The following is a 225,616-nucleotide window of genomic DNA, read 5'->3' as shown; positions in this document are numbered from 1 at the left end:
CCTGACATTATCTTACGTTTTCGAACTGGCGCGCGAGAGTCCGTTAGTGTGGAAACTCGGATTAACTCCCTCCAGAGATCGAGCCCACCCTCATTCGCTCTACTGACAAAGCCGCTGGCCCGCTAAGGGTACGAGCTTGTCGCGCAGATCGACGCTAGAACCTGAGTTTAAAGTATAAATGCACCTTATGTTCAACCAGCAATCACGCCCGTCACATAAGCAGAACCGCCAGCGATAAATGGACGCTCTAGCGACATGATCGGCGCCATGGTAGCCACACCCGGCTAAGGTGTTAGGCCCCATTGGGAGAACAGATGACGGTTCCGCGCTTTACTGCGAGAGACGTGCCGCCTAACCGATTGAATGGCGATGTCGCGATCCTCTCCGGGCCTCGTGTTAGCGTCTCCCACAATGCGGTTTATCACCCTGTAAGCGGCTCCTTCTTCAATGGCTCATGGGGCTTGACGGACTATGCCGGGGGCGCCCTGCCGCTCTCAATTCCCCTCCGAGGGCGCGGCGAACGCCCGTTTGGCCATGTCGATCGCATGCCGATGCCGAGCGGCGATTTTGATCGCAGGGCCGGGACGTTTTTCTACCTTGGGCCGATCTTCCCGCACTTCGGTCATTTTCTGATCGAAAGCCTGAATAGGATGTGGGCGCTCGGCCAATGTCGATCGACGATCGACGGCGTTGTGTGTCATGCGAACGAGGACGTTCCGGAGCTTCTGACGAAGCGGCCCTTTATGCGCGATTTGTTAGTCGCGCTCGGAGTTGGCGAAGGCGACCTGATCAGGCCATCGCGCCCGACCATCTTTGAGGCGCTTGTCATTCCCGAGCCCGCGATGCAGCCGCGCGCCCACGTCTATCACGAGTTTGCCGAGATGTTCTCGCGTGCTCGCATCGCTATGGGTATCAAGCCCCCAGATGTGAAAAAACGTAACGGCGTCTACATCTCTAAAACAAAGATAAAACATGGCGTGACGCTCGTTTCGAACGAGCAATTCATCGAAAACACGATGAGAGATCACGGCTATGACGTGGTCTACCCCGAGGATCTAACGTTTAAAGATCAGATCACCACGTTCGACGCGTTCACTGATGTTGTGGGATGCGCCGGTTCTGCATTTCATACCCTCCTGTTAAGCGCTGGCAATAAGCGCCTCCGCTACATCGCCCCAGGCGATGTGGTGAACTCCAATTACCCAATGATCGACATCGCGCTTGGCCATGACGCCACATACTTCTTTCCCAGCGTGAAGGCCATCACGCGGGAAGGCATCATGTTCCCGTTCGAAATATGCAACGTCGAAAAGCTGACGGATGCAATCCTAAGTCATAACGAAACCTAAAATGGGGGATTCTAAAATGAGCGACAGCGGCTTTCTGCACAAATATGCACTTGCTGGCGGACCTAAGCGTATGAGCAAGTGGATGCACTACTTCGATATATACGAACGGCACTTCTCTAGGTTCCGCGGAAAGCGCCCCGTGATCTTAGAGATCGGCGTACATGGCGGCGGGTCCGTCGAGATGTGGAAGGCGTACTTCGGAGAGGGCGCTCAAATCGTCGGCCTCGATATCAACCCGGACTGCGCGCAGCATTCCGCTGAGGGGATCGACGTCTTTATCGGCAGCCAGGACGATCCTGCCGTCATCAACGATATCCTCGCAAAACACCCGAAGATCGACATCGTATTGGATGACGGCAGTCACCACATGCGGCACGTCATGGCGACGTTCAAGCTACTGTTCGACCGTATCAGCAAGAGCGGCGTGTACATGGTGGAAGACATGCACACGGCCTATTGGGATGAATACGGCGGCGGGCTGAAACGCGAAGGGTCTTTTATGGAATTTGTCAAAGGATGCCTTGACGAACTTAACGCGACCCATTCGAGGAAAGCCGTCCCGATCACGGGGATCACGACATCGACCGACTCGATCACCTGCTATGACAGCGTCGTCGTCTTCGAGAAGCGCCCTCAATCGCAGAAGCAAACGATCATCATGACACCGCTCGCTTAGGTGTCGACGACGATCGTCTTTGTCGTGCCGTCGCCATAGATGATCTTGAGATCGCCATCCGCAGCGTCAACGAAAAGCTGGGCGCGTCCGGCGACGGCCGCCGGCGCCGCGATCCCGTCAAACAAGCTCAGGGTGTTCGTCCACGTCGTGCTCCAAGACGCGCCGAGAGCGCCCAACGAATAGGTCCCCGATGCCGATGGGTTGATACCGCCGGTGGAGGGGAACCGAACGAGGTTCGTAGAGCTCGTTTCGTTGCGGACATACCAGCCATCCGAGGCCCCATACGTCGACATTTCGAGAGAGCCGTTTTTCATTCTCAGTTTTGGAAAGAACGCGCTGTTCGTTTCCAGCAATAGCTCCACGCCGGAGGTTTTATAAGCGTGCAGCCTCGCGAGCGGCTCCAAGATACCGATCCCAACGTCCGTGTTGAACGCCTCGACGAGCGTCGCGAGGTCCATATCGGCGTTGTTCGACACGACGACGCCGATATTCGCGCCGCCGTTGGCGGTCGTCGAGACCGATACGGATGCGCCGTTGCAATCAATCAGCGTGTTCCTTTTAATAGCGACCTTCTTGCAGTTGATGTAACCGAACACGGCCTTGGTCGACAGGCCGAGTGCGGTCTGTTCGCCCGCTGGCGTCGCCCACGCCGCATTGACCATCGTATTTCCGAAGATGTCGCCCTGTTCTACGCCGGCAATAAGAACGGCCATGTGAGGGCAGTCGGCGATCAGGTTGTTTCTGACCGAAACCTTTTTGTAGGGGTAATTTAGCGCGGCCTCCTGCGATCCGGTCGGGGCCGGGCTGGACGCGAACACGCGGATGGCGGCGGGGTAGAACGTCGCCCGACAGGCTCCGCGGATGTCGTTGCCGTCTATCTCGATGCCTCTCCCACCCGTGTAGTTCGCCGCGTTGTTCCCCTTCGATGGGTGGATAAGGATCGCTTCGTCTGTCGTGTTTTCGATGATGTTGTCGCTATAGATGCCGCGCGCCCCGCTGTAGATCGCCCTCCCGCGAATGCTGCGAAAGCGATTTCCCCGAACGCGCGCTAGCGGCTGATATTCTAGGATTGGAGCAATATGGTCCGTCATGTCGACCGGAAGCGACCCGGACGAAAGCTCGACCGTATAGAGGCGCAAATAGTCCGCATCGAAACCGCCGATCGCCGTTATGACGCCGGCCGCGACCTGGACATGGCTTGCGTTGTAGATCGCGAAGTGCGACCCGATCGGCGCGACCCCGTAATAATGCCCGTAGGAGAACGCCGACATCGTCGTCGCGGTGACGCGCTGCAACGAGATCAACGCGGATCCGATGATCGCGGTGCCGTCGTCTCCCGTCCCGACAACTTCGCAGCCGGAGACCTTTACGGAGCCGCCACAGTCGAAATGGTCGAAGGCGTCGCGCATGACGACCGCGAGCGCGTTCGATCCGGGGCGCGGAACGACGCGCACGTTCTCGACCGTGCTGTTAAGGCAGAGCGTATTGAGGAACAGGGCCTCAGCCGAGCAGTGGCAGGTCGTCCCTACGATCGACGTCGCGGGGCAGAGAATGCCGTTGAACCACGCCGGGCCGTCCGTGCAGCCCTTCACCACGACCGTCGAGCCTGTAGTAAGAGCGGTGGAACTGATGAACGCCATCTCGTCAGGCGTAAGATCGAAGATGCGGTAAAGGCCGCCGCCCTGGTTCGTCATGGGCGCCGGCGTGCCCGTGTAGGCGTGCCGGTCGAGCGCTAGCACAAGCGGGTAGCGTTCCGCGCGCGTGTTGTCATATTCGGAGTAAAGAACGATCTCGAAAACTTCAGAGAACGACGGCGCTTCGCCGAAGGCCGGGTCGATCTGCACGCTGATAGCGCTCGCGCCGACCACGTTGACCGTGCCCTGAAAGAACGGCCGGTGCGCATAATCGAGCGTGCCGTTGATGACGTGGCGCTCGGCTCCCTTAACGAGGAGGAACGACGCCCATTCCGTCCAGTCGGTTCCGCCCATCACCAGCGTAACGCCGGTCAGGTCGAGAACGACGCTCTTGACCGCCGGGTCGTTCACGACAACGCAATAACGCTGATTGATCCCGGTGAACGAGGTGGCGCCAGGATTGACGCTGTACCCGCTCACGCCGTCCCACTGGATAAGGTAACGGCCGGGCGACGGCCTGACGTGCGCGACGCCGCCATTGGTCTGCGCCCGTGCGACGGCCTCGGCAAACGCGGCGGTAAATGCGGCGGCGCTGTTGGTCGCGCCTGTCCTGTCGGCGTTAAACGGAGGCGCAGCCGGATTCACCGGTTCGTCGCTCAATGCGGCAGCGTCGATATTTACGCGCGCAGTCGCCTTATTCGGCAAGTCACCAAGGTTCGACGCTTTGTCCAGTTTTTCCGAAGCAATGAGCGTGGCCGACAAAGCCGCCGCCTCCGCCGCGTCCTTGAGCGCGGTAGCTGCCGGGCCGTCTATGCCGGCCGGGCCGCGCGGGCCGACAAGCATTGGCATGTCGACCACGAGATCATACGGGTAGGCGGGCTCGCTCATGGACGTGTCCTCTGCATTCCGTAGGTCCGAAGCCAGTGTTTGGGATCGACCACGGCTTCCGGGATAAACACGATCTCAAATAGAGACCGAAGATGATCCGTTACGTCGCGCAAGTTGCTCGGCCGCGCGCCAGCCTTGACCATACGGCAATGGATCGCTTGTCGCGCACTTACGGCGCGTCTTTTGATCTCGTCTAGGCGCATATGATCAGACGTCACGCGGCGTCGGCGCTCGTTTGCATTCGCAGGCTCACTCATCTCAAAGTTCCGATTAAGTCGATTTGCGTCTCGTTTCACGACGTTGCGCCCTTTGTTAATGCAGCTCTCGCCCGCCGCGCCGAAGAATCCCCTCAATACGAGCGAGTAGCTTTGGCTTTTCCACCTCCATCGCCCGATAGGCTTCAGCTAAAACCGGTATGATCACATCTAGATCACACCCCTCTTCTTTCATGGCATGCGCCCGTTTCTTGATGTACTCATCAAGAGCGCGGTCAATCATCGGCCCTGCGCGATCGACTTCCTCTTCGATAGTCATTTTGCGTCAGCACCTTTTTTGACCGCGAGCGTCCAACAGCCGGAGGTGCCGGGCCGCGCCCTGGTTTCACGGTTGCAAAACCACATGGAACCGCCGTCCGTGACGACGTTGCCCTTCGAGTAGGTCAAGTCCCCACTCCAGACGCCGCGGTATTCGAGCGTCGGACGCGCCTCTAGGGACTTAACTCGTTCCTCAAGGCGAGATTCCAGCTTGTGGATTTCACGCGAAACGTGGTCACGAACGATCTCGACAACGTCGCGGCCGAACTTCTCTCCCCAATCGCTCACCACCGGATCAGGCCGCGTCGCCATAGGCAGCACCCGAGATGTACGCCGCCGCGCCGGCGCGGCGCTTCCTCCAGCGGATTGATCGAAGGGCGCGGACGCCGACCGCGTTGACCTGAAACAAAGAGACCTGGTTCGTCGCCGTGCCAGGCGTCTGATTGGGTGCGGTGTCCATCTGCACGCTGGCTTGACGCGCCGTCATGATCTCAAGCCCTTCGTCCGCAAGAGCGATTTCGCTCGCGTCGACCAGCGCGATGACGGCGCCAGAACCCGGCGTCGTAAGAACCGGAATGCCCATGACCTTCCCGCCGAGCGGGCCGACGTCGCGAAACATCTGGACGTCCAGCCCGGCGAGGCGTGCGCCCATGTCGGTCGACATCAGAAAGTACGGAGCCGCGAGGCCGACGCCTGCATCCGTCAGCTTTTTGACGAGTGCCCGAAAATCGGCGGCCGCCGCCTCGGCCGTGGTGTCGCTCGCCGCGACCGGCGTCGTTCCGTTCGTGATCGACGCCGGCCGTGCCGCCGTTTCCGTGATCGTCGGATCGATAATCTGCGCGTCCGTGAAGGTGACGATCGCCGACTGAAGGTCGAGTTTGATCTGTGCTTCCGCCGCTGGCGACGTCGACCGGAGCAGCTCTTCGGTCAAGACGACGATCCCGCCGACCTTGGCGAGTCGCATCGTCGCCTCTCCGAACGTCATCGACGTGATCGGAATTGCCGACGCCTCGCCCACCCAGCCGGCCGACGCCGCCGCCGTGCCGGCCGCAAAACGGATATTGAAGGGCGCCGGACGGACGCCTTCCATTCGACCTAGGAAGGTCAGGGGCCGCAGTTCTTCGAGGAAGGCGTCCGCAAGCGGCTGAAGGTCCGCGATCTCGGAGCCCCAGGTCGCCCCGCCGACAGAGCCCGATCCGATCGCCGCCTTGCGGATAAGCGCGCTATAGCGGGCGTCCGGCCAACGGCGCTCTATGATGGCGGACGGTCGATCGCCGACCGAATCCGCCACCGCCATCGCAATAACGCCCCGCGTGAAGTCCAGCGCCTTCGCCTGCATGTCATAGCGCGAGGCTGTGTCGATCAGTCGGGACATTTCATCGGCCTTTGCTCTCCATTCGCGGAGCGAAGGTCGCAGCCAATGACTCGGCGCTAAAGGGCCTCTGTTAGTTCGAGATCCAAACTAACGCACCGGAGCGACGACGATCTCCCATAGAACATGGCCGCGCGCCTCTCCCCTGCGCATCACGACAAGCCCGCCTATTGCTTGATCTTCTAGGGATGCAAGCACTCGACCGAGGCCGCGCGTACTACCTCCACACGTCGCCTCTACTGCCGCCGCGAGGCGCGGAAACTCTGTTAGTTTGGGTCCCAAAGTAACATCGGAAGCGGTGAACAACTCGCGGTCCATGGCCTCGGCGAGCCCGGTGACGAGCGCCACCTTCGGGTTCATACGGTCCCGCACAGTTTCCCGGAGGCGTTCGAGCTCGCGCGAGATGCCATCTAGCGTTGCTAGAATTGCGGCGTCATTCATCGGCAGGCTCGCCGAGCATGTGGGCGGGGGAGGCCGAAGGGTAGCCGGCGCGATCCGCGGGACCGGCGATCCCCCTCGGGGGGTAGGTCCCGCCTAAACGGAGGCTGTTTTCCGCACCGGTGTTGTCGAGCTCTTGCGTAAAACTCGTAGAAAAAAGGTTTCTGAGGCTCCGTTTCTTACGGTTTAGCCCTGCTGCACTCCACCACCGGTCCGCAGTTTGTCGCCGACGATGACCGCGACCGCCCCCCAGTGCGCCCCTTTGATTGAAATCAACGAGAGGGAAAAAATCTGCGGGTGAGATGGACGCCGGTGCGGAGATCGCGGCGAGCGCTGGCCTAGACCCGCCCCCCCACCTTTTGCAGATTGGCCATCTCAGAACATTAATTTGGCTTTGCGCGAGTTTTGGACCGACACCGGTGCGGAGATCGGATTCCCGATTTCCCGAAAACGCGCGTTGGACGATGCCGCCGGTACGGAAAGGCTCTGCCGGAGGCATGCCGTCTACCCCCCGGTGGGGTGGTTGCCGAACCTGATCGAAGTTCGGCACGGCAAGGTTCGGCAGTAGGGCCGCCGGACTGCCGAGCCCCACCCTTATAAGGGGGGCTCGGGTTCGGCACGGCGGCAAGAAACAAGGGTATCGGGGTTCGGCAAACTCACTGCGCCGGGCCAACACGAACGTGATCCTTCCATTCGCGCTTGTCGGTCTGATCGGAATAAACTTCGAGAGCTTTGCTCGCGTACCAGGAGCCCAACACGCCGTTGACCTTCTTCTTCGTGCCCGGCTTCGTGAGGTCCCATCCCTTCACGTCGGCCACCACCTTGCCGACCCAGGCCGCAGCCTGCGGCGACTCCCTCCACTTTCCGGCGCGGACGCGGCGCTGCACTTCCTCAAGGTCCCCGACCGTAAGCTCGGCCAAGGCGCTCGGCGGCTCCCACGTCGTCACGACGCCGACGCTGTCGCCATCGTCCTGATTGAAGTCGAAGGGGTTTGACGGGTCGCGGGTCCCGTTGCCTAGCCGCACGCTGGCGATGTGGTGCCAGTCCGCCTTCTCAGCCGGCGGCGCCAGGTTGGACTTGCCGTTGTCGGCGCGGAAGTAGAGGCGCGGGTTGTCGATCTCCCAGCGCTCGGCGTCGGCCTTCGGCATCTTGTTGAGCACGCGCGCCACGCGGGCCGCGGCGAGCAAGGCGCTCGCGCCGCGCGAGTCCTCCACCTTCACTTCGCCCTCGTAAATCTTGCGGCTGTGGTGCGCCAACATGATCGAGGCGTTCGTCAGCTCGGCGATGCGGCCGAGCTCCTTGGCGATCATGTCGATCGCCACGTTGTCGTTCTCCTGCCCTGTGTGCAGGCTGACGAAGGGGTCGAGGATCAGGACGTCAATCTGGTTCTCCTGCATCGTCCCGATGATCGCCTCCGAAGCGACGGGGTCGATCGCCAGCGCGCCGTCCTTGTTCATGGTGAGCAGGACCCGCATGTCCCTGCCGCTGTCCAAGAACAGCCAGCCCTCCACCTCGTCGCGGTCGATTCCGAAATGCAGCATGGCGGCGAGAACGCGGCGCTCCAGCTCCTCCATCGGATCTTCGAGATTGATCAGCCAGACGCGGCAACGCTCGCGCGGCCTCACGCCCAAGAGGTCGCGGGCCGTCACAAGCGCCAGAGCCTCGGCGATCAGCAGCGCCGTCTTGCCGACTTCGCCTGCGGCGATCAGGAGCGACAGGAACCGGCGAATGTAGACCGTGCCGTAAAGCCACCTTCGGCGCGGCAGGGTCGCCGGGTCGCGCCAAACGAATGGTGAGGCGGCAATCCGCTGCATTCGCTCGGTGCGGGGAGCGCGGCCGGATCGCCCGCTCTTCTGATCGCCTGCGAAGTCGATGACATCGCTCATGCGGCGACGCTCCCCGCGGGGAGGATGATGCGGATCGGGGGTTCGGCGAGCGTGGCCCGTAGCTCGCGGGCGTGCGCGTGATCCTCGGCCTCGATCGGCCCGACATTCCGCAGGATTGGCGCGGCCCGGCGTGGGTCGACGATCACGACGCCGCGGCGCGACGACTGCAGCCACGTCAGCGGCGAGCGGTGAACCTTCAGACCTTCGGCGATGCGCGCCGAGGCCGCGTGCCCTTCGCCGAGCATGCCGGCATAGCCGAGCCAAGAGGCTAGCCTGTCGGTTCCCGGCGTCCACGCCACTAGATCCATGGCGTAGTCCAGGCCCGATCGGACAAGGATGATGACGGCGCCCGTGGCGCCTGACACGTCATCAGCCCACCGCTTGAACTCGAACCGGCCGCCCTCGAGAAAGACGACCGTGTCGCGGCAGAGCGCATCCGGCTCGGCGAGCGCCAAAGGCGGAACGCCCCTCGCCTTGAAGGCGTCGAGTTCCGGTTGACGCATCGTTTCGAGCATTCCGTACTCGTCGAGGACGTCGCTCATCCGCCGCCCTCCGGATGGTCGCCCATGTACTTTTCGATGAAGGCCTCGGCCGCGTCCGCGTCGCCGAAGGTGGCTAAGACGTCAAAGCCGTCCTGCCCTTCGTGCCTGATAAGCTCGACGTCATAGGTCACTGAGCCGTCTTCGCCGTGGTAGGCCGAGACGTCGATCCGCGGGAGCGGCAGGATCTGCGACATCGGTAAACCAGAGCCATTCGAAACGGGGGTGGCTTGCCTCCCCTTCCGAAGCTTGATCACCTTCGCCGTCATCGCCGCGGCTCCCGCGGGCCAAGGTCGGCGAGCTGCGCGACAAGCGCTGCGACCTCGACGGAGACGCCAAAGCGGTGCTTGATGCGATTGCAAATCAGGAGCGGGATGCTATTTTCGGAGAGGTCGAGCCTGCAAAAACCGACATTCTCCGAAGCCCGCCGGTCCCTAGCCGAGCGGGCTTCGTGCTGAGGGGCCATCCGTTACGCGGCCTCGAGGCGAGAGGCTTCCCAGGCCTCGACGTCTTCCCGACGCCAACGGGTGCAGCCAGTCGACAGTTTGATGGGCTTCGGGAAGCGACCTTCCGCGACCCAACGCCAGATGGTCTGTCGGACGATGCCGAACCGTGCGGCCAAGTCCGTATCGCTCAGGTATGTCGGCATTTCTCGCCTCGCGTCGTGATCTGACGCGGACAAACTTGGACCGTCGCTATTCGGATGGCCGAGCGGCCATCCGAACTTTCTTTAAATGGCGATAAATGGCATCGCGGGTGGGGAGCTCGTATGCTCTTGCCCCGTCCTCCGTGGCTTTCTCGATATAGCCGCGCTTATCGCCAGCCGCCTTCAGCCGCTTTCTCACAATGTGCGCCGCCTTACCTGGGTCGTCCCTAAGATCCGGCTTCTCATTGTAAATGACGGCCGCCAATTCATTCCATACTGACCGCCAGACCTGCGCCCGATCTCTTACCCTCTGAGCCTGCTCGGCTCCGCGGTCCTTAAAGTTATGATCCCAAAGTAACGGCTGCTCGGCTGCCAAAGACCAGACCCACTGTGCCCGCTCCTTCAGGTTGATGAAGGCGAGAATTGCTTCTTCGAGGTCGCGGCGCTCCGCTGTAAACCGGATCCTGGCGAGGCGTTGACGCACCGACGCTGGATCATGCGTTTCACGATAAAATTGGGCAAGAACCGGGTCTTTTGTCTTCCGGGCTAGTCGCTCGATGAGCCTGGGAACGCCTTGCGCCGACCCGGCGCGATCTTCCATGCCCTCCAGATGCGCCCAAAACCATTGCTCCAGAAGCGCTGTCACGACCGCCCCCTCAGCTTAACCACCTTCGCCGCCGCCTCTCCGCGCAGGAATCGCCCCCAAGCCGTCATCATCGCGCGGCGCTTCTCGACCATGTCGCTGCGCCGATAGGCGCGCTCGACGTCAGTGCCTACGCTGTGCGACAGCGCGATCTCGGCCATGTCGCGGGGATAGTCGGTCCGTTCCGCCGTCCAGTCCCGGAACGTCGATCGTAGCCCGTGGGGAACCGCTGGGCGGCCGTTTCGCGGATCGAGGAAGCCAGACCGCCCTGCCCTGACTTCGCCCTCCTGCATTCGCCTCATGACCGCCGACAGCGACATGTCGGACAGCGCACCGCCACGCACAGCCGGAAACACGAAATCCGAGCCTTTGAAGCGCGGAAGCGCTTTGAGCAGGTCCACAACCTCGTCGGTGAGCGGCACGCGGTGCTCGGCCCTCATCTTCATGCGGGACGCGGGAATGATCCACAGCTTCTTAGAGAGATCGATCTCGCCCCAAGCCGCGCCGCGTACTTCGCCCGAGCGCGAAGCGCATAGAGCTAGAAACTCGACCGCGCGGGCGGCCATGCCCTCGCGTCGGCGCAGCTCGGCGAACCAGCGACCGGCATCGTCGAGAGCGATGGCCGGGTGATTTTCGACCGTTGCGACCTTGCTCGGCTTCGGGAGAATGGCGTCGAGGTTGCCGCGCCAGCGTGCCGGGTTGTCGCCCGTCCGGTGCCCGGCGACCGTCGCCCAACTCAGGATGCTTTCGAGGCGCCCGCGCAGTCGGGTCGCGGTCTCGGTCTTTTCGGACCAGATCGGCTCGAGCACGCGCAGCACGTCTTGCAGGGCAATGTCCGAAACCAGCATGCCGCCGATCTTCGGCGCGGCGTAGAGGTCGAGCGTCGATCGCCACTGGCGCTTGTGCTTGTCGTTGCGGAACTCGGCGAGCCGCTTCTCGAGGTAGCGATCGACGGCGTCCGCGAAGGTCAGGCCCCGGGCGTGAGCGGCGGCGAGAGCGGAGCGCGCCGTACGGCGCTCCAAAACAGGGTCGACGCCCGCCTCCAGCTTCGCCCTGGCCTCCCGCGCCTTGTCCCGTGCAGCCGCGAGCGTCACGTCCGGAAAGCCGCCCAGGCCAATCTCCCGGCGGCGACCGCCTGCACGGGCTCGCAAGAGCCAGCTCTTGGCTCCGCTCGGCGTGACCTGCATCACCAGCCCAGCGACGCCGCCGACCGCATGAATGGTCGCGGAGCGCCCTCCGCCATGGGTCAGGCGTTTCACGTCGAGAGCTGTAAGCTCGCGCGCCTTCTTCGGCATGCCGGATCGCCTCGCGCAGTTCGATTACGGGTCTCTCCGCCATGGCCGCAAAAGCCAGCCCGCCAAGCTACCCGCCCAAAACATTGTGATTGTGTGCGACAAGGCGCGACGGGATGCAACAGCGGAGCGCCGCGATATCCTCAGTTTTCAACGGCTATGCGACGGGGTGAGACTGGCGGAGACGTGGCAATGGCGCCCTCCGTCTCCGCCATTTCAATGCGCTGCTGACGAGATGCCTGATGACGATGCCGCGATCTTCGCGCACCGGCGATCGTCGCTCCACCGTTTCCGGCGGGAATGTCAGTTTAGCGGCCGAACGGTCTCCCAACGGCGTCTCGCGATGTCCACAAACGCGGCGTGCTCTTGGGCGGACCTGCCTGCGCGGCGTGCCCAATCCACGAAAGATTTAGGGGCCGGCGGCGCCCGGCTCAGCCCGTCCCGCTCGCGAGACGACGCACCGCCTCGACAATGAGGTCCGCGCGGAAATGGTGCAGCATGTGGCCGGAGCCGGGCGCCCAGGAAAGCGAGCAGACCGGAAGCAGGCGGCTCAGGGCGTGGCTGTGGAGCAGCGGATTCACGACCAGATCCCTGTCGCCCGCGATGAGCTCGACGGGGACGCGGCATCCCCCGTAGCGCGCCGCCATAGCGACCAGGGCGGCGGGCGTGGCCACCGCGTCCTCGCCATTCGCGAGAAGGCCCGGCCCGCAGCGCACTTCATCGAACGCCATGCCGGTCCGGAACGCCTCCGGCATCCGCTGCGGCAGGAACATCGCCCGCCACAGCATCGGCAGCAGAGCCGCGTCGAGGCCCACGCCGCCCACACGCGACGCCCACTCCCCGAAGCCGAGCGCGGCGCGCGGACCGAAGAGAATCTGCTCGAGGCGGGGCTCGGGAAAGGCGATCGGCGCCGCGGCGACGGCGCCCGCTATCAGCTCCGGCCAGGACAAAGCCATCTCCAGCGCTACGGTCCCGCCGACCGAATGGCCGACCACCACCGGACGGTGCAGCCCGAGCCGCCCAGCGCCCTCCAGGATGAGCTCCGCCTGGCGGCGCGGCGACCCGCTCAGCCGGGGCCGCGTGCTGAGCCCATGTCCCGGGCGATCGACCGCCACCACACGATGCGTCCTCGCCAGCGGCTCCAGCAGGCTCAGAAGCATGTCGTGCGAGGTCACGACAGCGCCGTGGACGAGCAGCAGACCCGGCCCCTGTCCAGCTTCGAAATAGGCCAGCCGCTCTCCGCCCCTGAGGAGGAGGGTCTTCCGCTCGTGCGTATGCTTCATCGCGACGAAGCGTCCGGCAGGCCGTGATGGTTCCGGCGAAGCAGAACAGCTTTCCCCCGCAAGGCGGCTGAAGCTTCTCGAAGAGAGACGCAAGCCCCGGACTCGCCGCGCGTCGGCTCTCCTCCTTCGGGCGCCGCTGGAACGTTTTCGCGCGCTGACGCTTGTCCGCTCGCCGCCCCGGAAGCGGGCGCTGGTTGATGAGAGCGGTCACTCCTTCTGGAACGGGGTCCTCGGCCATGACGAACGCGCCTGATCGACGGTTTCCGAGCTCCGCCGGGATTCTGTTCGGACTGGGGTTGGGGGGATTTTTCGACGGGATCGTGCTGCACCAGATCCTGCAGTGGCACCACATGGCGACCAGCGCCGGCTATCCCGCCGACAGCGTCGAGAACCTCCGGCTGAACACCCTGCTCGACGGGCTCTTCCACGCGAGCACGTATATTTTCGTCGTTCTTGGCCTGGTCATTCTCTGGCGCACCGCTCATCGGCATCATCTGTGGTGGTCCAGCAAACTCCTGGTTGGAACGATGCTTATGGGGTTCGGCGTCTTCAATCTCGTGGAAGGCGTCGTCAACCACCAGATCCTCGGCCTCCACCACGTCAACGAGACCGTCTCTCGCGAGACCTGGATCTACTGGGACCTCGGCTTCCTGATCTGGGGCGCGGCGATGCTCCTCGGCGGCTGGCTGATCTTCCGGGCCGGCAAGCGCGAGTCGCCCGGCGCCTCCGATTGACCCCGCGCCCGGCCCTTCGGCCGGCCAGCCGACATCACGAGCCTGCCCGCCTCGCTCGAGCGGCCTCCGGCCGCCACGAAGCACAGACCGCCGCGCCGGCTACGCTCCGAGCAGCGACAGGGCGACGCCCGCGACGGCGCACGCGCCGAGCGTCGGGATCATGCCGAGCCTGAACTTCAACATCGCGACCATGGCGGCTGCGGCGAGGGCCGCCGCGCGCCAGTCGATCGAGGCGAGCACGGGAAGATCCGGACCGAAGCCGAGCCCGTCGAGCGGCCTGACCTCGCGGAACACGACGTGCAGCGCGAACCACACAGCGAGGTTCAGGATCACGCCGACGACCGCCGCGGTGATCGCGGAGAGCGCCGCCGAGAGCCGCGCGCTGGAGCGAAGCGCCTCGACATAGGGGGCGCCGAGGAAGATCCAGAGGAAGCAGGGCGCGAAGGTGACCCAGGTCGTCAGCAGCGCCCCGAGGCAGCCGGCGACCAGCGGATCCAGGGCGCCCGGGGCGCGGTAGGCCGCGAGGAAGCCAACGAACTGCACGACCATGATCAGCGGCCCCGGCGTCGTCTCCGCCAAGCCGAGGCCGTCGAGCATCTCGCCCGGCTTGAGCCAGCCGAAGGCGTCGACGGCGGCCTGCGCGACATAGGCGAGGACCGCGTAGGCGCCTCCGAACGTGACGACCGCCATCGAGGCGAAGAAGCCGCCGACATGGCTCCAGACGCTGTCGGGCCCGGTCACGAGCCAGAGCGCGGCCACGGGCGCGAGCCAGAGGGGGAGCCAGATCGCCAGCACGCGCAGCGCGCGGGCCGCGCTCGGCTCGGCATGGGCGAGTTCGCCGCGGGCGAACATCTCGTCGACGAGTCCTGCGCGGGACGCAGCCTTGGCCGATCCGGGGCTTCCGGCGGCGAACGGCCCCGGCGCCCGGTTCGCGCCGACCCAGCCGAACAGGCCCGCCGCCAGGATGATGATCGGGAACGGGATACGAAACAGGAAGACGCCGACGAAAGCCGCGACGGCGATGCCGATCATGACGCGGTTTTTGAGCGCCCTGCGGCCGATCCGGATGACCGCCTCGACGACCACCGCGAGCACCGCGGCCTTCACGCCGAAGAACACGGCGTCGACCAGCGGGGCCTCGCGCCAGACGGCGTAGGCGACGCTCAATCCCAGCATCACCAGCGCGCCGGGCAGGACGAACAGCAGCCCCGCGATCACCCCGCCGATCGTCCGGTGCATGAGCCAGCCGATATAGGTCGCAAGTTGCTGCGCCTCCGGGCCCGGCAGCAGCATGCAGTAGTTGAGGGCGTGCAGGAAGCGCTCCTCCCCGATCCAGCCCCGCTCTTCGACCAGCTCCTTGTGCATGAGCGCGATCTGACCGGCCGGCCCGCCGAAACTGAGCAACCCGATTTTGGCCCACAGCCGGAACGCCTCACCGAGAGTCGGGACTGCGCGCGGCGGGCCGGGCGTCCCGTCCGCGACGGACATGGTCATGGTCTCTCGCTCCAAACGCGCGCCGTGCAGCTTTACGCGCCCGACGGCGCGGCGTCCGCGCGCAGCGCCCATCTCACGACCGATCCGACGCCCATCGCGCCGGCCCGGACGACTTTCCGACGGCCGGGAGGCTGGCGAAAGCCGTGCATCTCCGCGGCCCAATCCGGAAGCAGATCGACGCCCGCGTCGACCATGAGGGAGCTGACCGGGCGGAAAGACGCGCCGGACGCCGGTTGCGACAGCAGCGCGCTCGCGACCCGACGGGTGCGGGCGTCCCAGCGGAGCTGGGGCCGCATCGTCCGGAGATACGCCTCGGCTTCTTCCCTCGTCGTCGGAATCGCCGTCGCCCCGAGGTGACGCGCGACGATCGCGGTCTCGGCGAAATAGCGGTCCTGGTCGGCGGCGCTCAGACCACCGTCCCGATAGCGGAGATAGGCGGCGAGGAAGCAGCGGACCTCCGCCACATGGACCCAGGTCAGCAGCGCCGGGTCGTTCGCGCTGTAGGCGGAGCCGTCCGGGAGGACGCCCCGGACCCGCTCATGAATGCTTCGCACGCGTCCGATCGATCCCAACGCCTCGTCGGTCGAACCGTAGGTCGTCGCAGAGATGAACCGCGCCGTGCGCCGCAGGCGTCCCGCCATGTCGCCGCGGAAGTTCGAATGGTCCCACACGCCGGCGAGGGCGCCGGGATGCAGCATCTGGATGAGCAGCGAACTCACGCCGCCGATCATCATCGACGTGACGTCGCCGTGCACCCGCCAGGCCACCGAGCCGGGACCGAAGAGCCCGTCGTCGCCCGGAGGGCGCGCGCGCGGCTTTGCGTCTGAGGAGGAGCCGACCGTCCCGAGCACCTGCTGCTTGATCGCGCGACGAATGTTCTGCATGGGCGTGACCATAGGCCTGAGAGCGCGGGTCGTCAGCCGCCGATCTCTTACGCGCGGACGAGGCTTTCGGGTCAGCGTCGCGGTCGTCGCCCGCGTCGCCGTCGCGGGCGCACGATTGCGTTTCCACGCCCTCTACGTACAATCGACGCTTTGTATGGCTTCGAGGGCGCCGATGGCCTCCGCTCAACGCTGGACGCCGGTTCTGCGACCCGACGCCGGGCCGCTTTACCTGCAGATCGTCGACTCCATCGAGCGCGCGGTGACCGCGGGAGCGCTTCGGGAGGGCGACCGGCTTCCGCCGCAGCGCTCGCTCGCGCAGGAGCTGTCGGTCGACCTCACCACGGTCACGCGCGCCTATGCCGAGGCTCGCCGCCGCAATCTGCTGGACGCGGTGACGGGGCGCGGCTCCTTCATCGCCCTGCGGAAGGACCCGTCGGCGCCGGCGCTCGACCTCAGCATGAACATCCCGCCGGCCCCCAGCGGCGTGCGGCTGGCGGAGATGGTCGGGCGCGGGATCGCCGACCTCGCCGCGCGGTCGAACATGGACATGCTGATGTCCTACCATCCCGGCGCGGGATCGGCCTCGGACCGGGCGGCCGCGGCGGCCTGGCTGCGCCCGGCGCTCGGGAGCGTCGACCCCGACCGGATCCTCGTCGCGGCCGGGGCCCAGGCGGCGATGGCGGCGATCGCCACCACGCTCGCGGCGGCCGGCGACGCGATCGCCTGCGAACCCCTGGTCTATCCCGGCCTGTTGTCGATCGCGCGTCAGTTCGGCCTGACCGTCGTCGCCGTCGAGGCCGACAGCGACGGGATGTCGCCGTCCGCGCTGGCGGCCTGCTGCCGGCGGATGCGGCCGAAATTCGTCTATCTGAACCCGACCATCAACAATCCGACCACCGTGACCATGCCCGAGGCCCGGCGGCGCGCGATCGCGCAGGTCGCCGCCGACCACGGAGCGGCGATCCTCGAAGACGATCCCTACGCGCCGTTCGCGCCGGAGGCGCCGCCGCCCTTCGCGACCCTCGCACCCGATCTCACATGGCACGTCCACACCGTCTCGAAATGCCTCACGCCGGGTTTGCGGGTCGCCTATGTGGCGGCGCCCTCGACCGGCGCCCGCGCTGAGCTCCTGGCGGGGCTGCGCGCCGTCAGCCTGATGGCCGCGCCGTTGATGGTGGCGCTCTTGGGCGGATGGATCCGCGAGGGGATCGCGCAGGAGGTCCTCAGGGGCGTCCGGCAGGAGGCCGCCGCCCGCCAGGCGCTCGCACGGGACATCCTGCCGGGCACGGCGCAAGGACATCCGAACGGGCTGCATGTCTGGCTTCCGCTGCCGGCGCGCTGGGACCGTGGCCGGCTGGCGGACCGCGCGCGGGCGCAGGGGCTCGCCGTAACCCCGTCCGACGCCTTCAGCGCGGGCGATCCCATCGTCGACGCCGTCCGGATCTCGCTCGGGGCGGTCCCGGAACGGGCTCGGCTGTCCGCCGCCCTGACGACCCTCGCCGGCATCCTCGCGGAGGAACGTCGCGCGCCGCACGAGGTGGTCTGACGGCCGGGATCGGCGACGGCGCCGCTCCACGCGGCCGGATGAACGACGCCCGACCGGCGCTCACCAGCCGGAGCGGTCGTCCTCTTCGTCGGCGCGCACGAGGCGGGCCTCCGCGGCCTTGTGATAGTACTGGCTCGCCACCAGCCATCCCTTCAGAGGCCTCAGCGGAGGAAGCAGCGTGGCGAGCATAATGGGGAACGTCGTGAAGACGTGCACCCAGTACGGGGCCTGATACGAAAGCTCCAGCCAGACGGCGAACAGCGCCGAGGGCAGGCAGGCGAAGGTGATGGCGAAGAAGGCTGGGCCGTCCGCCGGGTCGGCGTAGGAGTAGTCGAGGCCGCAGACCTCGCACTCGGCCTTGAGCTTCAAGAACCCCTCGAACATGTGGCCTTCGCCGCAGCGTGGGCAACGGCCGCGCACGCCCACGTCGTAAGGCGCCAGTCGAGGATAGGTCGCTTGGGTCATCGGAGCCTCCGCTGCGCGTTCGCCGATCCGAGCGCACCCGCGATTTAATCGGTTAGGCATACAATTTCAATATTGTATGCCGACACTATTTTGGGGCATCCCGACCACCGCGGTCGCGCCAACCCCGCCACGCAAGCGGCGCGTCCAATGCAGGGCTGACGCCTCCGCCCGACGATTGCGGGCGACCCGGGGACATGCACAACAGCCTCATCTATTCGGTTCTTGGACAGGCGACGGCATGAGTGAGCGACTGGAGCTCGGGCTCGACACGTTCGGCGACGTCACAAGCGGGGCGGACGGCCGGCCGCAGCATCACGCCCAGGTGGTGCGCGACGTCGTCGAACAGGGCGTCCTGGCCGACGAGGTCGGCGTCGATTTCTTCGGGGTGGGCGAACATCACAGAGCCGATTTCGCGGTGTCCGCGCCCGAGATCGTGCTCGCGGCCATCGCTGGCCGAACGCGGCGCGTAAGGCTGGGCTCGGCCGTCACCGTGCTGAGTTCGGACGAGCCGGTGCGAGTCTTCCAGCGCTTCTCCACCCTTGACGCCGCTTCGAACGGACGCGCGGAGGTGATCCTGGGGCGGGGCTCGTTCACCGAGTCCTTTCCGCTCTTCGGGTACGAACTCGGCCAGTACGAGACCCTGTTCGAGGAGAAGCTCGAGCTGTTCGCAGCCCTGGTCAGCCAGGAGACCGTGACGTGGCGCGGCAGCGTCCGTCCCCCGCTCGTCGATCAACGGGTCTTCCCACCGGTGGAAGGCGGGCGCCTCAAGACCTGGATCGGCGTCGGCGGCAGCCCGCAGTCGGTGGTTCGCGCGGCCGGCTACGGTTTCCCGTTGCTGCTCGCGATCATCGGCGGCGAACCGGGCCGCTTCAAAGCCTATGTCGATCTCTACACGCGCGCTCTCGACCAGATTGAGAAGCCGCGGCAGCCGATCGGCGCGCATTCGCCGGGCTATGTCGCGGACACGGACGCGCAGGCGCGCGAGGAATTCTGGCCCGACTACAAGGCGATGCGCGACCTGATCGGCGCCGAGCGCGGCTGGCCGGCCATGGCGCGAACCGAATATGACGACGAGATCGAGCGCGGCTCGCTCTATGTCGGCTCGCCCGAAACCGTGGCGCGCAAGATCGCCGCAACGGTCAAGCTCCTCGGCCTGTCGCGGTTCCAACTGAAATACAGCGCGGGTCCCCTGCCCCACGACCGCCTGAAGCGCTGCATCGAGCTCTATGGCGGCCAGGTCGCGCCGCTGGTGCGCGACATGATCGCCTGACGGCGGGCAGGCCTCCGGCAGGTCATGTCCGGGACCGGCCCGAGCGGCCCTATCCCACGAGGTCGGCGACCGTGGAGGCGGCCTTCAGCCCGGTTCCGGTGACGATCACGACTGTCGTCTCCCGAGCCGCGATCGCTCCGCCTGCGGCAAGCTTGTCAAGCGCGGCCGCAGCCGACGCGCAGGTCGGCTCGGCGAACAGGCCGTTCCGCGCGAGGCGTCGGAGCGCGGCCACGATCTCCTCCTCCGTCAGCGCGACGGTTCCGCCGCCGCTCTCGCGCAGCGCCGCGATGATCTCGCGCAGACGCAGCGGGCGCTTGATCGCGGTCCCCTCCGCGATCGTCGGCCTCGTCTCCCGCTCGACGGCCGTGTCGACGCCCGCGGTGAAGGACGCGTCGATGGGCGAACAGTTCAGCGGCTGCGCCGCGAACAGTCGCGGCAGCCTGGCGATCTCGCCCGCCGCCATGAGCTCCCTGAAGCCGATCCAGCAGCCGAGAAGGTTGCTTCCCGCCCCGACCGGAATGACGATGTTGTCCGGCGCCCTGAAGCCCAGATCCTCCCACAGCTCGTAGGCGAGCGATTTCGTCCCCTCCAGGAAGAAGGGCTGCCAGTTGTGGCTGGCGTAGAAGGTCTCGTCGGACTGCCGGATGGCCTCGGCTTCCGATTCCTCCCGCGGACCTTCGACCAGCTGGACCTCGGCTCCGTAGGCGCGCACCTGGGCGATTTTCGCAGGCGACGTGTAGGACGGGGCGAGAATCTTGACCCGCATCCCGCCCGCAGCCCCGTAGCCGGCGACCGACGACCCGCCGTTCCCCGAGGAGTCCTCGAGGACCGCCTCGACGCCGATCTGCCGGAGAAACGACAGCATCACGCTGGAGCCCCGGTCCTTGAAGCTCCCGGTCGGGTTGAACCATTCGAGCTTGAAGAGCGGGCGGAGATCGCCCCATGGCTTCTCGACGAGCGGCGTGCAGCCCTCCCCCATCGAGATCGGATCGGCGATGTCGACCGGCAGCGCGGCGCGATAGCGCCAGAGCGACCGCGCGCCGACGTCGACGTCCTGTCGCGTGACGCCGCGTTGAGGCGTGATCAGAAGGGGGCGACGCTCGTCCGAGCACCAGCGGGGCGCGTCCAGCGGATAGAGCGCGCCCGTGACCGGATCGACGTAGGAGGCGGCCGGCGTGGACATCGGGCCACTCCTTACGCATCAAGACATCCGCGCATCGAATACGGAACGACCTGATTTGGCCAGAGGCTGCGGCCTCGATCGCGGAGGAACGCGCCATGACGAGCCCGCATGAGGGACTGCGCATCGTCGTCACCGGCGCCGCGAGCGGCATCGGCCGGGCTTCGGCCGCCGCTCTGCATGAGGCGGGGGCAAAGGTTGTCGGGCTCGATCTCCGCGCGATCGAGGCGAAGTGGCCCTTTGTCCGCGCCGACCTCGCGGACGAGGCGCAGGTCGTCTCGGCCATGGCCGAGGCCGTCGACCGGCTCGGCGGACTCGACGCGGTCGTGAACTCGGCCGGCATCGACCTCGAGAGTCCGCTATCCGCGTTCGACCTCCAAGCCTTCGACCAAATGGTCGCCGTCAACGTGCGCGGCGCGATCCTCGTCGCGCGCGAGGCGGTGCGCCACTTCGGCGACGCCGGCGGCAAGATCGTCAACATCGCGTCCGAGCTCGCCTATCTCGGCCGCGCCGGCGCCTCGGGCTATTGCGCGACGAAAGCGGCCATTCTCGCGCTCACCCGCTCCTGGGCGCGTGAGCTCGCGCCGAAGGTGCTGGTGAACGCCGTTGCGCCCGGCCCGGTCGACACCCCGCTGCTGAACTTCGACGCCATGACCCCGGCGCAGCAGGCGCTGGAGACGCTCAATCCGATGAACCGCATTGGACGCCCGGAGGAGGTCGCGGAGGCCGTGCTCTTCCTGCTCAGCCGCCGGACGAGCTTCACCACCGGCCAGTGCGTCAGCGTCGACGGCGGCGCGGCTATGCACTGAGGGAACGGCCGGAACGCGGTCGGCTCGACGTCCCTTCCGCTGCCTCGTCGGTCACGCCCCGCCATGCGTCGCGAGACGGCGGGTCCGTTCGAGCGCGCGCGCGATCTCGTCGCGAGGCGCCGCAGCGAGCCAGTCCTCGATGAGCGGGCAGGAGCCGCTCGGCGCCGTCAGCCGGCAGACCGACGCGCTCGCCTCGCGGGCGAGCACCCGCATCCGGCTTATGTCGCGCCCGAAGAGGCCGAGCGAGAGGTCCGGACCCATCGTCCTCAGCCGCGCGGCGACGTCCGCGTCGTCCGTGAAGGACAGGACCAGCAGCACCGGGGAGAACAGGCGCTCGCGCGCGATCGTCATGTCCTCCCGGCACCGGTCGAGCACCGTGGGCTCCAGGACGGCGAGCTTCGCCCGCGACGACGTCCGGCACGCGCGGCCGCCGAGCCGCAGTTCCGCGCCGCTCTCCTGCGCCGCTTTCACGGAGGCCAGAACGCGCTCCAGATGCGCCTCCGACGGCGCGGCGCCCACCTCTCCATTCGCGTCGAGCGGATCGCTCGACACCAGCGAGGCGGCCTCCGCGCATAACCGGTCGACGAAGGCCGCGCGCCGGCGTTCCGCGACGAAGATCAGCGTTTCGCTGAAGCTCCGGGATCTGGCCCATGCCCGCGGGCCCCGCACGATCCGCGCTGCGGCGTCGTCGAGACCGGCGTCCTCCATGATCGCTACGGCCGCCTTCGGCGGGCCGTCCGGATCGCCGAAGACCGCGTCCGGCTGGGCGCGCGCGAGGCGCTCCGCAAGATCTCGGTCCGCGATCGAAAGCGCGCCTCGGGTCAGGCCGGCTTCTTCGGCGATCGCGACAAGACGGGCGAGCGCCCGCTCGGCCGGCGCGGACGAATGCACGACGACCGCGTTTCCGAGCGCCAGCGCGGGGGCGGCGACGCGGCAGGCGGCGGCGAGCGGACCGCTCCAATGCGCGTGCGCCAGAACCGTCCCGAGCGGCTCGCGTTCAAGATGGCCGCGGCCGGAGCCGCCGAAGCCGACCTGCTCCTCCGACGGTCGACAGGCGAGCGCCGCGGCCTGCTCGAAGGCGCGCGCACAGGCCGGAACGTCGTAGGCCGCGATCTCCGAGACTGGCCGGCCCGTGTCGCGCGCCTCGAGCCGGGCGATCGCCATGCCGTCGTCGTGGAGGACGCGGGCGACCGCGCGCAGGGTCTCCGCCCGCCGTTCGCCAGGCGTCGCGCGCCAGAGGGCGAAGGCGCGTTCTGCCGCGGCGAGCGTCGGCTCGCGCGTGGGCGCCGCAACAGGCAAGGGACGCGCGCCGGCGACCGGCTGGCCGGCCCCCTGCCCCACCAGCATGGCGACCAGGTCGCGCACAACGCCGCGCGCGCGGACGGCCTCGTCCGGGCCGCCCCCGCGCACGTGGGACTGCAGCCAGAGCCCGTCGATCGTCGCCGCGATCAGCACCGACGACGCTTCGACGCGCTCGGCCGCGACCAGGCCGCGCAGTCCGTAGCGCAGGTTCGACCTCATGCGCTGCTGGTAGATCGACTGCACCCGGCGGTACGGACCGGAATGGATGATCTGGCCCCAGAAGGCGAGCCATACGGCGCTCGTCCGGCGGTCGAACTCCTCGTCCGCCAAGGCGGACTCGGGAACGGCGAGGACTCGATCGAGCGGAGTCTTGGCGGCGCGGATGCGTTCAGCCGTGTTGCGGCCCAGACGCGCCGCCATGAAGCGAAGCGTCGCCTCGAGCAGCCCGTCCTTGTCGCCGAAGTAGTGGGCGAACAGTCCCGGCGACACATTCGCGCGCCGCGCGATCTCGCTCAACGAGGCGGCGCGAAAACCCAGATCGGCGACCGTCTCGATGGTCGCCTCGATGAGTTGACGCCGGCGCGCCGCCTCAAAACTCTGCATCTCCGTGGGCCCGTTCATGCGCGAAACGTGACTCATTTTGAACGTCCATTCAAACGTAAATCCGGCCCCGCCTCCAGCGACCTGCCTCGCCGCCGCAGCGCACAAAAGCTAGTCTTAAAAAACCCCGTCGAATCAACGACTCGCCGCACTTTATAGCGTGTGAGCAAAATATTGCGGCACAACATCATCCGGTTTGCTATTGAATAGGCATTCAATACAGGTTAATGGGGTGAGGAAGCTATGGCGGAACGAGCTCCAGGAGGCTTAAGGTGAAGCGTTCGATCGCAACCTCTCTTCTCTTCGCCGGACTGATCGGACTCGCGGGGCCGGCCGCCGCAGCCGAACCCGCCTCCTGCAAGACGGTCCGCTTCGCCGACGTCGGCTGGACCGACATCACCTCGACTACGGCGATCGCGTCTCGCATCCTGACTGCGCTCGGCTATCAGCCGAAGACGCAGGTGCTGTCGGTGCCCGTCACCTACGCCTCGCTCAAGAGCAAGGACATCGACGTCTTCCTCGGCAACTGGATGCCGACGATGGAGGCCGACCGCAAACCCTATCTCGACGCCAAGCAGATCGAGGTCATCGGGCCGAACCTGACCGGCGCGAAATACACGCTCGCCGTTCCCGCAGCCCTTTACGACAAGGGGCTCAAGAGCTTCGCCGACATCGCGAAGTTCAAGGACGACCTGAAGGACAAGATCTACGGCATCGAGCCCGGCAATGACGGCAACCGCCTGATCCTCGGCATGATCAAGGAGGGCAAGTTCGACCTGAAGGGCTTCGACCTCGTCGAGTCCAGCGAGCAGGGCATGCTGGCCCAGGTCGACCGCTCCCAGCGCCGCAAGGAGGCGATCGTGTTCCTCGGCTGGGAGCCGCATCCGATGAACACCAAGTATCAGATCAAGTATCTCGACGGCGGCGACGACGTCTTCGGCGCGAATTACGGCGGCGCGGAGATCTTCACCAATCTGCGCGCCGGCTACTCCGCCGAATGTCCTAATCTCGGCAAGTTCTTCAACGGCCTCAAATTCCAGCTCGACACCGAGAACAAGGTGATGGGCTACATCCTGTTCGACGGCATGGAAGCGGACAAGGCCGCCGAAAAGTGGCTGAAGGAAGAGCCCGACGTCTGGAAGGCCTGGCTCGAGGGCGTGACGACGATGGACGGGCAGCCGGCGCTTCCGGCCGTGCAGAAGAGCCTCGGACTCTGAACAACTGACGTCCGGTCTCGCGTGAGGCCTGCGAACCGCCGCCGACGTCCCCGCGTCATCGACGTGCTCCTCTCCGAACGTTCAGTTCCACGCGTGCGGCCGGCGGCAAACGGAGCATGACGAGGTCGTTGCGGGAACGCCCTCGTCGCCGGCAATCGCCATTCACGTCGTTCGAGGCAGAGCGTCCATGTATGACTGGCTGGTCTCCCATAAGATCCCCCTCGGCGCCGCGCTCGCGACCGGCATCGAATGGCTGACCGAGAACGGTCAGGCCTTCTTCGACTTCGTCTCGGTCGTGCTCGCCTCCATGATCGACGGGCTGACGTGGCTCTTGATCGCCATTCCGCCGCTGATCCTGATCGCGGCCATCGCGGCCGGCGCCTGGTTCCTCCACCGCTCGATCGGACTGGTCGTCTTCATCGTCCTGTCGCTGCTGCTGGTGATCAACCTCGGCTATTGGGAGGCGACGGTGCAGACCCTGTCGCTGATCATCTGGGCGACAGTCACCTGCGTCGTGATCGGCGTGCCGATCGGCATCATGGCGGCGCACCGGCCCTGGCTCTACGAGGCCATCCGCCCTGTCCTCGACCTGATGCAGACGATCCCCACCTTCGTGTATCTGATCCCGACGCTGGTGCTGTTCGGCCTCGGAACGGTGCCGGGACTGATCTCGACCGTCATCTTCGCCCTGCCCGCGCCGATCCGGCTGACGCAGCTCGGCATTTCGTCGGTGCCGGAATCCCTCCGGGAGGCTGCGCTCGCCTATGGCGCGACCAAGCGGCAGCTGCTGCTCAAGGTCGAGCTGCCGAGCGCGATGCCGACCATTCTCGCCGGCGTCACCCAATGCATCATGCTCAGCCTCTCGATGGTCGTCATCGCGGCGCTCGTCGGGGCCGACGGTCTCGGTAAGCCGGTCGTCCGCGCGCTCAACTCGGTCAACATCGCAATGGGCTTCGAGGCGGGCATCGCCATCGTGGTGCTCGCGATCATCCTCGATCGCGTGTGCAAGCGGCCGGACGCCCGGTCGAAGAGGAGATCGGCATGAACGCGGTCGAACTTCAGGATCTCGCCATCGTCTTCGGCAAAGCGAAGCCCGCGCTTGAGATCGCCGACAAGGGCGGCTCCCGCGACGAGATCCGCGACCAGTGCGGCGCGATCCTCGGCGCGTACAAGGTCGACCTCGACATCCGGGAGGGCGAGATCTGCGTCCTGATGGGCCTGTCGGGCTCTGGCAAGTCGACCGTTCTGCGGGCGATCAACGGACTGAACAAGACCGCGCGCGGCAAGGTGCTCGTACGCCACGGCGGCGCGCAGGTCGACGTCGCGACCTGCAATGCGGCGACGCTGCGCGAGATCCGGCTGAAGACCGTCTCCATGGTGTTCCAGCAGTTCGGTCTCCTGCCCTGGCGCAGCGTGCGCGACAATGTCGGTTTCGGCCTGGAGATCCGCGGCATGGGCGCCGCCGAGCGCGCCAAGATCGTCGACGAGAAGCTCGCCATGGTCGGCCTCGACCGCTGGGCGGACAAGCAGGTTCAGGAGCTTTCCGGCGGCATGCAGCAGCGCGTCGGCCTCGCCCGCGCCTTCGCCACCGACGCCGACATCCTGCTGATGGACGAGCCGTTCTCGGCGCTCGACCCGCTGATCCGCGACAAGCTGCAGGACGATCTGCTGAGCCTGCAGAAGCGGCTGAAGAAGACCATCGTGTTCGTCAGCCACGACCTGTCGGAGGCGCTCAAGCTCGGCAACCGCATCGCCATCATGGACGGCGGCCGCGTCATTCAATTCGGCGCGGCGGCCGACATCATGCTGCGGCCCGCCAACGCCTATGTCGCCGAATTCGTAAAGCGCATGAACCCGCTCGACGTGCTCAGCGCCGACACGGTGATGACCCCCACCGCGGAGCTTCCGCGCGAGGCGGATTGCATATTGATGGACGACGGCGGCAAGGCGAGGCTGACGCTCGACGGCGCCGGCAAGCCGATCGGCTTCAGCGTAGACGGCCGGGCCGGCCAGATCGGCGAGATCGACGTCAGGGGGACCTGTTGCGTCGAAGGCGACCTGATGATCGCGCCGTTCGATCTGCCGCTCAAATCCGCGATCGACGCTCGCCGGCAGACCAACTACCCGATCGCAATCGTCGACCACCTCGGCCGGCTCGCCGGCCTCTGCGACCACACCGAAATCTACAAGGGGCTGCTGCAGAAGACATGACCACCGTCGCTGTCCGCGCGCCGCGGGAAACGGCGCCCGTCCCGCCCTTCGGCCTCCAGAAGCTGCACATCGGCGGGGGCTATGTCGACGCGACCGGCGGCGTGACCTTCGAGACCATCGACCCCGCGACCGGCGAGGTCCTGGCAGAGGTTCAGCAGGCTTCTGCGGCCGACGTCGACCGCGCGGTCGAAGCGGCGACGGCGGGGCAGAAGGTCTGGGCCGCGATGACCGCGATGGAGCGCTCGCGCGTGCTCCGCCGGGCCGTCGCCATCCTGCGCGACCGCAACGAGGAACTGTCGCGGCTCGAGACGATGGACACCGGCAAGGCCTTCTCGGAGACGCGCGTCGTCGACGTCGTCACCGGCGCGGACGTTCTCGAATATTACGCCGGGCTCATCCCGGGGCTGGAAGGCCGCACGATCCCGCTCAGGGAGACCTCCTTCGTCTACACCCGCCGTGAGCCGCTCGGGGTGGTCGCCGGCATCGGCGCCTGGAACTATCCGATCCAGATAGCGCTCTGGAAATCGGCCCCGGCGCTCGCCGCTGGCAACGCCATGATCTTCAAGCCGAGCGAGGTCACGCCGCTCACCGCGCTGAAGCTCGCGGAGATCTACGCCGAGGCGGGCCTGCCGGACGGGTGCTTCAACGTCGTCAACGGAGCGGGCGCAGCCGTCGGGTCGATGCTGACGGAGCATCCCGGGATCGCCAAGGTGTCGTTCACCGGCGGAACCGTCACCGGCAAGAAGGTGATGGCGAGCGCGTCCGCCTCGACGCTGAAGGAGGTGACGATGGAGCTCGGCGGTAAGTCGCCGCTCATCGTGTTCGACGACGCCGATCTCGACCGCGCCGCCGACATCGCGGCGACCGCGAATTTCTTCTCCAACGGCCAGGTCTGCACCAACGGCACCCGCGTTTTCGTGCCGGCTGCGCTGAAGGACGCCTTCGAGGCGAAGATCCTGGAGCGCGTCGCCCGCATTCGCGTCGGCGATCCGCTCGACGAGACCGTCAATTTCGGCCCGCTCTCGAGCTTCCCGCATATGGAGAAGGTCCTCGGCTACATCGCGCGCGGCAAGGCCGACGGCGCGCGCCTCATCGCCGGCGGGGAGCGGCTGACCGACGGCGCGCTCGGCCGCGGAGCCTTCGTCGCGCCGACGGTCTTCACCGACTGCTCCGACGAGATGGCGATCGTACGCGACGAGATCTTCGGGCCGGTGATGAGCATCCTCGCCTACGAGACCGAGGACGAGGTCGTGACCCGCGCAAACGCCACGACCTACGGCCTCGCGGCGGGGGTCGTGACGCGCGACGTCGCGCGCGCGCACCGTGTCATCCACAGGCTCGAGGCCGGCATCTGTTGGATCAACACCTGGGGCGAGTCGCCGGCCGAGATGCCGGTCGGCGGTTACAAGCAGTCCGGCGTCGGCCGCGAAAACGGCGTCGAGACGCTGGAACGCTACACGCGGACCAAGTCGATCCAGATCGAACTCGGCGCGTTCGCCGCGACGTTCTGAGGGTTCGGTCGAACAACGAGCACCCCGCCGTCATCCCGGGCTTGTACCGGGATCCATTTCCGCCGCGGAAGCCCGCTGTCGAGGTCGCGGACATGGGTTCCGGGACACGCCCGGAACGACGACGACGCCGAGCGAGAGCATCAGGACCGTATGGCAATGGCGCACGCAAGCGGGACGCCCCAAGACTACGACTACATCGTCATCGGCGCCGGCTCCGCCGGCAACGTGCTGGCCGCGCGGCTGACGGAGGACCCCGACGTCACCGTGCTGCTGCTCGAGGCCGGCGGCCCGGACTACCGTTTCGACTTCCGCACCCAGATGCCGGCGGCGCTCGCCTTTCCTCTGCAGGGCCGGCGCTACAACTGGGCCTATCTCACCGATCCCGAGCCGCACATGAACGGGCGGCGCATGGAGTGCGGCCGCGGCAAGGGGCTCGGCGGCTCCTCGCTGATCAACGGCATGTGCTACATCCGCGGCAACGCCATGGACTTCGACGGGTGGGCGCAGGGGCCGGGCCTCGGCGACTGGACCTACGCCGACTGCCTGCCCTATTTCCGCAAGGCGGAGACCCGCGACACGGGCGCGAATGCGTATCATGGCGGGGACGGGCCGGTCAGCGTCGCGACCCCGAAACCCGGCAACAACGAGCTGTACGAAGCGATGATCAAAGCCGGCGAACAAGCCGGCTTTCCCCGCACGGACGACTTGAACGGCTTTCGGCAGGAGGGGTTCGGCCCGATGGATCGGACGGTGACGCCGAAAGGCCGCCGGGCGAGCACCGCGCGCGGCTATCTGGACCAGGCGAAAGCGCGGGCGAACCTCGCCATCGCGACGCATGCGACCACCGACCGGATCCTGTTCTCGGGCAAGCGCGCGATCGGCGTCGCCTATCTCCAGGGTTCGGCGACCGAGCCGACCATCGCCTATGCGGGCCGCGAGGTGCTGCTGTCGGCGGGCGCGATCGCGTCGCCCCAGATCCTGCAGCGCTCAGGCGTGGGTCCTGCGGCGCTGCTGCGCGAGGTCGGGGTCGGGATCGTCCACGTCTCGCCGGGCGTCGGGCAGAACCTGCAGGATCATCTCGAGATGTACCTGCAATATGAGTGCAAGCTGCCGGTCTCGCTCTCGCCCGCCCTCAAGCTGTGGAATCAGCCCGCGATCGGGGCCGAATGGCTGTTCCTCGGAACGGGTCTCGGAGCGACCAACCATTTCGAGGCCGGAGGCTTCATCCGATCGAGCTCGGAATTCGCCTGGCCGAACCTGCAGTACCATTTCCTGCCGGTCGCCATCAGCTACAACGGCAAGCGGGCCCATGCGGGGCACGGCTTCCAGGCCCATGTCGGCTCGATGCGCTCGCCGAGCCGCGGCCGGGTCAACCTCACCTCCCGCGATCCGCACGCCCACCCCAGCATTCTGTTCAACTACATGAGCTCGCCGCAGGACTGGCGCGAGTTCCGCGACGCGATCCGCATCACCCGCGAGATCATGCGCCAGCCCGCGCTCGACCCCTATCGGGGCCGGGAGCTGTCGCCCGGCGAAGGGCTGACGACGGACGCCGAACTCGACGGCTTCGTCCGGGCCCACGCCGAGACCGCCTATCATCCCTCCTGCACATGCAAGATGGGCGAGGACGACGCGGCGGTGGTCGACGGCGAGGGCCGCGTCCACGGCGTCGACGCCCTGCGCGTCGTCGACGCCTCGATTATGCCGGCCATCATCACGGGCAACCTCAACGCGACCACCATCATGCTGGCCGAGAAGATCGCCGACCGCATCCGCGGCCGGACGCCGCTTCCGCGCAGCGAGGCGCCCTATTACGTCGCCGGCGACGCGCCGGCGCGCTCGGCGCCGCTCAGGGCGGCATGATGACGAGACCGTCGGCCAGGGCGCGTGGGGGCCGGCATGCTGACCTATGTCTATCTCGCGATCGCGGTCGTGGCCGAGGTCATCGGAACCTCGGCGCTGAAGGCCTCGGACGGCTTCACGCGGCTTGGGCCGAGCCTGCTGACGGCGGCCTCCTACGCGATCGCCTTCTATCTCCTGTCCCTGACGCTGCGGGTCATGCCGACAGGCGTCGCCTACGCCCTGTGGTCGGGCTTCGGGATCGTGCTGATCTCGCTCGTCAGCTACGTCTGGAGCCATCAGTCGCTCGACGGCCCGGCGATCGCAGGCCTCGGCCTGATCATCGCCGGCGTCGTGGTGATCAATCTGTTCTCGAACTCGCTCAGCCATTGAGCGGCGATCGCGCGTCAAGCTCCGAGGCGTCCCGCTCGGAGCTTGCGGGCTTCTCGGATTGAGCCGGTACGGCTTGTCGAAAGGCGGGAGGCGACGTCGGAAAAAACACCAAGACGAACTTGGTGGGCGCACTAGGGCTCGAACCTAGGACCCGCTGATTAAGAGTCAGCTGCTCTACCAACTGAGCTATGCGCCCGAAACCAAACGGTTCGGCGACGACGCCGCAGCGGGCGGGGATGTAACAAAGCCCGGCGGCGCTGGCAAGCCGTCGCGGACATTGACGGTGCCGATTTCCGCGACGTGGTTGACGCAAGGAGGCGTCGAGGGCGCCGGGCGCGCTGCGCCACGCACCCGCCGAGGCCACCTCCAGGCCGCAACAGGCTGGCCGCTCCCCCCGAACGCGATCGATGCGTCAGCGGCGCTCCCCCGCCCCGGAAGGCGGAGGAGCGGCGGAATCAATCCTCTTCGACGAAGACCTCTTCGCGCTTCTTGCGGATCGCCGGCAGGAACACCACCGCAAGCAGCGCCACCGAGGCGACCAGCAGGCCGGCGCTGATCGGATGCGTGGAGAAGTTGAAGAAGATGGTCCAGTCGCCCCGCGAGATCGTCATCGCGCGGCGCAGGTTCTCCTCGATCATCGGGCCGAGCACGAAGCCGAGCAGCAACGGCGCCGGCTCGCAGCCGAGCTTCATCAGGAGATAGCCGAGCACCCCGAAGAACGACACGGTGTAGAGGTCGAAGACGTTCGAGTTCACCGAGAACACGCCGATCGAGCAGAACACCAGGATCGCCGGGAACAGCACGGTGTAGGGAATCGTCAGCAGCTTCACCCAGAGGCCGACCAGCGGCAGATTGAGAAGCACCAGCATCAAATTGCCGATCCACATCGACGTGATGATGCCCCAGAACAGTTTGGGCTGCTCGATCGCGACGTTGGGTCCCGGCTGGATGCCCTGGATGATCATCGCCCCCACCATCAACGCCATCACGGCGTTTGCGGGGATGCCGAGCGTGAGCATGGGGATGAACGAGGTCTGCGCCCCGGCGTTGTTCGCCGATTCGGGCGCCGCGACGCCCTCGATCGCGCCCTTGCCGAACCGCTCCGGGTTCTTCGAGATTTTCTTCTCGACGGTGTAGGCGGCGAAGGAGGACAGGATCGCGCCGCCGCCGGGAAGGATGCCGAGCGCCGACCCCAGCCCGGTCCCGCGCATCACCGGCCAGAACATCGCCCTGAAGTCCTCCCGGGTCGGCATAAGACCGGTGATCTTGGTCACCATGACGTCGCGGTCGGTCTCGTTCTCGAGATTGCGCAGAATCTCCGCGAGGCCGAACACGCCGATCGCGACTGAGACGAATTCGAGCTTGTCGGAGATTTCCGGGATGCCGAGCGTGAAGCGCTGCGCCCCGGAGGTCACGTCCGTGCCGACAAGGCCGAACAGCAGGCCGACCACGATCATCGCGAGCGCCTTGATCACCGAGCCGTGCGCCAGCGCGACGGATGAGATCAGGCCGAGGAAGATGAGCGAGAAATACTCGGCCGGGCCGAATTCGAGCGCGATCTCGGTGAGCGGGCCGGCGAACACCGCGACCAGCACCGTCGCGACGGTGCCCGCGAAGAACGACCCGAGGGCGGCGGTCGCGAGCGCGGGACCCGCCCGGCCCTGCCGCGCCATCTGGTAGCCGTCGATCGCGGTCACAGCCGACGAACTCTCGCCGGGGAGATTGATCAGGATCGCGGTGGTCGAGCCGCCATACTGCGCGCCGTAGTAGATGCCCGCGAGCATGATCAGGGAGGTTTCGGGCGGAAGCCCGAAGGTGATCGGCAGCAGCATCGCGATCGTCGCCGTCGGGCCGATGCCGGGCAGCACGCCGATCAAAGTGCCGAGCAGCACCCCGATGAAGCAGTAGAACAGGTTGATCGGCGCCAGCGACGTGCTGAAGCCGATAGCGAGATTGTCGAGAAGCTCCATGATCGCCGCCCTCTCAAACGCCGGGGATGAAGGGCGCGACCCACGGCCCGAAACGGGCGTAGGGCAGGCCGAGGCCGTAGCTGAAGACCACGACGCAGAACAGGGTGAGCACAACCGTGATGATCGCGAGCATCCTCAGATTGGATCGGGCGCTCGCGAGCGTCGCGACCGCCGCGACGAGCGCGATGGAGGGCACGAGGCCGAGCCCCCGCACGGTCAGGCCGAACACGATCGGGCCGCCCAGAATGAACACGAGACCGCGCCAGGGAAACGCGCCGAAGGACTGCGGTTCGTGCTTTAGGCCCTTGATGAGGATCACCAGACCGAGCGCGCCGAGGATGAGCGCCAGCATGAGCGGGAAGTAGCCCGGCCCCATGCGGAGGGCGCTGCCCATGGGCAAGTCCATCGTCCCGAGGGCGAACAGCGCGGCGATGACGATAAACGTCGCCCCGCACACGATCTCGCGGATGTCGATCTGCATCGAGCGCTCTTCTTTTCCTGGGGGAGTCGCCCGGATGCCGGGCGTCGAATGCGGAAGCGGCCCCGGCGCTGGGAGCGCCGGGGCCGCTTCGGTCTCAGTCGGCGTAGACGCCGGCGGCCTTGATGACGGGGGCCCAGCGCTCGATCTCGGAGGTGAGTTTCGCCTTCAGCGCCTCAGGGGTCGCCTCTGCGTCGGTCGACGGCTTGGTGCCGAGATCGGCGAAGCGCTGCACCACCGTGGGATCCTTGAGCGCCTTCTGCAGCGACGCGGACAGCTTCTTGACGATCTCCGGCGGCGTGCCCTTCGGGGCGTAGATGCCGTGCCAGATGCCGACCTCGAAGCCCGGCAGGCCCGCCTCCTCCGCCGTCGGCAGATCGGGCAGCGAAGACACCCGCTCCTTGGTCGTCGCGGCGTAAGCCTTGATCTTGCCGGCCTTGATCTGGTTCGTGGTGTTGGTCGTCTGGTCGCACATCATGTCGACCTGCTTGCCGACAAGGTCGGTCATCGCCGGACCGGTGCCCTTGTATGGGACGGTCGTGAGCTGGGTCTCGATCTTGCTCATGAACAGCATGCCGCACAGATGCGACGCCGCGCCAACGCCGGCGTTGGCGTAGGTCACCTTGTCCTTGTTGGCTTTGGCGTACTCGATAAGCCCCTTGAGGTCCTTCGGCTCGAAGTCGGAGCGCGCGACCAGCGTCATCGGCACGTCGGTGACGAGGCCGACATAATCGAAGGCGTTGAGCGTGTCGTAGGGCAGCTTGCGGTACAGCGTCGCCGCGGTCGACATGCCGATGTGGTGCAGGAGGAGGGTGTAGCCGTCCGGATCGGCCTTCGCGACGCGGCTGGAGCCGAGCGTGCCGCCGGCGCCGCCGACGTTCTCGATGACGATCTGCTGACCGAGGTCCTTGCCCATCGATTCCGCGACGAGGCGGGAGACCGTGTCGGTCGGGCCGCCGGCGGAGAAAGGCACCACCATCGTGATCGGCCGTTCGGGATATTCGGCGGCCGCGGGGCCGGCGACGGCGAGGGCCATCACGGCCGCGGCTGCGAGCGTGTAAATGCGCGGTGCTTTCACAGGACGTTCCCCTTTGGACGCGGCGGTTGACCGCCGTCTTCCCTGTCGGCCGACCATCAGCAGGTCGTCAACCCTTTGGCGCAAGACGTGAAACGTCCGCTCTTAAATTTGATCATCCGGCATACGGCGGGCTGGCGCAACAGGCTTTGCGGCGAGTTCGCGCTGGGCGGCCGACAAGGCCGCGCCCATGACGAGCATCGCCGCCCCGGCCGCAAGACCCGCGTTCAGGTCGCCGAAATGGTCGGTGACGAGTCCGGTCAGAAGCGGCCCCGCCGTCTGTCCAAGGCTGAACGCGACGGTCAGCGCGCCGACGCCGGAGGCCCACGCGGCCGGCGCGAGATTGCGCCGGACGAAGACCGTGGTCGCCGCCGTCGTCGCGAACATGCCGACGCCGAACACCACGGCGGAGGCGAATTCGGCCGGTAGGGTTCGCGCGACCAGCGGCGCCGCGCCGCCGAGCGTGGTGACCGCGATCGCCGCGGCGACGCCCCATCCGCCATTGAGTCGACCGAGCACGCGGGAAAACGCCCAGGGAGACGCCATCCCCGCGACGCCGAGCGTCGACCAGAACGCAGCCTCCCGCCACACGTTCGCGCCGCCCTCGCGCAAGAAGGCGATCATGAAGGTCATGTAGGTGATGTAGCCCGCGCCAAAGATCGCGTAACCAGCCAGCAGCGGCCAGAGCCGCCGCAACGGAGCCGGGGCTCGCGCAGCGCTCGGCTTCGCCCCGAGCGCGACGGCCGCCCTGCGCAGCGGCGGCGCGAGGAAGGCGAGCAGAAGCAGGAACGACACGATCCCCAGCGCGCCCCACGCCGCGCGCCAGCCTTCGATCGCGTGGACCGACAGGGCGGCCGGCGTCGCGAGGGCGGACATGACGATACCGGCGGGCGGCCCCGCGTAGAACAGCGCGATGACGAGCGCCCCGCGGCGGCCCGCGCGTTCGGCGATCGCGATCGCCGTGGCGCCCCCTGCGACCAGCCCGAAGGCTCCCGCGACGCCGGCGACGAGCCGCAGCGCCGACAGCGTGACCAGACCTGTCGCCACGGCGCTGAGCGCGGTGCAGGCCGCGGCCACGATCGAACTCACAATCACGAGCCGCAGCGCGCCTGTGGCGGCCGCGATCCGCGAGGCGACCATCGCGCCGAGGAGATAGCCCAGAGCGTTCAACGCGTTGGGCGTTCCCGCCTGCGCGTAGCTCCAGCCAAAGGCCGCCTGCATGTCGGGCAGCACCAGCGCATAGGCGAACCGGCCGATGCCCAGGCCGATCGCCGGGGCCATCGCGAGCGCGAACACCGCGAGGGCGGCGTCACGCGCGTCGTTTCGGGAGTTCGGCGGCTGGAGCACAGGCGAGGCGTACCGGATGGCGGGCGTCCCGGTCATGCCCCAGCGGCCCCGCGAAAGCCAGCGGCGTCGACGCAGGCCGAAAGCCCGCGCCGACGAGGCGCCGCTACGCGCTGATCGCCGCCTGCGCGTTCAGCTGGCCGCGCTTGGCGGAGAGCTTGTTCAGCGCGGCGACATAGGCCTTGGCGGAGGCGACCAACGTGTCGGGGTCGGCGACCTTGGCGGTGACGGTCTTGTCGCCCTCCTCCAGCCGCACCGACACTTCCGCCTGCGCGTCGGTGCCTTCGGTGACGGCGTGGACTTGATAGAGCGCGAGCCTGGCCTCGTGCGGGATCACCCGCCGGATGGCGTTGAAGATCGCGTCGACGGGCCCGTTGCCGGAGGACTGCACGGTGGTGTGCACGCCGTCGATGTCGAGGGTCAGCGTCGCCTGCTGCGGGCCCATCGTGCCGGCGATGACGGTCAGCGACAGCACCTTGATGCGGTCGTGCGCCGAGGCGATCTGGTTGTCGACCAGAGCCTCGATGTCCTCGTCATAGACGTGCTTCTTGCGGTCGGCGAGGTCCTTGAAGCGCTGGAACGCGTCCTGCAGCGCGTTCTCGCCGAGCTCGTAGCCCATCGCCTTCAGCTTGTCCTTGAAGGCGGCGCGGCCGGAATGCTTGCCCATGACCAGCGAGGTGCGCGACAGGCCGACGGAGGCCGGCGTCATGATCTCGTAGGTCTCGTTGTGCTTGAGCATGCCGTCCTGGTGAATGCCGCTCTCATGGCTGAAGGCGTTCTTGCCGACGATCGCCTTGTTGTACTGCACCGGGAACGAGGTCGCGGCCGACACCAGGCGCGAGGCGCGGGTCAGCATCGTGCTCTCGACGCCGGTCTCGTAGGGCAGGACGTCGCGACGGGTTTTCAGCGCCATCACGATCTCCTCGAGCGCGGCGTTGCCCGCGCGCTCGCCGATGCCGTTGATCGTGCATTCGATCTGGCGCGCCCCGCCGGCGACGCCGGCGAGAGAGTTCGCGACCGCGAGACCGAGGTCGTTGTGGCAATGGGTGGAGAAGATCGCCTTGTCGGCGTTCGGCACGCGCGCGCGAATCTGGCGGAACATGTCGCCATATTCCTCAGGCGTGGCGTAGCCGACCGTGTCCGGCAGGTTGATCGTGGTGGCGCCGGCCTTGATCGCGGTCTCGACGGCGCGGCAGAGATAGTCGATCGAGGTGCGCGTCGCGTCCATCGCCGACCACTCGACGTCCTCGACGAGATTGCGGGCCTGCGCGACGGTCGCGGCGATGATCTCGATCACCTGATCCTCGGTCTTGCGCATCTGATGCGCGAGATGGATCGGCGAGGTCGAGACGAAGGTGTGGATGCGGCCGCGCCGCGCGTGGCGCACCGCTTCGCCGGCGCGGGCGATGTCGCCGGAAATCGCGCGGGCGAGACCGGCGACGGTGGCGTTTTCGGTGCGGCGGGCGATCTCGGCGACGGCCTCGAAGTCGCCGTTCGAGGCGATCGGGAAGCCGGCCTCGATAATGTCGACGCCCATCTTGTCGAGCAGGCTCGCCACCTCGAGCTTTTCCTCGAAGGTCATGGTCGCGCCGGGGCATTGCTCGCCGTCGCGCAGCGTCGTGTCGAAAATGACGACGCGGTCGGAAATTGCGGTCATGTCGGAAGTCCTTGGGTCGGGGGCGCCGAACCGCGTCAACGCTGAAATGACGGGCGGCGCAATCGGATGCGTGTCGGCTTGCTCGTCCGGTCCCCTGAGCGCCAGGGCGACGTCGCCCGGCCGGCCCTCAGGGGCGGGTAAGCGAGAGCCGAAGGAGCGCGCGCGCGACCGCGCCGGCCGAAAAGGCCGTCGTCCGGTCCGCGTTGGTGACGCCGCTCGCGCGCATGACCTGTCCGAAGTCCGCTATGGCGCCGGCGAAGCCGACGCGAACATGGGGCAGATGTACGTGTTCCGGGCTTTCAGATCAATGAAGGAATCGCTTGTCTCGCCCAGCTGCCCTTACGCGGCATGCGCTCGCCGGAGGGGAGCGGGACCCTGGTCAGGCCCCGAGCAGATGCGGCAACGCCGCCCGGACGTAGTCGAGCGCGCCGTCCGGCGCCTCGTCGGCGGAGCGCACGAAGTAGAGCGCGTCGAGTTCGGGCGCGCGCTCGGCGGCGAGATGCGCCCCCACGCGTTCCTCAATTTCCGCCGCCGTCAGATCGACGTCGATGCGGCGGACGCAGGCGACGTAGCGCCCGTCCCAGATCGCGACGCGTCGCTCCGCCGGACGCGCGAGCGGCGCGACGATCCCAGTCTCCTCCGCGAGCTCGCGATCGATCGAGCCGTCGAGATCGACGACGTCGCCGACGAGATCGTCCCGGTCCGGCGTGCCGGCCGGGAAATAGATCAGCCCCTCATTCGCCGAGCCCTTCGCCATGCGGGCGAGCAGGACCTTGCCGTCAGAGGAGACGACCGCGGCGGCTCCGAACGCGTTCAGGAGCCTTTGCTCCACGCCGCCCCGATCCCTGAGCCAGAGATAGGTGGCAAAGTTCGCTTCGATATAGCCGAGGCGGAGGCGGCGCCCGACGACCGCGACCTCGTCGGCCAGCAGCACCTTGCCGTTGAACAGGCGCGGATTGGCCGCCGTCGCCTTCGCCCAGCCTGCGGCGATCGCCGAGCGCTCGGTCTGTTCGATCGGCGACGATCCCGGCAACAGGCGGCCGTCGAAGCCGTCGACGCGCTCGATCCGCGTGACGGTCACGAAAACAGCGTCCCTTCGGCCGCCACCACCGCGGCGCCGCCGATCGTGGCGGAGACCAACGCTCCGCCCGCGACCGTCAGTCCGAGCTCGATCAGGCTCGGCCGCGCCATCTCGAAGCCTTGCGCGACGGTCAGCCGGCGGACGCCGTCGGCGGGGCGGTCGAACGCCATGACGACGCCCGCGAAGGCCGCAACGGCGGAGCCGGTTGCGGGATCCTCGCTGGCGTTCGGCCGCAGCATGCGGGCCCGGTAGGCGTAAGCGGGGTCGCCGGTCTCGCTCGTGTAAAGGAAGGCGCCGCGCGCCGGGCTGTCCTTCAGAGCGGCGTTCCAGGCGGCGCCGTCGACACGGGCGCGCCCAAGCGCGTCGAGCGACGCGACCGGCACGAAGCAGAACGCGTTGCCGGCGTCCAAAACCGAGACCGCATGCGCGCCGAAGCCGATATCGGACTCGTCGAGGCCGAGCGCCGCGGCGATCGCGGACGGCGCGGGCGCCGGTCCGCCCGGCGCCGGCAGGCGCGCCAGAGTGAATTCGGCGCGGCCGGCGCGCCTTGCCGTCGCGGTCGCGCGGCAGGAGATGACGCCGACCTGCTCCTCGACCTCGAAGACGGCCTCTCGGCCCTTGCCGGCGACGGCGTCCATCAGCCCGAGCAGGACGGCGGTCCCAACGGTCGGATGGCCTGCGAACGGCAGTTCGGTCTCGGGCGTGAAGATCCGGAGCCGGGCCTTGCGCGTGTCGTCCTCCGCAGGCAGCAGGAAGACGGTTTCGCTGAGATTGAACTCGCGCGCGATCGCCTGCATGCCGGCCGTGTCGAGCCCCTGCGCGTCGAGCACCACGGCGAGCGGGTTGCCGGCATAGGCGCGGTCGGCGAAGACGTCGAGGATCACATAGAGACGGGACATGGCGCTCCGCTTAGCACGGCTCGGGCGCGAACACTTCGCTTGGCGCGACGAACTCATCCTGCGCCGCGACGGTCAGGATTTCGCGTGAGCCCGCAGCCGCGGTCGCCTTCAGGACGCCGTAGACCGACGACGACGCCCTGGAAAGCGCTTCTGCGGCCGATCCGGTGGTCAGGAGGTGGACGAAGAACAGCGCGGCGATCGCGTCGCCCGCCCCGTTGACCGAGACCGGAAGCAGCGGCGTGCGCAGCCGCCAGGCCCCCTCCCCGTCGACCGCCACCATCTCGATCGAGTCCGCGGGAGTCTCCGCCGTCTGCAGGCTGGTGACGAGCGCGACGCGCGGACCGCGGGCGAGCAGCGCGCCGGCCGCGGCCTTGGCGGCGTCGAGGCTGGTCACCTGCGCCCCGGCGAGAAACTCGAGCTCGAACTGGTTGGGGGTGACGACGTCGGCCGCGGGCAGCGCGCGGTCGCGCATGAATTCCGGGATGCCCGGCCGCACGAACACCCCGCGACCGACGTCGCCGATGACCGGGTCGCACGCATAGAGCGCGGTCGGATTGGCGGCCTTCACACGGGCGACGGCGTCGAGGATCGTCTCGCCGATCGCCGCGTCGCCCATGTAGCCCGACAGCACGCCGTCGCAGGACGGCAGCACGCCGCGCTCCTCGATGCCCGTGACGACCTCTCGGATCGCCTCGGCCGGGAACACCGGGCCCCGCCAGGCGCCGTAGCCGGTGTGGTTGGAGAACTGCACGGTGTTGACCGCCCAGACCTCATGGCCGAGCCGCTGCATCGGAAACGCGGCGGAGGCGTTGCCGACATGGCCGTAGGCGACGTGGGACTGGATCGACAGGATGTTCATGGCGGAACGTCATGGGTGCGCCGGACGCGCAAGTCCGGCCGAAGGAACTGGCCCGAGTTCTACCGTTGGCGGGTCGGCGCCGTCGAGTTCGGAGCGGCGACGTGCGCGATCGCGGAGCCTAGGCCATGTAATCCCGCAGCAGAGCTGAGCCCGGCGCCAGCAGCACATAGGCCCAGACCACCGCGGAACTCGCATTGGCGAGCTGGAACGCGACGGCCGGCATCTGGAACATGCCGGCGACGAAGGGCACGAAGGATCGGATCGGGCTGATGAAGCGGCCGACGAACACCGCCGCCATGCCCCATTTTTCGATTAGACCCCGGGTGCGCAGGATCAGCTGCGGCTTCGCCTTCACCGCCTTCCACTCCATGACTTGGTCCTTGAAGTGCAGGCCGAGCGCGTAGGACACCCAGTCGCCGATGAAGCCGCCGAGGGCGACGCCCGCGAAGATCGGCCAGAACGCGATCTGGCTCGCCCCGATCAGCGCGCCGACCCCCACGAAGAGCGGAGTCGAGGGCACGGCGAGGGAGAGACCGACGATCGACTCGAGGAACGCCAGGGCGAACACGATGAAGGGCGCCCACGCCTCGTGTTCGCGCACGAAGTCGAGCACGGCGGTCAGCACGCTGTCGAAGGTCATAAGGGGCCGGAAGGTCCGAGAGCGTCAGGATCGCTGCTGTTGTTCCCGGTTTCCGGGGTCCGCGCAATGCGCCTGCGCGGCACGATCAGTTTACCTCGGCTCGGGGAAATGGTCGCCGACGCGAACTGATAGGTCGATTATCGTCCACGCGAATCGGCGCTGAGAGGCCTCGCCTCGAGACCGGAAGGAGACCCGCATGGCGCCGAGCGACGCCTCGTTCGACCGTTACGTCGACTATCTCGCGGGCGGCGCCGGCGACGAACGCTACGCCTGGCCGGCTGCGACTCTAACCGTCAACCTGACGGGGCTGACAAGCGGCCGCTACGTCTCCGCTCCGATGCTGGAGTCGGCGAAGCTCGCGCTGCAGGCCTGGACGATGACGACCGGGATCACCTTCACGCTGACGTCGAGCGCGAGCGCCGACATAACCGCCGACAATGAGGAGCCCGGCGCCGGCTACTGCTCCACCGCGTGGCGGGGCGATGAACTCACCGACGCCGACATCAGCATCGGAAAAGACTGGATGGACGGCTATCCAGCCGACGAGCGCTGGGGGATCGGCGACTACGGGCTCCAGACGTTCATCCACGAGATCGGCCACGCGCTCGGCCTCTATCACGGCGGCGACTACGACGGCGACGCGAACTGGGACCGCGACGCGATCTTCACCAAGGACACCAACCAGTATTCGGTGATGTCCTATTTCGTGCAGTCGAATTTCGGCGACGCGACCGATCTCAACCTTGCGACTCCGGGGATCGCCGACATCGCAGCGATCCGGGAGCTCTACGGCGCGCGGCCCGTGAACGCGGGCGACACGGACTACGGCCGATCCGGCCACTATGATTTCGCCGCCAATCCCGACGCCGCCTTCACGATCTCTGACACCGGCGGGACAGACACGATCGACCTGCGCGGGCTGGGCGCCGCGGCGAGGCTCGATCTGCGCCCCGGCGCGTTCTCGAACCTCAACGGCCACGTCAAGAACCTCGCGATCGCTCACGACACGACCATCGAGCGCGGCTATGGCGGGTCCAAGGGCGACGTGCTCGTCGGCAACGGCGCGCACAATCTGCTGCGCGGCTACGGCGGGGCCGACGTCGTCATGGGCGGCAACGGCATGGACACGCTGGAAGGCGCAGCCGGTGCGGACAGGCTCTCGGGCGGAAACGGAGCCGACCTGTTCCGCTTCAACGCCATTGCAGAGACGTCCGGCGACCTGATCCTCGACTTCGGAAACGGGGATGATCGCATCGCGCTGTCGGCGATCGACGCCCGTGCGGGAACGCCCCGCAACGACGCCTTCGCCTTCATTGGCCGCGACGCCTTCGGGGCTCACGCCGGCGAACTGCGCTACGGCTTCGCCTCCGGCGACACGCTGCTGACCGGCGACCGCGACGGCGACGGCCGCGCCGACTTCACGCTCAGGCTCGATGGCCAGATCGCGTTGACGGCGGTCGATTTCATTCTGTAAGCGCGCGGATCGTTGGAGCCGTCGGTCGATGAGATCCGAGGGCAGCGGGCGCCGTCGCGCGGAGCAGAATCGCATCCGCCAGTCGTTGAAACGACCGCGGCCGGCCTCAGAGACTGAAGCCGGCCGCGCGCCGATGTCGCTCGAAAGGACTGGCGTCTTCAGATCACGTCGAAATCCGCGTTCGTGAGCACAAGGCCCTCGCCCAGGGTCGCGAACTTGACCGCTTTGGCGCCGCCGAGGCCGTCGCGGTCGAAGAACAGCGAGCCGGTCCCGGCGTCGTAGATGATGCGGTCATCGGCGTCGAGCGCCGCCGTGCCCAGCACCAACGCGCCCACGTCCAGCGCGCCCGCAGTCAGCCCGGCGAAGACGGCGTCGTCGAGCTTGATCGTGTCGTCGGCGACCGTGAAGTCGGCGATCTTGTCCACGTTCAAGCTGCCGAGCTTCGTGGAGAACACGAAGTTGTCGGCGCCCGCTCCGCCGGTGAGCGCGTCGGAGCCAAGCCCGCCGTCGAGGTCATTGGCGCCGCCGTTGCCCTCGATGACGTTCCGGAGCGTGTTGCCCGTTCCGCTCAGCGCGCCGGAGCCGGTCAGCGTCAGGTTCTCGACATAGGAGCCGAGCGTGAAGGAGGCGCTCGACTGCACAATGTCCGTTCCCGAGACGCCGGTCTCGGTGACCACGTCGCCGGCGTTGTCGACGATGTAAAGGTCGCTCCCCGATCCTCCGGCCATCGTGTCGGCGCCCGCGTTGCCATTCAGCACGTTGGCGCGCGAGTTGCCGGTCAACACGTTGGCGAGCGAGTTGCCGGTTCCGTCGGTCGCCGACCCCAGGAGGGTCAGGTTGTCGACATTTCCGGTTAGCGAGTAGCTCAGCCACGACTTGACCGTGTCGACGCCGGCGTTCGCGCCTTCCGTCACCACGTCGCCGGCGTCCCTGACGACGTAGACGTCGTCGCCCGCCCCGCCCGCCATGGTGTCGGCGCCGCTGTCGCCGTCGAGCGTGTTGGCGCCGGCGTTGCCCGTCAAAACGTTGTCGAGCGCGTTGCCCGTCGCGTTGATCGCCGCCGTTCCCGTCAAAGTGAGCTTTTCGACGTTGAGGCCGAGGACATAACTCGCCGAGGACTGCACGAGATCGACGCCGTTCGCCGCGCCGGAGCTCTCCGTGACGCGATCGCGGACGTCGTCGACGACGTAGGTGTCGCTGCCGGCCCCGCCCGTCATGATGTCGACGCCTGCGCCGCCGTCGAGGACGTTGGCGCCGGCGTTGCCCGTCAGCGTATTGGCGAGCGCGTTGCCCGTGGCGTTGATCGCCGCGCTTCCGGTGAGCGTCAGCTTCTCGATCTGAGCTGCGAGCGTGTAGGAGATCGAGGATAGGACGCTGTCGGTCCCGCCGCTCGCCGCCTCGACGAGGCTGTCGCCGGCGTTGTCGACCACGAAGGTGTCGTTGCCCGTCCCGCCCGTCAGGCTGTCCGCGCCCAGGCCGCCGTCGAGCGTGTCCGACCCGCTGCCGCCGTCGACGATGTCGGCGGCCTGCGACCCGATGAAGCTGTCATTGCCGGCGAGCAGCGCGATCGACTTCGCCGCGATCACGGTGGTGACGCCGCTGAGGTCGAACCTGTTGACGGCGGCGGTGCCGCTCAGGCTGCCGACCGTGAGGTCCATCGTCTCGATCGACGCCGCGGCGTTCAGGGTTAGTCCCGCCACCGACGTGCCGACGCCTGCGGCCTGAAGGAACACCAGCCTGTCGGCGCCGGCGCCGCCGGAGAAGGACGATCCGGTGTCGTCGCCGGCGGTGATCATGACGTCGTCGCCCGCGCCGCCGGTCAGCTTGTCCGCGCCGGCCCCGCCATCGAGCGTGTCGGCGCCGTCGCCGCCGGTGAGCGTGTCGGAATCGGCTCCGCCCATGAGGGAGTCGGCCCCGTCGGACCCGTCGAGCTTGTCGCGCCCGTCGCCGCCGAGGACCGTGTCGGCCGCCTGCGTTCCGATGAAGCTGTCCGCGCCGGCCTTGAGGTCGATCGTCTGACCGTTGACGACCGTCGTGACGCCGCCCAGGCGGAAGGTGTCCGCGCCGGCCGTGCCGCCGAGGCCGCCGCCGGTCTCGAAGCGCAGCGTCTCCACAGACGCCGCGGCGTCGAGCGTGAGGCGCGTGAATGTGGAGGCGCCCTCCGCGGATCCGACGAAGGCCAGCGTGTCGGCGCCGGCCCCGCCTTTGAACGAGGTGGAGCCTTCGACGCCGGTGGAGACGAAGCGGTCGGCGCCGTCGCCGCCCAGCAGGGTGTCGACGCCCGAGCCGCCCTCGAGCGTGTCGTCGCCGACCCCGCCGTCGAGCGAGTCCGCGCCGTCGCCGCCGTTGACGGCGTCAGCCGCCTGAGAGCCCACAAAGACGTCCTTGTCGGCGCCCATGTTGATGACGGCGCCGTTCACAAGCGTCGCGACACCGCTCAGGTTGAAATTGTCGCGTCCTGCGGTGCCGCCCAAGCCTCCGCCGGTCTCGAAGGCGATCGTCTCGATGGAGGCGGCGGCGTCGAGCTTCAGGTTCTTTATGGAGGTCGCCCCTCCCGAGCCGACCAGCGCCAGCGTGTCCGAGCCCGCTCCGCCTGAGAACCTCGTGAAGAGTTCCGCGCCCGTGGAGACAAGCCGGTCGTCGCCGTCGCCGCCGAGCAGGCTGTCGGAGCCCTCTCCGCCGTCCAGCGTGTCGTTGCCGGCGCCTCCGATAAGCGTGTCGTCGCCGGCGCCGCCGACGACGCTGTCCGCCGCCTGCGATCCGGTGAACCGGTCGTCGCCCGCGAGCAGGTCGATCCGGCCGCGGTTGGTGACGGTCGTCACGCCGGAGAAGTCGAACCTGTCCTCGGCGCTCGTGCCCGAGAGCGTCGCGTTCGACATGTTGATCTGCTCGACGCCCGCGTCCGCGTCGAGCCGGATGAAGGTCGAGTTCGCCCCGCCGGAGAACACCGCGGTGTCGGCCCCCGCGCCGCCGATGATCGTGTCGACGCCGAAGCCGCCGCTCAGCATGAAGGTGTCGTTGTCGGCGCCGCCCTCGAGCGTGTCCGCGCCGGCCCCGCCCGTGATGGTGTCGGCTCCGGCGTCGCCCGTGATGGAGTCGTCGCCGGCCAGTCCGCTCAGCACGTCGTTGCCGGCGTCGCCGATGATGGTGTCGTCGAGCGTGGTGCCGGTCAGCGTGTCGTTGCCGGTCGTCGTGCCTGGGATCAGACTCATCGAAACGTACCCCTGGAGAAGAGGGGTACGTTATTGCGGTCCATATCTAAAAAATCGGTTTCAACTTAGACGTGATTCCGGAAAGTCATGCGAAATCATTATAATGAAAGCAAACTTAACAACTGATCCCCTTGACGAAGCACGGAGAACGGGAGCGGCGTCCGGAAATACGTATAACTACTTACGGGAAAAAAACGGCCCGGCCGCTTGGTCATTTCCGCGTCCCGAAAGGGACGGCGGCGCCGGACGGCTCGTCCGGCGCCGCCGTCGCCCTCAGTTCTTGGTCTTGTCGACCAGGGCCTTCGCCTTGATCCACGGCATCATGCCGCGGAGCTGCTCGCCGACCTGCTCGATCTGATGGGCGTTGTTCTTCGCCCGCGTCGCCTTGAACGAGGTCTGGTTGACCTTGTTCTCGAGCATCCAGTTGCGGGTGAACACACCGCCCTGGATGTCCTGAAGCACGCGCTTCATCTCGGCCTTGGTCTCGGGCGTGATGATGCGCGGGCCAGAGACGTACTCGCCATATTCGGCGGTGTTCGAAATCGAGTAGTTCATGTTGGCGATGCCGCCCTCATAGATGAGGTCGACGATCAGCTTCACCTCGTGCAGGCACTCGAAATAGGCCATCTCCGGGGCGTAGCCCGCCTCGACCAGCGTCTCGAAGCCGGCGCGGATCAGCTCGACGAGACCGCCGCAGAGCACGACCTGTTCGCCGAACAGGTCGGTCTCGCACTCCTCCTTGAAGGTGGTCTCGATGATGCCGGCGCGGCCGCCGCCGATCGCGGAGGCGTAGGAGAGGCCGAGATCGTGGGCGTTGCCGGAGGAATCCTGCGCGATCGCGATCAGGCAGGGCACGCCGCCGCCGCGCAGATATTCGCCGCGCACAGTGTGGCCGGGGCCCTTTGGCGCGACCATCAGGACGTCGATGTCCTTGCGAGGCTCGATCAGGTTGAAGTGGACGTTGAGGCCGTGCGCGAACAGGAGCGCGGCGCCCTCCTTCATGTTCGGCTCCAGGCTCTCGACATAGATGTCGGCCTGCAGCTCGTCGGGGGTCAGCATCATCACCACGTCCGACTGCTTGGCGGCGTCGGCCGGCGACATCACCTTGAGCCCCTCGCCTTCCGCCTTCTTGGCGGTAGCGGAGCCGGGGCGCAGGCCGATGATGACGTCCTTGACCCCGCTATCGCGCATGTTGAGCGCGTGCGCGTGGCCCTGGCTGCCATAGCCGATCACGGCGACGGACTTGCCCTTGATGAGGTTGAGATCGGCGTCGCGATCGTAATAGACGCGCATAAGGACGTTCCTCGATGTCATTTTGTCAGGTGAGGCGCTTCCGCCAGCCGCGCGCGTTTAGCGCACAAGAGGCCGGAATTGAAGGGCGACTTTCGGGACGCGGCCCTTCGTCGTCCCGAAATGCGCTGGCGACGGATCAGCGTATCGGCGATCCGCCCGTCGCCTCAAGCGACCATGCCGTCCGGACCGCGCGCGATCGCGGCGACGCCGGTGCGGGAGACCTCGACGACGCCGAGCGGCGTCATCAGCACGATGAACTGGTCGAGCTTGTCCGGCTTGCCAGTGATCTCGAAGATGAAGCTCTCGGTCGTCGCGTCGATCACGCGGGCGCGGAAGGCCTCCGCAAGCCGCAGCGCTTCCGCGCGCTGCTCGCCCTTGCCCCGCACCTTGATGAGCATCAGCTCGCGCTCGAGCGACTTGCCCGTGAGCGTCAGGTCCAAGACGGTGTGCACCGGGACCAGACGGTCGAGCTGCACCTTGATCTGCTCGACGACGTCCTTCGGGCCGGTGGTCACCACGGTGATGCGGGACAGATGGCCTTCGTGGCTGACCTCGGAGACGGTCAGGCTGTCGATGTTGTAGCCGCGGCCGGAGAACAGGCCGATGACGCGCGCCAGCACGCCGGGCTCGTTGTCGACGAGGATCGCCAGCGTGTGGCGGGCGATCGCCTCATGGTGCTCCTCCATGAAATAGGCGGAGCCGGTGGGTTGGCGCATGGGATGTGCTTTCCGGATAGAGGCGTGAAGAAACAGCGCTGGATTTTGAGTACGATCCCGGATCGGCCTTACGGCCGTCCGGGATGACGTTCGTCGTCCGCGCCGGCGTCACACCAGCATCTTGCCCTCTTCGGTGATCGCGTCGTCGAGCGTCTGCTCGCCGGCCTCGCCGAGCAGCATCTCATTGTGGGCGCGGCCCGACGGGATCATCGGGAAGACGTTCTCGTGCTTGTCCACGATGCAGTCGACGACCACCGGACCCGGCGTCTCGATCATCGCCTTGATGGTGGCGTCGAGGTCGCCCGGCTTCTCGCAGCGCAGCCCCCTCGCCCCGTAGGCCTCGGCGAGCCGCACGAAGTCGGGCAGCGCCTCGGAGTAGGAGTGCGAGTAGCGGGAGCCGTGCAGCAGCTGCTGCCACTGGCGCACCATGCCCATGTACTCGTTGTTGAGGATGAAGATCTTGATCGGCAGGTTGTATTGGACCGCCGTCGAGAGCTCCTGGATGCACATCTGGATCGAGGCCTCGCCCGCGATGTCGATGACGAGCGCGTCCGGGTGCGCGACCTGCGTTCCGATCGCGGCCGGCATGCCGTAGCCCATCGTGCCGAGGCCGCCGGAGGTCATCCAGCGGTTCGGCTGGTCGAAGCCGTAATACTGCGCGGCCCACATCTGGTGCTGACCGACCTCGGTGGTGACGTAGGTGTTCGGACCTTTGGTCAGCGCGAACAGCCGCTCGATCGCCTGCTGCGGCTTGATGGTCTCCTCCGAGCGCTTGTAGTTCAGGCACTTGCGCGCCCGCCAGCGGTCGATCTGCGCCCACCAGTCCTTCAAGCCGTCCGGGTCGATCTTCGACGACGTGGCGCGCCACAGGCGGACCATGTCTTCGAGCACATGGGCGACGTCGCCGATGATTCCGACTTCGACCTTGACGTTCTTGTTGATCGAGGACGGGTCGATGTCGATGTGGATCTTCTTCGAGCCCGGCGAGAAGGCGTCGAGCCTGCCGGTGATCCGGTCGTCGAAGCGCGCGCCGACGCAGAGCATGACATCGCAGTCATGCATGGCGTTGTTGGCCTCGTAGGTGCCGTGCATGCCGAGCATGCCGAGCCACTGTGGGCCGGAGGCGGGATAGGCGCCGAGCCCCATCAGCGTCGACGTCACGGGAGCGCCGGTCATCGCCGCGAACTCGCGCAGCAGCGCGGTCGCCTCCGGGCCGGAATTGATGACGCCGCCGCCCGTGTAGAAGATCGGCCTCTTCGCCTTCGCCAGCAGCTCGATCGCGGCGCGGACTCGGTCGACGTCGCCCTTGAGCTTCGGGTGGTAGGTCTTGTGGACGACGTTCTTCGGCCCGACATATTTGCCGGTCGCGAACTGGACGTCTTTCGGGATGTCGACGACGACGGGACCGGGACGGCCGTTGGTCGCGACGTAGAACGCCTCGTGCAGCACCTGCGCGAGGTCGTTGACGTCCTTCACCAGGTAATTGTGCTTGGTGCAGGGCCGGGTGATGCCGACCGTGTCGCACTCCTGGAACGCGTCCGAGCCGATCAGATGCGTCGGCACCTGGCCGGTGATGCAGACCATCGGGATGGAATCCATCAGCGCGTCGGTCAGTCCGGTGACCGCGTTGGTCGCGCCGGGACCGGAGGTGACGAGCACCACGCCGGGCTTGCCGGTCGAGCGCGCGTAGCCCTCCGCCATGTGGGTCGCGCCCTGCTCGTGGCGGACGAGGATGTGCTCGATCGCCTCCTGCTGGAAGAGCGCGTCGTAGATCGGCAGCACCGCGCCGCCGGGATAGCCGAAGATGTGGGCCACGCCCTGGTCGGCGAGCGCGCGCATGACAATTTCGGCGCCGGTCATCGTCTCGGTCATGTGGCGGTTCCTTTCGCCTTGTCGACCTTGGATCCGCCCGACCCCCTTCAGGGACGCCGGGCAACAAAAAAGGGCCCGCGAGGGAGCCCTTGGCTTAGGCGTCATCGAAGGTGGCCGCGGCCTTACGCGGCCCGCACCGTCAACGACGCCTCGATTACGAGAATGAGCTTCCGCGACACGTGCCGCTCCTTTGCGAATTCGGCGCGGAACCTACGCGCGCCGGTTCGCGGCGTCAAGACGGGGACCCCCGCGCCGAAAATTTGGATGAGCGCCCGGTCCCTAAGGGTTGAGGCCCGCGCCAAACCCTCGGGGACCGTCGGGCGGTCCGTCAATCCAGCAGCACGGTCTCCACGAAAGCCTCCTGGTCGCCGGGACGCCATGTCGGTTCGGGACGACGCTCGCGCTCGTTGGAGCTGAACCGCCAGCAGTTGCGGCCTGCGGCTTTGGCCGCGTACAGCGCTTCGTCGGCGAGCAGCATGAGATGCTGGGAATCGATCGCGCTGTCCGGACCGAGCACGCCGCCGACCGTGATGCTGGGCTTGAACGCGATGTCGTCGATCACGAACGGCTGGTTCACGGTTTCGACCAGCCGCCTGGCGAGCGCCATCGCGTCGGCGATCGCCGGAACCGGCGCCACGACGGCGAACTCGTCGCCGCCGATGCGGGCGACGACGTCGGTGGCGCGGATCGTTTCGCGCATCCGTCGGGCGACTTCGACGAGGAGCGCGTCGCCGCGGGCGTGGCCGTAAGTGTCGTTGACGCTCTTGAAGCGGTCGAGATCGATCAGCAGCAGCGTGAAGCGCTTGCCGCGCAGCCGGGCCGAAGCGGCGGCGCCGTCGAGGATCTCGACGAAGCGCGAGCGGTTGGCGAGGCGGGTGAGCCCGTCGTGCCGGGCGCGGTAGGCGAACATCCGCTTCAGGCGGGTCTGGTCGTGCACCACCGTCGCGACCACGATGCTGGGCGCCGCGAGCAGCATCAGCGCGACGTAGCGCAGCAGCTCGGTCTGGACCGGGTCCGCGCCGGCGAGAAAGGCGAGCCATTGGCCTTCCGCCGAAAAGGCGAGCAGCATGGCGGCGAAGGCGAGCGCCGCGACCGTGGTCGCGAACAGGCCGAGCCGAAGCGCGAACCACAGCATCAGGAACGACGCGCCGAGCGCGGTCTCGACGCGGCCTCCCGCGAGTAGCGCGAGCACGGCGCCGCCGAGCAGCAGCGACGCCGCTGCGTATTCCCAAGCCTGGGGTCTCGGTTCGTCGTCGCAGGCGATGTCGCCGGCGTCCCGGCCATAAGCCAGGATCACGCCGAGGATGAGCGCCGAGCCGACCGCCGCCGACACGAAGTGCAGACCGAGAGCGGCTGGCGAGACGTGGCCGGCCGCCGCCATGGAGAGCAGATTGACCGGCGCGCTCGCCAGCGAACTGACAAGGGCCACCAGGCCGGCGGCGGCGGCGAGGCGGCTCGAGGAGCTCAGCCAGCCGCCGGCGCGCAGACGCGCGAAGGCGATCGAGCCGCAGGCGATTCCGACCAGATCGCCCGCCAGCGTCCAGCCCCAGACGCCCAAGGGGTCGCCGAACAGCGTCGCGACCGCAGCATGGCCCGCGGCGATCGCGGCGGCGTCCGCGACGTTGAGCTCGCGCCCGGACCTCAACATCAGTCCGAGCGCGATCGGCGCGCCGATCGTCAGCAGCGGCTGCCCCCCCGCGCCCAGACCGAGCGCGCGGCTGGCCACCAGGCCGCAGACATAGCCGAAGGCGATGAGCGCTTCGGCGGGGAGGAGGGAAGCGAGGCGACGCCAATCTTCGACGATGCGACGGAACGCGGCAGAGGGCATGATGTTCTCCGAGATGCGCCGAGCTTATCAAGCGATCCGCTAAATCGGAGTTCGCGGCGACCCTCAAATTTGAAGGAAAGGCGGACGTTCTGGTCGCCCTCTCATTCTCGTGAGACACGCTCGCGTAATCTTCGCGCGAGGGTCCGCGTATCCGCTCGGAAGCCAAACGCCAGTCGAAGGCCGTCCATGGGTTTGCTGCACGACCGCTCCGGTCGCTTTTCTCCGCTGATGACGCTCACGCTCATCGGCCTGGTCGCGCCTGCCGCCTGGCTCGCGTTCCGCGCGGCGCATGGCGACTTCTCGGGGCCTGCGCCGCTCGCGGGACCGCCCGGCCTGCCGCCGGGCTTCGAAGGCGCGCCCGGACTCGGCGCGCCAGACGGCGCGTCGCCTTTCGGCCCGACCGGCGGCGGCACGGCCTTCGGAGAGATCGGTCGCGACAGCGCCCGCCCGATCTACGCCGCGATCCACTTCACCGGTGACTGGGCGGTGCGCTTCCTGCTGCTGTCCCTAGCCGTGACGCCGTTCCGCCGCCTGTGGCATTGGCCGCGGCTGCAACTCGTGCGCCGACGCGTCGGGCTCGCGGCGCTGGCCTACGCCTGCGCCCATTTCATGCTCTACGCGCTCGACCAGAACTTCGAGGCGACGAAGATCGCGTCGGAGATCGCGCTCCGGGTCTATCTCACGGTCGGCTTCGTCGCCCTGCTCGGCCTGATCGCGCTGGGGAGCACGTCGACCGACGCCGCGGTCCGGCGGCTCGGGGCTGACAGATGGAACCGTCTGCACAAGACGACCTACGTGATCTGCGGCCTCGCGGTGCTGCATTTCGCCATGCAGTCGAAGCTCGACATCGCCGAGCCGACGTTGATGTGGGGCCTGTTCCTCTGGGCGATGGGGTGGCGCTGGCTGCAGACCAAGGCGGACCGCGCCGTCAGCCTGCCGTGGCTCATCGGGCTCGCCGTCGCCGCCGGACTCATGACCGCTCTCACCGAGGCCGCCTGGTACGGGCTCTTCACCGGCGTCGACCCCGTGCGGGTGCTCAAGGCGAACTTCACGATCCGGCTGGGCCTGCGCCCCTGCTGGTGGGTGCTGATCCTCGGACTCGGGGTCGCCGTCTCGAGCCTGATCGGCGCGCGCCGCCGAGGGCCGGCGCGGCCGCGCGCGGCGAAGGGGCCACGGCTCGAGGCGGCCGACCGGCCGGCCTGAGCCGTCTGGCGTCGGGGGCGGCGCGCGACTAAGGTCGCAGCCCTCCCCGAAGTCTGACCAGGACGCCTGCCGTGATCGCCGACCTGTCCGCCGCTGAACTCGAAGCCCTCGCCGCCTCCGTGCGCGCTGATTACGAGACCTTCAAGGGCCGCGGGCTGAAGCTCGACATGACGCGGGGCAAGCCGTCTCCGGAACAGCTCGATCTCGCCGATGGCATGCTCGCGCTGCCGGGCAACCGCGACCACTTCACCGACGCGCATGAGGACGCCCGCAACTACGGCGGCCTGCAGGGCATCGCCGAAGCCCGCGGGCTGTTCGCCCAAGCGATGGGCGCGCCGCCCGAGCGCGTGGTGATCGGCGACAACGCCAGCCTCGCGATGATGCACGACACGATCGTCTGGGCGCTCCTGAAAGGCGTGCCGGGATCGGAGGCGCCATGGAGCAGGCAAAGCGAGATCGCCTTTCTCTGCCCCGTTCCCGGCTACGACCGCCATTTCGCGATCCTCGAGGAATACGGAATCCGCGCGATCCCCGTGCCGCTCGTCGGCGACGGCCCGGACATGGCCAAGGTCGAGGAGCTCGTCCGCGATCCGGCGGTCAAGGGCATGTGGTGCGTGCCGAAATATTCGAACCCCTCGGGCGACGTCTATTCCGACGAGACGGTCCGCCGCCTCGCGGCCATGACGACAGGCGCGAAGGATTTCCGGCTGTTCTGGGACAACGCCTATGTCCTTCATCACCTGACGGAGACCGGGCGCGAGATCCTCAACGTGCTCGACGCCTGCGCGGAGGCCGGGACCCCCGACCGCGCCTTCGTGTTCGCTTCGACCTCAAAGATGACGCTGGCCGGCGCCGGCCTCGCCTTCTTCGCCTCGTCCGAGGCCAACGTGAAATGGTACCTCGCGCGAGCCGGCAAACGCACCATCGGGCCGGACAAGCTCAACCAGCTTCGCCACGTCCGTTTCCTCAAGGACTTCGCCGGTCTGGTCGCGCATATGGACAAGCACCGGGCGCTGCTCGCGCCGAAGTTCGCGGCGGTGACCGACGCGCTGGAGCGCCGCCTCGCCGGCAAGGGCGCCGCGACCTGGACCACGCCGCAGGGCGGCTATTTCGTCAGCGTCGACGTGGCGCGGGGGACGGCCTCGCGGGTGGTCGCGCTCGCAAAGGAGGCCGGCCTGCTGCTCACCGGCGCCGGCGCGACCTGGCCTCAGGGCAAGGATCCGGCGGAGCAGAATCTGCGGCTCGCGCCGTCCTTCCCGTCGCTCGCCGAGGTGACGGCCGCATCCGAAGGGATCGCGATCTGCATCCTGCTCGCAGCCGTCGAGGCCGAGCAGGCCAAGCGCGGACAGAAGGCGGCTTAAGAGGCCCCGGCGCGCCCCGACAGCAGCGGAGCAAACGCCGGCTCGCTTCGCGCGGCCTCAGCCGGCCACGCCCCTCCGCTCGATCTCGGCGTGAGCGGCGTCCAGCGCCGCCTCCGGCGCGACGTGAAGCCAGTCGGCCATGCGGTTGCGGAGCCAGGTCGATTGACGCTTGGCGTAGCGCCTTGTGTCGAGCCGCGTCCGTTCGACCGCCGTCGCGCGGTCGATCTCGCCGCGCGCCCAGGCCGCGAGCGGGGCGACGCCCAGGGCCTTCAGCGCGGGCAGCGCCGGATCGAGCCCGCGCGCGACGAGCCGCTCCGCCTCCTCCCGCGCGCCGTCCCGAAGCATGGCCTCGAGCCGCGCGGCGATCCTTGCGTCGAGCGAGCCGCGGTCCGGCGCGAGCGCGATCCTGAGCGCGCTTGCCGGATCGACCGGACCCGGCGCCGTCTCCCGCTGCCAATCGGCGAGCGATCGCCCCGTCGCGTCGATCACCTCGAGCGCGCGCATCAGCCGCTGCGGATCGGACGGTCGAAGTCGCGCCGCCATGACGGGATCACGGCGGGCAAGCTCGGCGTGCAGGTCGATTTCGCCCCCGGCGCCGCGCCATCGCTCCCGCACCGCGACGGGGATTGCGGGGACGACGGCGAGACCGGAGGTCAGCGCCTCGAAGTAAAGACCTGTGCCTCCGACGAAAATCGGCAAGCGCGCCGTCGAGAGCGAGTTCGCGCGTCTGTGGTCGTCCTGTTGAAAACCGGCCTCACGGCGTGTGCGCAGGCTGTTGATGACTCCGCCAGCCTCGGCCAGCCAGCGGCCGACCGCATAGGGTTCGGCGGCGTCGACATGGCCGTACAGCGCATGCTTCGCCGCCGCTTCCTCCTCCGGCGCCGGACGGGCCGAGAGGATGCGCAGATCGCGATAGACCTGCGAGGCGTCGGCGTTGATCACGACGCCGCCGAGCCGCCGCGCGAGCGCGAGCGCGAGCGCCGACTTTCCCGAGGCGGTCGGTCCGGCGATCAGGATCGTCGCGATGGATCGTGCGTCCGGCATGAGGCTCGCGTTTGATCGTGCATGCGAGGCCGCTGCCTCATTGCCGGCGTCGGCGCGCCCTTATAGACGAGCCTGTAGGCACGGCGCACCCCGACGGTCCGCGCTCGCCCATGGGAGCGCATATGAGCCTCGTCCTCGTCCTGATCGCAAACCCCCTTGCCCCCTCGGTCGACGAGGCGCTGGTCGCGCGCGTGGGCGAGGCGCTGGACGCCGAGCCGCGCGTGCTGGCCGTCGGCGTCGCCGCGGAGTTCGTCGTTCCGGACGGCGACCCGCGCGCGATCCGCGTCGAAGTCGCCGACCTTGTCGGGGACGCGCCGGTCGACGTCGCGGTTCTGCCCGCCGAGGGCCGCCGCAAGCGCATGCTGATCGCCGACATGGATTCCACCATGATCGAGCAGGAATGCCTCGACGAACTCGCCGGCGCGATGGGGCTGAAGGACAGGGTCTCCGCCATCACCGACCGCGCGATGCGGGGCGAGATCGCCTTTGAGCCGGCCCTGCGCGAACGGGTGGCAATGCTCGAGGGCCTGAAGATCGACGAAGCGATCGCGGATCTCCTGAGCGGCGCGATCACGCTCACTCCCGGCGCCGGCGCGCTGGTCGCGACCATGAGGCTCAACGGGGCCTACGCCGCGCTCATCTCGGGCGGCTTCACGCTGTTCACCGGCCCGATCGCCTCCCGGCTCGGCTTCGACGAGCATCGCGCGAACGTGCTGGAGTCCGTCGACGGCCGGCTGACCGGGACGGTCCGCGAGCCGATCCTGGGCCGCGAGGCCAAGCTGCAGACGTTGAACGAGCTCGCGGCGGCGCACGGCGTACCGCTCTCCGCGACCCTCGCCGTCGGCGACGGCGCGAACGACCTCGCGATGCTGTCAGCCGCCGGCCTCGGCGTCGCGTTCCGCGCCAAGCCGGCGGTGGCGGAAGCCGCGCAGGTCCGCATCGACCACGGCGATCTGACCGCCCTGCTCTACCTGCAGGGCTACGCCGAGCACGAGATCGCCGGCCATGAGGGGGCGGCGTGACGGGACGACGCTCCGCCCCCGCGGAAGAACCCTGTCATGTGCGGCTTGATCGACCATCCGGAGGCCGCCCGCGCGAGCTGGCGTGACTTCCTGCTCAAGCAAGCCGGGCGAAATCAGGCAATCTTAGCGAACCTGCTCGGCCAGAAGAGCCAGATGAGGAACGCGGTGGCCGCCAGCCAAATCGCGATGATCACCGCCGCTGCGGCGCGGCTCTTCGGCTTGCTTTCGGCAGAGAGCGCGGCGGCGCGATGGTCCGCCATGATGTCCGGCGGAATAAGCTTCACGGCCAGCAGGATGCCGAGGGGGAGCACGAAGAGCTCGTCGACATAGCCGAGCACGGGGATGAAGTCCGGTATCAGATCGATCGGGCTCAGCGCGTAGGCGGCCACAGCCGCCGCGACAGCCTTCGCATACCAGCGCACGCGGGGATCGCGCGCCGCGAAATAGAGAGCGACCACGTCACGTTTGATCGAGCGCGCCCAAAGCTTCAGCTTTTCGGGCAGGCGCACTACTCGATCGACACCGCGACGAAGCGCACGTCGCCCTGTTTGTTGGAGAGCAGCAGGAGGGCGGTCTTCTTGCCGTCCTTCTTGAGCTCGTCGATCCGCTGCGTGACGTCGTCGGGCGACTCCACCGCCTCCTGGGCGACCTCGACCAGCAAGTCTCCGGATTTGACGCCGTTCTCGGCCGCCCTGGAGCCGTCGTCGACGGCGGTGATCACGACGCCTTTGGCGTCCGGCTTCAGGTCGAAGGATTTGCGCAGGTCGTCGGTCAGCGACTGAAAGGAGAGTCCAAGCGCCTTGCCGATCTTGGGCTCGTCTTTTGCGGCCGGCTCCTTGAGGGCCGCGGGCTTGGGCTCGGCCTCCTCGAGCCGTCCGACCTTGAGCTTGAGCGTCTCCTCCTTGCCCTTGCGCCAGACCACGACCTCGACCTCGCGGTCGATCGGCGTGTCGGCGACGATGCGCGGCAGGTCGCGCATCTCGCGGATCGTCTTGCCGTCGAACTTGAGCAGCACGTCGCCGGCGGCGAGGCCGCCCTTGGCGGCGGGGCCGTCGTCGTTGACGCCGGCGATCAGAGCGCCCTTGTTCGGCGACCTCACCCCAAGGCTCTCGGCGATCTCGTCGGACACCTCCTGGATGCGGACGCCGATCCAGCCGCGACGGGTTTCGCCGTAGTTCAGCAGCTGGTCGACGACCGCCTTGACGGTGGTTGACGGCGTCGAGAAGCCGATGCCGATCGACCCGCCCGAGGGCGAGATGATCGCGGTGTTGACGCCCACGACTTCGCCCGCGGTGTTGAACAGCGGACCGCCGGAATTGCCGCGGTTGATGGCGGCGTCGGTCTGGATGAAATTGTCGTACGGCCCGGAGTTGATGTTGCGGTTGCGCGCCGAGACGATGCCGGCGGAGACCGATCCGCCGAGGCCGAACGGGTTGCCGATCGCGAGCACCCAGTCGCCGACGCGGAGCTTGTCGGCGTCGCCGAACGCCACGGCCTTCAGCGGCTTCTCCGGCTTCACCCGGAGCACGGCGACGTCGGTCTTGGTGTCGCGGCCGACCACCTCGGCGGTGAGCTTGGCGCCGTCGGCGAAATTCACCGTGATCTCGTCGGCGCCCTCGATCACGTGGTTGTTGGTGACGACGACGCCCTTCGGGTCGATGACGAACCCGGAGCCGAGCGAGCTCTGCTTGCGCGAGCGGCCCTTCGGACCGTCGCCGTCGCCGCGCTTGTTGAAGAATTCGTCGAAGAACTCCTCGAAGGGCGAGCCCTCCGGAAGCTGGGGCGGCGGCACCGCCTTGTCGGCGGCCGGCGCCGATTGCGACGTCGAGATGTTGACGACGGCGTCGAGCAGCCCTTCGGCAAGATCGGCGAAGCTTTCTGGCGCCGCCCGCGCATGAGCCGGCGGGGCGGAGACGGACAGGCAGGCGACGCCGGCTGCGACCGCAAGCGCGACGGCGCGGGACGCGCGGCGCGCGGACGGACGGATCGGATCGCTCATGGAAAACCCTCGGCTTCGGGACGCGCGCGGCGGCAGGCGCGACCGGCCGCCAATCTACACGACGCGGATGAGGCGAAAAGAGGATGCGCCCGACGCCTCGCTCATGCGGAGGGTCACTTTGCCTGCGGGGTGCAGACGACCTGCTCGCCGATGACGTAGCAGGCGCTCATCCGGCCCGTGCCGCGCTCCACGCGATAGACGCCGCCCTCCTGGCGATGGTTCGAGGCGACGAGATCGTAGCGACCGGGCTCCTGCGGCCCGGCGCCCTCGCCCGCCGGAAAACACAGCGTGACGCCGACCGAGCCGCCCTTCACGGCGTATTGACAGGCGCCGACCTCACCGGTGGAGCGCTCCACGCGAAAGACGCGGTTGAGGTCCGTCTGCGGGGAGGCGAGGAAGGCGTAGTCTTCCGCCGCGGCAGGTCCGGCGGCGAGCAGCGCGGCAAGCGCCGCGAGGACGCGCATGGCGGAACGGGTCGTCGGAGCCACGACGTCTCCCTCCCAACGAATGGCGGCGCCGCGAATCGCGCGGTTGACGAGTCCGAGCGTAACAGGCCATTGCCGGCCAGCCAGCCCGATCCTCCGACCCTTCCCTCAAGGCGCCCACGATGACCCCCTCTGCTCCGCTCACCGTGGTGTTCGACCTCGACGGCACGCTGGTCGAGACCGCGCCGGACCTGATCGCGGCGCTCGAATTCACGCTTGCCGCGGAGGGGGTCGACGCGCCGCCTTACGAGGAATCGCGCGACCTGATCGGCGCCGGCGCCAGAGCGCTGGTCGAACGCGGCCTGAAGGTCGCCCGGCGCGAGGTCACCCCGCAGCGGATGAACGAGCTGCACGCGCTGTTCCTGGAGCGCTACGCCCAGCACATCGCGGACAAGAGCGAGATCTATCCCGGCTGCACGGAGGCGCTCGCGCGTCTCGCGTCCTCGGGCGCGAAGCTCGCCGTGTGCACCAACAAGGTCGAGCGGCTGGCGCTGCAGCTGCTGGACACGTTGAAGCTCACCGAGAGGTTCGACGCCATCGTCGGCGGCGACACCTTCGCGACCTCGAAGCCGCACGCCGAGCCGCTGCTTGGGGCGATCGAGCGAGCGGGAGGTTCGCCCGCCCGGGCGGTGATGGTGGGCGACAGCTCGACCGACGTCGGCGCGGCGAAGGCTGCGGGCGTGCCGGTGGTCGTCGCCACCTTCGGCTACACCTCGACGCCTGCGCGCGAGCTTGGCGGCGACGCCGTCATCGATCACTTCGACGAGCTTGAAGCCGCGATCGCCGGGTTGTTCTGACGCCCCGCAGCGAACCGGGAACCTGCTGAAAAAGATGGTGCCCGAAACAGGGATCGAACCTGTGACCCCACCCGTGTGAAGGGTGTGCTCTCCCGCTGAGCTATTCGGGCTTGCCGGCGGAGACGCGTTCTCTACGGCGCCCGGCGAGGAAATTCAATCCGGCATTGATCGCCGATCCGCCGCCTGACGCCGTCGGCGGGAAGGCGCTAACGGGCGACTGCGCCCTACGCCTCCTCAAGGTAGCGCCGGCGCAGATGCGACTTGAAGATTTCGGCGTCGAGCGTGCGTCCGGTGGCGAGCGTCAGCAGGTCGCCGGTCTCGTGCAGCGACCCGTGTGCATGCACGTTGGCCCGCAGCCAGCCGACCAGAGGCGCGAAGTCGCCCCGCCCGATCGCGGGCAGGATTTCGGGATCGGCGCGGAGGGCGGCGTCAAACAGCTGGGCGGCGGTCATCGCGCCCAAGGTGTAAGTCGGGAAATAGCCCCAGCCGCCGCTCGGCCAATGGATGTCCTGGAGGCAGCCGACCCGATCGTTGGGCGGCGTGACGCCGAGCAGTCGCCGCATGCCGTCGTTCCAGGCCGCCGGGAGCTCCGCGAGCGGAAGTTCGCCCGCGATCATCGCGCGCTCCAGCCGGTAGCGCAGGATGACATGGGCGGGGTACGTCACCTCGTCGGCGTCGACCCGGATGAAGCCGCGACTGACGCGGGTCGAGCGGCGCCACATCGCGTCTTCGTCCCATGCCGGGCCTGAGCCCCCGAAGGCGTCGCGCATCAAGGGCCCGGCGAAGCCCATGAACGCCCGGCTGCGGCACGCCTGCATCTCGATCAGCAGGGACTGGCTTTCATGCACGCTCATGCCGCGGGCGTGGCCGACCGGCTGGCTCAGCCAGCCTTGCGGCCGGCCCTGCTCGTAGAGCGCATGGCCGGTCTCGTGCAGAACGCCCATCAGCGCGCTGGTGAAATCCGCCTCGTCGTAACGGGTGGTGATGCGCACGTCCTGATCGGCTCCGCCGCAGAACGGATGTGTGGACACGTCGAGACGGCCGCGCTCGAAGTCGTAGCCGAGCGCGGTCATGAAGCGGACGCCGAGCGCCTTCTGCGTCTCGACCGGAAACGGCCCCTCGAGCGGCGGATCCGCCGGCCGGCGCGCCTGAACGGTGAGGACCTCCTCGGTGAACGCCGGCAGGAAGGACGCAAGATCGTCGAACAGGACGTCGATCTCCGCGGAGCGGCCGCCGGGCTCGTAGTCGTTCAGCAGCGCGTCGTAGGCGTCGAGCCCGAGGCGCTCGCCCTTGATCGCGCCGATCTCCCGCTGCAGCGCGAGGACCTCGGACAGGCTCGGCAGCAGGCTCGCGAAGTCTGAATCGGCGCGCGCCTGTCGCCACGTCATCTCGCAGATCGAAACGGCCTTGCTCGAAGCCGACACGAGATCGGCGGGCAGCGCCGTCTCGACGGTGAGCAGGCGGCGGATCTCGCGGAGATTGGCGCGCTCCCAGGCGCCGAGCTCGGTCGCAGTCTCGGCCTCCTCGAGCAGGTCGCCCATCGCAGGGTCCGTCACCATGCCGTGGCGCAGGACCTGCAGCAGCGCCATGCTTTCCGACCGGCTCGCCGCGGCGCCCTTCGGCATCATGGCCGCGGTGTCCCACTGCAGGATGCCGATCGCGTTCGACAGCGCGGAGATGCGGCCGAAACGGCCGGCGAGTTCGGAATAGGCGGTCATGAGAAATCCGTGAGGCGTGAGGCCGGCCGCTGAGCGGAGCAGGCTCGGACTTAACGTGATCGCCGCCGCGTCGGGAAGACCCGTCAGCGCCCGCCAGTGAGCGGGAGCGCGTCGTGCGGCAGCAGGAACGGCGCGGCGGGCGCGGCGCCCACCCGGACCGCGACGTCGAACAGCGCGCCGATCACCGCGTCCGTCACCACCTCGGCCGGCGTCCCGCGGGCGAGGACCCGCCCGGCCTTCAGCGCGACGATCTCGTCCGCCGCCATCACCGCCAGGTTCACGTCATGCAGCACGGCCAGCACGCCGCCGCCCTCGTCGGCGAAGCGTCGCGCGAGCCGCAGGGTGGCGAGCTGATGGGCAAGGTCGAGGCTCGCCGTCGGCTCGTCGAGGAACAGATAGCGGGACCGCCCGTCCGGCGGGGCGTCGAGCTGGGCGAGGACGCGCGCGAGATGCACCCGCTGCCGCTCCCCGCCCGACAGCTCCGCGCAGATGCGGTCGCCGAATCCGACGAGGTCGACATCCGCCAGACGACGCGCGGCGATCGCGTCGGCCGCCCCGCGCGGCAGGCCCGGGGCGAGGCCGAGGCGCACCGTCTCGTCCACGGTGAAGGGAAAGGCGAGCTCGGGCGCCTGGGCGAGCACCGCGCGGCGGCGGGCGAGCTCGATCGGACGGATGGACGCGAGGCGGGTCCCGTCGAGCGCGACCGTTCCTTCGAATGGCTCAAGTTCGCCCGCGAGCGTCGCGAGCAACGTGGACTTGCCCGACCCGTTCGGGCCGATGACGGCCGTCACGCGCCCCGGCGTCAGAGCGGCGTCGACGCCGTCGAGCACGACCCGGCCGCCGAGGCGCACGGAGACGCCGCAAGCCGCGAGCCCGCTCATCCGACCACGCGGCCTCGCCGCCGCATCAGCAGCCAGAGAAAGAACGGAGCGCCGAAGACGGCCGTCACCACGCCGATCGGCAGCTCCGCCGGCGCGACGAGGGTCCGCGCGGCGACGTCGGACAGGAGCAGCAGCGCCGCGCCGACCAGCGCCGAGGCCGGCAGCAGCGCGCGATGACCCGGGCCGATCGCAAGCCGCACGATGTGCGGCGCGGCCAGGCCGATGAATCCGATGACGCCCGCGCTCGCGACGGCCGCGGCGGCCGCCGCCGCGACGCCGACGGTCGCGACCCGCTTCAGGCGCTCGACGTCGACGCCGACATGGAAGGCCCCGCGTTCGCCGAGCGCGACCGCGTCGAGCCCGCGCGCGAGGAAGGGTCCGGCGAGCGCGAGGGCGACCAGGAAGGGCAGCGTCAGCGCGACCTTGAGCCAGGTCGCGCCGCCGAGGCTGCCCAGCGTCCAGAACAGGAAGGCGCGCAATTGGTCGTCGCGCGCCATGAACACGAGAACGCCGGTCGCAGCTCCGGTCAGCGCGCCGAGCGCGACGCCCGCAAGCAGCATGACGGCGATCTCGGTCCGGCCGTCGCGGGTCGCGAGGCGCGCAAGAACGAGCGTCGCGCCGAGGCCGCCCGCGAAGGCTGCGAGCGGCAGCCCAAGGACGGCCAAAGCCGGCGGCAGATGATGCGCGGCCGTCTCACCGAACGTGATCCAGAGCACGGCCGCCAGGGCCGCGCCGGACGAGACGCCGACGAGGCCGGGGTCGGCGAGGGGGTTGCGGAACATGCCCTGCATCACCGCGCCCGCCATCGCCATCGCGGCCCCGACCAGCGCTCCGAGCACGGTCCGCGGCGCCCGGACGTCGCACAGGATGATGGCGTCGCGGACGTAGTCGGCGGGCAATCCGGCGCGGCCGCCCGCCGCGATCAGTGCGTTCGCGACGTCGACGAGACGGGCGGGACCGATCGCGACCGGCCCGACCGCAAGCGACGCGACGAGCGCCACGGCGAGAAGGCCGGCCGCGGCGACCAGCCCGCCGGTCTTGGTCATGGGCGGGCGGGCGCGCCCGCCATCCAGGCCCGCGCCGGCAGGTCGTCAAAGGAGATTTCGGGATAGACGCGCCGCGCGACGTCGAGGGCGACATGGGCGGTCCGCGGTCCGAAACCGACGAGCCCGAGCGTGTCCGCCACTACGACGCGGCCTTCGCGGACGGCCGGAGACGCCGCGAGAGCGGGGTGGCGCGCGACCGCCTCGGCGGTGATGGGCGCGCCGGTCGCGAGCGCCACGACCGCTTCGGGGGCGAAGCCGAGCGCCGCCTCGTCGGAGAGCGGCTTCCAGCCCGCCATGCCGGCGGCGGCGTTGTCCGCGCCGATCAGGTCGAGCGCCAGAGCGCCGGTCGAGTCGGCGCCCGCGGCCGTCAGGCTTCCGCCCTGCCCTCCTCCGAGCAGCAGCAGCGCGCGTCGCCGTCGCGAGACGCGGCCGACGCTTCGCTTCAGACCGGCGAGGTCCGCGGCGACGGCGGCGGCGACCTCCGCGCCGCGCTCCGGCTCCCCGACCGCCTCGGCAACCTGGCGGATGCGAGAGGCGATGTCGTCGGCGCCGCGCACCTCGTCGAGAGCGACCAGGCGGACGGACGCTGCGGCCAGTACGTCGAGCGCCTCCTTCGGACCGGCGCCGTCGGCCGCGATGATGACGCTCGGCGACAGGGCGAGCACGCCCTCCGCGGAAATTCGGCGATAGTAGCCGATATTGGGCTTGGCGCGCGCTTCCGCGGGATAGGTCGACGTCAGATCGACCGCGACGATCCGCTCGCCGCATCCGAGCGCGTAAAGGATCTCGGTGACGCCGCCGCCGAGCGAGACGACGCGGTCGCCGCTCACACCTGCGGACCGCGCCGACATCGGCGGCGCCGCGACGAACGCCGCTCCCCCGGCCAGGCTTGCGATGACGGCCCGACGAGACGGCGCGGCGCGGATCTCCAAGGGCGATAAAGGCGTCGTTCGGAGCATGGGTCGTCCACTCTGCCCTGGGCCAGATACAACTGAGTTATTCTAATTCTAGAAAGAGATTTACTTCCCGCCCACGCTCATTGGCGCAATCCCGGATCGGGGTCAACGTCCAGCGCGCCAAGCCGCCAAGTGCGCAGATCTGAGGATTCACGCTCGATATAGAGGGCTTACGGTCTCGATGGCTCCGATTCGAGAATGGCGCTTCGCCGCTTGCTGGACAGGGGCCAGCACGCCTCCGTTCGGCCAGATCATGGCGACGCCCTTCCTGGCTTAGTATCTTCTGGATTCCTTCAGGCGCGTCGAGTTCTGAATTAGAATAATTATATTATATATACATAAGCGTGCGGCTTTATTTGTTGTGAGACCTTAGGGCGCATGGTATTGGCTCGCCAGCGTTTGTCGTCCCAGGCGGGACGCGCGGCGCGAGGTGGTCCGCGCTCGGGGCGACGGGGCGGACCGGGTGTGTGGAGCGTGAACGTGCGCATCGGGGGGCAGCGGCGGAGCGTGGGCGTCGTCGCGCTATCGGCTTGTCTCGCGGCGACGGGCGTGATCGCGCCTGCGGCGGCTGAGGACGGCGCCGACGAGGTCATTGCGCTCGACCCTCTGGAGGTCATCGGCCAGATCTTCGCCGGCTGGCAGGGCGCGTCGGACGACGTCTACGACACCCCTGGCGCGGTCGCGCAGATCGGCCGGGAGGCGATCGACGAACGCGGAGGGGCGCGCAATTCGGGCGACCTCGTGCGCGGCGTGGCGGGCGTGAACGCGGTGATGGACCGGCAGAACCCCGGCATGAACGTCAACATCCGCGGCCTGCAGGATCAAGGTCGGGTGAACATGTCGATCGACGGCGCGCGACAGAACTTCCAGCAGTCGGGCCACGGCGCGACGGCCTTCGCCTATATCGACCCGGAGCTCATCGGCGGCGTTGACATCGACAAGGGGCCGACCTCGCTCGCCGGCGGCGCCGGCGTCATCGGCGGCGTCGTCAATTTCCGCACGCTGAACTTCGACGACATCGCGTTGCCCGGCCGCGACTACGGCGTCCGCTTCAACGGGACGACCGGCACGAACGCGTTCACCTTCAACGGCAGCCTCGCCGCCGCGTCGCGGGTGACCGAGAGCTTCGAGCTGGTCGGCGCGGTGGGCCGCAAGAAGCTCGGCGAATACGAAGTCGGCAAGCGCGGCGATCTGGATTACGTCGGTCTGGGCGAGCGGGCGGAATACACCACGCAGGACCAGTGGTCCTGGCTGCTGAAGGCGACGGCGGAGCCGGCCGAGAACCACAAGCTGACGCTAAGCTACACCGGGCTCTCGACCAAGTTCGGCACGGGCTCGGGGCCTTACGTCGACACCGACGACGTCGTGAACCACACGATCGTCGCCGACTGGCGCTGGACGCCGGGCTCCGCCTGGGCCGACGTGGCGGCCAAGCTCTATTACACCCGCACGTCGAACGATCAGTTCCGGCCGCGCCGCCTTCGCGACCCGGACGGCGATCCCAACGATCCCGGGAACATCCGCTATTCCGAGGCCAACGTCGATTACGCCATCGACACCTATGGCGGCTCGCTGTCGAACACGTCGCGCTTCGCGATCCCTCTGTTCGACGTCGCGCTGACCTATGGCGGCGAGTACTTCCTCGACAAGACCGACACGGCTTCGGTTTACGCCGACCCGGCGGACGATCCGAGCGGCTCGCAGTTCACAGGCTCCAACCCGGTCGGCGAACGCGGCGTCGGCGGCCTGTTCGCGCGCGCCGAACTCAGCCACGCCGACTGGCTAAAGGTGCTCGCGGGCGTCCGCTACGACCGCTACTACATGAAGGGCTCGGGCGTCGTCTTCGACGGCCTCGGCTCCGGATGCGGCTCGGCGCGCTGCCCGTCGCCCTTCGACGTCGACGTCGATGGCGGACGCTTCTCGCCGACCGCGACGATCGCGGTGACGCCGCTGACCGGGCTGCAGCTCTATACGTCCTACGAGCAGGGCTACCGGCCCCCCAACATCATGGAGGCGATCCTCGGCGGCGAGCATATCGGCGGCCCGCTTCAGGCGCCCTTCGCGCCGAACCCGAACCTCGATCCCGAAATCTCGCGCACGGTCGAGGCCGGGGCCAACGTCAAGCTGGACGGCGTGCTGCAGGACGGCGACGCCCTGCGGGCGAAGGCGTCGATCTACTCGACCTGGGTCGACGATTTCATCACTCAGGCGGCGGTTCGGAGCGGGAACGACACCATGCTTCAGAACGTCAATCTGAAGGACAGAACACGGTTGCGGGGCGTCGACCTCGAGGCGAACTACGACGCCGGCTACGCCTATATCGGCGGCTCGGCCTCGTTCATCGACGCCCGCTACGGCGACGACTACGACAACATCCCGTCCTTCGGACCCGCGCTCGCCGGCATCTACCTGGCGCCGAAAAGGAAGCTCGCAGTCGACGGCGGCGCGCGCTTCTTCGAGCGGCGCCTAACGGTCGGCGGACGCGTCACCTACGTAGATCCCGAAGATAACATCGGCTCGATCACCGGCGCCTACAATTACAATACGTATACGCTGATCGACCTCTACACCTCCTTCAAGGTGAACGATCAAATCACCTTCCGCGCGTCGGTCGAGAACATCCGTGACGTCGCCTATGTCGAGGCGATGGGCGCGGCGTTGTCTCCCTCACCGGGGCGAACCTTCACCATCGGAGCGACGGCGCGGTTCTGACGCCCGTCTAAACTCTGCTGATAGCCCCGGAGCGGGGCCGCACAAGGAGAACTGACAATGGCCATCACCATCACGGCCTTCAACGCCAACGGCGACGCGACCGGCCTGAACTTCAACAGCTACCTCAACGCGTTCGACGCCACCTTCGTGAACGGCAGCCGCGGCTTCTTCAGCGACAACCCGTTCGATCTGGCCGGCGACGAATACGCCGTCTCCTCGAGCGCCGACCAGACGCTGCCGATTTCCGACGGCCAGGCCGTCATCATGGATTCCGGCGCTGCAAACGAACTCACTTACGACTTCAACACCCATACGCTTGGCGGCTCCCTCGACGCGGTCGAGTTCGGAACCGGCCTCACCTACACGAGCGCCACGGACGACTTTACGACGACGCGCGACGTCACGATCACCGGCCTTGGACTCACGGGCTCCGGCGCCGACGGCGCCGTCCACAAGGTGGTTGCCGACCTGATGAACGGCAGCGACGACGCGCTGCGCGACGTCCTCGAGGCGTCCGACGTGATCTTCCGCGGCGGCAGCGGCCGCGACACCATGATCGGCTTCGGCGGCGACGACACGATGAATGGGGGCGGCTCCAACGACTACCTCCGCGGCAACGCCGGCGAAGATTCGATCAATGGCGGCGCCGGCAACGACTTCCTCTACGGTCAGGTCGGCGCCGACACGGTGGTGGGAGCCGCAGGCCATGACGTGCTCGACGGCGGCGCGGGCGACGATCGGCTCATCGGCGGCGGCGGTCGGGATCGCCTGGTCGGCGGGACCGGCGACGACACCTTCGTCTTCGGCAAGAGCTTCGGCGTCGACCGGATCGCCGATTTCGAAGCCGGAGCCGGCGGCGGCGACGTGATCGAGTTCTCCACCTCGCTGTTCTCGAACTTCCAGGACGTGCTCGATCATACGACGAACGTGGATGGAAACGCCGTGATAGCGTTCAGCGCGACCACGACGCTGACGCTGCTCGGCGTCACCGAGGCCCAGCTCAACGCGAACGACTTCTCGTTCGTCTGATCCGCAATGACCGGCCCGTCCCCCGCCGGCAGCGGGTGGCGGGCCATTTCCCACCAGAGCAGGCGGCCACCATGTCCCTCACCGAAGCCGCGGCGCCCGTCGCGACGCCCGAAACCCGAGCGCAGCGCCTGCGCCGGGCGACCCACAGCCTGCACGAATCGCTCGACAGCCGGATCTCGGACGCGAAGCTCTTCACAGACCGGGACCGCTACGCGCTGTTTCTCGCGATGCAGCGCCGGTTCCACGCCGACGTGGACGCCCTCTACCGCGACCCTCGGCTGATCGCGGTGATTCCGGACCTGCTCGAGCGCCGGAAGCTCGACCTTATCGATCAGGACCTCGCCGACCTCGGACGGGCCCCCCCGGCGAATCCAGCCCAGCCGGCGGACCCGAGCGACGAAGCTGCAGCGCTCGGCTGGCTCTATGTCGCGGAAGGCTCGAACCTGGGGGCGGCCTTCCTTCTGAAGGAGGCTGCAAAGCTCGGCCTGTCCGAAAGCTTCGGGGCCCGCTCGCTCGCCGCGCATCCGGAAGGCCGCGGCCTGCACTGGCGGCGCTTCACGCAGGACCTTGACGGTCCGCAGCTGACGCCGGAGGAAGAGGAGCGCGCCGAGGCCGGCGCGGCGGCCGCCTTCGCCCGCGTCCGCGCGCTCGCCGAAGAGACGATCGCGGCCGCGGGCTGACCGAGCGCGTCAGATCACGTCGAAATCGGCGGCCGTCAGCGCCAGTCCCTTTTTCAGGATCGCAAACAGCACGGCCCGGTCGTCGCCCGTGCCGTCGGAGTCGAAGTACAGCCGGCCGGTGTCTTCGTTGTAGATGATGCGGTCCGAGGCGTCGTGAGCGCGCGCGCCCGTCCAGAACGCCGCCTTGGCGAGATCGCCGAGGGGCGCGAACCGATCGAAGGCCGCGCGCGACAACGCGATCGTGTCGTCGAGTGGCCTGAAGTCGGTGATGATGTCGATGTTGGTCGCGGACGGCGCGTTCTTGAAGGAGAACGTGTCCGCCCCCGCCCCTCCCTCAAGAATGTCCTGGCCCAATCCGCCATTGAGGCGATCGTTCCCGGCGCCCCCGGACAGGCGGTTCGCGGCGCCGTCGCCGCCGAGGGCGTCATTGAAGCGCGACCCGATCAGGTTCTCGATCGAGGAATAGACGTCGCCGCGGGCGTCGCCGGAGTTCGACCGGGCACTCCCGAGACTGGCGAGGACCGCCGCCTTCGCCGAGGCGTAAGTGGCGGTGTCGGCTCCCGCGCCGCCGATCAGGCGATCGCCGCCCGCGCCGCCCAGCAGGGTGTCGTTGCCGGCGTCGCCGGACAGGGAATCCGCGCCGAGATCCCCATAGATCAGATCCGCGCCGTCGCCGCCGAACAGCGTGTCGTTGCCGCCGAAGCCGTTCAGCGCGTCGTTGCCGCCGAAGCTCTGGAAGCTGTCCGCCTTCGCCCCGCCTATGAACCGGTCGGCCCGGGACAGCACGTCCTGGATCAGGGCGAAATCGTCAGTGGTGGAGCTGGTGAGCGCCGCGGCGCGGATGTCGGCGACGTCGAGCCGGCCGCCTTCGATGCTCGCGACGCGCGTCGAGCCGTCAAACGCCGCGTATGAGGTGACCACGCCGCTGATTGGTTCGCCCAAGGACGAGTACCGGAAGCCCGTCCCGCGGAATTCGTCCCGCGTTCCATCGTCGTAATCGACGCGAAACAGCGTCGAGCTCCGCGTGAACCTCACCCCGTCATAGACGGTGCTGAAATCGAAATAGTCGAAATCGAATCCGAGCGTGTCGGACGAAGTCACCACCGTCATGACGGAACGCCCCCGAATTGGCCCAGGCAAGCGCCGTCCGCACCGCTGGTCCGGCCGCTCGACCCGCGTCGAGCATGTTTCCGCACAGGCCAAAAAGCAACCACAACATAGCCGCGTCGAGACGCAGAATCGCGGCGGCGCGGCGAGGGCCGCGAGTCCCGCCGCCGATCCGGCGCGGCCCTGCCGCGTATGAGCGTGAGAGGCGGGCCCCAAGCTCCGCCGACGGAGGGTTTCACATGAGACGTGCGGCGATCATGACGTTCATCTTATCCGCCTTGCTTGCAGGCTGCGCCGACCAACCCGCCTCGGGTCCGAGCCCCACGCGGACCTCGCCCCTCACCCATTCGCCGCGCGATCGCGTCTCGGAGGTCGGCCATCCAGAGACGAGCGGCCCGCTCCGTCCTACGGCGCCGACCGGCTGACCTGTCGCCGCTCAGGTCGACGTCAACAGGCGCCGACCAAGGCCAGAACCTCGCGCGGAATGGGGAACGCCTCGATGACGTCGCCGTGCCGCCGAAACCCCATCAGTTCGCGCTGGATGAAGAAGGCATGAACCGCCTTCGCCGCGGCCAGCTTCGCCGGGACGCGATCCTCCGGGCTCTCCACCGCCCGCAGGACCGCCAGCGCGGTTTTCGCCGCGCGTTCCGACCGGTCGAGCGCGGCGACCTTTTCGGCCCGGAGTTCGGCGTCGAGCGCCAGCAGGCCGATCGCGTCGGCAGGCCCAGGGACGAGCGTTCTTGGAGGTCGAAGCGACATGCCTGCATTTTGAAGCAGCGGACCAGGGCCGCCAAGCCCTTGCCGCGCGCTCGCAGGAACGTCGCAGCTCAGCGGACGAGAAGCCAAGGAACGGACCTGCCGTGGAGATCGTTGATCACAAACAAGACCGATGCGTGCGTCGCGCGCATTCAAAAGACGACGATCACCGGGAGAAACGACATGCGAATGATTCTTGCCGCCGCCGCTGCACTGGCGCTCACCGCGGGCGTCGCGAACGCCCAGTCGCCATCGACGGCCGACAAACCGGCCGCTGCGGGGCAGAACAGCGGAAGCGAAAAGATGTCCCCCGGCACCGCCGGCGCCATGCAGAACGAAGCCGGCGGCGTCGCCACGAGCCCGCAGGACGTTCAGAAGCAGGGCACCGGCGCGACGACGCCCAGCACCGACGATAGCGGGAAGGCGATGAAATCGACCGGCGACGCTCACAAGTCGACGAGTGACGAAAAGAAGTAAGCGACGTCCTCTGCGCCAGTCGAGGCCGCCCGGCCAGGCCGGGCGGCCTTTTTCATGCGGCGCCGAAGGAAACGCTGCACCGCACCACCTAAAATGCTCGCAGCCCGTCCGAACTCGTGGTGTACTCAAGAAAGCGTGACAGTCACGAGAGCTCGATCACGAGACGCCAAGGGAGGTTCGCCATGCAATGGCTTCGACTCACGGCCCCGGGTCAGCATGAGGTCTATGTGAACATGGCGCTGGCCGTGCACATGCGCCGGTTCGGCGAGAAGACGACCATCGACATGCTGACGAGTTCGATGGACCGGACGCACTGCGTCGGCGTGCTGGAGACGCCCGAGGCCATTCTGCAGAAGATGTGCGATTGCGGCTGGGTGTCCCGCCAGGGGGGCGAGGCCGACCGGCCGCCCGTTCCGCACTAGCCTCAGGTCGCGGTCAGCGGGTCAGGCCGAGATCGGCGAGAGCCGCGTGATAATCCGACATGAGCTCGTCGCCGCGCTCTCCGAACACGCGCAGCGCGCTCCAGGTGTATATGCCGGTGTCGTGGCCGTCGTCGAAGACGAGGCGCACCGCATAGGAGCCCACCTCCTGCACGTCGCGGATCGCGACGTCGCGTTTGCCCGGCACGATGGTCTTCTGGTCGGGCGAATGCCCCTGAACTTCGGCGCTCGGGCTTTCGACGCGCAGGAGCTCCGCGGCGATCGCGTGGCGCGCGCCGTCCGCCCATGCGAGCGTGAGCGTCCGGCCGTCCTTGGAGAGCCTGACCTCCGTCGGCCACAGCGTGTCGTCGCCCATTCCGAGCCCTCCCCGTCCGTCCGGCCCCTTTCGTCGGGGCTGGGGCGTTCCTAACTTCCCTATGACGTTTTCGCCACCGTCATCGGATCCCTGTCGCGTCCGGCGCGACGATTGCGTATAACCCCCGAGCCGATGGACATCTTTCCGCGCCCCCTGCCGACCGAACCGTTGATCGATCCGTTTGCGCGGGCGATCACCTATCTGCGCGTCTCCGTGACGGACCGCTGCGACTTCCGCTGCGTCTACTGCATGTCGGAGCACATGACGTTCCTGCCGAAGCGCGATCTGCTCAGCCTGGAAGAGCTCGACCGCCTGTGCAGCGCCTTCATCCGGCTCGGCGTCCGCAAGCTGCGGCTCACCGGCGGCGAGCCGCTGGTGCGGCGGGACCTGATGACGTTGATCCGGTCGCTCGGCCGCCACATCGATTCCGGCGCGCTGGAGGAGCTCACGCTCACCACCAACGGCAGCCAATTGGCGAAGCACGCCGCGGACCTCTACGCCGCGGGCGTACGCCGCGTGAACGTTTCGCTCGACACTCTGGACGAGACCAAATTCCGTCAGGTGACCCGCTGGGGCGACCTTGGCGTGGTGCTCGGCGGCATCGACGCGGCGCTCGCGGCTGGCCTGAAAATCAAGATCAACACCGTCGCGCTGCGCGACGTGAACGAGGACGAGATCGCCTCGATCGCAGCCTGGGCCCACGGCAAGGGCATGGACCTGTCGCTGATCGAGACCATGCCGCTGGGCGAGATCGACGGCGACCGCACCGACCAGTATCTGCCGCTGAGCCGTGTCCGCGCCCGGCTCGCACAGCGCTGGACGCTGAACGACATTCCCTACAAGACCGGGGGCCCCGCCCGCTACGTCTCGGTCGCCGAGACCGGAGGGCGGATCGGCTTCATCACCCCGATGACGCACAATTTCTGCGAAAGCTGCAACCGCGTGCGGGTGACCTGCACCGGCACCCTGTTCATGTGCCTCGGTCAGGAAGACGCCGCCGACCTGCGGGCGCCGTTGCGGGCCAGCGAAAGCGACGCTCTGCTCGCGGACGCGATCCGCAGCGCGATCGCCCGCAAGCCGAAGGGCCACGACTTCGTCATCGACCGCACGCGCGCAAAGCCCGCCGTCGCCCGTCACATGTCGACGACCGGCGGCTGACCGGCGCCTGGCGGGCGTACAGCCCGCGTCTCGAAAACCTCCCACATCGGCTCCTGTCCGTGACGTGCCTGGACGGCGTCCATTTTCTCCGGGCGCGTCCCAGGCTGCGATGATCGAGTTCGCGACGATCGCTCCCGCGGTTTGCGCAGCGGTTCGTCGCGCTTGAGGCGCCTCGCGCCAGATGGCGCTTGCCTGTTGCGACCTCGGTTGAATCGTGGCATCCGCCTGCAGCCTCCGCTCGCGTGGAGGCCGCTGGAATGGTAAGTCACAAGCATCGACAAGAGGGGATCGCGGCGTCTCAGACCGCGAACGGCCCGCCGACGGGGGGAACATGCCGATGGGCGCCTTGCTCGCGCTGAGCCGCACGATCGACGCGATCAACACCGTGATCGGGCGCTCCGCGATGTGGCTGACGCTGATCGCCGTCATCGTCAGCTCGGTCAACGCCGTCCTGCGCAAGGCGTTCGACATGAGCTCGAACGCCTGGCTCGAGCTGCAGTGGTATCTGTTCGGCGGCGTGTTCATGCTCTGCGCCGCGTACACGCTGCTGAAGAACGAGCACATCCGGATCGACGTGCTCGCCGGGCTGTTTTCCAAGCGCACCCGCGACTGGATCGACGTCGGCGGCCACGTGATCGTGCTGATTCCGTTCTGCCTGCTGATGATCTACGATCTCTGGCCGTTCTTCTGGCTCTCCTTCACCTCGGGAGAAGTCTCGAACAGCCCCGGCGGCCTGATCATCTGGCCCGCCAAGGGGCTCATCCTGCTCGGTTTCGTTCTGCTGCTCGCGCAAGGCGTCTCCGAGCTCATCAAGCGCGTCGCGGTGCTGCAGGGGCTGATCCCCGACCCTTACGAGGAGAAGCGCGACGAGGATGAGACCGTCGTCGCCTGAACTCCGCCTCTTCCCGACGACCCGACGCGACACGCCGGAGCCCCCGAGGCATGACCGAGTTCCTGATCCACAACATGGCGCCGATCATGTTCGCGACGCTCGTCGTGTTCCTTCTGATCGGCTATCCCGTCGCGTTCTCGCTCGCCGCGAACGGGCTTCTGTTCGCGTTCATCGGCATCGAACTCGGCCTGTTCCAGCCCGATTTCCTACAAGCCCTGCCGTTCCGCATCTTCGGCGTGATGAGCAACGAGACGCTGCTCGCCATTCCGTTCTTCACCTTCATGGGGCTGATCCTCGAACGATCCGGCATGGCCGAGGACCTGCTCGACACCATAGGGCAGCTGTTCGGGCCGATCCGGGGCGGCCTCGCCTACGCCGTGATTTTCGTCGGCGCGCTGCTTGCGGCCACCACCGGCGTGGTCGCGGCCTCGGTCATCTCGATGGGGCTGATCTCGCTGCCGATCATGCTGCGCTACGGCTACGACCGCAGGGTCGCCGCCGGCGTGATCGCGGCGTCGGGAACTCTCGCGCAGATCATCCCGCCGAGCCTCGTGCTGATCGTCATGGCCGACCAGCTCGGGAAGTCCGTCGGCGACATGTACAAGGGCGCGCTGGTCCCGGGCCTCGTGCTGACCGCGCTCTACGCCGGCTACATCTTTCTTGTGACGATGGTCCGCCCGGCGGCGGCGCCCGCTTTGCCGCCGGAGGCGCGCACCCTCCGCGGGGCGGCGCTCATCGCGCGGGTGCTGTTCGTGCTCATTCCGCCGCTGGTGCTGATCGGGCTGGTGCTCGGCACCATCTTCGTAGGCATCGCGACGCCCACGGAGGGCGGCGCGATGGGCGCCGCGGGCGCGCTGATCCTCGCGGCCATGAAGCGGAAGCTCACAGTGCCGTTGATGACGCACGCGCTCGACTCGACCGCGAAGCTCTCGACGTTCGTGATCTTCATCCTGATCGGCGCCCGCGTGTTCAGCCTGACCTTCTATGGGGTCGAGGGCGACAAATGGGTGCAGAACCTGCTCATCGGCCTGCCGGGCGGCGAGGTCGGGTTCCTGATCGTCGTGAACGCGCTGGTGTTCGTGCTGGCGTTCTTCCTCGACTTCTTCGAACTCGCCTTCATCATCGTCCCGTTGCTCGGGCCCGCGGCCGCCGCTCTGGGGATCGACCTGATCTGGTTCGGCGTTATGCTCGGGGTCAACATGCAGACGTCGTTCATGCACCCGCCCTTCGGCTTCTCGCTGTTCTACCTGCGCTCCGTCGCGCCGCGAAAATCCTACCTCGACAAGATCACGAAGAAGCGCACCGAAGGCGTCACCACGGGCCAGATCTATTGGGGAGCGGTGCCCTTCGTGATCATCCAGATGATCATGGTCGGGCTGGTGATCGCCTTCCCGCAGATGGTGACGCACTACAAGGGCGCGGCGTCGACCGTCGACCCGAGCACGATCAAGATCGACATCCCCGACAACAATTTCGGCGCTCCGGACGGCGGCGACATGAAGGAGCCGGACTTCGGGGTCCCGCCGCCTCCCGACTTCGGGGCGCCGCCGGCGAGGTGAGGCGACAAGGCCGCCGCCGGTCGACGCCCCCGGACCCAAAACCGCCGGTCGGACAGTTCAGCTCACGGCCTTGAGGCGGTCGGCGGTTGGGGACGTTTCGGCGTCGCCTTCGAGCGCTTCAAGGTAGGAGCGCCGCCACCAGGCGACGTCATGTTCCGAAATGCGAGCGAACATCCGCTTCCACCGGTCCACCCGCTCGTCCAACGGCATGTCGAGCGCGCGGGCGATCGCGCCCGCGGTGCCGTCGACGTCATAAGGGTTGGTGAGCAGCGCGCCGTCCATCTCGGCCGCGGCGCCCGCGAAGCGCGACAGCAGGAGAACGCCGGGGTCTTCCGGATCCTGGGCGGCGACGAACTCCTTCGCCACGAGGTTCATCCCGTCCCGCAGCGGCGTCACGAGGCCGACGCTCGCCATGCGATAGAGCCCCGCCAGCGCGTTGCGGCCGACGGTGCGGTTCACGTAGCGGATCGGCGTCCAGTCGAGCTCGGCGTGCGCGCCGTTCACCCGCCCGGCGAGCTCCGCGACCGCGCGCTCCATCGCGGCGTATTCCGGCACTTCCTCGCGCGATTTCGGGGTGACCTGAAGAAAGGTGCAGCGGCCGCGCCAGCTGTCGTCCAGCGTGAGAAACGTCTCGAAGGCCTGGATGCGCTCGGCGATGCCCTTGGAGTAATCCAGCCGGTCCACCCCGATGATCAGCTTGCGCCCGAGCATGCTCTCGCGCATGCGCCGCACGAGCGAGTTGCGCCCGGATGCGGCGGCCGTCTCGGCGAAGGCCTTGGTTTCGATCCCGACCGGCAGCGCTTCGACCCGGATCGCTCGGCCATGAACGACGAACCGGCCCGCGCTCAGCCGCCGGCCGACCTTCTCGCGGCGGACGTAGGTCTCGAAATTCTCGACGTCGAGCGGGGTCTGGAATCCGATGACGTCATGAGCCGCCAGTCCCCGCACGATGTCGGCGTGGTTGGGCAGCACGGTCAGGATGTCCGGCGGCGGGAACGGGATGTGGAGATAGAAGCCGATCCGGTTCTTCAGCCCGGCCGCGCGGAGCTCCGCGGCCATCGGGATCAGGTGATAGTCGTGCACCCAGACCAGGTCGGACGGCTGCACCATCGGCGCCAGCATGCGGGCGAAGAGCTTGTTGACGCGGTAGTAGCCGCCCAGCGCCACGCGGGTAAAATCTGCGAGGTCCATCCGGTAGTGAAACAGCGGCCAGAGCATCCGGTTGGAGAAGCCGCCGTAATACTCTTCGAGGTCGCGCTGCTTGAGGTCCACCAGCGCGTAGGTCAGGCCGCCGCTCTCGACCGTCTTGGGATGCTCGGGCTGCGCCGCGTCGTCGGGAATAGTCCGCCCGCTCCAGCCGAACCAGACGCCGCCGCGCTCCTGCATCGCTCCGGACAGCGCGACGGCAAGCCCGCCAGCGGCCTGCGCCCCAGGCTTCAGCATCGGGACGCGATTGGAGACGACGATCAGACGACTCACGGCGCGGCCCTCGGCTGGCGGCCCAGGAACAAGCTTCCAGGTCTGGTCGTGCTTGAAGAGATTGACATTGCCCGGTCCAACAACGTCCGGAGGCGGCCGGTTGTTCCCGAGGTCGCGTCATCGCGACGCCGGTCGCGCGAAAAGATCACGGTTGGTTCGGGAAGCACGCCGACGCATGCAGCGTGTGGACGCCGGCGATTTCCGTCAGGAAGCCTGGAATTGGCGTCTCGAACGGCGTCGTGAGTGTGACCTTGGAGTTCCCCGCCACCCCTGCGCAGGTCGCGTTCGCGTTCAGCGTCACATTCGCGGTCGGGATCGAAATCTGATAGGACGCCCCGGTCTCGACGACATGCGAGAGCGTCTTGGACGCGCTGTAGACCCCGTTCGCCGAGCACTCCGTCTGACGCACGCCCATGCAGCGCGCGCCCGCGATCGCCGTCTCCGACAGAGCCTGCCGGATCCACATCGCGCGTCCCGCTTCGATCGAACCCAGCAGCATCATCAGCATGGGTCCCGCCAGCAACGCGAATTCCACCGCGGTGGCGCCGGACGACTGACGCCCGAAGCGCCCCGCAAAGCGGCGAATGATCCCGCCGCTCATTGGACCTGCACGATCGCGCGCTCGACCGCCGTTCCCGCCTCAACGCGGCTGATCGCCGGAAGCAGCGGCGTGACGGCGCGGCTCCCGCTGATCGACACGAACTTGCCGGCGACGCCGCCGCCGGCGCAGGCGCCGCCGCACGTCATTGCGGATCCCCAGACGACGCCGGCCGGGGCGATCGTCGGGCAGTAGCAGGAATCGGCGTTCGCGGCCGTGCCGGTCTTCGAGACCGCCCCCGAACGGATGGTGGTGGCTGGACCGTTGTTCACGACGACCACGGCGTCCGCCCAGTTTTCCGTCTGCGTGCTTGCGATCAGCGCCGCCGTGGCGTCGGCAAGCGCCCGGCCTCCGGTCGAGGTCGCGCTCGCGCCATTGAGGAGCGCGTAGTTCGAGGCGGCGGCGACCGAGGCGTTGAGATTGAAGCGCGTGTAGAGCGAGCCTCCGAAATCGATCGTGCCGGCGAAGATCAGACAGAACACCGGCGCCAGCAACGCGAACTCGACGGCCGACACGCCATTCTTCTCTCGAGCGAAGCGGGCAAGCGCCGCGCGCAGGCTGGCGACGAGAGACGCCGTCATTGCACCAGCGCCACGCCGCCGCCGCCGGACGTCGCCCCGCCGAAGCACAGCGAACCGGCGGCCGTGCCGCCGGTCAGCGTGATCTGCGACGCGATGATCTCAAGGCACTGGCCCGCGGCGTTGCCGAGGCTGGCGCCGCCGCTCATCGAAATGGGTCCGTTGGGAAAGTACAGCGCTCCGGCGAGGCTGGCGCTCGCGCCCCCCGTCAGCGACGCGCCCATCGTCTTGGACGACGTCGTCGGGCCGACGATCGCGAGCTTCGCGGTCGCGCCCGAGGTCGGGGCGCTGATCGAGACGTTGCCGTAGCCGGACCCGAGACACAGCGCGACGTTCGTGCAGCCGGAGCCGGACACGGTGCTCTCGCCGCCGGTCACGAGCGTCACGCCGACGCCCTTCACGCCGACGGTCGAGCCGTTGCAATAGACGTCGCCCCCGCCATTGGCGCCGAAGGCGATGTAGCCGCGCACGGTGTAGACGCCTGCGCCGAGGATCGTGCCGCCGGCGGAGTTGAAGAAGCCCTTGATGTCGTGCTGGGCGGCCGCCGGCAGTGTCATGCAGCTGCCGCCGCCGGAGGTGACGTTGAGATTGCCGGCGAGCTGGAACAGGCCGGAGGACCCCGCGGCGTCGGCGAAGGTCGTCTTGGAGCCGCCGCCGACATTGATCGAATCGCCGGCCGAACTCGCGCCGATCCGGTAGCTGTTGGTCGAGCCGGAGCCGAAGGTGAGCGTGGACCCGCCATTGTTGTAGATCCCGCCCGACATCTCGAAGGTGCTGGGCCCTCCGAAGGTCAGCGTCCCGCCATTGTGGCAGATGCTGTAGCCGGCCCCGGGCGAGCAGTTCGCAGTTCCTGCGCCGAGGTTGAACGTGCCAGCGCCGAAGGTGGTCGTGGTTCCGCCGCCGGTCCACACGCCGCCTGGGAGTTTGAACGTCCCTGCCCCGAAGGTCAGCGTGCCGTTCGTGAAACACACGCTGTAGCCGCCGGAGCAGGTCCCGGACGGGGTCGCGCCGATGTTGTACGTCCCGGCGCCGAAAGTGGTCGTGTTGTTGGCGTAAAATCCCTTGGCCATGTTGTAGACGCCGGGGCCGAAGGTGATGACCGAGCCGCCGCCAGCGTTGGTGAGCACGTCGCTGAAAGTGTACGTCGTGGCCGCGGTCCCGCCGGTGTTGAAATTGACCGTGATGCCACCGCCGACGCTGATCTTCCCGAAATTGTAGGTCCCCCCGCTCGGGCAGGTCAGCGTCCAGGTCGGCTGCGACCAGCTCGCCGTGCACTTGGCGGCGGTCGCGGCGGCCTTCGTCCCGTTTTGATCCCACGCGAAGTCGATGTTCGTGCCGGTCGGGACGCTCGCAAGCGTCGGCGCGCTCGGTCCTGTCTGCCCCGCGACGACCGAAAGTCGGGACGTCGCCGTCGTGACCGCGCTTTCGCCGGCGAGCGGATCAGTCGTCTCCTTCTTCGTGATCGTCAGCGTGGAGCCGGAAGGGGCGGAGATCGCGCCGGCGCAGGGCTGGCTTGGCGGGGTGGTGTTGTAGCTGACGGCCTTGGTGACGATCGACGTGCCGCAAGGCGTCGTGATCGAGACATTCGAGGCGACGCCGCAATTGGGAGCCGTGATCTTCGTGCCGCCGGACAGCGTTATGCCGGAGCCGCTGGTCTTCAGCGCGATGATGCAGGCGTTGGCCTGGGCGGAGATCTCGGCGTAGGCCGACGCCGCGATCGTGAGATTCGCGCGGTAACCGATCACTTTCGCCAAAGCGAGGACGCTCTCGCCCTCGATGGTCACTTCGACGGTCGTGTTGCTTCCGCCTTTGGGCGACGCGACCAGCGTCGCGGTGACGTTCGCCGCGGGCACGCCATGCAGGCCCGCCAGCCGCTGCGCCGCCGCCGTCATCTTCGCGGAGTCGTTCGCGGCGCTGTAGGCCTTTGCGGCCGCATAGGCGGCGAGGTCGGCGACGCGCTGATACTCGACCTTCGTGAGCAACCCCGAGCCGAACTCGGCGACGAGGGCTGCGACTCCGATCAGCAGCGGCAGAAACACGGCCGCCAGGATCGTCACGTTGCCGCGATCGTCCCGCAGTCCATCTCTCGCTCTGTTCGGGATCATCTTACCGCCGGTACGTGCCGCTCAAATCAGCGCAGCGGCGCAAGCTATCGGACGGTGATACCCTGGCTCTTATTAAAATACCGGTAAGCGATCAGTCCAGTTTTAATATAATTAAATTTTAATTACTTTTAACCGCGGATTATATCTTTGAGGCGACGTGATTATTTCAGAGGTTCCGACGGCTAGGACGCAGCCCTCGCCACGCGTCAGCCAGTCTCGCCCACGCGCGCCAGCCATTCATCTTCGCTGAGCGTCTCGATCCCGAGATCGCGCGCCTTTGCGAGCTTCGATCCCGCGCCAGGGCCCGCGACGACGATGTCGGTCTTCTTCGACACGGAGCCTGCGACCTTCGCGCCCAGCCGCTCCGCCATCGCCTTCGCCTCGTCGCGGGTCATCTTTTCCAGCGCGCCGGTGAAGACGACCGTGAGCCCCGCGACCGGGCTCTCGCGGGCGACCTGCTCCATCGGCTCGGGCTTGACCTCGGCGAGCAGGGCGTCGAGCGGCGGGTCGTTCTGGGGCTCCTGGAAGAAGTCGATCACGGCGCGGGCGACGATCGGGCCGATGCCTTCGATGTCGACGATCTCCGCCCAGGCGTCGTTTCCCTTGTCGCCCTTGACCTCCGGGTCCGGCGGCGTGGCGCGCCGCGCGGCGTCGCGCAGCGCCTCCAGCGACACGAAATGGCGCATCAGGCGCTTGGCGTTGACCTCGCCGACATGGCGGATGCCGAGCGCGTACAGCAGCCGATCGGTCGTGCGCGTCCGCGCGTCCTCGATCGCGGCGTAGAGGTTCTTCGCCGAGGTTTCGCCCCAGCCCTCGCGGTTCCTCAGCAGGATGAGCCCGTCGCCGTCCCTCTCGCGCCGCTCGAGCGTGAAGATCTCGGACGGTTGCCGGATCTGGCCCCATTCGTAGAAGGCCGAGATCTGCTTGTCGCCGAGCCCGTCGATGTCCATCGCGTTGCGCGACACGAAATGGCGCAGTCGCTCGACGGCCTGCGCGCGGCAGATCAACCCGCCGGTGCAGCGCCGGACGACCTCGCCTTCTTCCCGCACCGCGTGGCTGCCGCAGACGGGGCAGACAGTCGGAAACACGAAGGGCGTCGCGCCTTTCGGGCGCTTCTCCGGCACGACGGCGACGACCTGCGGGATGACGTCGCCCGCCCGCTGGACGATCACGGTGTCGCCGACGCGCACGTCCTTGCGGGCGATCTCGTCCTCGTTGTGCAGCGTGGCGTTCGACACCACGACGCCGCCGACCGTGACGGGCGTGAGCTTCGCGACCGGCGTGAGCGCGCCCGTGCGGCCGACCTGGATGTCGATCGCCTCTAGTACGGTCGTCGCCTGCTCCGCCGGAAACTTGTGCGCGATCGCCCAGCGTGGGCTGCGGGAGACGAAGCCGAGCCGGCGCTGCAGGTCGAGCCGATCGACCTTGTAGACGACGCCGTCGATGTCGTAGCCGAGCGACGAACGCTCGGCCTCGATCGCTCGGTAGTGCGCGATGAGGCCCTCGGCCGAGGTGAAAACCTTCATCAGCGGATTGATGGAGAAGCCCCAGCGGCCGAGGTTTTTCACCATCCCGGTCTGCGTGTCGGACGGCACGGCGCTGGCCTCGCCCCAAGCGTAGGCGAAGAACCGCAGCGGCCGGCTCGCCGTGACGCTCGGGTCGAGCTGGCGCAGCGATCCGGCGGCCGCATTGCGCGGATTGGCGAAGACGGGCTTTCCCGCAGCGACCTGCCGCTCGTTCAGAGCGCGGAAGTCGGCATGCGACATGTACACCTCGCCGCGCACCTCCAGGACCTCGGGCGCGTCGTCGCCCTCGAGGCGCTCGGGCACGTCGTCGATGGTGGCGATGTTGCGGGTGACGTCCTCCCCGACCGCGCCGTCGCCGCGCGTCGCGCCCCGCACGAACCGTCCGTCCCGGTAGAGCAGGGACGCCGACAGGCCGTCGATCTTGGGCTCCGCGGAGATCGCGAGTTCGTCGTCCGGCTTCATCTGAAGGAAGCGCCGGACGCGCGCGACGAACTCGGCGACATCCTCCTCGGCGAAGGCGTTGCCGAGCGAGAGCATGGGCACCGCGTGGCGCACCTTGGCGAAGGCCCCGGAGGGAGCGGCGCCGACCGTCTGGCTCGGAGAGTCGGGGGTCTTGAGCTCCGGGAACTCGGCCTCGAGCGCGTCCAGGCGGCGACGCAAAGCGTCATATTCGGCGTCGGAGATCGCCGGCGCGTCCTCCTGATAATAGCGCCGGTCGTGGCCGCGAATCTCTTCGGAAAGCGCCGCGTGCTCCTTCGCGGCGTCGGGCAGCGAGGGCGGCAACTCGCCGTCGGACGTCTCCTTCGCGCTCACGCGGCGCCCTCCAGCAGCCTCGCGGCCGCGGCCCTCGCCTCTTCCGTCACCGACGCGCCGGCGAGCATGCGGGCGATCTCTTCCCTGCGCTCATGCGCGGCGAGACCTGCGACCCGTGTCGCGACGCGCCCGCCTTCCAGCTCCTGCGCCTTGCTGATCAGGAAGTGCTGGCCGGCGCGCGCGGCGACCTGCGGCGCGTGCGTCACCGACAGCACCTGCACGCCGCGGGCGAGCCGGGCGAGCCGGGCGCCGATCGCGTCGGCGACCGCCCCGCCGACGCCGGTGTCGATCTCGTCGAACACGAGCGTCGGCGCCGAGCCGCGGTCGGCGAGCGCCACCTTCAGCGCCAGCATGAAGCGCGAGAGTTCGCCGCCCGAGGCGATCCTGGCGAGCGGCCCGGCGCGGGTGCCCGGATTGGTCTGGACCCAGAACTCCACCCGGTCCACGCCGTCGGGGCCGGCGTTCGCGAGATCGGTCGCGATCTCGGTGGCGAAACGCGAGCGCTCCAGCTTGAGGTCGGGCAATTCCGCCATCACGGCCGCGTCGAGGGTCGCTGCGGCGGCCCGGCGCGCCTCGCTCAGGATCACCGCCGCGGCCGCGTAGGCCGTCTCCGCCGCGGCCGCCTCCTCCGTCAGCGCGGCGAGCTTCGCCTCCCCCGCGTCGAGATCGGCGAGGTCGCCGCGGAACCGGGCGGCGAGCGCCGCGAGGTCGTCGACCGGGACGGAGAATTTCCGCGAGGCGGCGCGCAGGGCGAACAGCCGCTCCTCGGTCCGCTCGAGCTCCTTCGGGTCGAAGGCCGTGGCGTCGAGAGCGGCCCTGAGATGCGCCTCGCCCTCGTCGAGCGCGAGCAGCGCGGCGTCGAGCGCCTTGATGGCCGGCTCGACCAGTTCCGGCGAGGAGGCCGCCCGCCGCTCGAGTCGGCGGATGGCGTTGGCGATCGTGGTGACCGGCGAGGACGCGCCGGCGACGGCGTCATAGGCCTCGTTGAGATCCTCGGCCGCCTTCTCCGCCTTCATCGTCGCGGCGCGCTTATCCGCGAGCGCGGCCTCTTCGCCGGCCTCGGGCGCAAGCTTGTCCAACTCCTCGCTCGCGTGGCGCAGATAATCGGCCTCGCGGCGCGCGGCCTCGACCTTCTCGGCGTGCTCGGCCAGCGCGCGCGCGGCGGTCCGGCGGCGCGTCCAGGCCGCCGACACGGAAGCGGCTTCCGACGCGAGACCGCCATAGGCGTCCAGCAGCGACCGGTGGGCCGCGGGATCGACCAGCGCGCGGTCGTCGTGCTGGCCGTGAATTTCGACCAGCGTCGCGCCGAGGCTTCGCAACGCCTGGACGCTGACCGGCTGGTCGTTGACGAAGGCGCGCGTCCGGCCGTCGCGGGCCTGCACGCGGCGCAGGAACAGATCGCCGTCGTCCGACAGGTCCTGGGCTGCGAGAATCGCGCGAGCGGGATGATCGGACGGGAGTTCGAAGACCGCCGTGACCTGCCCCTGCGACTCTCCCTCGCGGACCAGCCCGCCGTCGCCGCGGCCGCCGAGCGCGAGGGAGACGGCGTCGAGCACGATCGACTTTCCGGCGCCGGTCTCGCCGGTCATGACGGAGAGTCCGGCGTCGAAATCGATGTCGAGCCGGTCGATCAGGACGATGTCGCGGATCGAAAGCCGTGCGAGCACGGAGCCTCCGCTAAGCCCGGTCGGTCGGCCTCAGCCGGCCCGCGCCTGCTGCGCCGGCGGTCCCGGCTCCTCGAGGGGCTGCTGGGCGGTCGGCGGAGCGCTGACGCCGCCGCCGAAGCCGCGAAACGCCCGGCTCATCCAGGAGCCGGAGTTCTCCTGCGGCTGCAGTCCGCCCGTGTTGAGCAGCGTGTAGCTCGCCTTGTACCATTCGCTGTCGGGATAGTTGTGCCCGAGAATCGCCGCGGCGGTCTGCGCTTCGCCGGTGATGCCGAGCGCCATATAGGCCTCGACCAGGCGGTGGAGCGCCTCCTCGACGTGCCGGGTCTGCTGATAGTTCGAGACGACCACCCGGAAGCGGTTGATCGCGCCGGTGTAGTCGCGGCGCCCGAGATAGAAACGGCCGATCTGCATCTCTTTGCCGGCCAGCTGGTCGCGCGCGACCATGATGCGCCGCCGGGCCGTCTCCGCGTATTCGCTTTCCGGCCAGCGGCGCACCAACTCCTCGAACGCCTCGACCGCGCGGCGCGTGCCCTCCTGGTCGCGGCTCACGTCGGGGACCTGGTTGTAGTAGGACATGCCGATCAGATACTGCGCGTAGGCCGCGTCCGGGCTCGTCGGATGCAACTGCACGTAGCGCTTCCCGCTCGCGATCGCGTCGGTATACTTTCCGCTCTTGTAATTGGTGTAGGTGGTCATCAGCACCGCCTTGCGGCCCCACTCGGTGTAGGGGTGCTGGCGGTCGACCTCGTTGAACTTCTTCTGCGCGGCGGCGTAGTCGCCCGCATTGACGCTGCTCAGACCCTCTCCGTAGAGCTTGTCGGCGGGCTCGTCCGGGCCGACCTCGTCCTTGTTCTCATTGAAATAAGAGCACGCCGCGATCGGCAGCGTCAGCGCGAGCGCCAACGCCAGGCGCAAGAAGCCGCGCCCCCGCGCGACGGACGAAGATGAGGGCGTACGCACGGCCATCGCGAGCCTCTTGTTCAACAAGACGGAAACAAATCCCCCCGAGGGACCGGCCGCGCCGCAAACGCGAGCCTTCGGCGCGCGAAGCGAACGCCGCAGCGCAGTCTATAGCCGAAAGGAGTCGCCTGCGCCACGCGCCTCGGGCCGCTTTTCGGCAACAGGCGCCCCGCAAGCCTGTGGCTGAAACGAGGCGATCCGGACGCGGGGCTCCGCGTCCGGATCGCCGAGGGTGAGGGAGACGGCGCGCCGCGCCGCGGCCCGACTCAGTTCGCCTGGCGGCGCAGGAAGGCCGGGATCTCCAGCTGGTCGTCCTCCAGTCCGCGCGACGACTGCGGACCGGGGCTCCGGCCGTGCGGGTCGAGCTGGCCATGCGCCGGGCGCTGATGCGCCGGCGGCTGGGGGCGGCGGGCGAAGTCCTGCTGCTGCGGCGAAGGCGCACGCTGCGGCGGGACCGGCGGCTGCGGCGCCTCGTGGGCGACCGGACGCGGCGCGGCCGGCTGCTGGGCCTCAGCGTCGCCGTCCTCGGCGTAGCGGTTGAGGCCGGAGGCGAGACGCTGCAGCAGCGTCATGCGCTTCTTGTCAGGGGCCGGAGCTTCGGGCGCCTGTTCGCGGCTGGCGCGGATCTGCGCCTGGGCCGGCATCGGAAGATCTTCGATCCGCGGCATGCGAGCTCCGCGGGCCGGGACGCGCTCCGCAGCCGGCGGGACATACGCCTGCTCGTGGCCGTCGTCTTCGGCGTAGTAGGCCGTGTCCTGCTGCTGCGGCTCGGCCAGCGGGGGCTTGGGGGCCGCCGCCCGGATCGTCACGTCCTCGATCGCGGCCACGACCTGCGCGTCGTAGGCGTTCTCGGCCGGAGCCTCGGCCTGCTCGGCCGCCGGCTGCTGGGCGTGGCCCTGCGTCGGGGCGCGGAAGGTCGGCAGCGTCTGCGGCTCGGGGCTGCGCGTGCCCGGGGCCGGCTGCTTGAAGCGGCTCGTCAGCTCGGCGATCCGCTGCTCGGCCGGGCTCGGGACGCCCGCCTCCTGGATGTGGTCGATGCCGGTCGCGACCACCGACACGCGGATGATGCCGTCGAGGCTCTCGTCGAAGGTCGCGCCGAGGATGATGTTGGCCTCCGAATCGACCTCCTCGCGGATGCGGGTGGCGGCCTCGTCGACTTCGTACAGGGTGAGGTCGTTGCCGCCGGTGATCGAGATCAGCAGGCCGCGGGCGCCCTTCATCGAGACGTCGTCGAGCAGGGGATTCGCGATCGCGGCTTCCGCGGCCTGGACGGCGCGCTTGTCGCCGGAGGCTTCGCCCGTGCCCATCATCGCCTTGCCCATCTCGCGCATGATCGCGCGGACGTCGGCGAAGTCGAGATTGATCAGGCCTTCCTTGACCATCAGGTCGGTGATGCAGGCGACGCCGGAATAGAGCACCTGGTCGGCCATCGCGAAGGCGTCGGCGAAGGTGGTGCGCTCGTTCGCGACCCGGAACAGGTTCTGGTTCGGGATGACGATGAGGGTGTCGACCGCCTTCTGCAGCTCCTCGATGCCGGCTTCGGCGATCTTCATGCGGCGCTGGCCTTCGAAGTGGAACGGCTTCGTCACCACGCCGACGGTCAGGATGCCGGCTTCGCGCGCGGCCTGCGCGACGACGGGCGAGGCGCCCGTGCCGGTGCCGCCGCCCATGCCGGCGGTGATGAAGGCCATGTGGGCGCCGGACAGGTGATCGCGGATCTCGTCGATGACCTCTTCCGCGGCGGCGCGGCCGACTTCCGGCTGCGAGCCGGCGCCGAGGCCTTCCGTGACCTGCACGCCCATCTGAATGATGCGCTCGGCCTTCGACAGGGTCAGCGCCTGCGCGTCGGTGTTCGCGACGACGAAGTCCACGCCGGCGAGGCCGGCCTCGATCATGTTGTTCACCGCGTTGCCGCCGGCGCCGCCAACGCCGAACACGGTGATGCGGGGCTTCAGCTCCCGGATGTCCGGCATTTTCAGATTGATCGTCATCGCAAGCCTCTAAGGTTGTCGCGCCGTCCAGGCGAGTGCCAATTCAAGTTTCGGCGTTCGGAGGGCGCGCTAGGCCCTATCCCGACCGTCGGCCGCCGCGCCGCCGGTCAGAAACTCTCCTTCAGCCACCGCCCGACGCGGTGGATGTACGTGTCCTTCTGCGTCTGCCCGCCGCGCCGCATGCGCTTCGGATCGACGTGTTCGACGCCCGCGACCTGCGGGAACACCAGCAGCCCGACCGGGCCTGCGAAGGCCGGCCCCTTGGCGGCCTCCGGAAGCCCGCGCGCGCCCAGCGGACGCCCGATGCGGACCGGCCGGTCGAGAATGCGGCGGGCGAGCTCCGGCAATCCGGTCAACTGGCAGGCGCCGCCGGTCAGCACGATGCGGCGCGCTTCCGAGGCGTGGCCGGACGCCCGCAGACGGTCGCGCACCAGCTCCAGAATCTCCTCCACCCGCGGCTTGACGATCTTCACGATCATCGACTTCGGCAGGTAGTTCGCAGCCTCGGGCTCGTTCTCGCCGACCGGCGTCACCGCGATCTGGTCGCGCTCGTCCGCGAGCGACGGGAAGACGCTCGCATGCAGGGTCTTGAGGCGCTCGGCTTCGTCGATGGAGGTCGAGAGGCCGCGCGCAAGATCGAGCGTGACGTGGTGGCCGCCCAGCGCGACGGCGTCGCAATGAACGAAATGCCCGCCCTGGAACACCGCGACCGAGGTCGTGCCGCCGCCCATGTCGACCAGCGTCACGCCCATCTCGCTCTCGTCGTCGACGAGAGAGGCGAGTCCGGCGGCGTAGGGCGCGGCCACCATGGTCTCGACGTTGAGATGGCAGCGCTCGACGCACAAGGTCAGGTTCCGCAGCGGCGCGCCCTCCGCTGTCACGATGTGCATGTCGACGCCGAGATGCTGGCCGACCATGCCCCGCGGATCGCGGACGCCGCGGTTGGCGTCGAGGCCGAAGCCGGTCGGGATCGAGTGCACCACGGCGCGGTTCGGGCGGACCGAGTGGGCGCAGCCGGCCTGCAGCACGCGACGGATGTCGCGGTCCTCGACCGGATGGCCGGCGATCGGCACCTCCGCATGAAAGGTCTCGGAGGCGAGCCTGCCGGCCGAGACCGACACGATGACGCTCTCGATCTGGACGCCCGCCATGCGCTCGGCGGCGTCGACCGCGAGCCGGATCGCCTGCTCCGCGGCCTCCATGTCGACGATCTGCCCGCCCTTGACCCCGCGCGAACGCTGATGGCCGACGCCGATCAGCTCGACCATGTGGCTGCGGTCCGGCAGCGCGTCGCCGGCTTCGGTGGGCCGAAGGCGCGCGACCAGGCAGGCGATCTTCGAGGTGCCGACGTCGAGCACCGACACCACCACGGCGCGCCGGTGCGGAAGCGGGCGCATCTTCGGAACGACGCCATAGGGAAACGCGGCGCTCATGTCTGGCCTGCCTTCTTGCGCGCCTTGACGGCGGCCTTGTCGGCCTCGGCCATCAGAGCGGCCGCCTCCGGCGTGAGCTTGACGACCGTGCGGAGCGGCGAGCGCAGATCGACCGCGGTGATCCACTTCGCGAACAGGTTCTGCTTCGCCTGCAGCGCCTCGAGCCGGGCGAGCGCCGCGCCGTAGTCGGTCTCGGGCAGCTTGACCTCGATGCCGGAGCGCAGCCGCAGATTCCAGCGCCGCTCGGCGACCAGGACCGCGGCGTAGGTCTGCTCCTTGATGGTCGGCGCCGCGGCGAGCGCGCCGAGCAGCGTCTGCGCCTTGAGGTTGGCGGAGGGGCCCACGACCAGCGGCAGATGCGCGAACCGGCTGTCGCGGAACTCGTCGATCGCCGTGCCGTCGGCGGCGAGGATCTGCACCTTGCCGTCATGCTGCCAGAGCGCGAACGGCTTGCGCTCGACGAGATGCACGGTGACGCGGTCGGGATAGAGCTTGCGGACGGCCGCATCCTCGACGAGCGGGTTCTCCATCAGCCGCTCGCGGGCGGCCTGAACGTCGAGAAAGGGAAGCGCGGTGTTCTCATTGACGCCGAGCGCGAGCAGCACCTCGTCGTCGGTGAGCGCGCTCTGCCCGTCGGTCTGGATCGCCACGACCCGAAAGCCGATCGCGTTCGCGGTGGTGACGTGGAGGGTCTCGAGCTCGTGGCGGACGGTCGGCCAGTGACCGCCGTCGATCATGCCGACGAGACCGGTGGCGGCGTAGAGGCCGGCGGTGAGCGCGAGGCCGATGGGACGGCGGCGAACGAAGCGCTCGGCGCGGAACCGGATCGAGGACAGGCGGCTGGCGCCGATCACCTCGGAGACGTCGTCGAGGTCGGGACGCGGGCGCCGGGCGTTGTCGGCGGCGGTCCTCATATTGGGGCCGGTCTTGAAGATCAGCGTCTGGACGCCGTCCGTAGCCCGACCGTGACCGGCCCGTGAGAGCGGCCCGTCTAGCGATCTAAGGAGGCGTCCTCCACCAGCCATTTGACGAGCTCACCAAACCCCATGCCGACATAAGCGGCGAGTTCCGGCACGAGCGACGTTTCCGTCATGCCGGGCTGCGTGTTCACTTCGAGGCAGACGAGCTCGCCCGTTCCGTCCTTGCGGTCGTCGAAACGGAAATCGGCCCTGCTGACTCCGCGGCACCCGAGCGCGTGGTGCGCCGCGAGAGCCAGTTTTCGGACCTCTTGGTAAACAAAGGGTGAAATTTCGGCCGGGAGAACGTGCCGCGAGCCGCCCTTGGCGTATTTCGCTTCGAAGTCGTACCAGCCGTCGGAGGCCACGATTTCGATGACGTCGAGCGGCTCTCCATTGAGCACGGCGCAGGTAAGTTCTTTGCCCGCCACGAAATTTTCAGCGAGCAGGAGCTCCCCGTGCCGCCAGTCCGCGCTGTGCAGCTCCTGCGGGGGGTGCTCGTGATCGGCGTTAACGATTAGGACGCCGACCGACGATCCACCGTCGACAGGCTTGAGAACGTAAGGCGGCGTTAAGACGTGGGAGGCCGCTGCTTCTGCGCGTGTGACCACTTTGCCACGCGGCACGGAAACGCCCGCGGCGGCCATCACCGTCTTCGCGCGCTCCTTGTGCATGGCGAGCGACGACGCCAGCACGCCCGAATGCGTGTAGGGCAGCCCCATGATCTCGAGCAGGCCCTGGACGGTGCCGTCCTCGCCGTAGCGGCCGTGCAGCGCGTTGAAGCAGACGTCGGGCTTCACCCTCGACAGCACCTCGGGCAGGTCGCGCGCGACGTCGATGCGGGTGACGCGAAACCCCTCCCCCTCCAACGCATTGGCGCAGGCCGAGCCCGACCAGAGCGAGACCTGCCGCTCCGAGGACCAGCCCCCCATCAGGACGGCGACGTGCTTGGTCATGCCTATTCCCCCGAGACCGACAGGTCGCCATTCCGGCCGCGGAGAGCCGGCGTCGTCATTCACGTTTCACGCGTCATGGTCCGGCTTGACCGGACCATCCAGCCTGAGCGCGGAAACTCCGCGTCGACGATGGATCCTCCGGTCAAGCCCGAGGACGACGGCGCAAGCCGCCTGCGTGCTTCGAGACGCCCGCTCTCGCGGGCTCCTCAACATGAGGATGTCGGGGATGGCAAGTTCCAGCGTTCCTCATGCCGAGGAGCGGTCCGAAGGATCGCGTCTCGAAGCACGCAGCGCGCCAGTCCCACGACCGTCAGGTCGTCAACCCGATCCTCTTGATCTCCCATTCGAGTTCGACGCCCGACGTCTCCCTCACGCGCCGGCGCACCTCTTCGCCGAGAGCCTCGATATCGGCCCCCGTGGCGCCGCCGACATTGATGAGGAAGTTGCAGTGCATCTCTGACACTTGCGCGCCGCCTATGGAAAATCCGCGCATGCCCGCCGCGTCGATCAGCTTCCAGGCGGAGTGGCCGGGCGGGTTCTTGAAGGTGGAGCCGCCAGTGCGCGCCTTGATCGGCTGCTTGGTCTCGCGGTGCTCGGCGACCGCGTCCATCTCCTGCCGGATGGCGGCGGGATCGCGGGGCTCGCCGCGCATCAGGGCGCCGGTGAAGATCACGTCCGCGGGCGCCGCGGAGAAGCGGTAGGCGTAGCCCATCTCCGCGTTGGAGAAGATCCGTTTCGCGCCGGAGCGGTCGACGCCGTAGACCTCGACCACGCGCTCGCGCGTCTCGGTCCCGTGAGCGCCGGCGTTCATGCGCAGCGCGCCCCCGATCGCGCCGGGAATGCCGTGGTAGAAGGCGAAGCCGCCGATGCCGGCCTCGAGCGCCGCGCCAGCGAGGCGTTTGTCCGCGGCCGCGGCGCCGACCTTGATCCGGGACTCGTCCATGGGCTCGATCCCGGCGAAAGCCTTGCCGAGCCGGATGACGACGCCGGGCATGCCGCCGTCCCGCACCAGCAGGTTGGAGCCGAGGCCGATCGGGTAGAGCGGGATGTCCGCCGGCAGGCGGCCGAGGAAATAGCCGAGGTCGTCCTCGTCCTGCGGCGAGAACAGGACCTCCGCCGGTCCGCCGACGCGAAACCACGCGAGGTCCGCCAAGGGCTGGTCGGCGAGCAGCCTGCCGCGAAGGTCGGGCATGAGGCTGGCCAGGGTTTCCGCGAGCCCGCTCGACGGCGTCCGCGCGACGGCGCTGCCGCTCACGCCGCGTCCCCCTGCCCGAAGGCGGCGAGTTCGTCCGGCAAAGCGGCGGCCCAGTAGGTCGAGGTCCCGGCGCCCAGCAGCACGACATAGTCGCCGGGCTTGGCGATCGCCGCGACCACGCCGGCGAGCGCCTGGGGTCCCTCAAGGGCTACAACGTGACGATGGCCGCGGGCGCGGATGCCCGCCACCAGCCCGTCCTTGTCGGCGCCCTCGATCGGCGCTTCGCCCGCGGCGTAGACGTCGGCCACGATCACCGTGTCGGCGTCGTTGAAGCAGCTGGAGAAGCCGTCGAACAGCGCGTGAAGCCGGGTGTAGCGGTGCGGCTGCACCACGGCGATGACGCGACCCTCGGTCGAGGCGCGCGCGGCCTTCAGCACCGCCGCGATCTCCACGGGGTGATGGCCGTAATCGTCGAAGATGGTGACGCCGTGCCACTCGCCCACCCGGGTGAAGCGCCGCTTCACGCCGCCGAACTTCGCGAGCCCCGTGCGGATCTGGTTGGCCGAGATGCCGAGCTCATGCGCGACCGCGATCGCGGCGGTGGCGTTGAGCGCATTGTGATGGCCCGCCATCGGCAGCTCCAGGCCGTCGATGGACGTCTCGGCGCCGGTCTTGCGGTCGCGGATCGTGACGCGGAACTTCGCCGCGCCGCCGCGCAGGTCGACGTCGCGCAGCCGCACGTCGGCCTGCGGGTTCTCGCCATAGGTCACGACGCGCCGGTCCTCGATCAGGCCGACCATGTCCTGCACGGTCGGATGGTCGAGGCACATCACCGCGAAGCCGTAAAACGGCACGTTCTCGACGAAGGAGCGGAACGCCGCCTTGATCGCGTCGAAGGTGCCGAAATGGTCGAGATGCTCTGGGTCCACATTGGTCACCACCGCGACGTCGGTCGGCAGCTTCAGGAAGGTGCCGTCGCTCTCGTCGGCCTCGACCACCATCCAGTCGCCGTCGCCCATGCGGGCGTTCGCGCCATAGGCGTTGATGATGCCGCCATTGATCACGGTGGGATCGAGGCCGCCGGCGTCGAGCAGCGTCGCGACCAGCGACGTGGTCGTCGTCTTGCCGTGCGTGCCGGCGACGGCGATGCAGGACTTCAGCCGCATGAGCTCGGCCAGCATCTCGGCCCGGCGGACGACCGGAAGGCGCTTCTCGCGCGCCGCGCCGAGCTCCGGATTGCCGCGCTTGATGGCGGACGAGACGACCACGACCTCGGCGTCGCCGAGATTCTCGGCGGCGTGGCCGATCGTGACGAGGATCCCCTTCTCGCGCAGCCGCTTGACGTTCGCGCTCTCCGCGGCGTCCGAGCCCTGCACGCGGTAGCCGTGGTTCGCCAGCACTTCGGCGATGCCGGACATGCCGATGCCGCCGATGCCGACGAAGTGGATGGGACCGATGTCGCGGGGAAGCTTCATGGAGGGGCGCGGCCGTGGAAGGGTGAAGAGAGGAGCCCGTGTAAGGCAGAAACGGCTCAGCTTCCAGCCGTGGCTATGACCAGGTCGGCGAGTCGCCCTGCTGCGTCCGGCGCGCCGACGCGCTTGGCGGCTTCGGCGGCGGCCGCCAGCGCCACCGGATCGTCGAGCCTGGCGCTCAGTTCGTCGGCCAGCGCCTCGGGCGTGAAGCGATCCTGGGCCGTGACCACCGCGCCGCCCGCGAGCGCCAGCGCATTGGCGTTGGCGAGCTGGTCATTGTCGAGCGCGTGCGGCAGCGGCACGAGGATCGACGGCCGTCCGATGACGGCGAGCTCGGCGACCGTCGAGGCGCCGGCGCGGGCGATGACGAAATGGGCGAGCGCCATACGCGCGGGCATGTCGTCGAAGAACGAGGCGAGCTCGGCCTGCACGCCGGCCGCGGCGTAGGCGGCCCGGGCGGCGGCGATGTCCTCGGGCCGCGCCTGCTGGGTGACGCGCAGGCGCCGCTTCAGGTCGTCCGGCATCAGCGCGACCGCAGCCGGCAAGACCTCCGACATCACGCGCGCGCCCTGGCTGCCGCCGAAGACCAGCAGGCGCACCGGCTGGCCGGCCGTCGGCGCCTGGTAAGGCACCTCGCAGGCGGCGAGCACCTGGGGACGGACGGGATTGCCGACATGGGTCGTGGTCACGCCCTTGGGCGTCTGCGCGACCTGCGGAAAGCCGGAGCCGACCGCGGTCGCGAGCCTCGCCAGCATGCGGTTGGCGCGGCCCATCACCGCGTTCTGCTCGTGGAGAACGACGGGGATGCCGAGCAGCCGCGCGGCGACGAGCGGAGGCACGGTCGGGTAGCCCCCGAAGCCCACGACGGCGGCGGGCCGCACACGGCGTAGAATTTCAAGGCTGCGCCAGGTTCCGCGGAGAAGAACGAGCGCAAGCTCGGCGTAGGCCTTGGCCCCGCCGCCGCGCAGCGTATCCGCCGGAGCCGCATGGACGGCTCTGGCCGGAAAATGGCCGGCATAGGCGAGAGCGCGCTCGTCCGTGATCAGCTCGACCGGCACGCCGCGTTTGGCGAGCTCGACCGCAAGCGATTCGGCCGGGAACAAATGGCCCCCCGTCCCGCCCGCCGAAAGCAGGATAGGCCGATCTTGCGTCACGCAGGCGCCCCGGCCGACTCGGCGCCATGCGCGCGCGCGTGCCTGCGGATCTCGGCGGCGAGCGTGTCGGCGCGCGGACGGCGGCGGGTGAGCGCGAGCAGCATCCCCATGCCGAGCGCGAGCGCGAACATCGAGGAGCCGCCGTAGGAGATGAAGGGAAGCGTCATGCCCTTGGCTGGCATGAGGTGGAGGTTGACCGCAAGATTGATCGCGGCCTGCAGGCCGAACAGCATGCTGAGCCCGGCGATCGCGAGCCGCACGAAGCCGTCATGCTCGCGCCGCGCGTGGTGCAGGCCGCGAATCACGATGAAGGCGTAGATCGCCACGATGAAGATGCAGAACAGGATGCCGAACTCCTCGGCCGCGACCGCCGAGATGAAGTCGGTGTGCCCGTCCGGGATGATGCGCTTCACCGTGCCCTCGCCCGGCCCCTTTCCGAACCAGCCGGCGGAGGTGAAGGCCTCGGTCGCCTTCTCGATCTGGAAGTTGTCGCCGGTCTCGGGGTCCATGAAGCGGTCGATGCGGCGCGCGACGTGCGGCAGCAGCTCATAGGCGGTCGCGAGGCCGAACACGCCGACGCCGCCGAGGCCGACCACCCAGATCCATGGCAGACCGGCGAGAAAGAACAGCGCGCCCCACACCGCCGTCACCAGGACGGTCTGGCCGAGGTCAGGCTGCAGCACGAGCAGGCCGAGCACGGCGCCCAGCAGAAGCGTCGCCATGATGTGGCCGGGCACGTCGCGCCGCTCCGAGCCTTCGGCGAACAGGAAGGCGACGAGCACGACGAAGGCCGGCTTCACGAATTCCGAGGGCTGCACCACCATCCCGGCGAGGCTGATCCAGCGCCTCGAGCCCTTGATCTCGGTGCCGATCACGAGGGTCGCGGCGAGCATCGCCATGCCGACGAAGAACGTCACCCAGGCGAGGCGGCGCACCTGACGCGGGCTGAGGAACGACACGCCGATCATCAGCACGAAGGCGGGCGGCAGGAACATCGCCTGGCGGTTGACGAAGTGGAACAGGTCGACGCCGATGCGCTCGGCGACCGGCGGCGAGGCCGCGAGCGACAGCACGACGCCGAGCACCATCAGGGCGCTCACCGCGAACAGGAGCGACCGGTCGATCGTCCACCACCATTCGCCGAAGACGGTGCGTTCCGCGCGGGAAATCATGCAAGGCGCTCCGAGGACGCGTTGACGCCGGCCTGCCGTGAGGAGCCGGCCGCGCGCCTCCTTCCGGGCAGGCGCGCGCCGCGCCGAGCATGGCGCGATTAGCGTTAACGAAATCCGACCAGAGGCCCTCGCCGTCGCCGCTTTCGCCGGCCGAGGGCGGCGCGGCTTACGACAAGCCCAGCGCCAACACCGCGCGCCGGAAATCCTCGCCGCGCTCTTCGAAGTTGCGGTACTGGTCGAAGGAGGCGCAGGCCGGCGAGAACAGCACGACCGGTTCGGCCTCGTCGGAGGCCTTGGCGTCCGCCGCCGCCTCGACCACCGCCTGTTCGACGGTGCCCAGAATCGCACGCGGCACCTTGTGCGCGTCGAGGGTCTTCGCGAAGGCCTCCGCCGCGTCCCCGATCAGATAGGCCGCGACCACGCGCGGGAAGAACGGCGCGAGCGCCTCGATGCCGCCGGTCTTCGGCTTGCCGCCGAGGATCCAGTGGACCCGGTCGAACGACGCCAGCGCCTTCGCGGCGCTGTCGGCGTTGGTCGCCTTGGAGTCGTTGATGAAGGTCACCCGGCCCGGCGTCAGGATCTCCTCCATGCGGTGCGCGAGGCCGGGGAAGCTCGCGAGCCCCTTCGCAATCGCCTCGTCAGACACCCCGAGCGCGCGGGCGACCGCCCTTGCGGCGCTGGCGTTCTGGACGTTGTGCGCGCCGCGCAGGGCGCGGGCCGCCGACAGGTCCACGGCGTCGTTTTCCGAGATCGCGACGACGTTTACGCCCCGCTGCTGAAGCCTTTTCGCCATCTCCGCCGACAGCGGATCGTCGACCCCGACGACGGCCGTGGCGGCGCCTGCGACCAGCCGCTCCTTGATCGCGGCGTAGTTCTCCATCGTGCCGTGGCGCTCGAGGTGATCCTCGGAGAGGTTGAGCATCACCCCGACCGACGGGTCGAGCGTGGGGGCGAGGTCGATCTGGTAGGACGAGCACTCGACGACATGGACGCGGTCCGCGGACGGCGGCTGGAGGTCGAGGATCGCGACGCCGATGTTGCCGCCCATCTGCACGTCGCGGCCGGCCTCGCGCAGCACGTGGGCGATCAGCGCCGTCGTCGTCGACTTGCCGTTGGTGCCGGTGATCGCGACGAAGTCGGCGCCCGGCGCGATCGCGCGGCGCTCCCGGCAGAAGATCTCGATGTCGCCGATGATCTCGACGCCGGCGGCCTTGGCGCGCTCCACCGTCCAGTGCGGCTTGGGATGCGTGAGCGGCACGCCGGGGGCGAGCACGACGCTGTCGAAGCGGGCGAAATCCTGCTCGCGCAGGTCGCCGGTCGGCAGGCCCTCGGCCGCGGCCTTGGCGACGCTCTCCGGCGAATCGTCGAACGCGACGACCTCCGCCCCGCCGGCGACGAGGCTGCGCACGGTCGCGCGGCCCGATCCGCCAAGACCGAAGACGGCGACGCGAGCGCCTTTGAACGCGGTGGCGGGCGTCACGACCGGCTGACCCGCCTCTGGGCGAGGTTGATCCAGAAGAAGGCGCTTTGGACCGACGAACTGCGTGCTTCGAGACGCGACGCGTCGCGCCGCTCCTCAGCATGAGGAGGTATCAACTCCCACACACGGTCCTCATGCTGAGGAGCCGTCCGACGGACGGCGTCTCGAAGCACGCAGTCCCCCGCCTCGCGATCCCGCAGGAACGTCTCCGCCATCCCGCTCACCTCAGCTTCAGCGTCGCGAGGCCGATCAGGGCCAGCACGACGGCGATGATCCAGAAACGCACGACGACCTGCGGCTCGGACCAGCCGAGCTGCTCGAAATGGTGATGGATCGGGGCCATGCGGAACACACGCTTGCCCGTCAGCTTGAACGAGGCGACCTGCACGATCACCGACACCGCCTCCAGCACGAACAACCCGCCGATGATGGCGAGGACGATCTCGTGCTTGGTCGCGACCGCGACGGTTCCGAGCAGCCCGCCCAGCGCGAGCGATCCCGTGTCGCCCATGAAGATCGAGGCCGGGGGCGCGTTGAACCAGAGGAAGCCGAGGCCGGCTCCCATCATCGCGCCGCAGACGACGGAGAGTTCGCCGGTGCCGAGCACGAAGTGGATCTGGAGATAGTCGGCGAAGACCGCGTTGCCGGCGAGATAGGCGATGAAGCCGAAGCTTGCGGCCGCGATCATCACGGGGACGATCGCGAGCCCGTCGAGCCCGTCGGTAAGGTTCACCGCATTGCCCGCGCCCACCACGACGAACGCGCCGAAGACGAGGAAGAACCAGCCGAGATCGAGCAGGACATTCTTCAGGAACGGGAAGGCGAGCGAGGTCGAGAAGCCATGGTCGAGGCCGGAGATCGCCGCCGCGCGGAAACCGCCGGGCTGGCCCGCCGCGGCGATCACATAGACCGCGACGAGCGCGATCGCGAATTCGATCGCGAGCCGCATCTTGCCGGAATAGCCGGCGTGGCTCTGCTTCGTCACCTTGAGATAGTCGTCATAGAAGCCGATGGCGCCGAAGCCGATCGTCACCAGCAGCACCGTCCACACATAGGGGTTGGCGAGGTTGCCCCAGACGAGCGTCGTCACGACGAGGCTCGACAGGATCATAAGCCCGCCCATGGTCGGCGTGCCGCGCTTGACGAGATGGGACTGCGGTCCGTCCTCGCGGATCGGCTGGCCCTTGCCCTGCTTGAGGCGCAGCTGGTCGATGATCCAGGGTCCGAACAGGAACACGAACAGCGCCCCCGTCATCACCGCCCCTCCCGTGCGGAAGGTGATGTAGCGGAAGATGTTGAAGCCCGGGACGACGTTCGAAAATTCGGCGAGGAAGGTCAGCATTTCAGGGTCATCCGGCGGTGACGGTTTCGTCGGACGACGGCATAGGCGCAAAGCGCGCCGTGAGCGCCGCGACCAGCGGTCCCATGCGCGAGCCGTTCGAGCCTTTGACCATCACCGCGTCCCCGCCGCGCACTCGGTCGAGGAGAGCGGCCTCGAGATCAGCCGACGTCGCGCCATAGCCGCCGCGGCGCGCCGCAGGCAGCGAATCGTAGAGAGACCGGCTCAGCGGACCGGCCGCGAAGACCAGGTCGATCTTCGCCGCAGCGACGGCCTCGGCGACCTTGGCGTGCAGCGCCTCGGCCTCGGCTCCCAGCTCCAGCATGTCCCCGAGCACGGCGATGCGGCGGCCGGCCGCCCCCACCGGCGTCTGGCCGAGCAGCGCGAGCGCCGCGCGCATCGAGGCCGGATTGGCGTTGTAGCTTTCATCGATGACGGTCAGCGGACCGGTCTCGGTCGCGAGCATATAGCGCTTGCCGCGCCCGCTCGAGGGCGCGTAGCGGGCGAGCGCGAGAGCCGCGAGGGCGAGATCGGCCCCGGCGAGCCTGGCCGCCAGCAGCACGGCGAGCGCGTTCTGCACGAGATGGCGCCCGGGCGCGCCGACTTTGAAGGTCACGGCCTCGCCCAGCACCGTGGCCGCGACGCAGGAGCTCGTCTCCTTCAGCGCGACCCGATCAAGCCGCGCGTCCGCCGAGACGTGCTCTCCGAAGCTCCAGGTCGCCGCGCCCGCCGCGATCGCGGCCGCCTTCAGCCGTTCGTAATGCGCGTTGTCGCGGTTGATGACGGCGTGGCCGCCGCGCTCCAGTCCCTCGAAGATCTCGGCCTTGGCGTCCGCGATCTGTTCGACGCTGTCGAACTGAGCGAGGTGCACCGGCTCGACATTGGTGACGACCGCGACATGGGGACGGACCATCTTCACCAGCGGCCGGATTTCGTCCGGATGGTTCATGCCGATCTCGAACACGCCGTAGGCCGCGGATTTCGGCAGACGTGACAGCGTCAGCGGCACGCCCCAATGATTGTTGTGCGAGGCGGCGGAGGCATGCGTCGGACCGTCCTCGGCGAGCGCGAGCCGCAGCGCCTCCTTGGTCGAGGTCTTGCCGACCGAGCCGGTGATCGCGACGATCTTTGCGCGAGTCCGGGCCCGCGCCGCGATTCCGGTCGCGACCAGCGCGGCGAGCACGTCCTTCACCACGAGCAGCGCCCCGGCGGAGGCGAGATCGGCGGCGTGCGCCTCGTCGACCACCGCGATGCCGGCCCCGCGCCCGAGCGCGTCGGCGACGAAGCTGTGGCCGTCATGGACGTCGCCCTTGATGGCGAAATAGACCTCGCCGCGGCCGACGGTCCGGCTGTCGATCGATACGCCGGCGATCGCTCCGTCGAAGCGGCCGAGCAGGCGGCCGGCCGTCGCAAGCGCAAGCTCAGGGGCCGACCAGAGCGGTTCGGCGAAGACGTTCGGGGCGGTCACGCGGCAGTCTCCCTCGAGGCTAGCGCTTCCCGCACGACCTGATGATCGGAGAAGGGCAGCGTGCGATCGCCCACGATCTGGCCGGTTTCGTGGCCCTTGCCCGCGACGACGAGGACGTCGCCCGGCTGAAGTTCGCCGACCGCCGTCTCAATCGCACGGTGGCGGTCGCCAATCTCGCGGGCGCCCGGAGCCGCGGCGAGAATCGCTTTGCGGATCGCGGCGGGGTCCTCGGAGCGCGGATTGTCGTCGGTGACGATGACGACGTCCGCGCCCTTCACGGCGATCTCGCCCATGAGGGGACGCTTGCCGGCGTCGCGGTCGCCGCCGCAGCCGAACACGACGACGAGTCGGCCGTGCGCGAAGGGCCTCAGCGCCGACAGCACGGTGGCGAGAGCGTCGGGCTTGTGCGCGTAATCGACGAACGCCGCGCCTCCACGGACCTCGCCGACCAGCTCCAGCCGTCCGGGCACCCCTTCAAGGCTTTCGAGCGCGTCGAGAACGGCGTCGGTCGCGACCCCGGTCGCGATCGCGAGGCCGGCCGCGAGCAGTGCGTTCTCCGCCTGAAAGTCGCCGGCGAGCGGCAGGCGGACCTCCCGGCGTCCGCCGGCATGGGCGACGGCGAGGATCTGGGAGAGCCCGTCGCGCCGAACCCCGGTCAGCCGCAGGTCGGCGCCCGCGCGCCCGACGGTGAGGAGCGCGAGCCCCCTGCCCCTGGCGACGTAGGCGAAATGGCGCGCGTCGGCGCCGTCGGCCGAAACCACCGCGACCCCGCTTTGCGGCAGCAACTCGCGGAACAGCCGGAGCTTGGCGTCGCGGTAGTGTTCGACGGTCGGGTGATAGTCCATGTGGTCGCGGCTGAGATTGGTGAAGCCGGCCGCCGTCAGCCGCACGCCGTCGAGCCGGCGCTGGTCGAGCCCGTGCGAGGAGGCCTCCATCGCGAGATGGGTCACGCCTTCGCCGGCGAGCGAGTCGAGCGTCCGATGCAGGGACACGGGATCGGGCGTGGTCAGCGAGCCGTAGGTCGCGCCGGACGGCCTGGTGACGCCGAGCGTGCCGAGGCTTGCGGCCTCAAGGCCGGCGCGCGCCCAGATCTGGCGAAGGAAGGTGACGGTCGAGCTTTTGCCGCTCGTGCCGGTGACGGCGGCGATCGTCGCGGGCTGCCCGGGATGGAGCCGCGCCGCGGCGAGCGAAAGCGCCCGGCGTGCGTCGCCGACCCGCACCACTGGGACGGTCGCCTCGACAGGCGTTTCGGCGAGCACGGCGACTGCGCCCTTCGCCAGCGCGTCGCCGACGAAGCGCGTTCCGTCAGCCTTCGTTCCGGCGAGCGCCGCGAACACGTCGCCCGGCTTCACGGCCCGGCTGTCGGCCGTGATCCCGCACGCCCGCGTCTCCGCGGACGCCGCATCGAGCGTCGCTTCGGGAAACAGCTCGCGGAGCGTGAGCGGGGACGTCGTCAATCGACCTTGACCGAGCCGGTGGGAATGTCGCCGAGAATGTCGTTGGCCGACGGCGCGTCGTAATTCGGCTCTACGCCGAGGAGCGGCGCGACCCGTTCGACCATCTTGCCGCCGACGGGGACCACGTTCCAGCCCGAGGTTGCGAAACCGTGCGTCTCCGGCAGCGACTTCGGTTCATCGAGCACGACGAGCAGCATGTATTTCGGCTTGTCCATGGGAAACACCGCGGTGAAGGCGGTGAGGTTCTTGTTCTTGGCGTAGCGCCCGCCGACCACCTTCTCGGCGGTGCCGGTCTTGCCGCCGACGCGGTAGCCCGGGATGTCGGCCTTCTTGGCCGAGCCCTTCTCGGCGTTGAGGCGCATGAGGTAGCGCATCTGCACCGAGGTGGAGTCCTTCAGCACCTTCTGGGCGTCGACGCGGGCTTCCTCGGTCGTGCGCTGGAGGAAGGTCGGCTTGATCAGCCAGCCGCCATTGACCAGCGCGCTGACCCCCATGACCGACTGGATCGGCGCGATCGCGAGCCCGTGGCCGAAGGAGATGGTGATGGTGTTGAGTTCGCCCCAACGCGACGGGACGATCGGGCGCGCGCTTTCCGGCAGCTCGGTCTGCAGCCGGTCGAGCTGGCCCATCTTCTTCAGGAACGCCTTGTGGGCCTCGACGCCCATCGTGAGCGCGATGCGGGCGGTGCCGATGTTGGAGGAGTGGACGAACACCTCAGGCACCGTCAGCACGCGACGGGTCGGGTGGAAGTCATGGATTCGGAAGCGGCCATAGGCGAGAGGAGCGCGCGCGTCGAAGCGGCTCTGGAGGCCGACCTTGCCGGAATCGAGCGCCATCGCGAGAGTGAGCGCCTTCATGGTCGAGCCCATCTCGAACACGCCGACATTGACGCGGTTGATGCGGTCGGACTTCAGGGCGTCGGTCGGGGTGTTCGGGTCGTAGTCCGGCAGCGAGACGAGCGAGACGATCTCGCCGGTGTCGACGTCGGCGATGGCCGCGGAGGCCGCGATCGCCTTGAACTTCGTCATGCCGGCGACCAGTTCGTCGCGCACGGCGTGCTGCACTTTGAGGTCGAGCGCGAGGTGGATCGGCGCGAGCCGTTCGCCGTGCGAGGCGGCGGCGCCGGCCTCGGCGGTCTTGCCGGACGTGTCGAGGAACTTCTCGATGCCGGCGATGCCCTTGTTGTCGACGTCGGCGAAGCCCAGAACATGCGCGACCTCCGCGCCGTTCGGATAGATGCGCTTGTTCTCCTGGACGAAGCCGACCCCGGGGATGCCGAGCCGGAAGATCGCGACCTGATCGCGCGGCGAGACCTCGCGCTTGATCCAGACGAAGCCGCGCTTGGTCGAAAGCCTCGCGCGCAGCTCCTTCGGATCGAGATCCGGAAGAGCCTGCATCAGCAGCTCAGTCGCCTCGTCGATGTCGATGATGTTCTTCGGCTCGGCGTAGAGCGACGACACCTTGATGTCGGTCGCGAGCACGACGCCGTTGCGGTCGACGATGTCGGGCCGCGAGCTCGCGGACGCCGTCTGCGCGACCTGCGAGGCGGTCTTCACGTCGGGCGCGACGGCGTACTGCACCAGTCGGCCGACGATCACGAGATAGACCATGCCGAAGGCGATCGCGGCCAGCCGGAGCCGGCCGGAGGTAAGCCCCAGGCCCTCCCCGTTGCCGATCAGCGCGCGCGTGATTTTGCGGATCCATCGCCACGCGAAGCGCAGCGCGGCCCAGAGCCCCCGCGCGGAGACGACCGCGAACCGTCCCAGGACCGCGCTGGCCGCCGCGCCGCCGCGGAACGCGCCGTCGAGAACCTGCTGCCCCGTCATCAGTTGAACCCCAGGTTCTTACGCAGGAAATCGGTGATGTTCAGCGGCGCGCTGGTCTTGGGCTGAGGCAGCGGCTTCGGCGCAGGTCGCGTCGTCGGCGCCTTGAGCTGGGCTGTGGGCTTCACCGCGATCGTCGACTTCTTGGCGGGCGGAGCGGGCTTCTTCGAGACGGGCGTCGAGGGCCCCTTGTCGAGCGCGATGCTGGCGTCTTCGCCCATCAGGCCGAGCGCCTCGAGCTTCTTGCCGATCTCGTCCACCGGCTGCGGCTTGTCGGGAAGCGATGCCAGCAACACCGTCTGCTCGCGGGAGAGCGGCTTGAGGTCGAGATGTCGGGTCGTGAAGGCCTGCACCCTGTCGGGCCGTGCAAGGTAAGCCCACTCGGCCCTCAGCACCGCGATCGAGTCGACCTCCGCCGAGATCTGACGCTTCAGCTTCGCGACGTGCTCGGCGTGGAGGGTGGCGTCATATTTGATGCGGTAGAGGTTCACCGCGGCGCCGAGCAGCGCGCAGATCGCGACGACGTTGATGATGCGGGCGATCTTCACGACGCGTCCCCCGACAGAAGCTCGTGCGGCAGGCGCGGAGCGCCGAAGGCGAAAGGATCGCCGCCGCGGGCCGGCGCGTCGGTGCGGATCGCGGCGCGCAGGCGCGCCGAGCGGGCCCGCGGGTTCTCAGAGATCTCGGCGTCGCCGGGCTTTGTCGCGCCCCGGATCGGCGCCCTGAAGGTCGCCGGCGGCACGGCCGTCTCGGGCATGTGGCGCGATCCGCCCGGCAGGGTTCGCGTCCGGTCGGCGAGGAAGGTCTTGACGATCCGGTCTTCCAGCGAATGGAAGGCGACGACGGCGAGGCGGCCGCCGGGGGCGAGGCGTTTCTCGGCGGCGAACAGCGCGCGGGCCAGTTCGCCCAGCTCGTCGTTCACCGCGATGCGCAGACCCTGGAAGGTGCGCGTCGCTGCGTGGATGCCGTCGTAGGACTTACCGATCACGCGCTCCACCAGATCGGCGAGTTGAAGCGTGGTCTCGATCGGGGCCTCCTCGCGCGCGGCTGCGATGGCGCGCGCGATCGCGCCGGCGCGGCGCTCTTCGCCGAGCGTCCGCAGAACGGCGGCGAGCGCCTTCTCCTCGAGAGACGCCACGAGTTCGGCCGCGCTCGGACCGTCTCCGCCCATCCGCATGTCCAGCGGCCCGTCGAGGCGGAAGGAGAAGCCGCGTTCGCCCTGGTCGAGCTGCATCGACGAGACGCCGACGTCGAGCACGACCCCGTCGACCCGCTCAATCCCAAGGCCGTCCAGCGCTTCGCCGAGCCGTGAGAAGCGCTCCTCGACGAGGGTCAGTCGCCCCTTGAACTCGGCGACCATGTCGTAGCCGCCGAGGATCGCGGAGGGATCGCGGTCGAGCGCGATCACGCGACACTCCGCGGCCTCGAGAATGGCGCGTGAGTAGCCGCCCGCGCCGAAGGTGCCGTCGAGATAGGTCTCGCCGTCGCGCGGCGACAGCGCTTCGAGCACCTCCGCGAGCATCACCGGGCGATGCCGCAGGTCGCCCTGATCACTTTCGGAGCGGCGGCTGCGCTTCGCCATCATGACATCGGCTCCGTCGGGCCGGCGTTCGACAGCCGGCGCCGCAGGTCGCGGGCCCTCTCCCGCGACGCCGCGAAATGCGCGCGGAAGCGCTCCGGCTCCCAGATCTGGAATTTCCGCCCCTGGCCCACGAAGGTCACCTGATCGGACACTCCGGCATAGACCTTGAGGCTGTCGGTCAGGATCACCCTGCCCTCGCCGTCCGCCTTCAGCACCTCGCTCGCGCCGAGCAGCGCGGTCGCCAAGCTGTCCCGTTCCTCGGAATAGGGCGAAAGCGTCTCGAGCAGCTGGTCGATCTCCGCCAGCAGCGCGTTGCCGCCCGCATCCAGCGCCTGCATGTCCAGAGACGGGTGAACGTAGAGGCCGGCGAAACCGTCCGCCGCCAACACCGCCCGATAGGCCGCAGGGATCGAGACCCGCCCCTTGGCGTCGAGCCGGTTCGTGAACGTCGACACGAAGCGGTCCATGCGTCCCCACGCCGGTCCATCCGGCAAGCGCTCCCCGCCTGCCCCCAAGCGGAACCGCCGCACGGCGGACGTCGAACGACGAGTCCGCGACCGACGAGGTCGCGAACGCCATGTCCCAAAACGCTGACTGGGAGCCGTCGGCTTGTCGTTTCGACGGGATGATTTGGGATAGCATGGGGCCCTTTGGGCGTCAACGAAACGACGGCCCGCCCCGGCGCGGCGCAGCCCAGGACGCGCAACCTGACAAGGGCCGCATCGCGACGGCGCGACACCCTGCGAGTAAAGCTTCGGTAGGGTTAAGAAGGCGTTTCAGCCCGGCGGCGCGGCTCGGACTCCGCGGCGAGCATTGTCCCATGCGCCCGGTGGGTCACGTGGACAAGCTGTGGATAATCGGCGACCGCCGCCGCGGTCGCAGAAGCCGGCGCGTCGACTCTCGGGTCAGACGCCGCCCTTCGATCCGGAACGTCAGCCGAGTTTCGAAGCGTCCGGCACGACGACGGCGAACAGGTCGGCGAGGCCGGCCAACGCGCCGTCGTGAACCTCCTGCGCCGAGCGCGACGGCTTTCCGACCGCGCCGGGCAGCGCGCGGCTCGCTGTGGCGTTCTCGACGATCGTGACGCCATAGCCGAGATCGACCGCGGCGCGAGCGGTCGAGTCGACGCACATATGCGTCATGAAGCCGGCCAGGATCAGGTTCTTGCGGCCGAGCCTCTCGAGCGCCGGCCGGAAGTCGGGATTGGTGAAGCCGTTCGGCAGCTCCTTGAGGAACACCGTCTCGCCGTCCAACGGCGCAGCCTGAGGAGCGATCTCGGCGCCTTCGGTCCCTTCGACGAACACGCCGTCGGGCGCGCGATGCGCGAGGTGGACGATCGGCGCGCCGGCCGCCCTCGCCTGCGCCAGCAGGTCGGCGATCGCGCCGAGCGCCGGTCCGACGCCGGGCAAGGTGAGCGGGCCGCGGACATATTCGTTCTGCGCGTCGATCACCACGAGCGTGGCGTCGTTCAGCGAAGCCGGCGCGGGGGTTGCGCCGGCGAGTTCGAGCAAGGTCTTGGGGGCGTCGGTCACGGCGTCATCTCCTGGCGTTCGGCCTGTCCCCACCGGACAACGGCGTCCGCGCCGCAACGGCGAAGACCGGGACGCGCCGACGCCTCATTGGTCCCGGATGTCGCCGGGCACGCACGATCCTGGCCTCCCGGCCTCAGAACACGCCGACCACGATCGCGCACAGAAATGCGAAGGCGGCGCACACAGCCATCAGGTTCATTTTCTGCAGAGCGCTCATCCGCCTTGTCTCCGAACCATCGATTGCGGCGAGCTTAACTCGACCGATCCACTGGACAAGAGCAAACCGCGTCGCGTCCCGGCGCGAGCAAAGGCGAAAATTGAGGAGCGAGGACCTAACAGGCTGCATGTTAAGTCATTTTCGGACCCAAGCAGAGCCGGAGGTTTTTGCGGGGACGGTTGCGTTTCATCCGTCCCGTGCCGCGCGTGGAGGACCCGGCTTCTGTCTTTTGACTGTTGCGCTGCATTAATCTTCGCGGCGCCGCAACCGAGACCGCCTACCCCGCCGCGATCTTCGGCTTGGCGCCGTAGAGATGCTCCTCCGCCGGGAAGCGGCGCGCCCGGACGTCTTCGGCATAGGCCTCCGCCGCAGCGCGCATGGCGGCGCCAACATCGGCGTAGCGGCGCACGAACTTCGGGACATGGCCGAAGGTCACCCCCATCATGTCGTCTGTGACGAGGATCTGCCCGTCGCATTCGGCGGACGCGCCGATTCCGATCGTCGGCACCCGGATCGTCGAGGTGATGCGCGCGGCGAGCGGCGCGACCACGCCCTCGACCACCACGGCGAAGGCGCCGGCCTCGGCGACCGCCCGGGCGTCGGCCACGATCGCCTCCGCCTCCGCCGCCGCCTTGCCACGGGCGGCGTAGCCGCCGAGGGCGTTCACCGACTGCGGCTGCAGCCCGATATGCGACAGGACCGGAACGCCCCGCTCGGTCAGGAAATTGATGGTCTCGGCCATCACCGCCCCGCCCTCGAGCTTCACCGCGCCGCATCCGGTCTCGGCGAGGATGCGGGCGGCGCTCGCGAAGGCCTGCGCGGGACTCTCCTGATAGGAGCCGAAGGGGAGATCGACCACGACGAGGGCGTGCTTCGCGCCGCGGACGACCGCCGCGCCATGCGCGATCATCATGTCGAGCGTGACCGGAATCGTGCTGTTGAGGCCATAGACGACCATGCCGAGGCTGTCGCCGACCAGCAGCAGGTCGCAGGCCTCGTCGAGCGCCTGGGCGACCGGCGTGGTGTAGGCCGTGAGGCACACCAGCGGCTCGGCCCCTTTGGCGTTGCGGATCGAGGCGACGGTGACGGGCTTGCGCGCCTTCCCCCCCTCGATCGTCGTCGCTTGACGTGCGCTCATGCCTCGGAGCCTCCCAAAGGCGTCAGGTCCGGCCGCGGCCAGGGTGCTGTCATAGGCCCTTAGGGCCATGCGGGTCGATCAAGATTTGGTCGCAGAGGCGTCCACGCGCCAGTGCGCCGCTCAATTCGGCCGACGAATCTGAGCCCGCCGTCCGAGCGCGGCCGCTTCCGCAGCGACTCGATGGCCGATTCCCGATCGTGCGACGTTCGCGGACTGAACAGGAGCCCCGGCGCAGGCGCAAACGACGATCCGGGATGGAGTCCAGGCTGGTTCGTGACGCCGGCGCCTTCCCCATGCCGCACGGGGCCCGTTATTGTCGCGGCGCGGAAACGAAGGAGAGTGCGGCGGCGATGCCGATTTGGGGAAAGCTCGGAGGAGCCGCCGGCGGCTTCGCGCTCGGCGGGCCGCTCGGCGCCATCGCCGGCGTTCTCGCCGGCCACTATCTGCTCGATCGCGAGAACACGCCGGAGGCGGTCGCCAAGCGCGACGCCGACGCAAAAAGCCTCGCCTTCACCATCGGCGTGATCGCGCTCGGCGCGAAGATGGCGAAGGCCGACGGCGTGGTGGCGCCCGTCGAGGTGGACGCCTTCCGAAAGATCTTCGCCATCGCGGAAAAGGACCTCGCCGAAGTCAGCCAGGTGTTCGACCGGGCGACCGCCGACGTCGCGGGGTTCGACGCCTACGCCGAGCAGCTTGCGGAGACGTTTCGGGACGAGCCGGCGACCCTCGAGGACGTGCTGCACGGTCTTGCGCACATCGCCGCCGCCGACGGCGCGATCCACGAGGCGGAGGTCCGCTACCTCGAGGCCGTCGCGCAGATCTTCAAGTTGGAGCGCTCGCGTCTGAGACGCGCGCTCGGAGCCTATGTTCGGCTCGAGGACGATCCGTACGACATTCTCGGCGCCGACCCGGCGCTGTCCGACGCCGAACTGAAGCGGCTTCACCGCTCGCTCGTCGCGGAGAACCATCCCGATCGCGTCACCGCCCGCGGCCTGCCGGTCGAGGCCGTCCGGATCGCGACGGCGAAGCTCGCCGCGATCAACGCCGCCTTCGACGCGGTGCGGGCCGAGCGGGGCATGGCGTGACGACGTTCGCGGCCGACAGTCCGCTGGTCGGCGAGATCCGCCCTGCGGCCAATCACGACGAGCGCCGCGACGGCCGGGAGCCTGAAATCCTCCTGCTGCACTACACCGGCATGGAATCGACGGAGGCGGCCTGCGCTCGGCTTGTCGGCGCGGAGGCGCAGGTGTCCTGCCACTACGTCGTCCTGGAGGACGGCCGCATCCTTCAGCTCGTGCCGGAGGCGCGGCGCGCGTGGCACGCCGGGCTGTCGTCCTGGGAGGACGAGACCGACGTCAATTCGCGCTCGATCGGCGTCGAGATCGCGAATGTCGGCCATGATTTCGGCTACCCCGATTTCCCAGACGCGCAGATCGACGCCGTGATCGCGCTCGCCCGCGACATTTGCGCCCGACGGGGCGTCCGGCCGGAGCGGGTGCTCGCCCATTCCGATGTGGCGCCGCAGCGAAAAATCGACCCGGGCGAGAAGTTTCCCTGGGACAGGCTCGCCGCCGCCGGCGTCGGTCATTGGGTTCCGCCTGCGCCGCTCGAGGACGACCGAGGACTGGCTGAAGGAGAGGAAGGCGAACCGGTCGAGGAGCTTCAAACCCTGCTCAGCCTGTACGGCTACGGCGTCGATATCCACGGCCGCTACGACGCGAACACCGCCGCGGTCGTCCGTGCGTTTCAACGCCATTTCCGTCCCGCCCGGATCGACGGGATCGCGGATTTTTCCACCGTCGACACGCTCCGGCGACTGCTCGCCAGCCGTCCCGACGCCTGAACCGGGCGCCTTGTTCCCGTCACGTCATGGTCATGTTGCGACCTGACGACGGTCGATCCAAGGTCATCTTCGCACGGCTTTGCTCGCCCCCATTACGAAACGCATCGGGAGTGTGCACATGCGTAAATCGACGATCGTCGTCGCGGTCCTCGCGGCGACCGTCGCCTCGGCGAATGCTGCGCCGAATTCAGAACGACTTGTCCGGGGGACAACCGTTCAGTCCAAGTCTCAAACTCAACAGAAAGCATCCGCCGCCCGCGCGGCGACATCTAAACAGCACGTTAACGCCGCCGCCGCCGCTCCGGTTCCACGGCCCGCTCCCGGTTCGAACGTGAAAGCCGCGGCGTCCGCGTTCACCTCCGCCCGCAACGCGGGCTCCTCGGCCTCCGCTCCGGTCCTGCCTCGGTCCGTTACGGCGAGCCGCTCCAACATCGCTCAGAGCTCTGCCTCCGAAGCGACGCCGTCCCGCGCGAAGGCCGGAAGCGTCGCCCGATCCGAAACGAAGCGCGTCGCCCGCGCCGCCGAAGCCCGCCAGGGACGTCGCGTCGCGGCCCGCAAACTGGTGGGCAAGACGCGCCCCGTCGCGCTGGAGCGCGACGTCGATCTTTCCGGCGCGGCGAAGACGCCGGCGGTCGCCGCGGCGGCTCCCTCCGGATCGATCCCCGGGATGGTCACCGCGGCCGCGCAGCGCCAGGGCGTCAGCCCCGCCCTCGCCCACGCCGTGGTCAAGGTCGAATCGCGCTATCAGCCGCGCGCGACCGGCAAGGGCGGCTACATCGGCCTGATGCAGCTGAGCTATCAGACCGCGCGGGGCATGGGCTTCCGCGGCAGCCGCCAGGCGCTCTACGAGCCCTCCGCCAATCTGCAGTACGGCATGCGTTATCTCGCGGAAGCCGTGCGCAAGGCTGGCGGAAACACCTGCGCCGCAGTCTCGAAGTATCAGGGCGGCCACGCCGTGCGCGGCGTGACGTCCGCTGGCGCGGTCTACTGCGCCAAGGTCAAGCGCTTCATGGCGCAGGGCTATCCGTCCAGCGACAAGGTCGCCTCGCGGTGAGCTTCGGCGCCCGCCCGGCCGCCCGGCAGGTCCGGCCGACCGAATGGGCACGAAAGGTCGGGCGGGGGGAACAGGTCTCGCGTACCCGCATGGCGCGTCCCGCCTGACCCGTTTATCGAGCGAAAGGCCCTCCTCGCAGACGCGACGGAGGGCCTTTTTCGTCGAAGCGCCCGGATCGCGCGCTTGACCCCGCGCCGCGCTTGCCCCCAAGACAGCCGCGCCAGCCGGCCGGACGGCCGCTCCGGCTCACGCCGGGGAGGAAAGTCCGGGCTCCACGGAAGCACGGCGCCGGATAACGTCCGGCGGGGGCGACCCCAGGGAAAGTGCCACAGAGAGCAGACCGCCTCAGGCCTCGGCCTGAGGTAAGGGTGAAAGGGTGCGGTAAGAGCGCACCGCGCTGCCGGCGACGGGAGCGGCATGGCAAACCCCGCCGGGAGCAAGACCGAATAGGGGCGACGCGCGAGTTTCCGCGCCTTCGGGCGCGGGCGCCGCAGGCCTGCTTCCGGGCCGTCGCCCGGGTTGGTCGCTCGAGGCGTCCAGCAATGGACGTCCCAGAGGAATGGTCGTCACGTGCGGGCGTCCGGGAAACCGGGGGTCCGCGCCATACAGAACCCGGCTTACAGGCCGGCTGGCCCCGACATCGCCCCGCCAGCCGTCGGTCCCGCTCAAGTCCGGGTCCGACGGCGGCGCTTGTCACTCAGCCCGCGAGCTTGGCCTTCACCACGCCGTTCGCGGCGCTGAAATCCATCACGCCGGCGTACTTTCCCTTCAGCGCGCTCATGACCTTGCCCATGTCCTTGATCGAGGCGGCGCCGGTCTCGGCGATCGCGCCGTCGATGGCCGCGGCGACCTCAGCGTCCGACATCTGCTGCGGCAGGAAGCTCTGTATGACCGCGATCTCGCCGCGCTCCTTGGCGGCGAGCTCCGGCCGGGCGTTCTGCTCGTAGATGCCGGCCGACTCCTGCCGCTGCTTGATCATCTTGGCGAGCAGCTGCTTCAGCTCGTCCTCGCTCGCCTTCCCCTTTCCAGCGCCGCGGGCCTCGATGTCGCGATCCTTGATCGCGGCGGCGACCATGCGGAGCGTGCCGACGCGCTCGGCGTCGCGGGCTTTCATGGCGTCCTTAAGAGCGGCGTTGATCGCCTCGCGCATGGCGCAATTTCCTTCTGAAGAGGTTGGCGCCGCGGATCGCGTGTTGGTTGACGCGTTGCCTGCCGGCGCCTAGGTTCCGGCCGCATCGGCGCGGTCCAATCCGCGCAGGGACTAAGGCAATCGTGATGACGGGACAAGACACGGCCGATCGGGGCTGGGACGAGACGCGCCCGACCGCGAAGCTTCTGCTGGCCGACGGCACGCTGATCGAAGGCGAAGGACTTGGCGCGGAAGGGATCGCGGCCGGCGAGCTCTGCTTCAACACGGCGATGACGGGCTACGAGGAGATCCTCACCGACCCGTCCTACGCCGGCCAGATCATCACCTTCACCTTCCCGCACATCGGCAATGTCGGCGTCAATGACGACGACGTCGAGACCGTCAACATCTCGGCCTCCTCGGGCGTGCGCGGCGCGGTGTTCGCGGCCGACGTGACGTCGCCCTCGAACTGGCGCGCGACGCGCGGGCTCGATGAATGGCTGAAGGCGCGCGGCATCGTCGCGATCACAGGCGTCGACACGCGCGCGCTCACCGCGCTGATCCGCGAAAAAGGCATGCCGAACGCGGTCATCGGCTACGCGGCCGCCGGCGCGCCCGACGACGCGGCGCTGAAGGCCGAGCTCGAGGCCTTCCCCGGCCTCGAAGGCGAAGACCTCGTCCCGATGGTCGGCGCGACCCAGCGCTACGGCTGGGACGAAGGCGGCTGGGGCTGGCCCGGCCAGGACCAGCCCGGCGTCTACGGCGTGCGCCCGGACGGCGCGCCCAAGCGCGTGGTCGCGATCGACTACGGCCTGAAGCGCAACATCCTTCGGCTGCTCACCGCCGCCGGCTGCGAGGTCACGGTGCTGCCGGCGACCGCGACCGCCGACGAGGTGCTCGCGCTGAAGCCTGACGGCGTGTTCCTGTCGAACGGCCCCGGCGATCCGGCGGCGACCGGCGTCTACGCCGTCCCGATGATCCAGGGCGTGCTCGACTCCGGCACGCCGACCTTCGGCATCTGTCTCGGCCACCAGATGCTGGCGCTGGCCGTCGGCGCGACCACCGCCAAGATGCATCAGGGCCACCATGGCGCGAACCATCCGGTGAAGGACCTGATCACCGGCAAGGTCGAGATCGTGTCGATGAACCACGGCTTCGCCGTCGATCGCGACAGCCTGCCGGCGACGGCCCGCGAGACCCATGTCTCGCTGTTCGACGGCTCGAACTGCGGCCTCGAACTCACGGATCGCCCTGCGTTTTCCGTCCAGCACCATCCCGAGGCCTCGCCCGGCCCCCAGGACAGCCACTATTTGTTCAAGCGCTTCGTCGACATGATGGACGGCGCGCGGGCCGGCGACTGACGTGGGCGCAGGCCGCGTCCTGCTAGCTGTGACCGGCGCGGCAGGCCTTGGCGCCGCTCTGGGCGTCGTCCTTCTGACGCGTCCGGCTCTTGCGCCGGCTCCGCCTGCCGCATCCGCAGGCTTGGCGTCCGCCGCTGAACCGGCCGCGGCGCCGCTCGGGCTCTATTGCCAGTTCTACGTCTTCACCGAGCAGCGGCCGCGGTTGGCGCTCTATTTCGAGGTCGCGGAGCGCGACGGCCGGCCCGAGTTCCGACAGCGCTACATCGCCGAGGACAACGGCGCCCGCACCGACTATGACGGCGAAAGCGCGCCCCCGCCGGACTGGCGGCTCGACCCGACGGCCGAACCGAGGACGCTGTCGTCGAGAATCGCCGTTCCGGACACGTCCCAGGCGGGGCAGCATGAGGAGGACATCGTCATCGAGCTCTACGGCTACGTGCCGGACCGTCGCTCGACCGAATTCTTCGAGGCGAGCCTCAAGAACGTCCATTTCCAGAACCTGCCGGGCAAGTGCCGCCAGACGGCGGCCTGACCGATCCGTCCTCGCGGACCGACGCGGCCGCATACCGGGAGCGCCGGGCGCTGCTTCCATCATGACCGCGTCGAGGCCAAGATCGCGCGGTCCCGCCCCAACCGTCCCAGCCCCATGACCTTCACTTCGCCTGACGCGGCCGGCCCCGCCGCCGCTTTCGACATCCGCGTCCGGGACGCCGACGACGCCGACATGGCGGCCGTGACGGCGATCTACGAGCCGCAAGTGCGGGCCGGCTTCGCCTCGTTCGAGATGACGCCGCCGACCGTCGAGGAGATGCGTGGGCGGCTGGCGTCCGTGCGGGCGCTCGGCCTGCCCTATCTCGTCGCCGAAAGGCAGGGCGTCATTCTCGGCTACGCCTATGCCGGCCCCTACCGCGCCCGACCGGCCTATCGCGACACGATCGAGAACTCGGTCTATGTCGCGGCCGAGGCGCAAGGACAGGGCGTCGGTCGCGCCCTGCTCGCAGAGCTGATCGCCCGTTGCGAGCGCGGCCCGTGGCGGCAGATGATCGCGGTGATCGGCGACAGCGCCAATTCGGGCTCCATCGCGCTCCACGCGAGCCTCGGCTTCCGCCATGTCGGAACCTTCGAGGCGGTCGGCTTCAAGCTCGGCCGTTGGCTCGACACCGTGATGATGCAGCGCGCGCTCGGACCGGGCGCCGACACGCCGCCCGCCCCGCGCGTCGGGGGAACGTAATCGACGCCGTCGATCCCATCGGGTCGGCCGGCCTAGCCGACCCGCCAGCGGTCGCAGGCGCCGCCCCCGGAGCCGAACACGGGATCCGTCGCCGGCGGCGGGGTGGCGGCGATTCGGGGGACGGCGGCGTCATGCTGCGCAGGATCGGACCGGACGAGGTCGTAGGCCTGGTCCGCGGGATAGGCGCCGACGACGAGGAAGTCCGCGCTGGCGTCGACGCATTTGTGGCCGGTGCCCGCGGGCAGCACGGCGACGTCTCCCGCGTCGATCCGGACCGTCTCGCCCGCCTCGCCTCCGAAGCGGATGTCGGCCCAGCCCTTTGCCACGCCCAACGCCTCGTGGCAGCTCGAATGATAATGGTGGTAGGGATAGACCCCGTTGCGCCAGAAGCGCCCCCAGCCATTCGCTGCGAACAGGCCCTCGGCCGCCGCCGCCGGATCCTCGCCGCCGGCGTCGAAGGCCGCGCGATGCAGAAGCAGCGGAAAATGCGGATTGTTGGGCGTCGCGCCGTCATCCGAAAAGCTGAGCGCGACGGTCGTCGCCTCGTCATACGAAATGCCCAAGCGCTTCGCCTCCCTGGTCGTCGCCGGCAAACCTTCGAAGTGTCAACGGACAGTGGGCTTTGCGGTTCCTCGCGCGGTTGTGCGCTGCGTCTTGACTGGACCCATGCCCTGTGCGCCATAGTCGCGTCTGCAATCAGATTTTTGGACGTCCGGTCTGGCCTCGCATACGGCGCATTGCCGAAGCTTCCGCCTCCACGACACGCACCAAAGTTCGGATTGTGCCCGGTCGACCGCTCGAGGTGAGCGGTCAGCCAAATGCGCACATGCGCTTGTCTTGAGGGAGGCAGTGATGCCGAGCGGCACCGTGAAGTTTTTCAACACCCAAAAGGGTTATGGGTTCATTCAGCCGACCGACGGCTCGAAGGATGTGTTCGTTCACATCTCCGACGTCGAGCGTTCGGGTCTGCACACGCTCGTCGAAGGCCAGAAGGTCGCGTTCGAGGTCGTGATGGACCGCGGCAAGACCAAGGCTTCGAACCTCCGCGCCGAGTGATCCGCGCCCTGGTTTTCGGGTCTAGAATCGTGAACGGGGCGTCCTGACGGACGCCCCGTTTGCGTTCGGGCCGGGCGTCAGTCCTCCACCCCTTGAAGCGCGCCGGCGATCCTACGGTTCAGACCGCGCGAGCCGAGCCGGCTCGCGAAGGCGCCGATCTTCGGCAGCATCCCCGGAATCACAATCGCCTTCTTCGCCTGGAACCCGTCGAACCCGGCCTTCGCGACCTCCTTGGCGGAGACCACGCCGGTCTTGAACAGGCGCGTGCCCTGCAGGTCGGCGACCTCGCCGAACTCGGTCGGGACTGGGCCCGGGCAGAGCGCGGTCACCACGACGCCCTTTTTGCGCGTCTCTTCGAACAGCGCCTCGGAGAACGACAGCAGATACGCCTTGGTGGCGTAATAGAGCGCCATGTCCGGACCGGCCTGAAAGGCCGCGAGCGACGCGACGTTCAGGATTCCGCCGCGGCCGCGCGCGAGCATACCCGGCAGGAACAGGCCCGCGAGCGCGGTCGGGGCCGTGACGTTGACCTGGATCATGTCGAGCTGCCGGTCGAACGGCAGCGTCGCGAAATGGCCGCGCAGGCCGAATCCGGCGTTGTTCACGAGCACGTCGACGACGTGGCCTCCCCGCCCGACCTCGATCGCGAGCTCCTTCGCGCCCTCGGGTTTGGCGAGGTCGGCCGGGATCGCCGTGGCCTTGATCCCATGCCGCGACGCAAGCTCCTCGGCGAGCGCCTTCAGGCGGTCCGCCCGGCGCGCCGCAAGCACGAGATCGTCACCGTTGGCGGCGAACAGCCGCGCGAGCTCGACCCCGATCCCCGAGGATGCGCCTGTCACAAGAACGGTGCGGGCGGCGGTCATGGGCGCTTCTCCGGGGATGGCGGGAGGCTCGTGGACGGTTTGCGGCTTCCCTGCTCACAGCCGACTGTGTAAGGAACGCGCTCAGCCACGCAACGATCCTTCCTCAGCCTCGCGCGCCCGCCGCCCGAGGAGCGCTTACCGCCGCCTTCGCGGCCCCGGATAAGACCCGATGCCCAAACGCACCGACATCTCGACGATCCTGATCATCGGCGCAGGACCGATCGTCATCGGGCAGGCCTGCGAATTCGACTATTCGGGCACGCAGGCCGTGAAAGCGCTGAAGGAGGAAGGCTACCGCATCGTCCTGGTCAATTCGAACCCGGCGACGATCATGACCGACCCGGAGATGGCCGACGCGACCTATGTCGAGCCCATCACCCCGGAAATCGTCGAAAAGATCATCGCCAAGGAACGCAACGTCGTCCCGGGCGGCTTCGCGCTGCTGCCGACCATGGGCGGGCAGACCGCGCTCAACTGCGCGCTGTCCCTGCGCAAGATGGGCGCGCTGGAGCGCTACGACGTCGAGATGATCGGCGCGACCGCCGAGGCGATCGACAAGGCCGAAGATCGCGAGCAGTTTCGCGAGGCCATGACCAAGATCGGCCTGGAGACGCCGCGCTCCAGGCTCGCCCACAACCTGACCGAGGCGCTGGTCGCCTTCGAGGACATCGGCCTGCCCGCGATCATCCGGCCGTCCTTCACCATGGGAGGGACCGGCGGCGGCATCGCCTACAACCGCGAGGAGTTCCTCGAGATCGTCGAGCGCGGCGTCGACGCCTCGCCGACCGACGAGGTGCTGATCGAGGAGAGCGTGCTCGGCTGGAAGGAGTACGAGATGGAGGTCGTCCGCGACAAGGCGGACAACTGCATCATCATCTGCTCGATCGAGAACATCGATCCGATGGGCATCCACACCGGCGATTCGATCACGGTGGCGCCGGCGCTGACCCTGACGGACAAGGAATATCAGCGCATGCGCGACGCGTCGCTCGCGGTGCTGCGCGAGATCGGCGTCGAGACCGGCGGCTCCAACGTCCAGTTCGCGATCGATCCGGCGACCGGCCGCATGATCGTGATCGAGATGAACCCGCGGGTGTCGCGCTCCTCGGCCCTCGCCTCGAAGGCGACCGGCTTCCCGATCGCGAAGGTCGCGGCCAAGCTCGCCGTCGGCTACACGCTGGACGAGATCGAGAACGACATCACCGGCGGCGCGACTCCGGCCTCGTTCGAGCCGACGATCGACTACGTCGTCACCAAGATCCCGCGCTTCGCCTTCGAGAAGTTTCCGGGCGCAGAGGCGACGCTGACGACCTCGATGAAGTCCGTCGGCGAAGCGATGGCGATCGGCCGGACCTTCGCGGAAAGCCTGCAGAAGGCGCTGCGTTCGCTCGAGACGGGACTGACCGGCCTCGACGAGATCGAGATCGACGGGCTCGGCCAGGGCGATGATCGCAACGCGATTCGCGCGGCGCTTGGGCGACCCACTCCGGACCGGCTGCTCAAGGTCGCGCAGGCGCTGCGTCTCGGCTTCACCACCGCGGAGATCCACGAGGCCTGCAAGTTCGACCCCTGGTTCATCGAGCAGCTCGCCGAGCTGGTCGCGACCGAGGAGAAGGTCAGGCGCTTCGGCCTGCCCTGGACCGACAAGGCGTTCCGCAAGCTCAAGGCGCAGGGCTTCTCCGACGCACGTCTCGCGACGCTCGCCCAGCTCACGCCCGAGCAGGTCGCCGCCCGGCGGCGCTCGCTCGGCGTGCGGCCGGTCTACAAGCGCATCGACACCTGCGCGGCCGAGTTCGCCTCGCCCACGGCCTACATGTACTCGACCTACGCTCCCCTGTTCGCCGGCGTCGCGGCCGACGAGGCGAAGCCGACCGACGCCCGAAAGGTCATCATCCTCGGCGGCGGCCCGAACCGGATCGGCCAGGGCATCGAGTTCGACTATTGCTGCTGCCACGCCTGCTTCGCGCTGTCGGAGGCGGGCTACGAGACCATCATGGTCAACTGCAACCCCGAGACCGTCTCGACCGACTACGACACCTCCGACCGGCTCTATTTCGAGCCGCTGACCGAAGAGGACGTGCTCGAGATCATCGAGACGGAGCGGAGCAACGGCGTTCTGCACGGCGTGATCGTGCAGTTCGGCGGCCAGACCCCCCTGAAGCTCGCGCGCGCGCTGGAGAAGGCGGGCGTGCCGATCCTCGGCACGACGCCGGACGCGATCGACCTCGCCGAGGACCGCGACCGCTTCAAGCGCCTGCTCGACAGGTTGAAACTGATCCAGCCGAAGAACGGCATCGCCTATTCGGTCGAGCAGTCGCGCATCGTCGCGGCCGATCTCGGATTCCCGCTGGTCGTGCGCCCCTCCTACGTGCTGGGAGGCCGGGCGATGGCGATCCTGCACGACGAGCGCGGCTTCTCCGACTACCTGCTCGGCACCCTGCCCGCCCTCGTTCCCGAGGACGTCAAGCAGCGCTATCCGAACGATAAGACCGGCCAGATCAACACGGTGCTGTCGCAGAACCCGCTGCTGTTCGACCGCTACCTCACCGACGCGATCGAGGTCGACGTCGACGCGCTCTGCGACCGCAAGGACGTGTTCGTGTGCGGCATCATGGAGCACATCGAGGAGGCCGGCGTGCATTCCGGCGACAGCGCCTGTTCGCTCCCGCCGCATTCGCTCGACGCCGAGATGATCGCGGCGCTGGAGGACCAGACCCGGGCGCTAGCGCTGGCGCTCGAAGTCGGCGGGCTGATGAACGTGCAATACGCCATCAAGGACGGCGTGATCCACGTGCTCGAGGTCAATCCGCGCGCGTCGCGCACCGTGCCCTTCGTGGCGAAAGTAGTCGGCAAGCCCTTCGCCAAGATCGCGGCGCGCATCATGGCCGGCGAATCCCTCGCATCCTTCGGACTGAAGTCCGAGCCGCTGAAGCATATCGGCGTCAAGGAGGCGGTGTTCCCCTTCGCCCGCTTCCCCGGCGTCGACACCGTGCTCGGCCCCGAGATGCGCTCGACCGGCGAGGTCATCGGCCTCGACGTCGATTACGGGGTCGCCTTCGCGAAGAGCCAGCTCGGCGGCGGCACCCGCGTGCCGCGCGAGGGCACGCTGTTCGTGTCGGTCCGGGAGACCGACAAGGAGCGCGTTTTGGCGCCGGTGCGCATGCTCGCCGAGCTCGGCTTCAAGATCATCGCGACTTCGGGCACCCAGCGTCATCTCGTCGAGCACGGCATCGCGGCGCAGAAGATCAACAAGGTGCTGGAGGGCCGTCCGCACGTCGTCGACGCCATCAAGAACGGCGGCGTCCAGCTCGTGTTCAACACCACGGAGGGCGCGCAGGCCCTCTCCGACAGCCGCTCCCTGCGCCGGGCGGCCCTCTTGCACAAAGTCCCGTACTATACGACCCTGTCAGGGGCGGTGGCGGCGGCCGAGGGCATCAAAGCCTATCTCCGCGGCGATCTGGAAGTCCGCTCGCTGCAATCCTATTTCGGCTGAGACAACCGTCTCGCCGAGGCGTGATGGAACGTCGACGGCCTACCCGACGTTTCTGGATTTACGCGCGCTCGCTGTCGGCACACGGCGGGCGGCGTAATTATTGTGTCGAGAGAGATGGAAATGGACAAAATTCCGATGACCGCCGCAGGCCACACGGCGCTGGAGGCGGAGCTCAAGAAGCGCGCTTCCGAGGAGCGCCCGCGGATCATCGCCGCAATCTCCGAAGCGCGGTCGCATGGCGATCTTTCGGAGAACGCCGAGTATCACGCCGCCAAGGAACAGCAGAGCCTGAACGAGGGCCGCATCGCGGAGCTCGAGAGCATGATCGCGCGCGCGGAAGTCATCGACCTCTCGAAGCTCAAGGGCGACACCATCACCTTCGGCGCGACCGTGACCCTGGTGGACGAGGACACGGACGAGGAGAAGGCCTACCAGATCGTCGGCGAGGCTGAATCCGACGTGAAACAGGGCAAGGTGTCGATCGGCTCGCCGATCGCGCGCGCCCTCGTCGGCAAGAAGGTCGGCGACACCGTCGAGGTCGCGACGCCCGGCGGCGGCAAGAGCTACGAAGTGCTCTCCATCAAATTCGCCTGAGCGTCCGGCGACGGGAGGCTGAGGGGACGGTTCGCCGTCCCCTTTCTCGTCAGCCCTGCGCGAAGAAGATCGACCAGATCGCCCACATGGCGACCGCCGCGCCAACCAGGCTGACGATCAGCACGACCGGCATTCCCTTGGGCGCGTCGGTGCCCTGCTTCGCTTCGACGGGCTTGACGGCCTCGGTTTTTTCGCCGGGGGACGGGGTGCGCGCGTTCATACGTGTCTCCTGCTCGCGCCCCACGGGCGCCTGTTGTGGAGACAACGAACGGGGGGCCGAACCGATCCCGCCAAGCCGCAAATCCCGCGGCGGACCTCCGATCCGGCTTCGTCGATCTCTATCCCTGCAGATTGACCGGCTGGCCCAAGAAGCGTCACGCGAGGGGCCGATACTCCACGATGTGCTGCCGCCGTGGGTGGTTCCATTGCCCGATGTAATGCGACGACCATCCCGCGGCCTTACCGAATTCCGCCATCTCGTCGGGCACGTAGTAAAACTGCTCCCACGAGTGTGAATGCGCCGGGTTTTGCCGGCGGGTCGGCGCATGGTGGAACGTCGCGAAGAACCGACAGCCGTCCGCCGCCTGCGGCCGGAACTTCGCCAGGCAGGCGATGATGTCCGCTCCCGTCAGATGCGTAAAAAGAGATTGCGCAATGGCGAATTGCGGAGCTTTTCGGAACCCGCTGAAGTCGAAATCGCTCGATACTAAGAATTGTGGACGTTTGGCGCTGAACGTCTCGAGTCCCAATTCGGACGCGACGCCGTAGATTATCAGCTCAATATGCTTGTCGATCCCGATGTAGTTGCCAGCGTCGAGGTAGGGGATCAGACGGATCCCGGCACGGAGCGATCCACAGGCGATGTCGGCGAGTACATGCGACGGTTTGAGGCCCTGCGATCTCAAGAATTCGAACTGAAGCGAAGAGATTTCGTCCCAGACCGTTTCACCGCCGACGAAGTTTCGGTGGCCGGCCTTATGGATCGCATCACCTACGTCGTCGTAAGTCGGCATCTTGCTCCCCTCGCGCTATCGCGTCGTCAGACGCCCATGACGTCGCCTTAATACGACCAGCGCTGCGCCTTCTCGATCAGGAAGTCGCGGAAGACGTTGATGCGGGCGACGTTCTTCATTTCTTCGGGGTAGACGAAGTAGCCCTCGAGCGTCGGCATCTCCAGGCCTTCCAGCACACGCACCAGCGTCGTCGTGTCATCCAGCAGATAATCCGGCACCACGGCGAGGCCGACGCCGGTCTCGGCGGCGTGCTTGATCGCGACGACCGAGTTGATCACGAGGCTCGCAAGCCGCGGGTTCTTCGGCGAGCGAGCCGCGGTCTTCATCCAGTTGATGCTCTGGAGGAAATGCGGGATGGGGCCGCCGAACTCCACGATCCGGTGCTGGTCGAGGTCGTCGAGGCCGTTCGGCCGGCCGTGGCGCTTCAGGTAGTCCGGCGAAGCGTAGGCGTGATAGTGCACCGTGAACAGGCGTCGCTGGATCAGGTCGGGCTGGGTCGGCGCGCGCAGCCGGATCGCGACGTCGGCCTCGCGCATCGAAAGATCCAGCTCGTCGTCGGTTAGAATCAGCTGCACCTGGATGTCGGGATAGGCGTCCATGAACTCGACGAGCCGCGGCGTCAGCCATCCGGTGCCGAGGCCGACCGTCGTCGTGACCTTCAGCACGCCATGCGGCCGTTCGCGGCTGTCGGTCAGGATCGACCGCGCCGATTCGAGCTTGGCGAACACCTCCTGGGCCGTGCGGAACAGGAGTTCGCCCTGCTCGGTCAGGATCAGGCCTCGAGCGTGGCGATGAAACAGCGGGACTTTCAGCTCATGTTCGAGCGCGGAGACCTGGCGGCTCACCGCGGACTGGCTGAGCGCCAGCTGTTCGCCGGCGCGCGTGAAGCTGCCAGCGTCGGCCGCCGCGTGAAAGATCCTCAGCTTGTCCCAATCCAATACGGTTCCCCCTCGCCGCTCGCTCGCGGCCATCGTGGTCACGCCGCGTGGCGCGCCGCCTCTTCGCCCGCAAGGAACCGCTCCGCGTCGAGCGCCGCCATGCAGCCCATGCCGGCCGCCGTGACGGCCTGTCGGTAGGTCTCGTCGGCGACGTCGCCCGCCGCGAACACGCCAGGCACGTTCGTAAAGGAAGTGCCTGGCCGCACGTTCAGATAACCGGACGGTCGCATGTCGAGCTGGCCTCGGAACAGCTCCGTCGCGGGCTGGTGGCCGATCGCGACGAACACGCCGTCGCAGGCGAGCGTCGTCGGCGTCCCCGTCCGGGTGTCGACCAGCGTCACCCCCTCCACCTTCAGCGGCGCGCCGCCGCCGAGGATCTGGCCGACGGTCGCGTTCCAGACCACCTCGATCTTCGGGTTCGCGAACACCCGCTCCTGCAGGATGCGCTCGCCGCGGAAGGAGTCCCTCCGATGGACCAGCGTCACCTTGGAGGCGAAGTTGGTGAGGAACAGCGCTTCTTCGAGCGCCGTGTTGCCGCCGCCGACGACGACCACCTGCTTGTTGCGGAAGAAGAAGCCGTCACAGGTCGCGCAGGCCGAGACGCCGTAGCCCTTGAACGTCTCCTCGCTCTCGAGGCCGAGCCACTTGGCTTGCGCGCCGGTGGCGACCACCAGCGCGTCCGCGGTGATCCGGCCGGACGATTCGGTCTCCAGCACGAAGGGCCGGCGGGAGAGATCGACCTTGGCGACATGGTCGGCGAGCGTGCGCGCGCCCATGCGCTCCGCCTGGAGCTGCATCTGCTCCATCAGCCACGGCCCCTGGATCGGATCGGCGAAGCCGGGATAGTTTTCGACGTCGGTCGTGATGGTGAGCTGGCCGCCGGGCTGCAGCCCGGAGATCACCACCGGCTCGAGCATAGCGCGCGCGGCGTAGAGCGCGGCCGTCCAGCCGGCGGGCCCGGAGCCCAGGATGACGAGACGGGCGTGACGGATCGGTTCGGCGGTCATCGTGCAGGTCCGTTTGTTTCGCGGGCGCGGGCCGGCGAGATCGGCGCCGCAGCGGGCGCAAGCACCGCGCGCGTCGCGACGAGCGCCTCGACGGCGCGGGCGATCTCACCAGTCGGGTCGAGCGGAGGATAGGCGTAGCGTTCGAGCCGTCTGGCGAAGGGTCGGACGACGCCGAGCCCCGTCAGCCGATCCAGCCTGGCGCGCGCGCGTCGGCCGAGACCAGCGGAACGGCTCGCCAGGATCGGTCGGCCGGTCGCGGCCGCCATGTCGATCAGATGCAGCGCGTCTGCGGTCACGACGAAAGCCTCGCAATGAGCGAGCAACGAGATATGGGGGTCTGGCCCCTGCCCATCCCATAGATAGTGCGCGACCCGGCCAACCGCCAAGACGAGATTGCGCGGCGTCCACGGCGATCGCGCGGCGGCCAGAAAGGCGCCGTCGTCACGCAGCCGCCTCAGGCCCGCGACCAGCCGCGCGACGTCCTCCTCGTCGGCCCGTGGGCGACGCGGATCTCCGCCGAGCAGCACGCCGACCCGTGGACCGTCCGGAGCGCCGCTCCACGGCGGCGGTCCGCCCCTCGCCGCGGCGAGGCGGCCGACGCCCGCGCCGTGGGGGCCCGTCGGAGTCGCGATCACGTTCGCGCCGCGCAAGAACGAACAGTCGGGCGCCCAGACCACGTCGGCGACGCCTGAGCCCGCGAGCGTCGCGCCGAGGAAGACGGTGACGGGCCGGGCGCCCGAAGCGGCCTCGACGCGTCGGAGATATGGGACCGCGCGTTCGCCCGCGGCGACCACGACGTGGGGCCAGCGGACGCCGCGATGGCGTGGCGCGCTCGGAGCGATCGGACTGTTCGGCAGATGAGGCGCGTCCCGCGGGTCGATCGGACCGAACGGCGCGAGCCAGCCGAACGGCGCCCGCGGCGCCACCCGCCGCCGCTCGAGGCTGTCGGCCACCGCTTCGGCGACGCCGAGGCAGCGCGCCTCGTCGTCCGCGTCACCGGCGGTCAGGACCCATGCGTGCATGGCTTGGTTCATGAAACGCCCAGCCGCGGGTTTCAAGCCGGGCGAGGCGAAAAGCTCAGCCGCGAGAGGCTTCGAGCGCCTGCGTCAGCTCCAGGCTGGGATAGCCGTCGGCCGGCAGACCCAGTTTCTGCTGCGCCCTGCGCGCCGCCTTCCGCGTATCGCCGCCGAGCTGGCCGTCGACCTCGTCGGCCGAAAGAAACCCGTCTCGGGCGAGCAGCGTCTGCAGGGCGCGCAGCTCGTTCGTGTCGAGCGCCCGCACCGGCGCGCGCCCCGGCGACGCCTCGGGCGCGCCAGCCAGCCGGGTCGCGAGATAGGCCGCGGTGGTCGCGTAGATGAACGACTTGTTCCACGTCCGGTAGACGTCGAAATTGCGGTAGGCGAGGAAAGCCGGGCCATTGCGGCCCATCGGCAGCAGCAGCGAGGCTTGCGCATCGTCCGGAGGCAACGCTCCGGTCCGGGCCCCGACGCCCCAGGCGCGCCATTGGGAGACGGGGTGCTTCACGTCGATGTCGGCTTCCGCCCACGGCATGTCGGCCGGCAGCGTCGCCTCCTGGAGCCACGGCTCGCCGCGCCGCCAGCCGAGGTCGGCGAGATACTTCGCGGCCGACGTCAAGGCGTCGGCCTGGCTGCGCATCAGATCGCGGCGGCCGTCTCCGTCGGCGTCGACGGCCGAACGGAGGTAGTCCACCGGCATCATCTGGGTCTGACCGAGCTCCCCCGCCCAGGCGCCGCGCATATCGGCGGGCGCGAGATCGCCGCGGTCGATGATCTGGAGCGCCGCGATCAGCTGCGGGCGGAAGAAGTTCGGCCGCCGGCAGTCATGGCTCAGCGTCGCGAGCGCGTTCCGAGTGTCGAACTTGCCGAGATTGGCCCCGAAATCGGTCTCCAGCCCCCAGAAGGCCACGAGCACCGGGCCGGGGACGCCATACTCCCGCTCGATCTTCTCAAGCAGCTCGGCCTTGTCCTTGACGAGCTTGATCCCCTTGGGAAGCCGCGGCGGCGCGACCATCCGGCCCGCAAACTGCAGAAAGGTCTGCTGGAAGACGCCCTGCGCCTGGTCGGCCGCGAGCACCTTGGGTTCGACCCGAACGCCCGTCAGCCCATCCATGATGGCGCGTTCGGACACGCCCGCGCCGCGCGCCTCGGTCCGTACGCCGTCGAGCCAGACGTCGAAGGCCCCGCCGCAGGGCGCCTCGGCCGCAGCCGGCCCGGCGGCGCAGAGCCCGAACGCGACGGCTGCGAGGCGAAGGCATGTCGTCATGGGACCGATCCGGAAGAGCGGGCCGCAGCGGCCCCTACGCCCGCACTGCATCGCGCGCGATCCGGGCGAAGACATGACGCGCCTCGCAGCGATTTCTCCCGACTGGACGCCGGACGCAAGCGGTTTGAGGTCACTTGCGGCGTTTGAGCCGCGTCACCAGCCGGGCGACCGTCTTCTCCGCGCGCCGCAGTCCGGGTCGTCCCCGCGCGCCGTCATGCGCAGCCTTGAGCGCGCCGGAGGCGAAGGCTTCCACCACGACGGCATGAACGTAGGATTTGCGCACGACCGCGGGGGTGTTCGAAAGCCTTTTGGACACGGCCCGCATCACTCCGGCCAGCTGCCGGCGCCGGCCCGTCTCGCTGACGGCGGGCTCGATGTCGACAAGGCTCTCGACGGCGGTCGCGCTGGCGCCCAGCGTCCTCAGGTCCTTCGCTGTGATCGGCAGCCCGGTGACGTCGCGGAGATAGGCGTTGACGTCGACGGAGGTGATCCGGCGCACCCTGCCGGTCTCGTCCTTGTACTGGAACAGCCGCCGGCCCGGCAGCGAGCCGACGCGGTCGAGCGCGCGGGCGAGCCGCCCCGACCGCAGGCTGACCTCGATGTCCTTGCCGCCCTTGCCGCGGAAACCGAGCTTCACCGTCTCGCCCCGCACCTTGACGTGGCGCTTCAGGAGCGTCGACGCGCCATGGGCCTTGTTGGAACGCACATAGGTCTCGCAGCCGACGCGGATATGGGTCTCGTCGATCAGCGCGACGGCCGACGCAAGCGCCTTGACCCGGCTTAGCTTCGGGCTCGCCATGTCGCGCGCGACGGCGGCCCGCAGCTTGGGAAGCGACTCAATCACCCGGTCGAGGCGCTCGACCTTTCGGGTCTCGCGAACCACGTCCCAATCCGGATGGTAGCGGTACTGCGTCCGACCGGCCTCGTCGCGGCCGGTGGCCTGGAGGTGGCGGCGCGCGTCGGCGGCGATCCGGACGTCTTCATAGGCCGGCGGAATGGCGAGCGAACGAATGCGCGCCAGCTGCTCCTCGTCGGTGACCCTGCGTCCCTTGCCGTCGAGGTAGACGAAACCTTGGCCGGCGCGCTTGCGCACGATCGATAGATCGCGCGGCGCCGTCAGCTTGAGACCGGCCTCGGCCGCGATTTCGGCGACCTGGGGGGCGTCCTCCTGTCCGGCCATCAGAGCGGTTTCCGAGACGGGATCATCGTGGCTTTCCTCGCCCGCGACGGGGCGCTCGGACCTCGGTCGTCGCGCCGCGCGTGAACGTTGCGGCTTCGCCCGGACTGGGCGGCGGCTTTCGCAGGCATCGAACAACGCTCGCATCGGATGGTGGTGCTGAAGAACCGCGGAGGTGGGTCTGTGGTTCCGCGCTCTCGCGCGCCGTCCCCGGCGAGGCTAGGCTTCGGCGTCGCTTCAGGGATGGCGCCATGAATGCTGCGATGACGTTGGTCGAGGTGACGCGCGGCCCGGCCGTCGAGAGTCGCCACGCGGGAGCCGTCGCGGTCGTCGACGCCGAGGGCGCCGTCGTGTTCTCGCTCGGCGACGTGACCCGGCCGACCTTCGCGCGCTCCAGCGTCAAGGCGCTCCAGGCCCTTCCGCTGGTCGAATCCGGAGCGGCGGAGCTCTTCGGCCTGTCGGACGTCGAGCTCGCTTTGACCTGCGCCTCGCATGGCGGCGAGCCCGAACATGTCGCGACCGCCGCAGGCGTCCTCGCCCGCCTCGGGCTCGACGCCGACGCGCTGGAATGCGGCGCGCACTGGCCCCTGAACGACGCGGCGGCGCGCGCGCTCGCCGCAAGCGGCGCCGGGCCGTCGGCCCTGCACAACAACTGTTCCGGCAAGCATGCGGGCTTCCTGTGCCTCGCCTGCGCCCTCGAGGTCGATCCTCGGGGCTATGTCGCGCCGGACCACCGTGTGCAGCGCGAGGTGACGGCCGCGCTGGAAGGAACGATGGCGGCCCGTCTCGACGACGCCGCGACCGGCGTCGACGGCTGTGGCGTGCCGACTTACGCGCTGCCGCTCGCGACGATCGCCCGCGGCTTCGCGCGCTTCGGCTCCGGCGTGGGTCTCGAGCCTGTTCGAGCCGGGGCGGCGCGGCGGCTGATGGAGGCGGCGTGGTCGGCGCCCTTCCAGATCGCGGGCTCGGGGCGCTTCGACACCGAGGCGATGCAGCTCTTGGCCGGCGCGGTCTTCGTCAAGGTCGGCGCTGAAGGCGTCCACGGGGCGGCGTTGCCGGAGCTCGGTCTGGGGATCGCGCTCAAGATCGAGGACGGCGCCAGCCGCGCCTCCGAGGCGGCGATGGCGGCGACGCTGCTGCGGATGCTGAAGCCCGCCGGCGAGGCCGGCGACTTCCTCGCCCGGCGGGCGGAGCGGCCGTTGCGCAACTGGGCCGGGGTCGAGGTCGGCGTCGTGCGCGCGACCGCCGCTCTCTCCGGCTGAAGACGGCAGGTTCGGACCTCTTCGCCCAAACGAAAACGGGGACGCCAGAGGCGTCCCCGTTCCGTAGATCCCCCCGTGGGACCCGCTTCAGCGCTGAGCAGAACTCAGTACTTGGTGACCAGCGGGGTCATCGGGGCTTCCGGCGTGTACAGCGGGATGATGATGCGGGTGAAGAGACGCGTGTCCTTGCCGCCGTAGTTCCGCTGATAGACGTCGCGCGTCAGGTAGGCCTGGAGAATGACCGGGCCGAAGTTGTAGCCGACGAGCGGTCCGAGCGCGATCTGGCGCTGCTTGTCGTAGCCGACGTTCTTGAGGCTGCGCGGGACGTTGTAGTCGGTCGAACCGAAGGCGGCGAGACCGAACTCCCACTTGCCGAAGGTCTTGGTGGCCGTCACGTCAAGGTTGAAGAAGTCGGGGTAGTCGTAACCCTTCGACTCATCGATGTGAATGCCGTTGATGAGGTTCGCCGTCAGGTTCCAACCGTCAGCCGTGTAGCTGATCGCAGCCGCATGGTTGAACGAGGTGGAGCGGAAGCGGACGTCCTTGTCGCCGATGTTGAAGTAGGCGCCGGCGTAGTAGCTGAAGCCGAGGCCGCCGCCGAGGTCCCAGGCGAGCTGGAGAGCCGCGAAGGGGTTGTAGAACCCGTAGTTGTTCGGGCCGTTCTCGACCGACGCATGGATCAGCGGCGTGGCGACGAGCACCTGCACGCGGGCGCCGGCGATCTGCCAGGGGGTCGACCAGGCGATGACGGGGATGTCGACGCCGACGCTGACGTCGTGGCCCGGCTGCTTGCGCACGCCCCAGTCGAGCGTGTTGACGAAGTAGACGCCTTCCGGAAGCGGAGCGCCCGCGGCCAGACCGACGCGCTCGCCGGGCTGCGTGACCGAACCCGCGAGGGCTCCCGTCACCGACGCGCCGAGAGCGAGAGCCCCGACCGCCGCAATCTTGAGTGCCTTATGAAGCATGTTGCCTTTCCTCCGATCGGCGCCCTGCCGGGAACGCCGCCTTACCCGAATGACTTTCGTTTCCGCCTTTTCGGTTCGGTTCCTTCCGTCCCCAAAACAGAAACCCGTCGGACACTGAACCGATGGCTCAACGAGCGCCCCCGACTCGGGCGCCGCCATCAGCAGAGGACAGTTTTTAGGCGTCGAAAGCTACCGGAATCGCCGGCTCCGGCCCCCGTGAGGACACAACTGTCTCCGAAATGTCGCAACTCCGTGATGGTAGGAATCGCTTAACAAATGAGGGAGTAGCGCCCCGTGTGGACGCACTGGTTGTGCAAATTCTAAAGAGATCAGAGAGTTGCGGGCAGGTCGACGACGCGGCGTCCGGCGCCGCCATAATGGGCGCCCTAGCGAATGGTGTTTTGGGCGATCGTAAGGCCGGGTAGTCCCCCTCCTCCGCCGACCGCAAGATCGGGGGTCGCGACGTCCCACCAGCGGTAGCCGAAGACCGCGCCGCGACGGGAGCCCGTGATCGTGTTGCCGACGATGGTGGCGGGACCCGCGCCGTCGACGACGGAGACGCCGATTCCGACCTCGCAATTGCGCACCACATTGCCCGACACGGTGACGTCCCGGAGATAGGGACCGAAGCCCAGCGCGATGCCGATGTCGGCGGCGTTCTCGACGACGTTGCCGGTTACCGCCACGTCCGCCTCCACGCCGATGCCGACGCCGTAGCCGTCGCTCTTCTCGTCGAGCCTTTTGCGACGGAACAGGTTGCGGACGACGTTGCCGACCACGGTTCCCAGCCGGCCGCCTTCGTTGAAATTGGCGACGGCGATCCCGCTCGCCGCGCCGTCCACCAGGTTTCCGGAGATGACCGTACCGGAGAAGCCGAACTCGACGTAGAGGGCGGTTTCACCACAGTCGAGGCACAGATTGTCGGAGACCATGACGTCGTCGGCCATGTGGGCGCGCACCGCCGTGAACGCCGGGCGGCGAATCACGTTGTTCGCGACCGAGACCCCGCTCGCCTTGGACAGGTTGATCGCATTGCCGTTCCAGCCCAGGCCGCCGTCGAGCGCGCCGACGTCCTCGATCCGGTTGCGCGAGACGATCGAAGGGTCGTCGCCCTTGTCGGTCCGCCGGATCAGCACGCCATTGTTACGGCAGCCCCGGATCAGGCAATCGGTGACCGCGACCCCCTTCCCATCCATCGAGAGCAGGGCCGAGTAGCGCGCGTTCTCGATCCGGCAGCCGCGCACCGCGCCGCCCGAGCGGAACATCACGATCCCGGAGCCGCCGCCGTTGATCACGGCGACCTCGTCGAGCGTGAGCTCCGCCACGTCCTCGAGGTTCAGCACGCCGGACTGAGCGAGGGTCGGGATGTTCGCGCCGTCGAGCACGAGCCCGCGCATCCGCACCCGCTTCAGTCCGCGGCCGATGAACAGCGGTCCGCGGTCCGACAGTTCCAGTCGCGTGAGGTCCGGCGCGCCGATGAGCGAGACGCCGTCGGGAAGCTCGACCTTCGCGATGCGATATGCGCCGGGACCGAGCGCGAGCGGCCGTCCCTCGCGCGCGGCGCGCTCCAGCGCCCGGGCGAAAGCGCGGCTCTGATCGGCCTCGCCCGGCCTCACGCCGAGCGCGCCCGCGTCGAGCGCCCCCGGCGCGGCCTCGGCGAGCCCCGGCGCGGAAGCAAGGCCGGCGAAGGCTGCGGCGGTCGCGACGAACCGCCGGCGGGACACGTCGGGAGCGTGATCCGGGCGATGGGGCACGATGCGTCTCCGGCAGGGCCTGCTGGCAAGGGCGTCCGGCGGCTCTTGTCGCGGACACTATGGCCAAGGACGCCTTCGAAAACGTTGCGCCGGCGGGCGACGGCCGCTCGGCGGCGGCGCGCGTTGTCTGCTAAGGCTCGCTGCCACGCGAATGGATGCCGACGTCATGTCTCCCCTGCCCGCCCGCCGCCGCGCCGATCTGCTGCTCGTCGAACGCGGCCTGTTCGACAGCCGCGCCAAGGCGCAGGCGGCGATCGCGGCCGGACGCGTGTTCGCGGACGGGGCGCCGGTGGCGCGCGCCTCCGATGGCCTGAGCGCCGACGCCCGCATCGAGGCCGCGCCGGCGCATCCTTACGTCTCGCGCGGCGGCGTGAAGCTCGCCTTCGCGCTCGACGCCTTCGGGATCGACGTCACGGGCCTCCACGCCCTCGACGTCGGCGCGTCGACCGGCGGCTTCACGCAGGCGCTGCTGATGCGCGGCGCGGCGCATGTGACCGCGGTCGATGTCGGACGCGGTCAGCTTCATCCGAGCCTCATCGCGGATCCGCGCATCCTCAGCCTCGAAGCGACCGACATCCGGGCCCTCGCGCCAAGCGCCCTGCCCCGCCGGCCGGACATCGTGGTCGTCGACGTGAGCTTCGCGCCGCTCGCGGTGGCGTTGCCCCCTGCGGCCGCGCTCGCCGCGCCCGCGGCCACGCTGGTCGCGCTGGTGAAGCCTCAGTTCGAGGTCGGCCGGCGCGACGTCGGCAAGGGCGGGATCGTGAAGGACGAGGCCGCGCGCGAACGGGCGGTCGCCGCGGCCGAAGCGCTGGCCGCCACGCTCGGTTTCGCGGTGCTCGGCGTCGTCCCCTCGCCGATCTCGGGCGGCGACGGGAACATCGAGTATCTGCTCGCCGCCCGACGGGCGGAGGGGTGACGATGTTCGGCCTGGAGACCGTACGGATCGACCGCCTCGGCCACCGCGGCGACGGGATCGCGGAGACGGAAGGCGGCCCGGTCTTCGTCGCGCGGGCGTTGCCGGGGGAGCGCGTCGAGATCGAACGTTCGGGCGAGCGCGGACGCCTCGAGCGCGTTCTGGAGCCCTCGCCGGACCGCGTCGAGGCGTATTGCCCGGCGGTCGGCGTCTGCGGCGGCTGCGCGACGCAGGAGCTGTCCCAGGACGTCGCCCTGGCCTGGAAACGCGCCTTGCTGATCGAGGCCTTCGCGCGCGAGGGTCTCGACGTCGGAGAGCGCGTCGCTCCCGCGGTGGACGCCCATGGCGACGGACGGCGCCGGGCGACCTTCCACGCGCGCTTCGACGCCTCCGGCGCGCTCGCGGTCGGTTTCGCGGAGGCCCGCAGCCACGCCATCGCGCCGATCGCGGCCTGCCCGCTTCTGGCGCCGGGCCTTGCCCGCGCGCTCGACGCCGCCCGCAAGATCGCGACGACCGTCGCAAGCCGCCGAAAGCCGCTCGACCTGATCGCGACCGCCACCGCGACCGGCCTCGACATCGACGTGCGCGGCCTCGGGCCGCCGCCGGAGGCGATGCGGCTGGCGCTGGTCGGGCTCGCGGAGCGGCTCGACCTCGCGCGGCTGTCGATCCATGGCGACGTCGTCGTCGAGCGCCGAAAGCCGACGCTCTTCATCGGGCGCGCGACCGTCACGCCCCCGCCCGGCGGCTTCCTGCAGGCGACCGAGCTCGGCGAACGCACGCTCGCGGAACTGGCCGCCGCGGCGGTCGGAAAGGCCAAGCGGGTCGCCGATCTGTTCTGCGGCGTCGGCGCCTTCGCGCTGCGGCTCGCGGAGATAGCCGAGGTGTTCGCAGCCGACGCCGAGCGTCCTGCGGTCGCTGCGCTCGCGGCGGCCGCCAACCGGGCTCAGGGGCTGAAGCGCGTCGCCACGGAGCCGCGCGACCTGTTCCGGCGGCCTCTTACGCCGCTCGAGCTGTCGCGCTTCGACGCCGTGGTCTTCGACCCGCCGCGCGCCGGCGCCGAGGCCCAGACCCGCGCGCTTGCGGCGTCCAAGGTGAAGACGGTGGTCGCGGTCTCCTGCAACGCCGCGACCCTCGCCCGCGATTCGGCGATGCTCGTCGCCGGCGGCTGTCGCCTGGTCCGCGTCACGCCGGTCGACCAGTTCCGCCATTCCGCGCATGTCGAGGCCGTCGCCGTGTTCCAGCGCGGCTGATCAGCCTAGCTCCAGCGCCACCCGCCCTGCTCGAACAGGATCGCCCGCCCCTGGTGGATGCGCATCTCCGGAAGGCTCGCCGTGTCCGCCCCGCCGATCGCGGCGAGCAGCCCGCGCGCGACGCCGCCATGGGCGACGATCACGCAAGGGACGGTCAGGCTCTCCACGAAGGGCTGAAGCCGCGCGACCAGGTCGACATAGCTCTCTCCGTCCGGCGGACGGTGCGTCCAGCGGTTCGCGGCGCGGGCGCGGATCGCGGCGGGTTCGCGTTCGCCGACCTCCCGGAAGGTCGAGCCCTCCCAGCGGCCGAACGACATCTCGCGCAGCCGGTCGTCCCGGTCGAAGCCCTCGGGGTCGAGGCCCATCGCGCCCCGCATCAGCCGCATCGTCTCGACCGCGCGCGACAGCGGGCTGGCGACGAAGGCGCGCGCGGCGATGTCCGGAAACGCCCTGATCAGCGTTCGGCCGACCGCCGCGGCCTGGTCGCGGCCGCGGGCGTTGAGCGGGATGTCCGTCCCGCCCTGCAGCCGGCCGGCGACGTTCCAGTCGGTCTCGCCGTGGCGGACGAAGACGATCGACGGCCGCGCGACGGCGCCGCCCTCCGTCACGCCTTCTCGACGCTGAGATCGGGCGCGTCCGGGTTCTTCATGCCGACGATGTGGTAGCCGGCGTCGACATGGTGGACTTCGCCGGTCACGCCGCGGCCGAGGTCGGAAAGAAGATACAGCGCGGAATCGCCGACCTCCTCGATCGAGACCGTCCGGCGGAGCGGCGAATTGTACTCGTTCCACTTGAGGATGTAGCGGAAGTCGCCGATGCCCGAGGCCGCCAGCGTCTTGATCGGGCCGGCCGAGATCGCGTTGACGCGGATGTTCTGAGGTCCAAGATCGGCCGCGAGATAGCGCACGCTCGCCTCGAGCGCCGCCTTCGCGACGCCCATGACGTTGTAGTGCGGCATCCATTTCTCGGCGCCGTAATAGGTCAGCGTCAGGATCGAGCCGCCGCCGCCCATCAGCTTTTCCGCCCGCTGCGCGACCGCGGTCAGCGAGTAGCAGGAGATGAACATCGTCTTGTGGAAGTTGTCCGCAGTCGTCTCGATGTAGCGGCCGTCGAGCTGGTCCTTGTCGGAAAAGGCGATGGCGTGGACCAGGAAGTCCAGCCCGCCCAGAACCTCGCCGGTCTTCTCGAAGACCGCGTCGATCGTCGCTCCGTCGGTGACGTCGCAATGGCCGACGACCTCCGCGTTCAGTTCGGCGGCGAGCGGCTCGACGCGCTTGCGCAGGGCGTCGCCCTGATAGGTGAAGGCGAGCTTCGCGCCGGCGTTGGCGCAGGCCTTGGCGATGCCCCAGGCGATCGACCGGTTGTTGGCGACGCCCATCACGAGCCCGCGCTTGCCGGCCATCAAGCCCTGGACTTCGGTCATCAACACACCCCTGCGACGCGAAACCCGCGAGACGGCGTTCGCTATCGCACACGCCCTGAAGGGCTTCAAGCCGCGCGGCCCGGCCCCGGCTCACAGCGCGTTTCGCTCGCCGACAGAAGCGAGCGCCGATCGAGCGCGCTTGGAGCGATTGACGATCGGCCCGCCGGCGTGATCCGGTCGCGCCTTGCCTGCCGCTGCTCGCCCGCCGATCCGGAGACGCCGATGTCCGAACCGCGCCCGCCTTTGCCGCCCTTCACGTTCGAGACGGCGACCCTCAAGGCCCGCAAGGCGGAGGACGCCTGGAACACCCATGAGCCGGAGCGGGTCTCGCTCGCCTACACCGAGGACAGCACGTGGCGGAACCGGTCCGAGTTCTTCACGGGGCGGCCCGCGATCGTCGCCTTCCTCACCCGCAAATGGGAGAAGGAGCTCGACTACCGGCTGATCAAGGAGCTGTGGGCGTTCCACGACAACCGCATCGCCGTGCGCTTCCAGTATGAGTGGCGCGACCATGAGGATCGCTGGTTCCGCTCTTACGGCAACGAGCAATGGGAGTTCGACGAGCGCGGCCTGATGCGTCGCCGTGAAGCGAGCATCAACGACGTGCCGATCAAGGCGAGCGACCGCAAGTTTCTCTGGCCCAAGGGCCCGCGGCCGGACGACTTCCCGGGGCTCACGGCGTTGGGCCTCTGAGGCCTCAACGGCGCGAATCGAGAGCCATCTTGAGGGCGAGCGCGCCGAGCACGCCGCCCATCAGCCAGCGTTGCGCGCGCAGCCACAGCGGTCGCGTCCCCAGAAAGCCCGCGATGCTTCCGGCCCCCACCGCGATCATCGCGTTCACCGCGACCGACACGGCGATCTGCGTCGCTCCCAGGCTCAGCGTCTGCGGCAGCACGCCTCCGCGGCCGGGATCCACGAATTGCGGAAGCAGCGCGAGATAGACCATCGCGATCTTCGGGTTGAGCAGATTGGTGACGAGCCCCATTGCGAACAGCTTCGCGGGCCGCTCGACCGGCAGCGCGGCGACCTGGAACGGCGAACGTCCGCCCGGCCTCAGGGCCTGCCAGGCGAGCCATCCGAGATAGAGCGCCCCGCCCAGCCGCAACGCGTCATAGGCGTATGGGATCGCGACGATGAGGGCGGTCAGGCCGAGGGCCGCGCACAGCATCCAGACCACGAAGCCGAGCGCGACGCCGCCGAGCGAGATCAGTCCCGCCCTCGGCCCCTGGCAGATCGAACGCGAGACCAGATAGATCATGTTCGGCCCCGGCGTCAGCACCATGCCGAGCGCGATGGCCGCGAAGGCGAGCAGCGTCGTGACGTCGGGCATCGTCCGAAAAGCCTTGATCGACGGGCGGTCGCAGCACAGCGCGTTCCGCCCATCGAATCAAACGCGCATCGCTGATCGGACCCGTTCGTCCCGCTGATGGGACTGCGTCGTCAGCGCCGCGGCTCGTAAGGCGCGTTCGCCTTCATCGCCTCGGCGTATTCGGTGAGCCGGGGGTCGCCGCCTTTCGGCAACGCGATCCTGAGAGCGACCAGAAGATCGCCGAAGCCGTCCTTGGCCGCGACCCCCTTGCCGCGCAGGCGCAGCGTCCGGCCGCCGTCGGACCCGGGCGGCACCTTCATCTCCACCGCTCCGTCGAGGGTCGGCACCCGCACCTTGGCGCCGAGCACGGCTTCGTAGAGGGTGATGGGAACCTCGACGCGTATGTCCTTGCCCTCCGCCGTGAATTGGGGGTCGGCCCCCACCATGACGGTGATGAGCGCGTCGCCGGCCGGCCCGCCGAACCCGCTCGGCATGCCCTGGCCCTTCAGGCGGATGGCCTTGCCGGGCTCGATGCCGGCCGGGATCGCGACCTCGAGCTCCTTGCCGTTCGGCAGCCGCATGCGCTGCTTGGCCCCGCGCGCCCAGTCGCGGAACGGCACCGTCACCTCGGCCTGCAGGTCTTCGCCGCGCGGCGGCTCGCCGCCTCCGAAGCCGGCGCTCGCGCGCGGGCGCCGGCCGCCGAAGGCGCTCAGAATCTCTTCGAACATGTCGGAATCGGCGCCCGCTCCCCGGGTCCGCGTCCCGCCGAACGGGCCGCCGGGCGTGAACTCGTAGTCGAATCGCTGACCTCGCCCGCCGGCCGCGCCCGCGCCGGGCCCAGCGAAACCCTGGAAGCGCGGCTTGCCTTCGGCGTCGATCTCGCCGCGGTCGAACTGGCCGCGCTTGGTCTCGTCGGACAGCAGCTCGTAGGCCGCGCCGATCTCGGCGAAGCGCTCCTTCGCCGTCGGGTCGTCCGGCTTCTGATCGGGGTGCCAGGTCTTGGCGAGCTTGCGGTAGGCTTTCTTGATCTCGGCCGCAGCCGCAGAGCGCGCCACGCCGAGCACGTCGTAAGGGTCGCGCATCGGGTCGGGATGTCCGTCCATGTGTGGGGGCGAGCCCGTGACTGTCGCGCGGGACGCCGGCTCCTACCAATGTGGGCGGATGTGACGCGAATGCAACAGTTTCTGGAGGCTCAGAGCGTGCGACTTGCTGTCGTGCGGATGGCGACCGCCTCCCAATAGCCGGCCGCCGTGCGGCAGGCGGTGCCTTCCAGGCGCTGCTCGCGTCCGCCGCCGGAATGGCTCGCGGCGAACGGACGGCAGGTCGCGCCGTTCTCGATCACCGGTCCGGCCAGCGCGCTGAAGGCGCCGTAGGCGCCGGAGTCCGGATTCGCCCAGGGCACAGACGCGTTGTTCGCCTCGGCGCCCATGGCGAGGCTGAGCGCGCCGCGGGCGTAGGGCCAGTCGGACGGCGTCAACGCGGGTTCGTCGACCGAGGCGCGAGGCGGAGCGTAGGCCGCCGGAGCGAGCCCCGAAGCCGGAGCGGGAGCCGCGGCGGCTCCAGGCGGCGGAGCGAGCGGCGCCTTGGTCACGGCGTCGCGCGCGACCGGCGTGATGGCCGCGTCGCGCCTCTCGATGCTGCCCGTCTTGAGGTCGTCGCCCTCAGGACCGAACAGCGGATAGGACACGCTGCAGGCTCCGAGGCCGAGCGAGAGCAGGCAGGCCGCGGCGCCACGCAACCGCGCTCGCGGGGCGCGCGGCGCTCGTGTAGGACAGGCGGGCTTCGTCATGCGCGGATCGAGGCTACGCATCGCTACTCGAAAACTCCTTGATCGCGCGACGAGTTAACGCCAGGAGCCGTTAATGTCCGGTGACTTCCACGCGACCGACGACCCGTTCGATGTTTTCGACTCATGGTTCGAGGAGGCCCGGGCGTCCGAGATCAACGATCCCAACGCGATGGCGCTTGCGACCGTCGACGCGGACGGCCTCCCGGACGTCCGCGTGGTGCTGATGAACGGCTACGATCGGCGGAGTCTGGCCTTCTACACGAATGTCGGAAGCGCCAAGGGGCGACAGCTCGATGGGCGTCCGAAGGCGGCGGCCGTGTTCCACTGGAAGTCGCTGCGCCGGCAGGTGCGGTTCCGCGGCCCGGTCGAACGCGTGACCGACGCCGAGGCCGACGCCTATTACGCCACGCGCCCGAGGCTCAGCCGCATCGGCGCCTGGGCCTCGAGGCAATCGCAACCGCTGGCGTCGCGCGCCGAACTGGAGCAGGCGGTCGCGCGCCGAGAAGCGCAGTTCGAGGGCGGCGACCCGCCGCGGCCGGAGTGGTGGACGGGCTACCGCATCGTCCCCATTTCGATCGAGTTCTGGCTCGACCAACCGTTCCGGCTCCACGACCGCGCCGAGTTCCGTCGCGACGGCGGCGGCGGGTGGACCCGAACCCGACTCTACCCTTGACGCCGAGCCCTCTTCCCAGGACCTGCCCATGAGCGCGCCCGACGATCCGAACGCTGCGAACGAGCCCGCGGCCTGCCCCTTCACCGGCGCGCGTCCAGGCGACGCCGCGCCGGGCGCGTCGGCGGCGCCCGCGGCGACCGCGCAGGGACCGGGAGCGCCGGCGCCGAAGCAGCCGTCTCCGGCCTCGCGCCCGACGCGCCCCGGCTCCAACGAACCGCGCAAGACGCTGCTGCTGACCGGCGCCAGCCGCGGCATCGGGCATGCGACGGTCAAGCGCTTTTCCGCCGCAGGCTGGCGCGTCATCACCTGCTCGCGCCACGCCTTCCCCGAGGAGTGCCCGTGGGGCGCGGGGCCCGAGGACCACGTTCAGGTCGATCTCGCCGATCCCGACAACACCCTCGCCGCCATCGGCGAGATCCGCGAGCGCCTGGAGGGCGGCGAGCTGCATGCGCTCGTCAACAATGCCGGCATTTCCCCGAAGGGCCCGAACCGCGAGCGGATGGGCGCGCTCGACACCGCGCTCGAGGACTGGAAGACGGTCTTTCAGGTCAATTTCTTCGCGCCGGTCATGCTCGCGCGCGGGCTCGCGGAGGAGCTCAAGGCCGCGCGCGGGTCGATCGTCAACGTAACGTCGATCGCGGGCGGCCGAGTCCACCCTTTCGCTGGCGCGGCCTACGCGACGTCGAAGGCCGCGCTCAACTCCCTGACCCGCGAGATGGCCGCCGATTTCGGTCCGTTGGGGGTGCGCGTGAACGCGATCGCGCCTGGCGAGATCGACACCGCGATCCTGTCGCCCGGCACCGAAAAGCTCGTCGGACAGATACCGCTCCGACGGCTCGGCACGCCGGACGAGGTCGCGAAGACGATCTATTTTCTCTGCACCGAGAGCTCGTCCTACGTGACGGGCGCCGAAATCCACATCAATGGCGGCCAGCACGTGTGAACGCGTCAGCCGGCGGCGCGCATCCGCTGCTTGGCGAAGACGCTGTCGAAGGACACGACCGGGCTTGGACGTCCGACCAGATAGCCCTGGATCTCTTCGCAGCGCAGCTCCGCGAGGAAGGCCCGCTGCTCCGGCGTCTCGACGCCCTCCGCCGTGATGGGCATGTCAAGGCTGGCGCCGAGGGCGACCACCGCGCGCACGATGGCCTTGGCCTGCGGACTGGTGGACAGCGTCCTGATGAAGGAGGCGTCGATCTTGATGCGATCGAACGGAAAGGACTGCAGGTAGGACAACGAAGAGTACCCTGTCCCGAAGTCGTCCATCGCGATCTGCACGCCAAGAGCCTTCAGGCGCCGCAGGGTCAGAAGCGCGCCGTTGAGATCGTCGAGCAGGACGCCTTCTGTGATCTCCAGCTCAAGCCTCCGCGCGGGAAGCCCCGTGTCGAGCAGGATGGAGTGCACGAGGTCGACGATGTCGCCATGCTGGAACTGCACCGGGGAGAGGTTGACGGCCACCTTGCCCGGCTTCACCCAGCCCATCGCCTCGCGGCAGGCGGTGCGCAGCACCCATTCCCCGATCGGCACGATCGCGGCGGTCTCTTCGGCCACGGGGATGAACTGAACCGGCGGCACCACGCCGCGCGTCGGATGCTTCCAACGGACGAGCGCCTCGAAGCCGACGATCTCGCCGGTTTCGGTGTTGGCCTGGGGCATCCAATGCAGAAAGATCTCGTTTCGGCTGACGGCGGTCGCCAGATCCTGCTGCAGGGCTCGGCGCTCGCGCAACGCCAGGTCCATCTCCGGCTCGAATCCGCGCGCGAGGCCCCGGCCATCCGCCTTCGCGCGGTACAGCGCGGCGTCGGCGTTGGCGAACAGCGCGTCGACATTCGCGCCGTGGTAGGGATAGACCGCAAAGCCCACCGAGGCCCCGCAGCGCATTGTCCGGCCGGCGATGACCGTCTCCGTGTTCAGCCGCTCGGTGATGCGCAGCGCCAGCTTGTCGGCGTCGCCCGCGTCGGGTCCCGTGCCGATCACGACGAACTCGTCGCCGCCGAGACGGAACGTCATGGCGTCCGACGCGGCCGCCATGATGCGCCGCGCGGCCGTGCGCAACAGCTCGTCGCCGGCGGCGTGGCCGAATACGTCGTTGACCTCCTTGAACTTGTCGAGGTCGACGCAGAACAGCGCGACCTCGCCCCCGCGCTTCAGAGCCGTGGCCAGCGCCTCGTTGAAGGCGGCGCGGTTGGCGAGACCCGTCAGCGGGTCATGATAGGCGAGATGGCGGATCTGGTGCTCTTTGCGGCGCTGCTCGGAGAGATCGCGCAGGGTGAACACACGCTGCGCCCGCCCCTGCATCGCGACGTCGCGGCTCGAGATCTCGACCCAGGCGGATTCGCCCCCGAGCGTCCGGAGCGCGATTTCCTGGGGCTTGGCGAGGGTCGCCGACAACAGGCGGTCCGGATCCGGGGCGTCGACGAAGTCGCGAAAGGCGCGGCCTCGCATCATCGACGGATCGAGCCCGGCGAGCCGCGCGGCCGCGACGTTGACGTCGACGATCCGCATGTCGGCGCAGATCACGATGCCCTCTCGCGTGAGATCGGCGAAGGTTCGGTCGCGATCGACCTCGCCGTTCGCGGCGCGCAGGTCCGCCAACGCGGCGCCGAAGGCGAGGGCGAGCACGGCCAGCGCCGAAAGCGACGCGCAGAGCAGCAGGAGACGCGCGCTGACGGCGCTGGCTGGCATGGCGACCTGCGCATCCGGCGTAAAGTGCAAGGAGGCGAGGACGAGCACATGGTAGGCGAGGGCCGTGGCTCCGATCAGCGCCGCCCCGCACAGACGTCCAACCCACGAGTCACGCGCGCTCAGGGCGAAGCCAATCCCGGACACGGCCGCCGCGAGAACGCCCGCCAGCAGCAGGGTCGTGTGATGGACGTCGACATAGCCCGGCGCCCGAACCGCCGCGACGCCGACAAAATGGACCACTGCGATCGAAAGCCCGACGATCGCGCCGCCCAGGGCGGCGGCGGCGGGAGCCCCTCCCGCGAACGCGGGGGACGCGATCGACAGACCCACCGCCGACATCACCAAGGAGACGACAAGAGCGAAGCCGGTCATGGCGAGATCGAAATTCGCGCCCCACGCCTCCCCTGCCGGCGCGATCGCGATCACGTGCGTCAGCCAGACGACGACGCCGCTCACGCCCACGGCGACCGTGAAGTCCAGCGACCTTGAAGCGGACAGCTTCGCTCTCTCGGTCCGCCGCAGGAGCGGCGCTATCAGCGCGGCTCCCAACACGCCGCAGCCCCCGATCAGCGCGAGGCTGGTCGCGCTGTGGCCATAGGCCAGGGCATGCGTGACGATCTGCATAATCGGGCCCGGAGAGCGATCTGTCGCCTACCGTAGGCCGCACGCGATAAAATTCTGTTAGCGGGCCCTACAACCAGCGCCGCCACTTGAAGATCAGATACGGAACCACGGCGCTGATCAGCATGAGGGCGAGCGCGAACGGATAGCCGTGCGCCCATTTCAGCTCCGGCATGGACTCGAAGTTCATGCCGTAGATCGAGGCCACAAGCGTCGGTGGAAGGAAGACGACCGCCATCACCGAGAACAGCTTGACGATGTCGTTCTGGGCGAGCCCGACCATGCCCAACATGGCGTCCAGCAGAAAGGTGATCTTGTCGTTGAGGAAACCGGCATGCTCCAGCAGCGATGCGACGTCCCGCTGCATCGGCTTCAGCTGGACCATGATGTCCTTCTTCGGCTTGAGGCCCTCCACCTCGGCTGAAAAATAGACCAGCACGCGTTGGACGGTGACCAGGCTCTCGCGTGTTTTAGAAAGGATGTCGCCGTTGCGCCCGATCGACTTGAGGAGCGCCTGGTACGGCTTGCGGTAGGCCTGCGCGCCGACCCTCTGGAAGATGGTGCGCGACAGGTCGTCCGCGTCGGCGCCGAGATGCTCGAGCACGTCGGCGAGCCGGTCGACGACGGCGTCGACAAGCCCCACGAAGACGCCTTCGGCGGTCTGGGCGCCGGGGATCGGCCCTTTGCAGGCGCGCGCGGCGAAGATCTCGAACGATTTCGGATCGTCATACCGGACGGTGACCAGCGCCCGCGGGGTCACGATGAAGGTGACGGCCGTGAGATGCGGCAGCGCCGTGTCGGCTTTGCACAACAGCGACGCCGTCATGTAGCGCGCGCCGTTCTCCACGTAGAGCCGGCTCGACGGCTCGATCTCGACCATCTCCTCGCGCGTCGGCACGCTCGCGCCGACCGTCTCCTCGACGAAGCGGTCCTCGGCGGCGCTGGGTCCTAGGAGGTCGATCCAGACGACGTCGTCGGGCAGCGCGGCGCCAGCCCTCCAATCGACGCGCTCGAGGCCGCCGTTGCGCGCGGCGAAGGCGATCAGCACGCCGTCATTCCGGATCGAGCGGCTTCACGCCGGACGGCGCTCCATCGGCGCCGACGGCGATGGTCTCGACGCGCGCTTCGGCGCGCTTGAGCAGTTCGTCGCAGCGCGCCTTCAGCGCCTCGCCGCGCTGATAGATCTCGATCGACTCCTCGAGCGGCGCCTGGCCCTGCTCAAGCCGCGCGACGATCCTCTCGAGCTCGGCGAGCGCGGCTTCGAAGGTCAGCGTGGACACGTCCGGCGCGGCGTCGGTCACGGATGCGTAGCTCCTAGGCGAATGTCAGGTCGGCGCGGCTCAAGCGCCCATCAGGGCGCGGACGTGGACGGCGGCCGATTGGGCGAGCCCACGCAGGTCGTAGCCCCCTTCGAGCAGCGAGACCACGCGACCGTTGGTCGTCGGGCCCGCCGCATCCATCAAGGCGCGGGTCATCCAGCCATAGTCCTCGGCGGTGAGCTCCAGCCCGCCGAGCGGGTCGCGCGTGTGGGCGTCGAACCCCGCGGAGATGATCAGCAGGTCGGGAGCGAAGGTCCTGAGCGAGGGCAGGATGGCCTCGTCGAACGCTTCGTAGAACTTCTTGCCGCCGTCGCCGGAACGCATCGGCGCGTTGACGATGTTGCCGACGCCGGTCTCGGAGCGCGCGCCGGTGCCGGGGAAGAGCGGCATCTGGTGCGTCGAGGCATAGAAGACGCTCGAATCGCTCCAGACCAGCGACTGCGTGCCGTTGCCGTGGTGGACGTCGAAGTCGACGATCGCGACCCGCTCGGCGCCATGCGCCCTCTGCGCATGCTTCGCAGCGACGACCGCCGTGTTGAAGAAGCAGAAGCCCATCGCGAGCGCGGCCTCGGCGTGATGGCCGGGCGGGCGATGCCCGCAGAACGCGCCGCGGGCGCGCCCCGTCATCACCTCGTCGACCGCGAAGGTCGCCCCGCCAAGCGCGCGGAGCAGCGCTTCCCAGGTGCCGGGGCTCATGACGGTGTCGCCGTCGATGCGGACCATGCCCTCGCGCGGGCGGCGCCTCTCCAGCGCCTCCACATAGGCGGCCGGATGGGCGAGCGTCGCGACCTGCGCCTCCGCGAGCGGCGCCTCGGCCCGGATCAGCGACTGGAACGCCTCGGCCTCGAGAGCCTGATCGACCGCGCGCATGCGCTCGGGCCGTTCGGGATGGCCGGGAGGGACCAGATGGTCCGCGAAGGACGGATGGGTGACGTAGAGCGTGGGCACGTGAAACGGCGTCTCCCTGAGAGGGCCGGCCGCTCTTCCGGCGGCCGCCTCACGCAAACGTGGCGCGGTCGACGCCCCAAGTCGAGCCGCGGCATGCCAGACCTCGACGAAGCGGTCAGACGGCGAGCGCCGCCTCCACCGCGTCGCCGCCGAGAGCGCCCGCGCCCTCGGTGACCGTCAGCGCCAATCCATCGGCGGCCGTCGCAAGATTTTCGGCGAAGAAACGGGCGAGCGCAACGCGCGTGGGCCCCGTGGCGTCGTCGGTCCGCACCGCGGCGAGCGCCTCCTCGGCGAGGCAGACTCCGCCCGCCGCGAGACCGAACAGCCGCAGATAGGGCGTCGCCCCCGCCAGCGCGTCGGCCGGGGCGCGATCCGGCGCCATGACCCATGCGGTCGCCCGGTCGAGAGCGTCCACCGCCTCGCCGAGGCGACGGCCCGTCGCGCCGAGCCCCTCCGCGTTGGCGGCGGCGACGCGCGCGACGACGTCGCGGAGATAGGCGATCTCGGCGCGGACGGTCGCGCCGCCCGACTGGGGCAGCTTGCGGGTGACGAGATCGATCGCCTGGATGCCGTTGGTCCCCTCGTAGATCGGCGCGATGCGCGCGTCCCGGAGGTGCTGGGCCGCCCCAGTCTCCTCGACGAAGCCCATGCCGCCATGGACCTGGACGCCGAGCGAAGCGACCTCGCAGCCGACGTCCGTGCCGAAGGCCTTGGCGATCGGGATGAGCAGGCTCGCCCGTTCGTGCGCGGCCTTCCGCTCGCCCTCGTCGGGAAGCAGCCTGGCGCGGTCGGTCTCGACGGCCGCGCGATAGCAGATCCCGCGCGCGGCTGCGGTCAGCGCGCGCATCGTGAGCAGCATGCGGCGGACGTCGGGATGGGCGACGATCGGACTGGCTCCGGCCGATCCCGCCGCCTTCCCCTGCCTGCGGTCATGGGCGTAGGCGAGCGCGCCCTGCGTCGCGCGCTCCGCGACGGCCACGCCCTGCAGGCCGACCGCGAGCCGCGCGTTGTTCATCATCGTGAACATGCAGGCGAGGCCGCGATGCTCCTCCCCCACGAGCCAGCCGATCGCTCCGCCGTTCTCGCCATAGACCATGGTGCAGGTCGGGCTGCCGTGGATGCCGAGCTTCTCTTCGATCCCGACGCAGACGACGTCGTTGCGGGCGCCGAGCGACCCGTCGTCCTCGACATGCGCCTTGGGAACCAGGAACAGCGAGATGCCGCGCGTGCCTTCCGGCGCGTCGGGCAGCCGGGCGAGCACCAGGTGGAGGATGTTGTCGGCGAAGTCGTGCTCGCCAAAGGTGATGAAGATCTTCTGGCCGAAGATGCGGTAGGTTCCGTCGCCGGCGCGCTCGGCCCTGGCGCGCAGCAGCGCGAGGTCGGACCCGGCCTGCGGCTCGGTCAGGTTCATCGTCGCGGTCCACTCCCCGGAGACGAGCCGCTTCAGGTAGCGCGCCTTGATGTCCTCCGAGGCGTGGCGGGCGAGACATTCGATCGCGCCATGGCTGAGCAGCGGGCAGAGCCCGAAGGCGATCGAGCCCTGCGCCCAGAGGTCGGTCGTCGCGGCCCACAGCGCGGTCGGAAGGGCCTGTCCGCCGTGTTCCTCCTCGGCCAGAATCGCGTTCCAGCCGGCCGACGCCCAGCGCCGATAGGCGTCGGCCCAGCCCGTCGCCGTCGTCACGGACCCGTCGAGGAGGGTCGCGCCTTCGACGTCTCCGACCTTGTTCAGCGGCGCGATCACCTCCGTCGCGAACGCCCCCGCCTCCTCCAGGATCGCGGAAAGGGTGGCGGCGTCGAGGTCCGGGAACAGGCCGGCGTCGCACGCGGCGGCGAACCCCCCGGCGTGGTCCAGCGTGAACAGCATCTCGGCGACGGGAGCGCGGTAGGCCATGCGTCGTCTCCAGGCGCGGCTTGACGAAGGAGCGTACGGTCGGGCATGGGCGGAGCCAGAGGCCCCGCCGCCTCCCGCGATTTAGGACCTCTCCGTGCCCGATAAAGCAAGCCGTGCAGCTGCACTATCGGGCGTTCGTCGCACGCGGCGGCTCGGAGCGGGGGATGGGGCGGAAGCCGGCGCGCTGCTGGCGGCCGGCAGGCTGGTGGCGTTTCCGACCGAGACGGTCTACGGGCTGGGCGCGGACGCGACCGACGCCCGGGCGGTCGCCGCGCTTTACGCCGCCAAGGGCAGGCCGGCCTTCAACCCGCTGATCGCGCATGTGCCCTCCCTTGCGGCCGCGCGCGGATTCGGGGCGTTCGACGACGCCGCCGAGCGTCTCGCGGCGGCGTTCTGGCCCGGCCCTCTGACGCTGGTGGTTCCCGCCGTCGCGGACTGCGCGGTCTGCGACCTGGCGCGGGCCGGACTTCCGACGCTCGCCCTTCGGGCGCCGGACCATACCGTCGCCCAGGCGCTGCTCGCCGCCGCCGGCCGCCCGATCGTGGCGCCGTCCGCGAACCGCTCGGGCCGCGTCAGCCCGACGACCGCCGATCACGTCGTCGCCGATCTAGAAGGCCGCATCGACGCCGTGATCGACGCCGGCGCCACGCGGGTCGGGCTGGAGTCCACCATCGTGTCATGCCTTGAGGGCGGCCCTCGTCTGCTCCGACCGGGCGCCCTGCCCCGCGCCGACATCGAGGCTGTGCTGGGACGTCGGCTGCCGGACGCTTCGGGCGACGGCGAAAGCCCTCTCGCGCCCGGTCGCCTCGCCTCGCATTACGCCCCGTCGGCGAGGCTGCGGCTCGATGCGACCGAGGTCGTCGAAGGGGAGGCGTTTCTCGGTTTCGGCCTCGATCCGCAGGGCGTCCGCGAAGGCGCGGCGGCCTACGAGACCTTGAGTCTCGCAGGCGATCTGGAAGAGGCGGCCGCGCGTCTGTTCGCAGCTCTCCGTTCGCTGGACGCGACCGGCGTCAGGACGATCGCCGTCGCGCCGATCCCGATCGACGGGCTCGGCGAAGCGATCCGTGACCGGCTGGAGCGCGCCGCCGCGCCGCGGGATCAGCCCGGCTTGAACACCAGCGCCTGAACCGTGGTCAGCTCCATCAGGCGGCCCCGACCGTCGGCGAAATACTCGTCGAAGGCGCGCTTGGCGCCCGGGCACTTCCGCGACCCGTAGTCGTCGCAGACCACGACGCCGCCCGGCACGAGCCTCGGCCAGAAGAATTCGAGGGCGTCGCGGGTCGGCTCGTAGAGGTCGACGTCGACATGGAGCAGCGCGAAGGAGCGCTCGGCCACCTCCGGGAAGCGGGTCGGTATCCAGCCCTTGTAGAACTTCAGTTCGTTCGGGAAGCCGGCGAGGTTCGCCTTGACGATGTCTTCCGGCACGCCGAGATCGGATTTTTCCCAGTGCGCCTTGCTCGCGCCCTCCATGAAATCTTCGGGCGACGGCGCGGACAGGCCCTCGAAACTGTCGAACAGGCAGTAGGCGCGATCAGGCCGATCAACCGAGAGCATGAAGGCGGTGCTCTTGCCGAAACGGAGGCCGCACTCGGCGACGTCGCCGCGAACGTCCTTCAGCGAGCGCACGACGTTCTGCAGCACGAAGCAGCGCTCGTCGGGGATGCCCTTGATGCCGCGGGCGAGCGGCGGCTGGAAGTAGTCGCGGGTGCGCCATTCGGCCGGACGCTTCTTCCTGACCTGGAGCCCGAGGGCGTCGAGGGCTCCGGTCTTCCACTGCTTCTTCAGCCGGGACCAGGACGACTTGCCTTTGCGGTCGCCCGTCAGCTTGTCCGTCGACGACATGTGCGATCACCAGTTTCCAGGAGCGCTCGACCTAGAGCGAGCGGCGCCGCACAAGTCAAGGCGGACCCGCCGCCGACGCCCGTGTCCGCAGGCATTCCGCCCCGCGGGCTCCGCGCGCCGCGGCGCGGGGCCATGCCTAAGACAGATGCGCCGGGGCCGGCGGCGCGCCATAATGGACGCCATGACCATCGCCATGCCGCCCGACCTCGTCGCTCGCTTCGCGCAGCTCGTATCCCCCCGCGACACGCTCGACGTCGACGCGGCGGCGCCGCATCTCGTCGAGCCGCGCGGCCTCTATCATGGCAAGGCCGGTCTGGTGGTCACGCCGCGCTCCACCGAGGAGGTCGCGGCGATCGTCGGGCTCGCCCGCGACACGGGGACGGCCGTGGTGACGCAGGGCGGCAACACCGGGCTGGTCGGCGGCCAGACGCCGGACGGGTCCGGCTCGGCGATCCTGCTGTCGACGATCCGCCTCGACAGGATCCGCGAGGTCGATCCCGACGAGAACGTCATGGTGGTCGAAGCCGGGGTGACTCTCGCTCGGGCCCAGGAGGCGGCCGCCGAGGTCGACCGGCTGTTCCCGTTGAGCCTCGGGTCGGAAGGCACCTGCACGATCGGCGGCAACATCGCGACGAACGCCGGCGGCACCGGCGTGCTCGCCTATGGCAACACCCGTGAGCTGGTGCTGGGCGTCGAGGCCGTGCTGCCGGACGGGCGGATCTGGCAGGGGCTGCGCAAGCTTCGCAAGGACAATACGGGCTACGACCTGAAGCAGCTGTTCATCGGCTCGGAGGGAACGCTCGGCGTCGTCACCGCCGCTGTGCTGAAGCTGTTTCCGGCGCCGCGCGAAACCGCGACCGCCTTCGTCGGCCTGCCGTCGACCGCCGCGGCGCTGACCCTGTTCCGCCTGGCGAGGGCCCGCGCCGGCCAGGCGCTGACCGGCTGCGAGCTGATGCCGCGGATCGGCGTCGAATTCGCGCTCAGGCACCTGCCCGGCGCGCGCGATCCGCTGGCCGAGCCGCATCCCTGGTATCTCCTGCTCGAGCTGTCGTCGCCGCTCGAGACCGGCCTGCCCGACACGCTCGAAGCCATTCTCGGAGAGGCTCTCGAGGACGGCGTCGTGACCGACGCCGCCATCGCGTCCTCGGGCGAGCAGGCCGCCGCCTTCTGGCGCATCCGGCTGGGGCTTTCGGAGGTGCAGGGCCATGAGGGCGGCTCGATCAAGCACGACGTCTCGGTTCCGCTCGCCCGCGTCGCGGAGTTCATCGACACCGCGACGGCCGCCGTCGAAAGGCACCTCGCCGGGGCGCGGGTCGTCGCCTTCGGCCATGCCGGCGACGGCAACATCCATTTCAACGTCAGCCAGCCGGTGGGCGCCGACAAGGCGAAATATCTCGAGGGATGGGCCGCGATGAACCAGGTGGTTCATGCGATCGTCTCCGATTTCGGCGGCTCCATAGCGGCCGAGCACGGCGTCGGACGGCTGAAGCGCGGCCTGCTGTCGGGTGTGAAGTCCGAGGTCGAACTCGACCTGATGCGCGCGGTGAAGCGCGCGTTCGACCCCGAGGGGCTGTTCAATCCAGGCGTCCTGCTGACGGAAACGCGCCCTTAACGCGGGCCTCGGAGACTGGGGCGGCATCCTGTCCGGGGCCGTCCGATGATCCGAGTACCCTTCCACGCCGCGTTGATCGCCGCCGCGAGCCTGTGGGCCGCGTCCCCCGCGGCGGCGGCGGATCGACCGTCGGCGTCCGACAGAGCGTCGGCGGCCGATCTGGCCCAGTCGTCGTGCCGCGGCCCGCGGGTCGAGGTCGCGCGATATGAGGAGCAGATCTGCGAGCGCGGGGTCTCCGGCTACGCATCCTGCCGCTGGGTCGACCGCGAGCACGAGGTACGGCTGAGCGGCGACTGCCGGCCGACCTTCACCGCGGAGACGGCCCACCCCGCGACGCGCGGCGCGTTCCCGCCTTACCCGCGCCTGGGCTCGCGCTGAAGCCCAGGGTCAGACCAGTCGCGGCTGGGCATGATCGGGGGCCACGGCATGTTCCGAAGCCGCCTCCTGCACTTCGGGACCGTCATTGCCGATCTGGTTGATCCGGGCGCCGATCGCGATCGCCTCGAATTCGTCGTCGGGGGGCGGCGCCATGCAGCGCAGCGCGAGGCTGCTGCCGTCGACCGTCACGTCGAGCCACGCGTCCCAATGCGCCGGCGCGAGAGCCGCAGGCGCGCGCTCATGGATGCCGGCGAGCCGACCCTTCGCCGGCACGGTGACCAGCGCCACCGCGGTCAGCGTCGCGCCGTCCGGTCGGCTCCACGCGTCCCATACCCCTGCGAACATCATCGGAGCCCGATCGAGCCGCCGGATCAGATAAGGCTGGCGGAATCGGCCGATGGTCCTCCACTCATACCAGGCGTCGGCCGGCACGAGGCAGCGGCGGCGCTGGAGCGCGGTGCGGAAGGCGGGCTTCTGGGCCAATGTCTCGGCGCGAGCGTTGACGATGGCGGGGGCGGCGGTCTCGCCGAGAGGCGGCAGGCCCCAGCGCATCGTGACGATTCGGCGGGCGCCGTCTTCGATCACCACGACCGGAACGTCCTGCGTCGGCGCGATGTTGTAGCGGGGCTTGAGCTCCGCGGCCGCCTCGGCCCCGAGCAACGCGGACAGGGCCTCGGGAGACGAGGTCTGGGCGTAGCGTTCGCTCATGCTATGGGTCCCGCGTCGTTGGGCCGAAGGCCGCACGGTGCTCGCACGGAGGCCACGCTGGATCAAGATCAACTCCGCTCAGACCGGCCTTGCACGGCCCGACCGACGCTTGCCGCGAGCCTCGCCTGCTTCCGCGACGGCCAGGTCCTGATCGCCCGTCGCGGGCGGCCGCCCTCCCGCGGGCTGTGGTCGCTGCCGGGCGGAAGGGTCGAACTCGGCGAGCGCGCGGCCGAGGCCGCGATGCGCGAGCTGCAGGAGGAGACCGGCGTGCGCGCGCAGGTCATAGGGCTCGCCGACGTTGTGGAGGTGATCCTGCCCGAAGCCGAGGGGGCCGTCGCCCGGCACGTCGCGATCCTGGCCTATGCCGGCCACTGGATCTCCGGAGAGGCGACCCCCGGCGAGGAGGCGACGGAGGTGGCGTGGGTCAGGCCCGAGGCGCTGTCGGATTATGAGACGACTCCCGGCCTTGCGCTGGTGATCGAGCGCGCCCGGAGCCTCTGCGGTGAGTGAGCGCAGGCGAGGTTTCGCGCCGGGGTTTACGGCGGCGGCTTTGGCCGGAGCGCTGGTGGTCGCGACCGCCGGTCCCCTCGCCGCGCAGTCGGCCGAGCGGCGCCCGCCCCCGCTTCCGACGCCCGCGCCCGGCGCCCCGGCGGCGCCCGCGGCCCCCGATCCGAACGCTCCCCCGCCCTATGAGCCGCAACTGATGCGGCTCGCCGAGGTGCTCGGCGCGCTTTACCATCTGCGCACCGTCTGCTCGGCGAGCGACGCGACGGTGTGGCGGGACCGCATGGCGGCGCTGATCGAGGCGGAGCAGCCCACGCCGGACCGGCGCGACCGCATGGCGGGCGCGTTCAACGCGAGCTTCCGGACCTGGGCCCGCAGCTACCGCAGCTGCACGCCGGCGGCCGAGCTCGCGATCTCGAAGTTCCTGGACGAGGCCTCCAAGATCGCGACCAACGTCAAGCTGCGATACGGGCCCTGAGCGATCGCTCAAGTTTTCCCCCGCCCGTTAACCCTTTCTTCGAGAATCGGCTTCGCCCTGCCCGCGATCCGCTAGAGTCCGCATTGGGTGACGAGAAGGCGGGTCATGAGTCAGGACGATTCCACCACCGACCAGGCGACGACGGACGAGCGCCGAGCCGCGCTCGCCTATCTGGACGAGGCCTGGGAGGAAGCGCTGCTGGACGGCATCGCGCCGGACTGCGTGGCGCACGCCGCCTTGTTCGCGGCCTTGAAGGAGCTCGTGCTCTCCTTCGGCGAAGAGGCGACGGCCCGCTTCGTCGAGAAGCTGCCCGAGCGCGTCCGCACCGGCGGCTACACCCTCCCCCGCCTGCCGCACTGACGGTCAGTACCCCAGCGCCACCGCGATCAGCACGGCGACGCCGAACACGGCGAGGGCCGCGCCCGAGATCGTGTTGATGCGGCCGAGCCAGGTCTCGGCGATATGCTCGCGGAGCCGGCTCGCTCCGGTCGAGAGCCCGAGCCACCAGCCGGCGCTGCCGATCGCCACGCCGAGGGTCAGAAGAGCGGCGGCGCCGAAGTCGCCCGGCTTCTCTCCGATGCCGGCGAGGCCGCCGAAGATCGCGAGGAAGCCGAGCAAGACGGCCGGATTGGTCACCGTCAGCGCGAAGGAGGTGAGGCCCGCCCGGAAGAGCGACATCGCCGTGTCGTCCTTGGGCGCCTTGGCCTCCCGCCGCGCATAGAGAAGCTTGACGCCGAACGCGATCATCAGCGCGCCGCCGACCACCTTGATGACCGAGAGATGCCCCTCGACGAAGTTCGTGATCGCGCTGACGCCGAAGGCCGCCATCGCCGCGAACATCACGTCCGCGATCCAGGCGCCGACGCCGGCCGCCATCGCGGAGGCCGGGCCGTTCCGGATCGCGCGATGGATGCACATGAGGTTGACGGGACCGACCGGCGCGTTGACGGCGATGCCGATCGCGATTCCGGTCGCGACGAGCGAGACGTCCATCACGACGTGGGGAACTCCTTCGACCTTGGGAAACCGAGGCCCATCGGCTCACGCCGCAAACTGGCGTCCGGGGAGGCGGAGGCAACCGCGGCGCCATGTTTCGCGCTCGCCGGCTCCGACCGAACCGCGCTCACCCGGTCAGGGCGTCGATGAATCGCACGGGACGGCCCGAGCCGGGCGTCACGATCTCGCCGTCCCACATCACGCGCCTGCCTCGGATGACCGTTCCGACCGGCCATCCGGTCACGTCGACGCCATCGTAGGGCGTCCAGCGGCTGCGCGAGCCGATCCACGCGTTCGTGATCGTCTCGCGCCGCTTCAGATCGACCACCGTGACGTCGGCGTCATAGCCGACGGCGAGCCGTCCCTTGCGCGCGATCCCGAAAATGCGGTTCGGCCCGGCGCTGGTCAGATCGACGAAACGCGCGAGGCTCAGGCGTCCAGCCGCGACGTGGTCGAGCATCATCGGCACAAGCGTCTGGACCCCCGTCATGCCGGACGGGCTGTCGGGATAGGGCTTGTCCTTCTCCTCAAGCGTGTGGGGCGCGTGGTCGGAGCCGAGCACGTCCACGACCCCCTGCCGCAGACCCCACCAGATCCCGGCGCGATGCGCGTCGTCGCGCACCGGGGGGTTCATCTGGGCGCGCGTCCCGAGCCGCTGATAGGCGTCCGAACCCATCGTGAGATGATGCGGGGTGCATTCCACCGTCGCGACGTCCTTGAAATCGGCGAGGTAGCGCATCTCCTCCGCCGTCGAGATGTGAAGGACATGCACTTTCGCCCCATGCTGGCGCGCGATCGCGAGCAGTCGGCGGGTGCATTTCATCGCGGCTTCCGGATCGCGCCAGACGGGGTGGCTGGAGGGGTCGCCTGCGACCCGCAGCCCCTTCCGTTCAGTGAGCCGCGGCTCGTCCTCGGAATGCACGGAGACCCTGCGCCGCGTGCGCTTCAGGATCTCGGAGACCCCCGCATCGTCCGACACCAGCAGGGAGCCGGTGGACGAACCCATGAAGATCTTGATGCCGGCCGCCCCCGGCAGCCGTTCGAGCTCGGCGACGTCACGGGCGTTCTCATGCGTGCCTCCGACGAAGAAGGCGTGATCGCAGTGCATCCGCCCCTTGGCGCGGGCGAGCTTGTCGGCGAGCGCGTCCGCGGTGACGGTGAGCGGGCTGGTGTTCGGCATCTCGAACACGGCGGTGACGCCGCCGAGCACGGCGGCGCGCGAGCCCGTCTCGAGGTCTTCCTTGTGGGTAGCGCCCGGCTCCCGGAAATGCACCTGGCTGTCGATCACGCCCGGCAGCAGATGCAAGCCCGCGCAGTCGACCGTCTCCCCGGCCGAGGCCTGCGACAGATCGCCGATCTCGGCGATTCGCCCGTCGATCACGCCGAGGTCCGCTCGGCCCTCGCCGTCATGATTGACCACGACGCCTCCCGTCAGGATCAGGTCGAAGGTTCTCGACATGGCGGCCTCGTCGAAGGATCGGCTTGAGAGGGGACGTGGGGGTGGCTACCTTCGCGCGGGGCTGATGGCAACCATATGGGAGAGCCAGATGCGCGGCGCTTTCCTCGACGCACGCGGCATTGTGAGGGTGACAGGCGCGGAGGCGGGCCGTTTCCTCGACAACCTTCTTACCAACGACGTCGAACGGCTGGCGCCGGGCCGTGCGGCCTACGCTGCGCTGCTGACGCCGCAGGGCAAGATCATCGTCGATATGATCGTGTCGCGGGTCGCGGACGGTTTCCGGCTGGACGTTCCACGTCCGCATGTCGCCGATCTGATGCGCCGCCTCACCCTCTACAAGCTGCGTTCGAACGTCGATCTCCGAGACGAGAGCGACGAGCTGCGCGTGGCGGCGCTGTGGGGCGACGGCATGCTGCCGCGCGTCGACGGCGATCTCGTGTTCGATCCGCGGCTCGCGGGGCTCGGCGCGCGCGCCTATCTCCCAGCGGGCGCCGCGCTCCCGGAGGGCGTTTCGGAGAATCTCGACGCCTGGCGCGCGCACCGCGTCGCGCTGGGCGTGCCCCATGGCGGGCTCGACTTCGTTTACGGCGACACGTTCCCGCACGAGGCCTGCCTCGATCAGCTGAACGGCGTCGATTTCAAGAAGGGCTGCTATGTCGGTCAGGAAGTCGTGAGCCGCATGGAGCACCGCGGCACGGCGCGGACGCGGGTCACGCCCGTCCTGCTCGACGGTCTGCCGCCCGCCATCGGCGAAGCCGTGACGGCGGGGCCGAAGACCGTCGGCCGCATGGGCTCCTCCGCGAACGGCCGCGGGCTCGCGCTGCTGCGCCTCGACCGCGCCGAGGAGGCGCGCGCGGCCGGCGTGCCCCTGGTCGCGGGGGCCGCGATGCTGACGATCGAGAAGCCGGCCTGGGCGCGCTTCGCCTATCCCGGCGAGACCGCCGCTTGAGCGAGGCCGCCCCGCCGCACGCCGACGGCAAATGCCGATGCCGGTGGTGCGGGATCGATCCGCTCTACGTCCGGTATCACGACACCGACTGGGGCGTGCCGGAGCGCGATCCGCGCGCGCTCTACGAGAAGCTGGTGCTCGACGGCTTTCAGGCCGGCCTCGCCTGGATCACGATCCTCAGGAAGCGCGAGGCCTTTCGCGAAGCCTTCGACGGCTTCGTCCCGGAGAAGGTCGCGGCCTATGGCGAGGCGGACGTGGCGCGGCTGATGGAGAACGCCGGCATCGTGCGCTCCCGCGCCAAGATCGAAGGCGCGATCAAATCCGCCCGCGCCTATCTCGCGATGCGCGAAAGAGGCGAGGACTTTTCCGACTATCTCTGGGGCTTCGTCGAGGGCCGCCCGGTGCAGAACCGGTGGCGCGCGATCGGCGACGTGCCCGTCTCGACGCCGGTGTCCGAAGCGCTTGCGAAGGACCTCAAGCGCCGCGGCTTCACCTTCTGCGGCCCGGTGATCGTCTATGCCTTCATGCAGGCGGTCGGCATGGTCAACGACCACATGGTCGACTGCTGGCGCCATGACGAGGTGGCGGAAGCCTGAGACCGCGAGGGCCTGTCGTCACGCCTTCGCGGGCGCGCCGGCGGGTTCGTCATCCTCGGCGCTTCCGCCGCTGTCGAGCTCGGCGTGAAGCTTCCGCTCGTCGAGCACGCCCTCCCACTTCGCCACCACGATGGTCGCGACGCCGTTGCCGACGAGGTTGGTCAGCGCGCGGGCTTCCGACATGAAGCGGTCGATGCCGAGGATGAGCGCGATCGCGGTCGTCGGGATGTGCTCGACCGACTGCAGCGTCGCGGCCAGCACGATGAAGCCTGATCCCGTGACGCCCGCCGCGCCTTTTGAGGTCAGCAGCAGGATCGCGAGGATCACGATCTGCTGCCAGAGCGTCTGCTCGGTGTTGGTGGCCTGGGCGAGGAAGATCGCGGCCATCGTCAGGTAGATGCAGGTGCCGTCGAGGTTGAAGGAGTAGCCCGCCGGGATGACGAGGCCGACGACCGATTCCTCGGCCCCGGCCTTCTTCATCTTGCCGATCATGCGCGGCAGCACCGACTCCGAGGAGGACGTGCCGAGCACGATCAGCAGCTCTTCGCGGATGTAGCGGACGAATTTGAAGATGGAGAAGCCCGCAAGCCGGGCCACGATCCCGAGCACGCCGAACACGAAGATCAGGCAGGTCAGGTAGAACGCCGCCATGAGATAGCCGAGCGACGCCAGCGCGCCGAGGCCCTGGCTGCCGATGGTGTAGGCCATCGCGCCGAACGCGCCGATCGGCGCCACGCGCATCACGATCGAGACGATCTTGAAGAAGATCTCCATCGAGACGTCGATCAGCGTCATCACGGGCTTGCCGCGCTCGCCCAGCATATGCAGCGCGAACGCGAACAGCACGGCGAAGAACAGCACCTGGATGATCTCGCCCTGCGCGAACGCCCCGATCACCTGATCGGGGATGATGTGCAGGAAGAAGTCGGTGACCGTCTGGCCCTTGGCGGCCTCCTGGTATTTCGCGATCGATCCGGCGTCGAGCTTCGACGGGTCGACGTTCATGCCGGCGCCGGGCTGCAGCAGATTGACGACGACCAAGCCCACGATCAGGGCGGCCGTGGTCAGGACCTCGAAGTAGATCAGGGCCTTCAGCCCGACCCGGCCGACCTTCTTCATGTCGCTCATCGAGGCGATGCCGTGAACGACGGTGAGGAAGATGATCGGCGCGATCAACATCTTCACGAGCTTGATGAAGCCTTCGCCGAGCGGCTTCATCGCCTTGCCGAGGGCGGGATCGAAATAGCCGAGCAGGATCCCGATCGCGACCGCGATCAGCACCTGCACATACAGGATCGTGTACCAGGGGCGCGAACGCGCCCCGCCTGCGGTCTCGGCTGGAGTCGTCGCCATCGGGCTTCTCACGCTGTTCGTTCAGGAAGCGGACGCGCTCGCGCCAGCGTGATCGTACTTAGAGCGGAGACGCGCCGAGATCAGCTTTTTCCTTCGGCGACCAAAGAGCCGTACTCGTCCATGGTGAGGGGGCCGGCATCGGCGATCGCCCGGCTGTCCGCCGCGGCGAGATGCGGCGAGACCCAGTCGATGCGCTTCCATTCCGCAAGAGGCTGGTCTCCGCCGGCCGCCGGCGTGTGACGCGAGGGCCCGAGCTTTTTGTAGCGGTGGACGTAGCGGGCGCAGTTGACGAAGGCGTCGGTCACGGCGACGCGAACCGCATGGCTGGCGCCCGGGAAGCTCTCCACCAGCGGACCCTCGCGCACGATCTCGGCGTCGCCCTGCACGCGCAGCCGGTGCGGCGTCTCGAAGTCGATGAACAGCATCCCGATAGAGCGCGTCGTCGCGATGTTGCCGGCCGACAGGAACATGCCGTTGCCGTCATAGCCGGGGAAGGCCAGCGTCGTCGGGTCGAGCACGCGCACGAAACCTTCGGCGCCGCCCTTGTACGAGACGGTGGGTCGGCCCTCTTCGTCGACGGTCGCAAGGAAGAACATGTCGCGGCTTGCGATGAACGTCTGCTCCTCGGGGGCGAGCTCGCGGTGGATCAGCTTGTCCTGCCACAGATCGGCGAGCCGGCGCGTGTCGTGGGCGTCCTGCAGCGCGCGGTGTTCGGCGCCGTAAAGCACGGTCATGGAGTCCTCCCAGACTCGGTTATTGTCGTTCGCCGTCACCCTTCGCGCGCTCCGCGCCTCTCCGTCAAAGGCGATAAGCCCGTTCCCGTGAACGACCGACCCTCCCCCACGAAGCCCGCCGCCGCGCGCAGGGCTACGGCGTCGCCCCGGGCCTGGCAGCGCATGCTGTCGGGTCGCAGGCTCGACCTGCTCGACCCCTCCCCGCTCGACGTCGAGATCGCCGACGTCGCCCACGGCCTCGCGCGGGTGGCGCGCTGGAACGGGCAGACGTCCGGCGCGCACATCTTCTCCGTCGCCCAGCATTCCCTGCTGGTGGAGCGGATCGCCGGGCGACTTTCCGCCGAGGCGGACGCGCAGACGCGGCTGGCGATCCTGCTGCATGACGCGGCGGAATATGTGATCGGCGACATGATCAGCCCGTTCAAGGCCGTGCTCGGCGGCGAGTACAAGGCGGTGGAGGCGCGCCTGATGAGCGCGATCCACCTGCGCTTCGGGCTGCCGCCCGAGCGTTCTCCGGCCGTCACCAAGCTCCTCAAGCGCGCCGACGCCTCGGCAGCGTTTCTCGAGGCCACGCGTCTGGCGGGATTTTCGCTCGAGGAGGCCCGGAGGTTCTTCGGCCGCCCCGAAGGCGCGCCGTCGGACGCCGATCTCACGCCCTGGCCGGCTGAGATGGCCGCCCGGCGCTTTCTGGCGCGCTTCCACGAGCTTCACGCGTGACGAGCTCACCAACGTTCCTCGCGACGGGGCTGGCCCCTTTTGGACTCTTCTGATGTTTGCATCGCCCGCCGACGTAGTTAGCATCCGCTCAATGATCGCGGTCTGCTCCATCACGCGCGTCGCGGAAACGGTCGCCGCCGTTCGCGCGCGACGATTGCTGTCTTTGATCGCCGACGGCGCCACGGTCACGCGGCCCCCGGGGATCGCCCCGAACGATCATCTCGTCCTGCGGTTCCATGACATCGCCGAGCCGCTGCTCGGCTATGTGCCGCCGTCGGAGAGCCACGTCGCGGACGCGCTCGCCTTCGCGGCCGCCAGCGACGAGCCGATCGTGGTGCACTGCTACGCCGGCGTCAGTCGCTCGACCGCTATGGCATATGCGATCGCCTGCGCGCGGGAGCCGCGCCGCGACGAGGCGGAGCTCGCCCAGTCGCTCCGCCGTCTGAGCCCGACGGCGACGCCCAACCGGCTGATCGTGCGCCTCGCCGACCGGGCGCTCGGGCGCGAGGGCCGCATGGCGGCCGCGATCGAGGCGATCGGCCGCGGCGTCGACGCCTATGAAGGCGAACCGTTCTCGCTCTGCCCGCGATCGCCCGCGTGAGCGACCCCGCCACCGTCGGCATCGGCCTTTCGGCGGCGGTGGTCGCCGTGGACGGCGACACGCCCCAGATCCTCGTCACGCGCGTCGGCGACGGGGCCCCCGCCTTGCCCGCCGGTCCCTTCGACCCGCGCAGGCATCGCACTCTGGAGATCGCGCTTAGGACCTCGATCGCGGCGCAGACCGCGCTGGACGTCGGCTATGTCGAGCAGCTCTACACCTTCGGCGACCTCGGCCGCTCCGCGACGCCCGACGACGTCGGCCCGCACATCGTCTCGATCGGCTATCTCGCGCTGACGCGACGGCCGCGCGACGCCGCGGCCCTCGCCGGCGCCGGCGCCGCCTTCCGCCCGTGGTACGCCTTCTTCCCATGGGAAGACTGGCGACGGCGGAGGCCGGAGGTGCTCGACGCCGCCATCCTTCCGGCGCTCGGGCGCTGGACGGCCGAGGCGCCGGAGGCGGCGACCGGCCGGGATCTGCCGCGGCTCGCCCGCGCCCGCCTCTGCTTCGGCTGCGACGGCGCGCCCTGGGACGAGGAAAAGGTGCTCGACCGCTACGAACTGCTCTACGAGGCCGGCCTGGTGGAGGAGGCGGCGCGCGACGGCCGGACCGCGGCTGCGGCCCGCGAGAGCCTTCCGCGGCTCGGCGAGACGATGCGCGACGACCATCGTCGCATCCTCGCGACGGCCATGGGACGGCTCCGCGCGAAGCTGAAATACCGGCCCGTCGTGTTCGAGCTGATGAAGCCGAGCTTCACGCTGACCGCCCTTCAGCAGACCGTGGAGGCGGTGGCCGGCCGCAAGCTCCACAAGCAGAACTTCCGCCGGCTGGTGGAGGCGGCGGCGCTCGTCGAGCCGACGGGCGAGTCCGAGACCGCGACCGGGGGGCGGCCGGCTCAGCTGTACCGATTCCGGCGCGAGGTGATCGAGGAGCGCCCTGCCCCGGGCCTGCGCTTCGGCCGTGGATGACGCCTCGCCGCGCTGACCTATAAACCGCCGGGGGCAGCAACGGGGACGACGTTCAGCATGACCGCCAACGCCTATCTCGAGCCTGGCGAGACCTGCTGGCGGATCGAGCGCGCGAACCGCTTCTCCTTCATCGTCGACGCCGCCGATTATTACCGGGCGGCAAAGGCCGCGATCCTGAACGCCGAACACAGCGTGATGCTGATCGGCTGGGACTTCGATTCGCGCATCGAGCTGGAGCCGGAAGGGCCGACCCTCGCAGGGCCCAACAAGCTCGGACCGTTCCTGAAGTGGATCGCCGACCGCCGGCCGGAGCTGAACATCCGGCTGCTGAAGTGGAACCTCGGCGTCATCGAGACGCTGACGCGGGGCGAGACGCCCTTCTACCTCATGCAGTGGATGGCGAAGAAGAACATCGAGATGAAGCTCGACGCCGCCCATCCGCCGCTGGCCGCGCATCACCAGAAGATCGTGGTGATCGACGACGCGCTCGCCTTCTGCGGCGGCATCGACATGACGCTCGGTCGCTGGGACACGCGTCAGCACAAAGAAGAGGATCCGTCCCGCCGCACGCCGTGGGGGCGCCCGTTGCAGCCCTGGCACGACGCCACGACCTGCGTGGACGGCCCCGCCGCGAAAGCGCTCGGCGACCTCGCCCGCGAACGCTGGCTGCGGGCGACGGGCGAGACGATCGAGCCGTCCCCCGCCGGAGGCGATCCCTGGCCCGACCATCTCGCCACGACGTTCGAGAACGTCGACGTGGGGATCGCGCGCACCCTCGCCGAATATGACGGGCACCGGCAGGTGACCGAGATCGAGAAACTCTATCTCGCGGCGATCGCCGGCGCGAAGCGCGCCATCTACGTCGAGAGTCAGTACTTCGCGAGCCGCGTCATCGCCGAAGCGCTGATGGCGCGCCTGCGCGAATTCGACGGCCCGGAGGTCGTGATCGTCAATCCTCAGTCCCAGGACGGCTGGCTGGAGGAATCGACGATGGGCGCGACCCGCGCCAAGCTGCTTGAACACGTCAAGCGGGCCGACGCCCGCAACCGCTTCCGGCTTTACTACCCCGTCACCGAGGGCGGCGCCCCGATCTATGTCCACGCCAAGATCATGATCATCGACGACCGGCTGTTCCGGGTCGGCTCGTCGAACTTCAACAACCGGTCCATGGGCTTCGACACCGAATGCGACCTCGCGATCGAGGTCCGGGAGGAGGGGCCGCTGGGGTCGGACATCACGGCCATCCGCCATGATCTCCTGGCCGAGCATCTCGGCGCGACGCCTGCCGAGGTGACCGCCAAGGTCGAGGAGACCGGCTCGCTGATCGCGACGATCGAGGCGCTGTCGAAGAGCGGGCGGCGCCTGGCCGAGTTGCCGATCCGCGAGATTGGAGAGGTCGAGGACGCGCTGTCGGAGACCGACTTCGTCGATCCCGAACGACCGCCCGGGAGTTGGGCGCGCCTGCGCCTGAGCATGGCGCGGCGCCTTCGGCGGCGTTGAGTTCGAGGGGCCACGCCGAACAGGCATCCGGCTTTCGCCGGACATCCGTTCCGCATAAGGTCCACGCCCTTCTCCGGGGCCTTTCGCGTGGAATTCCTGCTGCTCGGCCTGCTCGTGCTCGCGCTGCCCGTCGTCGCCGTCGCGGCGCTGGCTTTGGCCATCGTCGGCCGGAGGCGAACCGAGACGCTCGAGAAGCGCGTCACGTTCCTTGAGCGCGAACTTGCGCGCAGGGCGGCTCCCGCATCCGATGCGGCGGCCCGCCCGGCAGCCGAGCCTGCTCCGCCGTCGCCGCCGAAATCCGACGCCACGCCCCCCGCCCTCCCCGAGCCGTCGGTCGCCTCCGCGCCGCGCTCGACGCCGGCCATCTCGGCCAGGCCCGACGCCGCGCCGAAGCGTTCGTTCGAAGAGAGGCTCGGCGCCCGCTGGACGGTCGTCGTCGGCGGGCTGGCGCTTGCGCTCGGCGGCGTCTTCCTCGTGCGCTACTCCATCGAGCAGGGCTGGATCGGCCCGGCCGCGCGGGTGACGCTCGGCGCGCTGTTCGCCTGCGGGCTGCTCGCCCTCGGCGAGCGCATGCGACGGGCTGAGGCGCGGCGGGACGCGCCCCGGCCGGCGATCGACATCCCGGCGGCGGTGACCTCCGCCGGGGCCGTCAGCGCTTTCGCCGTCGTCTACGCGGCCTACGCCCTTTACGGCTTTGTCGGTCCGACCGTCGCCTTTCCTCTTCTCGGGGCCGTCGCTGTCGCCACGATGCTGGCTGCGCTGCTGCACGGACCGATCCTCGGAGCGCTCGGCCTCGTCGGCGCTTTTGGCGTGCCGCTGCTGGTGTCCTCGGACGAGCCGAACGTCTGGGCGCTCCTCATCTACCTTTTGGCGCCGACGGCTGCGGCCTTCGCGGTCGCGCGGATCCGCCGGTGGCCGCAGCTTGCGATCGGCGCCGGCGTCGCGGCCTTTCTCTGGGGCGCAGCCGCGCTGGTCACGCTCGACGGCGCGGCGGGTGCGACGCTCGCTTACGCCTTCGCGCTCACCGGCCTCGCCGCTCTTCTGCACACCGGCGGAAGACTGACGCCGCCTGAGCCTTCAAAACCGTCGCCGATCCCCTGCGCGTTGATCGGCCTCTACGGCCTGCTCGCCGTAGGGGCGCCTGCCGTCGACGGTTTCGGAACCGCGGCCATCGTCGCCGCAGGAGCGCTGTTCGCCCTTCATCTCGCGCTCGGCGTTTGGGCGGCCGGCCTGACGCCGGTCGCCGGCATCGGCGGCGCGCTCGCCGTTCTGACGGCCCTGTCATTCGACGACGCGGCGCTGGCGGCCGTCGCGGAGGCGACCAGCCTGCCCGCGCCCGGCGAGATCGCGCGCGCCGCAGGGCTTTCGACCTTCTTCGCCTTCGCCGCGGTGCTTGGCGCGATTTACCTTTTCGGCAGCGGCTACGCGGCGCGGCGCGCGCCGGGGAGACCCGACTGGCGCGCCGGCCTGCTGGCGGCCTCGGCGGTCGCGACGCCTCTTGCGATGCTCGCTTTCGTTTACTGGAAGGCGGTCGGCCTGGCGCCGGATCTGCGTTTCGCCGGGCTCGCCGTCCTGCTCGGGGCGGCTTTCGCCTTCGCCGCCGACGACGCCTCCCGCCGCGAGGCCAAAGGCGACGCCGGCCCCGCCGTCACCGCCTCTTTCGCGACCGGCGCCGCCGCCGCTGTCGGCCTGGCGCTCGCCATGGCGATGCGCGAGGGCGCGCTCACCGTCGCCCTCGCCTTCCTGGCCGCCGCTCTCGGTTTCGTCGCCACCGCGCGGCCGATCCGGGCGCTCGGCGTGCTGGCGATGATCGCCGCGGGTCTCGTGCTGGTCCGCATCGCGCTCGACCCGCGGATCGTCGGCGAGGATCTCTCGTCGACGCCGGTGTTCAACGCGCTGCTGTGGGGCTATGGCGCGCCGGCCGCGGCCTTCTGGGCCGCCTCACGTTTCTTCGCCCGCGCCGGTCAGGTCCGGCCGTCTCAGATCCTCGAAGGCGCCGCCTTGGTCTTCGCGCTGCTGCTCGGCTTCACCGAAGCGCGCCATTTCGCGCGGGACGGCGATATGGCGGCCACGGGCCCGCGTCTGCTTGAGAGCGGGCTCGACGCGACGGTCGCCTTCGGGCTCGCGGCCGTCGCAGGCGGGCTGAACCTGAAGCGCGCGAGCCCCGTGCTGGCGGGAGGCGCGCTGGCGGCGAGCGCGCTCGGCTGTCTGCTCGCGACGCTCGGCCTGCTGTTCGGCGCCAACCCCGCGCTGACGGGCGAACCGGTCGGCGAAAGCGTCGTCCTCAACGCCCTCTTGCCCGGCTACCTCCTGCCGGCGATCGCCGCCTTCGCCGCGGCGTCGTTCGCGGCCGAAGGCCGGCCGATCTGGATGCGCCGGGCGCTTGGCGGCGTCGCGCTCATCCTCGCGCTGGCCTGGGCCACCTTGACCGTCCGGCAGGCCTTCGTCGGGCCTGAGCTCTCCGGACCCGAGATCGGCGACGCGGAAATGTGGGCCTATTCGGCGGTGTGGCTGGCCTGCGGCCTTGCTTTGCTCGGGACCGGCGTCCTGCGACGCTCGCAGATGCTCCGCCTGGGCTCGGCCGTGGTGCTGATCGTCGTGACGATAAAAGTCTTCCTGTTCGACCTCGCCGGCCTCGGCGGGGTCTGGCGGGCGCTGTCCTTCATCGGCCTCGGCGGCGTGCTGATCGGGATCGGGGCGATCTACCAGCGCCTTCTCTTCCCGCGCACGGCCGACGCCCCATGACGGCGATCGCCCTTCCGAGGCATGACTCCGGCGCGGCGATCGGCTAAACGCTTTGCAGCCGTGCAAGGCGATTTCCCCCGGAGCGCATCACTTCATGCTGGCATGGGACGATTTCAGGCTGGTGAAGGCGATCGCCGAGCGGCGCTCGCTCGCCGGCGCCGCCGATCTGTTGGCCGTCAACGCCTCGACCGTCTTCCGCCGTCTCGGCGCGCTCGAGGACCGGCTCGGCGCGCGGCTGTTCGAGCGCGGACGGGCCGGCTACGGCCTGACCACGGCCGGCGAAGAGATGGCGATGATCGCCGATCGCATGGCGGACGAGATCGTCGGCTTCGAGCGCCGGGTCTCGGGGCAGGACCTCGCCCCCGCCGGCGAGCTGCGCGTCACCACCAATGACACGCTGTTGATCCACTGCCTGACCGACATTTTCGCCGCCTTCCGCAAGGCCTATCCCGACATCTTGCTCGACGTGGTCGTCGGCAACGCCGTGCTGAACCTGTCGAAGCGCGACGCCGACATCGCGATCCGGGTGACGTCGTCGCCGCCCGAGACCCTCGTCGGCCGGCGCCTCGCCAGCATCTCCTGGGCCGTCTACGGCGCGGCGCCGCTCGAGCCGGTCGGCGCGATAGAAGCGCTCGACGATCTGCCCTGGATCGGACCCGGCGAGATGCTCGTCCAGCTGCAGCGCTGGCTGCGCGACGTCGTGGGCGAACACAAAATGGTCTACCGGCTGTCGACGGTGCTCGGCATGGCCGAAGCGATCGCGGCGGGCGTCGGCGTCGGCCCCCTTCCCTGCTTCATCGCGGACCGCTTTCCCACGCTCGTCCGTCTCTACGATCCGCCGGGCCAGACGCCGCCTGGACTGTGGATCCTGACCCATCCGGACCTGCGCACCAGCGCGCGCATCCGCGCCTTCATGGATTTCGTGGGCGGCGAGCTCGCGCGCAAACGCGGATGCTTCGAAGGCACGCGGGAGCGGGAGCTGGCCTGACGGCCCTCAGATGTCGTCGACGATCGCGAGCAAAGCCGTCTGCCCGCGCGGCGTGACGTCCCAGATCTCGTCGACGCACCGGACCAACCCGCGCTGCGCGAGGCTCTGCAACAGGCGGACATCATACGGCAGACGCCTGTCCCCCGCGCTCAGGCGCTCCAGCGTGATGATCTCGAATCCCGTGACGTCGTCGGCCATAAAGGGGCTCCCTTTCACGCCAAGCGGGCGGGAGTCGAAAAGGTTCCGCTTGGCAGACCCGTCAGGCCGCCTGCTTCCGCACGTCTTTCACGTCCGTGAAGGTGACCTTCTCCCAGCGCTCCTTCGCGCGGTTCATCTGGAAAGCTGAGCCGGTGAGCAGAACCGGGTCGCCGTCCAGGTCCTCGGCGAGGCCGGACCGGTTCGCCGCGACGAACTCGTCGAGGTCCTTCGGGGTCGCCGCCGACACCCAGCGGGCGAGCGAGAACTGGCTCTGTTCGAAGCCGACCTCGAGGCCGTATTCGGCTGCGAGCCGCCCCGTCAGCACGTCGAGCTGCAGCGGCCCGACGACCCCGACCAGCGCCGGGGAACCGTCCAGCGGACGGAAGACCTGCACGACGCCCTCCTCCGCCAGCTCCTGAAGGGCCTGCTTCAGCTTCTTGGCCTTCATCGCGTCCTCGAGACGGACGCGGCGCAGGATCTCCGGCGCGAAGCTCGGCACGCCGAGGAAGGACAGGTCCTCGCCGTCCGTGAGCGTGTCGCCGATCCTGAGCGCGCCGTGGTTGGGAATGCCGACCACGTCGCCGGCATAGGCCTCCTCGGCGAGCGCCCGGTCCTGCGCGAAGAAGAACTGCGGGGCGTGGACGCCGATCATCTTCTGGGTGCGGGTCTGCCGCACCTTCATGCCGCGCGTGAGCTTTCCCGAGCAAAGCCTTACGAAGGCGATGCGATCGCGGTGGTTCGGATCCATATTCGCCTGCACCTTGAAGACGAAGGCGGTCATCCGCTCCTCGTCCGAGGCGACCGGCCTCTTGTCGCTTTCGAGCCCCTGCGGCGCCGGGGCGAGGTCGGCGAGCGCGTCGAGCAGGTCGCGGACGCCGAAATTCCGCAGCGCCGAGCCGAACAGCACGGGCGTCAGATGTCCCTCCCGGAACGACTGGAGATCGAACGCCTTGAGCGCGCCCTGCGCCAGCTCGAGCTCCTCGCGCACCTCGGTCGCGCGATGTTCGGACACGAGCCCGCCCAGCGCGTCCAGCCCCGAGCCGGCGGCCTCGTCGCCGCCGTCCACCAGACGGATGCGGCCGGTCTTGAGCTCGAAGGTGCCCGCGAAGTCGCGGCCGCGGCCGATCGGCCAGGTGAGCGGCGAGACGTCGAGCGCGAGCGTGCTCTCGATCTCGTCGAGAATCTCGAACGGATCGCGGCTCTCGCGGTCCATCTTGTTGACGAAGGTGACGATCGGGATGTCGCGCAGCCGGCAGACCTCGAACAGTTTGCGCGTGCGCTCCTCGATGCCCTTGGCGGCGTCGATGACCATGACCGCCGAATCGACCGCGGTCAGCGTGCGGTAGGTGTCCTCGGAGAAGTCCTCATGGCCCGGCGTGTCCAGCAGGTTGAACACGCAGCCGCGGTATTCAAAAGTCATCACGGAGGTGACGACCGAAATGCCGCGGTCCCGCTCGATCGCCATCCAGTCCGACCGCGTCCGCCGCCGTTCGCCCTTGGCGCGCACCTGACCGGCGAGCTGGATTGCGCCGCCGAACATCAGCAGCTTCTCCGTCAGCGTGGTCTTGCCGGCGTCCGGATGCGAGATGATCGCGAAGGTGCGACGGCGCGCGACCTCTCGGGCGAGCTGGGTGACGGGGCGGGAGGCGAGAGGGAGGTCGGTCATGGCTGAGACGTCTGATCGAAAAGCCGAAGAGGAGCAAGCCGCTGTCGTCGATCTTGCGCGGCCATCGGCGCCCGCATGCAGTTCGCGCCTGCGTCCGGCTAAGCCTGCCTGCTACCCCAGCCCGGCCGGCGCGCTGTCGCGATGGGCGACCTCGGTGACCGTCGGCTTGCGGAACGGCAGAGCCTCGGCCGGCGGCGGCGGCGGCGGGCGCTGCGCGCCCTGTTCGCGCGCCGCGATCGCGCGCCACTGGCGACCGTCCCAGGCGCGGATCTCGATTTCCACGGCGCCCGACTTGTCGATCTCGATGCGATGGTAGGCGTTGGGCTCCCCGCGGAGGCGCGTCGAGGTCGCGGTCGACGCCTGCACCACCAGCAGATGGGGCGCCTCCTCGCGAGCGGCTTCGTGCCCCGTGATGTAGCCGCGGTGGTGATGGCCCGCGAGCACGAGGCCCACCCCTTCCCTCCGGAACACGTCGAGCGCTATCTCCGAGCGGCCGACGACGTCGAGGTCCGGTTCGGCGTCAGGCGGGTGCAATGCGTGATGCGCGACCACGATGCGGAACAGATGTGGCGGCAGGGTCTCGCAGCGTTTCCGGAACCGCACGAGCTGGCGAAGGCCGAACCGGCCGTTCGACCAGTCGAGCGCGAGCGCGGCGCGGCGCGCGGTGTTCAGCCCGAGCACGGCCACGGTGTCGTCGGTCCAGGTCGGCTCGAGCTCGCGCGAGACGTAGCGGCGCCAACGCCGGAAGGGGTCGGCAAAGCGCTGCAGCAGATGGATGTAACTGATGTCGTGATTTCCCGGCACGGCGAGCACAGGCGCGTCGAGGCTGCGCAGGAACTCGGCGCCGGCGCGATATTCGTGGCGATGGGCTCGCTGCGTCAGGTCCCCGGACACGGCGACGAGATCCGGCGGATCGGCGTTGATCTCGTCACGCAGCGCGTTGACGATCACGGGATCGACGCGGTCGAAATGAAGGTCCGAGAGATGGACGATCCGCGTCACGAGCCGCCGCTCCGAAAGGCCTGAGCCGACCTGCGCGGCGGAGTGGCGGCTTCCGGGGCGCTCACGCGGCGTCCTCCAGCTCCGGGGCCGGCGCGATCTGGCGAGGGCGCAGCACCTTCAAGGCTTTCGGCAGGATGATGAAGCGCAACGGCGGCCGGATCAGCCGCGTCTCGCCGTCGAGCATCACGCGCAGCAGCTTGCGGCGGCTGGTGACGATGAGGCTGCGCACGTGATGCGTCTCCAGGTCGGGATCCTGCGTCCACCGGCCCAGGGCCATGCGGGTCGCGAGCCGCGCGAGCGGCCAGATGCTGAGACGCCGGGTCGCGTAGACTGTGAGCTCGCCGCGATCGAGATGCGAACGGGTCAACACGTGACCGAAGCCTTCGTCATAGGCGTTGTCGGCGACGACGATCGCTTTCGAGCGCAGGAAGATCGGCCCGTCGCCGAGGTCGAGCCCGACGCGCATCGGGGGATAGCGGTACATCGCCTTGAGCGTCGCGAGCCCGTGCTTCCACCAGCCCATCAAGCCCATCTGCAGGCGGTTGCGCTCCCGACGCTCGGCCAGCCGCGCCGGCACGCCGAGCATCGAATTGCACAGGAACTTGTGGCCGTTGACCTCGCCGACGTCGATCGAGACGATTTCGGCGTCGGCGAAGGCGGCGATCGCAGCGTCGAGGTCGACAGGTATCTTTAGGTCCTTGGCGAGCAGGTTCATCGTGCCGAGCGGCAGCGGCGCGAGCGCCTTGTCGGTCCCGACCAGCGCGGCGGCCGCGGCCGCGATGGTGCCGTCGCCGCCCGCCGTCACGATCACGTCGACCGGAAGGTCCCGCGCCTGGATCATGCGCTCGACGATGTCGCTCGAATCGCCGCCGAGGACAGCCTCCACTTCGAGGCCCGCCGCCCGCAGCTTGTCCGCAAGTTCGACCGCGGCGTCGGGCCTGTGCATCAGGGCGCCCGAAGACGAGTTCACGACCAGCGCCACCTTCACGCGTTACGACCCCGCCTCACGCCTCGGCCGCGGCGTCTTCCTGCTCGATGAAGCGCCGGAGCCGCGCCTGGTCCTTCCCGGCGCCGGTCACGAAATACAGCGCCGTGATGAGCAAAATGAGGCCGATCGCGATCAGCGGGGCGATGAAGTCGCCGGTCTGGAACAGCCGTGTGACGATCAGCGCCGAGCAGACGAAGGCTCCCAGCATCGGCACCAAGATCGGCACTTCGAAATCGCCCTGCGGTTCCCCTTCGCGCCGCTTCAAAATCACCAGCGCGACGTTGACGATGGTGAACACCGTGAGCAGCAGCAGCACCGTCGATGAGGCCAGCGCCTTGATGTCGCCGACGAGGGACAGCACGATGACGATCGCGAGCAGCGTGAGGATCGCGACATAAGGGGTCCTGCGGGTCGGGTGCACCTTGCCGAGCTTTGCGGGCATCAGGCCCTGCTTGGACATGCCGTAGAGCAGCCGGGATCCCATGATCCAGTTCACCAGCGCCGTGTTCGACACGGCGAAAATGGTGATCACGCTCAGGATGATGGGCGGGAACCACGGCCACGCCTTTTCCACCACGGCGACGAGGGCGAGCTCCTTCGGCAGCTCCTGCCACGGGATGACGGAGACGGCGGTCACCGCGACCGCCATGTAGATGACGGTCGCCGCCACCATCGCGAAGATGATCGCCAGCGGCATGTTGCGCTTCGGCTCCTTCACCTCTTCGGCCACGTTCAGCATGTCCTCGAAGCCGATGAACGAGAAGAAGGTCAGGACCGCGCCCTGCATCACGAGGACCGCGATCGCTCCGATCTCGTTGTTGTGGCTTTCAGCCGCAGGGAATTCGAGAAGGTTGGCGGAGCCCCAATAGCTGACGCCTGAGGCGATCACGATCAGCAGGCCAGTCGCCTCGATCACCGTGCAGAGCGCGTTGACCCACATGCATTCCTTGATGCCCCGAAGCAGGATGCCGGCGACGACGAGCAGGAAGCCGATGGCGAGGATCCAGATCGGCACGGACAGGCCGAACAGCTTGGCGATGCTGGCGGCGACCACGTTGGACTGAGTCGCGATCGAGGTCAGGCCGGAGCAGACGACCGTCAGCCCCACGACGTAAGAGAGCAGCGGGATCATGTAGGCCCGCTGGGTCACGTAGGCGGCCCCGCCCGCCTTGGGATAGCGCGACACGATGTTGGCGTAGGACAGGCCGGTCAACATCGCCGCGATCATCGACACGATGAACGCCATCCACACCGCGCTGCCGAGTTGGCCCGCCGCCTGGCCGATCAATCCGTAGATGCCGGCGCCAAGCATCGAGCCCAGACCGTAGAGCGTGATCTGCCAGAGCGTCACCGAACGATCGAGCTTCGGCTCGCCCGCGCTTCCGTCCCGAGCCGTCTCCGCCATCGCGCTGCTCCTCCGCTTGAGCGGCGCCGAGGCGCCATGGTTTCGTCACCTTTAAGCAGCTAGGGCGTTCGATTTCCGCCGCCACCCATGCGGCGCCTGCGAAATGGCTAGAAAAAAAGCGCGCGGGCCATAAGCCCGCGCGCTTCTCCGATCGTGCGGTCGGGGCGCCGATCAGTTGCTGCTGGACAGCAGCGACGTGATGTTGCGGATCGTGACGCGGCGGTTCCGCGCCTCGGCTCCGTCGGTCTGCACCTTCAGATACTGTTCGCCATAGCCCTGCGTCGTCAGATTTTCAGCAGGGATGTCGAAGTATTTCGTCAGCACCTCGGCGACCGACTCGGCGCGGCGATCCGACAGCGACAGGTTGTCGTCGTCCGAACCGACCGCGTCGGTGTGGCCCTCGACCATGAAGACCGTCTTCGGGTCCTTCTTGATCGCCTGCGCCATGGCGTCGCCGACCTTCTCCAACTTCTCGATCTGGTCGTCCTTCACCTCCCACGAGCCGGTGTCGAAGGTGATGGCGTCGAGATCGACCGAGCGCACATACTGACGCAAGGGCTGGTTCTGCCGGATTTCGTCGAGCGAGTAGGCGCGCTCGGGGCGAGCCACCGGCGGAGCGACGAACGCCTCCTCAATGTCGTCGTAGGACGCGGTGTCGGCGTCGACGATGTAGCGCTCACGCGGGATGGAGATCGGCGGCGGCGCGAGATCGAGGTTGAGGAAGATGCCCGTGCGGGCGCCGCGCGGACGGTTGTCGATCAGCACATATTCCTGATCGCGGAAACGCCGGGTGCGGCGGATCAGGCGGCCGTCATCGTCGGTGATCGTGACGATGGTGGAGCCGTCAGGACGGGTGACGATGCGCCGGATTTCGCCATTGCCGCGCTCCTCGCGGAAGTCGCGGGCGCCATAGCGGAAGCGGGCGCCTTCGTCGCGGCGGATGATGGTGCGATTGCCTTCGCGGATGATGGTGCGGTTGCCTTCGGTGATAATCACCCGGTCGCCGTCGCGGCGTTCGCGGCGGTCGCCGCGGATGCGGTCGATACGCTCGTTGAGGCGCTCCTTGTCGTCGCGGGCGTCGCGGCGCTCCTCACGGATCTTCTTCTGCAGCCGCTCCATGCGGTCCTTCTGCCGGGAGTCCTGACGCCGATCCTGGGCGTCCTCGCGGCGCTCCGCAGCGTCCTCGCGGCGTTCCTTGAGGTCCTCGCGGCGCTCGCCGGCGTCTTCACGTCGCTCCTTGACGTCCTTGCGATCTTCCTGCCGATCCTCCCGCTTCTCCCGGAGATCCTTCAGCCGATCCTGACGGTCCTTCTGGGCGTCTTCCCGCTTCTCCTGAGCGTCCTTGACGTCCTTCTGGCGCTCTTCCTGGGCCTTCTGACGCTGCTCGAGACGCTCCTTCGCCGTGTCCTGGCGATCCTTCTGCATCTCCTGGCGCTTTTCCAGCGCGTCCTGTCGCTCCTTCTGGCGCTGCTCTTGAGCGTCCTCACGCTTTTCGAGCGCGTCCTTGCGATCTTTCTGACGATTGTCTTGAGCGTCCGGGCGCTCCTGCCGCTGCGGCCGATCCGGCTGCTGGCGCTCCGGCTGCGCTTCTTTGCGCTCTTTCCGCTCTTGCTGACGCTCCTGCTGCGCTTCCTGGCGCTGCTTCTGACGCTCCTGCTTCCGATCGTCCTGCGCCGCCGGGCGCTGCTGCCGCTCCTGCTGCGCGTCCTGCCGCTGCTGGCGCTGCTGCTGGCGCTCCTCGCGTCCTCCGCCGCGCTCCGGCCCGTCCCCGCCGCCGGCCTGCGCGATCACGAAGGGCGCCGCGGTCACAGGCGCCTGCGCTATGGCGGGCGCGGCGAGCGCGAATGCCGGCAGCACCGTGCCGGCGAGCAGAAGAATCTTCGTCGTCTTCATCATCAACCTTGTTCTGTTCCCGGCTTCGTCAGTGATTGGTTGACCAACGCCGCTGATGCCCCAGCGTTCACCTAAGCGCCGATTCCGACGCGTCAATGACGTCGCCGCGCTCCTATTGTGGCGTTGGGTGCGTCTTATCGACTCGCGCACTAACGAGAGACGCCGCCGGTTCGTTCAATTATATTGCGCTGCACCTAAACTTTCGTTGGACTTGCGGGGCGACCTCAACTCGCGCGGCCCGGACTGGACGTCGACGCCCGCGCCGTTCCGGGCTACACGAAGCGCGATCGGCGGCGACGCCGGAGTATGCCCGGGGGCGGCGCCGCGTGCGGCCTGATCACACAGTTTTTGCGTTTCTCGCCTGTCTCGCGCTCGCGGGCTGCGGCGGCCGGGCGGAAGGCGTCCTGACCCCGGACGGACTTTCGGCGCCGGGCGCGTCGCAGATCGAGCTGATGACGCTGACCACGCGCGAAGCCTCGCCCGAGCCCGGCTTCCTGTTCTCCGGCGAGCGCAGTTCGAAGCTCTCTCTGACCGACATCACCATCTCGATCCCGCCCGATCGCGTCCGCAAGATCGGCGAGGTGCAATGGCCGAAGAAGCTTCCGGCCAACCCGGCCGTGGAGTTCTCCACGATGAGCGTCCGCCCGGTGGACCGAACCGGCGCCCGATTCTGGTTCCGAAAGGAGACCAAGGGCCGGAAGCGCCACGTGCTGCTGTTCGTCCACGGCTTCAACAACACCTACGAAGACGCGGTCTACCGCTTCGCCCAGATCGTGCACGATTCCGGCACCGAGGCCGTGCCGGTGCTCTTCACCTGGCCGTCGCGGGGCAGCGTCTTCGCCTACAATTACGACCGGGAGAGCACCAACTACTCCCGCGACGCGCTGGAGGAGGCGCTGCAGGAGCTCGCCAAGGCGCCCGAGGTCGAGGACGTCTCGGTGCTCGCGCACTCCATGGGCAGCTTCCTCGCGCTCGAATCGCTGCGCCAGATGGCGATTCGCAACGGCCGCATCGCGCCGAAGATCCGAAACGTCATCCTCGCCGCGCCGGACGTCGACGTCGACGTCTTCCGGCAGCAGCTGGGCGAGATGGGCGCGCCTGCCGAGCGGCCCCGCTTCACGATCTTCACGTCGACGGACGATCGCGCGCTGCTGGTTTCGAGCCGCCTCGCCGGCAGGGTGCCGCGCCTTGGCGCGATCGATCCGAAGACCGAGCCCTACGCCTCCGAGTTCCGGACCCAGAAGATCGACGCCTTCGACCTCACGGATCTTCAGACCGACGACCGACTGGCGCACGGTAAGTTCGCCGAGAGCCCGGAGGTCGTGAAGGCGATCGGCGGCCGGCTCGTCGCAGGTCAGCAGATCTCCGACAGCGAGCTCAGTCTCGGCGAACGGGTGGGCCAAGTGGCGTCCGGCGTCGCGTCGACGGCGGGCTCCGCCGCCGGCGTCATCATCAACGCGCCGCTGGCGGTGGTCGACCCGAAGGTGCGGCGCGGCTACGGCGATCAGCTCGGGCAGTTCGGCGGAAACATCGACGACGCCTTCTCGCCGCTGCGGCCGAACCTGCGGCGCGGGGCCCAGGCGCCCGCTCAAGCCCCGACGACAAGCTCCGCGACGTCCAGCCCGTCGAAGTCCGCCACGACCCGCTGACCGGCGCCCACTTGGTGGAACGGCGTCGTCGAGCCCGTGGTGACGACGTCGCCCGCCTTCAAAGGCCGCGCCGACCCCCGCAGGCGGTTCGCCAGGCCGACCAGCAGTCGGACCGGGTCGCCGCCGGTGTTTCCGCCCTCATGGGCGAAGGCCGCCTCGCCGTCGACGAGCAGCCGCACCGGCAGCCGATCGAGCGCGCCGGACGGGCGCTCCGGCCGGCCGGGTCCAATGATCAGCGCGCCATGGCTCTGCCGGTCGGCCATCCTCCACAGAGGCGACGCCGCGTGCCAGTCGGCGAAGGCGGTGTCGAGCACCTCGATCGCGGCGTGCCACGCCCCGATCGCGGCCAGAACCTCTTCGGCGTCATAGGGGGTCTCGCGATCGGGAAGGTCCCGCGCCAAGGTCACGGCGATCTCCGCCTCGACGGCCCAAAGCCGGAAGGCCGCCGCCGGGATCGCCGCGGGACTCGAATGCAGCGTGTCTCCGGCGATCTGGCCGTACATCGGCTCGGCCGTCGGCGTGGGCGCGCCGGTCTTCCACGCCACGACCGGTCCGTGGCGCGCGACGAGCGCCTCGTGGATCGCGAGGGCTTCCGTCTCGTTGGCGGGCGCACGTCCTTCTGGAAACGCGTCGAGAGGACCGTTCGGGGCGCGCGCCTCGTCGAGCAGGCGAGCGGTTTCGGCGATGTCGTGGTTGGTCAAGACGTGGTCCTCGGCGTCTTTGCTGTTCGGCCGCACCCTGCCGAAAGCGGACTTGCGCGTCGAGCCCGACGTCCCCCGGAGGGCGCGTCAGGTCGTCCGGCTGCACTCCACCTTCAGGACCACCTTGTCCACGACGTCTCCTTACGGCTTGCGATACGAAACGGCGGCGATCTCGAGCGCGCCCGACGCCGGGTCGCGCCGCAGGATCACCCCGGCCTCCCGGCGCGAGCGGCGCGCGACGTAGTCGAGCGTGGTCTCGATGTCCTCGACCGTCCGATCGCCCTCCTTGAGCGTCGCGCGGACGACCACCTCGGCCGCGGTCGACGGGCCGCGGTTCTCGGTCTCGAACCGGACGACGAAACCGGCCTCCGTCGGCGTGACGGCGATCACGCGCGTCAGAAGGATCGGAGGCCCGTCCCGGGCGACCGCGGCCTCATAGCCGAGCATCCCCAGCACGGCGACGACGATGAGCGCGCCGAGCGCGCCGACCGCCCATTCCAGCCGGCCGACCTCGCGCGGCTTCGCCGCCTCGTCCTGTCCGTTCTCCGCCATCAGTCGCCGCCTCCCACAATCAGCCGCGCGAAGGCGGCGCCGATGGCGGCGGGAAAGCCGAGCGTGACCACGAGCCGCAGCGTCGCCACCGGCCCGAGATCGTCGAGCCTGCCGAACGCCCAGAGCATCGCCGCAGCGACCAGCAATGCGACCGCGTAGCCTCCGAGCGTGTAGCGGACGAACAGGCTCCAGAAGCCATGCCCTTCCGGCCGCCGCGCGTCCTGCCCGGCGAAGCGCACGAGATAGACGATCGCGTGCATTGCGATCAGCGAGACCAGCACCAGCGCGATCGCGTGATACGGCCCCATCGAGGCCGCGATCAAATCGATCTCCTCGGTGGGGGCGATGTTGAAGGACAAGAAAAGCGCGCCGGCGGCCAGGAACAGCAGGTCGCCGGGGTAGCCGGCCTGCCGGTTGCGGCGCTTTTCCTTCTCGTCGCTCTGGCCGAGCTGCCCTTGCGCGAGGACCGCGCCGAAGCTCGCCGGCACCGTCTGGATGACGATCGCGCCGAGCGCTTCGTCGAAGGAGTGCTGCGGCTCGATCAGGCCGAACAGAGCGAGCACCGCCGCCGACACGACGAAGCCCACCGCGATCGCCACGAAGGCGTCGCGCACGTCGTCGAGCCAGGTCTCCGTGTCTTCAAAGCCGACATAATGCGACAGCCCGACGAGCAGGGGCAGGACGCCCGCCAGGATGACCGCAATGCGCCAGCGCTCGAGCGTCGCGCCGAGCTGCCACATCTCCATGGTCATCAGCACGGGCAGCACGAAGACGATCGCCCCGCCCGCCGCGCGGCCGAGGTCGAGCGCGAAGCCGTGGTCGATCTCGCGACGGCGGTCGGCGGCGGAGGCGCTCATCGGGGGAATGGCTGGGACATCTGTCGAGCCGAGATCGGGCGGCGGAGGGCTTCGTCAAGCCGCCTCGAAGCGCGCCGCCGCGATCAGGCTTCGCGTGTAGTCCTCGCGCGGCGCCGCGAGCACGTCGCGGCAGGCCCCCTCCTCGACCACGCGGCCCCGCCGCATGACGGCGATTCGGTCGCAGAGGCTTTCGACGACCGCGAGATCGTGGCTGACGAAGACCATCGCGATGTTTGCGTCCGTCCGCAGGCACCGCAGCAGCGCGAGCACCTGCGCCTGCACCGAGACGTCGAGCGCCGAGACCGGTTCGTCGAGCACGAGGATCGCCGGCGCCGCCGCCAGGGCGCGCGCGACGCCGACCCGCTGCAACTGGCCGCCGGAGAAGGCATGCGGATGACGCGCCGCATGGTCGGGCCGAAGACCGACCATCGTCAGCAATTCGGCCACGCGGTCGCGCCGCTGCGCCGCGTTCAGAGTGGTCAGCCCGATCAGCGGCGCCTCCAGCGCCTGACCGACCGTGCGGCGCGGATTGAAGGCGCTGGCGGGGTCCTGGAACACGAACTGGACGCGGGTCAGCAGCCGCCTCCGGTGGACGCGCCGCCTGGCGTCGACCGCTTCGCCGTCGAGCGCCACCGATCCGGAGTCGGGCGCCGACAGGCCGACCAGCATGCGCGCCAGCGTCGACTTGCCGGAACCGCTTTCGCCCACGATTCCGAGAGCCTCGCCCGCGGCGACGCCGAGCGTCACGCGGTCGACCGCGACCAGCGCCGCCGCGCCCGACCCGAAGGTCCGCATGACCTCGCGCGCTTCGAGAACGAGCTCAGGCGCGGCCATCGGCCACCATCTCGGTCCGGATGCAGCGCGCCGCCCGTCCCTCCCCGACGGCCGTCAGGGCGATGGGCGCGGCGCGGCATGCGTCGATCGCGAGCCGACAGCGCGGAGCGAAAGCGCAGCCGGTGGGACGTCGGTCGAGCGGGGGCGGAGAGCCCTCGATCGCATCGAGCGCGCGATCCGGCTCGCCGAGCGTCGGCGCGCAGGCCAGAAGGCGCGCGGTGTAGGGATGGCGCGGCGACGCCAGCACCTCAGCTGTCGGACCCTGCTCGACGATTTCGCCGGCATACATCACGGCCACGCGTTCGCAGAGCGCCTGGATGACCCCGAAGTCGTGGCTGACGAAGATCAGCGCCGCGCCGCGCTCCCTGCGGATCGCGGAGAACAGCGCCAGCACGCGCGCCTGGGTGGTGGCGTCGAGGGCCGTGGTGGGTTCGTCGGCGATCAGCACGTCGGGGTCGTTCGCGAGCGCCATGGCGACGCCCACCCGCTGGCGCTGGCCGCCGGAGAGTTCGTGCGGATAGGCGGCGAACACGCGCTCCGGATCCGGCAGGTCCACATCCGCGATCAGCGCGCGGGCGCGTGTCCCCGCCTCGCCGCGTCCGACTCTCCTGTGGCTGCGCACGGCTTCGGCGATCTGGCGGCCGACCGGCATCAGCGGGTTCAGCGTCGTCGACGGATCCTGGAAGACATAGGCGATCCGCGCCCCGCGGATTTCGCGAAGGCGTTCGTGATCGGCCTCGAGCAGGTCTTCGCCGTCGAGAACCACCCGCCCGGCGACGATCACCCCCGGCGGAGAGGCGGCCAGCCGGGTCACCGACAACGCCGCGACCGACTTGCCCGAGCCGGATTCCCCCACGACGCCGAGCGCCTCGCCGGGCGCGAGCGCGATGTGGAGGTCGCGGATCGCGGGGTGCCGGCCGGACGGCCCGTCGAAGGCAGTCTCGAGTCCCTCGATCACGAGAAGCCCGTCCTGCAATTGTGACGCCGGCGGAGCGCGCTGGACCGCGGTGGCGGGCGCCGGCGCGCCGCCCCGGCCGCCTTCCGCGAGGCGCGGGTCGAGCAGGTCGCGCAGGCCGTCGCCGAGCAGGTTTAGTCCGACCACCAGCAGGAAGGTCGCGACGCCGGGCGCCGCGGCGACATGCGGAGCCGCGACCACGAGCTTGCGCCCGTCGCCCAGCATGGAGCCGAGATCGGCCTGAGGCGGCTGCGCGCCGAGCCCGAGGAACGAGAGGCCCGCCGTCTCCAGGATCATCCAGCCGACTGTGGTTGCGGCGGTCACCACGATGAGCGGAGCCACGTTGGGCAGCACCTCGGTCAGAAGAATGCGAAGGTCGGACAGCCCCGCAAGCCGGGCGGCGTCGACATAGTCGCGACGGACGACGCCGAGGGCGGCGCCGCGCGCCGCCCTCGCGAAGAAGGGCACGTTGACGATGGCGATCGCCAGCGCCGCGTTCGCCAGACCCGGACCCAGCGCGGCGACCACGGCCAGAGCGAGCAGCAGATACGGGAAGGCCATCAGCACGTCGATCAGCCGCATCAACGCGGCGTCGACCAGCCGGCCATAGAAGGCTGCGACCAGCCCGATCGCCGACCCCACAAGCGCCGCCGACAGCGTCGCGGCGGCGCCGACGGCGAGGCTGACGCGCAGCCCCCAAACCACGCGCGCGAGCACGTCGCGGCCCAGTTGATCTGTTCCGAGCAGGCCGTGATCGCCGAAGGGCGGCCTCAACCGGTCGGTCGGGACCGCGAGATTGGGATCGGCGATCGGGAGCCAGGGCGCCGCCAGCGCGGCGAAGGCGAAGACGGCGACGATGACGAGCCCGGTCGCGGCGAGCGGCTGCCGTATGAGCCTCCCGAAAGGCCGCGACGCTGCGAACGCCGCGTCGCCGGCGACGGCCGAGGCGCTCATGTCCGCAGCCTCGGATCAAGCGCGGCCTGCGCGAGATCTGTCGCGACATTGACCAGCACGTAGAGCGCCGCGACCGCGAGCACCCCGCCCTGCACCAGCAGAATGTCGCGCCGCCCGATCGCCTCGACGAGCATGCGGCCGACGCCCGGCCACTGGAACACCGTCTCGACATAGACCGCGCCGCCGAGAACGTAGCCCGCCTGCAGGCCGATCACGGGGACCACCGCGACCAGCGCGTTCTTCAGCGCATGGACTCCGATCACCCGATCCTCGACGACGCCCTTGGCGCGCGCGGTGCGCACGAAGTCCTGCCGGACCACCTCGAGCATCGCGGCGCGCGTCACCCGGCCGAGGATCGCCGTCGCCACCACGGCGAGCGTCGTCGCCGGCAGCACGAGATGATGGAGAAGATCGAACGCGCCGCCGCCGCCGAACAGCGAGGTCATGCCGCCGGTCGGGAACCAGCCGAGACCGACGGACAGCCACAGGATCAGCAGGATCCCGAGGAAGAAAGAGGGCGTCGACACCCCGATGAGCAGCGCGATGCGGATCGCGCCGTCGGCCCAGCCGTTCTGGCGGACCGCCGAGACCACGCCGGCGGCGACGCCGAACACCACGCTGAGCGACAGCGCGGCGCCGGCGAGGATCAGGGTCGGCGGCAACCGATCCAGCACCTCGTCGAGCACCGGCCGGTCGAGCGCGTAGGAGCGCCCGAGATCCCCCGTCGCGACGCCCTTCGCCCAGGCGAGGTAGCGGACGGGCAGCGGCTGGTCGAGGCCCAGTTCGGCGTTCAGGCGCGCGACCGTCTCCGGCGTCGCGAAGGTCCCGAGAATGGCGAGCGCAGGATCGCCGGGGATCAGCGCGATCACGAGGAACACGACGATCGACACCCCGAGCAGCACGGGAACCGCGAGCGCAAGCCGTCGCAGGGCGAAGGCCGTCATCCCTTTCCGACGTCCTTCAGCTCGACCAGGAACGACGGCTCCAGGCGGAAGCCGGTCACGCCCTTCGCGGTCGCCGCCGTCTGCTTGCCGCTCGCGACGAAGGCCCAAGGCGCCGCGTCGTGAACGAGGTGGTCGACGCGCCGGTAGAGCGCGTTCCGGGACGCCGGATCGGTCTCCCGCCGCGCCTGCTCCAGCAGACCGTCAAGCTCGGCGTTCCCGAAGGAGCCCGCGTTGAAGCCGCCCTTCTCCGGCGTCGCGGCGGCGCGCAGCGCAAGATAAGGCAGCGTGTCCGGGTCGTTGGTCATCCACGCCATCTCGGCCATGTCGTCCGATTTGAGGCCGCCGTTCACCCGCGCGAGATAGGCGTTCCATTCCATGGTCTCGATGCGCACCTGAAGACCCACTTTGGCGAGGTCGGACTGGATCGCGGTCGCCATCGCGATCGGCTCCAGCATCCCCGACCCGCCTTGCGCCGCGAGCAGCGTGAGGCTCTCGCCCTCAGCGCCCGCCTCGCGGATCAGCGCCCGCGCCGTGTCGGGGTCATAGGGGTACGGCTTCAGATTCGGATCGCTGGCGTCGCCAAAGGCCGGCGGGATCGGGCCGGCCGGCACGGTCGCCGCGCCCTGGAGGATCGCGTCGACGATGGCGCGCTTGTCGATCGCATAGTTCACCGCCCGGCGCACGCGGACGTCGGAGAACGGCCCCTCCTTCGCGTTCAGGATGAGGAACCACTGATGCGGCCCTTCCGCCTCGTGAAGCGCGAAGCGGTCGGACCGGCGGAAGGTCGCGAGCGTGTCGGGCGGAACCTCCAGCATCAGGTCGAGCCCGCCGGCCAGCATCTCGCTCACCCGCGCATTGGCGTCGGCGATCGGGCGGAACACCAGCGCGGCGAGCTTCGGCGCGCCGTCCCGATAGCCGTCAAAGCGCTCCAGCCGGACCTGCCGCTCGCTCTGCCAGACCGCGAAGCGGAACGGCCCGGTTCCGACCGGCGCGCGCGCGAAACCCTTGCCGAGCCGCTTTACGGCCGTGGGGGAGACGATGAGGCCGGCGGGGTAAGCGAGGTTCGACAGCAGCGGCGCGAAGGGCTGGTCCAGCCGAAAGCGCACCGTGAGCGGATCGACCACCTCGATCCGCTTCACCGCCTGGAAGAAGAAGGCGAGCGGGAACGGCCCGGTCGCAGCCTGCGGGTGCTTCGGCTCGAGCATGCGCTCGAAATTGAACTTCACGGCCTCGGCGTCGAACGGCGTGCCGTCGTGGAACCGGACGTTCGGCCGGAGATGGAACAGATAGGTGCGGCCGCCGTCGGCGATCTCCCAGCTCTCCGCCAGCCCCGGCTCCGGCTCGAGCGAGCCCTTCTTGAAGCGCGTCAGCCCCTCGAACAGATTGACCAGGATGCGGAAGTCGTTGGTCGCGGAAACCGCCGCCGGGTCCAGCGATTTCGGCTCGGCGATCTGTCCGACGACCAGCGTGTCGGCCGGGATCGCCGCCTTGCCCGGCGCCCACGCCACGAGCGCCGCCACGCCGAGCGCGAGCGCGCCTGCGATCGCCGCGAAGGCCCCGCCGATCCGCCCCATCCCACCTCCTCTTCCGGTCGCCGCCGCGCGATCCCCCGCCGAGCCCTAAGCCCGGCCCGCCCTCCGCGCGATCCGCGCCGCGAGGCGCCCGCCATCACCTTTCCCGACGGCGGACGATGACAAGCCCCGGCCTGTCGGCGTATGCCTGCGGCGGGGGCCTGTAGCTCAATGGTTAGAGCCGACCGCTCATAACGGTCTGGTTGCAGGTTCGAGTCCTGCCGGGCCCACCACCCCCTTGCGAAGCAGTCGATCCCTAGGGCGGATGCGAGGCGCGTTCGAACCGGGGCGCATCGTCGACCCGGAGGCGAACGACCGTGAGACGGTGGCCGCGCTTATGCGCCCCCCACTGCGGAAATGGTCTCCGATATGCTTACGGCGCGGCATGACCCCCTCGCGCGTCATGCCCCATGAGGAGCCCTAAGGTCCATGACGACGATCCATCGCGACATCCCCTCCCTCGCCCGCCGTTGGTTCGGCAAGGACGAGAGCGATCTCGACGACAGCGAACGGCTCGTCCTCGGACGCACGGTTGAGCGCCGCCCCCTCTCGCAGGACGTCAACGAGACCTTCGACGGTCAGCTCAGCTTCGGCGAGAGAGTCGCCGACAAGGTGGCGACGTTCGGCGGCTCGTGGACGTTCATCATCAGCTTCTGCGCGTTCCTCGCCTGCTGGGCGGCCGCGAACGCCCTGCTCGGCCAGAGCGCCTTCGACGCCTATCCCTTCATCTTCCTGAACCTGCTGTTGTCCATGATCGCGGCGCTCCAGGCGCCCGTGATCATGATGAGCCAGGCTCGCCAGGCGGAAAGGGATCGGCTGGACGCGCGCCACGATTACGAGGTGAACCTCAAGGCCGAGATCGAAATCATGGCGCTGCACGACAAGATGGACCACCTGCGCACTGAAGCGATCGAGGCGCTGCTGGTGAAACAGCAGGAGCAGATCGACCTCCTGACGCGCCTGTTGCGGAACGACCGCGACGTCTGAGCCGCGAGCTTCGCGCGCGCGCCGTCGCCCGGGGCGTCAGGTTCCGGGAACGCGATCGGGGCTCGCGGCGTCGAGCCGCTCGATCACGAGGTCGATGTCGCGGCGCAGCCGGCCGATCTCCTCGTCGGACATGGCGAGCTGGCAGACGACGCCGGCGCGCACGCCGGTCGCTTCGTCCCGCAACGCCTGGCCGCGCGCCGTCAGCGTCACCTCGACCTCGCGCTCGTCGGCGCGGCTCCGCGAGCGCGCCAGTAGCCCGGCCGTCTCCATCCGCTTCAGCAAGGGCGTCAGGGTTCCCGAATCGAGGCGCAGTCGCCTCCCGAGCTCGGACACGCTCTGCGCGTCCTGCTCCCAGAGCGCGAGCAGCGTCAGGTACTGCGGGTAGGTCAATCCCAATGCGCCGAGCCTGAACCGATAGGCCCGGGTCATAGCGTGGGCCGCGGCGTAAAGGCCGAAGCACAGCTGATTGTCGAGCCGCAACGCCTCATATCCGCGGTCGTCTGGGACCGCGAGGACGGAGTCGGGACTGGGGGCGTCGCTCGTCATCACGTCTTGGTCGCTCGCATGCTCGGTCGACTCGGCCCGGCGCCGGACCCATGCGCGAGTCGTCTGGTGCGCGGTGGTCGCTACGCAAATAACACGCCGCGACGGCGAGCGAACCATTTCCACATCATCGCGCTGCGCTTCTTGACGGATCGGAACCGGGAAAATCGAAAACTCCGGGCTTCCCCGAGCGTCGTGACCGCGAGGCCGCGATCCGTCGGGGGCGACGTCGAGACCCCCGGGGGCCGACGCCGCTCGACGGTCTGGCCAGACCGCGGGCCACGCGTGGTCACGCGGCGACGCCTCAGCGCTCCGCCTCAACGCCGGAATCGGCGGCGCGAGGACGGGCGCTCTCGTCTGCGGCCATGAGGGCCCGCCGGACTTGGGAAAGCGGCGGCGGTTCAGGCCGGCCCCACGTCAGGGCCTCGCGTCAGGGCTTCGCCACGTGCCACACGCCGTTCATGAAGCCGTCGCCGACCACGTCACCCGGTTTTGCGTCCTTGACGAAGGCGTAGAGCGGCTTGCCCTTGTAGGCCCACTGCTTGCCGCCGTCGTCGCGCGTCACGACCGTCCATGCGCCCGCGGCCGTGTCGGAGCTCGTCGCGGCGAGCGGCGGCCAGTTCTCCGCGCACTTGCCGTTGCACGCCGACTTGCCCTGGCTGTCCTTGTCGAAGGTGTAGAGCGCCATGCCTTTGTGGTCGGTGAGGATCTTGCCTTTGGCCGAGTCCGCGGTCATCGCCGGTTCGGCGGCGAGGACGGCGGTCGAGGCCAGTCCGGCGAAGAGGGCGGCGAGCGCCATGCGGGAGAAGGTCTTGAGCATCGGGGCGTCTCCTTGTCGTTGGCTACGAGGGCAAAGACACAATCGAGGCCGGATTATTCCACGACCTCGTCGACAAATTTTCGTGGGTCCCCTCGACGCGCCCGCGGCGGGGAAGCCCTCTACTCCGCCGGGTCGGCCGCGGGCGTGCCGGCGCCCTCCGGAGCCCGGCGCCGGTGGCGGGCAAGCCGGTCGAGATAGAGATAGACCACCGGCGTCGTGAACAGCGTCAGGATCTGGCTGACCGCCAGACCGCCGACCATTGCGTAGCCGAGCGGCTGGCGGAGCTCGGAGCCGACGCCGGTTCCGAGCATGAGGGGCACCCCGCCGAGCATGGCGGCCAGCGTCGTCATCAGGATCGGCCGGAAGCGCAGCAGGCAAGCCTTCCTGATCGCCTCCTCGGGCGTCAGCCCCTCCCCACGTTCGGCGGCGATGGCGAAGTCGACCATCATGATCCCGTTCTTCTTCACGATGCCGATCAGCAGCACGATGCCGATCAGCCCGATCAGGCTGAACTCGAAGCCTGCGGCGTACATGACGCCGAGGGCGCCGAGCCCCGCGGAGGGCAGCGTCGAGAGGATCGTCAGCGGATGGACGAAGCTCTCATAGAGGATGCCGAGGATGATGTAGACCGCGATGAGCGCCGCCAGGATCAGCAGCGGCACGCTCGAGATCGATTTCTGGAACGCCTGCGCCGTGCCCGCGAAGGAGCCGGCGAGCGAGGCGGGCGCCCCGAGCTCGCGCTGCGTTCGTTCGATCGCAGCCGTTGCTTCCCCGAGGGCGACGCCCGGCGCGAGGTTGAAGCTGAGCGTCACCGCCGGGAATTGGCCCTGATGGTTGATCGTGAGCGGCGCCGTGTCGTCTTGCGACCAGGAGGCGAGCGCGGACAGGGGCACCTGCTCGCCATTGGCGGGCGACCGGACATAGAGGCGCTCCAGCGTGCCGACGTCGCCGCGCTGCAGCGGCGGCGCCTCGAGGATCACCCGGTAGCTGTTCAGCTGGGTGAAGAACTGCGCCACCTGCCGCTGTCCGAAAGCGTCGTAGAGCGTGTTCTCGATCGCCTCCGGCTGGATGCCGTAGCGGGAGGCCTGGTCGCGGTCGATCTTCAGAGTCAGCGTCGCGCCGCTGTCCTGCTGGTCGGTCGCGACGTCGCGGAGTTGCGGCAGCTGCTTCAACGCGGCCAGCATCTTGGGCGCGAAGTCGTCCAGCGTCTCCAGGTCCGCGTCCTGAAGGACGTACTGGTACTGCGTGCGCGTGCGGCGACCGCCGAGCCGCACGTCCTGCGCCGATTGCAGGAAGAGCTGCGCGCCGGTGATCTCCGCGAGCTTCGGCCGGAGCCGCGCGATCACCTCGTCGGCCGACGCGTCGCGCTCGTGCTGGGGCTTCAGCGTGATGAAGGTCCGCCCGGCATTGGGGGCCGACGCTCCGCCGCCCGCGCCGATCAGGCTACCGACCGTCGCGACGGCGGGATCCCCCAGAACGACGGCGTCCAACGCCTGCTGACGTTCCGCCATCTCCGCGAAGGACACGTCCTGCGCCGCCTCGCTGGAGCCGGTGATCAGGCCGGTGTCCTGCTGTGGAAAGAAGCCCTTGGGAATTATCACGAACAGCGCGACCGACGCGGCGACGGTCGCGAAGAACACCAGCAAAGTGACGAAGCGCCACCTCAGAACGAGGTCGAGCCCACGCTCGTAACCTCTCAAGAGCCCTTCGAAAGCGCCCTCGATCGCGTTGTAGATCCGGCCGTGCCGCCGATGCCGCTCGTCCTTCAGCAAGCGCGCCGCCATCATCGGCGTCAGCGTCAGCGAGACGACCGCCGAGACCACGATGGTGATCGCCACCGTCATCGCGAATTCGCGGAACAGACGGCCGATGATGCCGCCCATCAGGAGCAGCGGAATGAAGGCCGCGATCAGCGACACGCTGATGGAGACGATGGTGAAGCCGATCTCCCCCGCCCCCTTCACCGCGGCCTGGAACGGCTTCATGCCCTCCTCGACGTGGCGGGCGATGTTCTCGACCACCACGATCGCGTCGTCGACGACGAAGCCGACGGCGACGACCAACGCCATCAGGGAGAGATTGTTGAGGCTGTAGCCGAAAGCGTACATCACGGCGCAGGCGCCGAGGAGCGAGATCGGCACGGCGAGCGAGGGTATGACCGTCGCCCAGACGCTCCTGAGGAACAGGAAGATCACGGCGATCACCAGCGCGATGGTGATGGCGAGCGTGAGCTCGACCTCCTCCAGCGAGGCCCGGATCGTGGTCGTCCGGTCGCTCATGATCTCGACCTTGAGCGACGGCGGCAGGGACGCGGTCAGGCGCGGCAGTTCCGCCTTGATGGCGTCGACGGTGTCGACCACGTTCGCGCCGGGCTGCTTGCGGATGACGAGGAACAGGCCGCGATGGCCGTTGATCCAGGCGGCCTGCAGCCGGTCCTCCGGCCCCGCAACCGCCTGGCCCACGTCACGCACGCGCACGGGCGCGCCGTCGCGATAGGCCAGGATCACGTCGTTCCACTTCGAGGCTTCGGTGAGCTGCCCGTCCGAATAGATCGTCAGCGCGCGGCGCGCGCCGTCGATGACGCCGTTCGGGCTGTCGGTCGTGACCGTCGCCATGACGCCCCGGATCTCCTCCAGCGTCAGGCCTTTCGCGGCGATCTTGCGGGGATCGATCTGGACGCGGATCGCAGGCTTCTGCTCGCCTCCGATGGTCACCTGCCCGACGCCGGCGATCTGGCTGATCTGCTGGGCGAGGCGGCTGTCGGCGAGGTCGTTCGCTTCGATCAGCGGCAGGGTGTCGGAGCGCACCGACAGAAGCAGGATCGGGCTGTCCGCCGGGTTGGTCTTGCGGTAGCTGGGCGGCGACGGCAGGTTCGGCGGCAGCTGGCCGCCGGCCACGTTGATCGCGGCCTGGATGTCCTGGGCCGCGGCGTCGATGTCGCGATCGAGGTCGAACTCCGCCGTCACCGTGGTCGCGCCGATCGCGCTCACGGAGGTGAGCTCGGTCAGTCCCGGGATCTGGGCGAACTGACGCTCGAGCGGCTGGGCGACGGAGGAGGCCATCGTCTCCGGGCTTGCGCCCGGAAGCGTCGCGGTGACCTGGATCGTCGGGAAGTCGATCTGCGGCAGGGGCGCGACTGGGAGCCGCAGGAAGGCGAGCGCGCCGGTCAAGGTCACGGCCGCCATCATCAGCCAGGTCGCCACCGGGCGGCGGATAAAGGGGCCGGAGACCCCGCCTCCGGCGGATCCGCCCGGCCCGGAGCCGATCATTGCGCGGCGCGGCCTTCGCCCGGACGCGCGCCGGCCTCCGCCTGCGGAGCTTCGGCGGCGTCGAGGCGCGCTCCGGCCTGCACGCGGGAGGCGCCCGCCGTGACGACCCGATCGCCTGCGGCGAGCCCGTCGCTGATGACCGCGACGCCGTCCGCCTGCCGCGCCACGGCGATCTTGCGGCGATCGGCGGTGGAATCGTCCTTGAGGACATAGGCGAAGGCGCCGTCGGGGCCCCGCTGCACGGCGTCGTCCGGCGCCGTCACCACATTCTGCAACGTGTCGATCAGAATGCGCACGCTGACCGACTGGCCGGGCCAGAGCGCGCCGTCGCCATTTGCGAAGGTCGCCTTCGCCTTGAAGGTGCCGGTCGCCTGGTCGATCTGGCTGTTGAGCACGCTGAGTTCGCCTGCGCCGAGCTCGCGCCCGTCCGGATCGATCGCCCACGCCCGCACCTCGCCGCGCTTCAGCGCGGCGGAGACGTCGCCGAAATGGCGCTCGGGCAGCGTCATGACGGCCGTGATCGGCTGGACCTGCGACAGCGTCACGATGCCGGTGGCGTCGGAGGCGCGCACCAGATTGCCCTTGTCGACCAGACGGAAGCCGACGCGGCCGGCCATCGGCGCGCGGATGGTGGTGTAGGCGAGCTGGACTTCCGCGCTCTCGACCGCCGCTCTGTCGCCGGCGACGCGGGCGGTGAGCTGCGCCACCATCGCCTTCTGCTGGTCGACCTGCTGGCGCGAGGCGTAGGCGCTCTGCGCGAGCTGCTGCGAGCGCGCGAGATCGCGCTCGGCGTTGGCGAGCTGCGCCTCGTCCTGAGCCTGCTGGGCTTTCGCCTGGTCGAGAGACGCCTTGTAGGGGCGCGGATCGATCTCCGCGAGGAGATCGCCTTCTTTGACCGTCTGCCCCTCGGCGTAGGCGATCCGCATGATCTCGCCGTCGACGCGGCTCCGCACCGTGACGACGTTGAGCGGCTGGACCGTCGCGAGGCCCGTCAGCGACACCGGAACGTCCCCGCGGCTGACGGCCGCGATCTGAACGGGGATGCGCGCGACAGGCTTCGTCGTCGGAATCGCGGCGTCCGCCGCCCAATGCAGGCGCCACGCCGCGCCGCCTATGACGACCAGCGCGACCATGACGAAGAGTGAGGCGCGGCCTGCCATCGATCGGCGATCTGCTCCAATGCGCGGGGCGCGGCGAGCCGCGGGACTCGCTGACCCTCTCAACGTCCGCCGAGCCGAAGCCCTTCGCGCAGAAAGATCACGGACGCGCGAGCCATGCGCGACGGCCTCGTGAAGGTTAGCGCAGTCGCGTCTCGCGTGCGACGGCCGCATCGCGCCCCGATTGGCGGGGAGGCGCTGCATGAAAGACGCGGAATTCGCCGCCGACGCACTGGTCAAGACGCCGCCGCGCCTCATCTGACGCGCCTGGGAGGACGTTCACATATGCATGAATTCGAAATCGGAGCTCGGGCCCGCTTCGTCGGGAGCCCTCTCGGACCTAAGCCGCAGCTTGCGGAGATCGTCGCGCGACTGCCGGCCGAAAACGGCCAGCTCGGCTATCGCGTGCTGTGCCTCGACGACGGGCGCACGCGCCACGTCGCCGAGTCGGAGCTGATCCCGCTGGATTCGGTCGCGGGCTGAGGATCAGGCGGCCTTCGCCGCCACCGCCGATCCCTCGTGAAGCTGGGCGCCCTCGCCGGTCTCGCTCCGGTCGACGGTGAGCAGCACCCAGCGCAGGCCGGGGTTTCGGTTCGACGCCAGTTCGAACTGCAGCCGCCACCAGGACGGCGGCAGCGGGGCCGCTCCCGCGACCATCAGGGCCGGATCGACCGCGACCGCCGCATAGACGAACCGCTCCGCAGCGGCGAACAGTTCGTCGAGCGCCCAGGGCACATCCTCTTCCGGCATGGCGGACAGCGAGTCGATCGCGACCACGCCGTCGAAGCGGCCGGTCACCGGGGCCGCGAACGGCGCCGCCCCATCGCGCGACGTCACGGTGGTTCCCGGCCAGGCCCGCTCCCCGCCGCCGGGGCGCGGCGCGGAATAATCGAGCAGCGTCTTGGCGCCGCTCATCGCGACGAGCCGGGCGACGTCGCCGTCCGTCTTCTTCTCGCCGCCGGCGTTCGCGGGCGCGCCGTTCGCGCTCCGCGCGAGGTAGTCGCGGAAATGCGCCCCCGGCGACTCGCGTGTGAAGCCGTTGAACCGCGCGGCGTCGGCCGCTCGCTCCAGCGCGAACCAGACCTCGCCTTGCGGGTGCTCCTGGTAGCGCAACTGATCGGGAAACGGTCGCCACGGCTGCGACTGCAGCGTGGTGAAGTGGAAGCATTTGGACCGACCGGCCACGAATTCCTGGTCGCGCGCGTTCCACTCGCCCGGCAGCCGCCCCCACAGCCCGTTGTCATAGGCGGCGTCACGGAAATGCTTGTGCCTGAGGCCTTTGCGCGCGTCCTCGATCGTCCAGCGCGCCGCCATGACGTCACAGTCGATCAAGGTGACCGAGTTGTCGCGCTCGGTGATGCAGAGGATGCCCGCGCCCTTCATGTCGAGATCGAACATCTCGGCCGGGTCGGCGAGATAAATCTGGTCGACGTCGTTGTAGATCGCCCGGCCATGGTTCCCGGCGAGCGCTGGGATGGCGTAGCGGTAATTGGTGAAGCCGGTCTTCCAGCCCGATCGGTCGAAGCCTTTGAGGTCTTTCATCAGATAGACCTCGTAAACCCGCGCCGGATCGCGATGCTGCTTGACCGACCACAGGAACACGCGTTCGGCGCGGGCCTGCAGGGGCTCGGTGCCGAGGAAGATGCGGACGGGCGGCTTCGGGCTCGGAGTCACGCCCGGCTCGACGTCGAGCCTGAACACCTCGGGCGCCTCGCGATGGCCCTCCGGCCGGGGCCGGTCCTTCTGGAACCAGAAGCCCGGCTGGCGGTGATACCACCGCGTCATGAACTGGGTTTCTTTCTCGTACTTCTTGGCCACGTCGTCGTTCGCCCCGATTGGGCGCCTCTCAATGTCCGACCGGTCGTCGGATCTGGATTTTCCCGGCGACGAAACTACGCCCCGGCCCTGCCCTTCGGCAAGCGAGCTCAAGACGGAGCGCGCAACTTACGCGCATCTATGGCGGCTTTTAGGACATCGCCGATCACGACGAGCTCACCTTGGAATTGCTCGAAGAGATCGAGCAGGAAGTTCAATTCCGCGTCGGCGTCGTGTGCGGGAGCGAAGGCGTTCGGCGTTGCAGCGTCGCCCGGATAGGCGCCCGCCGGATGCCGGAACAGGTCGATCCCCGCGACCACGAGGCGCTGCGGCCTGAGCGCGACGGCGACCGCCAGCATCGCCGCGCCGTTGGTCGGACGGACCGCCCCCCAATCGAACGCCGCGAGCCCGGGCGCGACGGAGCCGACGCGCAAGAAGCGCGTCCGGCCGCGGCCCGGCCTGAGGAAGCGCGCGCCGACCAGCCGCTTCTCCGCTCCCGCCGACTGGACGCCGAAAATCACGCCGTCGAGCCGGGCCATGGTCGGCGTGCCGCCGGTGAAGACGACGTCCGGGGAGGTCAGCAGCCCGCGCTCGGCCCAGGAATGGTTGACGCGGAACAGCGCATCGCAGGCCGCCGCCGCGACCGCCGGATCCTCCGAGGACGGGCCGTTGCCGAGGCACAGGATGCTCTTGGGGCGCCCGATCTCCTCGAAAAGCTCGCCCGCGCCGTCGATCCGGCGCAACCGCCGCGCAAGCGCGCGGCGGCCGATCGGCGTCTCAATCGCGCGCAGCAGCGCGGCCGGGACGCCCGTGACCTTCCGCGCGGTCTTGCGGCGGATCTTGATGTCGCGGGCAAGGATTTCGCCGAGGAAGCCGACGCCCGTCTCCCGTCCGAGCGCGCGGTCCGGACCCGCGGCGGACAGGCCCTCTCCGATGGCGACGACGGCCTCAGCCGCGGCGCGCACGTCGGCCGTCGGCTCGGCCGCCCGGTCGCGGGCGCGCAGCGCGACGAGGGTAAGGCCCTCGTCGGCGATCGCGCGAAGCAGCGATCGACTCAGCGCGACGTCTTCGAGCGCAGCCGCCGCGCGGAAGTTCGAGCGCCGGACATAGCGCCGCGCCGCAAGTCTCGGGATCGCCTGCACGGCGCAGCTGGGGAAGCGCAGCGTCAGCCAGTCGAGCAGAGGATCGGGCCCGCTCAGGATGATCCTGAGACGCGCGAAGCGCGCGCCGACCGCCTCGATGATCGGCGCTGCGGCCTCGAAGGCCTCCTGCGAGCCGCCGATCAGCCAGAAGGATCGCTCCTTCTGCTTGGCAGGCAGGCCGACCCGTTCCTCGAGCCGGGCCACGCCCCGGGCGCTCACGCCGATGTCTCCGGCGCCCTCGTGATCAGCCCCGCGATGCGCCGGGCGAGCGCCTCGGTCTCGGCGTGAGGGGCCGGCGGCGAGCGATTGAGCTTGCCTTCGAACACCCGTCCCCAGCCGTGTTCGGCGATCAGCCGGTGCATGAGGCCGAGGTCCCGGCGGGGCGTCATCCAGCCGTCCCGCAACAGGCGGCGGGCGAGCGGGGCGAGCGCGCTGCGCCCGCGCGCGAGGCGGGAGACCCGCTTGACGAGCCTTCCCTTGCGCGTCGTCGGGCGCTCGATCAGCGGAAAGATCGTGAGAGGCTTCGCCGTCGCGACCGCCTCGGCCAGCATCGATTCGCTCTCGCCCGTCACCACGATCAGATCAGCGTTCGCGAGATAGGCGAGAAAGGGATTGTAGGCCGCGTCGCGCCGCCATTCGTGAATCCGCGCCGCGGGAGCCCCGCGCTTCAGCCCCGCAATCGCGGTATCGCCCGTCCGGCGGCTGGTCACGATGAAAAGCGATCCGCCGAGCGCCTCCGTCGCGTCGGCGATTTCGCGGGCCATGCGCTCGGCGAAGGCTGGAGAGAGCTCGTGCTGCGTGGTCGCGCCGCCGACGAGGAACAGCACCCGCGGTTCGGCGGCCCCCGCCATCGGGTTCGGCTCCGCGGCGCGGACGCGGTCGAGGGTTAAGGCGTCGACCTGCGTCGGCGGCACGACGAGTTCGAACAGGCCGGGATGCGGCGGCTGCTGGAAATGCGCGCAGCGCGCCGTCAGGTCGGCGAAGTCGCCCGGCGTCTTGCGGCCGAGCAGAACGACGCGCGTGCGGCCCGCGCTCGCCCGCTTGATCCAGCGCGCGACCGGCGACACCCGGCGTCCCATCCCGATCACCACGTCGGGGAACGGCGGCGCGATCAGCTTGCGCGACGCCCCGTCGAGCGTCGACAACGTGGCGCCGAGAACCGGATTGGGCAGCCTTTCCCGCTTGTTGAACGCGAGAATCTTCTCCTCGGCGGGCCAATCGAGCGCTCGCGCCGCGCCAAGGACTTGCGTCCGATGGCCGGGCCGATCATCGATCAGCAGCCAGACCCGCGGGCGGGATGCGTCGGTCCTGTCGCTCATCGGGGCGCTGGGACGGCGGCCCATCTCGTCCGCATCGTCGGTCTGTCCAAGAATTCGTCGGTCCAGAGCCCTACAAACAACGGCAAATCATGGCAACTCTCGTTCTTATACGCCACGGCCGCACGGTCTGGGGCGAGGAGAATCGCTTCACCGGCTGGGGCGACACGGCGATCGACGATGTCGGCGTGAAGGAGGCGAAGGCCGCCGCAAGCCTGCTCAAGAAGCTCGGCTCCTTCGATCTCTGCCTCTCCTCGCGGCTGAAGAGGTCCCAGCAGACGCTCGAGATCATCGCCGAGACCATCGGCCTCGGCTCCGGCGCGCTCGCCAGCGACTGGCGGCTCAACGAGCGGCACTACGGGGCTCTGCAGGGCGAGCTGCGCGACGACATGGCCAAGCGTTACGGCGACGCCCAGATCGCGGAATGGCGGCGCTCGTTCCATGGCAAGCCGCCCGCGCTTCCCGAGGACGATCCGCGCCTCGCCGAACAATTCGAGCGCTTCCCCGAAATCGACCCCGCATTGCAGCCGCGCACGGAAAGCATGGCGGACGGCGCGGCGCGCACGCGCCCGGTCTGGACCGAAATCATCGCCCCGGCGCTGAAGGCCGGCAAGGACGTGCTCGTCGTCGCCCACACGAGCCCGATCCGGGGCATCGTGCGTGAGATCGAGGGGCTGACCGACGAACAGTGCGGCTCGTTCCGGGTCGCGACCGCGGTGCCGAAGCGCTACGTGTTCGACGACGACCTTGCGGTGATCGACAACCGCTATCTGCTCGGCGGCGTCGGCGACCGGATCCGCCTTCTCAAGAAGCAGGCCTGACGCGGGGCGCCCGTGGGTCCGCTTGAGACGAAAGGCGATTGCCCCTAGACAGTGCGCCATCGCTCAAGGCCCGTTCCCCCGCGAACGCGCCGTCCGTCCCCCTTGCCGGCGCACATGACCCGCGCCGCGACGATGGTCGCCATGCCGCTGCAGCGGACCGAAACGCCCGAAAGACGCAGGAAGCGCCCGCTCTCGACGCTGATCCGAATCGCGTCGGTCATTCCACTCAGGCGCACCTACGTCACCCTGTTCTGTCTGGTGCTGGCCGGGGCCGCCGAAGGGCTCGGCGTCGCGAGCCTGTTGCCGCTCGTCACCATGGTCGGCCCCGAATCCGGCCCGCCGAAGGGGGTCGGCGGCCAGATCGTCGGAGCGATCGAGGGGATCGGCCTCGAGCCCAGCCTCGGCCTGTTCGTGGGCCTGCTGATCGTCGGCATGGTGCTGAAGGCCGCGCTCACTTTGGTCGCGATGAACCAGGTCGGCCGCGCGGTCGCCGACGTCGCGACCAAGATGCGGCTCGACCTGATCGACGCCCTGCTCGCCGCCCGCTGGTCCTATTACGTGCGCCAGCCGGTGGGCCGCTTCTCCGCCGCCCTGAGCTCGGAGGCGGTCCAGGCCGGCGAGGCCTACACCGCCGCCGCCCGCTTCGCCTCGGAGCTCATCCAGGTCGTGACCTATGCGACCGTCGCGACGCTGTTCTCCTGGCAGCTCGGCCTGCTCGCGCTCGGCGTCGGGCTGCTGATGGTGCTGACGCTGAACCGCTTCGTCACGATCGCGAAGCGCACGGCCCAGAAGCAGAAGCGCCATGTCCGCGCGATGGTCGCCGGGCTCACCGATCTGCTCGTCGGCATCAAGCCGATGAAGGCCATGGGCCGGCACGCGCGTTTCCAGGCGCTGTTCGAGCGCGACGCGGAGAAGATCCGCCGGGCCCAACGCAAGCAATCCTTCGCGCGTGAAGCCAACAAGGCGCTGCAGGAGCCGATCCTCGCGGTCTGCCTCGCCATCGGCATGTATCTGTCGGTGTCGGTCTACGACCTGTCGGCCGGGCAAGTGCTGGTCATGGCGCTGCTGCTGGCGCGCACCGTCACCGCCATCGGCAAGGCGCAGCAAGCGCTGCAGGCGGTGCGCGTCGCTCAGGCCGGCTTCCTCGCGATCTCCAATACGATCGAGGTGGCGCGCGGCATGCGCGAGGCCGGTCACAAGGGCGTGGCGCCGAGTTTCGAGATGGCGATCGAGTTCCGCGACGTCACCTTTGGATTTGGCGACGCGGAGATCATCCGTGGAGCGAACTTCACGGTGCCGAAGGGAAAGGTCACGACGATCACCGGCACGTCGGGCGCGGGCAAGACCACCATGGTCGACCTCCTGCTCGGGCTGCACGAGCCGACCGGCGGAGACATTCTGATCGACGGCACGCCGCTCAGGCTGCTCGATCTCGAGGCCTGGCGGCGCATGAACGGATACGTGCCGCAGGAGCTCATGCTGTTCCACGACACGCTGCGCTCCAACGTGACGCTGGGCGAGCCGAACTTCACGGACGAGGACGTCATGCGGGCGCTCGCCGAGGCCGGGGCGGCGGATTTCGTGTCGAAGCTGCCGGAAGGCATGAAGACCGTGGTCGGAGAGCGCGGCACCCGGCTGTCGGGCGGTCAACGCCAGCGCATCGCGATCGCCCGGGCGCTCATCCACCGTCCGCGGCTGCTCATCCTCGACGAGGCGACCACCGCGCTCGATCCGGAGACGGAGGCGAACATCGTGCGGAACGCCGTCGATCTGGCGCGCGAGAGCGGACTCACCGTGCTCGCGATCTCGCATCAGCCGGCCTGGGCGCGGGCCTCCGACAATGTCGTGCACCTTTCGGAAGGCCGGATCGTGAGGATTGACAGGCCGGGCGAGGAATGGTCGACCCGCGCCGAAGCCGACCTCGCCCGCCGCGTCCAGACCGCCGGCCCGATGAACTGACGGCCGGCCGGCGCGGCGCGCGCCCCGCAGGAATGTCGAAGGCATGATCGATCTCGCCGAACTCCCCCTCACGCCGGCGCTCGCAGCCGAGCGCCGCCTGACGATCCTCGACGCGCTCGAGATCGCGGGCGAGGGCGGCGAAGGCTTCAACTTCCATTCCGGCAAGGGCGTGCTGACCGAAGCCCTGCCCTTCGCGACGCTCGTCACGGAAGCGCGCGCGCTTGCGCGGAAGCTCCTGGGCGCAGGGCTGAAACACGGCGATCACGTCGCGCTGATCGCCGACACCGAAGGCGACTTCGTGCGGCTGTTCTTCGCCTGCGGCTACGCCCGCATCGTGCCGGCGCCGATGCCGTTGCCGATGGCCTTCGGCGGTCGTGAGAATTATCTCGCCCATGTCCGCAAGATGATCGAATGCGCGGACGCCAAGGCCGCCTTCGCGCCTGCCGCTCTCAAGGAATGGCTTGTCGAAGCGGCCGAGGGGCTGGAGCTCAAGCTGCTTGGCGCCGTCGCCGATCTCGACGCGGTCCAGCCGTACCGCGGCGACCTGCCGGCTCCAGAGCTCGACGACCTCGCCTACATCCAGTTCTCGTCGGGCAGCACGCGGTTTCCGAAGGGGATTTCGGTCACGCACCGCTCTCTGATGGCGAACACGACCGCGATCAGCCGCTTCGGGCTGAAGACGACCCCGCGGGACCGCTGCGTCTCATGGCTGCCCTTCTACCACGACATGGGCCTGGTCGGATTCATGCTGTCGCCGATCGTGGCGGGCCTCAGCGTCGACTATCTCGCGACCCGCGACTTCGCCCGCCGGCCGATGCTGTGGCTCGACCTGATCGCGCGCAACAGGGCCACGATCTCCTACAGCCCGAGCTTCGGCTTCGAACTCTGCGCGCAGCGCGCCGCGACCCTCGATCTCGGCGAGCTCGACCTGTCCTCCTGGCGGATCGCGGGGATCGGGGGCGACATGATCCGTCCCAACGTGCTGCGCCGCTTCGCCGACCGGTTTCGCCGCCACGGCTTCGATCTCGATCGCTTCGTGCCGAGCTACGGCATGGCGGAGGCGACGCTCGCGCTGACCTTCGCGCCGCTCGGCGAGGAGTTGAAGACCGAGACCCTCGACCTCGACCGGCTGGAGCAGGACGGACTCGCGGTCGAGACCGCGGCCGGCGACCGCACGCGCGAGTTCGTGCTGTGCGGCGCGCCGCTCGACGGCCACAGGATCGAGATCCGGGCGCCCGACCGCGCCACGCCGCTGCCCGAGCGACGGATCGGCCAGGTGTTCGCCTGGGGCCCGAGCCTGATGCGCGACTATTTCCGGGAAGAGGAGGCGACCCGCGAGGTGCTGTCGAAGGACGGCTGGCTCGACACCGGCGACCTCGGCTATCTCAGCCAGGGCCAGGTGGTGATCACCGGCCGCGCCAAGGACCTTATCCTCGTCAACGGCCGCAACGTCTGGCCGCAGGATCTCGAATGGGCGGTCGAGACCGGGATCCCCGGCCTACGCAGCGGCGACGTCGCGGTGTTCTCGATCGACGACGACGAGGGCGAGGAGGTCGTCGCCCTTGTCCAGTGCCGCCTGCACGCGGAGGACGCGCGCGCCGCGCTGGTCGACGACGTTTCCAAGCTGCTTCGTCTGAAGTTCGGGACGCCGGTCACGGTGAGGCTCGTCGGCGCGCATGCCCTGCCGGTCACCTCCTCGGGGAAGCTCAGCCGCAGCCGCTCACGAGAGCTTTATCGCGCCCTGAAGTCCGACGCCGGCTGAACACATTCCGTCACGGAATGTTTCAGTCCTGCGTGGTCTCGGCGCCCAGAGGCGCGCTTCCCTTAGAACACCGGGGGGCGGTTCACGGCAGAAGGCGCCTCCACGGACCCGCCTGTCCATTGACCGAACGGTTCGTTCATAAATTGCGGGTCTCCTCGAATTTGAGGAGATTTGCGACCTTCGTCCTACAGCGAGCGCCAGGGCTCCTCATGAGGCCCGGGGCGAATCGGGTCGCATGAATGAGCGGCGGCGGCGATTTTGACATTTTCGCAACAGCCGCCGGCAAAGGCCGCCTTGTCCGTTCTCCTGCAACGCCGACTCGTGATCTTCTAGGGATACGGACGTGTAACAAGCTGCATTGATTAGTGTTTCCAGGCGTCGCCCGGGAACTTTACAGGACGACGACGGCTCCATATTTTCCCGCAGTGCAAATAAGGGCTCCTGGGTTTTGTGACCCGGGCTTTAAGATGAGTGAAGCAAGAGCAGCGTTGGTCGCCGATATCGCGGATGTTCTCGAGACGGTGCTCAATAAACGAGTCGAGCTGACGTCGGACATGAACATCGTGAACGACCTCGGCCTCGACTCCATCGCCGTAATGAATTTCTGCATGGCCTTGGAAGACAAGTTCGACATTTCTATCCCGCTGCATGACATGGCCAGCGTGGTGACCGTCGACGATCTCGCGAAGACGATCGAAACGCTGCGGAGTGACGCGTAATGTCCATTCTCGACAAGTTTTCGCCGCTGGCGGCGCGTTACGACCACATGCGCGCAAGCGGCGCCGATCCCTTCTCCGTGAAGTTCGACGACATCATCTCGTCCGTCGAAGGCGTCGTGAAGGGCAAGCGCACGCTGCTGTTCGGCACCAACAATTATCTCGGCCTGACCTTCGATCCCGTCGCGATGGAGCGCTCGATCGAGGCGATCCGAACGCACGGCACGGGCACGACCGGATCGCGCATCGCGAACGGTAGCTACAAGGGTCATGAGGAGCTCGAGCGCGAGCTCGCGGCGTTCTATGGCCGCAAGCACTGCATGGTGTTCTCCACCGGCTATCAGGCGAACCTCGCCATGATCTCGACGCTGGTCGGCAAGGACGATCATCTCGTGATCGACGCCGACAGCCACGCCTCGATCTACGACGCCTCGCGGCTCGGCTACGCGCCGGTCGTGCGCTTCCGCCACAACAACCCCGAGGACCTCGCCAAGCGCCTCGCGCGGCTGAAGGACCAGCCGGGCGACAAGCTGATCGTCGTCGAGGGCATCTACTCCATGCTGGGCGACACCGCTCCGCTGAAGGAGATCGTCGACGTCAAGAAGGAGTTCGGCGCCTATCTGATGGTCGACGAGGCGCATTCCATGGGCGTGCTCGGCGAGCGCGGCCGGGGCCTCGCCGAGCGCGAGGGCGTCGAGGACGACGTCGACTTCGTGGTCGGCACCTTCTCGAAGAGCCTCGCCAGCGTCGGCGGCTATTGCGTGTCCAATGTGGACGGCTTCGACATCCTGCGCATCGCGGCGCGGCCTTACATGTTCACGGCCTCCCTGCCGCCCTCGATCATGGCGTCGACCCTTTCGGCGCTCGAGACCCTGCAGAACGAGCCGCAGCGCCGCGCCAAGCTGACCGCGAACTCGCGCCGGTTCTACAACGGCCTGAAGAACGCGGGCTTCGCCGTCGGTCCCGAGGCGAACCCGATCGTCGCCGTCATCGTCAACGAGGTCGACGTCGCGGTCGCCTTCTGGAAGCGGCTGGTCGACGAGGGCATGTATCTCAACCTCGCGCTGCCGCCCGCGACGCCGAGCCACTGCGCCTTCCTGCGCTCCAGCGTCAGCGCGGCGCATGAGCCGGAGCACATCGACTTCGCCATCGAGCTGATGACCCGCGTCGGTCGCGAGTTCGGCCTGCTGCCGGACAACGTCCGGCCGTTCCCGCGCGTCAGCGCAGAACGCCTGTCCGCCAGAGCCGCCACAGCGCCGGCCCGGCGGCCAGCAGCGGATGTCGGCGCTGGAATGGCGTGACCTCGATCTTGTGGCCGGAGTGCCGCTCGATCTTCCAGGCGACGTAGTCCGCGCCGCCTGAGAACGTGAAGGCGGCCTTTGCGAGCCGCGCAAGGTTCAGGGGCTTGGCCCGCCGGCTGCGGCGGCGCCAGGCCCTTTCCGCGTTAAGCCTTGCGTCGTCGTCGAGGACGGGCGTCAGCGCTCCGTCGGCGTCCTCTCCGAAGGCCAGATCGTCGGCCTCCCAGGCCAGGCGCAGCAGCGTCTCGTAGCGTTCGCGTGCGCTCTCCACGATCGCGCTCGGACGCGCGGCGCTCTCGACCCTGAGCTCGGAGGCGTAGGTGCGCGCAAACAGCGCCGACCAGAAGGCGAGCGCGGGCGCTGTCGCGGGCCCGAGGCGCGCAGCCCACCACGCGGCCCCTCGACAGGCCACAGCCACCGCCTCGGCCACGGCCTGCGCCGCCGGCGCGTCGCGCCGCCAGACGAGCGCGCAGGGCTGCGCGAAGCGCGCCCAGATCGTGGTGTCGTAGCTTTCGGGCCGCGCGTGGCGCCGGAACTGATCGAGCGACAGGATCGCGATCTTCGCGCGAAGCGTGACGCCCTCCTGGACGCTCTCGGCGTATTCGATGTTGGGCGGCAGCACGCGGTTGGCGGCGGTCGCGAGCCGGCCGGCGTCCCACCGCCCGAGGTCATCGAGCAGGACGTAGAAGTCGAGCAGGCCGTCGCTGGCGCCGGTGCGCAGAGCGGAGCCGTAGAACAGGACGCCGACAACGCCCCCCTCCCCCCGCGCCGCGAGTTCGGCGGCGAAGGCGGACACCGCGGGCTGAACGGTCCGCGCGAGCTCGTCCGCCACGAAGCCGACCAGGCGGGACGCAGCGAGCCCGGTCATGTCGGCCGCACGAAGCGGATCGGCGGCCCGGCGCGCAGCTCCACCACGCCGTCCGGCCCTGCTTGAAAGGTGTCGCCGTCGAAGATGAAGGGCTCGCTCACCCGGAGCGAAATATGGTCGGCGCGCAGGCTCGTATAGCCCTCCTCATCCGCAAAGGACGGCTTTCGCCCGACCGCCAGAGCGGCGAGCCCGCGGGCGAGCCGGCGCGGCGGCGCCGAGATCTCCGTCATGCGAATGGCGCCCTCGCCCTCGCCCCAGAAGGGCCACAGGCCGAGCAACAGCCGGTTCAGCGAGGTCGCGAGCAGCACGAAGCTGTCGCCGGACCGTTCCGCCCCGCCGCCGACCGCAAGGCCGAGCGGAACGCCGCGCCGCCAGATCTCGCGGTCCTTGCCGAACGCCGCCGCGCCCGCCATCACGACGCCGAGCGCCACCCCGAGCTTCTGGGCGAAGCCGCGCGAATGAACGCGCTCGTTGACCAGTCTGGTGGCGCGCTCATAGGCGCCCAGTCCGAACACGAAGCCTGCCCGCGACCAGCCGTCGGCGCTGACGACGATGGGTCGCCGGATCGCCGCCTTGCCCAGCAGCGATCCGGCGCTCACCGCTTCCGCGAGCTTCGCCAGAGCCTCCGGTCCCCGCCCCGCATGGCCGACGTCGAGCGCGGCGACGTTGGTCTTGCCGCTCGGGATCAGCGCGACCGCCGGAAGCCGCTCGCCATAGGCCGGGATCATCGCGCTCAGGACGTCGCGCAGCGTGCCGTCCCCGCCGTCCACCGCGACGACGTCGACGCCGGCGTCGGCGAAGCGCTTCAGAGCGTCGGGATAGCCGGCGCGCGAGGGCCGTTCGAACAGCATGTCGCCGAGAGGCGTCGGGTCGGCGGCGCCTGCGGCCTTGTTGCGCCAGCTGCGGGCGTTCGCGATGACGCCCAGTCGGCTCATGCCTCGAGCCAGGAGGTGATCGGCGCGCGCCGGCTCACCACGAAGGCCTGCACGACCTGCGCGAGATGGACGACCAGGCAGATCACGATCCACGCGCACACGACGATCATGCCGACGTCGGGGCGGCCGGCCAGCGCGAACAGCGTAAGAATGATGAGGTTCGGATTGCGGCGGGCGGTGATGAGCCGGAAGAACGAGTCGAACGGCCGCCAGACATGCATGTGCATGCCGAAGGCCCGGACAAAAATGCCTTCTTCAATCCGTTGAACGATATAGCCGCCGAAGATGATCCAGATCATCAGCGACGCGTGCTCGACCGGCAGGCCGGCGGCGGGCAGTCCGACGATCCACGCCCACCACCAGAACGGCGGATGCACGAGGTCGATGCCGTGGTCGAGCACGTTCCCGAACTTGCTCGACGTCATGGTGACGCGGGCGAGCTTGCCGTCGACGGTGTCGAGAAAGGTCATGATCCACGCGGCGATCAGCCCCGTGAGATAATGTCCGGTCCAGAACAGGCCGAAGGCGACGAACACCAGGACGAGGCCGACATAGGTCACCTGGTTCGGAGTGACGCCATGCTCCGCGCACCATTTCGTGACGATCCTGGCCGGCCGCGGCCAGACATATTTCGTCACGAGGTCGGTGACGCCTTTGTAGGATCCCGCGAAGCTGCGCGCTTCGACCTCGACCGCCGACCGATCGTCGAGCGGGATCACATACGCCACCTCGCGCTTGCGAAGCTCGAAGTTGTAGGAGCCCGCGAGGCCCTCCGGATCGAGCCGCTCGACGCCCGCAGGAACGCCGCTCGCCGCGAGCGCCGCCGCCGCCTCCGCCGCGTCGCGCGCCGCGACATGGGCCGCGGTCGGCTGGTCTCCGGCCATCAGCGCGACGCCCGCGCGCGTCGCCAGGGCGTCGACCAGCCGCTGCTCGAACGCCCAGTCGAGCCGCAGCAGCAGGACGCCCTCGTCGCCCGCGAGGCCCTCGGCGGTGTCGCGGACGTCGGTCACGCCCGCCCGTTTCAGCTGCCGTCGCAGCCGCTCCGCCGCGCTCATGCCCCAGATTCGTGTGGTCGAGCCGCCGACGAGGATCGCCGTCCGCGCTTGCGTCTTGCCGTGCTGCAACGTCATTCTGCTTGCAGTTCCCATGCTTGCGGGACTATCCGGCGTGTCGTTTAGCGGCAGTTCGCCTATCGTGCCAGCCGGTCGGTCCGTCGCCCCGCCGTCCGCACGACCATTCGACGACACAGAGCGCCCATGACCAACGCCACGATGGAGAAGTTCGGCCATCCCCGTTCGGTGGTCGCCGAGGTCGGGGCGTGGACGGTCCTCGTCCGGCCGAAGCAGCCGACGCTCGGGTCGCTGGTGCTGGCCTGCTCGGAACGCGCTTCCGCCTTCTCGGAGGTGAGCCCCCAGGGGTTCGCCGATCTCGGCCTCGCGATCGCCGGAATCGAGGCGACATTGAAAGCCTTCGTAAAATATGAGCGCATCAACTATCTCATGCTGATGATGGTCGATCCCGACGTGCACTTCCACGTCATCCCCAGGTATTCCGGCTCGCGGGAGCGGGACGGCGTGGCCTATCCCGACGTCGGCTGGCCCGGGCCGCCGGCGCTGGGCGAGGGACGAGACCTCGACGGCGACGCTCTCGATCGGCTCGTCGCCGACCTCAAGACGCACTGGGCAGCCGCCTGATGGCCTCGTCCCCGACGGCGCGGCGCTGGGGTGCGCCGCGCACCCTCGATCGTTACGTGCTCGCGCTCACGCTGAAGCCGATGTTCATGTCGCTCGGCGTGGTGCTGATGGCGCTGCTGCTCGAACGGCTGCTGCGGCTCGTCGACATGCTGGCGACGGCCGGGGCGCCGATCTTCCTCGCCTTCGCGCTGTCGGCGAACCTGATCCCTCATTATCTCGGCTTCGCCCTGCCGGCGGGCTTCGCGCTCGGCGTGTTCAGCGCGGTGTCGCGGCTGAGCGCGGGCGCCGAGCTCGAGGCGATGCTCGCCTCCGGCGTGTCGGTGCAGTCCATCACGCGACCGCTGATCGCGCTCGGCTGCGCGCTCAGCCTGATCAGCATCGTGGTCGTGGGTTATCTCTCGCCGCTCTGCCGCTACACCTACCGCGAGATCGTCAATCAGAGCGTCTCCTACGCGTGGCGGGCGCACGCGCCGGCCGCGACCTTCATCTCGGTGAAGGACGGGCTCACGATCACCGCCGACGAGGTCGACAAGACCGGGCGGCAGCTCAAGGGCGTGTTCATCCAGAACCGGCAGACGGCCGGCGTCGACGTCGTGACGACGGCGGCCGGCGGCACGCTGGAGCTGACGCCCGACAAGACGGCGATCCAGCTTAAGCTGCACAACGGCGTGATCGTCCGGGATCTCGGGGCGCAGCGGCCGAGCACGCTCCGCTTCAACGACTTCGTGCTCGACAAGAAATTCGATCTTCAGGCGCCGCCGTTCCGTCCGCGCGGCGGCAGCGAGCGGGAGCTCACCCTGACGGAGCTTTGGAGCGAGATGAACGCTCCGCTGCCCTCCAATCCGCGCGAACAGCTCGCGGCGGAGTTTCACTCCCGGCTCGCGCGCTCGCTGTCGCTCGCCTTCGTGCCGCTTTTGATCGTGCCGCTCAGCATGACGATGCGGCGCAGCGCGAAGATCGCCAACATGGCGACGGCGGCGATTACGATGGTGCTGTTTCACAACGCCATGCAGATCGGCGAGACCCTCGCCCACAAGAACGTCGGGCCGCCGGCCGTCATGTGCTGGGTCCCGTTCCTGCTGTTTCTAGCGCTTTCGCTCTGGCTCTTCAGGACAAGCACGGATCGGCCCGGGGACACCGCGATCTCGCGGGCGATCGACAAGGCGCATGCTCTGGTCTCGACGCTCGCGCAGCGGACGGTCGGACGCTTCCGGACGGCCGAGGTCTGAATGCGCCTGACGCGATATCTCAGCCTCTATCTCGTGAAGCTCGCGCTCACTGCGACGTTCATTCTGGCGTTCATCGCCGAGATCCTCGACCTCGTGGACAACGCCGGCGACATCGTCGACCGGGGCGAGGGCGTCCTCGGCATCCTGCGTTACGTCGCGCTGCGGTTCCCCACGCTTCTCAATCACGCGCTGCCGCTCGGCACGCTGGTCGGGGCGCTGCTGACTCTGCTGCTGTTGGCGAGGAACTCCGAGATCATCGCGATGCGCGCGTCGGGACGCGGCGCCTGGGCGCTGTTCTTCGCGATGGCGCCCGGCGCGCTCGCTCTGGTGCTCATTCATTCGACGCTGATCGACGTCGTCACGCCCCGCACCGAGTCGGCGCTCGCCATCTGGCTGACCCGGCAGATCGAGGCCGACGGCGAGAAGGCCGACGACGCCAAGCCGACCTGGATCCGGGTGGGCGATTCCGTGGTGTCCTTCGACCGCGTCAAGCGCAAGGGCCGCGCGCTGAAGGCCGTGCGGATCTACGAACGCGACGCCAACAAGATCGTCACGGCCCGCATCACGGCGGCCGAGGCGGACTACGAGGACGGCCGCTGGATCCTCAAGGGCGCCGAACGCGTCTCCTGGCAGCGCGACACGCTGAACGAGAAGCGGTCGGCCGACGGCGTCTGGGACACCACGCTGGTCCCCGACGACGTTCTCTCGGCGCTGACGCCGGAGAGCCGCGTGTCGCTAACCGCCGCCCGGGCCGTGCTGTCCGGTCGCCAGACGCCGAACGCGCCGCTTCCGTTCTACGAGACGCTCGTCGAACGGGTCTATTCCGCGCCGCTTGGCGCAATCGTCATGGTGCTGCTCGCGATGCCGGCTTCCCTCGTCAACTGGCGCGACGCGCGAACCGGCCGTCACGGCCTCCTCGCCCTGGGCGCCGGCTTGTGCTTCCTGCTGTCGGACGGAATGCTCTCCACGCTCGCCATGACCGGCGTGATCGGCCCGGTCGTCGGCGCATGGTCGTCGCTGCTCGCCTTCGCGGCGTTTGGGGCGTTTCGCCTCTACCGGATGGACGGCGGCTGGCCGGAACGTGCGTCGGCGCCGGCGGCCCGTTCCCGGCTCGCGGAGGCCGCCCGATGAGCCAGGTCGAGATCCGTCCCGTCCAGAGCAAGCGGGACATGGAGACGTTCATCGCGCTCCCGAACGGGCTGCACAGGAACGATCCGCATTACGTCGCCCCTCTCAAGCTCGAGCGGCGTCAGGCGCTCTCGCCGAAATCCAACCCGCTGTTCAACCACATCGAGGCGCGCTTCTTCCTGGCCTATCGGGGCGGCAAGCCGGTCGGACGAATCAGCGCGCAGGCGGACCCGCGGCTGGGGCCGATCGGCCAGTTCGGCCTGATCGCCGCGGAAGACGACGCCGCGGTGTTTCACGCGCTCTTTGGGGCCGCCGAAAGCTGGCTCCGCGCCCAGGGCAAGCGTGAGGTCCAAGGTCCGTTCAACCTCAACATCAACGAGGAGTCGGGCCTGCTGATCGAGGGGTTCGACACGCCGCCGATGCTGCTCATGCCGCACGACATGCCTTACGTCGCGCCGCGGGTGGAGGCTGAGGGCTACGCCAAGGCGATGGATCTCTTCGCCTATCTCCACGACGTGTCCGTGCCCTTTCCCAAGGCGGTGGAGCGCATCCTGGCGCGCCCGCGCCCGGAGGGCGTCGTCGTCCGGCACATCGACTGGAAGCGCTACGACGAAGAGCTCCGCACCATCGTCGACATCTTCAACGACGCCTGGTCCGAGAACTGGGGTTTCCTGCCGCTCGGCGAGGACGAGTTGCAACATCTGGCGAAATCGATGAAGCCGCTGCTCGACGACAAGCTGGCGTGGATCGCCGAAGTCGACGGCAAGCCGGCGGCTTTCGGCGTCGCTCTGCCCAATCTCAACGAGATGATCCGCGATCTTGGAGGCGACCTGCTGCCGTTCGGCTGGGCCAAGCTGGTGTGGCGGTTGAAGCGTCGCACCTACACCACCGGCAGGGTGGCGCTGATGGGCGTGCGCCGCGAGCATCACCGGAGCTATCTCGGAAAGCTCGTGCCGCTGTTCATCTTCGAGAAGTTCCGCGAAGTCGGGCGCGAGCGCGGCGTCAAGAAGGTCGAAATGTCCTGGGTGCTCGAGAGCAACATGCCGATGCGCCACATCGGCGAAGCGCTGGGCGGCGGCGCGCCCTACAAGACCTACCGCATCTACACAAAGCCCCTGGTCGCATGACCCGAACGGCGCTCGTGCTGGCCGGCGTGCGGCCCGGCGGGGATTTGCTCGCCGACTTCGCCGGCGTCAGCCACAAGGCGCTGATCCCGATCGGCGGAACGCCGATGCTCGAGCGGGTGGTCGGGGCGCTTCGGGGGAGCGGCCGCATCGACCGCATCGTGATCTCGATCGATCGGCCGGAGCTCGTCACGATCGCCGACGTCGAGGTGATCAGGTCGGGCACCTCCTTGAGCGACAGCGTGGTCGACGCGCTGAACCGGCTGGGCGCGCCGCTCCTGGTCACGACCGCCGATCACGCATTGCTCGAGCCGGAGTGGATCCGCTATTTCCTGGACCACGTCCCGGACAAGGAGATCGCCGTCGGCCTCGCCCGCTCGGACGCGGTGATGGCGGAGACTCCCGACACCAAGCGCACCTTCCTGCGCTTTGCGGACGGCGCGTTTTCGGGCTGCAACCTGTTCCATTTCCGCAGTCTGAACGTGCTGTCGGCGATCAGGCTCTGGCGGGTCGTCGAGGCGGAGCGCAAGAAGCCCTGGAAGCTGCTCCGACGGCTCGGGCCCCGCGAGCTGTTCGCCTTCCTGACCGGCCGGCTGACGCTCAGGATGGCGCTCGACCGCGTCGAGACGATCGCCGGCGTCTCGGTCGGCGCCGTCGAGTTGCCCTTCGGCCGGGCGGCGATCGACGTCGACAAGCCGGCGGACCTCATCCTGGTGCGTCGCCTGGTCGAAGGCGCCTGACGCAGACGTCAGCGCCGGAACCTGAGGCCCAGCTCCACGATGGTCGCGCGGTAGTCTTCGCCAGGCTCCGAACTGTCCTGCCATTCGCGGCGCACGCTGCCGATCGCCGCGAGATTGCGGTTCAGGCGGTATTCGCCCTCCAGGCTCAGGGTCCAGTTGTCGTCGACCCGCCCGAGCCCCTTGTAGTCGCCGCGCACCAGATCCGCGCGCGCCGTCGCGGTCAGGTTGCGCCTGAGTCGGTGCTCGACCTCGAGCCCGACCTGTCGCTCCAGCACGCCGCCGGCGCCGTTCAAGGTGGTTTCGCGCAGCGCTGACTTGGCGTCGAGCCGCACGGTGGTGAGCGCGGTCGGCGTCCAGGCGAGCGCGCCGTCGACCAGGAGCCCGTCGACGGGCTTGAGGTCGCGGTCCTTGGGCGTCTGGCGGCCATAGCCGACAGCGACCTCGCCAGTGACCAGCCGGGTGAGCTCAAGGCTGGCGCCCGTTCTGAGCGCGTAGCCATCGGAGCCGAGGCGGCGCGTCGGGTCGGTGTTGTCGAATTTTTCGTCGTAGTCGCGGGTGTCGACCGCGACCTCGACGAAGGGCTGCAGCCGCGGCGACAGATCATAGGCGCCGCGGAGCCGCGCCTCGTAGGAGTTGTAGTTGCGGTCCGAATTGTCGAGCGTCCCCCCGCTGCGGAGCTTGGAATCGGCCGTGACGTAGCGGTCGACGGCCCCCTCGAGCGTGACGCTCAACCGGTTGAAGCGATGGGTCGCCCCGAGCGTCGCGCCGGCCGACCGGGTGATCTCGTCGCCTTTGATGCCGGTCGGGGTCTCCGGGTCGCCCGGCCTGGAGCTCGTCAGGGAGGCGCGGAGCTCGGCGTTGATCTGCGTGCGCTCGGTCACGTCGAGCCGCCCGGTGACGGCTGCGCTCACCTCCGGTTCGTAGCCGAGCTCCGTCTGGTCGACGTAACGCCGGATCTGGCCGTTCAGCCGGGCCCCGAGCTCGTGGCGCGACCAGTTCGAGCGGGCGTCCAGCCCGCCCCGCAAGCGGTAGAAGCCGGACCCCTTGCCGCCCTCCGGATCCCGATTCGGGTTGTCGTCATAGCCCCCGGCGGTCTCGAGCGTCGGCCTCAGCGTGAAGGCGCCGGCCTGGACGCCGGACGCGGCGTAGGCGTCGTCGTCGGAGACGGGAATGCGGCGCGGGGTGGGATCGCGGAGTCCCCTGGGCGGGGCGCCGAGCGGATTGCCGATCCGCAGCGTCGCGGAGGTCGGCGGCTCCGGTTGCTGATCCGGCCTGGTCGCGCCGTAATCTCCGCCGGCGAGCCCGCCCGGCTCGGCCTCGCCATAGGTCCCTCCGGCGAGCGCGTTCGCGTCGAGCCGCCGCAGCGGCTCGTCGTCCCCCAGAGCCTGCGCGCGGGCGTGCGTCGTCGCGGCGCACAGCGCGACGATGGCGAGCAGGGCTGACGTGACGGCGCGGCTGCGGGACATGGCTTCCTGAGACCGCCGGGCGCGGCGCCTCGCGCCAAACCCCGTCGGTCCACAGGAGAATCCGGCCCTTATGGTTAACGAAGCCTTGACGGTCCCTCCGGGCTCGTGCGTGCGTCCCCCCGTCGAAAGTGCTAGCTTGGCGCTTCGCGCTTCGGCGCCCCGCATACGGAGTTCCGCATTCCCTATGGCTCAGCCGCTTCGTTCCTCGTCGCCTGTCTCAGCCCTTCCCGCCCCATCAGACCTCGATGAGTTCGGAACATCCGGCGCGCTCGGCGCCCGCGTCGACGCCGTCACCTCCGCGGTGCGCACGCTCGAGATCGAAGCGGCGGGGCTCGACGAGTTGGCGCGCGCCATGAAGGGCGACCTCGGCGCCGGCTTCGCGGCCGCCGTCGACCTGATCGCGGGCGCGCGCGGACGCACGATCGTCAGCGGCATGGGAAAGAGCGGCCATGTCGGGCGCAAGATCGCCGCCACCTTCGCCTCGACGGGGACGCCGGCCTTCTTCGTCCATCCGGCGGAGGCGAGCCATGGCGACCTCGGGATGATCACGTCGGATGACGTGATCCTCGCGCTGTCCTGGTCTGGAGAGACCGCGGAGCTGCGTGATCTGCTGCATTACGCCAGACGCTTCCGCGTGCCGGTGATCGCCGTCACCTCGACGCCGAAGAGCGCGCTCGGCCGCGCGGCGGACGTCGTCCTGATCCTGCCCAAGGCGAGCGAGGCCTGCCCGCACGGTCTGGCGCCGACGACCTCGACCACCATGCAGGTCGCGCTCGGCGACGCGCTCGCCGTGGCGCTGCTCGAAAGCCGCAAGTTCACCCCCGGCGATTTCAAGCGTTTCCACCCGGGCGGCAAGCTCGGCGCGGTGCTCACCTTCGTGCGCGACGCGATGCATGTCGGGGAAGCGGTCCCGCTCATCGCGCGCGGCGCGAAGATGTCGGAAGCGCTGATCGTGATGTCGGCGAAGAGCTTCGGCTGCGTCGGCGTCGTCGATGAGGCCGGCTGTCTCGTGGGCATCGTGACCGACGGCGATCTGCGCCGTCACATGGGTCCCGATCTGACGGGCATGGCCGTCGACGCGGTCATGACGCCGTCGCCGAGGGTCGTCGCGCCTGACGATCTGGCCGCGGGCGCCCTGAGCGAGCTCGAAAGCCGCTCCATCACGGCGCTGTTCGTGGTCGAGGACCGCAAGCCCGTCGGGCTCGTGCACATCCACGACCTGCTGAAGCTGGGGCTCGCCTGACTTCTCCGCCGCGCACGGCGGGGCGAAACGGTCCTTAGCCTCGCCGTCCGAGCTTCAAACGAAAAAAGGGCCGGACCATCGCGGGACCGACCCTCTCTTGACTGCGCCGCCTCGGCGACGCCGGCCCATGGCCGTTGGCGAGCCTATGTCCGGACTCAATGCTTGCCCGCGCGCTGCGCGTCTTCCCGGATGGCTTCTTCATGGTACCAGCCGCTGCCGAAGACGATCTTCGGCTGGATGGGAAGGCCGACGACGACCGCCGAACCGGAACCATCGCGATGACCGCCGGAGGTCGCCCGGGGCCGTGCAGGAAACTCATAGATCTTTGCCGACCCACGAGACGAGGTCATGATCATGTTCTGTCTCTTTCATCAATGATGCGCCGTAGCGCATGATGGAATATAGCATTCGCTGCGCAATTTTTGTACTGACTGCCTAGTCAAAAAGCAGCATTTGAGAAAAGTATGAGCACTATCGCTTATGCGTGTTTTGTCGCCACGCTAGTGCCGCCTGGTTTTTAGGCTCCGCCAGTTCCTCGGCGCCAACACCGGCAGCTGTGGCTCTGCTAAGGCCTGAGAACAGGTCCCAACGCGCCCCCGGATGTATCGCGAGGCGCGTCCTCGACTTGACATGGGGCTGGCCACCCCCGCCGCCAAGAGGACCCGCGCTCGACCGTCGCTCGCGACCGGAAGAAGCGCCCGCCTCCGCCGGCCGTCACGGGGCTGGCGCGCCAGGCCAGGCGGCTCCCTCCGAAGTTCCGCGCCGGATGGCATGAGAAGTGCTTTAATTTTTCGAACCGTCAGCCGCCGGCTTCGCCGGGCGCCTGTATGCGTTCTCGAATTCCCTCACGCCTCGCGTCCCAACGAACGAGAGACCCGCGATGACGAAGTATAAGCTCGAGTACATCTGGCTCGACGGGTACACCCCCGTGCCGAACCTGCGCGGAAAAACTCAGATCAAGGATTACGACGACTTCCCGACGCTCGAGCAGCTGCCGCTCTGGGGCTTTGACGGCTCGTCGACCATGCAGGCCGAAGGCCACAGCTCCGATTGCGTCCTGAAGCCGATCCGCGTGTTTCCGGACGCCGCCCGCATCAACGGCGTGCTGGTGCTTTGCGAAGTCATGATGCCGGACGGCGTGACCCCGCACTCGACCAACAAGCGCGCGACGATCCTCGACGACGAGGGCGCCTGGTTCGGGTTCGAGCAGGAGTATTTCTTCTACAAGGACGGCCGTCCGCTGGGCTTCCCCGCCTCCGGCTACCCGGCGCCGCAGGGCGCCTATTACACCGGCGTCGGCTATTCCAACGTCGGCCCGGTCGCCCGCCAGATCGTCGAAGAGCACCTCGACCTCTGCCTCGCCGCCGGCATCAACCATGAGGGCATCAACGCGGAAGTCGCGAAGGGCCAGTGGGAGTTCCAGATCTTCGGCAAGGGCTCCAAGCGGGCCGCCGACGAGATGTGGATGGCGCGCTACCTGCTGCAGCGGCTGTGCGAAAAGTACGAGATCGACATCGAGTATCACTGCAAGCCGCTCGGCGACACCGACTGGAACGGCTCGGGCATGCACGCCAACTTCTCGACCGAATATCTCCGCACCGTCGGCGGCAAGGAGTACTTCGAGAAGCTGATGGCGCAGTTCGACAAGAACCTGATGGACCACATCGCCGTGTACGGCCCGGACAACGACAAGCGTCTGACCGGCAAGCACGAGACCGCGCCGTGGAACAAGTTCAGCTACGGCGTCGCCGACCGCGGCGCGTCGATCCGCGTGCCGCACTCCTTCGTCAAGAACGACTACAAGGGCTATCTTGAGGACCGTCGTCCGAATTCGCAGGGCGACCCCTACCAGATCGCCTCCCAGATCCTGAAGACGATCTCCGAGGTCCCGACCGGAGCCTCGGCCAGCGTGTCGGCCGCGGCCTGACGCTTCGCTGACCATCCGAGCGCCGGCGCGATCGTTCGCGCTGCAGCCTCTTTCTGCGCGGGTCGGACGTCAGTCCGGCCCGCGCTTCGTTTCGGGGCTCGCGCGGCGTCCCTGGGGCTCGGCGCGCCGCGGTCTCCTTGCGCCGACGAAAATCCGCCGGCCGAGACGTGCGGCGCACGCGCCCGATGCGTCCGGGCGATCGAGCGGGGCGCGGCTTCCGTGCCGCGAGTCCCCCGCTTTCACGCGGCCTTAACCTTAAAACTTCACGATCCGCCCGTTGGACGGCGCGCGCCCGGTCGCCTGCGTCCTCAAGGGAACGGACATGGATCTCGCGACCATCATCGGCTTCATCGGCGGCGTCGGCGTCATCAGCTTCCTGATCCACGAGGGCGGCGGCCTCGAGCGTTATTATTCCGAACACGCCGTGATCGTGATCTTCGGCGGCGCGGTCACCGCGACCCTGATCCGCTTCGAGCTCAGCGCCTTCCTGTCGTCGTTCCCGACCGCCATCAAGACCGTGATCCGGGGCGCGCACAGCAACCCCCGCGACCTGATCACCGAGATCGCCGAGATGGCGGCGATCGTTCGCAAGTCCGGTCCGGTCGGCCTCGACAAGGCGACGCCGCACGATCCGTTTCTGGCCAAGGGCGTGCGCTACGTCGCCGACGGCTTTGACGAGACCTTCATCCGCGAGACGCTGGAGCGCGAGCGGGACCTCAACCTTCACCGGCTGGAGATGGCCGGAAAGGTGTTCCGCGGCATCGGCGACTGCGCGCCGGCCTTCGGCATGATCGGGACGCTGATCGGCATGGTCCAGATGTTCGCGGAAATGTCGGACCCCTCCAAGCTCGGCACCTTCATGGCCATCGCGCTGCTCGCGACGCTCTACGGCGCCGTGGTCGCGAACTTCTTCTTCCTGCCGATCGCCGACAAGCTGACGATCAAATTCGCCCATGACGAGCTCAACCAGACGCTCGTCATCGACGGCGTGCTGTCGCTGCGCGCCTCCAAGAGCCCGGCGGTGATCAAGGAGATGCTGCTCGCCTATCTCCCGGAAAAGCATCGCGCCGAGCTCGCGGAAGCCGCAGCGTAAGGACGTCCGGTGGCCAAGAAAAAGCACGCGGACCACGGCGGCGGCCACGGCTGGTTCGTCACCTTCGCCGACCTAATGGGCCTGCTGATGGCCTTCTTCGTCGTCCTCGTGGCCTTCTCGACGCAGGACAAGAAGAAGATGTCGATCGTCGCGGGCTCGATGCGCGAGGCCTTCGGCTCGCAGAAGGAGGTGATCGCGGACGGCGTCATCGACATCGCGGGCATGCCGGCGAGGACAGAACTGCTGAACAACGCAGCCCGCACGCCCGAGGAGACGTCGAATCTCGCCGGGCCTCTGTCGCCGGACCGCGCGGACACCAACCCGGCCGCCCGCGGCTTCGCCCGCGCGGCCGCGACGCTGCGCCAGGCGCTGCGATCGATGCCCGAGATCGCCGACGTCTCGAGCCAGATCGTCATCGAGGACACGCCGGACGGCGTCTCGATCGCGCTGGTGGACGAGGACGGACGCTCGATGTTCCTGCCGGGCTCGCCCTCGCCCTCGCGCCGGGTCGTGGACGCGCTCGCGGCGCTGTCGCCCTCGCTGCGGGCGCTGAACTACCCGATCTCGATCACGGGCCATACGGCCTCCGGCGTGTCGGAAGGGTCGAGCGCCGATCCATGGCGGCTGTCCGCCGATCGGGCGAGCGCGGTGCGCAGCCTGCTCGCGGGCAACGGCGTTCCGGACGGGCGCTTCCTGAGCGTTCAAGGCAAGGCCGGAACCGAACCGATGTTCCCCGACGCGCCGCAGATCGCGGCCAACCGGCGGGTGACCATCGCGCTCACGGCCGCGCCCGGCGCCGTGCCGATGAACCTCAAACCCTGACGGGTCGCGGACCGCTGAGCGGACGATCGTTCGCCGGGATTCACACAGGAATGGGACGTCGTGGCGGCTGCGGCTGCGCCGTACCGACTTGGCCCGGCTCGCCGTCCGCCGTTAGAACGAAAAAAGGTCGCCGAACTGCAGGCTGATTTCCAGGAGATCGCATGACGAGCGCGCTGCCCCCTCGCCCCCTCCGCCGCCAGGCGGCGGGCGGACTAGCCGTCGCCGCCGCCGTCGCGCTCGCTCTTTACCTCGCGGATCCCGTTCTGCGCGCCGCGATCGCCGGCCACGTCGAGGGTCGCGAACTCGGACTCGTCTGGGCCATACCGCTGGTCGGCATGCTGCTGTCCATCGCCGTGCTGCCCCTCGCCGCCGCGCATTTCTGGCACCACCACTACGGCAAGATCTCCGCCTTCTGGGCGCTGCTGCTGCTGATTCCATTCGCGGCGGCCGAGGGCATCGGCCCTGTAGCCTCAGAGGTCGTTCACGCAGCCCTGCTCGAATATGCGCCCTTCATCATCCTGCTGTTCGCCCTGTTCACGATCTCCGGCGGCCTGCTCCTCAAGGGCAACATTCACGGCAGCCCCGCGGTGAACACCGCCCTGCTCGCCATAGGCACGCTGCTCGCCAGCGTAATCGGCACGACCGGGGCGTCGATGGTGCTGATCCGCCCGCTGCTGCGCGCAAACGACGATCGCAGGCGCAACGCCCATGTCGTGGTGTTCTTCATCTTCCTGGTGTCGAACGTGGGCGGTTCGCTCACGCCGCTCGGCGACCCGCCGCTGTTTTTGGGCTTCCTGCAGGGCGTCGACTTCTTCTGGACCACCACCAACCTCGGCAAGGAGACCCTGTTCGTGGTCGCGCTCCTGCTGCCGCTGTTCTACGCCATCGACAAATGGTTCTACCGGCGCGAAGCTCCCCCTCCCAAGCCGGACCCGACGCCCGACAGCCAAATCGGTTTGATTGGCTTGCGCAACATTCCGCTGCTCGCAGGCGTCGTCGCGGCGATCCTGATGAGCGGGTTCTGGAAGCCGGGGATCGAGTTCGACGTCTGGGGGACTCATCTCCCGCTGCAGTCGGTCGTGCGCGACGTCCTGTTGCTCGCCCTGGCTCTGACGTCGCTCGCGATCACCCCGACCGAACTGCGCGAGCGCAACGGCTTCGACTGGGAGCCGATCCGCGAGGTGGCGAAGCTGTTCGCCGGCATCTTCGCGACCCTCATCCCGGTCCTGCTGATCCTGAAGGCCGGCATGGACGGGGCCGCAGCCCCGCTCGTGGCGCTCGTGTCCGACGAGACCGGCGCGCCGCGGGACGAGATGTACTTCTGGCTGACGGGCATCCTGTCGAGCGTGCTCGACAACGCTCCCACCTATCTCGTGTTCTTCAATCTCGCGGGCGGCGACGCGCGGGAGCTGATGGGCCCCCTCGCCTCCACGCTCGCGGCGATCTCAGGCGGCGCGGTGTTCATGGGCGCGCTCACCTATATCGGCAACGCGCCCAATTTCATGGTGCTCGCGATCGCCAAGAACCGAGGCGTCGCGATGCCGAGCTTCTTCGGCTACATGGCCTGGAGCTGGGGCATTCTCGGCCCGATCTTCGTGCTCACGACGTTCGTCTTCTTCCTCTGAGCGGCGAGGTCGGCGGCCTGGCGCTCACTCCGCCGCTTCGCGCAACTCCTGCGGGCCGGCGGCGCGGACCTCGTCGTCGACGTCCGCCGCGAAGCGTTCGAAATTCGCCTGGAACATCTCGCGCAGGCGGCGGGCGGCGACGTTGTAGGCGGCCTTGTCCTCCCAGGTCTTGCGGGGACGCAGCAGAGTGGCGTCCACGCCCGGCGCCTCCGTCGGGACGATCAGGCCGAAGAAGCGGTCGACATAGGTGTCGACGGTCTTGAGCGAGCCGTCGAGCGCGGCCGTCAGCAAAGCGCGCGTCGCCTTGATGGGCATGCGGGAGCCGACGCCGAAGCCGCCTCCGGTCCAGCCGGTGTTGACCAGCCAGCAGTCGACCCCGTGTTCGGAGATCAGCCGCTTCAGCATTTCGCCATAGACGGCGGCGTCGCGCGGCATGAAGGGCGCGCCGAAACAGGTCGAGAAGGTCGCCTGCGGCTCCGTCACGCCCTTCTCGGTGCCGGCGACCTTGGCGGTGTAGCCCGACAGGAAGTGGTACATCGCCTGCGCCGGCGTGAGCTTGGCGATCGGCGGCAGCACGCCGAAGGCGTCGCAGGTCAGCATGACGATGTTCTTGGGGTGGCCCGCCCTGCCGGTCGGATGCGCGTTCGGAATGAAGCGCAGGGGATAGGCGACGCGGGTGTTCTCGGTCTTCGAGACGTCGTCGAAGTCCGGAGCGCGCGTCTCCGGGTCAAGCGGCACGTTTTCGAGGATCGCTCCGAAGCGCTGGGCGGCCGCGTAGATCTCGGGCTCGGCCTCCGGCGACAGCCTGATGGTCTTCGCGTAGCAGCCGCCTTCGAAGTTGAAGATGCCGTCAGGACCCCAGCCATGCTCGTCATCGCCGATGAGCTGGCGCGCCGGATCGGCCGAGAGCGTCGTCTTCCCCGTTCCCGACAGGCCGAAGAAGATCGCGCTGTCGCCGTCCGGGCCGACATTCGCCGAGCAGTGCATCGGCATCACGCCCCTGGCGGGCAGCAGATAGTTCAGGAAGGTGAAGACCGACTTCTTCATCTCGCCCGCATAGGACGAGCCGCCGATCAGCACGATGCCGCGCGCGAAGTTGACCGCGATCACCGTGCCTGAGCGGCAGCCGTGCCGGGCCGGATCAGCCTGGAAGCTCGGAAAGTCGAGAATGGTGAGCCGCGGGACAAAGCTGTTCAGCTCGGCGCGCTCCGGCCGAACCAGCAACGTGCGGATGAACATCGAGTGCCAGGCGTATTCGGTGTACACGCGCGTCGGCAGCCGATGCTCGGGGTCGGCGCCGCCGAACAGGTCCTGCGCGAACAGTTCGCGTCCGCGCGCGTGGGCGAGGAAATCGGCGAGCAACGTCTCGAAGCGCTCCGGCGACATCGACGCGTTGTTGTCCCACCACACTTCGGACTCGGTGGTTTCGTCGCGAACGACGAACTTGTCCTTCGGCGAGCGGCCGGTGTGGACGCCGGTCTCGGCGCACAGCGCGCCCGAGGAGGACAGGGAGGCCTCGCCGCGCCGCAGGGCGCGCTCGACCAGCACGGGCTCCGACAGGTTCCAGTTGACGCCCGCGAGCGCTTCGAAGCCAAAGGCCCCCGCGCCGTGAGCGTCGTTCCACACGCCCGTCTGCCTCAATGCGAAATCCTCCGTCCCGGCGCCGTCATTCGTCAGATCCAGCGCGACCATATCTCTCACCCTTCCGAAACAGTGAAAATCGGCGCGAAGATGACGGTTTCGCGAATCCGGCCGGCGGCGGCGACGAGCGCATGACACGATCGACCGCCGGCGCGTGTCCCCACGCCATGTGGTTCAGGCAAACTGACGAAGGAATTCTATTTTTCTGAAAGGGCCCGCGCCTTACTTCTTTCGTCGTGCGACGCGGCTTTAAGACAAGACCGGAGGCAGGACTGGCTTCGGGACAGTTGCGCGCAACTTGTTATTCCCCAAGCTGTCATGGATCCCGGACGCCCTTCGGGCGCGCGGGCCCTCAGGATGCGGCGCCTCGCGCCTCGGCGACGAGCGCGACGAGCATCTTGCGGACGTCTCCCGCGGTCCGGGCGGCTTCGGGGAACGGCAGGTACAGCGAGCGGCCGTCCAGTCCGATCTCGCATCCCAGAGGGTCCACGCCCTCGAACCGCCACGCCCCGTCGGGAGCGCCGAGCAGCGCCGTCGCATAGAGACGCGTCGCGTCGGCGTGGTCGTCGTTCATATGCTCGACGATCCCGGCCTCCGCCTCGAACAGGGCGTCCGCGCCGGCCGTTTCCGTCCGGACGTCGTCCCATGCGAGGTCGACGATGCGGCCGAAGCCGGCGACCAGGTGCCCGCCCTCCGGTTCGAGGCGCAGCATGCGGAAATCCCCGAACTCGTAATACATCTCGGATTCCGGTTGGCGGGCCAGCCAGCGCGTCTTCTTGGCCGCCTTGTCCACGGCGACGCACGTTCCGAAGAGAGTGACGCGCGGATGCGCGAGCGGATCGCCCGCGCCGACGTCGGCGAGCAGCACGCTCGCGCGGGGATCCGCGCCGAGATTGACGGTGTGGCGGGCGAGATCCGAGACCAGCAGAAGCGGCGCGCCGTCCTCGGCCGTCGCGATCCCGATCAGCGAGACGTAAGGACGGCCCGAATCGCGATCGAGCGTCGACAGGCTGGCGCGCCGCGCGGAGCGCAGCAGCGCGCGGGCGGAAGCGACGGGATCGAAGGTCGATTCGGCGGCCTTCTTGGCGATCGGGGCGCTCGACGTCGTCATGATCCTCTCCTCTTTCGCCGCGAAAACGCGCCCTAAACGACGAATTGCTTGACCATCTTGGAAGGCCGCCGGCCCAGCCACAATAAAGCCACGGCGCGACGGTTCATGCCGAAAGGGTTATGCTATAGAAGAAGGCGCCATGCCTACGATCGCGTTGGTCGATGACGACCGCAACATTCTCACCTCCGTGTCCATCGCGCTCGAAGCCGAAGGATACCGGATCCAGACCTACAATGACGGCGCGGCCGCCCTGGAGGGTCTGCGCGCCGCGCCTCCGGACCTTGCGATCTTCGACATCAAGATGCCGCGCATGGACGGCATGGAGCTGCTGCGCCGCCTGAGGCAGAAGTCCGAGCTTCCGGTGATCTTCCTCACGTCCAAGGACGAGGAGATCGACGAACTGTTCGGCCTGAAGATGGGCGCGGACGATTTCATCCGGAAGCCGTTCTCCCAGCGTCTGCTCGTCGAGCGCGTCAAGGCCGTGCTCAGGCGCGCCAGCGCAAAGGACCCCCAGGCGCCCGGGGCGGCGAAGGGTCCGGACTCCAAGGCGCTCGAGCGCGGGCAGCTGATGATGGACCCGGAGCGCCACACCTGCACCTGGAAGGGCGAGCCGGTCACGCTCACCGTGACGGAGTTCTTGATCCTGCAGGCGCTTGCGATGCGTCCGGGCGTGGTGAAGAGCCGCAACGCCCTGATGGACGCGGCTTATGACGACCAAGTTTATGTGGACGACCGCACGATCGACAGCCACATCAAGCGGCTGCGCAAGAAGTTCAAGTCGAGCGACGACGACTTCGACATGATCGAGACGCTGTACGGCGTCGGTTACCGCTTCAAGGAAATCTGAGCGGCGGCGCCCCCGCCAGCGCTCAGCCTGTCAGTCACGAGCCCATGAGCGTCGAAGCCGAGCGGGCCGAAGACATACCGACGGACGCCGAGGACGGCGCCGCTGCGCGCGAATCCTGGCGCGTCAGACTGGGGCGCGCGTTCGGAGCGCTGAGGGTGGTCGGCTTTTCGAGCCTCACCCGCCGAATCGTCGTGCTGAACCTCGCCGGCCTCGTCGCGCTCGTCTCCGGCATCCTCTACCTCAACCAGTTCCGCGCGGGGCTCATCGACGCGCGCGTCCAGAGCCTGCTCATTCAGGGCGAGATCATCGCCGGCGCCATCGCCTCGTCGGCGACCGTCGAGACCAACCAGCTCTATGTCGATCCGGACAAGCTGCTGGAGCTGCAGCTCGGGCAGACCGCGGCGCCCGGAGAGGAAGCCATCCAGAGCCTCGAATTCCCGATCAACCCCGAACGCGTCGCGCCCGTGCTGCGCCGCCTCGTGACCCCGACGCGCACTCGCGCCCGCATCTATGACCGCGACGGCGCGCTGCTGCTCGACTCGCGCTCGCTTTACGCGCGGGGCGACATATTGCGCTTCGACCTGCCGGCGCCGCGCAACAAGGAGCCGAACGTCGTCGAGCGCGTCGCGAGGACGGTCAAGGGCTGGCTCCGACGCTCCGATCTGCCGCTCTACACCGAGATCGGCGCCGCCAACGGCCGGGCCTATCCCGCGGTCGCGAAGGCGCTGTCAGGTTCGCCCGAAAGCGTCGTCAGCGTGAACGACGCCGGCGAGATCATCGTCTCCGTCGCCGTGCCGATCCAGCGCTTCCGGGCCGTGACCGGCGTCCTGCTGCTGTCCACCCAGGGCGGCGACATCGACGCGATCGTTTCGGCCGAGCGGTCGGCGATCATGAAGGTGTTTCTGGTCGCCGCAGCCGTCATGATTGTGCTGTCGCTGCTTCTCGCCAGCACCATCGCCGGCCCGGTGCGCAAGCTCGCCGACGGCGCGGAGCGGGTTCGAAGCCGGATGCGCCACCGCGCCGAGATTCCCGATTTCACGAACCGGTCGGACGAGATCGGCCATCTCTCGGGCGCGCTGCGCGACATGACCAACGCGCTCTACGCGCGCATCGAGGGAATCGAGCGCTTCGCCGCCGACGTCGCGCACGAGCTGAAGAATCCGCTGACCTCGTTGCGCTCGGCGGTCGAGACCTTCCCGCTCGCCAAGACCGACGAGTCGCGCGACCGATTGCTCGGCGTGATCCAGCACGACGTGAAGCGGCTCGACCGGCTGATCAGCGACATCTCCGACGCCAGCCGCCTCGACGCGGAAATGCAGCGGCAGGACGCCGAGCCGGTCGACGTGGTGAAGCTGCTCACCATGGTGATCGACATGCAGAACGGCGCGCCCCGCGATCACGGCGTCAACGTCAAGCTCGCCGTCGCCGACGCCGCTCAGGGGCGCGACGCCTATATCGTGCTCGGCCACGATTCGCGCCTGGCGCAGGTCGTGACCAATCTTATCGACAACGCGCGCTCGTTCTCGCCCCAGGGGGCGACGGTCAAGGTCACGTGCCGCCGCGTGCGCGAGGTCGTGGAGATCATTGTGGATGACAACGGACCGGGAATTCGCCCGGACGCGATCGAGAAGATCTTCGACCGCTTCTACACCGACCGTCCGGAGCAGGGTTTCGGTCAGAATTCAGGGCTTGGCCTCTCGATCTCCAAGCAGATCGCGGAGGCCCATGGCGGGTCGATCCGCGCGGACAACCGCGTCAGGACCGTCGACGGCGAGCCCAAGGTGATGGGCGCCCGCTTCGTGGTCCGACTGCCCGCGGCGCTGACATGAGCGGCTGCCCGACCATCCATGCGAGCTGCGTCGTCGTGGGGGAGGCTGGCGTTCTGATCCGCGGCGCGTCGGGCGCCGGCAAGTCGAGCCTCGCTTTGGCGATCATCGACTCCGCAGGACGCGCCGGCCGGTTCGCGCGTCTCGTCGCCGACGACCGGGTGCGCGTCGACGCCTGCAACGGGCGCGCGCTCGCCTCCGCTCCGGCCGCGCTTTCCGGACTCGTCGAGCGGCGCGGCCTCGGAATCGTGTCCGCCGACCATGTCGAACAGGCGGTGATACGGCTGATCGTCGACATCGAGCCCGCGCCGGAGCGGATGCCCGAACCCGCGGCCCTCGAAATCGTGTTGGAGGGCGTCGCTCTGCCGCGGATCGCGGTGGCGCGCGGAGACTCACGGGCGGCTGAGCTCGCCCTTTTCAGCCTCGGGGATCATTGGCGAAGGAGCTGTGGTATGCGAGCCCTTGCGTTCGCCGCGCGACGTGAAAAGATTGGATCTTCGGCGCCGCACGCGCCGTCGATCCGGACCGACCGCGCTGCGTCGCCGCGCGGCGGTCAAGACCCGGAGCGCATGGCGTTTTGCGCGGAGACTGCATGATTGGCCTCGTACTCGTCACTCATGGGCGGCTCGCCCGTGAGTTTCGCGCCGCGCTGGAGCATGTGGTCGGGCCGCAGCGCCAAATCGCAACCGTCATGATTGAGCCCGAGGACGACATCGAGCTCCGGCGCGGCGACATCCTCGCGGCGGTGGACGAGGTCGAGACCGGCGACGGGGTCGCCGTCCTGACCGACATGTTCGGCGGGACGCCCTCGAACCTCGCCATCTCCTGCATGGACGGCCGTAAGGTCGAAGTGATCGCAGGCATCAACCTGCCGATGCTGATCAAGCTCGCGAGCGTGCGCGCCGATCTTCCGCTCGACGCCGCGGTGGTCCAGGCCCAGGAGGCCGGCCGTAAGTACATCAATGTGGCGAGCAGGGTCCTGTCCGGCCGATGATGGAGACGATGGAGGAGCCGGCCGCCGGCCAGGGCCGCGGCGTCGCGTCCCGCGAACTCGCGATCGTCAACAGGCGCGGCCTGCACGCCCGCGCCTCGGCCAAATTCGTGCAGACGGTGGAGAAGTTCGACGCGCAGGTCCAAGTCAGCCGGGCCGGCGAGACCGTCGGCGGCACCTCGATCATGGGGCTGATGATGCTGGCGGCGGCGCCCGGCACCACGATCGTCGTCGAGGCGCAAGGCCCCGACGCCGACGCCGCCGTGGCGGCGCTCGCCGAACTGGTGGCGAACCGGTTCGGCGAGGACGAGTAGCGCGGCCTCAGGCGGCCTGCTGGATCGCCGACAGGAGCCAGCGGCCGTTCGCGCCGGCCCTGAGGAATGTCCAGAGTTCGGTCGCCTCGACCTTCTCGGACGGATCGCCGTCGACCACGCGGCCCGTTCCGACCTCCTCGGTCACGTCGGTCAGTTCGTAGCGCATCGCGACGGTCGCGTAATCACGGCCCCGCTCGCTCCAGCTTTCCGCGAGATCGCCCTGCAGCAGCTTCACGTCGCCCACCTTGTTGACGACGCCGCGGCTGGCGTCGGCGGCGAGGTCCTCGCCGAAGGTCTCGACCATCTCGGGGGTCGCAAGCGCGCGCAGCCTCGACAGATCCTGACGGGACCAGGCGTCCTGCACGTCCGACAGCAGGCGCTCGAACGCCTCGAAATCCTGGGCGTCGAGTTGAACGGCGCCCAGCGCGGCTGACGATCCGCCATAGCCGTCGGCGGACGACGGGCGGGCTTCCGGTGAGCCTGCCGATCCGCCGCCCACCTCATAGCGATAGCTGGACGGACCGCCGGCTCCTGCCGCGGCGCCCGCCAGAGCCGGCTGCTGCTGCTCCTTGCGGCGGCGCATCCACCCCATGACGAGGCGGACGACGATCACGATCAGCGCCACCTGGATCAGAAGGCCGAAGATCGAGGACAGGGAGCCAAGGCCGCCGAAGAAGCCGGACCCGGCCAGCAGCCCGAAGAGACCGGCGCCGAGCAGTCCGCCCATGATGCCGGCGCCAAGTCCGCCCCCGAACAGGCCCGGACGGCGTTGAGCGGCGGCCGCGCCGCCGATGCCTGGCGATGGGGCGGTCGCGCCCGGCTGGGTTATCGAACGCTGCATCGGAGCGGCGCCGGGCGCGGTGGCGGTGGGCGGCGGCGCGGAGAACGTCTTGGATCCGCGGCTGCCGAAGCTGCCGCCACGGCCGGCGCGCGCGTCGGCGTCCGCAGGCACGAGCGTGGCGCCGACGATCAGGGCCGCGCAGGCGAACGCCAGAGCACGGCGAAGAGGGACGACGTTCCAGGCCATAAGGCGGCTCCCAACAAGCTGCGGCGTCGCGCGCCGCCCGCACTAGATGGGGGTTCGGAGGAGGTCCGTCACCTACCGTCGCCGCCCCCGCCTCTCAACCTTCCGCGATCTGCTCCTCGGCGGCCCCGGAGATTGGGCGCCCCCTCGCCGCTCGATCGCCCTCGTGCGGCCCATATGTCACGGGCGCGGCGAACCGACCCAACCTGTCCCTTGCGGCTCGGCAAATCGCGGCGTCTCGCATAAGACTCGCCGAGTGATGCTGCAGCCTCGCTCGGATTCCGCATGAAGGCCGTCGTACCGGTCGCCGTTCTGGCGATGGCGGCGGTGCTTGCCCCCGCCTCTCCGCGCGCAGAGGAGCTGTCGGCGTGGCCAGGTCTCGCCGAGGCGAGCGCGCTGGCCGAAGCGACGACCGTCGGCGACGACGTCTGGCGGGAGGTTGCGCTTCCGCTGCCCGCGCTCCCGGTGACCGGCTTCGGCGACGTCTCTCGATCTCCAAGGCTCGAGCCGGACGCCGTGTCGGCGGCGGTGCGGGCGGATCAGGATCGAATCGCCGGCCTCGCCGAGCCCGACGTTTCGCTCAACGCGAACGCGGCGAGCGATCCGATCGGCTCGCGCGTCGGCCAGGCCTTCGGCCGTTTCGCCGCGTTCGACGGCGACGCCCTCGCCTACGCCTCCGAGGATTTTGCGCGCGGGGACCTCGCGACCCGCTCGATCATCGGTCAGGCGGCGACCCTCGGCGGGTCGCTTCTCGCCTACGCCCTCCCCCGCGACTGACCGCGTCGTTCTCTGGGTCCCGACGAGCCCGCGTCGGCGGACGGCTCGCCGGCCGCGAGGCTCCTACATAAAGACTTCTTTATGTCTTTATTGAACCGAACTCCCAAGCGTGGTACGGACGCCGTCGAACCCATGATCGACGCTCGACGCCGTGACGTCGCGCGTGGCGAACAAAGGATCTCCCGCATGAGCAACGCCAACGCCGCCCTCAAAGTCGCGCCCGGGAACGATTACATCGTCAAGGACATCACCCTCGCCGACTGGGGCCGCAAGGAGCTCGCCATCGCCGAGACCGAGATGCCCGGCCTGATGTCGTGCCGCACCGAATTCGGCCCGACGCAGCCGCTCAAGGGCGCGCGCATCGCCGGCTCGCTGCACATGACGATCCAAACCGCGATGCTGATCGAGACGCTGAAGGCGCTCGGCGCCGACGTCCGCTGGGCGTCGTGCAACATCTACTCGACCCAGGACCACGCAGCAGCCGCGATCGCCGCGAACGGCACCCCGGTGTTCGCCGTCAAGGGCGAGACCCTGACGGAGTACTGGGAGTACACGCATAAGATCTTCGAGTGGGCCGACGGCGGCACCCCGAACATGATCCTCGACGACGGCGGCGACGCCACCCTGCTGCTCCACCTTGGCAAGCGCGCCGAAGCCGGCGACGTCGCCTTCCTCGAAGGCGCGACCAATGAAGAGGAAGAGATCCTCTTCGCGGCCATCAAGTCGCGTCTCAAGACCCATCCGGGCTGGTACACGAAGAACGCGGACGCCATCAAAGGCGTGACCGAAGAGACCACGACGGGCGTCCATCGCCTGTACGAGTTCGCCAAGAAGGGCGAGCTGCTGTTCCCGGCGATCAACGTCAACGACTCGGTCACCAAGTCGAAGTTCGACAACCTCTATGGCTGCCGCGAGTCGTTGGTGGACGCGATCCGCCGCGGCACCGACGTCATGATGTCCGGCAAGGTCGCGATGGTCGCGGGCTTCGGCGACGTCGGCAAGGGCTCGGCCGCCTCGCTGCGCCAGGCCGGCTGCCGCGTGATGGTGTCCGAAGTCGATCCGATCTGCGCGCTGCAGGCGGCGATGGAAGGCTACGAGGTCGTCACCATGGAGGAGGCGACCAAGCGCGCCGACATCTTCGTGACCGCGACCGGCAACGTCGACGTCATCACGGTCGACCACATGCGCGCCATGAAGGACCGGGCGATCGTCTGCAACATCGGCCACTTCGACAGCGAGATTCAGATCGGCGCGCTGAAGAACTTCAAGTGGGACAACATCAAGCCGCAGGTGGACGAGGTCGAGTTTCCGGACGGCAAGAAGATCATCGTGCTGTCGGAAGGCCGCCTCGTGAACCTCGGCAACGCCACCGGCCACCCGTCCTTCGTGATGTCGGCGTCCTTCACCAACCAGACGCTCGCGCAGATTGAGCTCTGGGCGAACAACAAGGACGGCAAGTACGAGAAGCAGGTCTACGTCCTGCCCAAGACCCTCGACGAGAAGGTCGCGGCGCTTCACCTCGACAAGATCGGCGTAAAGCTCTCGAAGCTGACCGACAAGCAGTCCAGCTACATCGGCGTCCCGCAGTCCGGGCCGTTCAAGCCTGAGACCTACCGCTACTGAATGGCGACACAGGCGCCGAAATCGGCGCCTGTTCCCGTTCCGGACTCTTTCGGCGTCACGCCCCTCCCGGCTAACTTCGGGACTGATTCGGGGCGAGGCGCGCGTGAGGGGACGTGGCGCCTTGCGACGGACGCGGCGGACGCCGCGTCCGTCTTCTTTTTGGGGGCTTTGCCGCATGTCCGGACGGTCGCGTCGCCGGTCGGTCGCTCTCGCGGCTGCGGCACTCACGCCCGGCGCCGCAGGGCCAGCCGCCGCCGCTGAAGCCGTCGCGTTCGGCCCGTCCGACATCGCCGTGCTCGCGATGTTTCTCGGCGCGCTGTTCGTCGCGGTCGCCGCCTGCGTCGCCCTGCTGCGCGCCCGGCGCCGACTGTCGGAGGTCCAGGCCGGAACCGGCGGCGCGCTCGCGGAGCTGCGCAGCCGGCTCGATCAGGCGGAGGCGCTGATCGCCTCGGAACCCCAGGTCCATGTCGCCTGGAGAGCCGATCGCGATGTCCCTGAAATTGTCGGCAATCCCGAGCGGCTCAAGATCCCTGCCGGCCGCCGGCTGCTCGCCTTCGGCTCGTGGCTCGACCCGCAGACCGCGCGTGCGATCGACCTCAGGATCGACGCGCTGCGCGGGCGCGGCGAGCCGTTTCGCCTGATGCTGCGCACGCCGGAAGGCGGCCATGTCGAGGCCGACGGCCGGCCGGTCGGCGCCGCCGCCGTGCTTCGCCTGCGCGACGTGACCGGCGAGCGGCTCGCGCGGGCGGAGATCGAGGCGGAGAACGCCGAACTCAAGGACGTCGTCGGCCGGTTCACCGGCTTAAGCCAGTCGCTGACGCAGCCGGTCTGGATGCGGGACGAGCGCGGCCGGCTGATCTTCACGAACGAGGCCTACGCCCGGGCGGTCGAGGCGAAGGACGGCGCCGCCGCCGTGGAGCGCGACGCGGAGTTCCTGGATCAGTCCACGCGGGCCGCCGCGCGTCGGGCGACGGACGCCGGACACGTGTTTCGGGCGCGCGCGCCCGCCGTCTTCGCCGGCGCGCGCCGCATCTTCGACGTCGTCGAGGCTCCGTCACCGGCCGGCGCCGCGGCGATCGCGATCGACGTCTCCGAACTCGAGGACATGCGCGCCGAGCTCGCGCGGCAGAACGAGGCCCACCGCCGCACGCTCGACGAACTCGCGACCGCCGTCGCGATCTTCCGCTCCGACGGCGCGCTCGCCTTCCACAATCAGGCTTACCGCCTGCTCTGGGCGCTCGACGAAAGCTTTCTCGGAACGGCGCCGGAGGACAGCGCGATCCTCGACCGCCTCCGGGCGGACCGGAAACTGCCGGAGCAGGCCGACTTCCGGACGTGGAAACGCCAGCTGCACGAAGCCTATCGCGCGATCGAGGCGCAGGAGCATTGGTGGCATCTTCCGGACGGACGGACGCTGCGCGTCGTGGCCGCTCCCAATCCCCAGGGCGGCGTGACCTATCTGTTCGACAACGTCACCGAGCGGATCGCGCTGGAGAGCCGTTTCAACGCGCTCTCCAAGGTCCAGCGCGAAACCATCGACCATTTGCAGGAGGCCGTCTCCGTGTTCGGCTCGGACGGCAGGCTTACGCTCCACAATCCGGCCTTCCAGGCGCTCTGGCGTCTGACGCCGGAGCAGTTGGAGCTTCGGCCCCACGCCGAGGAGATCCTGAACGCCTGCGGAGCCCGGCCCGCCGACGCCGAGCTGTGGGAGCGTCTCAAGACCGCGATGACCGCGATGCCGGACGAGCGCCGTCCGCTCGCGGTCAGGATCGAGCGTGACGACGACGCCGTCATCGACGTGGTCACACTTCCCTTACCCGATGGCGGCACGCTCGCGACCTTCACCGACGTCACCGCGCGGGTGAACGTCGAGCGCGCGCTGCGCGAACGGGCCGAGGCCGTCGAGGCCGCAGCCAAGATCAAGAGCGAGTTCACCGACAAAGTGTCCTACGAGTTGCGCACGCCGCTCACGACGATCATCGGCTACGGCGAACTGCTCGCCGATCCGCGGCTCGGCGCGCTGTC

General features: G+C 68.9%; 204 protein-coding genes, 3 tRNA genes and 1 other RNA gene (1 of these 208 only partly in view). 83 read left to right on the top strand and 125 right to left on the bottom strand.

Annotated elements, in window-relative coordinates; translation table 11 throughout:
- The first annotated feature begins 314 nt into the window (after window positions 1-314).
- Complete coding sequence (locus ACO2RJ_RS01765) at window positions 315-1,349, top strand: glycosyltransferase family 61 protein (RefSeq protein WP_423266296.1); 1,035 nt, start codon at window positions 315-317, stop codon at window positions 1,347-1,349.
- A 16-nt stretch (window positions 1,350-1,365) separates the two neighbouring features.
- Window positions 1,366-2,025: a class I SAM-dependent methyltransferase gene (locus ACO2RJ_RS01760; RefSeq protein ID WP_423266295.1), complete on the top strand. Its 660-nt coding sequence runs from the start codon at window positions 1,366-1,368 to the stop codon at window positions 2,023-2,025.
- Here the strand turns inward: ACO2RJ_RS01760 and ACO2RJ_RS01755 are convergent.
- From ACO2RJ_RS01755 to ACO2RJ_RS01700, 12 genes are all read right to left on the bottom strand, one after another.
- Window positions 2,022-4,547, bottom strand: a complete 2,526-nt coding sequence (locus tag ACO2RJ_RS01755) for a hypothetical protein (protein WP_423266294.1) — start codon at window positions 4,545-4,547, stop codon at window positions 2,022-2,024. The genes ACO2RJ_RS01760 and ACO2RJ_RS01755 overlap by 4 nt on opposite strands.
- A gap of 312 nt (window positions 4,548-4,859) precedes the next feature.
- Window positions 4,860-5,081, bottom strand: coding sequence for a hypothetical protein (locus tag ACO2RJ_RS01750; protein ID WP_423266293.1), 222 nt, complete (start codon window positions 5,079-5,081; stop codon window positions 4,860-4,862).
- Window positions 5,078-5,392 carry a hypothetical protein gene (locus ACO2RJ_RS01745; RefSeq protein ID WP_423266292.1) on the bottom strand — a complete coding sequence of 105 codons (315 nt, stop codon included), beginning with the start codon at window positions 5,390-5,392 and terminating at the stop codon, window positions 5,078-5,080. Before ACO2RJ_RS01745 ends, ACO2RJ_RS01750 begins: the two co-directional genes overlap by 4 nt.
- Window positions 5,376-6,419, bottom strand: a complete 1,044-nt coding sequence (locus tag ACO2RJ_RS01740) for a phage major capsid protein (RefSeq protein ID WP_423266291.1) — start codon at window positions 6,417-6,419, stop codon at window positions 5,376-5,378. The genes ACO2RJ_RS01745 and ACO2RJ_RS01740 overlap by 17 nt, the downstream gene beginning before the upstream one ends.
- A 123-nt stretch (window positions 6,420-6,542) precedes the next feature.
- The gene (locus ACO2RJ_RS01735; RefSeq protein WP_423266290.1) at window positions 6,543-6,893 is read right to left on the bottom strand and encodes a hypothetical protein; all 351 of its coding nucleotides are present in this window, start codon (window positions 6,891-6,893) and stop codon (window positions 6,543-6,545) included.
- A gap of 653 nt (window positions 6,894-7,546) precedes the next feature.
- On the bottom strand, window positions 7,547-8,776 hold the full coding sequence (locus tag ACO2RJ_RS01730) for an AAA family ATPase (protein ID WP_423266289.1): 1,230 nt from the start codon (window positions 8,774-8,776) through the stop codon (window positions 7,547-7,549).
- Window positions 8,773-9,318: a hypothetical protein gene (locus ACO2RJ_RS01725; RefSeq protein WP_423266288.1), complete on the bottom strand. Its 546-nt coding sequence runs from the start codon at window positions 9,316-9,318 to the stop codon at window positions 8,773-8,775. The genes ACO2RJ_RS01730 and ACO2RJ_RS01725 overlap by 4 nt, the downstream gene beginning before the upstream one ends.
- Window positions 9,315-9,512 carry a hypothetical protein gene (locus ACO2RJ_RS01720; protein ID WP_423266286.1) on the bottom strand — a complete coding sequence of 66 codons (198 nt, stop codon included), beginning with the start codon at window positions 9,510-9,512 and terminating at the stop codon, window positions 9,315-9,317. The genes ACO2RJ_RS01725 and ACO2RJ_RS01720 overlap by 4 nt, the downstream gene beginning before the upstream one ends.
- Window positions 9,513-9,784: 272 nt before the next feature.
- Window positions 9,785-9,964 (bottom strand): helix-turn-helix transcriptional regulator, encoded by a 180-nt coding sequence (locus ACO2RJ_RS01715; RefSeq protein WP_423266285.1) that lies wholly within the window; start codon window positions 9,962-9,964, stop codon window positions 9,785-9,787.
- Between the two features lie 46 nt (window positions 9,965-10,010).
- Window positions 10,011-10,607, bottom strand: a complete 597-nt coding sequence (locus tag ACO2RJ_RS01710; protein WP_423266284.1) for a hypothetical protein — start codon at window positions 10,605-10,607, stop codon at window positions 10,011-10,013.
- Entirely contained in the window at window positions 10,604-11,899 is a 1,296-nt protein-coding gene (locus ACO2RJ_RS01705) for a tyrosine-type recombinase/integrase (RefSeq protein ID WP_423266283.1), read from the bottom strand. Before ACO2RJ_RS01705 ends, ACO2RJ_RS01710 begins: the two co-directional genes overlap by 4 nt.
- Window positions 11,900-12,327: 428 nt before the next feature.
- A complete protein-coding gene (locus tag ACO2RJ_RS01700; RefSeq protein WP_423266282.1) occupies window positions 12,328-13,179 on the bottom strand; it encodes an alpha/beta fold hydrolase in 852 nt (283 codons plus the stop codon).
- A gap of 236 nt (window positions 13,180-13,415) precedes the next feature.
- On the opposite strand from ACO2RJ_RS01700, the gene ACO2RJ_RS01695 reads away from it, so the two are divergent.
- Window positions 13,416-13,913, top strand: coding sequence for a DUF2243 domain-containing protein (locus tag ACO2RJ_RS01695; protein WP_423266281.1), 498 nt, complete (start codon window positions 13,416-13,418; stop codon window positions 13,911-13,913).
- 99 nt (window positions 13,914-14,012) lie between these two features.
- Here ACO2RJ_RS01695 and chrA read toward each other — a convergent pair whose 3' ends face one another.
- Window positions 14,013-15,407 carry a chromate efflux transporter gene (chrA, locus tag ACO2RJ_RS01690; protein ID WP_423266280.1) on the bottom strand — a complete coding sequence of 465 codons (1,395 nt, stop codon included), beginning with the start codon at window positions 15,405-15,407 and terminating at the stop codon, window positions 14,013-14,015.
- Between the two features lie 32 nt (window positions 15,408-15,439).
- Window positions 15,440-16,291: an oxygenase MpaB family protein gene (locus ACO2RJ_RS01685; RefSeq protein ID WP_423266279.1), complete on the bottom strand. Its 852-nt coding sequence runs from the start codon at window positions 16,289-16,291 to the stop codon at window positions 15,440-15,442.
- 172 nt (window positions 16,292-16,463) lie between these two features.
- On the opposite strand from ACO2RJ_RS01685, the gene ACO2RJ_RS01680 reads away from it, so the two are divergent.
- On the top strand, window positions 16,464-17,837 hold the full coding sequence (locus tag ACO2RJ_RS01680) for a PLP-dependent aminotransferase family protein (RefSeq protein ID WP_423266278.1): 1,374 nt from the start codon (window positions 16,464-16,466) through the stop codon (window positions 17,835-17,837).
- A gap of 60 nt (window positions 17,838-17,897) precedes the next feature.
- On the opposite strand, the gene ACO2RJ_RS01675 is transcribed toward ACO2RJ_RS01680, so the two are convergent.
- Window positions 17,898-18,302: a DUF983 domain-containing protein gene (locus ACO2RJ_RS01675; protein WP_423266277.1), complete on the bottom strand. Its 405-nt coding sequence runs from the start codon at window positions 18,300-18,302 to the stop codon at window positions 17,898-17,900.
- Between the two features lie 238 nt (window positions 18,303-18,540).
- Here ACO2RJ_RS01675 and ACO2RJ_RS01670 point away from each other — a divergent pair, with 238 nt between their 5' ends.
- The gene (locus tag ACO2RJ_RS01670) at window positions 18,541-19,572 is read left to right on the top strand and encodes an LLM class flavin-dependent oxidoreductase (protein ID WP_423266276.1); all 1,032 of its coding nucleotides are present in this window, start codon (window positions 18,541-18,543) and stop codon (window positions 19,570-19,572) included.
- Window positions 19,573-19,621: 49 nt separating this feature from the next.
- On the opposite strand, the gene ACO2RJ_RS01665 is transcribed toward ACO2RJ_RS01670, so the two are convergent.
- On the bottom strand, window positions 19,622-20,755 hold the full coding sequence (locus ACO2RJ_RS01665; protein ID WP_423266275.1) for a threonine synthase: 1,134 nt from the start codon (window positions 20,753-20,755) through the stop codon (window positions 19,622-19,624).
- A gap of 95 nt (window positions 20,756-20,850) precedes the next feature.
- Between ACO2RJ_RS01665 and ACO2RJ_RS01660 the strand changes: the two genes are divergently transcribed.
- The gene (locus tag ACO2RJ_RS01660) at window positions 20,851-21,561 is read left to right on the top strand and encodes an SDR family NAD(P)-dependent oxidoreductase (protein ID WP_423266274.1); all 711 of its coding nucleotides are present in this window, start codon (window positions 20,851-20,853) and stop codon (window positions 21,559-21,561) included.
- A gap of 51 nt (window positions 21,562-21,612) precedes the next feature.
- On the opposite strand, the gene betI is transcribed toward ACO2RJ_RS01660, so the two are convergent.
- On the bottom strand, window positions 21,613-23,484 hold the full coding sequence (gene betI, locus ACO2RJ_RS01655) for a transcriptional regulator BetI (RefSeq protein ID WP_423266273.1): 1,872 nt from the start codon (window positions 23,482-23,484) through the stop codon (window positions 21,613-21,615).
- 251 nt (window positions 23,485-23,735) lie between these two features.
- Here betI and ACO2RJ_RS01650 point away from each other — a divergent pair, with 251 nt between their 5' ends.
- From ACO2RJ_RS01650 to ACO2RJ_RS01625, 6 genes are all read left to right on the top strand, one after another.
- The gene (locus ACO2RJ_RS01650) at window positions 23,736-24,680 is read left to right on the top strand and encodes a choline ABC transporter substrate-binding protein (RefSeq protein ID WP_423266272.1); all 945 of its coding nucleotides are present in this window, start codon (window positions 23,736-23,738) and stop codon (window positions 24,678-24,680) included.
- Window positions 24,681-24,867: 187 nt separating this feature from the next.
- Window positions 24,868-25,725 (top strand): choline ABC transporter permease subunit, encoded by an 858-nt coding sequence (gene choW / locus ACO2RJ_RS01645; protein WP_423266271.1) that lies wholly within the window; start codon window positions 24,868-24,870, stop codon window positions 25,723-25,725.
- Complete coding sequence (choV, locus tag ACO2RJ_RS01640; protein ID WP_423266270.1) at window positions 25,722-26,891, top strand: choline ABC transporter ATP-binding protein; 1,170 nt, start codon at window positions 25,722-25,724, stop codon at window positions 26,889-26,891. Before choW ends, choV begins: the two co-directional genes overlap by 4 nt.
- Window positions 26,888-28,402, top strand: a complete 1,515-nt coding sequence (betB, locus tag ACO2RJ_RS01635; protein WP_423266269.1) for a betaine-aldehyde dehydrogenase — start codon at window positions 26,888-26,890, stop codon at window positions 28,400-28,402. The genes choV and betB overlap by 4 nt, the downstream gene beginning before the upstream one ends.
- 156 nt (window positions 28,403-28,558) lie before the next feature.
- Window positions 28,559-30,265, top strand: a complete 1,707-nt coding sequence (betA, locus tag ACO2RJ_RS01630) for a choline dehydrogenase (protein WP_423266268.1) — start codon at window positions 28,559-28,561, stop codon at window positions 30,263-30,265.
- Between the two features lie 36 nt (window positions 30,266-30,301).
- Window positions 30,302-30,634 (top strand): DMT family transporter, encoded by a 333-nt coding sequence (locus ACO2RJ_RS01625; protein ID WP_423266267.1) that lies wholly within the window; start codon window positions 30,302-30,304, stop codon window positions 30,632-30,634.
- Window positions 30,635-30,754: 120 nt separating this feature from the next.
- Here ACO2RJ_RS01625 and ACO2RJ_RS01620 read toward each other — a convergent pair.
- The 10 genes from ACO2RJ_RS01620 to ACO2RJ_RS01575 form a co-directional block, all read right to left on the bottom strand.
- Window positions 30,755-30,830, bottom strand: a tRNA-Lys gene (locus tag ACO2RJ_RS01620).
- Between the two features lie 259 nt (window positions 30,831-31,089).
- Entirely contained in the window at window positions 31,090-32,604 is a 1,515-nt protein-coding gene (locus tag ACO2RJ_RS01615) for a tripartite tricarboxylate transporter permease (RefSeq protein ID WP_423266266.1), read from the bottom strand.
- A gap of 13 nt (window positions 32,605-32,617) precedes the next feature.
- The gene (locus tag ACO2RJ_RS01610) at window positions 32,618-33,085 is read right to left on the bottom strand and encodes a tripartite tricarboxylate transporter TctB family protein (protein ID WP_423266265.1); all 468 of its coding nucleotides are present in this window, start codon (window positions 33,083-33,085) and stop codon (window positions 32,618-32,620) included.
- A gap of 94 nt (window positions 33,086-33,179) precedes the next feature.
- The gene (locus ACO2RJ_RS01605) at window positions 33,180-34,118 is read right to left on the bottom strand and encodes a tripartite tricarboxylate transporter substrate binding protein BugD (protein ID WP_423268885.1); all 939 of its coding nucleotides are present in this window, start codon (window positions 34,116-34,118) and stop codon (window positions 33,180-33,182) included.
- A 144-nt stretch (window positions 34,119-34,262) separates the two neighbouring features.
- Window positions 34,263-35,540, bottom strand: a complete 1,278-nt coding sequence (locus ACO2RJ_RS01600) for a YbfB/YjiJ family MFS transporter (protein WP_423266264.1) — start codon at window positions 35,538-35,540, stop codon at window positions 34,263-34,265.
- Window positions 35,541-35,607: 67 nt separating this feature from the next.
- A complete protein-coding gene (locus tag ACO2RJ_RS01595) occupies window positions 35,608-37,158 on the bottom strand; it encodes a 2-isopropylmalate synthase (protein WP_423266263.1) in 1,551 nt (516 codons plus the stop codon).
- 379 nt (window positions 37,159-37,537) lie between these two features.
- Entirely contained in the window at window positions 37,538-38,239 is a 702-nt protein-coding gene (locus tag ACO2RJ_RS01590; protein ID WP_423266262.1) for an NUDIX hydrolase, read from the bottom strand.
- A complete protein-coding gene (locus tag ACO2RJ_RS01585; protein WP_423266261.1) occupies window positions 38,236-39,138 on the bottom strand; it encodes a PhzF family phenazine biosynthesis protein in 903 nt (300 codons plus the stop codon). The genes ACO2RJ_RS01590 and ACO2RJ_RS01585 overlap by 4 nt, the downstream gene beginning before the upstream one ends.
- Window positions 39,139-39,148: 10 nt before the next feature.
- Complete coding sequence (gene pdxY, locus ACO2RJ_RS01580) at window positions 39,149-39,997, bottom strand: pyridoxal kinase PdxY (RefSeq protein ID WP_423266260.1); 849 nt, start codon at window positions 39,995-39,997, stop codon at window positions 39,149-39,151.
- 118 nt (window positions 39,998-40,115) lie between these two features.
- Window positions 40,116-40,637, bottom strand: coding sequence for a DedA family protein (locus ACO2RJ_RS01575; RefSeq protein WP_423266259.1), 522 nt, complete (start codon window positions 40,635-40,637; stop codon window positions 40,116-40,118).
- Between the two features lie 196 nt (window positions 40,638-40,833).
- On the opposite strand from ACO2RJ_RS01575, the gene ACO2RJ_RS01570 reads away from it, so the two are divergent.
- Window positions 40,834-42,111, top strand: a complete 1,278-nt coding sequence (locus ACO2RJ_RS01570; RefSeq protein WP_423266258.1) for a M10 family metallopeptidase — start codon at window positions 40,834-40,836, stop codon at window positions 42,109-42,111.
- 158 nt (window positions 42,112-42,269) lie between these two features.
- Here ACO2RJ_RS01570 and ACO2RJ_RS01565 read toward each other — a convergent pair whose 3' ends face one another.
- The 5 genes from ACO2RJ_RS01565 to ACO2RJ_RS01545 all read right to left on the bottom strand — a co-directional run bounded on the left by ACO2RJ_RS01565 (window position 42,270) and on the right by ACO2RJ_RS01545 (window position 51,032).
- Window positions 42,270-45,323, bottom strand: a complete 3,054-nt coding sequence (locus ACO2RJ_RS01565; RefSeq protein WP_423266257.1) for a beta strand repeat-containing protein — start codon at window positions 45,321-45,323, stop codon at window positions 42,270-42,272.
- 273 nt (window positions 45,324-45,596) lie between these two features.
- The gene (gene ilvC / locus ACO2RJ_RS01560; protein ID WP_423266256.1) at window positions 45,597-46,616 is read right to left on the bottom strand and encodes a ketol-acid reductoisomerase; all 1,020 of its coding nucleotides are present in this window, start codon (window positions 46,614-46,616) and stop codon (window positions 45,597-45,599) included.
- 164 nt (window positions 46,617-46,780) lie between these two features.
- Window positions 46,781-47,332, bottom strand: a complete 552-nt coding sequence (gene ilvN / locus ACO2RJ_RS01555) for an acetolactate synthase small subunit (protein ID WP_423266255.1) — start codon at window positions 47,330-47,332, stop codon at window positions 46,781-46,783.
- 108 nt (window positions 47,333-47,440) lie between these two features.
- A complete protein-coding gene (locus ACO2RJ_RS01550; protein WP_423266254.1) occupies window positions 47,441-49,204 on the bottom strand; it encodes an acetolactate synthase 3 large subunit in 1,764 nt (587 codons plus the stop codon).
- Window positions 49,205-49,532: 328 nt separating this feature from the next.
- Window positions 49,533-51,032, bottom strand: coding sequence for a diguanylate cyclase domain-containing protein (locus ACO2RJ_RS01545; RefSeq protein WP_423266253.1), 1,500 nt, complete (start codon window positions 51,030-51,032; stop codon window positions 49,533-49,535).
- 186 nt (window positions 51,033-51,218) lie between these two features.
- On the opposite strand from ACO2RJ_RS01545, the gene ACO2RJ_RS01540 reads away from it, so the two are divergent.
- Together ACO2RJ_RS01540 and ACO2RJ_RS01535 are read left to right on the top strand one after the other, a co-directional pair.
- Window positions 51,219-52,235, top strand: coding sequence for a sulfite oxidase heme-binding subunit YedZ (locus tag ACO2RJ_RS01540; protein WP_423266252.1), 1,017 nt, complete (start codon window positions 51,219-51,221; stop codon window positions 52,233-52,235).
- A 71-nt stretch (window positions 52,236-52,306) separates the two neighbouring features.
- Window positions 52,307-53,596, top strand: a complete 1,290-nt coding sequence (locus ACO2RJ_RS01535) for an aminotransferase class I/II-fold pyridoxal phosphate-dependent enzyme (protein WP_423266251.1) — start codon at window positions 52,307-52,309, stop codon at window positions 53,594-53,596.
- A gap of 57 nt (window positions 53,597-53,653) precedes the next feature.
- Here ACO2RJ_RS01535 and miaA read toward each other — a convergent pair whose 3' ends face one another.
- Window positions 53,654-54,640: a tRNA (adenosine(37)-N6)-dimethylallyltransferase MiaA gene (gene miaA, locus ACO2RJ_RS01530; protein ID WP_423266250.1), complete on the bottom strand. Its 987-nt coding sequence runs from the start codon at window positions 54,638-54,640 to the stop codon at window positions 53,654-53,656.
- Window positions 54,641-54,762: 122 nt separating this feature from the next.
- Between miaA and serB the strand changes: the two genes are divergently transcribed.
- Window positions 54,763-55,662, top strand: a complete 900-nt coding sequence (gene serB / locus ACO2RJ_RS01525; RefSeq protein ID WP_423266249.1) for a phosphoserine phosphatase SerB — start codon at window positions 54,763-54,765, stop codon at window positions 55,660-55,662.
- A gap of 113 nt (window positions 55,663-55,775) precedes the next feature.
- Here the strand turns inward: serB and ACO2RJ_RS01520 are convergent, their stop codons facing one another.
- The 3 genes from ACO2RJ_RS01520 to ACO2RJ_RS01510 all read right to left on the bottom strand — a co-directional run bounded on the left by ACO2RJ_RS01520 (window position 55,776) and on the right by ACO2RJ_RS01510 (window position 58,149).
- Entirely contained in the window at window positions 55,776-56,165 is a 390-nt protein-coding gene (locus tag ACO2RJ_RS01520) for a YkvA family protein (protein ID WP_423268884.1), read from the bottom strand.
- Window positions 56,166-56,170: 5 nt separating this feature from the next.
- A complete protein-coding gene (locus tag ACO2RJ_RS01515) occupies window positions 56,171-57,661 on the bottom strand; it encodes a Do family serine endopeptidase (RefSeq protein ID WP_423266248.1) in 1,491 nt (496 codons plus the stop codon).
- A 113-nt stretch (window positions 57,662-57,774) separates the two neighbouring features.
- The gene (locus tag ACO2RJ_RS01510; RefSeq protein WP_423266247.1) at window positions 57,775-58,149 is read right to left on the bottom strand and encodes a hypothetical protein; all 375 of its coding nucleotides are present in this window, start codon (window positions 58,147-58,149) and stop codon (window positions 57,775-57,777) included.
- 119 nt (window positions 58,150-58,268) lie between these two features.
- Here ACO2RJ_RS01510 and gph point away from each other — a divergent pair, with 119 nt between their 5' ends.
- A complete protein-coding gene (gph, locus tag ACO2RJ_RS01505; RefSeq protein ID WP_423266246.1) occupies window positions 58,269-58,943 on the top strand; it encodes a phosphoglycolate phosphatase in 675 nt (224 codons plus the stop codon).
- A 35-nt stretch (window positions 58,944-58,978) separates the two neighbouring features.
- On the opposite strand, the gene ACO2RJ_RS01500 is transcribed toward gph, so the two are convergent.
- From ACO2RJ_RS01500 to ACO2RJ_RS01480, 5 genes are all read right to left on the bottom strand, one after another.
- Window positions 58,979-59,053, bottom strand: a tRNA-Val gene (locus ACO2RJ_RS01500).
- Window positions 59,054-59,167: 114 nt separating this feature from the next.
- Entirely contained in the window at window positions 59,168-60,661 is a 1,494-nt protein-coding gene (locus ACO2RJ_RS01495) for a carboxypeptidase M32 (RefSeq protein ID WP_423266245.1), read from the bottom strand.
- An 83-nt stretch (window positions 60,662-60,744) separates the two neighbouring features.
- Complete coding sequence (locus ACO2RJ_RS01490; RefSeq protein WP_423266244.1) at window positions 60,745-61,542, bottom strand: heme ABC transporter ATP-binding protein; 798 nt, start codon at window positions 61,540-61,542, stop codon at window positions 60,745-60,747.
- Window positions 61,539-62,588 carry a FecCD family ABC transporter permease gene (locus ACO2RJ_RS01485; RefSeq protein WP_423266243.1) on the bottom strand — a complete coding sequence of 350 codons (1,050 nt, stop codon included), beginning with the start codon at window positions 62,586-62,588 and terminating at the stop codon, window positions 61,539-61,541. Before ACO2RJ_RS01485 ends, ACO2RJ_RS01490 begins: the two co-directional genes overlap by 4 nt.
- Window positions 62,585-63,439, bottom strand: a complete 855-nt coding sequence (locus ACO2RJ_RS01480; RefSeq protein WP_423266242.1) for a heme/hemin ABC transporter substrate-binding protein — start codon at window positions 63,437-63,439, stop codon at window positions 62,585-62,587. Before ACO2RJ_RS01480 ends, ACO2RJ_RS01485 begins: the two co-directional genes overlap by 4 nt.
- Window positions 63,440-64,018: 579 nt before the next feature.
- Between ACO2RJ_RS01480 and ACO2RJ_RS01475 the strand changes: the two genes are divergently transcribed.
- From ACO2RJ_RS01475 to ACO2RJ_RS01465, 3 genes are all read left to right on the top strand, one after another.
- The gene (locus ACO2RJ_RS01475) at window positions 64,019-66,256 is read left to right on the top strand and encodes a TonB-dependent hemoglobin/transferrin/lactoferrin family receptor (RefSeq protein ID WP_423266241.1); all 2,238 of its coding nucleotides are present in this window, start codon (window positions 64,019-64,021) and stop codon (window positions 66,254-66,256) included.
- A gap of 57 nt (window positions 66,257-66,313) precedes the next feature.
- Entirely contained in the window at window positions 66,314-67,285 is a 972-nt protein-coding gene (locus ACO2RJ_RS01470; RefSeq protein ID WP_423266240.1) for a calcium-binding protein, read from the top strand.
- 71 nt (window positions 67,286-67,356) lie between these two features.
- Complete coding sequence (locus tag ACO2RJ_RS01465; protein WP_423266239.1) at window positions 67,357-67,965, top strand: biliverdin-producing heme oxygenase; 609 nt, start codon at window positions 67,357-67,359, stop codon at window positions 67,963-67,965.
- 9 nt (window positions 67,966-67,974) lie between these two features.
- Here the strand turns inward: ACO2RJ_RS01465 and ACO2RJ_RS01460 are convergent, their stop codons facing one another.
- Together ACO2RJ_RS01460 and ACO2RJ_RS01455 are read right to left on the bottom strand one after the other, a co-directional pair.
- Window positions 67,975-69,075: a calcium-binding protein gene (locus ACO2RJ_RS01460; RefSeq protein WP_423266238.1), complete on the bottom strand. Its 1,101-nt coding sequence runs from the start codon at window positions 69,073-69,075 to the stop codon at window positions 67,975-67,977.
- A 444-nt stretch (window positions 69,076-69,519) separates the two neighbouring features.
- Window positions 69,520-69,831 carry a DUF6665 family protein gene (locus tag ACO2RJ_RS01455; RefSeq protein WP_423266237.1) on the bottom strand — a complete coding sequence of 104 codons (312 nt, stop codon included), beginning with the start codon at window positions 69,829-69,831 and terminating at the stop codon, window positions 69,520-69,522.
- Between the two features lie 111 nt (window positions 69,832-69,942).
- Between ACO2RJ_RS01455 and ACO2RJ_RS01450 the strand changes: the two genes are divergently transcribed.
- Both ACO2RJ_RS01450 and ACO2RJ_RS01445 read left to right on the top strand, forming a co-directional pair.
- Window positions 69,943-70,305: a hypothetical protein gene (locus ACO2RJ_RS01450; protein ID WP_423266236.1), complete on the top strand. Its 363-nt coding sequence runs from the start codon at window positions 69,943-69,945 to the stop codon at window positions 70,303-70,305.
- 182 nt (window positions 70,306-70,487) lie between these two features.
- Window positions 70,488-70,727: a hypothetical protein gene (locus ACO2RJ_RS01445; RefSeq protein WP_423266235.1), complete on the top strand. Its 240-nt coding sequence runs from the start codon at window positions 70,488-70,490 to the stop codon at window positions 70,725-70,727.
- A 13-nt stretch (window positions 70,728-70,740) separates the two neighbouring features.
- On the opposite strand, the gene ACO2RJ_RS01440 is transcribed toward ACO2RJ_RS01445, so the two are convergent.
- Window positions 70,741-71,100 (bottom strand): gamma-butyrobetaine hydroxylase-like domain-containing protein, encoded by a 360-nt coding sequence (locus tag ACO2RJ_RS01440; protein WP_423266234.1) that lies wholly within the window; start codon window positions 71,098-71,100, stop codon window positions 70,741-70,743.
- Window positions 71,101-71,232: 132 nt separating this feature from the next.
- Here ACO2RJ_RS01440 and moaA point away from each other — a divergent pair, with 132 nt between their 5' ends.
- The 3 genes from moaA to ACO2RJ_RS01425 all read left to right on the top strand — a co-directional run bounded on the left by moaA (window position 71,233) and on the right by ACO2RJ_RS01425 (window position 74,709).
- Complete coding sequence (moaA, locus tag ACO2RJ_RS01435; RefSeq protein WP_423266233.1) at window positions 71,233-72,258, top strand: GTP 3',8-cyclase MoaA; 1,026 nt, start codon at window positions 71,233-71,235, stop codon at window positions 72,256-72,258.
- Between the two features lie 337 nt (window positions 72,259-72,595).
- Entirely contained in the window at window positions 72,596-73,150 is a 555-nt protein-coding gene (locus ACO2RJ_RS01430; RefSeq protein WP_423266231.1) for a TRAP transporter small permease subunit, read from the top strand.
- Between the two features lie 50 nt (window positions 73,151-73,200).
- Entirely contained in the window at window positions 73,201-74,709 is a 1,509-nt protein-coding gene (locus ACO2RJ_RS01425) for a TRAP transporter large permease (RefSeq protein WP_423266230.1), read from the top strand.
- A 57-nt stretch (window positions 74,710-74,766) separates the two neighbouring features.
- On the opposite strand, the gene otsA is transcribed toward ACO2RJ_RS01425, so the two are convergent.
- The 25 genes from otsA to panB all read right to left on the bottom strand — a co-directional run bounded on the left by otsA (window position 74,767) and on the right by panB (window position 106,800).
- Window positions 74,767-76,188 carry an alpha,alpha-trehalose-phosphate synthase (UDP-forming) gene (gene otsA, locus ACO2RJ_RS01420; RefSeq protein ID WP_423266229.1) on the bottom strand — a complete coding sequence of 474 codons (1,422 nt, stop codon included), beginning with the start codon at window positions 76,186-76,188 and terminating at the stop codon, window positions 74,767-74,769.
- Between the two features lie 145 nt (window positions 76,189-76,333).
- Window positions 76,334-76,723: a TadE/TadG family type IV pilus assembly protein gene (locus ACO2RJ_RS01415; RefSeq protein ID WP_423266228.1), complete on the bottom strand. Its 390-nt coding sequence runs from the start codon at window positions 76,721-76,723 to the stop codon at window positions 76,334-76,336.
- 62 nt (window positions 76,724-76,785) lie between these two features.
- Window positions 76,786-77,367 carry a TadE/TadG family type IV pilus assembly protein gene (locus ACO2RJ_RS01410; RefSeq protein WP_423266227.1) on the bottom strand — a complete coding sequence of 194 codons (582 nt, stop codon included), beginning with the start codon at window positions 77,365-77,367 and terminating at the stop codon, window positions 76,786-76,788.
- Entirely contained in the window at window positions 77,364-79,421 is a 2,058-nt protein-coding gene (locus ACO2RJ_RS01405; RefSeq protein WP_423266226.1) for a pilus assembly protein TadG-related protein, read from the bottom strand. Before ACO2RJ_RS01405 ends, ACO2RJ_RS01410 begins: the two co-directional genes overlap by 4 nt.
- Window positions 79,422-79,675: 254 nt before the next feature.
- Complete coding sequence (gene ligA, locus ACO2RJ_RS01400; protein WP_423266225.1) at window positions 79,676-81,808, bottom strand: NAD-dependent DNA ligase LigA; 2,133 nt, start codon at window positions 81,806-81,808, stop codon at window positions 79,676-79,678.
- The gene (gene recN, locus ACO2RJ_RS01395) at window positions 81,805-83,475 is read right to left on the bottom strand and encodes a DNA repair protein RecN (RefSeq protein ID WP_423266224.1); all 1,671 of its coding nucleotides are present in this window, start codon (window positions 83,473-83,475) and stop codon (window positions 81,805-81,807) included. The genes ligA and recN overlap by 4 nt, the downstream gene beginning before the upstream one ends.
- A gap of 30 nt (window positions 83,476-83,505) precedes the next feature.
- Window positions 83,506-84,441: an outer membrane protein assembly factor BamD gene (locus ACO2RJ_RS01390; protein ID WP_423266223.1), complete on the bottom strand. Its 936-nt coding sequence runs from the start codon at window positions 84,439-84,441 to the stop codon at window positions 83,506-83,508.
- Between the two features lie 260 nt (window positions 84,442-84,701).
- Window positions 84,702-86,426: a cell division protein FtsZ gene (gene ftsZ / locus ACO2RJ_RS01385; protein ID WP_423266222.1), complete on the bottom strand. Its 1,725-nt coding sequence runs from the start codon at window positions 86,424-86,426 to the stop codon at window positions 84,702-84,704.
- A 107-nt stretch (window positions 86,427-86,533) separates the two neighbouring features.
- Window positions 86,534-87,859 carry a cell division protein FtsA gene (gene ftsA / locus ACO2RJ_RS01380; protein WP_423266221.1) on the bottom strand — a complete coding sequence of 442 codons (1,326 nt, stop codon included), beginning with the start codon at window positions 87,857-87,859 and terminating at the stop codon, window positions 86,534-86,536.
- Window positions 87,856-88,773 carry a cell division protein FtsQ/DivIB gene (locus tag ACO2RJ_RS01375; protein ID WP_423266220.1) on the bottom strand — a complete coding sequence of 306 codons (918 nt, stop codon included), beginning with the start codon at window positions 88,771-88,773 and terminating at the stop codon, window positions 87,856-87,858. The genes ftsA and ACO2RJ_RS01375 overlap by 4 nt, the downstream gene beginning before the upstream one ends.
- Window positions 88,774-88,850: 77 nt before the next feature.
- On the bottom strand, window positions 88,851-89,771 hold the full coding sequence (locus ACO2RJ_RS01370) for a D-alanine--D-alanine ligase (protein WP_423266219.1): 921 nt from the start codon (window positions 89,769-89,771) through the stop codon (window positions 88,851-88,853).
- Window positions 89,772-90,081: 310 nt separating this feature from the next.
- On the bottom strand, window positions 90,082-91,026 hold the full coding sequence (gene murB / locus ACO2RJ_RS01365) for a UDP-N-acetylmuramate dehydrogenase (protein WP_423266218.1): 945 nt from the start codon (window positions 91,024-91,026) through the stop codon (window positions 90,082-90,084).
- Entirely contained in the window at window positions 91,023-92,441 is a 1,419-nt protein-coding gene (gene murC, locus ACO2RJ_RS01360) for a UDP-N-acetylmuramate--L-alanine ligase (protein ID WP_423266217.1), read from the bottom strand. The genes murB and murC overlap by 4 nt, the downstream gene beginning before the upstream one ends.
- A gap of 56 nt (window positions 92,442-92,497) precedes the next feature.
- Window positions 92,498-93,592, bottom strand: a complete 1,095-nt coding sequence (murG, locus tag ACO2RJ_RS01355; protein ID WP_423266216.1) for an undecaprenyldiphospho-muramoylpentapeptide beta-N-acetylglucosaminyltransferase — start codon at window positions 93,590-93,592, stop codon at window positions 92,498-92,500.
- Window positions 93,589-94,764 carry a putative lipid II flippase FtsW gene (gene ftsW, locus ACO2RJ_RS01350; protein ID WP_423266215.1) on the bottom strand — a complete coding sequence of 392 codons (1,176 nt, stop codon included), beginning with the start codon at window positions 94,762-94,764 and terminating at the stop codon, window positions 93,589-93,591. Before ftsW ends, murG begins: the two co-directional genes overlap by 4 nt.
- A gap of 166 nt (window positions 94,765-94,930) precedes the next feature.
- A complete protein-coding gene (murD, locus tag ACO2RJ_RS01345) occupies window positions 94,931-96,244 on the bottom strand; it encodes a UDP-N-acetylmuramoyl-L-alanine--D-glutamate ligase (protein WP_423266214.1) in 1,314 nt (437 codons plus the stop codon).
- 220 nt (window positions 96,245-96,464) lie between these two features.
- Window positions 96,465-97,586: a phospho-N-acetylmuramoyl-pentapeptide-transferase gene (gene mraY, locus ACO2RJ_RS01340; RefSeq protein ID WP_423266213.1), complete on the bottom strand. Its 1,122-nt coding sequence runs from the start codon at window positions 97,584-97,586 to the stop codon at window positions 96,465-96,467.
- A gap of 7 nt (window positions 97,587-97,593) precedes the next feature.
- Entirely contained in the window at window positions 97,594-99,051 is a 1,458-nt protein-coding gene (locus ACO2RJ_RS01335) for a UDP-N-acetylmuramoylalanyl-D-glutamyl-2,6-diaminopimelate--D-alanyl-D-alanine ligase (protein ID WP_423266212.1), read from the bottom strand.
- Window positions 99,048-100,508, bottom strand: coding sequence for a UDP-N-acetylmuramoyl-L-alanyl-D-glutamate--2,6-diaminopimelate ligase (locus ACO2RJ_RS01330; protein WP_423266211.1), 1,461 nt, complete (start codon window positions 100,506-100,508; stop codon window positions 99,048-99,050). The genes ACO2RJ_RS01335 and ACO2RJ_RS01330 overlap by 4 nt, the downstream gene beginning before the upstream one ends.
- Entirely contained in the window at window positions 100,505-102,334 is a 1,830-nt protein-coding gene (locus tag ACO2RJ_RS01325; protein WP_423266210.1) for a peptidoglycan D,D-transpeptidase FtsI family protein, read from the bottom strand. Before ACO2RJ_RS01325 ends, ACO2RJ_RS01330 begins: the two co-directional genes overlap by 4 nt.
- Window positions 102,334-102,879 (bottom strand): cell division protein FtsL, encoded by a 546-nt coding sequence (gene ftsL, locus ACO2RJ_RS01320; RefSeq protein ID WP_423266208.1) that lies wholly within the window; start codon window positions 102,877-102,879, stop codon window positions 102,334-102,336. Before ftsL ends, ACO2RJ_RS01325 begins: the two co-directional genes overlap by 1 nt.
- Window positions 102,876-103,916: a 16S rRNA (cytosine(1402)-N(4))-methyltransferase RsmH gene (gene rsmH, locus ACO2RJ_RS01315; protein WP_423266207.1), complete on the bottom strand. Its 1,041-nt coding sequence runs from the start codon at window positions 103,914-103,916 to the stop codon at window positions 102,876-102,878. The genes ftsL and rsmH overlap by 4 nt, the downstream gene beginning before the upstream one ends.
- Window positions 103,913-104,380 (bottom strand): division/cell wall cluster transcriptional repressor MraZ, encoded by a 468-nt coding sequence (mraZ, locus tag ACO2RJ_RS01310; protein WP_423266206.1) that lies wholly within the window; start codon window positions 104,378-104,380, stop codon window positions 103,913-103,915. The genes rsmH and mraZ overlap by 4 nt, the downstream gene beginning before the upstream one ends.
- Window positions 104,381-104,845: 465 nt before the next feature.
- The gene (locus ACO2RJ_RS01305) at window positions 104,846-105,445 is read right to left on the bottom strand and encodes a cysteine hydrolase family protein (protein ID WP_423266205.1); all 600 of its coding nucleotides are present in this window, start codon (window positions 105,443-105,445) and stop codon (window positions 104,846-104,848) included.
- A 494-nt stretch (window positions 105,446-105,939) separates the two neighbouring features.
- Window positions 105,940-106,800, bottom strand: a complete 861-nt coding sequence (gene panB / locus ACO2RJ_RS01300) for a 3-methyl-2-oxobutanoate hydroxymethyltransferase (protein WP_423266204.1) — start codon at window positions 106,798-106,800, stop codon at window positions 105,940-105,942.
- Between the two features lie 350 nt (window positions 106,801-107,150).
- Between panB and ACO2RJ_RS01295 the strand changes: the two genes are divergently transcribed.
- From ACO2RJ_RS01295 to rnpB, 4 genes are all read left to right on the top strand, one after another.
- Window positions 107,151-107,885 carry a TerB family tellurite resistance protein gene (locus ACO2RJ_RS01295; RefSeq protein WP_423266203.1) on the top strand — a complete coding sequence of 245 codons (735 nt, stop codon included), beginning with the start codon at window positions 107,151-107,153 and terminating at the stop codon, window positions 107,883-107,885.
- Window positions 107,882-108,643 carry an N-acetylmuramoyl-L-alanine amidase gene (locus tag ACO2RJ_RS01290; protein WP_423266202.1) on the top strand — a complete coding sequence of 254 codons (762 nt, stop codon included), beginning with the start codon at window positions 107,882-107,884 and terminating at the stop codon, window positions 108,641-108,643. Before ACO2RJ_RS01295 ends, ACO2RJ_RS01290 begins: the two co-directional genes overlap by 4 nt.
- Before the next feature lie 562 nt (window positions 108,644-109,205).
- A complete protein-coding gene (locus ACO2RJ_RS01285) occupies window positions 109,206-109,697 on the top strand; it encodes a lytic transglycosylase domain-containing protein (RefSeq protein WP_423266201.1) in 492 nt (163 codons plus the stop codon).
- A gap of 220 nt (window positions 109,698-109,917) precedes the next feature.
- An RNA gene (gene rnpB / locus ACO2RJ_RS01280) (RNase P RNA component class A) lies at window positions 109,918-110,333 on the top strand.
- Window positions 110,334-110,394: 61 nt separating this feature from the next.
- Here the strand turns inward: rnpB and ACO2RJ_RS01275 are convergent.
- Window positions 110,395-110,847: a GatB/YqeY domain-containing protein gene (locus tag ACO2RJ_RS01275; RefSeq protein ID WP_423266200.1), complete on the bottom strand. Its 453-nt coding sequence runs from the start codon at window positions 110,845-110,847 to the stop codon at window positions 110,395-110,397.
- A gap of 125 nt (window positions 110,848-110,972) precedes the next feature.
- On the opposite strand from ACO2RJ_RS01275, the gene carA reads away from it, so the two are divergent.
- The 3 genes from carA to ACO2RJ_RS01260 all read left to right on the top strand — a co-directional run bounded on the left by carA (window position 110,973) and on the right by ACO2RJ_RS01260 (window position 113,418).
- Window positions 110,973-112,187: a glutamine-hydrolyzing carbamoyl-phosphate synthase small subunit gene (carA, locus tag ACO2RJ_RS01270; protein ID WP_423266199.1), complete on the top strand. Its 1,215-nt coding sequence runs from the start codon at window positions 110,973-110,975 to the stop codon at window positions 112,185-112,187.
- 121 nt (window positions 112,188-112,308) lie between these two features.
- Window positions 112,309-112,719: a hypothetical protein gene (locus ACO2RJ_RS01265; protein WP_423266198.1), complete on the top strand. Its 411-nt coding sequence runs from the start codon at window positions 112,309-112,311 to the stop codon at window positions 112,717-112,719.
- A 114-nt stretch (window positions 112,720-112,833) separates the two neighbouring features.
- On the top strand, window positions 112,834-113,418 hold the full coding sequence (locus ACO2RJ_RS01260) for a GNAT family N-acetyltransferase (RefSeq protein ID WP_423266197.1): 585 nt from the start codon (window positions 112,834-112,836) through the stop codon (window positions 113,416-113,418).
- 32 nt (window positions 113,419-113,450) lie between these two features.
- On the opposite strand, the gene ACO2RJ_RS01255 is transcribed toward ACO2RJ_RS01260, so the two are convergent.
- The gene (locus tag ACO2RJ_RS01255; protein ID WP_423266196.1) at window positions 113,451-113,981 is read right to left on the bottom strand and encodes a cupin; all 531 of its coding nucleotides are present in this window, start codon (window positions 113,979-113,981) and stop codon (window positions 113,451-113,453) included.
- 289 nt (window positions 113,982-114,270) lie between these two features.
- Between ACO2RJ_RS01255 and ACO2RJ_RS01250 the strand changes: the two genes are divergently transcribed.
- Entirely contained in the window at window positions 114,271-114,474 is a 204-nt protein-coding gene (locus ACO2RJ_RS01250; RefSeq protein ID WP_423266195.1) for a cold-shock protein, read from the top strand.
- Window positions 114,475-114,551: 77 nt separating this feature from the next.
- Here ACO2RJ_RS01250 and ACO2RJ_RS01245 read toward each other — a convergent pair whose 3' ends face one another.
- On the bottom strand, window positions 114,552-115,337 hold the full coding sequence (locus ACO2RJ_RS01245; RefSeq protein ID WP_423266194.1) for an SDR family NAD(P)-dependent oxidoreductase: 786 nt from the start codon (window positions 115,335-115,337) through the stop codon (window positions 114,552-114,554).
- Between the two features lie 169 nt (window positions 115,338-115,506).
- Here ACO2RJ_RS01245 and carB point away from each other — a divergent pair, with 169 nt between their 5' ends.
- Together carB and greA are read left to right on the top strand one after the other, a co-directional pair.
- A complete protein-coding gene (gene carB / locus ACO2RJ_RS01240) occupies window positions 115,507-118,830 on the top strand; it encodes a carbamoyl-phosphate synthase large subunit (RefSeq protein ID WP_423266193.1) in 3,324 nt (1,107 codons plus the stop codon).
- A gap of 120 nt (window positions 118,831-118,950) precedes the next feature.
- Window positions 118,951-119,424, top strand: coding sequence for a transcription elongation factor GreA (gene greA, locus ACO2RJ_RS01235; RefSeq protein ID WP_423266192.1), 474 nt, complete (start codon window positions 118,951-118,953; stop codon window positions 119,422-119,424).
- Window positions 119,425-119,473: 49 nt separating this feature from the next.
- On the opposite strand, the gene ACO2RJ_RS01230 is transcribed toward greA, so the two are convergent.
- The 7 genes from ACO2RJ_RS01230 to ACO2RJ_RS01200 all read right to left on the bottom strand — a co-directional run bounded on the left by ACO2RJ_RS01230 (window position 119,474) and on the right by ACO2RJ_RS01200 (window position 125,845).
- Window positions 119,474-119,644, bottom strand: coding sequence for a hypothetical protein (locus ACO2RJ_RS01230; protein WP_423266191.1), 171 nt, complete (start codon window positions 119,642-119,644; stop codon window positions 119,474-119,476).
- Between the two features lie 154 nt (window positions 119,645-119,798).
- Entirely contained in the window at window positions 119,799-120,437 is a 639-nt protein-coding gene (locus ACO2RJ_RS01225) for a hypothetical protein (protein WP_423266190.1), read from the bottom strand.
- A 47-nt stretch (window positions 120,438-120,484) separates the two neighbouring features.
- Window positions 120,485-121,408 carry a LysR family transcriptional regulator gene (locus ACO2RJ_RS01220; protein ID WP_423268883.1) on the bottom strand — a complete coding sequence of 308 codons (924 nt, stop codon included), beginning with the start codon at window positions 121,406-121,408 and terminating at the stop codon, window positions 120,485-120,487.
- 5 nt (window positions 121,409-121,413) lie between these two features.
- Window positions 121,414-122,382, bottom strand: coding sequence for a thioredoxin-disulfide reductase (gene trxB / locus ACO2RJ_RS01215; RefSeq protein WP_423266189.1), 969 nt, complete (start codon window positions 122,380-122,382; stop codon window positions 121,414-121,416).
- Window positions 122,379-123,404: an ELM1/GtrOC1 family putative glycosyltransferase gene (locus ACO2RJ_RS01210; protein ID WP_423266188.1), complete on the bottom strand. Its 1,026-nt coding sequence runs from the start codon at window positions 123,402-123,404 to the stop codon at window positions 122,379-122,381. Before ACO2RJ_RS01210 ends, trxB begins: the two co-directional genes overlap by 4 nt.
- Before the next feature lie 55 nt (window positions 123,405-123,459).
- On the bottom strand, window positions 123,460-124,665 hold the full coding sequence (locus ACO2RJ_RS01205; protein WP_423266187.1) for a lytic murein transglycosylase: 1,206 nt from the start codon (window positions 124,663-124,665) through the stop codon (window positions 123,460-123,462).
- A gap of 130 nt (window positions 124,666-124,795) precedes the next feature.
- On the bottom strand, window positions 124,796-125,845 hold the full coding sequence (locus ACO2RJ_RS01200) for a DNA topoisomerase IB (RefSeq protein WP_423266186.1): 1,050 nt from the start codon (window positions 125,843-125,845) through the stop codon (window positions 124,796-124,798).
- 248 nt (window positions 125,846-126,093) lie between these two features.
- Between ACO2RJ_RS01200 and ACO2RJ_RS01195 the strand changes: the two genes are divergently transcribed.
- Complete coding sequence (locus ACO2RJ_RS01195; protein ID WP_423266185.1) at window positions 126,094-127,104, top strand: asparaginase; 1,011 nt, start codon at window positions 126,094-126,096, stop codon at window positions 127,102-127,104.
- 104 nt (window positions 127,105-127,208) lie between these two features.
- Here the strand turns inward: ACO2RJ_RS01195 and ACO2RJ_RS01190 are convergent, their stop codons facing one another.
- Both ACO2RJ_RS01190 and ACO2RJ_RS01185 read right to left on the bottom strand, forming a co-directional pair.
- Complete coding sequence (locus tag ACO2RJ_RS01190; protein ID WP_423266184.1) at window positions 127,209-128,069, bottom strand: transporter; 861 nt, start codon at window positions 128,067-128,069, stop codon at window positions 127,209-127,211.
- A 386-nt stretch (window positions 128,070-128,455) separates the two neighbouring features.
- Window positions 128,456-129,823, bottom strand: a complete 1,368-nt coding sequence (locus ACO2RJ_RS01185; RefSeq protein ID WP_423266183.1) for a TIGR03808 family TAT-translocated repetitive protein — start codon at window positions 129,821-129,823, stop codon at window positions 128,456-128,458.
- Window positions 129,824-129,989: 166 nt separating this feature from the next.
- Here ACO2RJ_RS01185 and ACO2RJ_RS01180 point away from each other — a divergent pair, with 166 nt between their 5' ends.
- Window positions 129,990-130,739: a TlyA family RNA methyltransferase gene (locus ACO2RJ_RS01180; RefSeq protein WP_423266182.1), complete on the top strand. Its 750-nt coding sequence runs from the start codon at window positions 129,990-129,992 to the stop codon at window positions 130,737-130,739.
- A 2-nt stretch (window positions 130,740-130,741) separates the two neighbouring features.
- On the top strand, window positions 130,742-131,986 hold the full coding sequence (locus tag ACO2RJ_RS01175; protein WP_423266181.1) for a class I SAM-dependent RNA methyltransferase: 1,245 nt from the start codon (window positions 130,742-130,744) through the stop codon (window positions 131,984-131,986).
- A gap of 5 nt (window positions 131,987-131,991) precedes the next feature.
- Here the strand turns inward: ACO2RJ_RS01175 and ACO2RJ_RS01170 are convergent, their stop codons facing one another.
- Together ACO2RJ_RS01170 and fabI are read right to left on the bottom strand one after the other, a co-directional pair.
- The gene (locus ACO2RJ_RS01170; RefSeq protein ID WP_423266180.1) at window positions 131,992-132,594 is read right to left on the bottom strand and encodes a histidine phosphatase family protein; all 603 of its coding nucleotides are present in this window, start codon (window positions 132,592-132,594) and stop codon (window positions 131,992-131,994) included.
- Window positions 132,591-133,409: an enoyl-ACP reductase FabI gene (gene fabI, locus ACO2RJ_RS01165; RefSeq protein WP_423266179.1), complete on the bottom strand. Its 819-nt coding sequence runs from the start codon at window positions 133,407-133,409 to the stop codon at window positions 132,591-132,593. Before fabI ends, ACO2RJ_RS01170 begins: the two co-directional genes overlap by 4 nt.
- A gap of 222 nt (window positions 133,410-133,631) precedes the next feature.
- Here fabI and ACO2RJ_RS01160 point away from each other — a divergent pair, with 222 nt between their 5' ends.
- Complete coding sequence (locus ACO2RJ_RS01160; protein WP_423266178.1) at window positions 133,632-134,102, top strand: DUF1348 family protein; 471 nt, start codon at window positions 133,632-133,634, stop codon at window positions 134,100-134,102.
- Between the two features lie 4 nt (window positions 134,103-134,106).
- Here the strand turns inward: ACO2RJ_RS01160 and ACO2RJ_RS01155 are convergent, their stop codons facing one another.
- From ACO2RJ_RS01155 to ACO2RJ_RS01145, 3 genes are all read right to left on the bottom strand, one after another.
- Entirely contained in the window at window positions 134,107-134,739 is a 633-nt protein-coding gene (locus ACO2RJ_RS01155) for a LysE family translocator (RefSeq protein WP_423266177.1), read from the bottom strand.
- Between the two features lie 110 nt (window positions 134,740-134,849).
- Window positions 134,850-135,800, bottom strand: a complete 951-nt coding sequence (locus ACO2RJ_RS01150; RefSeq protein ID WP_423268882.1) for a DnaJ C-terminal domain-containing protein — start codon at window positions 135,798-135,800, stop codon at window positions 134,850-134,852.
- A gap of 110 nt (window positions 135,801-135,910) precedes the next feature.
- On the bottom strand, window positions 135,911-136,405 hold the full coding sequence (locus tag ACO2RJ_RS01145) for an RT0821/Lpp0805 family surface protein (RefSeq protein WP_423266176.1): 495 nt from the start codon (window positions 136,403-136,405) through the stop codon (window positions 135,911-135,913).
- A gap of 175 nt (window positions 136,406-136,580) precedes the next feature.
- Here ACO2RJ_RS01145 and pdxH point away from each other — a divergent pair, with 175 nt between their 5' ends.
- Together pdxH and ACO2RJ_RS01135 are read left to right on the top strand one after the other, a co-directional pair.
- Window positions 136,581-137,180: a pyridoxamine 5'-phosphate oxidase gene (gene pdxH / locus ACO2RJ_RS01140; protein ID WP_423266175.1), complete on the top strand. Its 600-nt coding sequence runs from the start codon at window positions 136,581-136,583 to the stop codon at window positions 137,178-137,180.
- Window positions 137,181-137,208: 28 nt separating this feature from the next.
- Window positions 137,209-138,123 (top strand): SDR family NAD(P)-dependent oxidoreductase, encoded by a 915-nt coding sequence (locus ACO2RJ_RS01135; RefSeq protein WP_423266174.1) that lies wholly within the window; start codon window positions 137,209-137,211, stop codon window positions 138,121-138,123.
- A 5-nt stretch (window positions 138,124-138,128) separates the two neighbouring features.
- On the opposite strand, the gene ACO2RJ_RS01130 is transcribed toward ACO2RJ_RS01135, so the two are convergent.
- The 5 genes from ACO2RJ_RS01130 to ACO2RJ_RS01110 form a co-directional block, all read right to left on the bottom strand.
- Complete coding sequence (locus tag ACO2RJ_RS01130) at window positions 138,129-140,489, bottom strand: putative bifunctional diguanylate cyclase/phosphodiesterase (RefSeq protein ID WP_423266173.1); 2,361 nt, start codon at window positions 140,487-140,489, stop codon at window positions 138,129-138,131.
- Between the two features lie 67 nt (window positions 140,490-140,556).
- Entirely contained in the window at window positions 140,557-141,534 is a 978-nt protein-coding gene (locus ACO2RJ_RS01125; RefSeq protein ID WP_423266172.1) for a magnesium transporter CorA family protein, read from the bottom strand.
- A 4-nt stretch (window positions 141,535-141,538) separates the two neighbouring features.
- Window positions 141,539-141,787 (bottom strand): exodeoxyribonuclease VII small subunit, encoded by a 249-nt coding sequence (locus tag ACO2RJ_RS01120; RefSeq protein ID WP_423266171.1) that lies wholly within the window; start codon window positions 141,785-141,787, stop codon window positions 141,539-141,541.
- 39 nt (window positions 141,788-141,826) lie between these two features.
- Window positions 141,827-142,753 (bottom strand): histone deacetylase family protein, encoded by a 927-nt coding sequence (locus ACO2RJ_RS01115; RefSeq protein ID WP_423266170.1) that lies wholly within the window; start codon window positions 142,751-142,753, stop codon window positions 141,827-141,829.
- Window positions 142,754-142,868: 115 nt separating this feature from the next.
- A complete protein-coding gene (locus ACO2RJ_RS01110) occupies window positions 142,869-144,644 on the bottom strand; it encodes an acyl-CoA dehydrogenase (RefSeq protein WP_423266169.1) in 1,776 nt (591 codons plus the stop codon).
- A gap of 94 nt (window positions 144,645-144,738) precedes the next feature.
- Between ACO2RJ_RS01110 and ACO2RJ_RS01105 the strand changes: the two genes are divergently transcribed.
- The gene (locus ACO2RJ_RS01105; protein ID WP_423266168.1) at window positions 144,739-145,770 is read left to right on the top strand and encodes an L-threonylcarbamoyladenylate synthase; all 1,032 of its coding nucleotides are present in this window, start codon (window positions 144,739-144,741) and stop codon (window positions 145,768-145,770) included.
- On the opposite strand, the gene ACO2RJ_RS01100 is transcribed toward ACO2RJ_RS01105, so the two are convergent.
- Entirely contained in the window at window positions 145,743-146,486 is a 744-nt protein-coding gene (locus ACO2RJ_RS01100; protein ID WP_423266167.1) for a TylF/MycF/NovP-related O-methyltransferase, read from the bottom strand. The two genes, ACO2RJ_RS01105 and ACO2RJ_RS01100, sit on opposite strands and share 28 nt — an antisense overlap.
- A gap of 172 nt (window positions 146,487-146,658) precedes the next feature.
- On the opposite strand from ACO2RJ_RS01100, the gene ACO2RJ_RS01095 reads away from it, so the two are divergent.
- On the top strand, window positions 146,659-148,098 hold the full coding sequence (locus ACO2RJ_RS01095; protein WP_423266166.1) for an FAD-binding oxidoreductase: 1,440 nt from the start codon (window positions 146,659-146,661) through the stop codon (window positions 148,096-148,098).
- Between the two features lie 45 nt (window positions 148,099-148,143).
- Entirely contained in the window at window positions 148,144-148,476 is a 333-nt protein-coding gene (locus ACO2RJ_RS01090; protein ID WP_423266165.1) for a hypothetical protein, read from the top strand.
- A 9-nt stretch (window positions 148,477-148,485) separates the two neighbouring features.
- Here ACO2RJ_RS01090 and ACO2RJ_RS01085 read toward each other — a convergent pair whose 3' ends face one another.
- Entirely contained in the window at window positions 148,486-149,184 is a 699-nt protein-coding gene (locus tag ACO2RJ_RS01085; RefSeq protein ID WP_423266164.1) for an SOS response-associated peptidase, read from the bottom strand.
- Window positions 149,185-149,187: 3 nt separating this feature from the next.
- Between ACO2RJ_RS01085 and ACO2RJ_RS01080 the strand changes: the two genes are divergently transcribed.
- The 3 genes from ACO2RJ_RS01080 to ACO2RJ_RS01070 all read left to right on the top strand — a co-directional run bounded on the left by ACO2RJ_RS01080 (window position 149,188) and on the right by ACO2RJ_RS01070 (window position 150,526).
- Window positions 149,188-149,694: an NUDIX hydrolase gene (locus ACO2RJ_RS01080; RefSeq protein ID WP_423266163.1), complete on the top strand. Its 507-nt coding sequence runs from the start codon at window positions 149,188-149,190 to the stop codon at window positions 149,692-149,694.
- Window positions 149,687-150,166 carry a TIGR02301 family protein gene (locus ACO2RJ_RS01075; RefSeq protein ID WP_423266162.1) on the top strand — a complete coding sequence of 160 codons (480 nt, stop codon included), beginning with the start codon at window positions 149,687-149,689 and terminating at the stop codon, window positions 150,164-150,166. The genes ACO2RJ_RS01080 and ACO2RJ_RS01075 overlap by 8 nt, the downstream gene beginning before the upstream one ends.
- A 105-nt stretch (window positions 150,167-150,271) precedes the next feature.
- On the top strand, window positions 150,272-150,526 hold the full coding sequence (locus ACO2RJ_RS01070; RefSeq protein WP_423266161.1) for a hypothetical protein: 255 nt from the start codon (window positions 150,272-150,274) through the stop codon (window positions 150,524-150,526).
- Between the two features lie 3 nt (window positions 150,527-150,529).
- Here ACO2RJ_RS01070 and ACO2RJ_RS01065 read toward each other — a convergent pair whose 3' ends face one another.
- Window positions 150,530-151,159, bottom strand: coding sequence for a LysE family translocator (locus tag ACO2RJ_RS01065; protein WP_423266160.1), 630 nt, complete (start codon window positions 151,157-151,159; stop codon window positions 150,530-150,532).
- Window positions 151,160-151,289: 130 nt separating this feature from the next.
- Complete coding sequence (locus ACO2RJ_RS01060) at window positions 151,290-152,621, bottom strand: dihydroorotase (protein WP_423266159.1); 1,332 nt, start codon at window positions 152,619-152,621, stop codon at window positions 151,290-151,292.
- Window positions 152,622-152,709: 88 nt separating this feature from the next.
- On the opposite strand from ACO2RJ_RS01060, the gene ACO2RJ_RS01055 reads away from it, so the two are divergent.
- The gene (locus ACO2RJ_RS01055) at window positions 152,710-153,570 is read left to right on the top strand and encodes a YgfZ/GcvT domain-containing protein (RefSeq protein WP_423266158.1); all 861 of its coding nucleotides are present in this window, start codon (window positions 152,710-152,712) and stop codon (window positions 153,568-153,570) included.
- The gene (locus ACO2RJ_RS01050) at window positions 153,567-154,166 is read left to right on the top strand and encodes a DNA-3-methyladenine glycosylase I (protein WP_423266157.1); all 600 of its coding nucleotides are present in this window, start codon (window positions 153,567-153,569) and stop codon (window positions 154,164-154,166) included. Before ACO2RJ_RS01055 ends, ACO2RJ_RS01050 begins: the two co-directional genes overlap by 4 nt.
- 18 nt (window positions 154,167-154,184) lie before the next feature.
- Here the strand turns inward: ACO2RJ_RS01050 and ACO2RJ_RS01045 are convergent, their stop codons facing one another.
- Both ACO2RJ_RS01045 and ACO2RJ_RS01040 read right to left on the bottom strand, forming a co-directional pair.
- A complete protein-coding gene (locus ACO2RJ_RS01045; RefSeq protein WP_423266156.1) occupies window positions 154,185-155,519 on the bottom strand; it encodes a dicarboxylate/amino acid:cation symporter in 1,335 nt (444 codons plus the stop codon).
- Between the two features lie 80 nt (window positions 155,520-155,599).
- On the bottom strand, window positions 155,600-156,253 hold the full coding sequence (locus tag ACO2RJ_RS01040) for a pyridoxamine 5'-phosphate oxidase family protein (RefSeq protein ID WP_423266155.1): 654 nt from the start codon (window positions 156,251-156,253) through the stop codon (window positions 155,600-155,602).
- Between the two features lie 162 nt (window positions 156,254-156,415).
- On the opposite strand from ACO2RJ_RS01040, the gene ACO2RJ_RS01035 reads away from it, so the two are divergent.
- The 6 genes from ACO2RJ_RS01035 to ACO2RJ_RS01010 all read left to right on the top strand — a co-directional run bounded on the left by ACO2RJ_RS01035 (window position 156,416) and on the right by ACO2RJ_RS01010 (window position 163,769).
- On the top strand, window positions 156,416-156,970 hold the full coding sequence (locus ACO2RJ_RS01035; RefSeq protein ID WP_423268881.1) for an HD domain-containing protein: 555 nt from the start codon (window positions 156,416-156,418) through the stop codon (window positions 156,968-156,970).
- 52 nt (window positions 156,971-157,022) lie between these two features.
- A complete protein-coding gene (locus ACO2RJ_RS01030; RefSeq protein ID WP_423266154.1) occupies window positions 157,023-157,571 on the top strand; it encodes a tyrosine phosphatase family protein in 549 nt (182 codons plus the stop codon).
- A complete protein-coding gene (locus ACO2RJ_RS01025; protein ID WP_423266153.1) occupies window positions 157,568-158,536 on the top strand; it encodes an NUDIX hydrolase in 969 nt (322 codons plus the stop codon). The genes ACO2RJ_RS01030 and ACO2RJ_RS01025 overlap by 4 nt, the downstream gene beginning before the upstream one ends.
- 57 nt (window positions 158,537-158,593) lie before the next feature.
- Complete coding sequence (locus ACO2RJ_RS01020; RefSeq protein ID WP_423266152.1) at window positions 158,594-160,036, top strand: phospholipase D-like domain-containing protein; 1,443 nt, start codon at window positions 158,594-158,596, stop codon at window positions 160,034-160,036.
- 87 nt (window positions 160,037-160,123) lie between these two features.
- Window positions 160,124-162,781, top strand: coding sequence for a DUF2339 domain-containing protein (locus tag ACO2RJ_RS01015; RefSeq protein WP_423266151.1), 2,658 nt, complete (start codon window positions 160,124-160,126; stop codon window positions 162,779-162,781).
- A 94-nt stretch (window positions 162,782-162,875) separates the two neighbouring features.
- Complete coding sequence (locus tag ACO2RJ_RS01010) at window positions 162,876-163,769, top strand: LysR family transcriptional regulator (protein WP_423266150.1); 894 nt, start codon at window positions 162,876-162,878, stop codon at window positions 163,767-163,769.
- A gap of 6 nt (window positions 163,770-163,775) precedes the next feature.
- On the opposite strand, the gene ACO2RJ_RS01005 is transcribed toward ACO2RJ_RS01010, so the two are convergent.
- The 6 genes from ACO2RJ_RS01005 to ACO2RJ_RS00980 form a co-directional block, all read right to left on the bottom strand.
- A complete protein-coding gene (locus ACO2RJ_RS01005) occupies window positions 163,776-163,967 on the bottom strand; it encodes a hypothetical protein (protein WP_423266149.1) in 192 nt (63 codons plus the stop codon).
- Window positions 163,968-164,028: 61 nt separating this feature from the next.
- A complete protein-coding gene (locus ACO2RJ_RS01000) occupies window positions 164,029-165,633 on the bottom strand; it encodes a peptide chain release factor 3 (protein WP_423266148.1) in 1,605 nt (534 codons plus the stop codon).
- Between the two features lie 111 nt (window positions 165,634-165,744).
- Window positions 165,745-166,635: a metallophosphoesterase family protein gene (locus ACO2RJ_RS00995; protein ID WP_423266147.1), complete on the bottom strand. Its 891-nt coding sequence runs from the start codon at window positions 166,633-166,635 to the stop codon at window positions 165,745-165,747.
- 61 nt (window positions 166,636-166,696) lie between these two features.
- The gene (locus ACO2RJ_RS00990) at window positions 166,697-167,623 is read right to left on the bottom strand and encodes a diacylglycerol/lipid kinase family protein (RefSeq protein ID WP_423266146.1); all 927 of its coding nucleotides are present in this window, start codon (window positions 167,621-167,623) and stop codon (window positions 166,697-166,699) included.
- A 16-nt stretch (window positions 167,624-167,639) separates the two neighbouring features.
- On the bottom strand, window positions 167,640-169,028 hold the full coding sequence (locus tag ACO2RJ_RS00985) for an APC family permease (RefSeq protein WP_423266145.1): 1,389 nt from the start codon (window positions 169,026-169,028) through the stop codon (window positions 167,640-167,642).
- Window positions 169,029-169,199: 171 nt separating this feature from the next.
- Window positions 169,200-170,453 (bottom strand): OmpA family protein, encoded by a 1,254-nt coding sequence (locus ACO2RJ_RS00980; RefSeq protein WP_423266144.1) that lies wholly within the window; start codon window positions 170,451-170,453, stop codon window positions 169,200-169,202.
- 48 nt (window positions 170,454-170,501) lie between these two features.
- On the opposite strand from ACO2RJ_RS00980, the gene ACO2RJ_RS00975 reads away from it, so the two are divergent.
- Both ACO2RJ_RS00975 and ACO2RJ_RS00970 read left to right on the top strand, forming a co-directional pair.
- On the top strand, window positions 170,502-170,996 hold the full coding sequence (locus ACO2RJ_RS00975; RefSeq protein ID WP_423266143.1) for a hypothetical protein: 495 nt from the start codon (window positions 170,502-170,504) through the stop codon (window positions 170,994-170,996).
- A gap of 251 nt (window positions 170,997-171,247) precedes the next feature.
- Window positions 171,248-172,570: an alpha/beta hydrolase gene (locus ACO2RJ_RS00970; protein ID WP_423266142.1), complete on the top strand. Its 1,323-nt coding sequence runs from the start codon at window positions 171,248-171,250 to the stop codon at window positions 172,568-172,570.
- Here the strand turns inward: ACO2RJ_RS00970 and ACO2RJ_RS00965 are convergent.
- The 7 genes from ACO2RJ_RS00965 to ACO2RJ_RS00935 all read right to left on the bottom strand — a co-directional run bounded on the left by ACO2RJ_RS00965 (window position 172,510) and on the right by ACO2RJ_RS00935 (window position 179,941).
- Window positions 172,510-173,271: a 2-keto-4-pentenoate hydratase gene (locus ACO2RJ_RS00965; RefSeq protein ID WP_423266141.1), complete on the bottom strand. Its 762-nt coding sequence runs from the start codon at window positions 173,269-173,271 to the stop codon at window positions 172,510-172,512. The two genes, ACO2RJ_RS00970 and ACO2RJ_RS00965, sit on opposite strands and share 61 nt — an antisense overlap.
- Before the next feature lie 141 nt (window positions 173,272-173,412).
- On the bottom strand, window positions 173,413-173,823 hold the full coding sequence (locus ACO2RJ_RS00960) for a TIGR02588 family protein (protein WP_423266140.1): 411 nt from the start codon (window positions 173,821-173,823) through the stop codon (window positions 173,413-173,415).
- On the bottom strand, window positions 173,823-174,680 hold the full coding sequence (locus tag ACO2RJ_RS00955) for a TIGR02587 family membrane protein (protein WP_423266139.1): 858 nt from the start codon (window positions 174,678-174,680) through the stop codon (window positions 173,823-173,825). Before ACO2RJ_RS00955 ends, ACO2RJ_RS00960 begins: the two co-directional genes overlap by 1 nt.
- Before the next feature lie 54 nt (window positions 174,681-174,734).
- Complete coding sequence (locus ACO2RJ_RS00950; RefSeq protein WP_423266138.1) at window positions 174,735-175,514, bottom strand: ABC transporter ATP-binding protein; 780 nt, start codon at window positions 175,512-175,514, stop codon at window positions 174,735-174,737.
- Window positions 175,501-177,423 (bottom strand): dipeptide/oligopeptide/nickel ABC transporter permease/ATP-binding protein, encoded by a 1,923-nt coding sequence (locus ACO2RJ_RS00945; protein WP_423266137.1) that lies wholly within the window; start codon window positions 177,421-177,423, stop codon window positions 175,501-175,503. Before ACO2RJ_RS00945 ends, ACO2RJ_RS00950 begins: the two co-directional genes overlap by 14 nt.
- A complete protein-coding gene (locus tag ACO2RJ_RS00940) occupies window positions 177,420-178,367 on the bottom strand; it encodes an ABC transporter permease (RefSeq protein WP_423266136.1) in 948 nt (315 codons plus the stop codon). The genes ACO2RJ_RS00945 and ACO2RJ_RS00940 overlap by 4 nt, the downstream gene beginning before the upstream one ends.
- Window positions 178,364-179,941, bottom strand: coding sequence for an ABC transporter substrate-binding protein (locus tag ACO2RJ_RS00935; RefSeq protein ID WP_423266135.1), 1,578 nt, complete (start codon window positions 179,939-179,941; stop codon window positions 178,364-178,366). The genes ACO2RJ_RS00940 and ACO2RJ_RS00935 overlap by 4 nt, the downstream gene beginning before the upstream one ends.
- Before the next feature lie 154 nt (window positions 179,942-180,095).
- Here ACO2RJ_RS00935 and ACO2RJ_RS00930 point away from each other — a divergent pair.
- Window positions 180,096-180,171, top strand: a tRNA-Ile gene (locus ACO2RJ_RS00930).
- A 196-nt stretch (window positions 180,172-180,367) separates the two neighbouring features.
- On the top strand, window positions 180,368-180,925 hold the full coding sequence (locus ACO2RJ_RS00925; RefSeq protein ID WP_423266134.1) for a DUF1003 domain-containing protein: 558 nt from the start codon (window positions 180,368-180,370) through the stop codon (window positions 180,923-180,925).
- A 36-nt stretch (window positions 180,926-180,961) separates the two neighbouring features.
- Here ACO2RJ_RS00925 and ACO2RJ_RS00920 read toward each other — a convergent pair whose 3' ends face one another.
- The 4 genes from ACO2RJ_RS00920 to ACO2RJ_RS00905 all read right to left on the bottom strand — a co-directional run bounded on the left by ACO2RJ_RS00920 (window position 180,962) and on the right by ACO2RJ_RS00905 (window position 186,717).
- A complete protein-coding gene (locus ACO2RJ_RS00920) occupies window positions 180,962-181,471 on the bottom strand; it encodes a MarR family winged helix-turn-helix transcriptional regulator (protein WP_423266133.1) in 510 nt (169 codons plus the stop codon).
- A 427-nt stretch (window positions 181,472-181,898) separates the two neighbouring features.
- Window positions 181,899-182,288, bottom strand: coding sequence for a hypothetical protein (locus ACO2RJ_RS00915; RefSeq protein ID WP_423266132.1), 390 nt, complete (start codon window positions 182,286-182,288; stop codon window positions 181,899-181,901).
- A gap of 119 nt (window positions 182,289-182,407) precedes the next feature.
- Window positions 182,408-185,557 (bottom strand): multidrug efflux RND transporter permease subunit, encoded by a 3,150-nt coding sequence (locus ACO2RJ_RS00910; RefSeq protein WP_423266131.1) that lies wholly within the window; start codon window positions 185,555-185,557, stop codon window positions 182,408-182,410.
- Window positions 185,554-186,717, bottom strand: coding sequence for an efflux RND transporter periplasmic adaptor subunit (locus ACO2RJ_RS00905; protein ID WP_423266130.1), 1,164 nt, complete (start codon window positions 186,715-186,717; stop codon window positions 185,554-185,556). Before ACO2RJ_RS00905 ends, ACO2RJ_RS00910 begins: the two co-directional genes overlap by 4 nt.
- A gap of 282 nt (window positions 186,718-186,999) precedes the next feature.
- Here ACO2RJ_RS00905 and ACO2RJ_RS00900 point away from each other — a divergent pair, with 282 nt between their 5' ends.
- On the top strand, window positions 187,000-187,197 hold the full coding sequence (locus ACO2RJ_RS00900; protein ID WP_423266129.1) for a hypothetical protein: 198 nt from the start codon (window positions 187,000-187,002) through the stop codon (window positions 187,195-187,197).
- A gap of 3 nt (window positions 187,198-187,200) precedes the next feature.
- Here ACO2RJ_RS00900 and ACO2RJ_RS00895 read toward each other — a convergent pair whose 3' ends face one another.
- The 3 genes from ACO2RJ_RS00895 to ACO2RJ_RS00885 all read right to left on the bottom strand — a co-directional run bounded on the left by ACO2RJ_RS00895 (window position 187,201) and on the right by ACO2RJ_RS00885 (window position 190,990).
- Window positions 187,201-188,532 carry a hypothetical protein gene (locus ACO2RJ_RS00895; protein ID WP_423266128.1) on the bottom strand — a complete coding sequence of 444 codons (1,332 nt, stop codon included), beginning with the start codon at window positions 188,530-188,532 and terminating at the stop codon, window positions 187,201-187,203.
- Window positions 188,533-188,639: 107 nt separating this feature from the next.
- Window positions 188,640-189,890, bottom strand: a complete 1,251-nt coding sequence (locus ACO2RJ_RS00890) for a hypothetical protein (protein WP_423266127.1) — start codon at window positions 189,888-189,890, stop codon at window positions 188,640-188,642.
- Entirely contained in the window at window positions 189,887-190,990 is a 1,104-nt protein-coding gene (locus tag ACO2RJ_RS00885) for an ELM1/GtrOC1 family putative glycosyltransferase (RefSeq protein WP_423266126.1), read from the bottom strand. The genes ACO2RJ_RS00890 and ACO2RJ_RS00885 overlap by 4 nt, the downstream gene beginning before the upstream one ends.
- An 89-nt stretch (window positions 190,991-191,079) precedes the next feature.
- Between ACO2RJ_RS00885 and ACO2RJ_RS00880 the strand changes: the two genes are divergently transcribed.
- The 5 genes from ACO2RJ_RS00880 (at window position 191,080) to spt (ending at window position 197,546) form a co-directional block, all read left to right on the top strand.
- On the top strand, window positions 191,080-191,808 hold the full coding sequence (locus ACO2RJ_RS00880) for a 2,3-bisphosphoglycerate-dependent phosphoglycerate mutase (RefSeq protein ID WP_423266125.1): 729 nt from the start codon (window positions 191,080-191,082) through the stop codon (window positions 191,806-191,808).
- Between the two features lie 114 nt (window positions 191,809-191,922).
- Window positions 191,923-193,767, top strand: a complete 1,845-nt coding sequence (locus tag ACO2RJ_RS00875) for an ABC transporter ATP-binding protein (protein WP_423266124.1) — start codon at window positions 191,923-191,925, stop codon at window positions 193,765-193,767.
- A gap of 43 nt (window positions 193,768-193,810) precedes the next feature.
- Window positions 193,811-195,529, top strand: coding sequence for a fatty acyl-AMP ligase (locus ACO2RJ_RS00870; protein WP_423266123.1), 1,719 nt, complete (start codon window positions 193,811-193,813; stop codon window positions 195,527-195,529).
- A 467-nt stretch (window positions 195,530-195,996) separates the two neighbouring features.
- The gene (locus ACO2RJ_RS00865; protein ID WP_423266122.1) at window positions 195,997-196,248 is read left to right on the top strand and encodes an acyl carrier protein; all 252 of its coding nucleotides are present in this window, start codon (window positions 195,997-195,999) and stop codon (window positions 196,246-196,248) included.
- Window positions 196,248-197,546, top strand: coding sequence for a serine palmitoyltransferase (spt, locus tag ACO2RJ_RS00860; protein WP_423266121.1), 1,299 nt, complete (start codon window positions 196,248-196,250; stop codon window positions 197,544-197,546). The genes ACO2RJ_RS00865 and spt overlap by 1 nt, the downstream gene beginning before the upstream one ends.
- On the opposite strand, the gene ACO2RJ_RS00855 is transcribed toward spt, so the two are convergent.
- Genes ACO2RJ_RS00855 through ACO2RJ_RS00845 form a run of 3 tightly spaced genes read right to left on the bottom strand, consistent with a single transcriptional unit; the run spans window position 197,464 to window position 200,476 of the window.
- The gene (locus tag ACO2RJ_RS00855) at window positions 197,464-198,411 is read right to left on the bottom strand and encodes a hypothetical protein (protein ID WP_423266120.1); all 948 of its coding nucleotides are present in this window, start codon (window positions 198,409-198,411) and stop codon (window positions 197,464-197,466) included. The two genes, spt and ACO2RJ_RS00855, sit on opposite strands and share 83 nt — an antisense overlap.
- Window positions 198,408-199,346, bottom strand: coding sequence for a diacylglycerol/lipid kinase family protein (locus ACO2RJ_RS00850; RefSeq protein ID WP_423266119.1), 939 nt, complete (start codon window positions 199,344-199,346; stop codon window positions 198,408-198,410). Before ACO2RJ_RS00850 ends, ACO2RJ_RS00855 begins: the two co-directional genes overlap by 4 nt.
- Window positions 199,343-200,476 carry a CDP-alcohol phosphatidyltransferase family protein gene (locus ACO2RJ_RS00845; protein WP_423266118.1) on the bottom strand — a complete coding sequence of 378 codons (1,134 nt, stop codon included), beginning with the start codon at window positions 200,474-200,476 and terminating at the stop codon, window positions 199,343-199,345. Before ACO2RJ_RS00845 ends, ACO2RJ_RS00850 begins: the two co-directional genes overlap by 4 nt.
- A gap of 126 nt (window positions 200,477-200,602) precedes the next feature.
- On the opposite strand from ACO2RJ_RS00845, the gene ACO2RJ_RS00840 reads away from it, so the two are divergent.
- From ACO2RJ_RS00840 to ACO2RJ_RS00820, 5 genes are read left to right on the top strand one after another with little or no spacing between them, the layout of a single operon-like run.
- Window positions 200,603-201,040 (top strand): HIT family protein, encoded by a 438-nt coding sequence (locus ACO2RJ_RS00840; RefSeq protein WP_423266117.1) that lies wholly within the window; start codon window positions 200,603-200,605, stop codon window positions 201,038-201,040.
- Window positions 201,040-202,269, top strand: a complete 1,230-nt coding sequence (locus ACO2RJ_RS00835; protein ID WP_423266116.1) for an LptF/LptG family permease — start codon at window positions 201,040-201,042, stop codon at window positions 202,267-202,269. Before ACO2RJ_RS00840 ends, ACO2RJ_RS00835 begins: the two co-directional genes overlap by 1 nt.
- Window positions 202,270-203,400: an LptF/LptG family permease gene (locus tag ACO2RJ_RS00830; RefSeq protein ID WP_423266115.1), complete on the top strand. Its 1,131-nt coding sequence runs from the start codon at window positions 202,270-202,272 to the stop codon at window positions 203,398-203,400.
- Window positions 203,397-204,524 carry a dATP pyrophosphohydrolase gene (locus ACO2RJ_RS00825; protein ID WP_423266114.1) on the top strand — a complete coding sequence of 376 codons (1,128 nt, stop codon included), beginning with the start codon at window positions 203,397-203,399 and terminating at the stop codon, window positions 204,522-204,524. The genes ACO2RJ_RS00830 and ACO2RJ_RS00825 overlap by 4 nt, the downstream gene beginning before the upstream one ends.
- Entirely contained in the window at window positions 204,521-205,261 is a 741-nt protein-coding gene (locus tag ACO2RJ_RS00820) for an NTP transferase domain-containing protein (protein ID WP_423266113.1), read from the top strand. Before ACO2RJ_RS00825 ends, ACO2RJ_RS00820 begins: the two co-directional genes overlap by 4 nt.
- An 8-nt stretch (window positions 205,262-205,269) precedes the next feature.
- Here the strand turns inward: ACO2RJ_RS00820 and ACO2RJ_RS00815 are convergent, their stop codons facing one another.
- Window positions 205,270-206,727, bottom strand: coding sequence for an outer membrane beta-barrel protein (locus ACO2RJ_RS00815; RefSeq protein ID WP_423266112.1), 1,458 nt, complete (start codon window positions 206,725-206,727; stop codon window positions 205,270-205,272).
- A gap of 184 nt (window positions 206,728-206,911) precedes the next feature.
- Here ACO2RJ_RS00815 and ACO2RJ_RS00810 point away from each other — a divergent pair, with 184 nt between their 5' ends.
- Window positions 206,912-207,970 (top strand): KpsF/GutQ family sugar-phosphate isomerase, encoded by a 1,059-nt coding sequence (locus tag ACO2RJ_RS00810; RefSeq protein WP_423266111.1) that lies wholly within the window; start codon window positions 206,912-206,914, stop codon window positions 207,968-207,970.
- 155 nt (window positions 207,971-208,125) lie between these two features.
- On the opposite strand, the gene ACO2RJ_RS00805 is transcribed toward ACO2RJ_RS00810, so the two are convergent.
- On the bottom strand, window positions 208,126-208,326 hold the full coding sequence (locus tag ACO2RJ_RS00805; RefSeq protein ID WP_423266110.1) for a DUF2735 domain-containing protein: 201 nt from the start codon (window positions 208,324-208,326) through the stop codon (window positions 208,126-208,128).
- Window positions 208,327-208,850: 524 nt separating this feature from the next.
- On the opposite strand from ACO2RJ_RS00805, the gene ACO2RJ_RS00800 reads away from it, so the two are divergent.
- From ACO2RJ_RS00800 to ACO2RJ_RS00785, 4 genes are all read left to right on the top strand, one after another.
- Window positions 208,851-209,897: a glutamine synthetase beta-grasp domain-containing protein gene (locus tag ACO2RJ_RS00800; RefSeq protein WP_423266109.1), complete on the top strand. Its 1,047-nt coding sequence runs from the start codon at window positions 208,851-208,853 to the stop codon at window positions 209,895-209,897.
- A 322-nt stretch (window positions 209,898-210,219) separates the two neighbouring features.
- Complete coding sequence (locus ACO2RJ_RS00795; RefSeq protein WP_423266108.1) at window positions 210,220-210,990, top strand: motility protein A; 771 nt, start codon at window positions 210,220-210,222, stop codon at window positions 210,988-210,990.
- Window positions 210,991-210,999: 9 nt separating this feature from the next.
- Complete coding sequence (locus ACO2RJ_RS00790) at window positions 211,000-211,812, top strand: OmpA/MotB family protein (RefSeq protein WP_423266107.1); 813 nt, start codon at window positions 211,000-211,002, stop codon at window positions 211,810-211,812.
- Between the two features lie 161 nt (window positions 211,813-211,973).
- On the top strand, window positions 211,974-213,437 hold the full coding sequence (locus tag ACO2RJ_RS00785) for a sodium:proton antiporter (RefSeq protein WP_423266106.1): 1,464 nt from the start codon (window positions 211,974-211,976) through the stop codon (window positions 213,435-213,437).
- A 24-nt stretch (window positions 213,438-213,461) separates the two neighbouring features.
- On the opposite strand, the gene ACO2RJ_RS00780 is transcribed toward ACO2RJ_RS00785, so the two are convergent.
- Both ACO2RJ_RS00780 and ACO2RJ_RS00775 read right to left on the bottom strand, forming a co-directional pair.
- Entirely contained in the window at window positions 213,462-215,078 is a 1,617-nt protein-coding gene (locus ACO2RJ_RS00780; RefSeq protein WP_423268880.1) for a phosphoenolpyruvate carboxykinase, read from the bottom strand.
- 352 nt (window positions 215,079-215,430) lie between these two features.
- A complete protein-coding gene (locus ACO2RJ_RS00775) occupies window positions 215,431-216,189 on the bottom strand; it encodes a HugZ family protein (RefSeq protein WP_423266105.1) in 759 nt (252 codons plus the stop codon).
- A 139-nt stretch (window positions 216,190-216,328) separates the two neighbouring features.
- Here ACO2RJ_RS00775 and ACO2RJ_RS00770 point away from each other — a divergent pair, with 139 nt between their 5' ends.
- Genes ACO2RJ_RS00770 through ACO2RJ_RS00750 form a run of 5 tightly spaced genes read left to right on the top strand, consistent with a single transcriptional unit; the run spans window position 216,329 to window position 220,167 of the window.
- Window positions 216,329-217,036, top strand: a complete 708-nt coding sequence (locus ACO2RJ_RS00770; protein ID WP_423266104.1) for a response regulator transcription factor — start codon at window positions 216,329-216,331, stop codon at window positions 217,034-217,036.
- A 44-nt stretch (window positions 217,037-217,080) separates the two neighbouring features.
- Window positions 217,081-218,865: a stimulus-sensing domain-containing protein gene (locus tag ACO2RJ_RS00765; RefSeq protein WP_423266103.1), complete on the top strand. Its 1,785-nt coding sequence runs from the start codon at window positions 217,081-217,083 to the stop codon at window positions 218,863-218,865.
- Entirely contained in the window at window positions 218,862-219,458 is a 597-nt protein-coding gene (locus tag ACO2RJ_RS00760) for an HPr kinase/phosphorylase (protein ID WP_423266102.1), read from the top strand. The genes ACO2RJ_RS00765 and ACO2RJ_RS00760 overlap by 4 nt, the downstream gene beginning before the upstream one ends.
- On the top strand, window positions 219,455-219,856 hold the full coding sequence (locus tag ACO2RJ_RS00755) for a PTS sugar transporter subunit IIA (protein ID WP_423266101.1): 402 nt from the start codon (window positions 219,455-219,457) through the stop codon (window positions 219,854-219,856). Before ACO2RJ_RS00760 ends, ACO2RJ_RS00755 begins: the two co-directional genes overlap by 4 nt.
- Window positions 219,857-219,864: 8 nt before the next feature.
- Window positions 219,865-220,167, top strand: a complete 303-nt coding sequence (locus ACO2RJ_RS00750) for an HPr family phosphocarrier protein (protein ID WP_423266100.1) — start codon at window positions 219,865-219,867, stop codon at window positions 220,165-220,167.
- A 7-nt stretch (window positions 220,168-220,174) separates the two neighbouring features.
- On the opposite strand, the gene ACO2RJ_RS00745 is transcribed toward ACO2RJ_RS00750, so the two are convergent.
- Window positions 220,175-221,194, bottom strand: a complete 1,020-nt coding sequence (locus ACO2RJ_RS00745) for a TIM44-like domain-containing protein (RefSeq protein WP_423266099.1) — start codon at window positions 221,192-221,194, stop codon at window positions 220,175-220,177.
- 282 nt (window positions 221,195-221,476) lie between these two features.
- On the opposite strand from ACO2RJ_RS00745, the gene ACO2RJ_RS00740 reads away from it, so the two are divergent.
- From ACO2RJ_RS00740 to ACO2RJ_RS00730, 3 genes are all read left to right on the top strand, one after another.
- The gene (locus ACO2RJ_RS00740) at window positions 221,477-221,968 is read left to right on the top strand and encodes a hypothetical protein (RefSeq protein WP_423266098.1); all 492 of its coding nucleotides are present in this window, start codon (window positions 221,477-221,479) and stop codon (window positions 221,966-221,968) included.
- Between the two features lie 186 nt (window positions 221,969-222,154).
- On the top strand, window positions 222,155-223,591 hold the full coding sequence (gene ahcY, locus ACO2RJ_RS00735; RefSeq protein WP_423266097.1) for an adenosylhomocysteinase: 1,437 nt from the start codon (window positions 222,155-222,157) through the stop codon (window positions 223,589-223,591).
- Window positions 223,592-223,766: 175 nt separating this feature from the next.
- Window positions 223,767-225,616: the 5' portion of a PAS-domain containing protein gene (locus ACO2RJ_RS00730; RefSeq protein ID WP_423266096.1), read on the top strand. 589 nt of this gene lie beyond the right edge of the window; only the first 1,850 of its 2,439 coding nucleotides appear in the window; it begins with the start codon at window positions 223,767-223,769; the stop codon falls past the right edge of the window.

Source organism: Hansschlegelia sp. KR7-227 (assembly GCF_049446035.1).
Lineage (GTDB): Bacteria > Pseudomonadota > Alphaproteobacteria > Rhizobiales > Methylopilaceae > Methylopila.
The sequence above is the reverse complement of the archived record's forward strand: the minus strand, read 5'-3'. Positions and strand labels throughout refer to the sequence as shown.

Coding starts and splice junctions, on each gene's coding strand:
- ACO2RJ_RS00845 (WP_423266118.1), bottom strand. CDS start 200,476: ATGACGTTGCAGCACGGCAAGACGCAAGCGCGGACGGCGATCCTCGTC.
- ACO2RJ_RS01515 (WP_423266248.1), bottom strand. CDS start 57,661: ATGAGCGATCCGATCCGTCCGTCCGCGCGCCGCGCGTCCCGCGCCGTC.
- ACO2RJ_RS01680 (WP_423266278.1), top strand. CDS start 16,464: ATGGCCTCCGCTCAACGCTGGACGCCGGTTCTGCGACCCGACGCCGGG.
- ACO2RJ_RS01005 (WP_423266149.1), bottom strand. CDS start 163,967: ATGGCCGACGACGTCACGGGATTCGAGATCATCACGCTGGAGCGCCTG.
- ACO2RJ_RS01495 (WP_423266245.1), bottom strand. CDS start 60,661: ATGACCGCCTATTCCGAACTCGCCGGCCGTTTCGGCCGCATCTCCGCG.
- ACO2RJ_RS01110 (WP_423266169.1), bottom strand. CDS start 144,644: ATGGCCTACCGCGCTCCCGTCGCCGAGATGCTGTTCACGCTGGACCAC.
- ACO2RJ_RS01370 (WP_423266219.1), bottom strand. CDS start 89,771: ATGACCAAGCACGTCGCCGTCCTGATGGGGGGCTGGTCCTCGGAGCGG.
- ACO2RJ_RS01325 (WP_423266210.1), bottom strand. CDS start 102,334: ATGACGGGGCAGCAGGTTCTCGACGGCGCGTTCCGCGGCGGCGCGGCG.
- ACO2RJ_RS01245 (WP_423266194.1), bottom strand. CDS start 115,337: ATGACCGCCGCCCGCACCGTTCTTGTGACAGGCGCATCCTCGGGGATC.
- ACO2RJ_RS01665 (WP_423266275.1), bottom strand. CDS start 20,755: ATGTCCACGCCGGCCGCCTCCTACGTCGATCCGGTCACGGGCGCGCTC.
- choV (WP_423266270.1), top strand. CDS start 25,722: ATGAACGCGGTCGAACTTCAGGATCTCGCCATCGTCTTCGGCAAAGCG.
- ACO2RJ_RS00905 (WP_423266130.1), bottom strand. CDS start 186,717: ATGGCAGGCCGCGCCTCACTCTTCGTCATGGTCGCGCTGGTCGTCATA.
- ACO2RJ_RS00960 (WP_423266140.1), bottom strand. CDS start 173,823: ATGGCGGAGAACGGACAGGACGAGGCGGCGAAGCCGCGCGAGGTCGGC.
- ACO2RJ_RS01600 (WP_423266264.1), bottom strand. CDS start 35,540: ATGACCGGGACGCCCGCCATCCGGTACGCCTCGCCTGTGCTCCAGCCG.
- ACO2RJ_RS01065 (WP_423266160.1), bottom strand. CDS start 151,159: ATGGACGTCTCGCTCGTCGCGACCGGAATCGCGATCGGCATCGCCGTC.
- ACO2RJ_RS01605 (WP_423268885.1), bottom strand. CDS start 34,118: ATGGCCCTCGCCGTCGCCGGCCCCGCGGCCGCCGAATATCCCGAACGG.
- mraY (WP_423266213.1), bottom strand. CDS start 97,586: ATGCTGACCTTCCTCGCCGAATTTTCGAACGTCGTCCCGGGCTTCAAC.
- ACO2RJ_RS01205 (WP_423266187.1), bottom strand. CDS start 124,665: ATGACGACATGCCTTCGCCTCGCAGCCGTCGCGTTCGGGCTCTGCGCC.
- ACO2RJ_RS01700 (WP_423266282.1), bottom strand. CDS start 13,179: ATGAAGCATACGCACGAGCGGAAGACCCTCCTCCTCAGGGGCGGAGAG.
- ACO2RJ_RS01445 (WP_423266235.1), top strand. CDS start 70,488: ATGCAATGGCTTCGACTCACGGCCCCGGGTCAGCATGAGGTCTATGTG.
- ACO2RJ_RS01180 (WP_423266182.1), top strand. CDS start 129,990: ATGTCTCCCCTGCCCGCCCGCCGCCGCGCCGATCTGCTGCTCGTCGAA.
- ACO2RJ_RS00775 (WP_423266105.1), bottom strand. CDS start 216,189: ATGACGACGTCGAGCGCCCCGATCGCCAAGAAGGCCGCCGAATCGACC.
- ACO2RJ_RS01055 (WP_423266158.1), top strand. CDS start 152,710: ATGCGCGGCGCTTTCCTCGACGCACGCGGCATTGTGAGGGTGACAGGC.
- ACO2RJ_RS00815 (WP_423266112.1), bottom strand. CDS start 206,727: ATGTCCCGCAGCCGCGCCGTCACGTCAGCCCTGCTCGCCATCGTCGCG.
- ACO2RJ_RS00870 (WP_423266123.1), top strand. CDS start 193,811: ATGATCGATCTCGCCGAACTCCCCCTCACGCCGGCGCTCGCAGCCGAG.
- ilvC (WP_423266256.1), bottom strand. CDS start 46,616: ATGCGCGTCTATTACGATCGCGACGCCGATCTCAACCTCATCAAGGGC.
- ACO2RJ_RS01260 (WP_423266197.1), top strand. CDS start 112,834: ATGACCTTCACTTCGCCTGACGCGGCCGGCCCCGCCGCCGCTTTCGAC.
- ACO2RJ_RS01410 (WP_423266227.1), bottom strand. CDS start 77,367: ATGACGGCGTCTCTCGTCGCCAGCCTGCGCGCGGCGCTTGCCCGCTTC.
- ACO2RJ_RS01155 (WP_423266177.1), bottom strand. CDS start 134,739: ATGCCCGACGTCACGACGCTGCTCGCCTTCGCGGCCATCGCGCTCGGC.
- greA (WP_423266192.1), top strand. CDS start 118,951: ATGGACAAAATTCCGATGACCGCCGCAGGCCACACGGCGCTGGAGGCG.
- ACO2RJ_RS01100 (WP_423266167.1), bottom strand. CDS start 146,486: ATGTCGTCGACGGACAAGCTGACGGGCGACCGCAAAGGCAAGTCGTCC.
- ACO2RJ_RS00770 (WP_423266104.1), top strand. CDS start 216,329: ATGCCTACGATCGCGTTGGTCGATGACGACCGCAACATTCTCACCTCC.
- ACO2RJ_RS01695 (WP_423266281.1), top strand. CDS start 13,416: ATGACGAACGCGCCTGATCGACGGTTTCCGAGCTCCGCCGGGATTCTG.
- ACO2RJ_RS01745 (WP_423266292.1), bottom strand. CDS start 5,392: ATGGCGACGCGGCCTGATCCGGTGGTGAGCGATTGGGGAGAGAAGTTC.
- ACO2RJ_RS01010 (WP_423266150.1), top strand. CDS start 162,876: ATGCTGGCATGGGACGATTTCAGGCTGGTGAAGGCGATCGCCGAGCGG.
- ACO2RJ_RS01210 (WP_423266188.1), bottom strand. CDS start 123,404: ATGCACGCATGGGTCCTGACCGCCGGTGACGCGGACGACGAGGCGCGC.
- trxB (WP_423266189.1), bottom strand. CDS start 122,382: ATGACCGCCGAACCGATCCGTCACGCCCGTCTCGTCATCCTGGGCTCC.
- ACO2RJ_RS01550 (WP_423266254.1), bottom strand. CDS start 49,204: ATGACCGAGACGATGACCGGCGCCGAAATTGTCATGCGCGCGCTCGCC.
- ACO2RJ_RS01465 (WP_423266239.1), top strand. CDS start 67,357: ATGTCCCTCACCGAAGCCGCGGCGCCCGTCGCGACGCCCGAAACCCGA.
- ACO2RJ_RS00985 (WP_423266145.1), bottom strand. CDS start 169,028: ATGGCGGAGACGGCTCGGGACGGAAGCGCGGGCGAGCCGAAGCTCGAT.
- ACO2RJ_RS01440 (WP_423266234.1), bottom strand. CDS start 71,100: ATGGGCGACGACACGCTGTGGCCGACGGAGGTCAGGCTCTCCAAGGAC.
- chrA (WP_423266280.1), bottom strand. CDS start 15,407: ATGACCATGTCCGTCGCGGACGGGACGCCCGGCCCGCCGCGCGCAGTC.
- ACO2RJ_RS00820 (WP_423266113.1), top strand. CDS start 204,521: ATGACCCGAACGGCGCTCGTGCTGGCCGGCGTGCGGCCCGGCGGGGAT.
- ACO2RJ_RS00865 (WP_423266122.1), top strand. CDS start 195,997: ATGAGTGAAGCAAGAGCAGCGTTGGTCGCCGATATCGCGGATGTTCTC.
- ACO2RJ_RS01570 (WP_423266258.1), top strand. CDS start 40,834: ATGGCGCCGAGCGACGCCTCGTTCGACCGTTACGTCGACTATCTCGCG.
- moaA (WP_423266233.1), top strand. CDS start 71,233: ATGGACATCTTTCCGCGCCCCCTGCCGACCGAACCGTTGATCGATCCG.
- ACO2RJ_RS00840 (WP_423266117.1), top strand. CDS start 200,603: ATGACCAACGCCACGATGGAGAAGTTCGGCCATCCCCGTTCGGTGGTC.
- ACO2RJ_RS00795 (WP_423266108.1), top strand. CDS start 210,220: ATGGATCTCGCGACCATCATCGGCTTCATCGGCGGCGTCGGCGTCATC.
- ftsA (WP_423266221.1), bottom strand. CDS start 87,859: ATGAGCGCCGCGTTTCCCTATGGCGTCGTTCCGAAGATGCGCCCGCTT.
- ACO2RJ_RS01675 (WP_423266277.1), bottom strand. CDS start 18,302: ATGACCCAAGCGACCTATCCTCGACTGGCGCCTTACGACGTGGGCGTG.
- ACO2RJ_RS00935 (WP_423266135.1), bottom strand. CDS start 179,941: ATGGGGCGGATCGGCGGGGCCTTCGCGGCGATCGCAGGCGCGCTCGCG.
- betI (WP_423266273.1), bottom strand. CDS start 23,484: ATGAACGGGCCCACGGAGATGCAGAGTTTTGAGGCGGCGCGCCGGCGT.
- ACO2RJ_RS01390 (WP_423266223.1), bottom strand. CDS start 84,441: ATGGCCGTGCGTACGCCCTCATCTTCGTCCGTCGCGCGGGGGCGCGGC.
- ACO2RJ_RS01150 (WP_423268882.1), bottom strand. CDS start 135,800: ATGCGCGACCCTTACGACGTGCTCGGCGTGGCGCGCTCTGCGGCTGCG.
- murC (WP_423266217.1), bottom strand. CDS start 92,441: ATGAAGCTTCCCCGCGACATCGGTCCCATCCACTTCGTCGGCATCGGC.
- ACO2RJ_RS01565 (WP_423266257.1), bottom strand. CDS start 45,323: ATGAGTCTGATCCCAGGCACGACGACCGGCAACGACACGCTGACCGGC.
- ACO2RJ_RS00950 (WP_423266138.1), bottom strand. CDS start 175,514: ATGGCCGCGCCTGAGCTCGTTCTCGAAGCGCGCGAGGTCATGCGGACC.
- ACO2RJ_RS01685 (WP_423266279.1), bottom strand. CDS start 16,291: ATGCAGAACATTCGTCGCGCGATCAAGCAGCAGGTGCTCGGGACGGTC.
- ACO2RJ_RS01545 (WP_423266253.1), bottom strand. CDS start 51,032: ATGCCCTCTGCCGCGTTCCGTCGCATCGTCGAAGATTGGCGTCGCCTC.
- ACO2RJ_RS00945 (WP_423266137.1), bottom strand. CDS start 177,423: ATGAGCGCCTCGGCCGTCGCCGGCGACGCGGCGTTCGCAGCGTCGCGG.
- ACO2RJ_RS01085 (WP_423266164.1), bottom strand. CDS start 149,184: ATGAGCGAACGCTACGCCCAGACCTCGTCTCCCGAGGCCCTGTCCGCG.
- ACO2RJ_RS01480 (WP_423266242.1), bottom strand. CDS start 63,439: ATGTCGGCGCGGTCCGCAGGTGTGAGCGGCGACCGCGTCGTCTCGCTC.
- ACO2RJ_RS00880 (WP_423266125.1), top strand. CDS start 191,080: ATGGCAACTCTCGTTCTTATACGCCACGGCCGCACGGTCTGGGGCGAG.
- ACO2RJ_RS01220 (WP_423268883.1), bottom strand. CDS start 121,408: ATGGCCGCGAGCGAGCGGCGAGGGGGAACCGTATTGGATTGGGACAAG.
- ACO2RJ_RS01095 (WP_423266166.1), top strand. CDS start 146,659: ATGGACGCCATGACCATCGCCATGCCGCCCGACCTCGTCGCTCGCTTC.
- ACO2RJ_RS00810 (WP_423266111.1), top strand. CDS start 206,912: ATGGCTCAGCCGCTTCGTTCCTCGTCGCCTGTCTCAGCCCTTCCCGCC.
- ACO2RJ_RS01035 (WP_423268881.1), top strand. CDS start 156,416: ATGCTGTCGGGTCGCAGGCTCGACCTGCTCGACCCCTCCCCGCTCGAC.
- ACO2RJ_RS00750 (WP_423266100.1), top strand. CDS start 219,865: ATGGAGGAGCCGGCCGCCGGCCAGGGCCGCGGCGTCGCGTCCCGCGAA.
- ACO2RJ_RS00755 (WP_423266101.1), top strand. CDS start 219,455: ATGATTGGCCTCGTACTCGTCACTCATGGGCGGCTCGCCCGTGAGTTT.
- ACO2RJ_RS01430 (WP_423266231.1), top strand. CDS start 72,596: ATGGGCGCCTTGCTCGCGCTGAGCCGCACGATCGACGCGATCAACACC.
- ACO2RJ_RS01225 (WP_423266190.1), bottom strand. CDS start 120,437: ATGCCGACTTACGACGACGTAGGTGATGCGATCCATAAGGCCGGCCAC.
- ACO2RJ_RS01275 (WP_423266200.1), bottom strand. CDS start 110,847: ATGCGCGAGGCGATCAACGCCGCTCTTAAGGACGCCATGAAAGCCCGC.
- ACO2RJ_RS00910 (WP_423266131.1), bottom strand. CDS start 185,557: ATGATCGGCTCCGGGCCGGGCGGATCCGCCGGAGGCGGGGTCTCCGGC.
- ACO2RJ_RS01295 (WP_423266203.1), top strand. CDS start 107,151: ATGCCGATTTGGGGAAAGCTCGGAGGAGCCGCCGGCGGCTTCGCGCTC.
- ACO2RJ_RS01375 (WP_423266220.1), bottom strand. CDS start 88,773: ATGAGGACCGCCGCCGACAACGCCCGGCGCCCGCGTCCCGACCTCGAC.
- choW (WP_423266271.1), top strand. CDS start 24,868: ATGTATGACTGGCTGGTCTCCCATAAGATCCCCCTCGGCGCCGCGCTC.
- betB (WP_423266269.1), top strand. CDS start 26,888: ATGACCACCGTCGCTGTCCGCGCGCCGCGGGAAACGGCGCCCGTCCCG.
- ACO2RJ_RS01040 (WP_423266155.1), bottom strand. CDS start 156,253: ATGACCGTGCTTTACGGCGCCGAACACCGCGCGCTGCAGGACGCCCAC.
- ftsZ (WP_423266222.1), bottom strand. CDS start 86,426: ATGACGATCAATCTGAAAATGCCGGACATCCGGGAGCTGAAGCCCCGC.
- ACO2RJ_RS01020 (WP_423266152.1), top strand. CDS start 158,594: ATGACCGCCAACGCCTATCTCGAGCCTGGCGAGACCTGCTGGCGGATC.
- carB (WP_423266193.1), top strand. CDS start 115,507: ATGCCCAAACGCACCGACATCTCGACGATCCTGATCATCGGCGCAGGA.
- ACO2RJ_RS01160 (WP_423266178.1), top strand. CDS start 133,632: ATGTCCGAACCGCGCCCGCCTTTGCCGCCCTTCACGTTCGAGACGGCG.
- ACO2RJ_RS01575 (WP_423266259.1), bottom strand. CDS start 40,637: ATGACCTTCGACAGCGTGCTGACCGCCGTGCTCGACTTCGTGCGCGAA.
- ACO2RJ_RS00885 (WP_423266126.1), bottom strand. CDS start 190,990: ATGAGCGACAGGACCGACGCATCCCGCCCGCGGGTCTGGCTGCTGATC.
- ACO2RJ_RS00825 (WP_423266114.1), top strand. CDS start 203,397: ATGAGCCAGGTCGAGATCCGTCCCGTCCAGAGCAAGCGGGACATGGAG.
- ACO2RJ_RS01585 (WP_423266261.1), bottom strand. CDS start 39,138: ATGTCCCGTCTCTATGTGATCCTCGACGTCTTCGCCGACCGCGCCTAT.
- ACO2RJ_RS01060 (WP_423266159.1), bottom strand. CDS start 152,621: ATGTCGAGAACCTTCGACCTGATCCTGACGGGAGGCGTCGTGGTCAAT.
- ACO2RJ_RS01080 (WP_423266163.1), top strand. CDS start 149,188: ATGGGTCCCGCGTCGTTGGGCCGAAGGCCGCACGGTGCTCGCACGGAG.
- ACO2RJ_RS01455 (WP_423266237.1), bottom strand. CDS start 69,831: ATGTCGCTTCGACCTCCAAGAACGCTCGTCCCTGGGCCTGCCGACGCG.
- ACO2RJ_RS01175 (WP_423266181.1), top strand. CDS start 130,742: ATGTTCGGCCTGGAGACCGTACGGATCGACCGCCTCGGCCACCGCGGC.
- rsmH (WP_423266207.1), bottom strand. CDS start 103,916: ATGATGGCGAAGCGCAGCCGCCGCTCCGAAAGTGATCAGGGCGACCTG.
- ACO2RJ_RS01625 (WP_423266267.1), top strand. CDS start 30,302: ATGCTGACCTATGTCTATCTCGCGATCGCGGTCGTGGCCGAGGTCATC.
- ACO2RJ_RS00765 (WP_423266103.1), top strand. CDS start 217,081: ATGAGCGTCGAAGCCGAGCGGGCCGAAGACATACCGACGGACGCCGAG.
- ACO2RJ_RS00980 (WP_423266144.1), bottom strand. CDS start 170,453: ATGCAGAAGGATCGCCAGGACACGGCGAAGGAGCGTCTCGAGCAGCGT.
- pdxY (WP_423266260.1), bottom strand. CDS start 39,997: ATGAACATCCTGTCGATCCAGTCCCACGTCGCCTACGGCCATGTCGGC.
- ACO2RJ_RS00940 (WP_423266136.1), bottom strand. CDS start 178,367: ATGACGGCCTTCGCCCTGCGACGGCTTGCGCTCGCGGTTCCCGTGCTG.
- ACO2RJ_RS01740 (WP_423266291.1), bottom strand. CDS start 6,419: ATGCAGGCGAAGGCGCTGGACTTCACGCGGGGCGTTATTGCGATGGCG.
- mraZ (WP_423266206.1), bottom strand. CDS start 104,380: ATGGACCGCTTCGTGTCGACGTTCACGAACCGGCTCGACGCCAAGGGG.
- ACO2RJ_RS01470 (WP_423266240.1), top strand. CDS start 66,314: ATGGCCATCACCATCACGGCCTTCAACGCCAACGGCGACGCGACCGGC.
- ACO2RJ_RS01195 (WP_423266185.1), top strand. CDS start 126,094: ATGAATGCTGCGATGACGTTGGTCGAGGTGACGCGCGGCCCGGCCGTC.
- ACO2RJ_RS01660 (WP_423266274.1), top strand. CDS start 20,851: ATGACGAGCCCGCATGAGGGACTGCGCATCGTCGTCACCGGCGCCGCG.
- ACO2RJ_RS01200 (WP_423266186.1), bottom strand. CDS start 125,845: ATGGCCGGACAGGAGGACGCCCCCCAGGTCGCCGAAATCGCGGCCGAG.
- pdxH (WP_423266175.1), top strand. CDS start 136,581: ATGTCCGGTGACTTCCACGCGACCGACGACCCGTTCGATGTTTTCGAC.
- ACO2RJ_RS01490 (WP_423266244.1), bottom strand. CDS start 61,542: ATGAGCGGGCTCGCGGCTTGCGGCGTCTCCGTGCGCCTCGGCGGCCGG.
- ACO2RJ_RS01735 (WP_423266290.1), bottom strand. CDS start 6,893: ATGAATGACGCCGCAATTCTAGCAACGCTAGATGGCATCTCGCGCGAG.
- ACO2RJ_RS01595 (WP_423266263.1), bottom strand. CDS start 37,158: ATGACCGCAATTTCCGACCGCGTCGTCATTTTCGACACGACGCTGCGC.
- fabI (WP_423266179.1), bottom strand. CDS start 133,409: ATGACCGAAGTCCAGGGCTTGATGGCCGGCAAGCGCGGGCTCGTGATG.
- ACO2RJ_RS01765 (WP_423266296.1), top strand. CDS start 315: ATGACGGTTCCGCGCTTTACTGCGAGAGACGTGCCGCCTAACCGATTG.
- gph (WP_423266246.1), top strand. CDS start 58,269: ATGACCCCCTCTGCTCCGCTCACCGTGGTGTTCGACCTCGACGGCACG.
- carA (WP_423266199.1), top strand. CDS start 110,973: ATGACGGGACAAGACACGGCCGATCGGGGCTGGGACGAGACGCGCCCG.
- ACO2RJ_RS01540 (WP_423266252.1), top strand. CDS start 51,219: ATGGGTTTGCTGCACGACCGCTCCGGTCGCTTTTCTCCGCTGATGACG.
- ACO2RJ_RS01030 (WP_423266154.1), top strand. CDS start 157,023: ATGTTTGCATCGCCCGCCGACGTAGTTAGCATCCGCTCAATGATCGCG.
- ACO2RJ_RS00835 (WP_423266116.1), top strand. CDS start 201,040: ATGGCCTCGTCCCCGACGGCGCGGCGCTGGGGTGCGCCGCGCACCCTC.
- ACO2RJ_RS01705 (WP_423266283.1), bottom strand. CDS start 11,899: ATGCCGAAGAAGGCGCGCGAGCTTACAGCTCTCGACGTGAAACGCCTG.
- ACO2RJ_RS01135 (WP_423266174.1), top strand. CDS start 137,209: ATGAGCGCGCCCGACGATCCGAACGCTGCGAACGAGCCCGCGGCCTGC.
- ACO2RJ_RS00830 (WP_423266115.1), top strand. CDS start 202,270: ATGCGCCTGACGCGATATCTCAGCCTCTATCTCGTGAAGCTCGCGCTC.
- miaA (WP_423266250.1), bottom strand. CDS start 54,640: ATGCCGGACGCACGATCCATCGCGACGATCCTGATCGCCGGACCGACC.
- ACO2RJ_RS00925 (WP_423266134.1), top strand. CDS start 180,368: ATGACGACGATCCATCGCGACATCCCCTCCCTCGCCCGCCGTTGGTTC.
- ACO2RJ_RS01250 (WP_423266195.1), top strand. CDS start 114,271: ATGCCGAGCGGCACCGTGAAGTTTTTCAACACCCAAAAGGGTTATGGG.
- ACO2RJ_RS01715 (WP_423266285.1), bottom strand. CDS start 9,964: ATGCCGACATACCTGAGCGATACGGACTTGGCCGCACGGTTCGGCATC.
- ACO2RJ_RS01000 (WP_423266148.1), bottom strand. CDS start 165,633: ATGACCGACCTCCCTCTCGCCTCCCGCCCCGTCACCCAGCTCGCCCGA.
- ACO2RJ_RS00800 (WP_423266109.1), top strand. CDS start 208,851: ATGACGAAGTATAAGCTCGAGTACATCTGGCTCGACGGGTACACCCCC.
- panB (WP_423266204.1), bottom strand. CDS start 106,800: ATGAGCGCACGTCAAGCGACGACGATCGAGGGGGGGAAGGCGCGCAAG.
- ACO2RJ_RS01190 (WP_423266184.1), bottom strand. CDS start 128,069: ATGCTTCATAAGGCACTCAAGATTGCGGCGGTCGGGGCTCTCGCTCTC.
- ACO2RJ_RS00955 (WP_423266139.1), bottom strand. CDS start 174,680: ATGAGCGCCTCCGCCGCCGACCGCCGTCGCGAGATCGACCACGGCTTC.
- ACO2RJ_RS01755 (WP_423266294.1), bottom strand. CDS start 4,547: ATGAGCGAGCCCGCCTACCCGTATGATCTCGTGGTCGACATGCCAATG.
- ilvN (WP_423266255.1), bottom strand. CDS start 47,332: ATGCGCCAACCCACCGGCTCCGCCTATTTCATGGAGGAGCACCATGAG.
- ACO2RJ_RS00875 (WP_423266124.1), top strand. CDS start 191,923: ATGACCCGCGCCGCGACGATGGTCGCCATGCCGCTGCAGCGGACCGAA.
- betA (WP_423266268.1), top strand. CDS start 28,559: ATGGCGCACGCAAGCGGGACGCCCCAAGACTACGACTACATCGTCATC.
- ACO2RJ_RS01045 (WP_423266156.1), bottom strand. CDS start 155,519: ATGGCGACGACTCCAGCCGAGACCGCAGGCGGGGCGCGTTCGCGCCCC.
- ACO2RJ_RS01485 (WP_423266243.1), bottom strand. CDS start 62,588: ATGACCAAGACCGGCGGGCTGGTCGCCGCGGCCGGCCTTCTCGCCGTG.
- ACO2RJ_RS01230 (WP_423266191.1), bottom strand. CDS start 119,644: ATGAACGCGCGCACCCCGTCCCCCGGCGAAAAAACCGAGGCCGTCAAG.
- ACO2RJ_RS01090 (WP_423266165.1), top strand. CDS start 148,144: ATGATCCGAGTACCCTTCCACGCCGCGTTGATCGCCGCCGCGAGCCTG.
- ACO2RJ_RS01725 (WP_423266288.1), bottom strand. CDS start 9,318: ATGAGCGACGTCCTCGACGAGTACGGAATGCTCGAAACGATGCGTCAA.
- ACO2RJ_RS00760 (WP_423266102.1), top strand. CDS start 218,862: ATGAGCGGCTGCCCGACCATCCATGCGAGCTGCGTCGTCGTGGGGGAG.
- ACO2RJ_RS00785 (WP_423266106.1), top strand. CDS start 211,974: ATGACGAGCGCGCTGCCCCCTCGCCCCCTCCGCCGCCAGGCGGCGGGC.
- ACO2RJ_RS00920 (WP_423266133.1), bottom strand. CDS start 181,471: ATGACGAGCGACGCCCCCAGTCCCGACTCCGTCCTCGCGGTCCCAGAC.
- ACO2RJ_RS01730 (WP_423266289.1), bottom strand. CDS start 8,776: ATGAGCGATGTCATCGACTTCGCAGGCGATCAGAAGAGCGGGCGATCC.
- ACO2RJ_RS01610 (WP_423266265.1), bottom strand. CDS start 33,085: ATGCAGATCGACATCCGCGAGATCGTGTGCGGGGCGACGTTTATCGTC.
- ACO2RJ_RS01670 (WP_423266276.1), top strand. CDS start 18,541: ATGAGTGAGCGACTGGAGCTCGGGCTCGACACGTTCGGCGACGTCACA.
- ACO2RJ_RS00740 (WP_423266098.1), top strand. CDS start 221,477: ATGAAGGCCGTCGTACCGGTCGCCGTTCTGGCGATGGCGGCGGTGCTT.
- serB (WP_423266249.1), top strand. CDS start 54,763: ATGAGCCTCGTCCTCGTCCTGATCGCAAACCCCCTTGCCCCCTCGGTC.
- ACO2RJ_RS01425 (WP_423266230.1), top strand. CDS start 73,201: ATGACCGAGTTCCTGATCCACAACATGGCGCCGATCATGTTCGCGACG.
- ftsW (WP_423266215.1), bottom strand. CDS start 94,764: ATGATTTCCCGCGCGGAACGCACCGTCTTCGGCGAATGGTGGTGGACG.
- ACO2RJ_RS00855 (WP_423266120.1), bottom strand. CDS start 198,411: ATGACCGGGCTCGCTGCGTCCCGCCTGGTCGGCTTCGTGGCGGACGAG.
- ACO2RJ_RS00805 (WP_423266110.1), bottom strand. CDS start 208,326: ATGATCATGACCTCGTCTCGTGGGTCGGCAAAGATCTATGAGTTTCCT.
- spt (WP_423266121.1), top strand. CDS start 196,248: ATGTCCATTCTCGACAAGTTTTCGCCGCTGGCGGCGCGTTACGACCAC.
- ACO2RJ_RS01130 (WP_423266173.1), bottom strand. CDS start 140,489: ATGCAGATCGTCACGCATGCCCTGGCCTATGGCCACAGCGCGACCAGC.
- ACO2RJ_RS00745 (WP_423266099.1), bottom strand. CDS start 221,194: ATGGCCTGGAACGTCGTCCCTCTTCGCCGTGCTCTGGCGTTCGCCTGC.
- ACO2RJ_RS01615 (WP_423266266.1), bottom strand. CDS start 32,604: ATGGAGCTTCTCGACAATCTCGCTATCGGCTTCAGCACGTCGCTGGCG.
- ACO2RJ_RS01750 (WP_423266293.1), bottom strand. CDS start 5,081: ATGACTATCGAAGAGGAAGTCGATCGCGCAGGGCCGATGATTGACCGC.
- ACO2RJ_RS01760 (WP_423266295.1), top strand. CDS start 1,366: ATGAGCGACAGCGGCTTTCTGCACAAATATGCACTTGCTGGCGGACCT.
- ahcY (WP_423266097.1), top strand. CDS start 222,155: ATGAGCAACGCCAACGCCGCCCTCAAAGTCGCGCCCGGGAACGATTAC.
- ACO2RJ_RS00850 (WP_423266119.1), bottom strand. CDS start 199,346: ATGAGCCGACTGGGCGTCATCGCGAACGCCCGCAGCTGGCGCAACAAG.
- ACO2RJ_RS00900 (WP_423266129.1), top strand. CDS start 187,000: ATGCATGAATTCGAAATCGGAGCTCGGGCCCGCTTCGTCGGGAGCCCT.
- ACO2RJ_RS01720 (WP_423266286.1), bottom strand. CDS start 9,512: ATGTCGCAGATCCTGCCGCTCCCGCGGATCGACGTCTCGGCCTACCAC.
- ACO2RJ_RS00915 (WP_423266132.1), bottom strand. CDS start 182,288: ATGCTCAAGACCTTCTCCCGCATGGCGCTCGCCGCCCTCTTCGCCGGA.
- ACO2RJ_RS01460 (WP_423266238.1), bottom strand. CDS start 69,075: ATGACGGTGGTGACTTCGTCCGACACGCTCGGATTCGATTTCGACTAT.
- ACO2RJ_RS01070 (WP_423266161.1), top strand. CDS start 150,272: ATGAGTCAGGACGATTCCACCACCGACCAGGCGACGACGGACGAGCGC.